Annotated in this window: 198 protein-coding genes, 3 tRNA genes and 2 pseudogenes; 99 read left to right on the plus strand and 104 right to left on the minus strand. The window is 56.6% G+C overall.

The genetic code is table 11. The features are described 5' to 3' along the window. The 8 genes from RUE5091_RS15340 to sstT form a co-directional block, all read left to right on the plus strand. Nucleotides 1–209: hypothetical protein (locus RUE5091_RS15340; RefSeq protein WP_131726320.1), on the plus strand; the 209-nt coding region annotated here is incomplete at its 5' end. Nucleotides 210–287: 78 nt separating this feature from the next. Continuing rightward, nucleotides 288–1,286, plus strand: coding sequence for a helix-turn-helix domain-containing protein (locus RUE5091_RS15345; protein WP_058282823.1), 999 nt, complete (start codon nt 288–290; stop codon nt 1,284–1,286). 123 nt (nt 1,287–1,409) lie between these two features. Beyond that, entirely contained in the window at nt 1,410–2,975 is a 1,566-nt protein-coding gene (locus RUE5091_RS15350; RefSeq protein ID WP_058282824.1) for a DUF4153 domain-containing protein, read from the plus strand. Beyond that, the gene (locus tag RUE5091_RS15355; RefSeq protein WP_058282825.1) at nt 2,972–3,649 is read left to right on the plus strand and encodes a response regulator transcription factor; all 678 of its coding nucleotides are present in this window, start codon (nt 2,972–2,974) and stop codon (nt 3,647–3,649) included. Before RUE5091_RS15350 ends, RUE5091_RS15355 begins: the two co-directional genes overlap by 4 nt. Then, nucleotides 3,646–4,620, plus strand: coding sequence for a sensor histidine kinase (locus RUE5091_RS15360; protein ID WP_058282826.1), 975 nt, complete (start codon nt 3,646–3,648; stop codon nt 4,618–4,620). The genes RUE5091_RS15355 and RUE5091_RS15360 overlap by 4 nt, the downstream gene beginning before the upstream one ends. Before the next feature lie 241 nt (nt 4,621–4,861). Further along, nucleotides 4,862–5,275 (plus strand): VOC family protein, encoded by a 414-nt coding sequence (locus RUE5091_RS15365; protein WP_058282827.1) that lies wholly within the window; start codon nt 4,862–4,864, stop codon nt 5,273–5,275. Between the two features lie 19 nt (nt 5,276–5,294). Further along, a complete protein-coding gene (locus RUE5091_RS15370) occupies nt 5,295–5,762 on the plus strand; it encodes a cysteine hydrolase family protein (RefSeq protein WP_058282828.1) in 468 nt (155 codons plus the stop codon). A 210-nt stretch (nt 5,763–5,972) separates the two neighbouring features. Continuing rightward, the gene (sstT, locus tag RUE5091_RS15375) at nt 5,973–7,202 is read left to right on the plus strand and encodes a serine/threonine transporter SstT (RefSeq protein WP_058282999.1); all 1,230 of its coding nucleotides are present in this window, start codon (nt 5,973–5,975) and stop codon (nt 7,200–7,202) included. Nucleotides 7,203–7,236: 34 nt separating this feature from the next. On the opposite strand, the gene RUE5091_RS15380 is transcribed toward sstT, so the two are convergent. Continuing rightward, entirely contained in the window at nt 7,237–8,556 is a 1,320-nt protein-coding gene (locus RUE5091_RS15380) for a tetratricopeptide repeat protein (RefSeq protein ID WP_058282829.1), read from the minus strand. 122 nt (nt 8,557–8,678) lie between these two features. Here RUE5091_RS15380 and RUE5091_RS15385 point away from each other — a divergent pair, with 122 nt between their 5' ends. From RUE5091_RS15385 to RUE5091_RS15405, 5 genes are all read left to right on the plus strand, one after another. Next, on the plus strand, nt 8,679–8,930 hold the full coding sequence (locus RUE5091_RS15385) for a hypothetical protein (RefSeq protein WP_058282830.1): 252 nt from the start codon (nt 8,679–8,681) through the stop codon (nt 8,928–8,930). A 10-nt stretch (nt 8,931–8,940) separates the two neighbouring features. Then, nucleotides 8,941–10,578 (plus strand): sulfatase-like hydrolase/transferase, encoded by a 1,638-nt coding sequence (locus RUE5091_RS15390; RefSeq protein ID WP_058282831.1) that lies wholly within the window; start codon nt 8,941–8,943, stop codon nt 10,576–10,578. A gap of 107 nt (nt 10,579–10,685) precedes the next feature. Then, nucleotides 10,686–12,353, plus strand: coding sequence for a sulfatase-like hydrolase/transferase (locus tag RUE5091_RS15395; protein ID WP_058282832.1), 1,668 nt, complete (start codon nt 10,686–10,688; stop codon nt 12,351–12,353). Between the two features lie 19 nt (nt 12,354–12,372). After that, the gene (locus tag RUE5091_RS15400; RefSeq protein ID WP_058282833.1) at nt 12,373–13,617 is read left to right on the plus strand and encodes a DUF3179 domain-containing (seleno)protein; all 1,245 of its coding nucleotides are present in this window, start codon (nt 12,373–12,375) and stop codon (nt 13,615–13,617) included. A gap of 50 nt (nt 13,618–13,667) precedes the next feature. Next, entirely contained in the window at nt 13,668–14,414 is a 747-nt protein-coding gene (locus RUE5091_RS15405) for a porin family protein (RefSeq protein WP_082643678.1), read from the plus strand. Nucleotides 14,415–14,437: 23 nt separating this feature from the next. Here RUE5091_RS15405 and RUE5091_RS15410 read toward each other — a convergent pair whose 3' ends face one another. The 22 genes from RUE5091_RS15410 to RUE5091_RS15515 all read right to left on the minus strand — a co-directional run bounded on the left by RUE5091_RS15410 (nt 14,438) and on the right by RUE5091_RS15515 (nt 33,181). After that, nucleotides 14,438–14,947 carry a hypothetical protein gene (locus RUE5091_RS15410; protein WP_131726321.1) on the minus strand — a complete coding sequence of 170 codons (510 nt, stop codon included), beginning with the start codon at nt 14,945–14,947 and terminating at the stop codon, nt 14,438–14,440. Between the two features lie 103 nt (nt 14,948–15,050). Next, nucleotides 15,051–15,281, minus strand: a complete 231-nt coding sequence (locus tag RUE5091_RS15415) for a RidA family protein (RefSeq protein ID WP_058282835.1) — start codon at nt 15,279–15,281, stop codon at nt 15,051–15,053. Then, complete coding sequence (locus RUE5091_RS15420; protein ID WP_058283001.1) at nt 15,278–15,682, minus strand: acyl-CoA thioesterase; 405 nt, start codon at nt 15,680–15,682, stop codon at nt 15,278–15,280. Before RUE5091_RS15420 ends, RUE5091_RS15415 begins: the two co-directional genes overlap by 4 nt. Nucleotides 15,683–15,684: 2 nt before the next feature. Continuing rightward, nucleotides 15,685–16,371, minus strand: a complete 687-nt coding sequence (locus RUE5091_RS15425; protein WP_058282836.1) for an ABC transporter ATP-binding protein — start codon at nt 16,369–16,371, stop codon at nt 15,685–15,687. Continuing rightward, nucleotides 16,368–17,117, minus strand: coding sequence for an ABC transporter ATP-binding protein (locus tag RUE5091_RS15430; RefSeq protein ID WP_058282837.1), 750 nt, complete (start codon nt 17,115–17,117; stop codon nt 16,368–16,370). Before RUE5091_RS15430 ends, RUE5091_RS15425 begins: the two co-directional genes overlap by 4 nt. After that, nucleotides 17,110–18,096: a branched-chain amino acid ABC transporter permease gene (locus RUE5091_RS15435; RefSeq protein WP_058282838.1), complete on the minus strand. Its 987-nt coding sequence runs from the start codon at nt 18,094–18,096 to the stop codon at nt 17,110–17,112. Before RUE5091_RS15435 ends, RUE5091_RS15430 begins: the two co-directional genes overlap by 8 nt. Continuing rightward, nucleotides 18,093–19,013, minus strand: coding sequence for a branched-chain amino acid ABC transporter permease (locus RUE5091_RS15440; RefSeq protein WP_058282839.1), 921 nt, complete (start codon nt 19,011–19,013; stop codon nt 18,093–18,095). Before RUE5091_RS15440 ends, RUE5091_RS15435 begins: the two co-directional genes overlap by 4 nt. A 52-nt stretch (nt 19,014–19,065) precedes the next feature. Further along, nucleotides 19,066–20,196 carry an ABC transporter substrate-binding protein gene (locus tag RUE5091_RS15445; protein ID WP_243470797.1) on the minus strand — a complete coding sequence of 377 codons (1,131 nt, stop codon included), beginning with the start codon at nt 20,194–20,196 and terminating at the stop codon, nt 19,066–19,068. A 637-nt stretch (nt 20,197–20,833) separates the two neighbouring features. Next, the gene (locus RUE5091_RS15450) at nt 20,834–21,556 is read right to left on the minus strand and encodes an MbnP family protein (RefSeq protein ID WP_058282841.1); all 723 of its coding nucleotides are present in this window, start codon (nt 21,554–21,556) and stop codon (nt 20,834–20,836) included. Continuing rightward, nucleotides 21,556–22,674: a cytochrome-c peroxidase gene (locus RUE5091_RS15455; RefSeq protein ID WP_058282842.1), complete on the minus strand. Its 1,119-nt coding sequence runs from the start codon at nt 22,672–22,674 to the stop codon at nt 21,556–21,558. Before RUE5091_RS15455 ends, RUE5091_RS15450 begins: the two co-directional genes overlap by 1 nt. Before the next feature lie 18 nt (nt 22,675–22,692). Next, on the minus strand, nt 22,693–23,991 hold the full coding sequence (locus RUE5091_RS15460; RefSeq protein WP_058282843.1) for a hypothetical protein: 1,299 nt from the start codon (nt 23,989–23,991) through the stop codon (nt 22,693–22,695). A gap of 179 nt (nt 23,992–24,170) precedes the next feature. Continuing rightward, the gene (locus RUE5091_RS15465; protein WP_058283002.1) at nt 24,171–25,271 is read right to left on the minus strand and encodes an alpha-hydroxy acid oxidase; all 1,101 of its coding nucleotides are present in this window, start codon (nt 25,269–25,271) and stop codon (nt 24,171–24,173) included. Continuing rightward, nucleotides 25,271–25,825 carry a sulfopyruvate decarboxylase subunit beta gene (gene comE / locus RUE5091_RS15470; RefSeq protein WP_058282844.1) on the minus strand — a complete coding sequence of 185 codons (555 nt, stop codon included), beginning with the start codon at nt 25,823–25,825 and terminating at the stop codon, nt 25,271–25,273. The genes RUE5091_RS15465 and comE overlap by 1 nt, the downstream gene beginning before the upstream one ends. Next, nucleotides 25,822–26,328, minus strand: coding sequence for a sulfopyruvate decarboxylase subunit alpha (gene comD / locus RUE5091_RS15475; protein ID WP_058282845.1), 507 nt, complete (start codon nt 26,326–26,328; stop codon nt 25,822–25,824). The genes comE and comD overlap by 4 nt, the downstream gene beginning before the upstream one ends. A 48-nt stretch (nt 26,329–26,376) precedes the next feature. Further along, entirely contained in the window at nt 26,377–26,787 is a 411-nt protein-coding gene (locus tag RUE5091_RS15480; RefSeq protein ID WP_058282846.1) for a universal stress protein, read from the minus strand. Nucleotides 26,788–26,810: 23 nt separating this feature from the next. Next, nucleotides 26,811–27,791, minus strand: a complete 981-nt coding sequence (locus RUE5091_RS15485; protein ID WP_058282847.1) for an alcohol dehydrogenase catalytic domain-containing protein — start codon at nt 27,789–27,791, stop codon at nt 26,811–26,813. Then, entirely contained in the window at nt 27,788–28,549 is a 762-nt protein-coding gene (locus RUE5091_RS15490) for an SDR family NAD(P)-dependent oxidoreductase (RefSeq protein WP_058282848.1), read from the minus strand. The genes RUE5091_RS15485 and RUE5091_RS15490 overlap by 4 nt, the downstream gene beginning before the upstream one ends. Further along, nucleotides 28,542–29,849, minus strand: coding sequence for a histidinol dehydrogenase (gene hisD, locus RUE5091_RS15495; protein WP_058282849.1), 1,308 nt, complete (start codon nt 29,847–29,849; stop codon nt 28,542–28,544). The genes RUE5091_RS15490 and hisD overlap by 8 nt, the downstream gene beginning before the upstream one ends. Nucleotides 29,850–29,861: 12 nt before the next feature. Then, the gene (locus tag RUE5091_RS15500) at nt 29,862–31,190 is read right to left on the minus strand and encodes a TRAP transporter large permease (protein WP_058282850.1); all 1,329 of its coding nucleotides are present in this window, start codon (nt 31,188–31,190) and stop codon (nt 29,862–29,864) included. Nucleotides 31,191–31,201: 11 nt separating this feature from the next. Continuing rightward, nucleotides 31,202–31,714, minus strand: coding sequence for a TRAP transporter small permease (locus RUE5091_RS15505; RefSeq protein WP_058282851.1), 513 nt, complete (start codon nt 31,712–31,714; stop codon nt 31,202–31,204). Between the two features lie 111 nt (nt 31,715–31,825). After that, nucleotides 31,826–32,971: a TRAP transporter substrate-binding protein gene (locus RUE5091_RS15510; protein WP_058282852.1), complete on the minus strand. Its 1,146-nt coding sequence runs from the start codon at nt 32,969–32,971 to the stop codon at nt 31,826–31,828. A 24-nt stretch (nt 32,972–32,995) separates the two neighbouring features. Beyond that, a complete protein-coding gene (locus tag RUE5091_RS15515) occupies nt 32,996–33,181 on the minus strand; it encodes a hypothetical protein (RefSeq protein WP_058282853.1) in 186 nt (61 codons plus the stop codon). 138 nt (nt 33,182–33,319) lie between these two features. Between RUE5091_RS15515 and RUE5091_RS15520 the strand changes: the two genes are divergently transcribed. Then, a complete protein-coding gene (locus RUE5091_RS15520; RefSeq protein ID WP_058282854.1) occupies nt 33,320–34,345 on the plus strand; it encodes a LacI family DNA-binding transcriptional regulator in 1,026 nt (341 codons plus the stop codon). On the opposite strand, the gene RUE5091_RS15525 is transcribed toward RUE5091_RS15520, so the two are convergent. Together RUE5091_RS15525 and RUE5091_RS15530 are read right to left on the minus strand one after the other, a co-directional pair. Beyond that, entirely contained in the window at nt 34,342–35,313 is a 972-nt protein-coding gene (locus RUE5091_RS15525) for a LysR family transcriptional regulator (RefSeq protein WP_058283003.1), read from the minus strand. The genes RUE5091_RS15520 and RUE5091_RS15525 overlap by 4 nt on opposite strands. 90 nt (nt 35,314–35,403) lie before the next feature. Next, nucleotides 35,404–37,839, minus strand: a complete 2,436-nt coding sequence (locus RUE5091_RS15530) for a GcvT family protein (protein ID WP_058282855.1) — start codon at nt 37,837–37,839, stop codon at nt 35,404–35,406. A gap of 182 nt (nt 37,840–38,021) precedes the next feature. Between RUE5091_RS15530 and RUE5091_RS15535 the strand changes: the two genes are divergently transcribed. Together RUE5091_RS15535 and RUE5091_RS15540 are read left to right on the plus strand one after the other, a co-directional pair. Next, entirely contained in the window at nt 38,022–39,542 is a 1,521-nt protein-coding gene (locus RUE5091_RS15535) for a trimethylamine methyltransferase family protein (RefSeq protein WP_058282856.1), read from the plus strand. Nucleotides 39,543–39,614: 72 nt separating this feature from the next. Then, nucleotides 39,615–40,586, plus strand: a complete 972-nt coding sequence (locus RUE5091_RS15540; RefSeq protein ID WP_058282857.1) for an agmatinase — start codon at nt 39,615–39,617, stop codon at nt 40,584–40,586. Here the strand turns inward: RUE5091_RS15540 and RUE5091_RS15545 are convergent. The 7 genes from RUE5091_RS15545 to gntH all read right to left on the minus strand — a co-directional run bounded on the left by RUE5091_RS15545 (nt 40,583) and on the right by gntH (nt 50,196). Continuing rightward, nucleotides 40,583–41,563 carry an arginase family protein gene (locus RUE5091_RS15545; RefSeq protein ID WP_058282858.1) on the minus strand — a complete coding sequence of 327 codons (981 nt, stop codon included), beginning with the start codon at nt 41,561–41,563 and terminating at the stop codon, nt 40,583–40,585. The two genes, RUE5091_RS15540 and RUE5091_RS15545, sit on opposite strands and share 4 nt — an antisense overlap. A gap of 53 nt (nt 41,564–41,616) precedes the next feature. Beyond that, on the minus strand, nt 41,617–43,206 hold the full coding sequence (locus RUE5091_RS15550; protein WP_058282859.1) for an ABC transporter permease: 1,590 nt from the start codon (nt 43,204–43,206) through the stop codon (nt 41,617–41,619). Further along, nucleotides 43,199–44,236 (minus strand): quaternary amine ABC transporter ATP-binding protein, encoded by a 1,038-nt coding sequence (locus RUE5091_RS15555; protein ID WP_058282860.1) that lies wholly within the window; start codon nt 44,234–44,236, stop codon nt 43,199–43,201. Before RUE5091_RS15555 ends, RUE5091_RS15550 begins: the two co-directional genes overlap by 8 nt. 77 nt (nt 44,237–44,313) lie before the next feature. Then, nucleotides 44,314–45,264, minus strand: coding sequence for an ABC transporter substrate-binding protein (locus RUE5091_RS15560; protein ID WP_058282861.1), 951 nt, complete (start codon nt 45,262–45,264; stop codon nt 44,314–44,316). 469 nt (nt 45,265–45,733) lie between these two features. Then, on the minus strand, nt 45,734–46,984 hold the full coding sequence (locus RUE5091_RS15570) for a HupE/UreJ family protein (protein ID WP_082643679.1): 1,251 nt from the start codon (nt 46,982–46,984) through the stop codon (nt 45,734–45,736). Then, a complete protein-coding gene (locus RUE5091_RS15575) occupies nt 46,981–48,738 on the minus strand; it encodes a hypothetical protein (protein WP_131726322.1) in 1,758 nt (585 codons plus the stop codon). The genes RUE5091_RS15570 and RUE5091_RS15575 overlap by 4 nt, the downstream gene beginning before the upstream one ends. A gap of 129 nt (nt 48,739–48,867) precedes the next feature. Continuing rightward, nucleotides 48,868–50,196, minus strand: coding sequence for a guanitoxin biosynthesis MBL fold metallo-hydrolase GntH (gntH, locus tag RUE5091_RS15580; protein WP_058282865.1), 1,329 nt, complete (start codon nt 50,194–50,196; stop codon nt 48,868–48,870). A gap of 209 nt (nt 50,197–50,405) precedes the next feature. On the opposite strand from gntH, the gene RUE5091_RS15585 reads away from it, so the two are divergent. Together RUE5091_RS15585 and RUE5091_RS15590 are read left to right on the plus strand one after the other, a co-directional pair. Beyond that, nucleotides 50,406–51,716: a tetratricopeptide repeat protein gene (locus RUE5091_RS15585; protein ID WP_058282866.1), complete on the plus strand. Its 1,311-nt coding sequence runs from the start codon at nt 50,406–50,408 to the stop codon at nt 51,714–51,716. A gap of 185 nt (nt 51,717–51,901) precedes the next feature. Continuing rightward, nucleotides 51,902–52,771 carry a bifunctional allantoicase/(S)-ureidoglycine aminohydrolase gene (locus RUE5091_RS15590; protein WP_058282867.1) on the plus strand — a complete coding sequence of 290 codons (870 nt, stop codon included), beginning with the start codon at nt 51,902–51,904 and terminating at the stop codon, nt 52,769–52,771. A gap of 210 nt (nt 52,772–52,981) precedes the next feature. Here RUE5091_RS15590 and RUE5091_RS15595 read toward each other — a convergent pair whose 3' ends face one another. The 3 genes from RUE5091_RS15595 to puuE are packed head-to-tail and all read right to left on the minus strand — an operon-like array spanning nt 52,982 to nt 56,355. Continuing rightward, complete coding sequence (locus tag RUE5091_RS15595; protein ID WP_058282868.1) at nt 52,982–54,406, minus strand: uracil-xanthine permease family protein; 1,425 nt, start codon at nt 54,404–54,406, stop codon at nt 52,982–52,984. Nucleotides 54,407–54,460: 54 nt separating this feature from the next. Next, a complete protein-coding gene (locus RUE5091_RS15600) occupies nt 54,461–54,946 on the minus strand; it encodes an ureidoglycolate lyase (protein ID WP_058282869.1) in 486 nt (161 codons plus the stop codon). Then, nucleotides 54,943–56,355: an allantoinase PuuE gene (puuE, locus tag RUE5091_RS15605; protein ID WP_058282870.1), complete on the minus strand. Its 1,413-nt coding sequence runs from the start codon at nt 56,353–56,355 to the stop codon at nt 54,943–54,945. The genes RUE5091_RS15600 and puuE overlap by 4 nt, the downstream gene beginning before the upstream one ends. Nucleotides 56,356–56,502: 147 nt before the next feature. Between puuE and uraH the strand changes: the two genes are divergently transcribed. After that, nucleotides 56,503–56,856: a hydroxyisourate hydrolase gene (gene uraH / locus RUE5091_RS15610; protein ID WP_058282871.1), complete on the plus strand. Its 354-nt coding sequence runs from the start codon at nt 56,503–56,505 to the stop codon at nt 56,854–56,856. Between the two features lie 5 nt (nt 56,857–56,861). Here uraH and RUE5091_RS15615 read toward each other — a convergent pair whose 3' ends face one another. Continuing rightward, the gene (locus RUE5091_RS15615; RefSeq protein WP_058282872.1) at nt 56,862–57,782 is read right to left on the minus strand and encodes a LysR family transcriptional regulator; all 921 of its coding nucleotides are present in this window, start codon (nt 57,780–57,782) and stop codon (nt 56,862–56,864) included. Between the two features lie 101 nt (nt 57,783–57,883). Between RUE5091_RS15615 and RUE5091_RS15620 the strand changes: the two genes are divergently transcribed. After that, nucleotides 57,884–59,116 (plus strand): urate hydroxylase PuuD, encoded by a 1,233-nt coding sequence (locus RUE5091_RS15620; protein ID WP_058282873.1) that lies wholly within the window; start codon nt 57,884–57,886, stop codon nt 59,114–59,116. 58 nt (nt 59,117–59,174) lie between these two features. Here the strand turns inward: RUE5091_RS15620 and RUE5091_RS15625 are convergent, their stop codons facing one another. Then, entirely contained in the window at nt 59,175–60,083 is a 909-nt protein-coding gene (locus tag RUE5091_RS15625) for a LysR family transcriptional regulator (RefSeq protein ID WP_058282874.1), read from the minus strand. A gap of 156 nt (nt 60,084–60,239) precedes the next feature. Here RUE5091_RS15625 and xdhA point away from each other — a divergent pair, with 156 nt between their 5' ends. From xdhA to RUE5091_RS15675, 10 genes are all read left to right on the plus strand, one after another. After that, the gene (xdhA, locus tag RUE5091_RS15630) at nt 60,240–61,703 is read left to right on the plus strand and encodes a xanthine dehydrogenase small subunit (protein WP_058282875.1); all 1,464 of its coding nucleotides are present in this window, start codon (nt 60,240–60,242) and stop codon (nt 61,701–61,703) included. Nucleotides 61,704–61,718: 15 nt separating this feature from the next. Continuing rightward, nucleotides 61,719–64,037: a xanthine dehydrogenase molybdopterin binding subunit gene (gene xdhB / locus RUE5091_RS15635; protein WP_058282876.1), complete on the plus strand. Its 2,319-nt coding sequence runs from the start codon at nt 61,719–61,721 to the stop codon at nt 64,035–64,037. A gap of 3 nt (nt 64,038–64,040) precedes the next feature. Beyond that, entirely contained in the window at nt 64,041–64,919 is an 879-nt protein-coding gene (gene xdhC, locus RUE5091_RS15640) for a xanthine dehydrogenase accessory protein XdhC (protein WP_058282877.1), read from the plus strand. A 43-nt stretch (nt 64,920–64,962) separates the two neighbouring features. Next, nucleotides 64,963–66,564, plus strand: a complete 1,602-nt coding sequence (locus tag RUE5091_RS15645) for a hypothetical protein (RefSeq protein WP_058282878.1) — start codon at nt 64,963–64,965, stop codon at nt 66,562–66,564. A gap of 64 nt (nt 66,565–66,628) precedes the next feature. Next, complete coding sequence (gene guaD / locus RUE5091_RS15650) at nt 66,629–67,966, plus strand: guanine deaminase (protein ID WP_058282879.1); 1,338 nt, start codon at nt 66,629–66,631, stop codon at nt 67,964–67,966. 231 nt (nt 67,967–68,197) lie between these two features. After that, nucleotides 68,198–68,788, plus strand: coding sequence for a TetR/AcrR family transcriptional regulator (locus RUE5091_RS15655; RefSeq protein ID WP_058282880.1), 591 nt, complete (start codon nt 68,198–68,200; stop codon nt 68,786–68,788). Next, entirely contained in the window at nt 68,785–69,048 is a 264-nt protein-coding gene (locus tag RUE5091_RS15660; protein WP_058282881.1) for a hypothetical protein, read from the plus strand. Before RUE5091_RS15655 ends, RUE5091_RS15660 begins: the two co-directional genes overlap by 4 nt. Nucleotides 69,049–69,057: 9 nt before the next feature. Continuing rightward, nucleotides 69,058–70,209: an aromatic ring-hydroxylating oxygenase subunit alpha gene (locus RUE5091_RS15665; RefSeq protein WP_243470798.1), complete on the plus strand. Its 1,152-nt coding sequence runs from the start codon at nt 69,058–69,060 to the stop codon at nt 70,207–70,209. An 18-nt stretch (nt 70,210–70,227) separates the two neighbouring features. Continuing rightward, nucleotides 70,228–70,701, plus strand: coding sequence for a hypothetical protein (locus RUE5091_RS15670; RefSeq protein ID WP_131726323.1), 474 nt, complete (start codon nt 70,228–70,230; stop codon nt 70,699–70,701). A 12-nt stretch (nt 70,702–70,713) separates the two neighbouring features. After that, the gene (locus RUE5091_RS15675; RefSeq protein WP_058282883.1) at nt 70,714–71,772 is read left to right on the plus strand and encodes a ferredoxin--NADP reductase; all 1,059 of its coding nucleotides are present in this window, start codon (nt 70,714–70,716) and stop codon (nt 71,770–71,772) included. Between the two features lie 32 nt (nt 71,773–71,804). On the opposite strand, the gene RUE5091_RS15680 is transcribed toward RUE5091_RS15675, so the two are convergent. Then, nucleotides 71,805–72,335 (minus strand): ZrgA family zinc uptake protein, encoded by a 531-nt coding sequence (locus RUE5091_RS15680; RefSeq protein WP_058282884.1) that lies wholly within the window; start codon nt 72,333–72,335, stop codon nt 71,805–71,807. Nucleotides 72,336–72,566: 231 nt separating this feature from the next. Between RUE5091_RS15680 and RUE5091_RS15685 the strand changes: the two genes are divergently transcribed. The 10 genes from RUE5091_RS15685 (at nt 72,567) to speB (ending at nt 83,624) form a co-directional block, all read left to right on the plus strand. Then, on the plus strand, nt 72,567–73,838 hold the full coding sequence (locus RUE5091_RS15685) for an imelysin family protein (RefSeq protein ID WP_058282885.1): 1,272 nt from the start codon (nt 72,567–72,569) through the stop codon (nt 73,836–73,838). Nucleotides 73,839–73,971: 133 nt separating this feature from the next. Continuing rightward, a complete protein-coding gene (locus RUE5091_RS22695; RefSeq protein WP_082643680.1) occupies nt 73,972–74,265 on the plus strand; it encodes a (2Fe-2S)-binding protein in 294 nt (97 codons plus the stop codon). Continuing rightward, entirely contained in the window at nt 74,213–74,698 is a 486-nt protein-coding gene (bfr, locus tag RUE5091_RS15690) for a bacterioferritin (RefSeq protein ID WP_058282886.1), read from the plus strand. The genes RUE5091_RS22695 and bfr overlap by 53 nt, the downstream gene beginning before the upstream one ends. Nucleotides 74,699–74,714: 16 nt before the next feature. Then, nucleotides 74,715–76,199, plus strand: coding sequence for a di-heme oxidoreductase family protein (locus tag RUE5091_RS15695; RefSeq protein WP_058282887.1), 1,485 nt, complete (start codon nt 74,715–74,717; stop codon nt 76,197–76,199). Continuing rightward, entirely contained in the window at nt 76,199–77,209 is a 1,011-nt protein-coding gene (locus RUE5091_RS15700) for an imelysin family protein (RefSeq protein ID WP_058282888.1), read from the plus strand. The genes RUE5091_RS15695 and RUE5091_RS15700 overlap by 1 nt, the downstream gene beginning before the upstream one ends. 3 nt (nt 77,210–77,212) lie before the next feature. Continuing rightward, a complete protein-coding gene (locus RUE5091_RS15705) occupies nt 77,213–78,295 on the plus strand; it encodes a DUF1513 domain-containing protein (RefSeq protein WP_058282889.1) in 1,083 nt (360 codons plus the stop codon). Between the two features lie 100 nt (nt 78,296–78,395). Next, nucleotides 78,396–80,285, plus strand: a complete 1,890-nt coding sequence (gene speA / locus RUE5091_RS15710) for a biosynthetic arginine decarboxylase (protein WP_058282890.1) — start codon at nt 78,396–78,398, stop codon at nt 80,283–80,285. Nucleotides 80,286–80,307: 22 nt separating this feature from the next. Beyond that, a complete protein-coding gene (locus RUE5091_RS15715) occupies nt 80,308–81,531 on the plus strand; it encodes a saccharopine dehydrogenase family protein (protein WP_058282891.1) in 1,224 nt (407 codons plus the stop codon). An 84-nt stretch (nt 81,532–81,615) separates the two neighbouring features. Next, nucleotides 81,616–82,785, plus strand: coding sequence for a carboxynorspermidine decarboxylase (nspC, locus tag RUE5091_RS15720; protein WP_058282892.1), 1,170 nt, complete (start codon nt 81,616–81,618; stop codon nt 82,783–82,785). Beyond that, entirely contained in the window at nt 82,782–83,624 is an 843-nt protein-coding gene (gene speB, locus RUE5091_RS15725; protein ID WP_058282893.1) for an agmatinase, read from the plus strand. Before nspC ends, speB begins: the two co-directional genes overlap by 4 nt. Here speB and RUE5091_RS15730 read toward each other — a convergent pair. Next, complete coding sequence (locus RUE5091_RS15730) at nt 83,621–84,211, minus strand: HD domain-containing protein (protein ID WP_058282894.1); 591 nt, start codon at nt 84,209–84,211, stop codon at nt 83,621–83,623. The genes speB and RUE5091_RS15730 overlap by 4 nt on opposite strands. A 101-nt stretch (nt 84,212–84,312) precedes the next feature. Between RUE5091_RS15730 and RUE5091_RS15735 the strand changes: the two genes are divergently transcribed. After that, on the plus strand, nt 84,313–85,137 hold the full coding sequence (locus tag RUE5091_RS15735) for a LysR family transcriptional regulator (protein WP_058282895.1): 825 nt from the start codon (nt 84,313–84,315) through the stop codon (nt 85,135–85,137). Here RUE5091_RS15735 and lptF read toward each other — a convergent pair. Continuing rightward, nucleotides 85,134–86,273 (minus strand): LPS export ABC transporter permease LptF, encoded by a 1,140-nt coding sequence (gene lptF, locus RUE5091_RS15740; RefSeq protein ID WP_058282896.1) that lies wholly within the window; start codon nt 86,271–86,273, stop codon nt 85,134–85,136. The genes RUE5091_RS15735 and lptF overlap by 4 nt on opposite strands. Nucleotides 86,274–86,607: 334 nt before the next feature. Here lptF and RUE5091_RS15745 point away from each other — a divergent pair, with 334 nt between their 5' ends. Next, on the plus strand, nt 86,608–87,003 hold the full coding sequence (locus tag RUE5091_RS15745) for a hypothetical protein (RefSeq protein ID WP_058282897.1): 396 nt from the start codon (nt 86,608–86,610) through the stop codon (nt 87,001–87,003). Nucleotides 87,004–87,102: 99 nt separating this feature from the next. Here the strand turns inward: RUE5091_RS15745 and RUE5091_RS15750 are convergent. Further along, nucleotides 87,103–87,178, minus strand: a tRNA-Trp gene (locus RUE5091_RS15750). 144 nt (nt 87,179–87,322) lie between these two features. On the opposite strand from RUE5091_RS15750, the gene RUE5091_RS15755 reads away from it, so the two are divergent. Continuing rightward, on the plus strand, nt 87,323–88,030 hold the full coding sequence (locus tag RUE5091_RS15755) for a lysophospholipid acyltransferase family protein (RefSeq protein ID WP_058282898.1): 708 nt from the start codon (nt 87,323–87,325) through the stop codon (nt 88,028–88,030). On the opposite strand, the gene RUE5091_RS15760 is transcribed toward RUE5091_RS15755, so the two are convergent. The 5 genes from RUE5091_RS15760 to RUE5091_RS15780 all read right to left on the minus strand — a co-directional run bounded on the left by RUE5091_RS15760 (nt 88,027) and on the right by RUE5091_RS15780 (nt 95,202). After that, nucleotides 88,027–88,272 (minus strand): MoaD/ThiS family protein, encoded by a 246-nt coding sequence (locus tag RUE5091_RS15760; RefSeq protein WP_058282899.1) that lies wholly within the window; start codon nt 88,270–88,272, stop codon nt 88,027–88,029. The genes RUE5091_RS15755 and RUE5091_RS15760 overlap by 4 nt on opposite strands. Further along, nucleotides 88,265–90,520 carry a xanthine dehydrogenase family protein molybdopterin-binding subunit gene (locus RUE5091_RS15765; RefSeq protein ID WP_058282900.1) on the minus strand — a complete coding sequence of 752 codons (2,256 nt, stop codon included), beginning with the start codon at nt 90,518–90,520 and terminating at the stop codon, nt 88,265–88,267. Before RUE5091_RS15765 ends, RUE5091_RS15760 begins: the two co-directional genes overlap by 8 nt. Beyond that, on the minus strand, nt 90,520–90,999 hold the full coding sequence (locus RUE5091_RS15770) for a (2Fe-2S)-binding protein (protein ID WP_058282901.1): 480 nt from the start codon (nt 90,997–90,999) through the stop codon (nt 90,520–90,522). The genes RUE5091_RS15765 and RUE5091_RS15770 overlap by 1 nt, the downstream gene beginning before the upstream one ends. Beyond that, nucleotides 90,996–91,862: an FAD binding domain-containing protein gene (locus tag RUE5091_RS15775; protein ID WP_058282902.1), complete on the minus strand. Its 867-nt coding sequence runs from the start codon at nt 91,860–91,862 to the stop codon at nt 90,996–90,998. Before RUE5091_RS15775 ends, RUE5091_RS15770 begins: the two co-directional genes overlap by 4 nt. A gap of 127 nt (nt 91,863–91,989) precedes the next feature. Then, nucleotides 91,990–95,202: a reductive dehalogenase gene (locus RUE5091_RS15780; protein WP_058282903.1), complete on the minus strand. Its 3,213-nt coding sequence runs from the start codon at nt 95,200–95,202 to the stop codon at nt 91,990–91,992. Nucleotides 95,203–95,277: 75 nt separating this feature from the next. Between RUE5091_RS15780 and RUE5091_RS15785 the strand changes: the two genes are divergently transcribed. Next, entirely contained in the window at nt 95,278–96,180 is a 903-nt protein-coding gene (locus RUE5091_RS15785; RefSeq protein WP_058282904.1) for a LysR family transcriptional regulator, read from the plus strand. A gap of 19 nt (nt 96,181–96,199) precedes the next feature. Here the strand turns inward: RUE5091_RS15785 and RUE5091_RS15790 are convergent, their stop codons facing one another. From RUE5091_RS15790 to RUE5091_RS15800, 3 genes are read right to left on the minus strand one after another with little or no spacing between them, the layout of a single operon-like run. Continuing rightward, nucleotides 96,200–97,471, minus strand: a complete 1,272-nt coding sequence (locus tag RUE5091_RS15790; RefSeq protein WP_058282905.1) for an NAD(P)/FAD-dependent oxidoreductase — start codon at nt 97,469–97,471, stop codon at nt 96,200–96,202. A 39-nt stretch (nt 97,472–97,510) separates the two neighbouring features. Beyond that, nucleotides 97,511–98,545, minus strand: coding sequence for an ACP S-malonyltransferase (locus RUE5091_RS15795; protein WP_058282906.1), 1,035 nt, complete (start codon nt 98,543–98,545; stop codon nt 97,511–97,513). Beyond that, a complete protein-coding gene (locus tag RUE5091_RS15800) occupies nt 98,542–100,734 on the minus strand; it encodes a dehydrogenase E1 component subunit alpha/beta (protein WP_058282907.1) in 2,193 nt (730 codons plus the stop codon). The genes RUE5091_RS15795 and RUE5091_RS15800 overlap by 4 nt, the downstream gene beginning before the upstream one ends. A 237-nt stretch (nt 100,735–100,971) precedes the next feature. On the opposite strand from RUE5091_RS15800, the gene RUE5091_RS15805 reads away from it, so the two are divergent. Then, nucleotides 100,972–101,871, plus strand: a complete 900-nt coding sequence (locus RUE5091_RS15805; protein WP_058282908.1) for a LysR substrate-binding domain-containing protein — start codon at nt 100,972–100,974, stop codon at nt 101,869–101,871. A gap of 156 nt (nt 101,872–102,027) precedes the next feature. Here RUE5091_RS15805 and RUE5091_RS15810 read toward each other — a convergent pair whose 3' ends face one another. Then, nucleotides 102,028–103,185 carry an acyl-CoA dehydrogenase family protein gene (locus RUE5091_RS15810; protein WP_058282909.1) on the minus strand — a complete coding sequence of 386 codons (1,158 nt, stop codon included), beginning with the start codon at nt 103,183–103,185 and terminating at the stop codon, nt 102,028–102,030. A gap of 98 nt (nt 103,186–103,283) precedes the next feature. Beyond that, entirely contained in the window at nt 103,284–103,847 is a 564-nt protein-coding gene (locus RUE5091_RS15815; RefSeq protein ID WP_058282910.1) for a TetR/AcrR family transcriptional regulator, read from the minus strand. A 246-nt stretch (nt 103,848–104,093) separates the two neighbouring features. Between RUE5091_RS15815 and RUE5091_RS15820 the strand changes: the two genes are divergently transcribed. The 5 genes from RUE5091_RS15820 to RUE5091_RS15840 all read left to right on the plus strand — a co-directional run bounded on the left by RUE5091_RS15820 (nt 104,094) and on the right by RUE5091_RS15840 (nt 111,844). Next, on the plus strand, nt 104,094–104,714 hold the full coding sequence (locus tag RUE5091_RS15820) for a pyridoxamine 5'-phosphate oxidase family protein (RefSeq protein WP_058282911.1): 621 nt from the start codon (nt 104,094–104,096) through the stop codon (nt 104,712–104,714). A gap of 124 nt (nt 104,715–104,838) precedes the next feature. Further along, nucleotides 104,839–107,316, plus strand: coding sequence for a heavy metal translocating P-type ATPase (locus tag RUE5091_RS15825; RefSeq protein WP_058282912.1), 2,478 nt, complete (start codon nt 104,839–104,841; stop codon nt 107,314–107,316). Next, nucleotides 107,313–107,702, plus strand: coding sequence for a Cu(I)-responsive transcriptional regulator (gene cueR, locus RUE5091_RS15830; RefSeq protein ID WP_058282913.1), 390 nt, complete (start codon nt 107,313–107,315; stop codon nt 107,700–107,702). The genes RUE5091_RS15825 and cueR overlap by 4 nt, the downstream gene beginning before the upstream one ends. A gap of 95 nt (nt 107,703–107,797) precedes the next feature. Next, complete coding sequence (locus RUE5091_RS15835; protein WP_058282914.1) at nt 107,798–108,670, plus strand: NAD(P)-dependent oxidoreductase; 873 nt, start codon at nt 107,798–107,800, stop codon at nt 108,668–108,670. Nucleotides 108,671–108,778: 108 nt separating this feature from the next. Then, the gene (locus tag RUE5091_RS15840; protein WP_058282915.1) at nt 108,779–111,844 is read left to right on the plus strand and encodes an aminotransferase class III-fold pyridoxal phosphate-dependent enzyme; all 3,066 of its coding nucleotides are present in this window, start codon (nt 108,779–108,781) and stop codon (nt 111,842–111,844) included. A 50-nt stretch (nt 111,845–111,894) separates the two neighbouring features. Here RUE5091_RS15840 and RUE5091_RS15845 read toward each other — a convergent pair whose 3' ends face one another. Together RUE5091_RS15845 and hemP are read right to left on the minus strand one after the other, a co-directional pair. Then, nucleotides 111,895–112,371 carry a hypothetical protein gene (locus RUE5091_RS15845; protein WP_058282916.1) on the minus strand — a complete coding sequence of 159 codons (477 nt, stop codon included), beginning with the start codon at nt 112,369–112,371 and terminating at the stop codon, nt 111,895–111,897. After that, entirely contained in the window at nt 112,368–112,535 is a 168-nt protein-coding gene (gene hemP / locus RUE5091_RS22700) for a hemin uptake protein HemP (RefSeq protein ID WP_082643681.1), read from the minus strand. Before hemP ends, RUE5091_RS15845 begins: the two co-directional genes overlap by 4 nt. A 225-nt stretch (nt 112,536–112,760) precedes the next feature. On the opposite strand from hemP, the gene gph reads away from it, so the two are divergent. Together gph and RUE5091_RS15855 are read left to right on the plus strand one after the other, a co-directional pair. Beyond that, nucleotides 112,761–113,435: a phosphoglycolate phosphatase gene (gene gph / locus RUE5091_RS15850; protein ID WP_058283005.1), complete on the plus strand. Its 675-nt coding sequence runs from the start codon at nt 112,761–112,763 to the stop codon at nt 113,433–113,435. Nucleotides 113,436–114,146: 711 nt separating this feature from the next. After that, entirely contained in the window at nt 114,147–114,890 is a 744-nt protein-coding gene (locus RUE5091_RS15855; RefSeq protein WP_058282917.1) for a sulfite exporter TauE/SafE family protein, read from the plus strand. 14 nt (nt 114,891–114,904) lie between these two features. Here the strand turns inward: RUE5091_RS15855 and RUE5091_RS15860 are convergent, their stop codons facing one another. Beyond that, the gene (locus tag RUE5091_RS15860) at nt 114,905–115,723 is read right to left on the minus strand and encodes a DUF2189 domain-containing protein (protein ID WP_058282918.1); all 819 of its coding nucleotides are present in this window, start codon (nt 115,721–115,723) and stop codon (nt 114,905–114,907) included. Nucleotides 115,724–116,465: 742 nt separating this feature from the next. On the opposite strand from RUE5091_RS15860, the gene RUE5091_RS15865 reads away from it, so the two are divergent. From RUE5091_RS15865 to RUE5091_RS15880, 4 genes are all read left to right on the plus strand, one after another. Next, on the plus strand, nt 116,466–116,735 hold the full coding sequence (locus RUE5091_RS15865) for a potassium channel family protein (RefSeq protein WP_243470800.1): 270 nt from the start codon (nt 116,466–116,468) through the stop codon (nt 116,733–116,735). A gap of 177 nt (nt 116,736–116,912) precedes the next feature. Further along, nucleotides 116,913–117,992 carry an AI-2E family transporter gene (locus RUE5091_RS15870; RefSeq protein WP_058282920.1) on the plus strand — a complete coding sequence of 360 codons (1,080 nt, stop codon included), beginning with the start codon at nt 116,913–116,915 and terminating at the stop codon, nt 117,990–117,992. Beyond that, nucleotides 117,989–119,053 carry an HlyD family secretion protein gene (locus RUE5091_RS15875; protein WP_058282921.1) on the plus strand — a complete coding sequence of 355 codons (1,065 nt, stop codon included), beginning with the start codon at nt 117,989–117,991 and terminating at the stop codon, nt 119,051–119,053. Before RUE5091_RS15870 ends, RUE5091_RS15875 begins: the two co-directional genes overlap by 4 nt. Beyond that, the gene (locus RUE5091_RS15880; protein ID WP_058282922.1) at nt 119,043–120,053 is read left to right on the plus strand and encodes a DUF2955 domain-containing protein; all 1,011 of its coding nucleotides are present in this window, start codon (nt 119,043–119,045) and stop codon (nt 120,051–120,053) included. The genes RUE5091_RS15875 and RUE5091_RS15880 overlap by 11 nt, the downstream gene beginning before the upstream one ends. Before the next feature lie 171 nt (nt 120,054–120,224). Here the strand turns inward: RUE5091_RS15880 and RUE5091_RS15885 are convergent, their stop codons facing one another. After that, nucleotides 120,225–120,866, minus strand: coding sequence for a LysR substrate-binding domain-containing protein (locus RUE5091_RS15885; RefSeq protein ID WP_370732384.1), 642 nt, complete (start codon nt 120,864–120,866; stop codon nt 120,225–120,227). Between the two features lie 96 nt (nt 120,867–120,962). Further along, nucleotides 120,963–121,022 (minus strand): annotated as a pseudogene (locus RUE5091_RS23860) (hypothetical protein); the annotation flags it as partial. 192 nt (nt 121,023–121,214) lie between these two features. On the opposite strand from RUE5091_RS23860, the gene glyA reads away from it, so the two are divergent. Then, nucleotides 121,215–122,525, plus strand: coding sequence for a serine hydroxymethyltransferase (gene glyA / locus RUE5091_RS15890; RefSeq protein WP_058282924.1), 1,311 nt, complete (start codon nt 121,215–121,217; stop codon nt 122,523–122,525). A 230-nt stretch (nt 122,526–122,755) separates the two neighbouring features. Here the strand turns inward: glyA and rplT are convergent, their stop codons facing one another. The 4 genes from rplT to RUE5091_RS15910 form a co-directional block, all read right to left on the minus strand. Then, on the minus strand, nt 122,756–123,121 hold the full coding sequence (gene rplT / locus RUE5091_RS15895) for a 50S ribosomal protein L20 (protein ID WP_058282925.1): 366 nt from the start codon (nt 123,119–123,121) through the stop codon (nt 122,756–122,758). 14 nt (nt 123,122–123,135) lie between these two features. Further along, a complete protein-coding gene (gene rpmI, locus RUE5091_RS15900) occupies nt 123,136–123,336 on the minus strand; it encodes a 50S ribosomal protein L35 (RefSeq protein ID WP_010443552.1) in 201 nt (66 codons plus the stop codon). A gap of 184 nt (nt 123,337–123,520) precedes the next feature. Then, nucleotides 123,521–125,071 carry an alanine/glycine:cation symporter family protein gene (locus tag RUE5091_RS15905; RefSeq protein ID WP_058282926.1) on the minus strand — a complete coding sequence of 517 codons (1,551 nt, stop codon included), beginning with the start codon at nt 125,069–125,071 and terminating at the stop codon, nt 123,521–123,523. A 14-nt stretch (nt 125,072–125,085) separates the two neighbouring features. After that, nucleotides 125,086–125,523: a universal stress protein gene (locus tag RUE5091_RS15910; protein WP_058282927.1), complete on the minus strand. Its 438-nt coding sequence runs from the start codon at nt 125,521–125,523 to the stop codon at nt 125,086–125,088. A 198-nt stretch (nt 125,524–125,721) separates the two neighbouring features. On the opposite strand from RUE5091_RS15910, the gene RUE5091_RS15915 reads away from it, so the two are divergent. Beyond that, a complete protein-coding gene (locus RUE5091_RS15915; RefSeq protein WP_058282928.1) occupies nt 125,722–126,165 on the plus strand; it encodes an Lrp/AsnC family transcriptional regulator in 444 nt (147 codons plus the stop codon). 48 nt (nt 126,166–126,213) lie between these two features. Here RUE5091_RS15915 and pyk read toward each other — a convergent pair whose 3' ends face one another. Beyond that, complete coding sequence (gene pyk, locus RUE5091_RS15920; RefSeq protein WP_058282929.1) at nt 126,214–127,659, minus strand: pyruvate kinase; 1,446 nt, start codon at nt 127,657–127,659, stop codon at nt 126,214–126,216. A 133-nt stretch (nt 127,660–127,792) separates the two neighbouring features. Here pyk and RUE5091_RS15925 point away from each other — a divergent pair, with 133 nt between their 5' ends. The 3 genes from RUE5091_RS15925 (at nt 127,793) to RUE5091_RS15935 (ending at nt 129,277) form a co-directional block, all read left to right on the plus strand. After that, on the plus strand, nt 127,793–128,530 hold the full coding sequence (locus RUE5091_RS15925; RefSeq protein WP_058283006.1) for an N-formylglutamate amidohydrolase: 738 nt from the start codon (nt 127,793–127,795) through the stop codon (nt 128,528–128,530). A gap of 87 nt (nt 128,531–128,617) precedes the next feature. After that, the gene (locus RUE5091_RS15930; protein ID WP_058282930.1) at nt 128,618–128,857 is read left to right on the plus strand and encodes a DUF6868 family protein; all 240 of its coding nucleotides are present in this window, start codon (nt 128,618–128,620) and stop codon (nt 128,855–128,857) included. 105 nt (nt 128,858–128,962) lie between these two features. After that, nucleotides 128,963–129,277 carry a DUF1244 domain-containing protein gene (locus RUE5091_RS15935; RefSeq protein ID WP_058282931.1) on the plus strand — a complete coding sequence of 105 codons (315 nt, stop codon included), beginning with the start codon at nt 128,963–128,965 and terminating at the stop codon, nt 129,275–129,277. 44 nt (nt 129,278–129,321) lie between these two features. Here RUE5091_RS15935 and RUE5091_RS15940 read toward each other — a convergent pair whose 3' ends face one another. From RUE5091_RS15940 to dgcN, 3 genes are all read right to left on the minus strand, one after another. Next, a complete protein-coding gene (locus tag RUE5091_RS15940; protein ID WP_058282932.1) occupies nt 129,322–130,182 on the minus strand; it encodes a D-amino-acid transaminase in 861 nt (286 codons plus the stop codon). A gap of 11 nt (nt 130,183–130,193) precedes the next feature. Further along, nucleotides 130,194–131,159: an N-acetyl-D-Glu racemase DgcA gene (dgcA, locus tag RUE5091_RS15945; RefSeq protein ID WP_058282933.1), complete on the minus strand. Its 966-nt coding sequence runs from the start codon at nt 131,157–131,159 to the stop codon at nt 130,194–130,196. Nucleotides 131,160–131,222: 63 nt separating this feature from the next. Further along, nucleotides 131,223–132,224: an N-acetyltransferase DgcN gene (gene dgcN, locus RUE5091_RS15950; protein ID WP_058282934.1), complete on the minus strand. Its 1,002-nt coding sequence runs from the start codon at nt 132,222–132,224 to the stop codon at nt 131,223–131,225. A gap of 295 nt (nt 132,225–132,519) precedes the next feature. On the opposite strand from dgcN, the gene RUE5091_RS15955 reads away from it, so the two are divergent. Next, entirely contained in the window at nt 132,520–133,482 is a 963-nt protein-coding gene (locus tag RUE5091_RS15955) for an L-malyl-CoA/beta-methylmalyl-CoA lyase (RefSeq protein WP_058282935.1), read from the plus strand. Nucleotides 133,483–133,518: 36 nt separating this feature from the next. On the opposite strand, the gene RUE5091_RS15960 is transcribed toward RUE5091_RS15955, so the two are convergent. Beyond that, complete coding sequence (locus RUE5091_RS15960) at nt 133,519–134,097, minus strand: PA14 domain-containing protein (protein WP_058282936.1); 579 nt, start codon at nt 134,095–134,097, stop codon at nt 133,519–133,521. 116 nt (nt 134,098–134,213) lie between these two features. Continuing rightward, on the minus strand, nt 134,214–134,666 hold the full coding sequence (locus tag RUE5091_RS15965) for an Lrp/AsnC family transcriptional regulator (protein ID WP_058283007.1): 453 nt from the start codon (nt 134,664–134,666) through the stop codon (nt 134,214–134,216). 73 nt (nt 134,667–134,739) lie between these two features. On the opposite strand from RUE5091_RS15965, the gene RUE5091_RS15970 reads away from it, so the two are divergent. Next, nucleotides 134,740–135,336 (plus strand): LysE family translocator, encoded by a 597-nt coding sequence (locus RUE5091_RS15970; RefSeq protein WP_058282937.1) that lies wholly within the window; start codon nt 134,740–134,742, stop codon nt 135,334–135,336. A 193-nt stretch (nt 135,337–135,529) separates the two neighbouring features. Further along, a complete protein-coding gene (locus tag RUE5091_RS15975; protein ID WP_058282938.1) occupies nt 135,530–136,492 on the plus strand; it encodes an acetyl-CoA carboxylase carboxyltransferase subunit alpha in 963 nt (320 codons plus the stop codon). Nucleotides 136,493–136,496: 4 nt separating this feature from the next. Here RUE5091_RS15975 and RUE5091_RS15980 read toward each other — a convergent pair whose 3' ends face one another. From RUE5091_RS15980 to RUE5091_RS15990, 3 genes are all read right to left on the minus strand, one after another. After that, nucleotides 136,497–137,624 (minus strand): lytic murein transglycosylase, encoded by a 1,128-nt coding sequence (locus tag RUE5091_RS15980; protein ID WP_058282939.1) that lies wholly within the window; start codon nt 137,622–137,624, stop codon nt 136,497–136,499. A 111-nt stretch (nt 137,625–137,735) separates the two neighbouring features. Next, complete coding sequence (locus tag RUE5091_RS15985; RefSeq protein WP_058282940.1) at nt 137,736–138,383, minus strand: GntR family transcriptional regulator; 648 nt, start codon at nt 138,381–138,383, stop codon at nt 137,736–137,738. Nucleotides 138,384–138,413: 30 nt separating this feature from the next. Beyond that, nucleotides 138,414–139,109 (minus strand): M48 family metallopeptidase, encoded by a 696-nt coding sequence (locus tag RUE5091_RS15990; RefSeq protein ID WP_058282941.1) that lies wholly within the window; start codon nt 139,107–139,109, stop codon nt 138,414–138,416. Nucleotides 139,110–139,209: 100 nt separating this feature from the next. Here RUE5091_RS15990 and RUE5091_RS15995 point away from each other — a divergent pair, with 100 nt between their 5' ends. From RUE5091_RS15995 to RUE5091_RS16030, 9 genes are all read left to right on the plus strand, one after another. Further along, on the plus strand, nt 139,210–139,536 hold the full coding sequence (locus tag RUE5091_RS15995; RefSeq protein WP_058282942.1) for a TIGR02300 family protein: 327 nt from the start codon (nt 139,210–139,212) through the stop codon (nt 139,534–139,536). A gap of 141 nt (nt 139,537–139,677) precedes the next feature. After that, a tRNA-Ala gene (locus tag RUE5091_RS16000) sits at nt 139,678–139,753 on the plus strand. Between the two features lie 197 nt (nt 139,754–139,950). After that, a complete protein-coding gene (locus tag RUE5091_RS23865; protein ID WP_370732369.1) occupies nt 139,951–140,109 on the plus strand; it encodes an HNH endonuclease in 159 nt (52 codons plus the stop codon). Nucleotides 140,110–140,387: 278 nt separating this feature from the next. Then, entirely contained in the window at nt 140,388–140,777 is a 390-nt protein-coding gene (locus tag RUE5091_RS16005) for a hypothetical protein (RefSeq protein ID WP_058282943.1), read from the plus strand. Between the two features lie 736 nt (nt 140,778–141,513). Then, entirely contained in the window at nt 141,514–142,605 is a 1,092-nt protein-coding gene (locus tag RUE5091_RS16010; protein ID WP_058283008.1) for an ABC transporter ATP-binding protein, read from the plus strand. After that, nucleotides 142,605–143,534 (plus strand): ABC transporter permease, encoded by a 930-nt coding sequence (locus RUE5091_RS16015; protein WP_058282944.1) that lies wholly within the window; start codon nt 142,605–142,607, stop codon nt 143,532–143,534. Before RUE5091_RS16010 ends, RUE5091_RS16015 begins: the two co-directional genes overlap by 1 nt. Nucleotides 143,535–143,537: 3 nt before the next feature. After that, nucleotides 143,538–144,347, plus strand: coding sequence for an ABC transporter permease (locus RUE5091_RS16020; RefSeq protein WP_058282945.1), 810 nt, complete (start codon nt 143,538–143,540; stop codon nt 144,345–144,347). 19 nt (nt 144,348–144,366) lie between these two features. Then, a complete protein-coding gene (locus RUE5091_RS16025; protein WP_112297187.1) occupies nt 144,367–145,404 on the plus strand; it encodes an extracellular solute-binding protein in 1,038 nt (345 codons plus the stop codon). Nucleotides 145,405–145,482: 78 nt separating this feature from the next. Then, a complete protein-coding gene (locus tag RUE5091_RS16030) occupies nt 145,483–146,325 on the plus strand; it encodes a helix-turn-helix transcriptional regulator (protein ID WP_131726324.1) in 843 nt (280 codons plus the stop codon). Here the strand turns inward: RUE5091_RS16030 and RUE5091_RS16035 are convergent. After that, on the minus strand, nt 146,322–147,551 hold the full coding sequence (locus tag RUE5091_RS16035; RefSeq protein ID WP_058282947.1) for a Zn-dependent hydrolase: 1,230 nt from the start codon (nt 147,549–147,551) through the stop codon (nt 146,322–146,324). The two genes, RUE5091_RS16030 and RUE5091_RS16035, sit on opposite strands and share 4 nt — an antisense overlap. A gap of 138 nt (nt 147,552–147,689) precedes the next feature. Here RUE5091_RS16035 and RUE5091_RS16040 point away from each other — a divergent pair, with 138 nt between their 5' ends. Then, a complete protein-coding gene (locus RUE5091_RS16040) occupies nt 147,690–149,054 on the plus strand; it encodes an aminotransferase (protein ID WP_058283010.1) in 1,365 nt (454 codons plus the stop codon). A gap of 210 nt (nt 149,055–149,264) precedes the next feature. Here the strand turns inward: RUE5091_RS16040 and RUE5091_RS16045 are convergent, their stop codons facing one another. The 7 genes from RUE5091_RS16045 to RUE5091_RS16070 form a co-directional block, all read right to left on the minus strand. Beyond that, on the minus strand, nt 149,265–150,341 hold the full coding sequence (locus RUE5091_RS16045; RefSeq protein ID WP_058282948.1) for a DUF2652 domain-containing protein: 1,077 nt from the start codon (nt 150,339–150,341) through the stop codon (nt 149,265–149,267). Between the two features lie 263 nt (nt 150,342–150,604). After that, nucleotides 150,605–151,018: an ester cyclase gene (locus RUE5091_RS16050; RefSeq protein WP_058282949.1), complete on the minus strand. Its 414-nt coding sequence runs from the start codon at nt 151,016–151,018 to the stop codon at nt 150,605–150,607. A gap of 121 nt (nt 151,019–151,139) precedes the next feature. Then, entirely contained in the window at nt 151,140–151,685 is a 546-nt protein-coding gene (locus RUE5091_RS16055; RefSeq protein ID WP_165590790.1) for a TetR/AcrR family transcriptional regulator, read from the minus strand. 560 nt (nt 151,686–152,245) lie between these two features. Beyond that, complete coding sequence (locus tag RUE5091_RS23305) at nt 152,246–152,389, minus strand: hypothetical protein (protein WP_165590791.1); 144 nt, start codon at nt 152,387–152,389, stop codon at nt 152,246–152,248. 14 nt (nt 152,390–152,403) lie between these two features. After that, nucleotides 152,404–153,666, minus strand: a complete 1,263-nt coding sequence (locus RUE5091_RS16060; RefSeq protein WP_058282951.1) for an MFS transporter — start codon at nt 153,664–153,666, stop codon at nt 152,404–152,406. Between the two features lie 55 nt (nt 153,667–153,721). Next, entirely contained in the window at nt 153,722–154,567 is an 846-nt protein-coding gene (locus RUE5091_RS16065; protein WP_058282952.1) for an efflux RND transporter periplasmic adaptor subunit, read from the minus strand. Between the two features lie 6 nt (nt 154,568–154,573). Then, nucleotides 154,574–155,647 carry an alpha/beta hydrolase gene (locus tag RUE5091_RS16070; RefSeq protein ID WP_058282953.1) on the minus strand — a complete coding sequence of 358 codons (1,074 nt, stop codon included), beginning with the start codon at nt 155,645–155,647 and terminating at the stop codon, nt 154,574–154,576. A 112-nt stretch (nt 155,648–155,759) separates the two neighbouring features. Here RUE5091_RS16070 and RUE5091_RS16075 point away from each other — a divergent pair, with 112 nt between their 5' ends. Next, nucleotides 155,760–156,773, plus strand: coding sequence for an AraC family transcriptional regulator (locus RUE5091_RS16075; RefSeq protein ID WP_058282954.1), 1,014 nt, complete (start codon nt 155,760–155,762; stop codon nt 156,771–156,773). 204 nt (nt 156,774–156,977) lie between these two features. On the opposite strand, the gene RUE5091_RS16080 is transcribed toward RUE5091_RS16075, so the two are convergent. Next, on the minus strand, nt 156,978–157,856 hold the full coding sequence (locus RUE5091_RS16080) for a LysR substrate-binding domain-containing protein (RefSeq protein WP_058282955.1): 879 nt from the start codon (nt 157,854–157,856) through the stop codon (nt 156,978–156,980). 98 nt (nt 157,857–157,954) lie between these two features. Here RUE5091_RS16080 and RUE5091_RS16085 point away from each other — a divergent pair, with 98 nt between their 5' ends. The 7 genes from RUE5091_RS16085 to RUE5091_RS16110 all read left to right on the plus strand — a co-directional run bounded on the left by RUE5091_RS16085 (nt 157,955) and on the right by RUE5091_RS16110 (nt 162,065). Further along, complete coding sequence (locus RUE5091_RS16085; protein ID WP_058282956.1) at nt 157,955–158,659, plus strand: SDR family oxidoreductase; 705 nt, start codon at nt 157,955–157,957, stop codon at nt 158,657–158,659. Next, complete coding sequence (locus RUE5091_RS16090) at nt 158,649–158,900, plus strand: DUF6552 family protein (RefSeq protein WP_058282957.1); 252 nt, start codon at nt 158,649–158,651, stop codon at nt 158,898–158,900. Before RUE5091_RS16085 ends, RUE5091_RS16090 begins: the two co-directional genes overlap by 11 nt. 629 nt (nt 158,901–159,529) lie before the next feature. Continuing rightward, a complete protein-coding gene (locus RUE5091_RS23110) occupies nt 159,530–159,871 on the plus strand; it encodes a hypothetical protein (RefSeq protein ID WP_131726325.1) in 342 nt (113 codons plus the stop codon). A gap of 96 nt (nt 159,872–159,967) precedes the next feature. Then, complete coding sequence (locus RUE5091_RS16095; protein ID WP_058282958.1) at nt 159,968–160,399, plus strand: c-type cytochrome; 432 nt, start codon at nt 159,968–159,970, stop codon at nt 160,397–160,399. Between the two features lie 10 nt (nt 160,400–160,409). Further along, nucleotides 160,410–160,751, plus strand: a complete 342-nt coding sequence (locus RUE5091_RS16100; protein WP_058283011.1) for a copper resistance CopC family protein — start codon at nt 160,410–160,412, stop codon at nt 160,749–160,751. Nucleotides 160,752–160,753: 2 nt separating this feature from the next. Continuing rightward, nucleotides 160,754–161,620 carry a CopD family protein gene (locus RUE5091_RS16105; protein ID WP_058282959.1) on the plus strand — a complete coding sequence of 289 codons (867 nt, stop codon included), beginning with the start codon at nt 160,754–160,756 and terminating at the stop codon, nt 161,618–161,620. 10 nt (nt 161,621–161,630) lie between these two features. Beyond that, a complete protein-coding gene (locus RUE5091_RS16110) occupies nt 161,631–162,065 on the plus strand; it encodes a c-type cytochrome (RefSeq protein WP_058282960.1) in 435 nt (144 codons plus the stop codon). A gap of 267 nt (nt 162,066–162,332) precedes the next feature. On the opposite strand, the gene RUE5091_RS16115 is transcribed toward RUE5091_RS16110, so the two are convergent. Beyond that, a complete protein-coding gene (locus RUE5091_RS16115) occupies nt 162,333–163,256 on the minus strand; it encodes a LysR substrate-binding domain-containing protein (RefSeq protein ID WP_058282961.1) in 924 nt (307 codons plus the stop codon). Nucleotides 163,257–163,357: 101 nt separating this feature from the next. On the opposite strand from RUE5091_RS16115, the gene RUE5091_RS16120 reads away from it, so the two are divergent. Next, nucleotides 163,358–164,338, plus strand: coding sequence for a sterol desaturase family protein (locus RUE5091_RS16120; protein WP_058282962.1), 981 nt, complete (start codon nt 163,358–163,360; stop codon nt 164,336–164,338). A gap of 442 nt (nt 164,339–164,780) precedes the next feature. Here the strand turns inward: RUE5091_RS16120 and RUE5091_RS16125 are convergent, their stop codons facing one another. Then, entirely contained in the window at nt 164,781–165,287 is a 507-nt protein-coding gene (locus RUE5091_RS16125) for a hypothetical protein (protein ID WP_058282963.1), read from the minus strand. Between the two features lie 545 nt (nt 165,288–165,832). Between RUE5091_RS16125 and RUE5091_RS16130 the strand changes: the two genes are divergently transcribed. From RUE5091_RS16130 to RUE5091_RS16155, 6 genes are all read left to right on the plus strand, one after another. Then, a complete protein-coding gene (locus RUE5091_RS16130) occupies nt 165,833–166,738 on the plus strand; it encodes a LysR substrate-binding domain-containing protein (RefSeq protein ID WP_058282964.1) in 906 nt (301 codons plus the stop codon). A gap of 99 nt (nt 166,739–166,837) precedes the next feature. Continuing rightward, entirely contained in the window at nt 166,838–167,992 is a 1,155-nt protein-coding gene (locus tag RUE5091_RS16135) for an aromatic ring-hydroxylating oxygenase subunit alpha (protein ID WP_058282965.1), read from the plus strand. A 32-nt stretch (nt 167,993–168,024) separates the two neighbouring features. Continuing rightward, a complete protein-coding gene (locus tag RUE5091_RS16140) occupies nt 168,025–168,264 on the plus strand; it encodes a hypothetical protein (RefSeq protein WP_058282966.1) in 240 nt (79 codons plus the stop codon). A gap of 129 nt (nt 168,265–168,393) precedes the next feature. After that, complete coding sequence (locus RUE5091_RS16145) at nt 168,394–169,866, plus strand: flavin-containing monooxygenase (protein ID WP_058282967.1); 1,473 nt, start codon at nt 168,394–168,396, stop codon at nt 169,864–169,866. A gap of 1 nt (nt 169,867) precedes the next feature. Then, nucleotides 169,868–170,842 (plus strand): alpha/beta fold hydrolase, encoded by a 975-nt coding sequence (locus tag RUE5091_RS16150; protein WP_058282968.1) that lies wholly within the window; start codon nt 169,868–169,870, stop codon nt 170,840–170,842. Nucleotides 170,843–170,925: 83 nt separating this feature from the next. Beyond that, nucleotides 170,926–171,002, plus strand: a tRNA-Met gene (locus RUE5091_RS16155). 297 nt (nt 171,003–171,299) lie between these two features. On the opposite strand, the gene RUE5091_RS16160 is transcribed toward RUE5091_RS16155, so the two are convergent. From RUE5091_RS16160 to RUE5091_RS16190, 7 genes are all read right to left on the minus strand, one after another. Further along, nucleotides 171,300–171,698 carry a hypothetical protein gene (locus RUE5091_RS16160; protein ID WP_131726326.1) on the minus strand — a complete coding sequence of 133 codons (399 nt, stop codon included), beginning with the start codon at nt 171,696–171,698 and terminating at the stop codon, nt 171,300–171,302. Nucleotides 171,699–171,750: 52 nt separating this feature from the next. Beyond that, nucleotides 171,751–171,990, minus strand: a complete 240-nt coding sequence (locus RUE5091_RS16165) for a hypothetical protein (protein WP_058282970.1) — start codon at nt 171,988–171,990, stop codon at nt 171,751–171,753. Nucleotides 171,991–172,156: 166 nt separating this feature from the next. Beyond that, nucleotides 172,157–172,501, minus strand: coding sequence for a hypothetical protein (locus RUE5091_RS16170; RefSeq protein ID WP_058282971.1), 345 nt, complete (start codon nt 172,499–172,501; stop codon nt 172,157–172,159). 100 nt (nt 172,502–172,601) lie between these two features. Then, on the minus strand, nt 172,602–172,796 hold the full coding sequence (locus RUE5091_RS16175; RefSeq protein WP_131726327.1) for a hypothetical protein: 195 nt from the start codon (nt 172,794–172,796) through the stop codon (nt 172,602–172,604). 223 nt (nt 172,797–173,019) lie between these two features. Next, nucleotides 173,020–173,436, minus strand: a complete 417-nt coding sequence (locus tag RUE5091_RS16180; RefSeq protein WP_058282973.1) for a nuclear transport factor 2 family protein — start codon at nt 173,434–173,436, stop codon at nt 173,020–173,022. Between the two features lie 163 nt (nt 173,437–173,599). Continuing rightward, nucleotides 173,600–173,944, minus strand: a complete 345-nt coding sequence (locus RUE5091_RS16185) for a hypothetical protein (RefSeq protein WP_058282974.1) — start codon at nt 173,942–173,944, stop codon at nt 173,600–173,602. Continuing rightward, the gene (locus tag RUE5091_RS16190) at nt 173,941–174,687 is read right to left on the minus strand and encodes a dienelactone hydrolase family protein (protein ID WP_112297189.1); all 747 of its coding nucleotides are present in this window, start codon (nt 174,685–174,687) and stop codon (nt 173,941–173,943) included. Before RUE5091_RS16190 ends, RUE5091_RS16185 begins: the two co-directional genes overlap by 4 nt. A gap of 868 nt (nt 174,688–175,555) precedes the next feature. Here RUE5091_RS16190 and RUE5091_RS16195 point away from each other — a divergent pair. The 3 genes from RUE5091_RS16195 to RUE5091_RS23115 all read left to right on the plus strand — a co-directional run bounded on the left by RUE5091_RS16195 (nt 175,556) and on the right by RUE5091_RS23115 (nt 179,155). Further along, nucleotides 175,556–177,070 (plus strand): adenylate/guanylate cyclase domain-containing protein, encoded by a 1,515-nt coding sequence (locus RUE5091_RS16195; protein WP_058282976.1) that lies wholly within the window; start codon nt 175,556–175,558, stop codon nt 177,068–177,070. Between the two features lie 848 nt (nt 177,071–177,918). After that, nucleotides 177,919–178,731: an autotransporter domain-containing protein gene (locus tag RUE5091_RS16200; protein WP_082643688.1), complete on the plus strand. Its 813-nt coding sequence runs from the start codon at nt 177,919–177,921 to the stop codon at nt 178,729–178,731. Between the two features lie 160 nt (nt 178,732–178,891). Continuing rightward, nucleotides 178,892–179,155 carry a hypothetical protein gene (locus RUE5091_RS23115; protein WP_131726328.1) on the plus strand — a complete coding sequence of 88 codons (264 nt, stop codon included), beginning with the start codon at nt 178,892–178,894 and terminating at the stop codon, nt 179,153–179,155. 57 nt (nt 179,156–179,212) lie between these two features. On the opposite strand, the gene RUE5091_RS16210 is transcribed toward RUE5091_RS23115, so the two are convergent. Further along, nucleotides 179,213–180,247 (minus strand): AraC family transcriptional regulator, encoded by a 1,035-nt coding sequence (locus RUE5091_RS16210; RefSeq protein ID WP_058282979.1) that lies wholly within the window; start codon nt 180,245–180,247, stop codon nt 179,213–179,215. A gap of 205 nt (nt 180,248–180,452) precedes the next feature. Here RUE5091_RS16210 and RUE5091_RS16215 point away from each other — a divergent pair, with 205 nt between their 5' ends. Both RUE5091_RS16215 and RUE5091_RS16225 read left to right on the plus strand, forming a co-directional pair. Beyond that, the gene (locus tag RUE5091_RS16215; protein ID WP_058282980.1) at nt 180,453–180,764 is read left to right on the plus strand and encodes a hypothetical protein; all 312 of its coding nucleotides are present in this window, start codon (nt 180,453–180,455) and stop codon (nt 180,762–180,764) included. 532 nt (nt 180,765–181,296) lie between these two features. Then, nucleotides 181,297–181,665, plus strand: coding sequence for a response regulator (locus RUE5091_RS16225; RefSeq protein WP_058283012.1), 369 nt, complete (start codon nt 181,297–181,299; stop codon nt 181,663–181,665). 14 nt (nt 181,666–181,679) lie between these two features. On the opposite strand, the gene RUE5091_RS16230 is transcribed toward RUE5091_RS16225, so the two are convergent. The 3 genes from RUE5091_RS16230 to RUE5091_RS16240 form a co-directional block, all read right to left on the minus strand. Further along, nucleotides 181,680–183,281, minus strand: coding sequence for an adenylate/guanylate cyclase domain-containing protein (locus RUE5091_RS16230; RefSeq protein ID WP_112297190.1), 1,602 nt, complete (start codon nt 183,279–183,281; stop codon nt 181,680–181,682). Between the two features lie 3 nt (nt 183,282–183,284). Continuing rightward, on the minus strand, nt 183,285–185,759 hold the full coding sequence (locus tag RUE5091_RS16235) for a response regulator (protein WP_058282982.1): 2,475 nt from the start codon (nt 185,757–185,759) through the stop codon (nt 183,285–183,287). 376 nt (nt 185,760–186,135) lie between these two features. Next, complete coding sequence (locus RUE5091_RS16240; RefSeq protein WP_243470801.1) at nt 186,136–186,546, minus strand: NAD-binding protein; 411 nt, start codon at nt 186,544–186,546, stop codon at nt 186,136–186,138. A gap of 378 nt (nt 186,547–186,924) precedes the next feature. On the opposite strand from RUE5091_RS16240, the gene RUE5091_RS16245 reads away from it, so the two are divergent. The 3 genes and pseudogenes from RUE5091_RS16245 (at nt 186,925) to RUE5091_RS16250 (ending at nt 188,802) form a co-directional block, all read left to right on the plus strand. After that, complete coding sequence (locus RUE5091_RS16245; RefSeq protein ID WP_058282983.1) at nt 186,925–187,224, plus strand: adenylate/guanylate cyclase domain-containing protein; 300 nt, start codon at nt 186,925–186,927, stop codon at nt 187,222–187,224. A gap of 6 nt (nt 187,225–187,230) precedes the next feature. Beyond that, nucleotides 187,231–187,401: pseudogene (locus tag RUE5091_RS23870) on the plus strand (hypothetical protein); the annotation flags it as partial. Between the two features lie 30 nt (nt 187,402–187,431). Beyond that, nucleotides 187,432–188,802: a hypothetical protein gene (locus RUE5091_RS16250; RefSeq protein ID WP_243470802.1), complete on the plus strand. Its 1,371-nt coding sequence runs from the start codon at nt 187,432–187,434 to the stop codon at nt 188,800–188,802. 268 nt (nt 188,803–189,070) lie between these two features. Here RUE5091_RS16250 and RUE5091_RS16255 read toward each other — a convergent pair whose 3' ends face one another. Then, entirely contained in the window at nt 189,071–190,243 is a 1,173-nt protein-coding gene (locus RUE5091_RS16255) for a thiamine pyrophosphate-binding protein (protein WP_082643690.1), read from the minus strand. Between the two features lie 289 nt (nt 190,244–190,532). Here RUE5091_RS16255 and RUE5091_RS16260 point away from each other — a divergent pair, with 289 nt between their 5' ends. Next, nucleotides 190,533–191,309 carry an SDR family NAD(P)-dependent oxidoreductase gene (locus RUE5091_RS16260; RefSeq protein ID WP_058282986.1) on the plus strand — a complete coding sequence of 259 codons (777 nt, stop codon included), beginning with the start codon at nt 190,533–190,535 and terminating at the stop codon, nt 191,307–191,309. Between the two features lie 932 nt (nt 191,310–192,241). On the opposite strand, the gene RUE5091_RS16270 is transcribed toward RUE5091_RS16260, so the two are convergent. From RUE5091_RS16270 to RUE5091_RS16325, 12 genes are all read right to left on the minus strand, one after another. Continuing rightward, nucleotides 192,242–194,023, minus strand: a complete 1,782-nt coding sequence (locus tag RUE5091_RS16270; RefSeq protein ID WP_058282988.1) for a thiamine pyrophosphate-binding protein — start codon at nt 194,021–194,023, stop codon at nt 192,242–192,244. Then, on the minus strand, nt 194,023–195,432 hold the full coding sequence (locus RUE5091_RS16275) for an aldehyde dehydrogenase family protein (protein ID WP_058282989.1): 1,410 nt from the start codon (nt 195,430–195,432) through the stop codon (nt 194,023–194,025). Before RUE5091_RS16275 ends, RUE5091_RS16270 begins: the two co-directional genes overlap by 1 nt. Further along, the gene (locus RUE5091_RS16280) at nt 195,413–196,327 is read right to left on the minus strand and encodes a sugar phosphate isomerase/epimerase family protein (protein WP_058282990.1); all 915 of its coding nucleotides are present in this window, start codon (nt 196,325–196,327) and stop codon (nt 195,413–195,415) included. The genes RUE5091_RS16275 and RUE5091_RS16280 overlap by 20 nt, the downstream gene beginning before the upstream one ends. Before the next feature lie 153 nt (nt 196,328–196,480). Further along, nucleotides 196,481–197,671 (minus strand): Gfo/Idh/MocA family protein, encoded by a 1,191-nt coding sequence (locus RUE5091_RS16285; protein ID WP_058282991.1) that lies wholly within the window; start codon nt 197,669–197,671, stop codon nt 196,481–196,483. Continuing rightward, the gene (locus RUE5091_RS16290; protein ID WP_058282992.1) at nt 197,664–198,338 is read right to left on the minus strand and encodes a hypothetical protein; all 675 of its coding nucleotides are present in this window, start codon (nt 198,336–198,338) and stop codon (nt 197,664–197,666) included. The genes RUE5091_RS16285 and RUE5091_RS16290 overlap by 8 nt, the downstream gene beginning before the upstream one ends. A 22-nt stretch (nt 198,339–198,360) precedes the next feature. Further along, nucleotides 198,361–199,515: a Gfo/Idh/MocA family protein gene (locus RUE5091_RS16295; RefSeq protein ID WP_243470803.1), complete on the minus strand. Its 1,155-nt coding sequence runs from the start codon at nt 199,513–199,515 to the stop codon at nt 198,361–198,363. After that, nucleotides 199,505–200,320, minus strand: coding sequence for a citryl-CoA lyase (locus RUE5091_RS16300; RefSeq protein WP_058283014.1), 816 nt, complete (start codon nt 200,318–200,320; stop codon nt 199,505–199,507). Before RUE5091_RS16300 ends, RUE5091_RS16295 begins: the two co-directional genes overlap by 11 nt. An 8-nt stretch (nt 200,321–200,328) precedes the next feature. Further along, entirely contained in the window at nt 200,329–202,221 is a 1,893-nt protein-coding gene (locus RUE5091_RS16305; protein WP_058282994.1) for a bifunctional sugar phosphate isomerase/epimerase/4-hydroxyphenylpyruvate dioxygenase family protein, read from the minus strand. After that, nucleotides 202,221–203,516, minus strand: coding sequence for a TRAP transporter large permease (locus tag RUE5091_RS16310; RefSeq protein ID WP_058282995.1), 1,296 nt, complete (start codon nt 203,514–203,516; stop codon nt 202,221–202,223). Before RUE5091_RS16310 ends, RUE5091_RS16305 begins: the two co-directional genes overlap by 1 nt. Then, the gene (locus RUE5091_RS16315; RefSeq protein ID WP_058282996.1) at nt 203,513–204,088 is read right to left on the minus strand and encodes a TRAP transporter small permease; all 576 of its coding nucleotides are present in this window, start codon (nt 204,086–204,088) and stop codon (nt 203,513–203,515) included. Before RUE5091_RS16315 ends, RUE5091_RS16310 begins: the two co-directional genes overlap by 4 nt. A 30-nt stretch (nt 204,089–204,118) precedes the next feature. Continuing rightward, nucleotides 204,119–205,129: a TRAP transporter substrate-binding protein DctP gene (dctP, locus tag RUE5091_RS16320; RefSeq protein ID WP_058282997.1), complete on the minus strand. Its 1,011-nt coding sequence runs from the start codon at nt 205,127–205,129 to the stop codon at nt 204,119–204,121. 102 nt (nt 205,130–205,231) lie between these two features. Then, nucleotides 205,232–206,524, minus strand: a complete 1,293-nt coding sequence (locus RUE5091_RS16325; protein WP_243470805.1) for a Gfo/Idh/MocA family protein — start codon at nt 206,522–206,524, stop codon at nt 205,232–205,234. Here RUE5091_RS16325 and RUE5091_RS16330 point away from each other — a divergent pair. Beyond that, nucleotides 206,523–207,176 (plus strand): GntR family transcriptional regulator, encoded by a 654-nt coding sequence (locus RUE5091_RS16330; protein WP_058282998.1) that lies wholly within the window; start codon nt 206,523–206,525, stop codon nt 207,174–207,176. The two genes, RUE5091_RS16325 and RUE5091_RS16330, sit on opposite strands and share 2 nt — an antisense overlap. The last annotated feature ends 148 nt before the right edge of the window (nt 207,177–207,324 follow it).

Below are 207,324 nucleotides of genomic sequence, written 5' to 3' on the forward strand. Positions count from 1 at the left end.
ACCCGCTGAAAAACGCCCCCCACACGGTGCGCGATCTGGTCGGCGACTGGGACCGGCCCTATAGCCGCGAACAGGCCTGCTTCCCACCGGGCTCAATGGGTGTCGACAAATACTGGTCCCCCGTCAACCGCGTCGACAACGCATATGGCGACCGAAACCTCGTCTGCACATGCCCCCCAATGGACGCATACGAAGAAGCCGCAGAGTAAATCAGATCACCCCCCGCCCCGAAGGCGGGGGGTACACCAACCAAATCAACGCAGCCAAATCAGGCAGGTGGAGGAGCGATGAAACACTATGTCCTCGGCAACAACCACGTACAGTTGGCCCGAACGGCGTCTGAACGGCTGCGAAACATCGACGTTTTTCTAAACGATCCCGAGGCCGAAGGCTCGGCTGAAATGGTTGCCGAGTTTTTTCATGCTCTGAATGATCTCGTCGAAGATCACACCTATGCTGTCACCTTTCGGAATACATCCGAAGCCTTTACTGGCGACCCCCTATATTGGGCGGGTCGCACTGCGATTTTCTGGGGCGGCATACACAAACCCTGGCACTGCGCCAGACAGGACAAGACGCGCATTGCACAGATTCTGAATCTGGCGTCACGCTCCATTCTGGTTGGGGGGGCTGCTCTGCTGCTGGCGCACAGCGCAAAGGCCGATGAGCCCCTCGCCGCCATCCATTCGAATTTCTCGGCCGCCGCAGAAGAGATCGGGCTGGCCGACTGCCACAAATCCACGCACAGATCGCCGGACGGCCGGGTACACAGCGCCGCTACCAAACTGAGCGCCCTGCGCCTGCTGGCGGAATTCGTGGCACTGGATCACGGCGAGCACCTGGCCGAAAGCCTGCGCGGTTATATCGGCCTGACCGAGCCGAAACGCAGCTGTGCCAGCCAACTGGCAAACCGCCTTATCCAACGATCCGGAGCCGATCCGATGGTCCGACAGGTGATCGAGAAGATGCTGAACAACGTCGAAGATCCGCTGAAGATCTCGGATCTGTCACAGGCGCTTGGGGCCTCGACCCGCCAATTGCAGCGACGGTTTCTGAACAAGACAGGCGTCAAACTGCTGACCACCTATCGCGAATTGCGGCTGGAGCGTGCCTATAGCCTGTTGCGCTATACCGACATGCCGCAGCTTGAGATTTCGACGGCAACCGGGTTTTCATCCGCCTCGGCCCTGGGGCGGGCCTTCAGGGCGCAGTATTCCACCACGCCCGAGGCCGTTCGCAGCTGCCGATTTGCCGGAGAGCTCACGGATAACGGCGCGCTGCACTAACCTGCCAGGCAACCATTGTCTGGCCCGTTGGTTCGGGCCAATCTGCACGAATTCTGCACAACTGCTGCAAAGGTTCTGCGAACCACTCCTGCAGACTTGAGGAAACTCAAGCAGGAGACTGATATGCCCAATGAACTTATAATTCGGGGATTGCCCCGCTCACTTGCCTATGATGGCTGGTGGCTGGCCAGTGAAAGTGGCGCATCGATTGACCCAACGCCCGCACCTGCAACCCCGGGAAAGGTTCTGGACAGCGTCCGAAGGTTTCCACGGGCTCCTGCACTGATCCTGCTTGTTCTGCTAGGCGATCTACTGTTTTGGGGGTACAAACCCGGGTTCTCACTGGCCATTTTCGCTTGGTGCATCTTTGCAGCCGCCTGGGTGAAAAACCTCAACCGCTCAAGACCTCTGGCGCCCGCAGTTGTGTTGCTGCTGGCCACCCTGCCTTTGGTGGAACATGTCCAGCTTTTGTCGATGACCTTCATGATTGCGGGGCTGTTAAGCGCGATCGTGTTGTTGCAGATCCCACCAGAGGTCAAATATCGCCAGCTCCTTTCCTGGCTGGCCGGTGGGGTATTGCGTCTGATCAAAAGGGTTCCGACTGTCGGGCTGAAGGATTGCGCAGCGCAGGTTCGGGGATGGCGCAATAACCTCGCGGTGCGAAGCGAAGCCCGCCGTTCCTCGGTGCATGGTTTCATCCGAAATTGGGCCTTTCCACTGGGGGGCCTGCTCGTACTCAGCACCTTGCTGATCAGCGCTAACCCGGTGCTGGAACACATGCTGGCTCGAATGCTTTTCGTAGATTTCGATCTGCTTGTGCTGATCCGCCGGATCGTGTTCTGGGTCGGGTTGGCATTGTTGATCTGGCCTCTGTTGACTGCCCCTTCCCCGGATACACGCATACCGGCGTCCGTCCAAAATTGGGGTATGTCGCGCCTGTTGAATGCCGGGTCGGTATTCAGAGCACTGGTCCTGTTCAACATCATGCTGGCCGTGCAGAGTGTCATGGACATCTCGGTCCTGCTTGGCGGCGCTGCTCTGCCTAAGGGCATGAGTCTCGCCACCTACGCCCATCGCGGAGCCTATCCCCTGCTGGTGACCGCTCTGCTGGCCGGAGCCTTCGCACTGGCAGCGCGCCCCTTTCTGGATCAGCACCCAGCCTTGAAGCCTTTGTTACTAGTCTGGCTGGCGCAGAATGTTCTGCTAACCCTGTCTGCCGCATTCCGGTTGAACCTGTATATCGACTCGTTTGGTCTAACCTACCTGCGGGTCTATGCGCTGATCTGGATGGGGCTGGTGGCAATCGGACTGACGTTGGTGGCCTGGCAGGTGCAACGAGGTCGTTCCTCCAACTGGCTGCTGCTGCGGGTCACCGTGCTGAGTGTGGGAACCCTTTACACCTGTGCGTTCATCAACTTCGCCGCGTTGATTGCGACGGACACACTGTCGCGTGCCGCGGATTCGGACAACGCAACCCGAACCGACTGGGTCTACCTGTGCGGCCTGGGGCACTCGGCGGCCAAGGCGATCTCAACCCAGATCGAAAAGCAGCCTTTCGTAAACATTCCCGATTGGGCGCAAAGCTGTGTGCATCCTGCCCCAACCCATCCAAACTGGCGCGAATGGGACTTTCGCACAGCACGCGTGAATGGCTATCTTGCGGCAAACCCCAAAGGCGAGGCGCAATGAAAATCCTGTTGGTTGATGATGATCCCCGCCTGCGCGATCTGGTTGGTCTGGCGTTGGAACGCGCAGGATTTCAGGTGATCACTGCCAGCGACGGCCAGAACGCTGTGACTCACGCCGCCCGCGAAGCGCCGGACATGATCGTTCTGGACATCGGCCTACCCGAGATGGATGGGTTCGAGGTCTGCCGCCGCATCCGCGCCCGGTCCGATGTTCCAATCCTGTTCCTAACTGCGCGAGATGATGAGATCGACCGAATACTGGGCCTGGAAATGGGTGCCGATGATTATGTCACCAAACCCTTCAGCCCGCGTGAGCTGGTGGCGCGGGTGCGGGCGATCCTGAAACGTGTGGCCGGGCCGCGACCTAGCCAGCCCCTGACACATGGGCAGATCACGCTGGACCCCGGTGCGCATATCTGCAGGCTGAATGGAAACGCCGTGTCGCTGACAGCGACCGAGTTCACCTTGCTGACCACTCTGATCGAACGTCCCGGCCAAGTACACAGCCGGTCGCAACTGATACAATCGGTTTGGGGCGCACTGTCACAAGTCTCGGACCGGACGCTGGACAGTCATTTGCGCAATTTGCGGGGCAAGCTGACACAAGCGGGTTGTACAGATGCGATTGAAACCGTGCACGGCGTTGGCATCCGCATTCAGGACACCACGGCATGAGGCGCAAGTGGCGCCCTGGCCTGGCCTTTGTTCTGGGCGGCGCCATGTGTGGCACTTTGCTGTTGTCTCTGACCGGTCTGGTGGCGTTCCGGTTTCTGGGGCCGGAAATAGGCTATCGCAACTCCGCAGTTCTGTTGGCAGTGATCATCACAGCGGCCACCGCAGTTCTGGGTTGGCTGCTGATCCGCCTGCTGCTGCGTCCGATCTTTGCGCTGGAACGCTTTGCTACGCAGGTGGTTCGAAATCCGGCTGACCCACTTTCGCCGCCTTCGCGTTTCGGCACCAGGGAACTTGGCATCACCGCCCAGCGCGTTATCGACATGGCCGAGACATTGCGGAACCGCGAAACCACCATCCGCAGCTTCTCGGACCATGTTACGCATGAGCTGAAGACCCCGGTAGCTACGCTTAGGGCGGCAACGGAATTGCTGAAGGATGATGACGCACTGTCGGCACAAACTCTGCGTCTGGTGGATCAGATCGCCAGCGCAGGCATACAGATGGAACAGCAGATCGAAGCCATGCGTCAGGTGGCCCGCGCACGCGAGTCCCGCCATGAAGGGTCAACAAGTCTGAACGAAGTGCTGGACGCGCTGTGCCGCGATTATCCAAACCTTGAAATACGCGTTGATGGCGGGGATGTGGACATCCCGATGGCCTCAAAAGGCCTGCTGGTCGTGTTGCGCCAAATGCTTGGCAACGCGCGAGAACATGACGCTCAGGTCGTGCACCTGTCAGCCATAAGCGACGAAACGCAGGTGGCTCTGCAGGTCCGTGATGACGGGCACGGGATCTCCGCCGGCAACGCGACGCGTGTGTTTGATCCGTTCTTCACCACCAAACGCGATCAGGGTGGAACTGGTATGGGTCTGGCCATCGTGCGCAATACACTGCGGGCACATGGCGCAGATATCACCCTGATGCCTGTACGCGACGCCGCAATCTTTTCGATCCGTTTCGAAGTCGGATAGGCGCGGATTATTCGCCAACTGGATCAGTATTGTCGAAAGAGATGATCAAGGCGCTTGGAATCGCAGACAACGCGATCGAAGGGGCATTGAAAATATTGAAATCGTTCAGCCACGAAATGGTTCCCCGATTGCCCCTGCACGCACATTATCATGCAATATCAATACCTTTTACGTTGGGCTTGCCTGTCGCTGGTTCTTGAGATTTTCTAGCGCCAACCACCAATCAAAAGGCCAAGCCTTCATGAGACTTGAATTCCATCATATCAACTTTGTCTCGGATAACGTCGAGCGGTTGCACCGTTTCTACACCCAGGTTCTGGGGCTGGCCGATATCCCGATCGAGAATTTCCCACGACCAGATGAAACCGACGACAAGGGCTATAGCGGCAAAATCCGCTTTGCCACCGATGGTGCCATGCAAATGCATCTGGCAGAGAAAAACCTCGACGTTGCGTTCAAACATGGTGAGACAATCAATCCAGTCGAACGCGGTCATATCGCGTTTCGCACCGATGATATCGAGGCCTTCAAAAAGCTGCTCGACGACAACGGTATTCCATATTCCGACTACGGCACCGCATTCGCGAAAGAGTGGCACCAACTGTTTTTCCACGACCCCGAGGGCAATATCATCGAGGTTCATCAGGCGGTTTAGCCAGTATCGGAGGCATTGATTGAAACAGGCCGTTTTGGTTGTCGACGTCCAACCCAGCTTTGATCCGCCTGATTGGCTGGTCGAGCGCAGCCGCCTGTTGGCGGCCAAATTCCCCTCGGTCGCTACAGTTGAACGTCATGATGAGGCCAAGGTTCCCTTTTTCCGGCAGCTCGGATGGACGCCGCGTTCTGTCGACGACAGCCTTGTTCAGGCGGACCGAATTATCCTGAAATATGGCTACAGCCCGCCCCCCGAAGTCATCGAACAGTTTCAAAGCTGGAAGATCGACCGAGTGCTGGTCTGCGGTATACAGGCCGACACCTGCGTTTTAGCGGCGGGGTTCGCCTTGTTTGACGCGGGCCTGCAACCGACCCTAATTGCTGACGCGGTGGTGGGGTCTTCGCTGGATCGCAGTGGCAAGCTGGGTGTGGAACTGTGGCGGCACCATTTTGGCCAGATTATTAATAATCATTTAGAAATCACTTGACCCGCACCCCAACCATTTCAGCATAATTATTTGAAACATTTGATAAATATGCTATTCTCAATTCACATATAATCGCTGTCTTTACGTACCGTCACGCTCCTAGGCGTTTAAATCAATTCTAAAGCGTCCATATAGCCGCAATCTCTAAATTTAGCCGTGCCTGAGCGAGAAAATGCACCGCCAGGCCCTCAATTAAACTGGATGGTCCCGATGAATTTTATTCTACGCGGTAGCCTGGTTACTCAAATCATCATCGGTCTTGTGGCCGGTGCCCTTCTAGCCACCCTCTGGCCTGCCGCTGGTTCGGCCGTCGGTCTGCTGGGTGACTTCTTTGTCGACGCGCTGAAAGCCGTCGCCCCCGTTCTGGTGCTGATCCTGGTCTGCGCCGCCATCACCAACCACAAGAAAGACAGCCAGGCAAGAATGGGGCCGGTGGTGCTGTTGTATATCCTTGGCACCTTTGCCGCCGCGCTGGTTGCTGTGGCCGCCAGTTTCCTGTTCCCGGTCTCACTGCACCTGACCGGCACGCCGCAGCTTTTGGACGCTCCGGACGGGTTGGCCGAGGTGGTAAAGAACATCCTGCTGAAAGTTGTGGATAATCCGGTGAACGCGCTGGCGCAGGCCAACTATATCGGCATTCTGGCTTGGGCCATCGGCCTTGGGCTGGTTTTCCGCCACGCCAGCGACTCGACTAAGACCCTGATGTCCGACCTGGACGGCGCAATTACCAAGATCGTGGCCGCCATTATCCGGGTCGCCCCAATCGGTATCTTTGGCATCGTGGCTTCGACCATTGCCGAAACCGGCTTTGAAACGGTAGCCAGCTATGGCAAGTTACTCTTGCTACTGATCGGCTGCATGGCGTTCATGGCACTGGTTGTGAACCCGCTGATCGTGTTCCTGCGCATTCGCAAGAACCCCTATCCACTGGTCTTCACCTGCCTGAGGGAATCCGGGGTTACCGCGTTCTTCATGCGCAGTTCAGCCGCCAACATTCCGGTCAACATGGAGCTGTGCCGCCGTATGAACCTGGATGAGGAAACCTATTCGGTTACCATCCCCATCGGCGCCACGATCAACATGGCCGGTGCGGCCATCACCATCACGGTGATGACGTTGGCGACCGTGCACACCATGGGTATTCAGGTCGACTTCTTCTCGGCCCTGTTCCTCAGCATCATCGCCTCGATCGCAGCCACCGGAGCGTCGGGCGTCGCAGGCGGGTCACTGTTGCTAATCCCGATGGCCGCCAGCCTGTTCGGTATCGACAACGCGACCGCCATGCAGGTGGTCAGCATCGGGTTCATCATCGGCGTCCTTCAAGACTCGGCAGAAACCGGTCTGAACTCGTCCACCGATGTGCTGTTCACGGCTGCGGGGTCATACAAGCAGGGCGATCCCTATCCCCGTAAGCTGCCAATGGAGCAAGTCCCCGCCTAAACGGCCTTGATCCCTATCCCACAACCGTCAGACTTTACTTGGCGGTTGTGGGTTCTGCACTGCCCCAGCCGGCCGCCCGCATTGCTGATGTCAGGTCCTGTACCGGAGCCGGGTCGGAGAACGTCCGGATTTTCAGTTCCTCCAAAGGGAAGTTCGGCCAGGTTCTGACGTATACTTCGGCAAGTCGGCGTGCCTCTACCTGATCGCCGTTTTTCCAATGCGCCGCCATCAGATAGGCAGTTGAGATTGGCCCGAACGGGCCACCACGCGCAATCGTATCCTCATAGGTCCGGATCGCGCCTGCATAGTCACCAGTGTGGAACTGTGCTGCGCCCAGCGCGTTTCCAGCCACGGAACCGCCCCCATCCTCGGCCATTGTCTGATAATGATTGGCTTGTGAAAGTACGCGTTCAAAGTCAGAGGTATAGAGCGATATCAGAGCGTCAAACTCAGCGATATGCGGGTCATCTGGACCCATGTCGGTTGCCCGATGCGTCAGATTGACGGCTTTGTCGAAATTCCCAGTGGCAAACTCGAACCACGCTCTGGCAGATAAAGCCCAGGGGGCGTCAGGTGCCAATTCCAAGGCATGGGAGCTGTTCTGATTGGCGGCTTCAAGCAATTCCTCGGCTACAGGGTCCCAAAACTGCAGAATGGCCAACATAGTTTCCACCTGCGCCGCCCCTGCATAGCCGCAGTAATACAACGGGTCCCGCTGGGTTGCCGTTTCAAACACCAATAATGCTGGTCGGAGCCGCGGCAAATCCACAACTGGAAAGATCAAGTCCCGACCAGCGTTGCACAGGTTCATCGCTTCGACTCGGGTCGGAGAGACGTCGTAAATCGTGGATTGATCGCCGGTGGGCGAAACCGGGCTGCTTTCCCCGAAAAAAATGGCCGCTAAATAGCCGCCAACGCCCAGCAGAACCGCGCCGGTTACAACGCCGATCAGCAACAGATTGCGTTGTCCCGCGGGACTGCCCGCGCCCAACTGAAACTCTGGCGCGTAGCTGCCGACGGGCAGTGAAATAACCACTGGATCAGTCGCGCCTTCGCCCCCGTAATACGCCTTTAGTTTACGCCGTACGCGGCCTGCATCGACGCGCACCACCCCTTCGCGCCGGGACAGGTCATCGGCGCTGTAACCATAGACGTCCATCGCAATCGTCTTGGCGCGTATTTCATCCGTGCGCCCGGCTAGCGCCTCGGTCACGACATAGGTCAGAAAGGACTGCATCCGTGCCGAGCCCCGGAAGTCCTTCGACGCAAGAACCCGATCCAGCGCCGACTGGATCTTTTCCCTTGGGAACGACCCTGCATCCCCCTGCGGGGCATCACTGGTCGAGGTGGTCAAGAACTATCCTTTCTAGGTAAGGACTTGGCGGCATGTTGTTACGGTAGCATGCGACTTATTACGTTCAAGACATATTCTTGGGCGGGCATGTTTGGGTGGCGAATCCAGCGGATCCCGTCCCTATGACAGATGATGACTTCTTTGCAGCACAGTTCCCCGGCACGGCACATCAACTGCAGGCCTTGCGCATCCAGGACAAGGAATTCGATCAGATCTGCGCCGACTACCATGAAGTGTTTCACGAGTTGGCGCTGGCCCCGCAATCCGCAGGCGGAACGCACGCCCGTTACCTCGCGGATTTGGCCGAAAGCGTCTCGGATTTGCGCAACAGTATCGAAAACTGGCTGCACGCCCCCGACTGCACGAACGAGTGAAAGGTTGACCATGAAACTCCGTACCCTTCTGCCCTTGCTGATCCTGACCGCCAGTCCGGCGCTTTCTCAGGACGCTCCGATCATCCATGATGGTGAGTTCGAATACCTGCGCGCTCAATTCGGTGCAGAGTGGGACACGCAGGATGCAGAGGTTGACGCCAGGCTTGCCGAAATCCGCGATGCAAATGGCGGCCAACCTCCCAATTTCCTGTACATCCTGATTGATGACGTAAGCTTTGGCCAGATGGGCGATCGCAAGATGAATTACGTCATGGGGATCGAAACGCCGAACATCAATCATTTGGCGACCGAAGGTCTGTCGCTGATGCGGATGTACACGGAACCCTCCTGCACACCGACGCGCACGGCGATGCTGACAGGCCGCCATCCGGTGCGGGCCGGGGTGGAAGAGGTCAAGGTTGCACTAGTGGGCGAGGGTCTTCCGGCCTCGGAAGTAACCCTGCCGGAAATCCTGAAGCAAGCAGGCTACAACACCGCTCATGTCGGCAAGTGGCATCAGGGCGATATCGAAGAATCCTATCCGCACAATCAGGGCTTCGACTGGGCCGCCTTCCCCCTACACCAACAAGTCCAGCTAAGCCTCATGACCCCCGAGGCGATGCGAGCCAACAACATGCTCGGCTATGTTCCCGAAGGACAGAACAACCAGTTCCTTCTGGACGAGCGCTTTAAACCCTACGGTTTGGTCACAGGTGTCGAGGCCGAGGCCGGAGGTATGGCACGCGAGATTGACATGGCTGCGGGCGAGGTCTGGACTCAGGCGAAATACGAAGACATGAACCTGCGCTATCAGCAACAGGTGCTGCAACAGCTGCAACGCGTCGCGGCTGAGGATGCACCCTTCTTCCTGCAATACTGGCCGCTTTACCCGCTGAATTTCGTCTATCCCGATCAGGCAATTTCGCGAAACGGGGGCTTTCACGCGGACAAGCTGCAATTGCTGGACGGCTGGATCGGTGATCTGCTAGACGCGTTGGAAGAATCCGGAAAAGCGGACAACACAATCGTGGTCCTGATGGCCGACAATGGCCTGATGTATCACTACGAGGGCACCTCGGGCCTCAACCAACTGATCTATCGCGGCGGCAAGACCCAGCATCTTGAGGGTGGTGTGCGCACCGATGCCTTCATCCGCTGGCCCAATGTCATCGAGGCCAACAGTGCAGCGGGCGATATCTTTCACGTCTCTGATATCTACACCACGATGGCCCGGATCGCAGGGGCGACAGACTATATCCCGCGCGACCGAGTGATTGACGGCATCGACCAGACCGCCCTTTTGCTGAACGGCGAAGGCCACGGACGACGCGATTATGTCTATGTCTACGAAGGCCCAGTCCTGCGGTCCGTGGTCAAGCAAGAGTTCAAGATGCACCTGCCCGCCCCCGGTCAGCCCGGCGCCGCGGCACCTACCTACAACGTCTACCGTGACCCGCGCGAGCAACATCCGTTAGTCGGGTATTCCCTTTGGGCCGGAGCCTCGTTTCAGGACATGGTCAAACGCCATCAGAAAATGATCGCAAAATACCCACATTCCGAGATTGGCACAGGCCTGCCCTATGAAGGGATCGAAAACCTGCGTCCGGAATCGGAACTGGCACGCGAAACTTTCATGAGCTGGCAATGAAGTTGGCCCGTAGAATTTTGCCATCAGATATCGTAATGTTTCAATGTGATAGAAATGCTGCGCCTTCGGCCACTGGTTGCTTCACACTTGTTTTTAGGGGGTAAAGAATGAAACTGACATGCTCGATCATTCTGTCCGCGGGGCTGGTTGCCACATCGGCCAATGCACAGGAAGACCCAATTCAACACGATGCAGAGTTCTACATCTTGCAGGCCCAGCACGCCGAACAATGGGCGCAGGATGACGCCGCGGTCGACCAAGCGCTCGCCGCCTTTATGGAAGGCAATGGCGGCAAACCTCCGAACATTGTCAGCGTGTTGATCGACGATATGGGATTTGGCGACATGGGCATCCCCGAACTGAACGCAGTGCGGGGCTATGAGACGCCCAATATTAACGACTTTTCGGATCAGGCCATGCGGATGGTGCGCATGTATACTGAACCTTCGTGCACGCCAACCCGTGTGGCGCAGATGACCGGGCGGTTGCCCGTACGCATGGGTATGGGCGACACAACCGTAGACATTGCCGGGTTTGGCTTACCGGAAACCGAGGTCACCTTGGCCGAGGTTCTGAAACAGGCGGGCTATGCGACCAGCCACGTGGGCAAATGGCACATGGGCGATATCGCGGAAAGCTGGGCGATGAATCAGGGGTTTGACTATGCCCAGCACGCTATCCACCAGCAGGGCCAGCTGACCATATTTAACGACGACGCGATAAAAGAACAGGTCTCGGTCGCAATCCGGGACTATGACGACAAATACACGCTGGACGGCTGGTTCCGACCGGACGCGGCTGCGATGATGACGGTCATCGAGGGCAAAACCGGCGGACCGATCCGCGAAATCCGCATGGATACCGGTGAACGCTGGAACGCTGCGAAGTACGATGAGATGAACCAGGCGTTTCAGGACAAGACGATAGAGGAACTGGATCGCCTCGCGGGCGGTGATAAGCCGTTCTTCCTGCAATACTGGCCGATGATCCCGCTGGACAACACCCGCGCCGGACGGTCAGGACCAGAAAGCGTGAATGGTGGTCTGTATGTGGACAAGATGCAGTTGCTGGATCAGTGGCTGGGCGACTTATTCGCACGTCTGGAAGAGCTCGGTCTGACAGAAAATACCGTGGTTGTGGTCATGGGCGACAACGGCCATTTCACCAAATACGCGCCGCAATCCGGATTCACCCCGCTGATCTATGCGGGCGGCAAGGGTGACACGACCGAGGGTGGTATCCGCGTTGATGCCTTCATCCGCTGGCCCGGCATGATCGAGGCTGATGGGCTACTGAACAGCATCATCCATGTCTCGGACCTTTATACGACACTGTCGCGCTTTGCCGGGGCCGATCAGTACATTCCACGGGACCGTCTGGTGGATGGGGTGGATCAGTCAGCCGCCCTGCTGTTTGCCGACGAAGCCAAAGCGCGACGCGATCACGTCATCGTCTATTCGGTTGCCAAGCCCGAAGCCATCGTGAAGGACCAGCTTAAGCTGAAACTGCCGGGGCCCGGGGAAAGCGCTATTCTGGCAAAGTTCTTTGATCTCTACCGGGACACGCGTGAGGAATACTCGGTCTCGACCGAGGTTGGCGCCTGGGGAGGGCAGGAATTCGCTCGAATTCTGGGCCGCCACATGGCCCGCAAAGAAAAGTTCCCAGATACAACCCCCGCTTATGGCGTGCCTTACGAAGGGATCGAGAATATCCGCCCTGAAACCCAACAGGCTGTCGAAGCGTTCATGATCAAACGCGCCTCGTCACAGCAGTAACGCGGATCAGGAGGGGCAAATGATCGGAAACATCCTCTTCGCACTTGGCGTGATCATCTCGCTTGGGATCGGCTTTATCTATTTCCGCGATCTGGGCGACATCTCGCAAATGTTGCTGAAGGTAAAGCGCGAAAACATGGTGCGGTTCATCCGCTATGAATATCGTCTGATCGGTATCGGGCTGGGCGCATTTGCCGTCGCAACACTGGCGTTTCTCCTTTTTGGTGGCGGATCGTTTTGGTTGTGGCTCCTGTCTGCGTTGTTGGTTCTTATCTTTTACGGCTTTCCGTATGTCTGGGTGCATCTGGGCCTGCGTAACCAGTTGAACGATGCGGCCTTCTTTCCGATCAGCGAGGCTCGCAAATATGTCGGCCCCACCGCGCCGGTCATCGTGATAGACCACAACGGACATGCCCGCGCGCACCCGGATGCACAGATCATGCGGCCTCATCTGGCCGGTGACGTAGATGGGTTGGGCGGTGAAGATGTGGTGATGACCTATTGTGCAATGGCCAACCTCGGCCAGGGATACACCCCACGGATCGAGGGTAAGCGTCTGGACCTTGAGGTGCTGGCCCAGCACGGCAACAACCTGATCCTGCGCGACAATGAAACCGGCGAGCCGATCCAGCATATCTATGGCTTTCTCGAAGCCGACCGTGACCCAGACGCAGACGGACCCGCCTGCCCCCTGCGCCCCGAGGCGCAAATGAAGCCGTGGCCCACCTACCGGATGACGTTTCGCGGGTTCCAGAAAGCCTTTCCAGATGGCGAGGTCTTTCTGAACAAACCCTCGCCCAACTTCCTGCTGCGAATGCTGGACATGATAACCGAGATCACCTTTGGCTGGGGCATCAGCCGCCAGCATCAGGAAGACGCGCCGGTGATGGACAATATGGACCGCTCGGACGACCGGCTGCCCAACAAGACCTATGTTTGGGGGATAACCATCGGCAAAGACGCTGCCTGCTGGACGGATGATTTCATTATCGACAACAACTGGATCGTCAACGCCACTGTCGGCGGACGCGATGTCGTTGTCAGCCTTGACCCGAAATACGAAAGCCTGGGCGTTTGGTACAATGACAGCGGCCAGCCTATTGCACATTGCGACTTCTGGGGCCAGTCAGGTCAGGGACAACTGCAACGAGTTGAAACGCTGCGCGCCGGAATCTTCTGGCACGTATGGTCCGAATTTTTCCCTAGCACCGACATCAATCGTGTCGGCTCAGGTGCAAAGGATTTAGAAAGCGTGAAGGCTTAGACCCCGCTTAAGGGGTCGTCGATTACGGAAACAATTTTTGGAGGGACAGAATGGCATTTGAGCAAAAAACAAAACTCGGCATCGTAACGACGGCCTTATTGGCGTCCATGGCCACAACAGCCTCGGCGCAGCAATCCGAATGGTCTTATGAGGCCACAGTCTATCTGTTCATGCCTGAGACTGAAACCAGCATTGAAACCCCCTCGGGCACGCTTGACGGGACACTTAGCTTTTCAGACGCGCTGGAAAACCTCGACTTTGCATTCATGGGTGCCCTGGCGGCCACAAACGGGCAATGGAGCATTCTGGCCGACTATAACTATACCAACCTGTCCTTCGGCGATACCGGCCCCGGCGGCGGCGAGCTTGAGACCTCGGTCAAAACGCAATTTCTGACCGCACTGGTGGGGTACCGGGTGCGCAACGATCCTTCGGTCAAGGTGGATATTGCAGGCGGTCTCAGGTGGTACAGCACAGACACCGATTTCTCGCTGACACCGGGCGGGGGCCCCACACTTACTTCAACTGCCGACGAAAGCTGGGTAGACCCTCTTGTCGGAGTTAGGGCACGGTTTACACTGTCGGATTCATGGACCAGCACGGCCTACGTGGATTACGGAGGGTTTCGCAGCGGCAGTCAGACGTGGTCGGTTCTGTTGACCGCCGATTACATCATCAATGACAGATGGGTGTTGCGGGGCGGGTACCGGTATATTTCATTCGACCACGAAATAGACGGAAACGATTACGAATTCGATCAATCCGGCCCCCTGATTGGTGCCACTTACCGGTTCTGAGAGCCGGGCATCAAAGCCATACCCTACCCATGAGCGTGACGGCGGTTGCTAGCAAAAACCGTCGCTGCATCCGCATGATATTCTGCCGCGTTGTCGAGCCAGCGCAGATATTGCCGGACATTGTTGGTGACGTGCTGACCACCTTGTGGAAAGGACAGGTTTCGCACAGCAACAGGATACCAAACGCCAATTTGCAAGAGCACGATTGCGCCCCCAACCACAATTGTTGCACTGACAAGCGGTGAGGTTGCCAGTTCGTAGCTTTGCGTGGCTGCAACCCACACGGCAAAACTAAGCCGCGTAACGGCCACCGCATCCGTAAACCGACGTAATCCCGGCAGAAGCAAAGTAGTCACAACCGCCGCCACCACGACGGCTACCATGTAAAAAAACCCAATGATTATAGGTGCCGGAATTCCCATCTGCGTGCCGGTGAAATGTGAATACAACGTCGCGCCCGCCACAAATGACATGCCGCCAACGACTGCAAGTCTGCGTCTTTCCAGATAAAGATGGCGTAGAATCCACTGCACGGCTCATATCCTCTTGTTCTTGTTGAGGATATGTTTGAAAGCTGAATTTGTGATTGATCTGACGGAATAGCGGCGAAAATGGGACTTTGTTGCGCGGTTTCATTCAATGACACCACAATGTCAGGCAGCCCTTACCACCTGCCGCCTCGAAAATGTTCGAGAGGTTATGCATGGCCCGTTTCATCTGACCAATAATGCCGCCGTCTAGGAAATCCCTGTTCGCATCCCATCCGATCCGACCGCCATTGCGCAAGGGGCCGTCTTTGGTCAGGACGCCGTTCGCATAGACTTTGGCCAGAAGCCACTCGTCGGGTTGAGTGATCTTAGGGCTCACGCTGCCTCCCCCATGAATGATCCAAGTTTCCAGCGAATGGTGTCAGGCCAGGCCTCGGGGCGGCCATCTGCGTCGATGTGAACCAATGTCGCCGAACACGTCAGCCGCCCCCCATTCCCACAACGAGCAGTCATCGTGTACGTAGCCGAGCTGTTGCCGACCCGATTGATCTGCAGTTGAAAGATCAACTGATCGCCATGGCGGCTGGGCGCAGGGAACTGGGTTTGAATTTGCGCGGTTGGTAAAGCACCTTCGCGGTGCAGATCGTGAAACGGCACGTTCAGCCCCTGATCAAAGAACGCCTCGATGCAATCATTGATCATCTCGAAATAACGCGGAAAGAACACGATCCCAGCGGGGTCGCAATGTTTGAACAGCACCTTTTGATGAAACTCGAACAAAATCAAACCCCCACATATTTTTCGGAAATTTCCGGGGTCAGGTCGGTGATGTCACCGGACCAAACGGTGCGCCCCCGTTCCAGAATGACTGCCTTGTCGGACACAGCCGCCAATTCCTTGAGCGATTTGTCGATCAGCAGGATCGCCACGTTTGTCTCTTGCCGCAGGCGGTGCAGAGCTGCCCAGATTTCCTGCCGGACGATCGGGGCAAGCCCCTCGGTGGCCTCATCCAGGATCAACAGTCGAGGGTTGGTCATCAGCGCGCGGCCAATCGCCAGCATCTGCTGTTCTCCGCCCGATAGCGAAACGGCCCGTTGGCTGAACCGTTCGCCGAGCCGGGGAAACAGCTCAGTCACTCGGTGCAGAGTCCACTCCCCCGGGCGTGCCGCCGCAATCAAGTTTTCGCGCACGGTCAGATCGGCAAAACAGCGGCGCCCTTCCGGCACCAGCCCCACCCCCTTGCGCGCGACCTTGTGACTGGGCAGAACGTGCAGGTCCTGACCGTCCAGCATCAACGTGCCGTCTGATCGGATCATCCGGCAAATGGCCTTTACCGTGGTGGTCTTGCCCATGCCGTTACGCCCCATCAGGGCCGTTACCTCACCCTGCGCCATCTCAAGATCAACCCCAAACAAGGCTTGGCTGACACCATATGAGGCACTGAGGTTTTCGATCCGCAACAGGGTCATGCCTCATCCCCCAGATAGGCGTCGCGCACCTCGCGGTTGGTGCGAATTTCGTCCGCTGTACCGGTGGCGATGACCTTGCCATAGACCAGCACGCTGATCCGGTCGGCCAGCGCAAAGACCGCGTCCATGTCATGTTCGACCAGCAAAATGGGCGCTTCCTGTCGCAGCCCGTCCAGAAAGCCCGTCAGCCGTTTCGATCCTTCGGCACCAAGTCCGGCCATCGGTTCATCCATCACGAAGGCTTTTGGGGACAAGGTCAGCGCCACCGCGACCTCCAACTGCCGCCGCTGACCATGGCTGAGATTGGCGCAGCGCGTATCGCGGTCGTCACTAAGGCCCACGCGTTCCAGCGCCGCCTCGGCTCGGTCGCGCAGTGAGGGCCGTTTCAAGGCGGGGCGCCAGAACCGCCAAGCCAAATGCTCGGCCCCCATTACGCCCAGCACTGCGTTTTCCAGCACGGTGTCTTCCATGCACAGTTGCGAAATCTGAAAGGTACGCCCCATCCCGGCCCGCGCCCGTGCCTGCGTGCTTTGGCCCGAGACATCCTGACCGTTCAGCAGGACACGCCCGGAATCCGGCTGCAAACCACCGCAAATCTGTTGGATCAGCGTCGACTTGCCCGCTCCATTTGGGCCGATGATGGCGTGAATTTCCCCGGATTTCAGATCAATCGACACATCATCCGTGGCTTTGAGCGCACCAAAACTCTTGTTCAGGTTCAGCGTGGAAAGGACAGGATCAGACATGGACCCCCTCCTTCCCGGTCAGCAGACCGATCAGCCCCCCGCGCCCGAACAGCACGATGCACAACAGGACCACACCCAGATAGACATGCCAGAAATCGGTAAGCTCACCCAAGAAGTGTTCCAGCGCCACAAAGACGCAGGCCCCGATCACAGGTCCCATCAAGCGCCCAACCCCACCGATGATGATCAGGACGATCAACTCACCTGACAATTGCCAACTGAACATTGTGGGTGAGACAAAGCGGTTCAGGTCTGCAAAGAGCGCGCCCGCCAGCCCGGTAATTGCGCCTGACAGGACAAAGGCCAGCAGCTTCAATCGCATCGGATTCAAGCCTACGGTCTCGACCCGAGTGGGCGTCTGGCGCGCGGCATTCAAAGCCAATCCGAAGGGTGAGGCCTGAAGGCGGGCGAACAGAAACAGCACCACGCAAAGCAGCGTGAAACAGATGCCATAGAACTGGATCGGCGCCAGTGTGTTCAGGCCGGGGAAATCGTTGCGGACATAGATCGACAGTCCATCCTCGCCCCCATATTGGGCCCAGGAAATCGCAAAGTAGAAAAACATCTGCCCGAAGGCGAGCGTGATCATGATGAAATACACCCCGGAGGTGCGCAGCGACAGCAGCCCGATAAAGAACGCCACCAAACCGGAAAGGATCATAGCCACCAACCAGATCACCGGCATGGACTTGGTTCCATCAGTGCTGAACGGCCCCAGATCAAGCGCCGTGTAGGTCTGCGCGTGATAGGCAAGGATGCCCATCGCGTACCCTCCGATCCCAAAGAACACGGCATGGCCAAAGCTGACCATGCCACCGATCCCAAGGATGATGTTCAACCCCACCGCCGCCAACGCAAGGATCACCGCACGCGTCACCAGCGTGATCGTAAAGGGCTGATCCGCCACAACGGCCCAAAGCGGCAGCGCCAGCAGACCCGCGATCATCAGCGCGTTGAAGTATTTTTCGTTCAACCTCATGCACGCGCTCCGAACAGACCGGTGGGCCGCCAGATCAGCACCAGCCCCATCAGCACATAAATCCCCATCGAGGCCAGCGCCGAGCCGCTTTTCTGCGCCGCGCCATTGTCCATGAACAGCTTGAACAGTTCGGGCAAGAACACTCCGCCCAGCGTGTCGGTCAGCCCGACCAGCAGCGCGCCGATAAAGGCCCCACGAACCGAACCGATGCCGCCGATGACGATGACCACAAAGGCCAGAATCAACACCGGCTCGCCCATCCCGACTTGAACCGACTGGATCGCGCCGACCAGGGCACCTGCCAGCCCGGCAAGTGCCGCGCCCAGCGCAAAGACAAGCGTGTAGAGTTTCGAGATATCGACGCCCAGTGCCGCGATCATCTCGCGATCATTTTCCCCGGCGCGGATCTGGATGCCCAGACGGGTACGCTCAATCAGCGCCCAAAGCCCTACGGCCACAGCCAACCCGATGCCGATCAGGGTCAGGCGATACAGCGGGTATTCGATTCCGCCCGGCAATGTGACAGGACCTGACAGCGCGTCGGGGATATCCAGAAACAACGGGAAAGAGCCAAAGACCCAGCGTGTTCCTTCAGAAAAAATCAGGATCAGCGCAAACGTGGCCAGCACCTGATCCAGATGCGGTGCGTTATACAATCGTCGGATCACCACCATCTCGACAATTGCTCCGGCCAGTGCAGCGGCGGCCAGGGCGGCAACCAGCGCCAGCAGGAAAGATCCTGTAACTCCTGCCACAGCAGCGGCCGCAAACGCCCCCACCATATAAAGGGACCCGTGCGCCAGATTAATCAGGCCCATCACGCCGAAAATCAGCGTCAGGCCAGCCGCCATCAGGAACAGCATCACACCGAACTGCAGCCCGTTGAGGATCTGCTCGATAATCAGGATCGAGGACATGGAAACTCCGGTGGTCTGCCCGCCCCGTAATCAGGGGCAGGCAGAAGGTCAGTTACATTTTGCACTCGGCCGCGTAGGCGTCAGAGTGGTTTTCCAGCGCAACGCCGAGGATCTTGTTGGTGAATACGTCACCTTCCTTGATCACTTCGCGTGCATAAATGGTTTGAACCGGATGATGGTTCGGGCCAAAGCTGAAATCGCCGCGGGTGCTTTCAAACTCAGCCGCCCGCAGCGCCTCGCGGAAGGCATCAGCATCGGACGGGTCGGCCTTGTCCAGCGCTGACAGAAACAGGTTGGCGGTGTCAAACCCCTGGCTGGCATAAAGCGAAGGCAAACGTCCGTATTCCGCCTGGAAGCTTTCGACAAACGCCGCGTTGGTCGGATTGTCGATATCCTTGTTCCACTGCGAGGTGTTCACCACACCCAGCGCCGCATCGCCAACTGCCTGCAGGATACCCTGATCAAAGCTGAAGGCCGGGCCAACCACGGGCAGGTCAATGCCGCTGTCGGCATATTGCTTGAGGAAGGAAATCCCCATGCCGCCCGGCAGGAAGAAAAAGACACTATCCGCATCACTGGCGCGGATCTGGGCAATCTCGGCAGCATAGTCGGTCTGTCCCAGCTCGGTGTAGATCTCACCGGCCAGATCGCCTTCGAAGAACCGCTTATATCCGGTCAAGGCATCCACACCCGCCGGATAGTTCGGGGCCAGGATAAAGCTGTTCTTGTAACCCGTACCATTGGCATAGGCCCCGGCAGCTTCATGCAGGTTATCATTCTGCCAGGCAACGTTGAAATAGTTCTGGTGGCAACCTTTGCCGGCCAGAGGCGATGGGCCCGCATTCGGCGACAGGTAGATCACGTTCTGATTCACCGCCGCTGGCACCACGGCCATGGCAAGGTTGGACCAGATGATGCCGGTCATCACGTCAACCCGCTCGGACTGGATCATCTTGTCGGACAGCTGCACAGCGATGTCGGGTTTGCGCTGATCATCTTCGATCACAACCTCAATGTCGTCGCGGCCTGATTGCGCAATGGCCAGCATGAACCCGTCCCGCACGTCGATGCCCAAACCGGCGCCACCGCCGGACAGCGTTGTGATCATCCCGACCTTGACTTCGGCCAGCGCGCCAGTGGAGCACAGAGCGGATACCGCAGCGGCCGCTAGAAACTTTTTCATCTTCATCTCCCTTCGTTGGTAATTCGAACGCACCTCTTTCCGGTCTTCCCCGCGTTCATTCTATGCCCCTGACAGGGCGTTCTTTTTTAGTATTCCGCTATTCAGACCGATCCCGCCCCATTCGTCGAGAGGAATTTCCACCTGAACCGCTGAAATTTCTTGTAAGACCGTGCATGACCAACCGGCCAATGTCGCTGGCTACAGTCTCGGTCCCGTCCCCGTTCAAACCCTGCTTTGCGCAGCTTTTGACTAAACCATCAGTGCTTGCGGGCGGTGTTTTTGTAATTCTCGATACTCACGTTCATGTCGTGGAAAGGTTTGTTCCAATTCGGTCGCTACAGTTCCGAACTGCAAACATTGCCAGACTCAGGTGAACATAACTTGCGGCGTTGGGCTTTCTGCTTGAGTCTGAGGTGTAGTCCAGCAAGGCCTTGTCATCGTATCCTCTTGGCCTTTTCGAAGTCACGCTGAGTCTGCTTGAAGACATCGCCAACCGCGACCTGATGACCTGCACCAATGCGCAGGTCCGCTAAATATCTCGAACAAAGGCCAGAACTGCGTTACAGCACCGGGACGCGCGGGAGACTGCAAATTTCCACGTCATCGCGGACAGCATCGCTCGGCAGAATGCTAACCCTCAGAAGGTCGGCGCGATCATGGTGGCGTAGTTATCGGCCAACGCATCCGCATCTGTGCGGTTGAATTTGACCGAGGGCAACGCCTGCATGTCGATCAATGCTGCGTTGTCGAACAGTTTCGCCAGATCGACGATCAGGTTGACCTCTTGCTTTCCATCCGCCAGAGCCTCTGCCGGAATTGAAAATTCAACCTCGCGCGCGTTCTCGGAAAACCCAACGTGATAGACCAGAGGGGACACGTCCTCACCCACTTGCAGCGCCCCTTCGAACACGACGAATTTATAACCGACTTCCCAATTCCAGGCCATCTGGCTGTTAGGATCCAGATCCCCGCGCGCTTCAATCGAGGTATTCGCCGCCGGGTCGACACCGATCAGGAACCGCACGGTTTCAACCGATGGTAGCGGCACCTCAGGCAAGGTGATCGAATGTGCGCTGTCGGCATTGTCAAAGCGCAGCAAGTGATAGCTGTCAGGTTCGGCATAGGTTTCACCGCCATGCCCGAAAGACAGGTTGCTTAGGTAGAACCTGAAGTCGCGAACCCTGAACTGACCCTGCCCGCCTGGATTTTCATAGATGAATTGATCATAAATCAGGGGCTCATCCCCCATCTGAGCGTGGAATGTCAGCGTGATCGGCGTGGCTTTGTTTTGCCCCGAGTTCAGAACAAACCACCCCGCGATCAGGGCCACAAAGGCTGAAATTACAATGATCGGACGCATCACGACCCTCCCTCGATCGGGTTGGAAAACTGCGGGTTGGTCAGAAACGCCTCATCCGTCAGAGTGTCGAGAAAGGCGATGATGGCTTGGATTTCATCTGGCGTCATGCGCAGACCCACTGTGCCCTGCCCAGCCTCGGGTGCGTTGTCGGCTTCAAGGATCAACGGGCTGAGCGTATCGCTGACCACGATACCATCGTTGTAGTGGTCCATCACGTCCTCCAGCGTGTCGAACCGACCGTCATGCATGTAGGGAGCTGTGACGGCGATGTTGCGCAGGGTCGGAACCTTGAAAAACCCCTTATGCGCCGGGTTGCCCGTCACCGCCATCAGACCATCAGGCATGGTTTCATCCGAATCCAGCCCGTTGTTGGAAAACCCGTCCAGCGCATCGCGAAACCCCGAGGTCAGAAACTGACTGTGGCAATCGATGCAATTGCCGCCCCGCAGGGACACCTTGGTATCGGGATGCGCCATGAACAGCTTGCGCCCGTGTTCTTCCTGCGCAGTCAACCGGACCTCGCCCCGCAGGTACTGATCGTACTTCGAGTTTGATGAGATCAAAAGCCGCATAAAAGTCGCCAGCGCCTTGGCTGTATTTTCGGGCGTGACCGAGCCATAGGCCTGGCGAAACATCTTGCGATAAGACCCCGAGACCCGAAGCTCCTCCATCAGAGCGTCGATATCCTGCCCCATCTCCTCTGGATGCTGAATCGGCATCAATGCCTGTTCCTCCAGCGAGGTCGCGCGGCCGTCCCAGAAAAACCTCTCCTGCCCCCATAACAGATTGGCGAGACTCATCGAGCTAAAATCCAGCTCTCCACCTGACAATGTCGGCGATTTTGCCAGTCCATCGGTGAACGCCAACTCCTGCACGTGGCAGGTGGCGCAGGATACCTCATTGTTGCCTGACAGGATGGGGTCATAGAACAGGTGCCGGCCCAGGGTGAACGCCTCTTGCGTCATCGCGTTGTCGGGCGGAACTGCAAACCGTCCGAACACAAAGGGTGCCGAAAAATCGGCAATTGGCGTCGCTGTCGGGCCGCGTACGCGATCCCAGACCACCCAACCGGCCGCCGCAACCCCAGCGGCAGCCAGAATCAACACAACCCAACGCATTCCACCCCCCAAAGACCGTCAGTGGTGGTGAACAAACCCCGAGCCAAACAGCCCTTCGAGGTTATCCACCCCCTTGTTGTAGCGCTCTTTAAAGTCGATCGTAGCCAGACGTTCGCCGGTTTCCAGATCGTGAACCGAGATCGTGTGGCTGGCCAGATCGGCGATGAAATCCACATCGGTCGGGTCGTCGTCAGCACCGTTGCCCAGATTCAGCAGGTTGTTCTGAACGGCGATCAGATCGCGCCCCGAGGCCGAGGTGTAAAAGATCATATGATGGGCCCCCGGATCGGCGACGATATCCGGCCCGCTGGACACCAGTTCCGGCAGCGCAGCCAATTCATAGCGTTTCACCACACCCGGCAGGGCATGCGATATGAACAGCTCATCCTCGGTGCCGTAAAATTCCAGCGGCACGGCGGTTTCATTGGCGACACCGCTATAGATCACTTCGGCCTCGCCAAAGGTCTTAGAGCTTGCGTCGTAGGGCACTTTCCATGTCTCGAACCCGAACATTGTATTGGCTAGAATGGCCGGTTCGATATCAGGATGCATGCCGGGACGAGCAAACAAAACCTCAACCGGAGAGGATGGGAAGTTCAGCGGCTTTTCCTTTTCGACCAAGATGTTTTCGATGGGCTCCAGGTCATTCAGATCAATGATCGTCAGCATATTACCAACACCAGTGGCCAGATCCGGATGCACAGTCGAAGTCACGACCATACGGTCCTCAAAGGCCGAGATACCATGCGGGTACATAATAAAGGGCGCACCTTCACTCACCTGACTTTTGCGCGCTTCGATCACTTTGACGACCTCATTTGTCTGTGGATCGAAAACACCAACCGAGCCGCCATCATCGCCGCCGGTTCCACCCATGAAGGTTACGAACATGTATTCCTGACCGTTCGAATTGGCCCACATGATGTCTTCACCGACCATCTGCCCTTGCGTGTCCAGACAGGTGAAGCCCGATATTACTGGCGCACCACCCGCGTCACGAGCCAGGCCGACCTCGGCCAAGCTGCACGAAGGATCAAGACCCGTAGCGTAAAGCCGACCATTCGGGCTGTAATACAGATGGTGCAGAGGATGCTCTATATCAGGCTGTTCTACTTCGCTGAGAATCTCTCCGAACTGATCCGATTCCGGGTCCAGTTCGACGATCGCGATGCTGTGTTTTGTATCCAGGGTCGGCAGTCCGCGCAGCAGAACCATGCCCTGGCTTTCTTCACGCTCCTGCGACAATGCCGGAGACAGACCTGTCAATGCCAGGCCCGCACCGATCAGAACACCGCGCGAAATATGATTGAATTTCATGACTTCCCCCCTTGTGATGAAATTTCGATATATTTCTTAATGAGATGCGATTTGCATAAAGTCATACCATATCCCGGGAATTGCACCAAATTTGCACGAACCTCGAAAGATGGGTTGCCGATCGCAATCAACATCGCTGGTTTTGTCGACTGTCAAAGCGCTAGAAGCGATCCGCGTGGTCAAACTTTTAGATCACCAACGGATGTCACTCCGATCTGCGCCATCGTTATGCTGAACTCATCACTTAACACACCCCAAAGCTGCTGCAGGCCCGTCTCACCCGCGGCAGCCATGGCGAATTGCAGGATACGCCCATAGAACACAAAATCGGCGCCTGCGGTCAGCGCCTTGATCGCATCTTCCCCGGACTGCAGCCCGCTGTCATAAAACAGTGGGTATTCGTCACCCACTGCGACTCGTATCTCTCGCAGTGCTTCAATCGCCGCCGGGGCACTGTCCAGTTGACGTGCACCGTGGCTTGAGACCTGAAGGGCATCCACGCCTGCTGCTTTCGCAGTTCGCGCATCCTCGGGGTCCATCACGCCTTTGACGACCAGATTACCGCCCCATTGATCGCGCAGGCGGGCAAGCGTGTCCCAAGTCGCGCGGGCACGGCTCTCGGTTCGGTCGAATTCATACCCGTCCATCAGAAAATTCGCCATCTGAGGCTTGCCATGCGCCAGCGCGGTCAGAGACCATTTTGGATGCAGGGCGAAATCCACGAACTGGCGCGGGCCGATCCGGAATGGCATCTTGAACCCGTGGCGCAGTTCACGCGGGCGGCGTCCAACCTCGGGGACATCCACGGTCAGAACCAGTGTTTCGTAACCCGCAGCGCGGGCCCGCTCGACCAGCTTGAAGGTGCCCGAGCCGTCGCCACTGAAATAGAGCTGGAACCAAGCGTTCCCCTCGGCTTCGACAATGATCTCTTCCATCGAGGTCGACGCCACAGTGGACACGCCCAGCGGCACGGAATACCGCGCGGCCAGACGGGCCAACATCAGATCGGCACCGGGCGTGGACAGGTTGCACATACCCATCGGCGCGATGCCAAAAGGGCGCTGTGCGGATTGGCCGAACACCTCGGCCGCCAGAGACCGTTCACTGACATCCCGCAAAACGCGAGGGCGCAAGGTCATGGTGTCCAAAGCGGCGCGGTTGCGGGCGGCACCAGTCCCAAGCCCCGCCGTCCCGTCAATATAGTCGAATACCATCCACGGCAGACGCCGCCGCGCGATGCGGCGGGCGTCTTCGGCGCTGTGGATGGCGTTGCTTGGGATCAAGCCTGAACGGCCTTCATAAAGCGGTCACGGATCACCACAGGATCCATGGTGATGACGGGCATCTTGGCATTACCGCTTTCGCATTTTGCAACGATGATAGTCATCTGCTTGGCATCCAGCGCCTCTTGCAGCACGCGGCCGGTGTCTTCGGCTTGGCATTCGATAACGCGGTCACATCCTGCAGCCTCGGCCATTTTCGCCAGAGAGGTTTTCTGCCCCGCATAAGTCGGCTGATCTCCGGTCGAACCATATGAACCGTTGTCGACGATCAGTAGGATGTAATTGTCAGCCACGTTGTTGGCGATGGTCGGCAAAGTGCCCAAATTGGTCAGGATCGAGCCATCCCCGTCGATGACAATCACCGGTTTTGGTTGCGACAATGCCAGCCCAAGACCGATGCTTGAGGCCAGTCCCATCGTGCCCAGCATGTAGAAATTGGTGGGCTGATCGTCGATGGCGTGCAGTTCCTGACTGGGGATACCGATGTTGCAGACAACCAGTTGGTCGCGCAGGATCGGGGCGATTTCTTTCAGAATCTCAGAACGGATCATTGGTCGCCGTAGCCTCCCCAGAAATTGGCATCGGTCAGGATGGCGACCGGTTTGTTGCACATGAAGGTGTATTTCAGGATCGCATCCAGTTCTTCGACATCCGCCTGATGGTGGAAGTGGTAGGTCGGGATATTCATCTGTGCCAGCAGGGCCTTGGTATGCACCGCCATTTCCACCTGACAGGCAACGGGTTCGCGCAGCTCACCACGATACGAGATCAGCATGGGCAGCGGCATGCGATAGAACTGGATCAACGTTGCCAGAGTGTTGATGGTCACGCCAATCGCCGTGTTTTGCATGATGATGGCCGGACGCTTGCCACCCATCCACGCGCCCGCGCACAGGCCCATCCCTTCGTCTTCTTTGTTCGACGGGATGTGGAAAATCTCGTCTCGTGCGTCTATCTCCTCGATCACGCCAGCAAGCTGTTTACACGGGACGGTGGTTACGAACGAAATATCATTCGCGACCAGATCGTCGGTGATCTTCTTGTCTATGTTCATTTCCGGTTTGTCAGTCCTGTTTGGGCGCCCCGGGGCGCGATTGATGGTTCAGATTCCGCGATGCACATGCACCGCACATCCCGCATGACGGACGACGCGCGATGCGGTCGATCCCAGAAAGTAGTCACTAAGGCCCGGCTTGTGCGAGCCGATGACGATGCAGTCAAAATCGTTGTTATCGGCGTAGTCTATGATGGTCCGGGCGGTGTGGCCCTTGACGATCTCGGGGCGGATATCCTGAAGCCCCTCGGTCTTTTCTTTCAAGACCCTGGTGGCGGCCCGAAAACCTTCGGCAACCATCCCTTTGTCCAGATAGGCGCTAACCGACCCCTGCGGCATCTCATAAACGTGCAGCGCGACGATCTCACCGTCCTTGGCGGTCAGCGCGCGGGCAACTTCGAGTGTGTGCTGCGAAATATCGTGATCCAACGCCATTGGAACCAGAATTTTCTTATACATGAATCCCTCCGTTTCTTTCGGGTCTATGCCCACGGCACGAGGATGATCTTCGGAGCGGCAACGACCCCATTGCGCAAGTCGCGAAACGCCTTTGCGCCTTCAGACAAGGCCCGTTCTTCAACCCAGTCCAACCCGCCCAGACGGCCATCGAAAATGGCTTGCGCAGTCTGCCGGAAATCCTCGGCCGTATAGGTATAGGTGCCGATAAAAGTGATTTCCTGCAAGGTCATGCGACGAATATCCAGCCCTCCGGCGTCTTCACCCAGCCCGACATGCGCGATCACACCACCCGGCTGAACCAGCCCCGATGCCAGAGCACGGGTGGCAGCATAGCCAACTGCGTCGATCACCAGAGGGAAATCATCTGCCGTCTCAGTTATCACATCGAACGTGCCGTAGCTCTGCAAAAACGCCCGCCGCGTATCGTTGGGTTCAACGATCACCACGTCCTCGACGCCCATTGCAGACAACGCCAACGCAGCGGCTACACCGATGGCACCGCCACCAATTACCAGCGCCTTGCGACCCATCGCCGGATGCAGCGCCTCTAGCCCCAGCCGAACCGCGTGCCAGCTGACCGCCAGCGGCTCGGCCAGTGCGGCCTTGGCGAAACTCACGTGCGTGGGCACTTCGACCAGATTGCTGGCGGGCATTGCGACATATTGGGCAAAGGCCCCTTCACGCGGCGGCATCGAGATGATCTGGCGGTCCGCGCACAGGTTCTCGCGCCCCGACTTGCATGCGTCACACGTGCCACAGGCCACCAGTGGATTGATGGTCACGCGCGCGCCATCGCGCGGGCCGCCTACAATCGTGCCTGCGGCCTCATGCCCAAGGATCAGCGGTGCCGGGCGGCGTGCATCGTGGCCCAGATAGGCGTGCATGTCCGACCCGCAAATGCCTGCGGCCTCGATCCGGATAAGATGTTCGGCCTCCCGCGGCGCAGCATCCGGAACATCCCGAAACGCCACTTGTTCTACGCCTTCATAGACCAGAGCTTTCATTTCGCCGTAAACCCTCCGTCAACCATCAGCACCTGCCCGGTGACGTAATCCGACGCCTTCGAGCATAAAAACAGGATCGGCCCGTCGATATCCTCCATCCGCCCGTTGCGCCGGAGACAAGTCTGGGCAGCGTTGCGTGCGGCGCGTTCGGGGTCATCGAACACTGCCTGCGTCAATTCGGTCGGGAAAAACCCCGGCCCGATGGCGTTGGCGGTGATGCCATGCGGCGACCACGCCTCGGCCATGGCGCGGGTCAATTGCCCGATCCCGGCCTTGGTGGCGCCATAGGCAATACCTCCTGGAAAGGCCCGCGTGGTTTGCAGCGAAGCAAAGTTCACGATGCGCCCCCAGCCGCGCTCCTTCATGGCAGGCACCATTGCCTGACTTAGAAAGAACGGCGCGCTGAGGTTCAGCGCAAGCGTCGCATCCCAGCCGTCGGCGGTGACATCATCCGCCGACTCGCGTGTGTTCACCCCAGCTGCGTGAATGACAATGTCTGGAGGTCCGAACTTCGACCCGATCTGTTCCACCAATGCTTCGGTCCCGGATCGGTCGGCCACGTCTGCGACCACGGTATCGGCGTTTTCACCGATCTCGGCCTGTAGCGCGTCCAGCGCCTCAGGCCGTCGGGCCACGCCGATAACGCGCGCACCGGCGGTGGCCAGCGCATTGGCCGCGCGGCGACCAAGGCCCGAGCTGGCACCAGTGACGCACGCCACCCGACCCGTCAGGTCAAAAAGCATTCGGAGGTCATCCATCTGCGGTCAGGTCGAACTGTTCGTCCGGGAAATACTTGGCCAGCCGCACATCTGCGGCGCGGGCGTGCCCCTCCATCCCTTCCAGGCGCGAAATACGCGCGGTCGCTACCGCAATCGGTTTCGACCCCTCGCGCGTTGCCCGCTGCCAAGTGACGATCTTCATGTATTTATGGACGCTCAGACCGCCAGTATAACTGGCGGCCCCGGATGTCGGCAGCACGTGGTTCGTGCCCGTCGCCTTGTCGCCGTAAGAAACCGTGGTCTCCTCACCCAAAAACAACGAACCATAGCAGGTCAGGCGCTCCAGCCACCAATCCAGATCCTCGGCCTGCACGGTCAGGTGTTCTGGCGCGTATTCGTCCGAACATGCAGCCATTTCCTCGCGGTCCGAACAGACGATGACCTCGGCGTAGTCGCGCCAAGCGGCAAAGGCGTTTTCGCGGTTCAGTTCGGGCAGGTCTTCGATCAAAACCGGAACCAAATCCATCACCTGCTGCGCCAGCGACCGATCATCCGTCACCAACCAGACAGGCGAATTATATCCGTGCTCGGCCTGACTGACCAAATCAGTCGCAACCACATGCGCATCAGCACTGCCATCGGCCAGGATCAGGCTGTCGGTGGGGCCTGCGATCATGTCGATGCCGACCTTGCCGTAAAGGATGCGCTTTGCCTCGGCCACAAATTGGTTGCCCGGCCCGACAAGGATATTGGCCCGCGGCAGGCCGAACAGGCCATAGGTCATTGCGGCCACGCCCTGAACACCGCCCATGGCCAGAATGCTGTCGGCCCCGCAAATATGCGCCGCATAGACAATCGCAGGCGCAACGCCTTCGCCCGGACGCGGCGGTGAACAGGCAGTGATATGACGGCATCCGGCAACTTTGGCGGTCGTGACCGTCATGATCGCACTGGCAATGTGGCTGTAACGCCCGCCGGGCACGTAGCACCCTGCCGCATCTACCGGGATCGCCTTTTGGCCAGCGACGAAACCCGGCACGATCTCCATCTCAACGTCAGACACGGTTGCCTTCTGCGTCTCGGCAAAGCGGCGCACGTTGTCATGGGCAAAGCGAATATCCTGCTTCAGCTTTTCCGGAACCAGTGCGATGGCGGCGTCAATCTCAGCCTGTGTCATCAGCACATTGCCGTCGTATTTGTCGAACTTGGCCGCATATTCAATGGCCTTGGCATCGCCACCCGCCTCGATATCGGCAAGGATGGTCTTGACCGTTTCATGCACTTCTGACGCATGAGATTCAGGGGTCAGCGTCGCCTTTTTCAGGTAGTCACGAGGCATAGTCAGCAAGTCCTATTGATAGATTTCAGGTAGCAATGTGGTCGAAACCGCAGGGACATATGCAATCAGCAAAACCACGATCAGCATTGTCAATACAAAGGGAACAGCCCGCGCGGCAATCTTCAGAATGGACTCACCTGTAATACCAGATACGACGAACAGGTTCAGGCCCAGCGGTGGCGTGATGAAACCCACACCCAGCGCGGTTATCATCATGATACAAAACTGAATTTCGTTCATGCCAATATTGTCCGCCAACGGTTTCAGGATGGGGGCCAGGATGACGATATTCGGCGTCGTTTCCATGACGCAGCCAGCAGCGATCAGAATGCCGATCATCAGCAGGATCAACAGGTAAGGATCATCGGTCAGCGACGTGATCGAGGCCACGAAACCCTGTGGTACACCCATAATCGCCAGCGCCTCGGCCAAAGGAGCGGAAAAGGCGATAATCGGAAGGATAACTCCGTTCACCTTGGCCGAGCTGACCAGCATCGAGGGGAAATCGGCCAGTGTCAGCGTGCGCAGGATAAAGCCCATGATGATGGTGACGACCACCGCCGTGGCCCCCGCCTCGGTCGGGGTCAGACGACCCGAGAAGATACCGTAGAAGATGATGCCCGGCACGATAAAAGCGTACCAGCCGGATTTCAGCGCCTTGCCCAGATTGGCCAGCCACTCGCCCATGGTCATCATGCCGCCGCCCTCATAAGCATAGAGGCGGTTCATGATGATGTTGGTGACCAGGATCGACACCAGAATGGCCAGACCGGGGATCAACGCCGCCAGAAACAGGGTCGAGGCGGAAATGCCCAGAACCAGACCGATGATGATATAGGCGATGGATGGCGGGATCAGGATGCCGGTACAGGCCCCAGCGGCGACCAAGGCACAGGCATAGGGACGCGGATAGCCGCTTTCGACCAGACGATTGATGGTCATGCGGCCCACTGCGGCAGCCCCCGCCGCGTCCGAACCTGAAATGGCTGCGAACATACCGCAGACCAGCACGGTGGCCGATCCAAAGCCGCCCTTGGCAAAACAGGTCAGGGCCTCGGCCACGTCCAGAAACTTGCGCGATAGCCCGGTGCGAACCAGCACGTCGCCGGTCAGGATAAACAGCGGTACGGCGGTCAGGGCAAAAGCGTCGATGCCGGTGAACAGGCTTTCACCCACAAGGCTCAGCGGCAGGTCGCCCGACATGATCAGCATAACAATCGCCGCCGTGCCAATCGCGGCCCAGACCGGAACCGCCAGCGCGATCAGGCCAACGAACATGATTACGGGCAGATAAAAGTCCCAGCCCAGCTCAACGGTTTGATTGAGGGAATTCCAGAGCATCCTGTTTCTCCTCAGTCAAACAGCTTGTCGCCTTCGAAGACGGGTGTGCCGTCACGAAGGGATTTCAGATCACGCAGGAAGGATTGGATCAGACGCCAGATCATCAGCGCAAATCCGGTGGGTACCGCCATCAGGAACCAGACCTTGGACACCCGCAGCCCGTCTGTCACCGAGCCGAACTTGGCCGAGACGTGGACCGCCTCGAATGACCAGTAAAGCGCGATGATCGCCACGACGAACATCACCAGATCACCAAAAATATACAGCAATGCCTTGGGGCGTTGCGGCAGGTAATGCATGATCACGTCAATACGGATATGGGCGCGTTCCCTGACCGCTGCTGCGGCCCCGATCCACGCAAGATAGATGAAGGAATAACGAACGACTTCCTCACCCCAGATCGAGGAGAACGCGAAAATCTCTCGCCGCAGAACCTCGATGGCCATCGTAATCACCAGCATCACGTAGAACACCAGCAGCAGCCAACGCTCGGCATTGCGGTCTATGTTTTGAAGAACGGTCATCGTATCCCTCGACAAAAGAGCAGCCAGGCGTCGGCCTTCTGTTGTGGGCCGGTTCAGGCCTGACTGCTAAGGATGATTGCGGGCACATTGGCTGCGCCCGTCGGCTTGGTATTACGCGTCGTGGACGTAGTATTTGCCCTGCGTTCCGGCCGCTTCGACCAGCTTTTCAAAATTGTCCATCGTCCCGGCCAGCTCGGTCTTGAACGGGTCCCATTCCGACCGCTGATAGCCGCCGACATCTTTCCATTCGGCCAACTGGTCATCCGTTAGCGACTGGAATTGCACACCAGCCTTGTTCAGCTCGGCCATGGCAAAGGCTCGGGCCGAAGGCACTTTGGACAGGTTCTGGTGGCTGGTCATTTCCGCCCCCCACATGATGCCTTCCTGCACGTCTGCGGGCATCGAGTTGAACCATTCCAAGTTACAGGAATAGACCTGACTGTCCGGCACCGCCTGCGTGAAGGTCACGTTGCTGAGGATGTCCTTGAACCCAAAGACATAGAGCGCACCGACCGATGGATCGAGCGCATCAGCCACACCCTGCTTGATCGCCGAAGGTGTCTCACCCCAGGCAACAGGCGTCGGGTTCGCACCAACCATCCGGTAATATTGCTGCAGCATTTTCGAGCCCGGCACGCGGAATTTCACGCCGCTCATATCGCCCGGCGTGACAATTGGATTGCCGCCCTGACGTACCGCAACAACACGCGGGTCAATCACCACATAGAACAGCGCCTTGAACCCGGCGGCCTCGACCTTGGGGTGAACTTCGTTCTTCCAGGTGTCGGAATGCACCAGATTGGTGAAGCGCTGGTTCGAACCGCACAAATACGGCATATTGATCAGGTCAACCGTGGATGCGAATGGCGCGAAGTTCGACAGCGAATGCTGCGCGGCCTGAATGGTGCCGCCCTGCACCTTCTGTACCAGCGATCCGCCGGCACCCAGCTGACCACCTGGTGCCAGCTTTACATAAACTTTACCGTTGGTCGCGTTCTGGATGTTTTCCTTCAGGTCCAACTGCATGATCGGATAGCTGCGCGACGCGCCCAGCACATAGGCCGTGGCGATTGTCATCACATGTTCCGCTGCGTTCTCGCGTTCTTTCTCTTCTTTGGCGGTCTGCGCCGCAGCCTCGGATGACCATAGGACCCCACCTGCGCCAGCAACCAGGGCAGCGGTGAATGCACCACTCGCGCTAAGCTTCAGGAAATTGCGGCGCTCTGCCGAGGCCAGTTCTTTTCTGTCGTCGTTCATTAATTGCCCTCCCAAGCAAAAAAGTCAGCCGTCGCTTTCTGCGTCGCGGTCAGCTTCCCTTTTCAGAATTGCGACAACGAACAGGATCGACGCCGCGAACAGGACCAACATCTCTCCTACGTCCCCCAGAAATGCGTTGCCCGCAAAGGCCCCCATGGCAACGTTCGCAAAATAGATGACGAACACGATGGTGGATGCGGTCAAATACATTTTTGGGACTCCCTTTTGGATTCGGTCCAATGTCATTTGTAAGCGCTTACATGAAAAATGCAAGCGCTTACATATTTGCTTTCCTTGATGCCCGGTTGAGACTAGACTTATTGGCATAAATGAATTGCGGGTTTGAAAATGTCGAAACTTGGATCAGCGCCAACATTGGATGATGTGGCCAAACTGGCCGGGGTTTCGACCGCCACCGTCTCACGTTGTCTGAATAACCCGGGACAGGTGGTAGAAGCCACGCGCCTGCGTGTTCAGTCTGCCGTGGACGCGCTGGGATATATGCCGAACTTTGCCGCCCGCGTGATGGCGGCCAAGCGGTCCTCGACGATCGGCGCAATTATTCCCACTATGGAGAACGCCATTTTCGCCCGCGGCCTGCAGGCGTTTCAGGAAGAATTGCACCAGCACGGGTATACACTGCTGGTCTCAAGCTCGGCCTATGAACCCGAGATCGAGGAAGAGCAGATCAAAACGCTGGTCGCGCGCGGCGCGGATGGGTTGCTGCTGATAGGACATGATCGCCACCCACGGATATACGAAAACCTTGAGCGCTGGAAAATTCCGGCCCTGGTCGCATGGTCTTACCTGCCCGATGCGCAGCTTCCATGTATCGGTTTTGATAACCGCGCGGCGATGGCAGAACTGGCAAACCATGTGATCGGTCTGGGCCACACTCGGATCGGCGTCATCTCCGGTATCAGCGCAGGCAATGATCGCGCACGTTTGCGGATCAACGGCATACAGGATGCAGCCAGTCAGCATGGCCTGGACCCATCAGACCTGACAATTATCGAAACCCCATACGAGATTGAAAACGGGGCCTCGGCCTTCTCAGAGGTGATGTCACAGAACATTCCACCAACTGCCGTTTTGTGCGGCAACGATGTTTTGGCCGTAGGCGCCCTGCATCGGGCGATGGAAATGGGGCTGAATGTGCCCCGAGATATCTCGATCACCGGCTTTGACGATATCGAACTTGCACGCATTGCCACCCCAGCCCTGACAACTGTGCATGTCCCGCATCGAGAAATGGGTCGCAGGGCAGCGTCAGCGCTGATTGGGATGCTTGAAAACCAAGCAAGCGGGCATGGAAACCCGCTGGCCACGCATATCGTCGAGCGTCAATCCCTCGGGCCGCCGCCTGACGCCTAGGCCGCCTCGGTCTCCATGGTGCGAAAATCGTCTTTCAGCCAAGCATAGTTTGCGCCCATAGGTTCGGTGAAATGCTGCCGTATCAGCTTTGCCATCACCTTCTGGATCAGTTTCGACGTAGTTTCGGGATACACCTCGGTCGTGAACAAAGACACGGTGCGCACAAAGTTCCGCCCCGGAAATGGGATGGCCTTGAGACTATCATGAAACCTCTGGGCGCGGTGGAAACAGGCAGCCGTAGTGATTGCCCAGCCGCTGCCTTCGGCGACCAGTCCGATGATCGAGTGGTTGCATTCCAGTTCAAACCGGTTGGGCAGGTTGTACTTGCTGCGGGTCAGCTGAATCTCGACTTGCTTACCGATCATAAGGTCCCGCGAATACCGGAGCAGCGGCAACTCCGCATCCGGCCTCAACAGGTCTTCGGGATCGCCTTGATAGGAATTCGGCAGGATTACGATAAACGGATCGCGCATCAGCGGGTATTCAATCAAGCCTTCAGTCCGTTCCGGCGGTCGGGTGGCGACGCCAGCGTCCAGTTTATGTTCTTGCAGGTTGGCGATGATTTCGTGGCTGGGACGTGTGTAGTGACGGAAGCTGCATCGCGGCAGGGCTTGGGCCAGAAAGCGGAACAAATCCGGCGCGATCTGATTGTCGAAATCGTCGATCAGGGCCAGCCGCAGGTCGGTTGCATGCTGCCAGTTGCCGGACCGAATTTCAGCCTCGCCCCGTTTCAGCACCGTCAGCCCGTCGCGGACATAGCGCGCGAACACTTCGCCGGCAGGGGTCAAACCCATCGGACGGCGCCCGTGATCGACCAGATCGATGCCCAGCGCACCTTCAAGGCTGCGCAGGTGGTTCGAGACGGTACTGATCGACAGTCCAGTCTCGGACGCGACTTGCTGGATCGAACCTGATTTGGCCACCAGTCGGAAGACTTCCAGCCAGCGAAGGCTCAGAGATTTCGACACCGCGCACACCTATTGTTTCGATTTCTTCGAAACGAACCCAAGCAAAGTTTTGCGCTGGCGGCAATGGTGAAGTTAACCGGCGGGCCGGAATTACTGCCGCATCCGTTCGAACCCCGGATCGTAAGGTGACGGTGAAATAACCGTGGCGCGCACACGGTGACCGCAGGAAACCAACTCCATCTCGGCACCAATCTCGGCCAGTTTTGGGTCGACAAACCCATGCGCCAGGTTCAGGCCGGTTCGATGCCCCCAATCGCCCGAGGTGATCGTGCCCACAACCTGCTCGCCTCGCATCAAGGATGCGCCGGGATGCGCGGGTTGCTGGGTTGCTTCGATCTGCAAGGCAACCAACTTTTTGCGTGGGCCTTCAACCTGTCGTGTCAGCAATGCATCTCGCCCGATGAAATCGCCTTTGTCCAGTTTTACAAAACGGTCCAGCCCAGTTTCAAACGGGTCGAATTCGGTGATCAGGTCGGCTTTCCAATGTAGAAAGCTCTTCTCCATGCGCATGGATTCCACAGCGCGCGCGCCAAACAGCTTCAACCCGTGTGCGTCCCCCGCCTGCTGCAATGCCAAATAGGCCGCATAAAGCGAGGCGTTGGGCACGTGTATTTCATAGGCCAGCTCACCCGAAAAACTGACGCCCATAACCGTAGCTGGGGCGATCCCGACGAAACATTCCCGCACGCTGAGCCACGGAAACGCCGCAACAGACCAGTCACCACGTGTGCAGGCAGACAGAACATCGCGCGCTTTCGGGCCGGCCAGCACCAAAATGGTCTGATCGTTGGTCAGGCTGCGCAGTTGCACATCCTCATCCGCCCGCACGTGTTGGGTCAGCCAATCCATGTCGTGAAACTCACTGGCGGCAGCCGAGCCATACCAAAGACGGTCAGGCCCCCGGTCGCTGGCAGACAGGTTGGCAATTGTCGCCTCGGCCTTGACCATGCCGTGATGGTTTAGCAGGTAGCCCAGCCCCACCCGGCCCTCGCGCCGTGTGACGGTGCCGCAAAACATCCGGTCCAGAAAGGCGTGCCTATCTGCGCCAGTGATTTCAATCCGATTGAAACCATTCACCTCGGCCAGCCCGACACCGTTTTGAACATTGACCACTTCAGCTGCCACCAGATCGAAGGTTTCGTCAAAATCGAAACTGAGCGTGGGTGAAAACTCCGCGGAGGGCTTGATGTACTCGACCCTTTCCCACCCGTTGACCACCGTGAATTCAGCCCCTTCCGCCGCCATTACAGGAGTCAGAGGTGTCGTCTTGGCCGGTCGTCCGGCTGGTCGGTGCTCATGCGGGAAGTGAAACCGGAATTCGTTCTGATAATCCTCAATCGCCTTCAGCGCTGTCAGTTCCACATTCGCATGGCCCGTGAACCGGCGCGGGTCCAGACACCAAGTGTCGTAACATGCCTCGCCGTGCACGATCTGTTGAGCCAGCAGCCAACCATGGCCGCCCCCTTCGCCCAGCCCCGCGCGCAGCCCGATGATACAGAACGCGTTGCGCTTACCAGGGATCGGCCCGACAAGAGGGGCACCGTCAATGGTATAGGTGATCGGGCCGTTGACGATTGTATGGACCCCGACCTCCATCAACGCAGGCATCCGAGCAAACGCACCCTCCAGCACGTCCGTCACCCGGTCCAGATCATCCGGGCACAAGGCGTTGACAAAGTTCGGGTCGATCCCGTCCATCCCCCAGGTCTTGCAATCCTGCTCATAAAACCCCAGCAGTAGCCCGTTCTTTTCCTGTCGACAGTAATAGTCACTGATCGGACAGCGCAGCAGCGGCATCCGGTGCCCCGCATCCCGGATGGAGGGGATTTCTTCAGTCAGGAAATACTGATGCTCCATCGACGCAACCGGATGATGAACCCCCATCATCGCGCCAACCTCGTTGACCCTGTAGCCACAAGCATTCACGACAATATCGCAATCGATGTCGCCATGTTCTGTATGCACAGTCCAGGTGTCGTCGCCATGCTGGGTCAAGGCGGTAACGGGGGTGTTACGATAAACCTCGGCCCCGGCTTTGCGCGCCCGGCGCGCCAGCGCCTGACATAGCTGGGCCGGGTCGATATCGCCATCCATCGGGTCCCACAGCCCGCCGATCAGGTTCTCGGTCGAGATCAACGGGTGGCGGCGGGCGCATTCCTCGGCGTCGATCACCTCAAATTCTACATCCATACCAAGGGCCATCGACGTGAAATGGTGGTAGCCCTGCATCTGCGCCTCGGTGTTTGCAAGACGGATGCCGCCATCACCGTGGTGGTAGTTGATCGGATAATCCGGGTCCTCGGCCAATTCCTTATACAGCCGGATCGAATGTGATTTCAGTCCAACCATTGTCTGGTTCATGCCGAAATTTGTCACCTGCGCGGCCGAGTGCCATGTCGTGCCCGAGGTCAGTTCGTTGCGCTCGACCAAAACCACGTCCGTCCAACCCTCTTGCGTCAGGTGGTACAGCGTTGAACATCCGGCGATCCCGCCGCCGATGACAACGACCTTGGTGCGCGACTTCATGGCTCTGCTCCCTCTTGTCCCCGACAAGTCTTGCGGAAAAAATGGCTGGGCCGACAACAAGGGCATCAACTGTATTGAAAAATCGAAACTGCGATTGAGGATTTTGAAATTCGCAATTCCCCTTTGCCGTAGACTGGATTTGCCGATTAGGGTTTCCGAAAGACGTGCGGGAAAGGAAAGGGATGTCCTCGGAAGGTGCCAAACGAAGCGGTCGGCGGGCCCGGCATGCCCAGCGCGCGGCCAAGCCTGTGATCGATCCCTGCCCGCCCGGTCAAAAGGGCGGCGCGTTCAAGCCATTGACGCAGCCCGAGATCACACAAATCTACGACACCGCCCTGCGCCTGCTGGAAACATTGGGCATGGGCGAGGTGCCGGACCGGCTGGCCGCTGATCTAAAAGCGTCTGGCGCGCAACCGGGTGAACAGGGTCGGCTGGTGTTCCCACGTGAAATGGTAGAGCGCGTGATCCAGAGCGCTGCCAAGACATTCACCTTCCACGGTCGCGACGAAACCCGGTCCATTGAGGTTGGCGGCGACCGCGTGTTCTTTGGCACGGGGGGGGCCGCCGTACAGACGTTGGACATGGAAACCGGCCTGTACCGCCCGTCGACATTGGCCGATCTGAGCGACTTCGCACGATTGCAGGACACATTAGCCAATGTCAGTTGGTTCACTCGCTGCTGTGTGGCGACCGACCTGCCGGATGTACGTGATCTGGATGTCAACACGGTCTATGCGCTGGTGCGCAACACGACCAAACCAGTGGCAACCTCATTCACGGTGGCCGAGAATGTCGCCCCGATTGTCGAGATGTTGGATATCGTGGCCGGGGGCTCGGGTGAATTCGCCAAACGCCCCTTTCTGAAGGCCCATATCAGTCCGGTAATTTCTCCGCTGCGTTATGGCGAAGATGCCGTGGACGTAGTCTATGAATGTATCGCCAACAACATCCCCATGTCCTGCATCACCGCAGCACAAGCGGGTGCAACGGCCCCGGCAACACTCGCGGGCTTTCTGGCGCAATCGCTGGCCGAGACATTGGCCAGCCTGGTCATGGTCAACGCAATCCAGCCCGGCTTTCCGATGGTGTTTTCCAACTGGCCCTTCATCGTTGATCTGCGCACCGGTTCATTTGCCGGAGGCAGCGGTGAAACCGCCATCCTGAACGCCGCCTCGGCGCAGATCACCAACTGGTTGGGTCTGCCCTCGGGCGTGGCGGCATCGATGGCCGACGCCAAGGCCATCGATGCACAATACGGTGCGGAAAAAGGGATCACATCACTGGCCGCCGCACTGGCCGGGGGCAACCTGATCTATGAAAGTTCGGGCATGACCGCCTCACTGCTGGGTGTCAGTTTCGAGGCGTTTGTTCTGGACAACGAAATGCATTCGCACACCTACCGGGTGCTGCGTGGAATCGAAGTGACCGAGGACAATCTGGGCTTCGACGCGATTTGCCATTCGGTTTTGGGGGACGGCCATTTTCTGGGCAGTTCACATACGTATGCTGCGATGGAGCGGGATTACTTCTACCCGGACCTGGCCGATAGAAACGAGCCACGCACGTGGCAGGAAGAAGGTGCGCCAGACGCCTGGTCGGCGGCGCGCGAAAAGGCCAAAGAGGTGCTGGCCACGCATCATCCACAGTATCTGACCGACGCGCAGGATGCAGAAATCCGCAAACGCTTTCGCATTCTGATCTGAACGCGTCAGCCCATTTCCAACCGACAATTCTGCCGCTAGGCTCGCCCGCAACCGACAGAAAATGGGGACCTCATGACCAATTCGTTTTTTCAGCCCGTCTCGGCGATGGAGCTTGCCCGGTTCGCCGGCATTCCCACCTTCATGCGGCTGCCCAGCATGGCACTGGACCACGACCGCATTGCCGAGGTTGAACTGGGTCTTATCGGCATTCCCTGGGATGGCGGCACCACCAACCGCCCCGGCGCGCGGCACGGGCCACGTCAGCTGCGGGATTTCTCGACCATGATCCGTGCGATGAACCCGGTCACCGGGGTCGCGCCCTTCTCGCTAGTCAATTGTGCCGATCTGGGCGACGTCGCGCCGAACCCAGTAGATATCGGGGATACGTTGGAGCGGGTGACAGCGTTTTATGCGGACATTCACGACCGCGGCATCGCCCCCCTGACCGCCGGAGGGGATCACCTGACCACCCTGCCCGTCCTGCGTGCGCTGGCGAAATCCGGCCCGCTTGGCCTGATCCAGTTCGACAGCCATACCGATCTGTTCGATACCTATTTCGGTGGCCACAAATTCACCCACGGCACCCCCTTCCGCCGCGCGGTCGAAGAAGGGTTGGTTGATCCGAAACGCTTTGTTCAGGTCGGCATTCGTGGCACCGCCTATAACACGGAAGACATCGAATGGGGCGAGGCCCAGGGTATCCGCATCATCCGCATCGAGGAGCTATTCGACCGCGGCATCGACGACGTCCTGGCCGAGGTGCGCAGCATTGTCGGAACGGCACCAACCTATTGCACCTACGACATAGACTTCGTCGACCCGACCTATGCGCCCGGCACCGGCACTCCTGAAATCGGCGGGCCGAATAGTTTTCAGGCGCAACAGGTCATTCGCAAAATGGCTGGCGTCAATCTGGTCGGCGCCGATCTGGTCGAGGTCGCGCCGCCCTTCGATCCCGAAGGCGGCACGGCTTGGCTTGGTATTTCGCTGATGTTCGAACTGCTCTGCGTTCTGGCGCAGGCGGTGGACGCGCGGCGGTCCTAGGCCCCGCTCACGTTCTCAGCGATCATCGAGATCATCTCGAACATCACCGCTGCTGCTGTCAGGGCGGTGATGTTGTTGGGGCTGTCCTTGGTGGGCATCATGCAGACGATGTCTCCGCCCACAATATTTAACCCGCGCGCGGCGTGCAGAATGCCGACGGCTTCATCAATGTCGAACCCCTTCTCGCCGGGTTCCAGATTGGACACGGCAGGTGCAACCGTCGGGTCGAGGCAATCCAGATCGAAGGTGATATAGACCGGGCGATCCCCCAGCACCTCTTTGGTCTGCGCCACCACATCTGCAAGACCGCGTTGGCGGAATTCGCGCATGGTGAGGATGTTATAGCCATAGTCGTATGAGGGCTGCAGCCAGTCCAGACTGCGAGGATGGCCACGAAGACCGATCTGCATAGACCGGGTCGGGTCGACCTGTCCCTGATCGGCCAGATAAGCCCCCCAATGCGCTGCCGACTTCTTGGCACCCAGAAAGTGATCGACCTTGGTGAACACATCCGTATGGGCGTCCAGATGCAGAAAGCTGATCGGTTCACCGCCCGCCAGCTTGCCCCGGCCCAGCGCCTGCACGATCCCACCTGTTATGGAATGGTCGCCTCCGACCGAAACCGGCCGAGCGCCTGCCGCGTCGATATCCTTGTAAAACTTGGTGATGCGCTCGATACAGTCTTCATTGTCATTGGCCTTCGGGAATGGCACGTCGCCCACATCAGCAATGCGCACACTGTTCCACGGGTCGATCCCGAACAGTGAATGCACCCGGCGCTGCACGGCCGAGACATGGCGCAACGCGCGCGGGCCAAGATGCTGATCCCGCTCGGTCGTGCCATTGCCAGTGGAATGAGGTACGCCGGCCAGCGCGATATCCTGCCCTTCGGGCCCGACATTCGGGCAGCGGAACAGGGTGGGCACCCCCCACCAGTAAAGGTTTTCCATCATGGATTGTTCATAACGGTCGGTCATTGTTTTCCCCGATAAAAGAAAAACGCCCCCGGCGGTACCGGGGGCGGGTTTGTTTAGAGTTTCTCGTCTTCTCGCCGGAAGGCCCCTTGCACGATCCGGTCCATGACCATGGCCAGGAACAGGATTGCAAAGCCGCCCAGCAGGCCCGGGCCTTTGGCGGCGTATTGCAGCGCCTCAAGGATTTCCTTGCCCAGACCACCGCCGCCGATCAGCGAAATGATCACCACCATCGACAGACACATCAGGATGGTCTGGTTGACCCCGGTCATGATCGACGGCAAAGCCAGCGGGATTTCCACATCTTTCAGCAACTGCCACTTGGACGCGCCAAAGGCGACGGCTGCTTCTTTGATGCTGTCAGGAACTCCGCGCATCCCCAATGCGGTCAGGCGGATCACCGGCGGCATGCCAAAGATGATCGTGGCCAGAATGCCCGGCGGGTTGCCGGTGCCAAAGAAGGCGATGATCGGGATCAGATAAACGAAGGCTGGAAGCGTCTGCATCAAGTCAAGCACAGGCTCCGCCGCGCGATAGGCACGCTTGGACTTTCCGAACCAGATGCCCAGCGGGATGCCGAACACAACACACAGCAGCACTGCGGCTCCAACCAGAGCGACCGTTTCCATCGCCACATCCCAGTAGCCCAGCAAAGCGATATAGGCCAACGAAGACGCGGTGAAGATCGCCACACGCGGCCCCGCCGCACGCCATGCCGTCACACAGATGACCAGCATCACAACCGGCCACGGAGATCCGATCAGCGCAATAGTCAGCGCATCCAGAACGGTGCGAACCCCGCTGACAATCCCGTCAAAGACATCGCCCCCCGCAGCGGCGGCGGCATCGATCTGCGCCTCCATCCAACTGGCCAGATTTGAGAACAACGTTCCCTCGCCCGGACCCAGAATCATCTCGGAAACCTGATCCTCGGGAAAGGCGTCCAGCAAGGGCAACGATGCATTCACCGTGAACTTATAGACGATCAATGGCGCAATCGCCGCCACCAAAACAGCGCCCATCACCGTGTTGCGTGTTGACCGGCCACTTTCCGTACTGGACGGGTCAGTCCGCCAATTCGAGTACTGCTTTTCATAAACGCGGTCCGCGTAAAACCCCTGCACCAGTTTGAATACAAGCAGCATCAGCAGGCCCGTGATCATGATACCCACCGCCTCGGATTGTGCAGCGGCGGCCTTTTCGAAACTTGAATCGGCGGCCTTCTGGATATTTTCCGCCAGTTTGGTGAAACGGTCTATGTCGGCCTTTTCCGTGGCTTCCCCAGCGCGTTCCAGCAGCTCGTTCGCTCGGGCTTGCTGACGTTCCGCCCGTTCGGCCATATCAGCCCCGGGGTTGCCCCAGGCACCACGCCCGATCTGAACCCACGCGATGATTTCCAGGATCAGGAAAGTCCAGAACATGCCCCAGATCGCCCGCGACGCTGACCAGAACGGTCCCAACACCGCAGCCCACAGGTTGAACGTGTTCGGAACCGGGCTGGTCGCATCATGGATTTTGTGGAACGCATTGACGTAGTAATCGCCATTCGGTCCGGCAAATTCGTGAATGGACTGGTCCAGTGCCTCGCGGTCGACCTCGATATCAGAGGCGGCCGTTACTTTGACTTCTGTGGTTGCATCAGTCATTTTTGCCCCCCTGAATTCCGCGCAGCAGGCGTGGTTTGGTCACAACGCCCACATCGGCCCCAGCATCCGTAATGATCACCGGCATATCCGTATTGACCGCCAAATCGATCAACTGATCCAGATCGGCCCCTTCATCGGCGCGCGGTGCGCCCTCGGTCGGGCCTGTATAGCTGTCCATCGGCTCCATGATCGAATGCGCCTTGACCAGCTTGAGTTTCGAGATGCCCTGCACAAACTCGCGCACATAGTCGTCGGCGGGGTTCATGACGATGTCTTCCGGCGTGCCGATCTGAACGATTACGCCGTCTTTCATGATCGCAATCCGGTGGCCGATGCGAATGGCTTCGTCCAGATCGTGGGTGATGAACAACGTCGTTTTCTGCAACTGCGCCACCAGAGCCTTGAACTGATCCTGCAATTGCAGGCGGATCAGCGGATCAAGCGCCGAAAACGGTTCGTCCATCAGCAGAATTTCCGGATCAGAGGCCAGCGCCCGGGCAATCCCCACCCGCTGTTGCATACCGCCCGAAAGCTCCTTGGGCAGGCGATCCTCGTACCCGGTCAGGTCCACCAAACCCAGCGCGTGGTCGGACACCGCCCAACGTTTTGACTTTGAAACCTTTCGGATTTCCAGCGGATAGGCCACGTTATCGCGCACCGAACGGTGTGGCATCAGCGCCATATGCTGGAACACCATCCCGATCTGCTGTGCCCGAATGCGTCGCAGTTCGTTTTCGGAAATCTTGGACACATCGTGCCCCAGAATCTCGATCTTGCCCGAGGTCGGTTCGATCAGGCGGTTCACGTGCCGCACCAGCGTCGACTTGCCCGAGCCCGACAGGCCCATGATGCAGAAAATCTCACCCCGAGGCACTTCGAAGGTGGCTCCCTGCACACCCACGACACAATTGTATCTCTCCAGAACTTCGGGCTTTCCAATGCCCTCGTTCCGCACTGCGGTCATGGCTTCTTCGGCCCGTGCGCCAAAGATCTTCCAGACATCCGTCAGTTTTACGACTGTTTCTGTCATTTTTGTCCCTTCGATGCAGAACAGGCCGCCGGACTTCTCCGGCGGCCTGTCCGAGTTTCAGCCCTAACTGACGTCAATCACTGCGACATCCAGTCAAGAACGGCATCTTCGTTCGTTGTCACCCATTCTTCAGCATAAGCTGCGGGCTCTTTACCCTCGATCACCAGCGCATAGGTCATGGCGGAAACCGCATCGGTGTCCAGCTTCATGTTGGACAGCAGTTGGGCAACCTCGGGATATTTTTCCTCGAGCTCTTTTGCATAGTGCAGGTGCAGATAGGCCAGATCCCAAGCTACGCCGGCTTCGGATTTCTCAAGCCAGTCCGGATCGTCGGTGGGCTGAAGCACGTTCCACTTGGACGCGTCATAGGCCGGCTCTTCCAGAATCTGCATGTCATGCAGGGCAAACACATAATGCGGCGTGTAGCAGAATCCGACCCAGGGATCGCCTGCCTTGATCGCGTTATCCAGGTTGGCATATGCCACGGTCTCGTCAATTTCGGTCAGTTCTAGGACCTGATCGTAACCGTAGGACTTTGCGCGGATTTTCTCGACATTTGTCGAGGCCCAGCCCGGAGCGCCGATCCACAACTCGCCCTGACCATCACCATTGCTGTCGAACAGCGCCGCAATGTCGGGGTTGGTCAGATCCTCGATTGAACGGATATCATTGGCATCTGCAGTTGCCTTGTCGACGCACATGCCCTGGAACGCTTCCACGCCGTTGGGGTTGAACGCAACGGTGCCTTTGTCGGTCACGTAGGTGTCATGCAGGTTCTGCTGGTTCGGCATCCAGACCTCGGGATGAACATGCATCGCACCCGAATCCATCGCTTCGAAAACGATTGGGTTGGTGCCGTTCTGCAGTTCAACCTCTAGCCCGAGATTCTGCTCAATCGCTACCTTCAGGATATGCGCCGTCGCATTCACCGAAGGCCAGTTCGGCACACCGATCACGATATCCGCAGCCATAGCAGGCCCGGCGATCGCCATTGATGCGCCCCCCAGTAGCGTTGCAAATTTTTTCATCTGATATCTCCATGTTGGTCGTTTTTAGTGCTTGTTGTTCCCCGGTCTGGCCGTGGTGCACCTTTTGAACAGTTGACGGAAAGCCGAGCTTCCCAAGCAAAATTGGCCAACGGTATGCTTCACCGGGCTGGCCGGAAAATTGAAACATGCCGACACGCTGCCCATCAAGAGCTTCGCACGACAATTTCATTTATGCGGTATTATCGTAGATTAGTTTCGACTTTTTGCAAATTTGTTTTCGGGATCATTTACTTTTGCCCAAGTAGAGGCCCCGTCAGCCCCCGCGATCAATTGCCTTGGGGCGCTCATCCAAAAAATGGCCGAGGCAAAGTCGCGATTCACACCCTCTATCGGATCGTACCAAACGTTATGATAGCGGGGAAACCCGACAATGCTTGTAAGATAGTGGACCATTGCGCCGATTGTAGTCCGATTGCCAGACATCGTCGGCCCTATTCATTAGAGCATTTCACAGGAAAAACTCCGCCCGCTCAATGACCCAGACCATAGCGATCACGCTGGCGCAGACTGCGACCACGGCGCGCGAGCCTATCCAGATACGGCCTGGTTGCTTGCGTAATAACAAAACCAGCGGCCAGACCAGCAGGACAATCATCAACTGCCCGACTTCGACGCCGACGTTAAACGCTAGCAAGCTGTGCCACACGTTGGGCGCGTCCACCCGCAAGATTTGGTGCAGCATGAAGGAAAACCCGAACCCGTGTAGCAGTCCAATACCCGATGTGATCGCGAAAGCCTTTAGGTCTCCGTGTTCCTGATCGGTAGGTCGCACCGCCATCACTGCCGCGTAGATGATTGACAATGCAATCGCCAGTTCGACGGTCGGGATGAACCACGCACCACTGGGGGCGATACCAAAAAACCCAAGGATCAACGTTACCGTATGGCCAAGAGTGAATCCCGTTACCCGCGCCAGAAGACTTTTCAGGTTCAACGCCCCGATGATCATGCACAGCACGAACAGCACGTGATCGGGGCCTTCCAATATGTGCCGGACACCTTCGACAACAAAGGTCGAAGTCGCAGCGGTGACCGACCCGGAAACTGTGATCGGATCGTGCATCAGGCCGGTTGCGCGGAAGGTTCGGATTTGCCCGTTATTGTAGTCGAGGATCAGGTTCGCTGTGTCCTCTTGCCCCTGCAGGCCGGGATTTGATCTGTGGGACAGGCTGTAAGATCTGACAGGCCCAGTGGCGTAGTGCATGTGCAGGTCCAACGTGACATTGCCAACGTAGGTCTCACCAACTGCTATCGGAAACACTTGCCCGGCGGCGGTTGCGCCTTGTGCCTCTGCGAGGGTTGCAAAACCAGGCTCGGAACCCAGCGGGTGCAGGCGTATGGACAAAACGGTTGCGGGTAGGAGCACACCCGTGACGGACAGATCAATTGTGTTGGCAGCCAAAGTGGCCAACCCATCGGGATCGCTCAGCAATGCTGCTTGGTCCAGATAATGCATCAGCACGCCACCTTCGATCTGATTGTAGGTATATGGCGCGGCAGCGGGCAACCCGTCTGCACCTTCGGGACCGACCAGCTCTGCTACCAGATAGGACATTGGCATGCGCAGATAGACGTCGATACCATCCGCAGAGTGCGTCACATGATGCACCCGCACGTTCTGGTTTAGCTTGAAATGGGCAAATGCCGGCTGACAAAGCAAGCTAATGACAGTCGTAAGAAATATGAAGACAGGTCTCATGAGTTGCCTCCCTCCGGTACCGGTTGGGAGTTCATTCGGGTTTCAAGAATGGTCAAGCCTGACAAAACCCACGCATCGGCGTCGCGATCAACGTCAATCAATGCGCGATAAGAAACAATGCGGCGATGCATATGGCCCCAATGTCCACCGCTGACCAAGGCGTCCCAGCGTGCCAAAATTCGATTTCCGCCATCCGCTTTGGGTTCGATGCTTTCCACCACCAGCGCGTCCGTCGATTCGATCCGCGCGGTCGCCCCTGATGGCAGCGTTACGGACAAGCCCCTGCGGATTTCCGCCGCGACATCTTGCAGAGTTTCTGCCCTGACGAATGCACGCAGTGCCTTCGAAAACTGCAAGTCTTGTGTTTCCAATCGCGCGATTGCCAGATTTGAAACAATTGCCTCTGTAACCTGCGCTGCAGCAGTTGTATCGCGAAGAGCTTTGGTTGGGAGCGTCATCTCGACCGTCATCGTTCTCAGAACACCGGCGACGAGACAGATTGACAGGGCGATCACGGCCCACCCCTGCCAATGACCCGGGCGGTTTCGCCATGCAAACGCCGCCAGGCACACCCCGATAAAGACCAGACCAAGTGACAAAACCGGCACCGAAATGGAGCGCATAGTGGCGACTGTAACAGGTTGGGTTCTGGGGGCGTTCCACTGAAGAATGTAGTTTTTCCACGTGATTTCGGGCGCATCTCGGGTCACTTGTCCGGGCACCGCCCCGGCAAGGTCCGTGATTTGAACCGGTATGGTGCCTGTCTCTTCTGTGAACAAATCCCAATTCAGAGAGAATTCCCTGGGCAACGCATTACGCGGGTACGACAGAACAATTCCCAGAATGGCAGTGGCCCGATTTGTTTCCGACGGGTTAGCCAGAACCTTCAAACCGTCGACACCTACGGACAGTTGCTCAACTTTTGCCGAGCTAGGCAAAATTTCTTGGCCGTCAATTGTCAGCGGATTGCTGTGCGAAAATAGGTCAATGGCCTGTTGCTTGACCATTGCCATGACGTCGGCACTAAGAACAGTTCCTTCGCCGAGCTTGAGATCAAGCCAGCCTTCCAAATCACGCAGGCGAAAGATTACCTCGTGCCGAACCTCTCGCGGTTCGACGGACACGAAGGACATCAGCGCCGATTTGTGGTGCCGGGTCAGGTTCGGATTTTCGAACCTGCTGTACCAAGGATCGTTCCAGTTGGGATAGAAGACCTCGGGCCGGGAAAGGTAGCGATAGTCCGTAACGGCGACGCCTAGGTGATCGAAAATCACCCCGATAGCCACGGTTGGAACGCCATCGGATGTGAGAGGTGGCGTAAAGGTAATTTCCGTTGGCTTGTGGTCAAAAGGATAATCAAGAACCACATAAATAACCTGGGAAGAACGTTCATCCTGCGGGGCCAGACCATAGCTTGGCCGGAAAGCCGTCACACGGGGCTTTCTGTTCCGGACATCAAGCTGAACCGTTTCAGGAACAAGCGCTACTCCATCCGCAAACACTTCGAAGGCTTTGCCTGTGCGCTCAGATAAGTTGCCTGCGGGGTCGTCACCTTCCGCGGCATTCGCCAGAAACCCATGCACATCGCCCAGGTCAATTTCCAGCGTGACCCGTGCCCGATCTTCCAGCACCGAGATTTCTGCAAAGTTGGCCGCCGTTTCCGCGCCATTAGCCGGTAACAGGTCGGCGCGTGCGTTGGGCGGATGCAGTACTAAGAAAACCGCCATTATGATCAAACGTTTAAGGTGCATCATGAGAGGGACCTCCTATGCAGGATCCGCTCTGTGCTTCTTGTTCCAAACACGAGGTTCAGATTGAAAGCAAAAAGCACAGAGACCGGCGCCAGATGGCAACGCCTTCAAGCACCGGTTAGGCTTGAGCGTCTATTTAGGTTCGGACTTTTCCGGGTAAGGGAAATCCTGGCCCAGTGCTTCGCTGGCCTGTTCGTAGATCGGTCGCAAAACATCTTCGACGTCCCAGACGCCACCAGCGACAAAGTCACTGAAATCCAGTGTCTCAACACCGAGCTTTTCAGCCATCGCGGTTTTGTCATCCACATTTGGCGGCTCTGCCGGGGCGGCGAGTGGCGGAGACCAAGTCCGTTCTTCGGTGGCGGCCATCCGCACGCGAATGTCATCCTTGGTCACGTTCCAGACCATGAAGTCTTCTGACAGGCTGAGCGGGCCGTCATAGGTGGACCGGATACGCTCATACACACCGGTGACCGTGTCGAAGTCATTGAAGAAGTGATACGCGACGGCCATGCGCGGTTTGATCTCGCTCATGACCTTGCCGAAAGCCTCGGGGGCGGTGTGAACCTGCGTACCCACCTGCAGTGCCGATTCCGGTGTGAACTTCATTTTACTGACCAGTTCAGGCACCGCAATGAAGCATTCATGGATCACCAAATCCGCATCCTTGGCATATTCGACAAACCACTTGTTGGGATACGTATCCGAGCTGAAGACAAACTTCAGATCATTCCATTCCAAGGCGTAGCTTACAGAACCATCAATGGAGTGGATTGCGGGAAAGGTGCGAATGACAACACCATTTTCCTCATATATCGGCTCATTCTCTAGCTTATAGTCGAACTCGGTCACATCCATGACATAGCCTCGGAAATCGATATTTCCGGCACGGCCCGCCAGATCCCAAGACAACATCTCTTGCATACGATCCAGGGCATAGGCCGTGCCAAGCTCTGGCACCGCGCCACTGGGTCCCCATACCCGAAGGGGAACGTTGCGCCCCATCAAGGCGCCGCCAATGAACAAGTCATGTAACGCTCCGAAGTGGTCGGTATGCAGATGACCAATGAACACTTTGTCGAGGTAGTTGTACGGGATTTGCAGCGATGAAATCCGCTCGGCTGAACCCGAGCCGATATCGAACAGGAACTTGTCACCGTTTCCAAGTTCAACCAGGAAACAGGCCGCAGCTTGTGCAGCACGGGTCGTCGGCATCCCGGTTCCGCAGGCAATCACCCGCATTTCATCTGGCTTCAGGTCTTCACTGTTTGGGTAATACGTATCTCTCTCCCTCGCCTTGACTGGTGACACCTCGGGTGTCTCCTGAGCCAAGGCCATGGAAGGGCCGAACGTGTCGCCAAGCATTTTCAGCCCTCCGTTCGGGGCGGCCAGCCAGATCCCAAAAGTCACCCCGGCCGCCAAATAAACCGAGTATTTCAATAGCCGTTTTCGTCTATTCATGATTTACACTCCCTTGCTAAAGCCGCCGACAGCTCTGGAACAAAAGCGAGGTTGTCGGCGGCTGGCACCGCATGCGATGCAAGGTCAGTGTCCCGCAAGTTTTTCAACCTGATAACGGAATCACGGTGACTCAGGGGTGACTCACGCTGAGTTCCTGTGCATTATGAAATTTGAATACGATCTGAAAACCTTGCGAACAAAGAGTTTTAATGGCTTCAGACATTCGGAAACCCGACAAGACCAACGCGATGCAAGCAGTTTGCAACAGTGAGCTGTTTGCCCATCTGGACCGTCTTTGTGCCTTTCTGAAATACATCGTCACAGAGGAACTGGAGGGCCGTGGCGACCTCATCATGGGCAAAACAATCGCTCAGGACGTCTATGATCGAGATCCTACTGAGGAAGGGGATGCCAACAACGTCGTCAGGGTGGACGCGCGACGCCTGAGGCAAAATCTTGAACACTATTATGACACTGTAGGCCGCACTGATCCTGTTAGAATTTTGGTCGACACCGGAGGGTACAGACCGCGTTTCGAACGGGTTCAGATCAGTCCACCCGATCAAAACAATAAAACCCGTCGCACCTTGGGTTGGGCGGCGTTTTCCTTTGCCGTAGGAACCGGCATCGGCATTGCAATCGCCCTCATCGGTTTTGGGCAAAACCCCGACATTCAGAACAAACAAAGCATTCAGGCCCCGTCAAAAGACACATTGCGGCGTCAGGCCGTGATCGAACAATCAGCGTCTTCTCTGCAGGCCATGAACCTGGCCGATCAGGCCAGAAGTATGATGTTTCCCATTTTTGACCGTCCGCGCCAGCAGTTGGTAATCGAAGTATTTCGTCGTGTCATAGAACTGGGTCCTGACTATTTCGGTGGCTATGCAGGCGCGGCTCAGGCGCTTGGGACGCTTGCTATAATGACCCCGCCAGGTCCTGAAAAATCAGCATTGATCCGCGAGGCCCTAGCCATGGCTGACCGTGCGCTTCGCCTGGCACCCACTGACCCTTGGGCTCAGTCTGCGCAGGCCTGGGTTAAATTTGCAGACAGAGAATTTGACGAGGCCATGAGGATATCGAAAAGAGCTGTGGCATTGGCCCCCAACGATGAACATGTGCTGGACATCCATGGGTCGATAGCGTTGTTCTCAGGTCATTTTGCCGAAGCCGCGCGCCATGCAGAAAAGGCCATGAACGGGGGTCGAAGCAACCAGAGGTTTGCGAACCGGAATATATTTGGTGCTGCAAACTTCCACCTTGAGAATTATCAGACATCTCTGGATGCTTTTTCAGCAGCTGCGGAATACGGAGACCCGATCAGCGCCCCATCGTTCGCCTATCAGACGGCTGCTCTTTATGAACTGGGCAAGCTCAGGGAAGCGGCGCGGAAATACACCAAACTCAAGAACTCATGGCCTGATGCAGACATAGAGAAAATGTTGACTGGCATTTTCAGAGACCCTTCACATGTCGAAAGGGTGATGCAAAGTATGAAGGCGTTGGAAGATAATCAGAACTAAGCCCGGTTTCCGCAGCGCATCGTGGGTGCATCCAGGTGCCCTGAGCCAACGGCCCCACAGTATGGCAGGCTTAGTCAGCGGGCACTTTCAAATCTTTTCGAATAGTGCTGTCTCCTCTTTGCGGGTGGATTAAAGCAGCCGCCAGCGCCTATTTTAAGGCAAACGGTTTTTCTTCAGGAGCATACATGAACACCAAGTATTACGCACCGCACGGGGGTCACCCCGGGCAGGACCAACTGTTGACTGACCGCGCAGTTTTTACAGACGCTTATGCCGTGATCCCCAGGGGCACGATGCGGGATATCGTGACCAGCTTCCTGCCGTTTTGGGATGATACACGCTTGTGGGTAATCTCGCGCCCGCTAAGCGGCTTTGCCGAAACCTTTTCGCAATACATTATGGAGGTTCAGCCGGGCGGAGGGTCTGACCGGCCCGAAACCGACCCCGGTGCCGAAGGCGTGTTGTTTGTTGTCGAAGGAACGGCGACATTAAACGTCGAAGGCAATACCCATGAATTGACCCCTGGCGGCTATGCCTATCTGCCTTCGGCAACGGAATGGACCCTGCACAACCGTGCCGAGGAAACGCTGCGGTTTCATTGGATTCGGAAAGCTTATGAAGCGGTCGAGGGGCTGAATAAGCCCGACGTTTTGATCCTGAACGAAGACGATATTGAACCAACGACGATGCCCGGCACGGACGGCAAATGGGCGACAACGCGGTTTGTCGACCCGAATGACCTGCGTCACGACATGCATGTCACGATTGTCACGTTCGAACCCGGCGCAGTGATCCCTTTCCTGGAGACGCATGTAATGGAGCACGGCCTCTATGTGCTCGAAGGAAAAGCCGTCTACCGGCTGAACAATGACTGGGTCGAGGTTGAGGCCGGCGATTACATGTGGTTGCGCGCGTTCTGCCCCCAAGCCTGCTATGCGGGCGGTCCGGGCAAGTTCCGTTACCTTCTGTACAAGGACGTCAACCGTCACATGGCGCTGCGGCCCGGCTTTGCCGCCTATCCACAGCATCAACGGCTTAGTACAGCAGCTGAATAACCGAAGACCCAGTGTCAGGATCAACCGACGGGCCGCCTCACATTCGAGGCGGCCTGTTTATTTTGAACCTGTGGGGTTTTTCCGAATTATCGGACTCAAAGCAAAACCGGTGCGCTGCATCCCGACTGTAGGGATTCTGAGCAAAGAAAAGCGGCGCGCACCGGCACGCCGCTTCTTACAGTGACAGGCGAAATGCTCTGTCAGACGTCATCAGACGTGGTCATCTTGTTCAAGGGAACCCTGACCATGGCCCGCCATACCACCTGAGACTTCTTCGGTTGCTTCGTCCGAAAGCTCTTCGGGAAGAACCAGATTCAAGACAATCGCGATAACAGCGGCAGGCAGGATGCCCGATGTGGCCAGTACCTTTAATGTGCCGGGCAGGTACTGCAGTGCGCCGGGCTCAAGCTGCAACCCAAGGCCGAGACTCAGGGCAATCGCAAAGATCACCATATTGCGGCGGTTCCAGTTCACGTCCGACAACATCGACACACCCGCAGCGACAACCATACCGAACATCACAATCACGCCGCCGCCAAGCACCTCGATCGGGATCGACGAGATAATCGCGCCGATTTTGGGAATAAGACCGCAAATGATCAAGAAGAGCGCGCCGATGGTGACAACCATGCGGCTCATGACACCGGTCATGGCAATCAGTCCGACGTTCTGACTGAACGAAGTATTCGGCAACGCGCCAAAAAGACCCGAAATCGCGGTGCCGACGCCATCGGCATAGGTCGCGCCCTGGATTTCCTTGTCGGTCGCTTCACGCCCCGCGCCGCCTTTGGTGATGCCGGACACGTCGCCCACAGTTTCAACCGCTGAAACAAAGGACATCGCACAAAAGCCGATGATCGCTGCAACCGAGAATTCGATGCCAAAATGCAGCGGGTTCGGCAGCGCAAAGGATGCCGCATTACCGACATTGCCCAGATTCACCTGACCAAGCACGAAGGCCATCGCATAACCGACCAACAGCCCGATCAGAACCGCCGATACAGACAACATACCGCGCGCAAAGAACTTCAGGCCAAGCGTGACCACGATCACGGTGCAGGCCATAAACCAGTTCAGGCCCGAGCCGTATTCCTCGGTGCCGATTGCAGGCACACCACCAGCGGCATATTGTACGCCGACCTTCACAAGCGCCAAACCGATCATGGTCACTACAAGGCCCGTCACCAGTGGCGGCAGCGCAAAGCGAAGGCGCCCGATGAACAACCCTAGGAACGCATGGAATAGCCCACCAACAACAATGCCGCCCATCAGGACAGCAATCGCATCAACGCCCTTTCCAACCACCAGTGGGATCATGATCGGGATGAAGGCAAACGATGTACCCTGCACGATGGGCAGACGGGCTCCGACAGGTCCCACACCAATGGTTTGGAACAATGTTGCGACGCCCGCAAAGAACATCGACATCTGGATCATGTAGATCATCTGCGGGAAATCGGGACTGTTCGAGCCAAACCCAAACCCGGCCGCGCCGCACACGATGATGGCTGGCGTGACGTTGGACACGAACATCGCCAGCACGTGCTGAATCCCCAGCGGAACCGCTTTGATAAGCGGCGGTGAGTAATTCGGATCGCGGAGCTGTTCCGGCGTTCCGATGGTTGCATCTGACATTTTATCTTTCCTCCCTAATGAGACGCTGACCGGCTCCTCTTCCGTCAACGTTTCTCATTCCGTGATTGTGAAGGGCTCCTCGAACCAATGCTCCTCGAGGTTGGGCCCAGTTCCAATTCGGTCGACTACCGCAAAAAGCCCCGGGGCATGGAGCGGGGTCAGAACCCCGTGCCAGGTGTTGCGGTGGTAATTCACGCCCTGCCCGGGCGCTGTTTTGAATGCGATAGGCTGGCCCGGAATGCCATCTTCGTCGGGCGCTACAACCACAACAAAGGGCTTGTCCGACAAGGGCAGAAACGCCTGGCTGCCATCAGGGTGACGTTCAACCATTTCGAGTTTGATCGGCAGGCTGAACGCCTCGGACTGAAACACACTGATCCCGGCGCGCCCATCGTGGAAATCCAGCACTGCGCGATCATGATACCGCGCGCACTTTCCCTGATTGATGTATTTGTCCACATCACCAGCCACTTCAATGACATCGCCAAACGGGGCAAAGGCCTCGGACGTCAGGGGCCTGAGCTTCAAGACAGTCGTCATGCCCCGAACTTCTCAGTCAGGCGCAGTTCCGCGATCCGCTCGACCTGGCGGCAGGCCTCGGCAAATTCGGTATCACGGTCGCTCTCGATACGGCGGTGGAAGGCTTCCAGAATGCTTGCTTTCGTGTTGTCTTTGACCGCAATGATGAAGGGGAAGCCGAACTTGGATGTATAGGCTTCGTTCAACGCGGTGAAATTCGCGCGTTCTTCGTCCGTCAGCATATCCAGACCGGCCCCGGCCTGTTCCGCCGTGCTTTCCTTGGTCAGGCGACCGGCTGCAGCAAGCTTGCCCGCCAAATCTGGGTGAGCGGTCAGAACACCAAGGCGCTGTTCGGCAGAGGCCGTACGGAACACCCGCGCCAACACGTTGTGAACACCGGCGGCGTTGTCATGGGTCGGCCCAAGCTCCAGATCATACGCACCTTCAGCAATCCACGGGCTGTGTTCGAATATGCCGCCGAATTCGGCAACAAAGGTGGGCTGGTCCATTTCGGACGGGGTCAGGCGTTGCATCGGAGGGTGTTCCTTTGCCCAGTGATCAGCAATCTGTTCGCGCGTTGCGAACCAGACGCCGTCGTGTTTCACGAAATGCTCCAACACGCGTTTCAGCGCCATGGCGCGGCCCGGACGGCCAATCAGCCGGCAGTGCAGACCAATTGAGAGCATCTTGGGCGCACCCGCTTCGCCCTCGGCATAGAGCATGTCGAAGCTGTCCTTCAGATAGCTCTCGAACTGGTCGCCATTGGTGAACCCGGCCTGGATCGCAAAGCGCATGTCGTTGCAATCCAGCGTATAAGGCATGATCAATTGATCCTTGCCGCCAGCTTTTGTCCAATAGGGCAAATCGTCGGCGTAGCTGTCCGCGATATAGGCAAAGTCGCCTTCCTCGGCGGCCAGATCGACGGTATTCATCGAACAGCGGCCCGTGTACCAACCGCGCGGCGGCTGGCCCGTAACCTCGGTATGCAGCCGGATCGCTTCGCGGATTTGCGCTCGCTCTTCCTCCGGGGTCATGTCTTTGTGTTCGATCCACTTCAGACCATGGCTGGCGATCTCCCAACCTGCGTGCTTCATGGCTGCAAGCTGCGCCGGTGCGCGGGCCAAAGCAGTGGCAACGCCATAAACAGTTATAGGAGTGTCCTGCAGAAGCTGATGCACCCGCCAGAAACCGGCACGGCTGCCGTATTCGTAGATCGTCTCCATATTCCAGTGTCTCTGCCCGGGCCACGGGGCCGCCCCGGTGATCTCGGACAAAAACGCCTCAGACGCGGCATCGCCGTGCAGGACATTGTTTTCCCCACCTTCTTCGTAGTTCAGTACAATCTGAACCGCGATCTTTGCATCATTGGGCCAGTTGGCTTTGGGCACTTGCCCGCCATAGCCGGTCATATCTCGTGGATAACGCGTCACATCAATTTCCTTCTTCTTGAAATGATGAATACCCCAGATAATCGATGTTGTTTTTCAAAAAATACAACAAAGAGTTTCGGACAGTCAGCCTTTGCCTCTTGGGGAGTATTCGGATTAGTAATTTCCAAGTTTCAAAGAGAGGCTCAAATGTCAGGTTACCTTACTACACATGTTCTGGACACGGCGCGGGGGTGCCCTGCCGAGGGTCTGAAAATCGAACTTTTTCGAATTGAAGGATCAGACCGTACGTTGCTGAAAACCCTGCTCACAAACGACGACGGTCGCACGGATGAGCAGATTCTGCCCGAAGCCGAGTTTTCAACGGGCGAATACGAACTGATCTTCTACGCCGGAGATTACCTCGACGCCTGTGGCACCCCACCCGAAGACCCACGGTTTCTGAACGTGGTCCCAATCCGGTTTGGAATGTCCGAACACTCGCACTATCATGTGCCGCTGCTTCTTTCACCTTTCGGGTATTCGACATATCGCGGTAGCTGAGCGACCTATTGGGACGTATTCGTCTCAGCAATCGTTGATCCAATACGCTCTATTATGAACTCCATGAAAAGACGCGTTTTGGGATCTTGCATGCGGCGGTGGGTATACAAACACGCCATTTGAATCGGTTCCGGAGGCGTTTTAAGCGCTACCGGAACCAAGGTACCGGCGCTGAGGTACTTTGAAATCTCAAAAACCGGCTTCAACGCGATGCCGTGCCCGGCCAGGGCCCAATCGGTCAGCACATCGCCATCATCTGACTCGTACCGCCCTGAAACACGGAATCGCTTTGGCCCGGATTCAGTTCTTAATAGCCATTGGAATTCAGTTGCGCCCGGAAAACGCAGGCTGAGGCATTCATGCCCGTTGGCAACAATATCGTTGCCACTTTCAGGCATCCCGTGTTTCTTGATGTATTTCGGGGATGCACAAAGAACCCGTTCCACATCGGCAATCTTGCGAATGCGCAAATTGCTGTCTTCAGGCTGACCTAAGAAAAAGGCGAGGTCCAAACCTTCGGTCGTAATGTCCACATTACGATCAGTCAGCCTCAGCCGAACATTCACTTCAGGATATTCAGCCAGAAACTTTGGCACTTGCGGCGCTATCAGACGCCGCCCAACCCCCAACGGGGCAGCGATATACAGCGATCCCTTCAGGTTCTCGGTGATGTTGACGATTTGCGCTTCGGCGTTCTGGACCGCTTCAAGAATTTCCGTCGCACCCCGGTAAAAGGATTTTCCTTGCTCTGTCGGCGTAAGGCTGCGTGTGGTGCGTTGAAACAATCGCACGCCAAGATGCTCTTCAAGCTGGGAAATTCTGGCCGACGTTACAGCTGGCGACACCCGCAGATCACGACCTGCGGCGGACATGCTGCCCAATTCGTAAACACGGACAAACGTTCGGATGTTATCAAAGTAGGACATTATTTTGCATTTTTTGATACTGCTTGGTCTTTCGTAGCAATACCAGAGGAAAACACTATCGCATAGAGTGTCTGGGAACTTAGAATCTTGGGAGCAAAGCCATGTACGACTTGGCCGTAATGTGGGAGTGGATCGCCTTTTCCGTCCGCTGGCTGCATGTGATCACCGCGATGGCGTGGATTGGCGCGTCATTCTATTTTATCGCGCTGGACCTCATGCTGAAGCCGAACCCTGCCCTGCCGGACGGGGCCTACGGTGAAGAATGGGAAGTACACGGCGGCGGGTTCTATCACACCGTCAAATACCTTGTGGCGCCTGCCCGAATGCCCGAACACCTGACCTGGCACAAATGGCAAAGCTATACGACATGGCTGTCCGGTGCAGCCCTGTTGATGATCATCTATTGGGTCGGGGGCGAGTTGTTCCTGCTTGATCCCACCAAGGTCGACCTTTCGCTGTGGCAGGGCATCCTGATCTCGGGCGGGTCGCTGACTATTGGGTGGCTGCTGTACGATCAGATGTGCAAATCCAAGCTCAGCGACCACCCAACCGTGTTGATGTTGTTGCTGTTCGTGATTCTGGTGATCATGTCCTGGGGCTACAACCAGATCTTCACTGGTCGCGCTGCGCTTTTGCACCTTGGCGCGTTCACCGCGACGATCATGACGGCCAATGTGTTCTTTCAGATCATGCCCAATCAGCGGATCGTTGTCGAAGACCTCAAGGCTGGTCGGACTCCTGACGCCAAATACGGCAAGATCGCCAAGGTGCGTTCCACACATAACAACTATCTGACCTTGCCGGTCGTGTTCCTGATGCTGTCGAACCACTATCCGCTGGCCTTCGGCACACAATACTCGTGGATCATCGCCAGTCTGATCTTCCTGACAGGCGTGACTATCCGCCATTACTTCAACACGATGCACTCAACTGGTAAGGGCCCGCATTGGACCTGGGCAGTCACGGTCATCCTCATGATCGTTATCGCATGGCTGTCTTCGGTCAGGCCAACAGAGACATGGGAAGATGCCGAAGCGCGCGAACTGACACCATATGAGGAGAAATATGCGTCAGCCGCCGGTTTCGAGGCCGCGTATGACACGGTGCTGGGCAATTGCTCCATGTGTCATGCGCGCGAGCCGGTCTACGGCACCATGAAATGGGCCCCCAAGAAGGTTTTCCTTGAAACCCCCGGTGACGTGGCCCGACAGGCCGACCAGATCTATCTGCAGGCCGGGATCAGCCACGCGATGCCGCCGCCATCAGCGGTTCAGATGGACGAAGAAGCACGCCAGACAATTGTTGCATGGATCAACGAAGTCAGAGATCAATAGCACCAACAGAGAATTTGGAGACAAGCAAACTGGGTTATCATGCCCAGTTTTTGGTTTTTCAGCCCGGCACGAAAAAGCGTTTGCTGTGCTGCGCGATATATTCAACGAACAGGCGTACTTTGGGATCTTGAAGCTTTTTATGCGGGTAAAGACACCCGAAAATCGTCGGCAATGGGGGCGTCTTTGGCAGGACCTCGACCAGTCGACCGTCCTCAAGATATTCCCGTACGTCAAAGCGCGGTTTGTTGACGATCCCCTTGCCCGCCAGCGCCCAGTCTGTCAGCACGTCCCCATCATCGGCATCGTATTTACCGTGGACTTCCAGCTTTCGCGGCCCCATGTCCGTATTGAGGGTCCAGAAGTATTCGGGTGATCTGGGATACCGCAGCAAAAGACAGTTATGGGGCATATGCAGCAGGTCATCCGGCGTATTGGGTACGCCAAAGTTTGACAGGTATTCTGGCGAGGCACACAGCACGCGATCGCAATCCGCGAACTTCCGCAGTTTCATGGTGGAATCACCGGGCTCGCCGATAAAGAACGCGATGTCCAAACCGTCGGCCATTATGTCCACCTTACGGTCCGACAAGCGCATTCGAATCTCTGTTTCCGGGTAGAGATCCGAGAATTCTGGCACCAGAGGCGCGACGATTCTACGCCCGACACCCAGCGGCGCGGTGATACGAATGGCACCTCGGGGGGCGTCGGAAAAGCTGGCAACGCGCGCTTCGGCGTGATCGATTGCCAGCAGAACGGCCTTGGCCTCGTCGTAGAAAACCGACCCGACTTCGGTAGGAGTCATCGACCGGGTTGTTCTGTTGAACAGCCGCACGCCCAAATGGTTCTCAAGTTCTTTCAACCGTTTGCTGGCCACTGCCGGGGTTAACCGCAGGTCGCGCCCACCGGACGTAATGCTGCCCAACTCCATCACTCTGACAAAAACACGGAGGCTTTCGATGTACGACATTAGATCCTCTCCTTACGGAAAGACTGCGCCATGGCATTTCCTTTTTCAACGTTCTGTTGAAAGTATTTGCCGTTTCCAGCGATTTTAAGACTCAATCGTAACTTCTATGCTTTTCCCAACCACCCACCTGAAAGGCAGGGTCAGAGGGAGAATACCATGACGCATCGCACCGACATCCAATTTGTCCTGAATGGCAAGGATGTGTCCGTTCCGAATGTATCAGCAGACCAGACGCTTCTGGATTTCCTGCGGTTGGAGCGTCGGCTGACAGGCACAAAAGAAAGCTGCGCCGAAGGCGACTGTGGTGCGTGCACCGTACTTGTTGGACGGCTTGGCAATGCGGGTCTGACCTATGTACCCGTGAATGCCTGTATCCGGTTTCTTGCCTCGGTCGATGGCTGTCATGTCGTAACAGTGGAGCACTTGTCCGGCCCGGACGGTCGCCTCCACCCGGTTCAACAAGCGATGATCGATCATCACGGCAGCCAGTGCGGGTTCTGCACGCCGGGTTTCGTCATGGCGCTTTATGCGCTGTGGATGCAAACGCCTGAGCCAACCGAGACGCAGGTCGAAACCGCGTTGCAGGGTAACCTGTGCCGCTGCACCGGGTATGAACCGATCATCCGTGCCGCCGTTGCCGTCAGCCGCTATGGCACGCCAGCATCGGACCACCTGAATACCGAACGTGAAACCATGACCGCACGTCTGGCCGCGCTCAATGACGGCCGGCGCGTGGTGTCCGGACCAGAAGACAACCTGAGCATTATCCCCTCCAGCGTTGATGACCTTGCCGAGTGCCTGCAGACCTATCCCAACGCCACAATTGTGGCGGGGGCCACGGATGTAGGTCTTTGGGTCACCAAATTCCTGCGCAACATCGGGCCTGCTATCTTCACCGGTCATCTCGAAGACCTGAAAACAGTCGAAAGACAGGATTCCCTCCTCCTGATTGGTGCTGGCGCCAGCTACACCGATTGCCAGGAACTCCTGTCTGAACACCTGCCACACCTGTCCTCCTACTGGGATCGCATCGCAGGGTGGCAGGTGCGGAATATGGGAACAATTGGCGGGAATATCGCCAACGGCTCGCCCATCGGGGATACGCCGCCGGTTCTGATCGCGCTTGGCGCAGAAATCACGCTGCGGCGCGGCTCAGTAAGCCGGACGCTGCCTTTGGCTGATTTCTTCATCGACTATGGCAAGCAAGACCGTCAACCCGATGAGTTTGTCGCAAGCATCCACGTGCCCTTGCCCGGCCCCAGTGATCTGAATGCGGCCTATAAGATTTCCAAGCGTCGTGACGAGGACATCTCGTCCGTCGCGGCTGGTATCCACATGACGGTCACAGACGGCACGATCAGCAATGCGCGCATCGCATTCGGCGGCATGGCCGCCACGCCCAAACGTGCTGCTGCAGCCGAGGCGGCGCTGAACGGTCAACCCTGGTCGCGTGAAAGCTTTGAAGTCGCCGCCGAAGCGCTGGCACAGGATTTCTCTCCTCTGACCGATTGGCGTGCATCCTCTGACTACCGGATGCTGTCCGCCCAGAACCTGCTGCGTCGGTTCTTCCTTGAGAACGACACCAAAACCGACACCCCCGTTCAACTGGCTTGCGCGTAATTAGGAGACGAAAAGATGAAAGATAACGTTTCCATCATTGGATCAGCCCACACCAACGTCAAACATGACAGCGCCAACAAGCATGTCACTGGCCGGGCCGACTATACCGACGACATTGCCCAACCCGAAGGCACGCTGCACGCGTATCTCGGCGTCTCCGACGTCGCCCATGCCAAACTGTTGGGCATTGATTTCACCGACGTTCTGGCCACACCCGGTGTCGTCGGCGTACTGACCGCGGATGATGTGCCTGGGGTCAATGACATCAGCCCAACACACCTGAATGACGAGCCGGTTTTCCCGACCGATGCCATTCAGTTTCACGGCCAGCCGCTGTTTGCCGTCGTTGCCGAAACCCGCGACATTGCACGCCGCGCCGCAGAACTGGCAAAAATCAACTACGAAACCTTACCCCACGCGCTTGACCCGATTGCCGCGCAAGAAGCCGGGTATCCGCATGTCACAGCGCCGCTCAAGCTGGAGCGCGGTGACGTTGCGCCGGCTCAGGCGGCGGCACCGAACCGGATCAAAGGCCGTATGAATGTCGGCGGTCAGGATCACATGTACCTCGAAGGTCACATCGCCTTTGCCATTCCGGGCGAAGACGATGATGTGATCGTTCATTGCTCGACCCAGCACCCGTCCGAGGCGCAGCATATGGTAGCCCATGTTCTCGGCGTGCCATCAAACGCTGTTGTGGTCAATGTGCGCCGCATGGGTGGTGGATTTGGCGGCAAGGAAAGCCAGATGAACCTGTTCTGCGCGGTCGCAGCCATGGCTGCCAAAAAGTGGAATCGCGCCGTGAAAATCCGCCCCGACCGGGATCAGGACATGACGGCCACCGGCAAACGCCATGACTTTGTAATCGACTATGATGTTGCCTTTGACGACGATGGCCGCATTCAGGCTGTCGAAGGCAGCTTTGCCGCGCGCTGCGGTTTCTCGGCGGACCTGTCGGGGCCCGTGACCGACCGGGCGCTTTTCCACGCGGACAACGCCTATTTTTATCCGAATGTGCGCCTGAACAGCCATCCTATGAAAACCAACACGGTATCCAACACCGCGTTCCGTGGGTTCGGCGGCCCGCAAGGCGTGATCGCCGCAGAGCGGATGATCGAAGAGATCGCCTATGCCACCGGGCAAGACCCGCTGGATGTGCGCAAAGCCAATTTCTACGGCACCGACGACCGTAACATAACCCCGTATCACCAAGAGGTCGAAGACAGCATCCTCGACCGGCTGATCGGAGAGCTGGAAGAGACATCCGAATACCGCAAGCGTCGTCAGGACATCATCGAGTTCAACAAGACATCTCCGATCCTGAAAAAGGGCATCGCGTTGACGCCGGTCAAATTCGGTATTTCATTTACCGCGACCTGGTACAATCAAGCTGGTGCACTGGTGCACGTCTATAACGATGGTTCGATCCACCTGAACCACGGCGGCACCGAAATGGGGCAAGGCCTGAACACCAAGGTCGCGCAAGTTGTGGCCGAGGCGTTTCAAGTCGATTTCAGCCGGATCAAGATCACCAAAACAACGACCGAGAAGGTTCCCAACACTTCGGCCACCGCGGCCTCCAGCGGGACCGATCTGAACGGCATGGCCGCGTTGAACGCGGTTGAACAGATCAAAGCACGCCTGGTGAAATTCGCCGCTGAGAACTGGGATGTTACACCCGAGGACGTGGCCTTCCACGCCAATCAGGTGCACATCGGCAACGAGGTTCTGCCTTTCGACACGTTCATCAAACAGGCCTATCTGGCGCGTGTGCAGCTGTCGGCGGCCGGGTTCTACAAAACCCCGAAAATCCACTGGGATCGAGCTAAGGGGCAAGGTCGTCCGTTCTACTACTACTCCTATGGCGCGTCTTGTTCGGAAGTGACGATTGACACCCTGACAGGTGAATACCGGGTCGAGCGTACTGATCTTTTGCACGACGTCGGACGCTCGCTGAACCCTGTGCTCGACAAGGGTCAGGTCGAAGGTGCGTTCATACAAGGCATGGGATGGCTGACAACCGAAGAGCTTTGGTGGGACGATGCAGGCCGTCTGCGCACCCACGCGCCGTCAACCTACAAGATCCCGCTCGCGTCAGACCGCCCGCGTATCTTCAACGTAAACCTCGCCGATTGGTCTGAAAACCGCGAGTTGACCATCAAACGGTCCAAAGCTGTTGGTGAGCCGCCGTTCATGCTGGGTATCTCGGTGCTCGAGGCGCTGTCGATGGCCGTGGCCTCGGTTGCTGATTACCGGGAATGCCCGCGCCTTGACGCTCCAGCCACGCCCGAACGTGTCCTGATGGCCGTTTCGCGGCTGCAAAAGGGGCCCTAAGTCATGACTGTCCCCGGTTCCCTGAACGAATTCCTGTCCGCGCAGCACAGCGTGATCCGCGTTGCGCTGACCCGCGTGCGCGGGTCGTCGCCGCGCAACGAAGGGACCGAGATGTTCGTAGCACCCGGGGCGCTGTGGGGAACCATCGGTGGTGGACAGCTAGAGTTCATGGCCATCAACGCCGCCCGCGACATGCTGCGCGATGGCGTGTTGCATAAAGATCTGGATGTGCCGCTTGGCCCGGAGATCGGCCAGTGCTGCGGTGGGCGGGTCGAGATGAAACTGACCCGCATGCGCGCGTCGGACAAATGGGCCGCCACAGAACGCGCAACCCAGCGCGACGAGGCTTTGCCCCATGTCTATGTCATGGGAGCGGGCCACGTGGGGCGCGCTTTGACCAATCAACTTCAGCATCTGCCGGTGCGCTGCATCCTCGTCGACACCAGACCCGAAGAGGTCGAACTTTGCACAGCCAATGTCGAAACCCGCGTCAGCGCGATCCCCGAAACGGATATCTGGGGTGCGCCTGCGGGCAGTGCCTTTATCATTCTGACCCATGATCATGGGCTTGATTTCCTGCTGACATCCGCCGCGCTGGAACGTCAGGACGCCGCTTATGTGGGGATGATCGGGTCCGCCACCAAGCGGGTGAAACTCCGGAACTGGGCGCACAAACATTGTGACGGACAGTCTATCGAACACTTGAAATGTCCCATTGGGGCAAGCGGCAGCCGCGACAAGCGGCCCAGCGTCATCGCTGCCTTCGTGGTGGCCGAGGTGATGGCTGAATTGACCTCTGAAACTGCCGCGACCGCCCCGAACGGGGCAAACCAGGCGCCCCTGCTGGGCCACCATCACGACCGGAAAGGGAGATCGGCCTGACATCTGTCGGGCCATTCCGGTCACATCAGAGGAGGAGACCGTCATGGACGGGAGGACCTACGAATACAAGCTGTTTACCCGCAGCGACTTCAGCGCTTTTTGGGCGCTGTTTACTGACAACCTGGTGAATTTGCTGATCCTTTCCGGGGTCTGCCAATTCGTGTTTCAAATGCCCGCCGAAATAGTCTTTGGCCGCATCGTCCCCGGTGCCGCCGTTGCGATCCTGGCTGGTGTCGCGGTTTACACATTGCTCGCCAGATGGGCAGCCAACAAACAGGGCAAGGACGTTACCGCTCTGCCCTACGGCATCTCGACGCCGGTTATGTTTGTCTATCTGTTCGGTGTGATCGGACCGATCTATTGGGCGACCAATGATCCAATGCTGGCGTGGCAAGTTGGCATCGGCGCGGGCTTTATGGGCGGCATCGTTGCAGCATTGGGCGCGCTTGTCGGCCCTTACCTCAAGCGGATCACACCCCGTGCTGGTATGCTGGGCACGCTCTGCGGCATTGCGCTAGTCTTTATCGGTTCCGTGCCTCTGGCCGAAGTGTTCGAAAACCCCATCATCGGCTTTACTTCGCTGCTGTTTATCCTCTGGGGTCTGATCGGGCGTTTCCGCCTGCCGGGCAACGTTCCGGCCGGTCTGGTTGCGATCGCTGCCGGTACGGTGATTGCGATCATCCTTGGCGAATCCAAAATTGACGTAAGCGGCATCGGCTTCTACCCACCCATCCCCTATATCGGTGACCTCATCGCCGGTGTGCAGTACCTGTTCGCCAACCCCGAGCTGTTTCTGGTGCTGATCCCGGTGCAAATCTACAACTTCATCGAGACCATGAACAACGTGGAATCGGCCGAAGCCGCAGGCGACCACTATCCGGTCGGACTGTGCCAGGTGACCGATGGCGCAGGCACGATGCTGGGCGCGCTGTTTGGCTCGCCTTTCCCGACAACCGTTTACATCGGTCATCCGGCTTACAAGCGGCTTGATGCGCACGCGGGCTATATCGTCGGTGTAGCTGTTGTGATCGCAGTTGCCGCCTTCCTGGGCTTCTTGTCGTTCCTCGCGGGTCTGATCCCGATCGCCGCAGCAGCTCCTGTACTGGTCTTTGTCTCGGTCAGCCTGATCACCAACACAGCCTGGGCTGTGAAGCCGATGCACATGGCTGCGGTCTCCTTCGCGATCCTGCCCCACATTTCGGCCTTCTTGATGGTCAAATGGGGATCGCTGATGAACGCGCTGCGCAGTACTGGAGTCGAAGGTCTGCCCTCGCTGGGTGACGAAGGACTGACTGCCGCTCTGCTGATGGAAGGTGCCCATTACGAAGGTCACCTTGCCCTGAGCCAGGGTGCGATCATCACCGGTCTGGTCTGGGGTGCCATCGTGGCTGACGTGATTGACGGTCGCTTCCGGACTGCTGGGTTGTTTGCCGTCGCAGGCGGGCTGATGTCGTCCATCGGTATCATTCACTCGTATACGCTGCAAATGCCTCAGTTCGACGGGATCACCATTGGTTACCTGATCATCGGCGCGTTCCTTTACGTCTACCCGATGTTCGCGCCCAAAGAGGATCTTGAGCATCGTGTGATCGTACCGGATGAGCCTGATCTGATCGACGACGACTCGCCTGCACAACAGGCCTGATCCTTAGCGGGGCAGTCGCAGGGCTGCCCCCTACCGTTTCCCTATCCTACAAACGAGACCTTTCATGACACAGAGATTGCTTCGCGGTCGTCTGCTGACCTTTCATCGCGAACCCCTAAGCGGCGAAGATTCCGGCGCCTATACGTATCTCGAAGATGGTGCCCTGCTGATTCAAGACGGGATCATCCAGGACACCGGCCCCTTCACCGAGATCAGCGCGAAAGCCGGAGATGTGCCGATCACAGACCACCGCCCGCACCTGATGATGGCCGGTTTCATCGACACCCATATTCACTTTCCCCAAGTTCAGGTGATCGCCTCGTGGGGCGCGCAGCTTTTGGACTGGCTCAACAACTACACCTTCCCGGAAGAAACCCGGTTTGCCTCGGATGCACACAGCGCAACCATGGCGCGGGCGTTCTTCGATCAGCTCGTCACTCACGGCACCACGACCGCCGTGGCTTATTGTTCGGTCCACAAGACATCGGCGGATGCGTTCTTTACTGAGGCGACCAGACGAAACATGCGCATGCTTGGCGGCAAGGTCCTGATGGATCGCAACGCGCCCGAGGGTCTGCAAGACACGCCGCAAACTGGGTACGATGACACCAAGGCCCTGATTGCAGATTGGCATGGCAAGGGCCGTAACGGCTATGTCATCACCCCTCGGTTCGCGATCACTTCAACGCCGGAACAGATGGCGATGGCGCAGGCCTTGGCGCAGGAGCATCCGGATTGCCACATCCAGACGCATCTGTCGGAAAACAAGGATGAGATCGCCTTCACCAAGCAGCTTTACCCGCAGGCACGCGACTATCTGGACGTCTATCAGTCTCATGGTCTGCTGGGGCAAAAGACCCTGCTGGGGCACTCCATCCATCTGGAGCCGCGCGAGATCGACGCTCTTGCAGAAACCGGTGCGCATCCGGTGTTCTGTCCGACCTCGAACCTGTTCCTGGGCAGTGGCCTGTTTGATCATGGGGGCCTGAGCGCGCGCGGCATCTCAAACGGGATCGCGACGGATGTTGGTGCAGGCACCAGCTATTCGATGCTGCAAACCCTGAACGAGGGCTACAAGATCCTGCAATTGCAAGGGCTGGCCCTGCACCCTTTGCAGGCCTTCCACTGGGCAACGCGCGGTAATGCCTGCGTTCTGGGTCTGGAAGACAAAATCGGCAATCTCGACCCCGGAACAGAGGCAGATGTCGTTGTTCTGAACGCCCGTAGCACCTCCGCCATGGCGCTGCGCATGGATCGTGTTGGTAGTCTTGCAGAAGAATTGTTCGTTCTGCAGATGATGGGCGACGATCGCGCGATTGAAGAAGTCTATGTGTCGGGCGCGCCCAGCAAGTCTGTGTCCGGTCAGAACTCCGAAACCAATTTTGAGTTCGACCCCGTATAACTGAACATATGACCTGTGTTTGGCCGTGACGTGACCGCTTAACGGCCAAACATTCCCACGAACTGTAGGTGCAGCCTGACCGGGCCGGGTGCAACTGACAACCATTTCCGCTTTTTATCACCACCAACCAAGATCGGATTTTCATCGCTCTCAGTTCGAAAAATAAATTGTCATGGTTGACAAAGTATATTTCTCGATTATTTGTCATTCGTGACAATAAACGAGATCGAAATGCCCAGACCTTCGCTAAAAGACCAAAGATCGCACGAAATACTCGACGCCTATCTGACCTGCGTAGCGCGGTTCGGGCTTGAGGGCGCGACCCAGGCGCGGATTGCCGATGAAGCAGGCGTCAAGCGCCCGCTTTTGCGTCACTACCTTGGAAACAAGGATGAAATGATTACGGCACTGGCCGATTATGTAATTTCCGGTTTTGCAACATCGCTGGATGGATTGCGCCATGTTTTGCCGGAAACAGCGACACCCTCGGATCTTGTGGATACGCTATTCTCGGAAGACGTCGGAACTGATCCACGGTTGATGCTAACCTATCAGGCACTGGTGACAACAGTCCCGGATCGCCCGGACCTGCGGCAGGGCCTGACGGATAGCCTCACTGAATTCTTCGACGTGGTCGAGGCAATCCTGCGCCGTGCTGCCCCGATGGCCCCGGATGCAAGCATTCGCGCCGTAACGCAGGGCATCTCGGCAATTTTTGTCAGTATGGACGCCTTGTCCCCATTGGAGCCGCCCGAAGCATGGCGTGCGGAATTGAAACTCGCCGCCTCTCTGCTGGCTTCAACACTGGAGGGCAAATCATGAGCCCGACGCGCACAGCCAACTACATTGCCTTGCCCATCCTGTTGGTAGCGACAGTGCTTGGCCTCTACTGGGTCTGGGGGCTGCTCTTTGTCTGGTGGATCGTCCCGACAATCCTGAACGGACAGGCCTTTCTAGTGTTCGAAATCAACCGCGACGATGACCCTTTATTGTACTGGGCCATCGTTGGCCTCTGGGCTGTGCTGGGCTTGATGATGATCGCCGCCAGCCTGTTTCCTCAATACGCCCATCTTCTAGCTTAAGGTGCCAAGATGACCAAAATGTATCACCATCTGCCGGTCGAGGCTTATACCTCGCAAGAATGGTTTGACCGAGAACAACGCCAGATTTTCTCACGCAGCTGGCGGTGTGCCGGGCTGGTTGAAGATATCGAAGGGCCGGGGCATTATCTGTCGGTTCAGGCTGGGCTGAACAATTTGTTCATCGTCATGGGCCGGGATCACCGGCTGCGTGCCTTTCATAACATATGCCGTCATCGGGGCACTCAATTGATCCGCGCGGTCGGCAAAGCGCAAAAGGCGCTGACCTGCCCCTATCACGACTGGACCTATGATCTGGAGGGTAATCTGATCTCAGTCCCGGATGAGGCCTCAGAATTCCCCAATGGCGTCGACAAATCCTGTCACGGCCTCAAACCGGCCAGCGTGGATGTCTGGCGTGGGATGCTGTTCGTGCATCCGGACCCTGATGCCCCCACCCTTGCGGAATGGCTCGGAGAGGTCGATCCCCTGCTGGGCCCGCACAAGCCCGAAGAACTGGTCGAATATACGGAAGGGCGCAACAGCTATGAAATCAAGGCCAATTGGAAGATCGTTGTCGAGAATTACATCGACGTCTACCACCTGAGCCATCTGCATTCGAATACGCTGCACATGTATGATCATGCCAAGGCGGAATACGGCTGGAAGGGGCCGCACTATCATTTCTGGGAACCCCCGTCCGAAGGCTATGCGAGGGATCTTGAATCCAACCTGCCGATGCCCCGCACGATCCCCGAACCTCATACAGGCGCTTGGGTTCCGATGCTGTTTCCCGGCATTGGCATCGGCGCCAGCGAAGAAAGCTGGAACCTGTTCATCATCACGCCGCTGGCCCCCGATCTGACCCGGATCGAGAACCGCACAAAACTCGCCAACGCATCAGATTGGGCCTTTCAGAAACAGCAGTGGAAAAGCTGGAGCTTCTGGAAGGACTTCGGCGGCCCAAAATATCAAGGCGACGATACTGCGGGCGCAGACGACCCGATGGCCTCGGGCGACTTCACGACCGAGGATACCTATGCCTGCGAACAGCAACAGAAGTCGCTGAAAAGCCCGTATCTGGAAATCGGCCCCGCCGGGGTTGGCGAAAGCCCTATCACCCAGCACCAGAAGGCGGTGCTGAATTTCATGCAAGACAGCTGAATGCCCCGGAGAATGATCATGAAACCAGTTCAAGCCACCCTGATCGGCGTCGCGCTTGCTTCGACTCTGGTGCTGACGGCGCAAGCCGACGCGCCGGAAGACATTGCCGCACGCATCCTTCAAGCGCAGGATGAACAAAGCCTGCTTGCAACCTGGAGCGACTGGCACCCCGAGGCCACGCACCAGATCATCCTCAAATACGGGATGGGGCAGCCTGATGATGTGTTCTCATACCGTGTTGCCGATGACACCGACGCAGAAGACCCCGAGATCGCCAAAGCGCTGGAAGGTTACGTGGAAACCGCCCGGTCCGCGCCCGTGATTTCATCGCATACTGAGGATGGTGTGTCGCATGTCTCCGCCGTGACGGTTGTCGACTATGATTGGCAAGGATACAGCGGCAAAATGCGCCAGACAGACGCGTTCGTTTTTGCACCTTATCTTGGCGGCACTGTGATCCGGTCTTTGACCACGACTTATGATTACCGATGACGGGACCTTTTTATGCAACGTGACTTTCATACCCTGACCGTGGCCGACACCCGCCAGGAAATCGGCGGCGCGGCCACCAGTGTCACTTTCGACGTCCCCCCAGCATTGGCCGATCTGTTTCAATGGGCGCCCGGGCAACATCTGACGGTCAGATTCCAGATTGCCGGTGCGGAGCAAAGGCGCAGCTACACCATCTCAAACCCGCCGGGGTCTGCGCTGCGCATCACGGTCAAGCGCGTGAAGGATGGGATCATTTCCAACCACATAGGAGACACCCTGTCAGCCGGTGACACGGTTGAGGTCATGCCCCCCTTCGGACATTTCACACTGCAGCCGGGCCCCCTGAAGCGCTGCACTCATTATTTCTTTGGGGCTGGCAGCGGCATCACGCCGCTTTATGCGATGATCAAATCGGTTCTGGCCGATGAGCCCCATTCCACGGCCCATCTGATTTATGGCAATGCCAACGCGAACAGCATCATTTTCTGCGATGAGCTTGAGCAGATGCAGGCGCAACACCCGGACCGGTTCACCCTTCGCCATGTCTTGTCACATCCGTCCTTGCTCAGCTGGTTTTCACCGTGGCGCACTGGGCGGCTGGACGCAGATACCATTCAGGCAGCACTCGCCGAAACGCCACCGGTGGCGCAGGACACTCATTACTGGATCTGCGGTCCCGGCAGTATGAATTCAGACATCCGGGGAGCACTGCGAAACCTGGATGTCCCGGACGATCGCATCCACATGGAAAGCTTTGGTGGAGACATTGAAGACGACCTGAGCGAGACTGGCATGGCGGCAACCGCCCGAATATCGCTAGGCGACAAGGTGGCGGATGTGCCTGTTGCTGCCGGACAAACCATTCTGGACGCAGCCCTCGCAGCCGGATTGAACCCGCCTTTCAGTTGCCAATCCGGCGTGTGTGGCGCTTGTGTCGCCTATCTTGAAGACGGCTCGGTTCATATGCGCAATCGGATGGCCCTGGAAGACCGGGACGTGGAAAAGGGGCAAATTCTGTGCTGCCAAAGTGTGGCGACGCAAAAGAACCTGTCCGTGCGATTTGAGGATTAATCAGAACCGAAAGTTCAAACCGATCTTCGTTTTCAGAACGTCAGATCAGGTGCGGCGCGTGTGACGTCATGCGTGCTGCTCTGACCTGCGCGATCCACTTGGACGGCCAGGGTTTCAACCGATGGGAAACGATCAAAATAAGCAAATCGGATGGTCTCGATAACTTCGATATTTTCACATTGGATCAGATATTCGGCCTGAAACTCATTGCTGTCATCACCACCCGACCCGGTCGTATCCGTGTTTTGCCCCAATCCTATGGCCGACAGGGTGACGTTGGCCATCGCAGTAAAACACTCGGCCTCCTCAGTTACAATAAACAGCTCCAGCGGCTTGGAGAGGTCAGATATGGCCACAGCCACCGATGCCCGGCTTTCGTCGTTTTCCACCAGTTTATTGGTGCCAAGGATTTCAACAACCGGCAGCGCAAGCGACAAGGTGAATTCAGCCTCGGAAAACACGATATTCAAATGACCCGAGGTATGTTCCTGCGCAACAACACTATGAGCCTGCGACAGAGCAATCGCAGAAATCAAAGGCAGGGCGAAAGCTGCGCGTTTCATAAACAGGCACCACTTACCAGGGAATCACAGAGGTCATTCTAATATGTTTCAAATCCCGTGCAATCTTGGCCCTACTTACGGCCCCCACCAATAATGGGGAGTGCCTAAGGTGGAGGTGATTATCCGACAATAAAACTCAGGTTGACATAGCTTACTATTTAACTCAGTTATTGCACCATACGCGCGGCATAGGCAGCGCAAAATTTTTTCTTACAGGAAAGCACCCCCTCAATGACCCGTTTCTTCGCCGCCACCAGCATCCTGACCCTTGGCATCGCATCTGCAGCCGTTGCTGGCGATGCGCCGTCAAAGGCCGATGTTCTGGACACCTACGCAAACATCGCCGAAGCGAAGTATGACGACAGCCTGATCGCAGCCAAAACATTGAACGAGGCTGTGAACGCCCTGATCTCCGAGCCGTCGGACGCCACCCTGAACGCAGCCCGTGCCGCCTGGGTTGCTGCTCGCGTGCCCTATCAGCAAACCGAGGTCTACCGATTTGGCAACGCCATCGTTGATGATTGGGAAGGCAAAGTGAACGCCTGGCCACTGGACGAAGGCCTGATCGACTATGTCGACGCCTCTTACAGCGGGCCGACCGATGAAAACGAGTTTGCCGCGCTGAACGTGATCGCCAACCCCAGCTTTAACCTCTCAGGCGAAACTATCGACGCCAGCGAAATCACGCCGGAACTGCTGGGCGAAACACTGCACGAAGCCGACGGGATCGAGGCAAACGTTGCCACTGGCTACCACGCCATCGAATTCCTGCTATGGGGTCAGGACCTGAACGGCCACGGCGCAGGTGCGGGTAACCGTCCCTATACCGATTACGTTCAGGGTGACGCCTGCACCGGCGGCAACTGCGATCGCCGCGCCCAGTACCTGAGCGCCGCAACCGACTTGCTGGTCAGCGATCTGGAATGGATGGCCGCGCAATGGGCCGAAGGTGGAGAGGCGCGCACTGCCCTGACTACGAATGAAACCGCAGGTGTCAGTGCCATCCTGACCGGCATGGGCTCGTTGTCTTATGGCGAACAGGCAGGTGAGCGTATGCGCCTTGGCCTGATGCTGAACGACCCCGAGGAAGAGCATGATTGCTTCTCGGACAACACCCACAACAGCCACTATTACGATGGCCTGGGCGTTCAGAACGTCTATCTGGGCATCTACACCCGTATCGACGGCACCCCGGTATCCGGCGCTTCGTTGTCGGATCTGGTGATCTCAGCCGATCCGTCGCTGGACGCCGAGATGAAGGTCAAACTGGCCAACACTATGCAGGCCTTGGGCCGTTTGAAATCGACTGCCGAAGCCGGTTTCGCCTATGACCAGATGCTGGAACGCGGCAACGAAGGTGGCGAGCTGCTGATCATGGGCGGCGTCAATGGTCTGGTCGATCAGACCAAGACGATCGAGCGTATCGTGACCACTCTGGACTTGGATCAGATCGACTTCGAAGGCTCCGACAGCCTAGATAACCCTAACGCTGTTTTCCAATAAGCAGACCCCTTGCTGGGGGCGTGCGCAAATTCACGCCCCCAACCTTATTGTCACGCAGAATTGTGACTTATCGCTGGACCTCAGAAAAATAGCTTACTAATTAAGTAAGAAATAACCCGAGCACAGATTCGCTATGATTGTATGTCACTGCACAAACATATCTGACCAGGATATTCGCGCCGCGATCGACTGGATGCGGGCGTCGGATGCACAAGCGATCATAACCCCCGGCAAGATCTATCACGCCCTCGGAAAATCTGCGGATTGTGGCGGTTGCATGCCGCTTTTCCTAGACACGATGCGATCGAACGATAATCTGGAAGTACCCATCCAACTCCGCGCGCTGCGCACCGGAGCCACACAGGAGAAAGCAGATGAAGGGCGATCCCAAGGTCTTAGAGTATCTGAACAAATCTCTGCGGCATGAACTGACGGCGGTAAGTCAGTATTGGCTGCATTACCGCCTGCAGGAGGATTGGGGGCTTGGCCACATGGCCAAGAAAAGCCGCGAAGAATCCATCGAAGAAATGGAACACGCGGACAAGCTGATCGAGCGGATCATTTTTCTGGAAGGCCACCCCAACCTGCAAAAACTCAACCCCCTGAGGATCGGTCAGACCCCCAAGGAAACAATGGAATGCGACCTGGCCGCAGAACTGGAAGCCCGCGCGCTGTACGCCGAGGCGCGCGATCACTGCCGCGAAGCGGGGGACTTTGTCTCGATGTCGCTGTTCGAAGGATTGCTGCGCGATGAAGAAGGTCATATCGATTTTCTGGAAACGCAGCTCGACCTGTACGAAAGGATTGGCGAAGCCAATTATGCGCAACTCAACGCATCGAAGATGGACGAAGGCGAATAGCCTTTTCATCCTGTTGGTGGCCGCATTGGCGGCCACCCAAACCTCGGCAGCCGAGCTGCAGGATCTCCACCTGAATTTCGAACCCAGAACCGAGGATGAGCGCGCGCGTATCGCAAACGTGACCGCCCCGCCCATAGATTTCAACGCACCTCAAAGATTCGAAGACCTGCCCGGCGGGGCTGCCACGGTCCGCGCGCGCACTGACGCTGACGCGTTCTCGCAACCCTCGGGCAATCTGAGCTTTGAGCAGGAACTGGACTTTCGGGTCGGCAACGGGCTGTTCCGGAAAATCTGGGTGTCTTCCCCGGCCTCTACGTTGGCCTCGGACGGGCTGGGACCGCTATACAATGCCCGTTCGTGCCAGCGCTGTCACATCAAGGACGGGCGCGGGCACACGCCCAGCGGCCCGGATGACAACGCGATTTCGATGTTCCTGCGGGTCTCGATCCCTGGTGGTCCCGGGCATCAAGAGATCGAAGACTATATCGCCACCCAGCCTGATCCGACCTACGGTAGCCAGATGCAGGATCTGGCCCTGCTGGGCCATCAGGCCGAGTATACCTTGGACATCACATACGAAGACGTCCCGGTAACCCTGTCGGATGGTGAAACAGTCACTTTACGTAAACCGACCTACACTGCAGCTGACCTTGGCTATGGGCCACTGCACCCAGATGCCATGCTTAGCCCCCGTGTGGCACCACAAATGATCGGGCTTGGCCTGCTCGAAGCAATCCCGGTCGAGGACCTGCTGGCCAACGCAGATCCTGACGATGCGGATGGGGATGGTATTTCCGGCCGACCGAACATTGTCTGGGCAACTGAATTTGATACACCGATGATGGGTCGATACGGGCACAAGGCCGGCATGCCCACAATTATGGAACAATCGGCTGCGGCCTTTGCCGGTGATATCGGCATCTCAAGCCCGCTTTACCCCGCCAGCCACGGTGATTGTACCGAGGCGCAAATTGACTGTGTGAAGGGCCCGCATGGCGATGGTGATACGCGCGTGTTTGAGATTGACCAGATCAGCATGGATCTGGTTGCCTTTTATAGCCGCAATCTGGGCGTACCTGCGCGGCGGGATTTGGACGATCCCGAAGTGCTGCGCGGCAAGCAGGTGTTTCATGACACTGGCTGCGCGTCCTGCCACACACCGGCCTTTGTCACCCATCGCATGACGGATCGGCCAGAGCAGAGTTTCCAGCTGATTTGGCCTTATACCGACCTGCTTCTGCACGACATGGGCGAGGGGCTGGCCGATAACCGCCCCGAAGGCCGCGCCACAGGCCGCGAATGGAAGACACCACCGCTTTGGGGTATCGGATTGACCGAACAGGTGTCAGGCCACACCCAGTTCCTGCATGATGGTCGGGCGCAATCTTTGCTGGAGGCCATCCTGTGGCATGGAGGCGAGGCTCAGGCGGCCCGGGATGCGGTCGTTGCCATGCCCAAACCTGATCGCGATGCCCTGATCCGTTTTCTGGAAAGCCTTTAATGCGTATCCTTATTGCTGCAGTTGCTGTGGCGCTGCCTTTTTCCGCGTTGGCGCAGGACCGAGGACCGATCCTTTCGGACGTTGTTGAAAGACACATTATACCCGGTTTCGCCTCACTGGCTGATGCGACCGGAGCGCTGACGCAGGCCGCGCAAACTGATTGCTCCCCAAACTCGCCCGATTTGCGCGCCGCCTATCACACGGCCTTCGACGACTGGATTTCGGTCAGCCATCTGCGCTTTGGTCCAACCGAAGTGGACGACCGCGCCTTTGCGCTGGCTTTCTGGCCGGACACTAAAGGGTTTACGCCCAAGGCCTTGTCCGGGTTGATCTCAAACGAAGATGCCGCCGTTGAAAGCCCCGAGGAATTTGCCGAGACATCCGTCGCCGGACGAGGCTTTTTTGCGTTAGAGCAGATGCTCTTTGACCCCAAGTTTTCGGATCAGGGTAACGAAGGCTATCGCTGTGCGTTGATACGGGCCATCACCACCGATATCGACGACAATGCCCGCGCGATAAACGCGGATTGGGGCGACTATGCAACCGCCCTGATCCAACCGGGTGACAACGCCCTCTATCGGTCGGATGACGAGGCCCTGCAAGAGCTTTACAAAGCGCTTGTGACCGGCCTTGAATTTACCGGAGATACCCGCCTTGGCCGCCCAATGGGCACCTTCGACCGTCCCCGCCCCAACCGGGCCGAGGCGCGCCGGTCGGACCGCTCGCTGCGCCACGTCGAATTGTCCTTGATCGCCCTGCGCGATCTGTCCGCGCGCCTGTCGGTGGACCACCCAGAGATTGCCGACGATCTGGACAGCGCTTTCGACAAGGCCATCATCCGGGCGCAATCTCTGAACGATCCGGCGCTCGCCGGGGTCGCCACCCCGCGGGGCCGTATTCGGGTCGAAGCCTTGCAACAGGCGATCAATGATATCCGCACAATTGCCTCAACCAAGCTGGGTCCGACACTGGGCATCAACGCCGGGTTCAATTCACTGGACGGGGATTGACCCGTGCCCAGTCGACGCCATTTCTTGGCCGGTCTGGCCGCCACCAGCCTTGCACCGATACGTGGGTGGGCGGCAGTTGGTTCGCCGGATTATCTGGCCGCGGCCTTGTTCCCGGATGGCAGCTATCGGCTGGCCGGGCTTGATACGGGCGGAGATATCTTGTTTTCCCTGCCCCTGCCCGCGCGCGGCCACGCGGCAGCAGCCCATCCGCACTGGGCACAGGCCGTGGCCTTTGCCCGCCGCCCCGGCACCTTTGCGGTGGTCATCGACTGTACCACAGGCACCGAAATCACCCGGCTGACTGCCCCCGAAGGTCGCCATTTCTATGGCCATGGCGTCTTTTCGCCTGACGGCTCCCGCCTGTTCACCACCGAAAACGACTATGAGGCCGCAGATGGCGTGATCGGCGTCTGGAACACAGACGACTATACCCGCATGGGCGAGTTCCCCTCGGGCGGTGTCGGCCCACATGATATGAGGCTGATGCCCGACGGGCAAACGCTGGCCATCGCTAATGGCGGCATCGAAACCCACCCCGAGACGGGACGCACCAAGCTGAACTTGCCAACAATGCAGCCACGGCTGACCTATCTGGATGTGTCCGGCACGGTCTTGGAACAGGTTGAACTGCCACGCGCTCTGCATAAGAACTCGATCCGGCATCTGGCGGTGCGACGCGACGGGTTGGTGGCCTTTGCGATGCAGTGGCAGGGAGATAAAGCGCAGCACCCTCCTCTGCTCGGCCTGCACCGTCGGGGCGAAACCCTCCGTTTGCTTTCGGCCCCTGAGGCCGTGCAAAGTACGTTGCAAGGCTATGCGGGCAGCGTCGCCTTTGCCGGCGATGGATCCACGGTTGCCATCACCTGCCCGCGCGGCAACGCCTTGCACCGGTTCAGCGTCGCGGACGGGCAATTGACTGGTGTTTTCCCGTTGGAGGACGTCTGCGGCCTTGGCCCAGGCCCCGAAGGCTATTTTTTTACCACCGGCACCGGGATTGTCGGAGAGCTGACATCCGGACCCCACATTTCGGCCCGACCGGACTGTCAATGGGACAATCACCTGATCCCAATTCGCAAGCCTGCATAAACTCGGCAAACCCGACCACATAGATTACACTTGGAAGAATCAAACAGCTGCCGTAATGGCGGGCGCGAGACCGGCACATTAATTGCAAGGATTGACCTGATTGAAACAGACGCCCGACGCACCGCATTCCATCTACGGGGTTGAGAAATGGGGCAAAGGCCTCATCGAGGTGACGGAGCAGGGCGAGATCGGTCTGCGCAATCCTCTTGTGCCCGAGGCAGAGGCGATCAGTCTGCCGGGAATTCTGCAGGATCTAGACGAACGCGGTATCAAGGCACCGATGTTGCTGCGCATCAGCTCGTATCTGGAAAACGAGATTGCCCATATCAACGAAAGCTTTCGCGATGCGATTGCACGTGTCGGCTACAAAGGCAGCTATCGCGGCGTCTTCCCGATCAAGGTGAACCAGCAGGCCCAGGTGGTCGACCGGATCGTCGAGTTCGGCAAGAAATACAATTACGGGCTCGAGGCCGGGTCCAAGCCCGAATTGGTCGTCGCATTGGCGCACCGTCTGGCCAGCGAAGCGCTGATTGTCTGCAATGGCGTCAAGGATGCCGAGTTCATCCAACTTGCCATCCTCAGCCGCAAGATCGGCTTCAACACGGTCATCGTTCTGGAAAGTCCGAAAGAGGCCGAAACGGTGATCGAGGTCTTTAACGAGCTGGGCATCGAACCCCTGATCGGGGTGAGGGTGAAACTGACCAATCAGATCAGCGGCAAATGGGAAGAAAGCTCGGGTGACCGGTCCGCCTTTGGAATGAACACCGACCAATTGGTGGCTACTGTGGATATGCTGAAAGCGGCCGGTCTGCTGCATTGCCTGAAGTTGCAGCACTCGCATCTGGGCAGCCAGGTGCAGGACGTCAACGACGTGCGCCGCGCCGTGGGTGAGGCCTGCCGCTACTACACCGAACTGACGCGCGAGGGCGTGCCGCTGACCCATCTGGATCTCGGCGGCGGCATGGGCGTAGATTATACGGGTGAGAAGAAGGCTACCGAGAACTCGATCAACTATACGGTCGAAGAATACTGCGCCAACGTGGTTGAAACTGTGGCCTACGCCATGGACGAGGCCGAAGTGAACCATCCTACACTGGTGACCGAGAGCGGACGCGCCGTGGTGGCAACATCGTCGATGCTGGTGTTCAACGTGCTGGAAAGCACCTTGTATGACGCCCCCAATGGCCCTGAGGTCGAAGCGGACGATCACCATCTTGTCTCAGACCTTGCCGCGATCAACGGGTACCTCAGCACCGAGCGTTTGCAGGAATGCTGGAACGATGCCAATTTTTACCGAAACGAGCTGCGCGCGCTGTTCCGCCGCGGCTATGTCGACCTGCGCCAGATGGCGCGGGCCGAGCGGATTTACCTGTCGCTGATGGCCCGTCTCAAGGCGCTGGCCGCCAGTGATGATCTGGATACGGATGTGGACGACCAGCTTGAGAAAGTGGCGGATATCTACCACTGCAACTTCTCGCTGTTCCAGTCGCTGCCAGACGTCTGGGCCATCGACCAGCTGCACCCGATCGTGCCTCTGCAAAACTTGAACCGGACACCCGACCGCCGTGCGGTTCTGTCCGACATCACCTGTGACAGCGACGGTAAGATCGACCGGTTCATTCTGGCCGACGGTGTTTCACCCAGCTTGCCGGTACATTCCCTGCCCGAAGATCAGGAATACCTGATGGGCGTGTTCTTCGTGGGCGCCTATCAGGAAACACTGGGCGATCTGCACAACCTGTTCGGGGACACCAATGTCGTTACCATCGACCTGCGCGCAGATGGCGGCTTTGACCTGCTGCACGAGCAAGAGGGTGACACGATCAGCCAAGTCCTGTCCTATGTCGAGTTCGATCCGCAGGATTGCGTCGCCGCGTTCCGCAAAATGGTGGACGAGGCGATTTCGACCGGTACTCTGATGGCCAAGGACCGCAAAACCCTGATGAGCGCCTATCGCGACTCGATCAACGGCTACACCTATTACGAATAACCCCAGAGAGGAGATTACCCCCATGGGAACTTTGAGTGGCAAAACACTGGTTGTCGGCGCGGGCGGCGTATCCCACGCTGCCGTGCATAAGATGGCGATGAATTCGGACATCTTCACCGAAATCACTCTGGCCAGCCGCACCAAATCGAAATGCGATGCCATCGCCAAAGCGGTGAAAGAACGCGTAGGCGTTGATATCGCCACGGCGGAGCTTGACGCCTACAAGGTTGAAGACACCGTCAAGCTGATTAAGGAAACCGGCGCCGAACTGCTTGTCAACCTCGCCCTGCCCTATCAGGACCTGGTGCTGATGGATGCCTGCCTTGAGGCGGGTATCCACTACCTCGACACCGCAAACTATGAACCCGAAGACGTGGCCAAGTTCGAATACCACTGGCAGTGGGCCTATCAGGAACGGTTCAAAGAGGCGGGCCTGACCGCCATTCTCGGATCGGGCTTCGATCCTGGCGTTACATCCGTGTTCGCCAAATGGTTGAAGAAACACAAGCTGGACACCATCCGCCAGATCGACGTGCTGGACGCCAATGGCGGCTCCAACGATCAAGAGTTCGCCACCAATTTCAACCCCGAGATCAACCTGCGCGAGGTTCTGGCCGAAGTGCGCCATTGGGAAAACGGCGAATGGCACCATAGCCCGGCGCTGACCAACAAGGTTGAATACGATTTTCCAGCCATCGGACGGAAAAACATGTACCAGATGTATCACGAGGAACTGGAATCGCTCTCGACCCACTTCCCCGAGATCGAGCGTGCCCGTTTCTGGATGACCTTCGGCGATGCTTACATCAAACACGCAACGGTGCTCCAGAATGTCGGCATGACCCGCATCGACCCGGTCATGCATGACGGCAAGGAAATCATCCCGATCCAGTTCCTGAAAACCCTGTTGCCCGATCCCGGCGATCTGGGCGCAGAGACGAAGGGTAAGGCCTGCATCGGCGACATCGCCACGGGTCAGGCCAAAGATGGTTCGGGCGAGAAGACCTATTACATCTACAACATCTGCGACCACGAAGAATGCTATGCCGAGGTCGGCAGCCAGGCCGTTAGCTACACCACCGGCGTCCCCGCCATGATCGGTGCGGCGCAGGTGCTGAAAGGCAACTGGTCCGAACCCGGCGTGTGGAACATGGAGCAGCTCGATCCGGACAACTTCATGGACATGCTGAACGAGCACGGCCTGCCATGGCAGGTCCACGAACTGGACGGCCCGGTCGATTTCTGACCCGCATAACTTCATCTTGCTAAAAATACCTTGGGAGTCCGGGGGCAGAGCCCCCGGCCTCTCTACTCAACGGAGACGCCGGACATGTCCGAAATGATGACCACGCAGGCTGGTGACGCCGGAGCCTTCCGCAATTTTGACCTCAACCGCGTACCAACCCCTTGCTTCGTGGTCGATGAAAAAGCGGTCGAGCGAAACCTGACCATCCTCTCCGATATCGGCACCCAATCCGGCGCGCATGTGCTCAGCGCGCTCAAGGCGTTTTCCATGTTTTCTCTGGCCCCGGTGGTCCGCCAGCATCTCGGCGGCACCTGCGCCAGCGGTATCTACGAGGCCCGTTTGGGCCGCGAAGAATATGGCGGCGAGGTCGCTACGTTCAGCGCCGGTTACAAAGACGCCGATATCGACGAAATCCTGTCGCTGTCTGACCACATCATCTTCAACTCCTCCACGCAAAAGGACCGCTTTCTTGCGAAAGCATTGGCTGCGAATGTTCAGGTCGGTCTACGCATTAATCCCGAACATTCCGAAGGCGAAGTTCCGAAATACGACCCATGTGCGCCGTGTTCTCGTCTGGGCACCCCCGTCAGTCAGCTGAGCGCAGGGGTCCTGAATGGTGTCGATGGCCTGCACATGCACACGCTCTGCGAACAAGGCTTCGACCCCTTACAGCGTACATGGGCTGCGGTAGAACCAAAAATTGCGCCCTATATCAGTCAGCTCAAGTGGCTGAATTTCGGCGGTGGCCACCACATCACCCGCGACGATTATGACCGCGAGGGGCTGATCGCTTTCATCAAGAACATCCGTGAAACCTATGGCATTGACGTCTATCTCGAACCCGGCGAGGCAATCGCGCTGGATGCAGGTATTCTAGTCGGAGAAATCCTCGACCTACCAACCAACGGCATGGATCTTGCCATCACCGATATCTCGGCCACCTGCCACATGCCCGACGTGATCGAAGCCCCCTATCGCCCCGCCCTGATGGATGAGGCCGAGGCAGGACACACTTACCGTCTGGGCGGCCCTTCCTGTCTGGCCGGTGATGTGATCGGGGACTACACATGGAACAAGCCTCTGCAGATTGGCCAGCGTTTTGCCTTTCTTGATCAGGCGCATTACTCGATGGTCAAAACCAACACGTTCAATGGTGTGCCTCTGCCCACCATCGCGCTGTGGAACAGCGAAACAGACGAGCTAACGATCATCAAACAGTTCGGCTATGACGACTTTAAGGACCGACTCTCATGAGCATTTTTCTCGACAGTGAACTGACCGCGACCGAACGCTCAGAGGGCGCCCGGTTCCGCGTGATCCCGGTTCCGCTGGAGCGCACGGTCTCCTACGGTTCAGGCACAGCCAAAGGCCCCGAGGCCATCATCGAGGCCAGCAATGAACTGGAGCGCATCACCGGCCACGCCGAGCCTTGCATTGAGGGGATTTTCACCGAAGAACCCGTGGATTGCGATGCGTCGCTGTCCGAGATCATGGAGCGCCTCGCTCAACGCACCGAGGCCGCCATTCGCGCGGACAAAGTGCCGGTGACTTTGGGCGGCGAGCACTCGCTGAGTTACGGTGCAGTGATGGGGGTGGCCCGCGCGCTCGGTCAACCTATCGGCATTGTGCAGATCGACGCCCATGCCGACCTGCGCGATGCTTATCAGGGGGAAAAGCACTCACACGCTTCGGTCATGCATCTGCTGGCCGAGGAAGGTATCCGACTGGCCCAGTTTGGTGTGCGCGCTTTTTCGACTGAAGAGGCGCAAAGCCGACTGAAAAACCTCGTTTTCCATGTCGATGCCGAGAATCTGGTGACCGGCAATATCCACGCCGTCGACCTGCCCGAGGATTTCCCCAAGCTGGTCTATGTCAGCTTTGACGTGGACGGTCTCGACCCCGCCATCATGCCCGCCACTGGGACGCCAGTACCGGGCGGTCTTGGTTACTATCAGGCCTTACGGCTGGTCGAACACGCCCTAAAGGGCCGCAAATGCGTCGGCTTCGACGTGGTGGAGCTGGCCCCCAACGGCAATGCTGCCTGGGACTTTACTGCCGCGCAGATCGTCTATCGCCTGATGGCAGCCTGTTAACTTTCGGACGTTTCATTCAACTCCATATGCCCCTCGCCCTTGTTCAGGACGCGGCGCAGCATGGGCTCAAAGAACTCGAGCGGTTTGGTCGGATAATCCGGGTCGAACGCCTTTTGATCGTATTCATGGCAGAAATAGCGGCAGTCCTCCCAATACGGGCTGTCGCGATACTTGTCGCGGGCGTTGCGATCTCCGCCAAGGTGATGGTTGTAATAATACCCCTGAAACACGCAGTGGTGCTTGAGAATCCAATGGGTTTTCTCGCTGACATAAGGCTTCATCATCGCCGCTGACAGCTCACCATGGTTATAGGGTGACAGGATATCGCCGGTGTCGTGGATCAGTGCAGCGACCACAAGCTCTTCATCCGCACCGTCCTCGTACGCGCGGGTCGCAGCCTGAAGGCTGTGCTGATAGCGGTTCACCGGGTAGGGCGTCCAATCTTCATCCAGCGAACGGATCGCGTCCAGAATCCGATCTGGCAAGGCGGCGTTATACGCCTCTTCATAGTCCATGACGGCGTCCCAGTCGGCCTTAGTGGCCTCTTCGAAACTGGTCCACGTGGGTTTATGGCTCTTGTCCAGCATAGCGCGGTCCTTTGGCTAATCTTTAGGCGGAAGGTTAGCGCAAATCAGATGGTCAAAAAAATGAATTGATTTTATCAATATGATGAAAAAATACTTTCGCTATGCAACTCAAAGCGATCGAGACCTTTCTGTGCGTGGCCGAAACCGGGGGCTTTCATGCCGCCGCCCGCAAACTGAATGTGACCCAGACCGCCGTTAGCGCCCGCATCCGACTGATCGAAGAAGAAACGGGCAAGGCGCTGTTCACCCGCGGCGCCGGCGGCACCAGTTTGACCGAATTCGGACAACAATTCCGGCCTTACGCCGAACAGATGTTGTCGCTTTGGTCCTTTGCCGCGCGCGATTTACCCTCGCAAACGCAGAACCGGGTCGCTCTGCGTCTTGGTGCGCAACTCAGCATCTGGGACCCGCTTCTGGTCGATCTGGCCGTTGCATTTGAACAACGCCTCGGGCAGCTTTTGTTGACGTTGAACTATGACCACGATCCAAACATGGCCGATGCGGTCGCCACCCATGTTTTGGACGCCGCACTGACCCATGAAGCGCCGAAAGACTCGCGCGTGCGGTCATACGAATTGAACGCCGAGCGCTTGATGCTTGTCAAAACTCCAGCCACGGACGATCCGGTTTTCGTCAACCTGGAACTCGGAGAGGTCTATCAGGACCACGTCCGTTCGGCCGCGCGGCAGGCCACAGGGCAAACGGTGTTTCTGGGCAACTGCCTGATGGCCCTGCGCTATGTCCTACGGCGCGGCGGCACTGGGTTTTTTCCTGAATATGTCATCAGAGATCATCTGTCTTCGGGTCAACTGGTTCCTGTGGACGGTGCCCTCGACCTGTTGTTGCCGCTGTATCTGGTAACCCATCGAGACAGCACCACCGGCGAAGATATCATGATGTGTCTGTCCGATCTGCGCGCGAGTTAGGCCTGGGACATCGCGTTCGTCGCGCCCTTATGGCGCTTGCGCATCAACGGGCGTCCAGCGACCAACAGGAACACACCGGAGACCGCAATGCCGATAGCAGCTGGTAGATACAACAGAAACCACAGCTTTGGTTCCTCGATCACTACAGGAGAAACAAAACCCCGCACGCCCTCGAGAACGACCAGAATTGAAAAGGCTCCCAGAATCTGCGGCCACAAGCCAAATCGTGAAAAACTGCCCAGCATCAGCGTGGCGTACCCGGCCAAAGCCACTGCGATGCAAATGGCAATCCAGGAAAACCGCTGATGCAATTCGTCAACCAGTTCGCCAATTGGGAACCCTTCGGCGGCGTTGATGGCATCACGGTTCTGCAAAAGTTCGAAAGTGGGTATCGCCTCAAGGCTGCGTTCTGTCGTGATATCTGAATTTGTCAGCGTGGAAATGTCGTACGAGGCATCCTCGAACAGTGTCGATGACAAGATCCAGCCTTGCAGATTCAGCCGCAGGGCAATCCCATCCAGCATCACCAGATGCATGCCCGTTTCATTGTTGACGAGATAAGCCGTTTTCGAGGAATAGCTGACCGGGTTCTGAGGATCCCGCCGGTCTGACACGAAAACCTCGGACAGGGTACCGTCCAGATCAATAGCACCAATATAGACCGTGACACCAACGGCCGGGTGCAGGAATTCGCCCTCATTCAGCAATTGTGCAGTGACGTCCCCGGCAACCTCAGCCTGGCGCTGTTCAAGCTGTTCAACGGAAGCGGGGCGTAGAAAGACGCTGATGGCAGCCATCATCAGCCCTGACACCAATCCGAACAGGAACACCGCACGGGCCAACCGCCAGGGGCTGGAACCGGTGGCCAGCATTACCGTCATTTCGCTTTCGCGGCTCAGGCGGTTGGTGGCGTAGACAGCAGCAGCAAACACCGCCATCGGCATAACCGTCCGGATCAGCGTCGGCAGGGTCAGCGCCGAGAATTCCAGAAACACTATCGCAGATTGTCCGCCACTGATGACCCGGTCAAATAGGCTGACGGATCGGGTGATCCAGAACACACCGACCAAAACCAGGGTGAAAAAGCCGAACAGAATCAGCAATTGCCGCAGGAAATATCCGTCAAAACGCGACATAGGCCCTCTTACGCGTGTCCTTGGTGAGCGGACACTATGCCATTCCGCCGCCATAGGAAACCGGGATCGGCCATTTGTCACCACCTCTGAACAGAGAAGTCCACGGACACGATTTGCTTGCTTACACCCGAGCCTGCGGTGAGATCGGTTCGCCCAAGCAATGTCACCGGAGTTGCTTGCATTCAGCTTCGGGTGTGTCTTCCTTGCCCGCGCCGTATTGCCACGCACCTACGCCGCGTATCTACCGCCATGATTTCCTGCTAAAGTTTAAAAAAAACTTTGAGCAGACGGGCAGATGAGAGGCTTAATAGCAGCGTTGGCAGCGCTCGTCTTGATGAGTGCGCCATCAGAATCGAAAGAGATACAGGTTGTCAACGATCCAGGCGGGCGAATTCTGGACCGGAAGGTACAGATCGAAATCGCCAACCGGTCCAACGCGCGTATCCGGATCGTCGGGGATTACTGCAATTCTAGTTGCACCATGCTTTTGGGGGCAGACGATGTGTGCGTTTCATCTGAAACACTGTTTGGCTTCCACGGCCCGTTCCGGGTGAACCGGACAAAAATGACCGCCGAGGAGTTCGACAAGCAAAGCGCCTCGCTTTCCACTTACTACCCACGCCCGATTAAAAATTGGTTTATGTCCAAAGCAAGATTTGCGGGCCCGGATGAGTATCTATATGTATCCGGCGCGTACCTGATCGGTCTTGGCGTGCAAGAGTGCGTGTAAGACCTCCGCCGTTCATAACCTCTTCCTTCACCTAAAGAGCACGGTGCACAGCGTTTGACTGGGCATGAGCGATCAATGGGAACGAGAGATTAAGTGAAATGGCAGGGGCAGCAGGGTTCGAACCCGCGACCTACGGTTTTGGAGACCGTCGCTCTACCAACTGAGCTATACCCCTAAGGTGCGCCTCAGATATGCCAGCCGCGCGACGGACTCAAGAGGGTTTTTTAAGATTCAGCGCGACGAATGCTTCCGACAAACAAGTTGCGTACAGCGTTGAGTTCTATAAGACACGGTTTGGTCAGTACGAGGGGCGCAATCCGTGAGTATCCGCAAAAAGATCGCCGACAGCGAAGCCGTTCTAAACTGGGTCGCGCGCCGCATTGCAAGTTATATCCGGTTGGTCAATCGCAACACCAAGTGGCAGCGCATCGGATACGAAGAACTGGACCAGCTGGTCGAACAAGGTGAGCCGGTGATAGTGGTGCTGTGGCATCAGCGGCTGGCGCAGTCGCCGTATTTCTTCCCGCTGGACAAGGGCCAGATCTGTTCGATCACTTCATCTGCACGAGCAGGCAGCATGGTGGGCCGGGTGCAGAAACTGTTCGGCATGGACACGATCGCCATGACCAGCAAACACAAAAGCAACGTTGCCGTGTCGCGAGAAGTGCTCGGCAGGATCAAGAAGGGAATTTCCATCGGCATCGCCGCCGACGGACCACGTGGCCCCGAGCGAGTACTTTCTACGGTGCCACTGGTCTGGGCCCGCACCTCGGGCAAACGAATCTTCGGGATCACCTTTTCCGCGCAATATGGCAGCGAAGCGGGTACATGGGATCGCCTGTTGATGCCCCGCCCCTGGCGGAACAGGGGAGTATTTCTATGCCGAGAGTGGACCGAAACCGTGCCGCGCAAAGCCTCGGACGAGCAGATCGAAGCCCTGCGCCAAAGCCTTGAGCAGCACATGAACGAGATCACCGCCGAGGCCGACTGTATTGTCGGGCGCGCGCCGTGGACGCCCGAGAGTTAACCGCCCCTCAACCGCTGCATCAGATAAATTTCGCTGCCTTCGGGAATCGGTTCAGTCAACCCGCTGGCGATGACGCGCCCGTCGATGGCGATGGAAACCCCGGCATCAATGGGCGCTTGCAGCTGAGGGTGAGCGCGCACGAGGGCGCGCAATAACTCACCAGTGGTCTTGGCCTCAACCTCCACCACTTGCTGGCCCCCGGTCAGTGACCGGAGGCCGGACCAGAGATGGACCTCAACCATTGTCCTTGAGCGCTGCCAGAATGCGGGGCGGCGACATCGGCAATTGCTTCATCCGAACACCCGCCGCGTGCGACACCGCATTTGCGATGGCGGCCAGGGGCGGCACGATGCCGGTTTCACCCACACCACGCACGCCAAACGGATGACCGGGGTTGGGCACTTCGACAATCACCGTGTCAATCATCGGCAGGTCACTAGCAACCGGGATGCGGTAATCGAGGAAGATCGAGTTTTGCAGGCGACCATCGTCGCCGTAGACATATTCCTCGTTCAGCGCCCAGCCGATGCCCTGTGCCGCGCCACCCTGATATTGCCCCTCTACATAGGTCGGATGGATCGCCTTGCCGGCATCCTGAATGACCGTATAGCGGGTGATCGCGGTTTTGCCGGTTTCCGGATCGACCTCGGCGTCAACAATATGGGTACCGAACGACACACCTGCACCTTCGGGCGTGGCTTCAAAATGGCCCGAAATGGGCCCGCCGGTCTGGCCCATATGCGCGGTGATATCGGCCAGCGGGCGCGGGTCAAAATCGCCCGCGTTGGGACCCGAAGGTATAGCGCAGCCGTTTTCCCATTTCACCGCATCCGCCGGAATACCCCAACTGGCCGCGGCCCGTTCGCACAGCTTTTCAACCGCATGTTTCGCCGCCTTGATGGTCGCCAGACCACTGGCATAGGTCACGCGCGAACCGTGCGAAACGTCGTTATAGCCCAGCGTCGCTGTATCGGCGATAGTCACACGGATGTTCTCGTATGGGATGCCCAGAACCTCAGCCGCCATCAGCGCCATCGACGCGCGCGAGCCGCCGATATCGGGCGTTCCCACCATCAATTGTGCCGAGCCATCCTCGGACAGCGCCAGTGACACAGACGTCTCGCCACCATGGTTGAACCAGAACCCGCAGGAAATCCCACGGCCCTGCCCCGGCTTCAGCGGGGCCGAGTAATGCGGGTGGGCCTTCGCGGCCTCAAGCGTTTCCACCAAACCGATCCGCTCATACGTCGGGCCATAGCTGGCCTTGGTGCCTTCATGGGCTGCGTTTTTCAAGCGGACGTCGACCGGATCAAGGCCCAACTTCTTACACAACTCATCAATCACCGACTCGACCGCAAAGGCCCCCATCGGCGCGCCCGGCGCGCGATAGGCGGCCTGTTTCGGACGGTTGGCCATCACGTCATAGCCGATCTGGCTGACATTGGTCAGGTTATAGGGTGCAAAGGCGCACATGGCGGTCATATCGCCCGGTGCGCCAGGAAACGCGCCACCTTGCAAGCGGAACACACCCTGCGCCGCCGAGATGGTGCCGTCTTTCTTCATCCCGATCTTGATATCCATCGACGCCGAGGAAGTCGGGCCAGTAGCCCTAAACACTTCCGACCGGGTCATCACGATCTTGACCGGTCGGTTTGCCTTGCGGCTGAGTGCCAACGCCACGGGTTCGATGAAGACGGTGGTCTTACCGCCGAAACCACCGCCAATCTCAGAGGCTGTAACGCGCAGTTGTGAGGTTTCGATGCCCAGCAGCGCGGCGCAGGTTTTCTGCGCGATCCAGTGGCCTTGCGTGGTGCACCACAGCTCACCTTTGCCGTCATTGCCCAGCATGCCCAGACAGGCATGCGGTTCGATGTAGCCCTGATGGGTCGCCTCGGTGACAAAGCTGTCTTCGATGACCAAATCAGCCTCGGCAAAGCCAGCTTCGACATCGCCGTGTCCGCTTTCGTGGTACCGCACAATGTTCGGGTGCATCCCTTCGGGCACGGAATAATCCGCCGCGCCTTCGCGGATCACGGGTGCATCAGGTGCCATCGCCTTGTCTACGTCAGTGACGTGCGGCAACACCTCGTATTCCACCTCGATCAGCTTGAGCGCATCACGCGCCGCCAAAGCAGATGTGGCCGCCACAGCTGCTACCGCATGCCCGTCATAGAGCGCCTTTTCTCCCGCCATGACGTTTTCCAGAACATTCCAGAATTCGCCCTCAAGACCAGGTTGAAACGGTAACTCGGCAAAATCCGCGCGGGTGACGACGGCTTTGACGTCCTTGTGTGCCTCGGCCTTTGAGGTGTCGATCTTTACGATCCGCGCGTGGGCATGAGGCGAACGCAGGATCGCGCCGTGCAGCATACCCGGTGCGGAAATATCCGCTCCGAATTTGGCGCGGCCAGTGACCTTGTCCAGTCCGTCGGGCCGGTCCGGGCGCGTTCCAACGAAGGTGAATTGTGTCTTACGATCGTCGAGTGCCATCACGAAGCCTCCCGCAGTTCTTCGGCCGTTTCCATCACGGCGCGAATGATCTTGTCATACCCTGTGCAGCGGCACAGGTTGCCTGCCAGCCAATACCGGGTCTCTTCCTCGGTCGGGTTGGGGTTCTTTTCCAGCAGCGATTTGGCCGCAACCAGAATGCCCGGCGTGCAGATACCACATTGCAGGGCGGCATGTTCGATGAACTTCTTTTGCAGCGGATGCAGCACGTCACCCTCCGCGATGCCTTCGACGGTTTCGATCTGCTTGCCATCAGCCTCGACCCCCAGCATCAGGCAGGAACAGACCAGACGGCCATCAACAGTGACCGAGCAGGCACCGCAGTCACCGGTGCCGCAGCCCTCTTTCGCGCCGGTCAGGTTCAGCTTGTCGCGCAGACAATCCAGCAGGGTCTCGCGCGGATCGCAGAGGTATTCGACCGTGTCCCCGTTCACGGTGGTGGATACGTGGAACTTGCTCATGCTTGCTCTCCCTTGGCGCGGGCATAGGCGATTTTCGCGGCGCGCTTGGCCAGAACGCCAGCGACCTCAGTGCGGAATGCGATAGTGCCGCGCTTGTCGTCGATCGGGTTGCAAGCGGCGGATGCTGCAGCGGCCAGCGTATCCAGCGCGGCGTCATCCAACGTGCTACCGATAATCGACTTCGCGCAGTCCTCGACCAGCAGAACCGTAGGGGCCACTGCACCCAACGACACGCGGGCTTCGGTGACGGTGTCACCATCCAAACGCAAGTTTACCCCAACGCCGACCACGGCGATGTCCATTTCGGTGCGCGGAATAAAGCGCAGGTATGCGTCACCGCCATTGTCGCCACGCGCCGGGATATGCACCGCTGAAATCAACTCACCCTGCACCAGAGACGTTTTGCCGGGACCGATCGGGATGTCTTCGACCGCGACCTCACGGTCACCGTCCGGGCCGGTAACGGTGACGGTCACACCTGCCGCGACCATGGCAGGCACGGAATCCGCCGCCGGAGAGCCATTGCACAGGTTGCCGGTCAGCGTCGCGCGTCCCTGAACCTGTGTCGAACCTATCAGGTCCATCGCCTCGACCACGCCGGGCCAGTCGCGGCCCAGGTCGGGATGTTCGCTCATCTCGGCACCTGTGGCAGCGACGCCCAGGGTCCAGCTGCCATTGGCGTTACAGTTGATATCGCGCACGCCGTCGATTTTCTTGATGTCGATCAGCGTATCGGGCGTCACAAGCTCTGACCGCAGCTGCACCAGAACATCGGTGCCGCCTGCCAGAAACCGTGTAATGCCCGTCGCGTTTGCGGCCAGTGCCGAGGCTTCGGCAAAGCTGGCGGGGCTGTGATAATCCATGAAGTACCTCGCACCTGTTGATCAGGATTCACTGGGTTCAGAGGGGACGTTAGTGCAGCAACATGGCCGCGTCCATGGCAGGAGCGACCAATTTTTGAGTTATCTGATGTCGTTTCCGGACCTGATGTCAAAGGTCGATCTCGATCACACCGTCCGGCTGCGCCGCGCGGCTTTGGCACAGGATCATCGCATCCGCGCGCTGCGTGTTCGACAGGACGAAATCACGGTGTTCGATTTCACCCGAGATCACACCGCATTTGCAGACCCCACAAATCCCGTCCGAGCATTTGACGTCCACGTGAATCCCTGCCTCGGTCAACACTTGCGCGGCATCCTTATCTGCAGGGACCGGCAAGTCACGCCCCGTTTTAGCCAGCCGCAGCATGAACGGATGGTTTTCATATTCTGGCTGTTCGGGCACCGAAAAGTATTCCAGATGCCGCGCGTCTTCGGGGAAGCCCCGCGCCTTGGCGGCTTGTATCACTCCGTCCATATAGCGATCCGGCCCACAGGTATAAACGTGCCAGCCCGGTTGATAGCCAGACAAAATCGTATCCAGATCGGCGCGGGTACCTTCGTCCGAGAAGTGAAAGTGCACGTGTTCCGCCCATGGCATTGCGGCCAGATCATCCAGATAGCCAGCACTGGCGCGGGTGCTGGCGGAGTAATGCAGCGCGAACGGCTTGCCCAGCGCGTGCAGGCGATGGGCAAATGCAATCATGGGGGTAATACCGATCCCGCCGCCCATCAGGAAGGTCTTGGTGGCCGTCTCATCCAGCTCGAAATGGTTGATGGGCTTTGAGATGAAAACTTTTCGCCCTTCGTTGAAAATGCGGTGCAACAGGGCCGAGCCGCCGCGCCCTTCATCCTCGCGCAGCACGCCGATCTGATAGACAGACGGATCAGACGGGTCGCCCGACATAGAATACTGTCGCAGGAATTCCGGCGCGACCAGAACGTCCAGATGTGCACCCGCGGTCCAGTTGGGCAAGGGTGCGCCATCGAGGGCTGAGAATTCGTATTTGGTCACATCCGCGGTCATCTTATCGACCTTACTTAAGGCAACGCGCATCACCGGTGCGTCGCCCGCGATGGTATAGCGGTGGATCACCGACATATCCCCGGCTGCCTTACGGGTCTTGTATTCCTCGGCCGTGACCATCGCCCGATAGGCGGCAATTCCGGCCTCACGGTCCATGGCAAAAGGATAAGGCCAGGGGTGCGGTGCCAGATAGGCGGGATAAACGGCCAATGTCTGGTCTTCGAATTTCAGGTCTAGGTCTGTTTGCAAACCACGCCGGTTCAGCGGGTAAGCGGTGGGGCGATAGGCGCCGTCAGTCTGCAACTCGATATCCCACCACCATTTCTTGGTGTCGTTCAAACTGCCATTGCCGACCGCATCATCCAGTTTTGCCAACACAGGTGCTGCTTGTGGCAAGTTCATTGCGGCCCAGCGAAAGGGGCGTTCCTGGAAAATACCCTCAAGGTTCCACGGGCAGGTTTTCATGCACCGTCCGCACATGGCCCCACCGGACGTGCCGATCCGGTACGTTGCACATTTCTGGCTGTCGGATTTCCAGATTTCATAGCCGTTGAACATCAGCTTCGGCCCGGCCGTGATCGCCCCCGAAGGACATTCCCGCGCGCATTTGTTGCATGCCTCACAAAAGCTCTGCAGGCCGAAATCAATGGGCTTGTCGTGGCTGACAGGCATATCCGTTGTCACCACACCGGATTTCAGGCGCGGACCCAGATAAGGGTTCAAGATCACCTCACCAATCCGGCTAACTTCGCCCAGCCCAGACAACAGCAAGAGCGGCGGTTGCAGCACTTCGCCGTCCATGACGGTATGCGCTTTGGCCTTGTATCCGAGGTTACGGATTTGCTGCGCGATCACGCCGCCAAGAAGGGAAAACCGCAAGTAAGCCCGCATGGACTGACTGACTGCGATCCAGTCGTCACCACTGGACCCTTCCATGGTTTCACGCCCCTGGTCGATGATCATACTGATCGCCTGATCATGCGGGGGGTTGATTTCCTCACCAGCAGCGTCGTGGGAATACCAGCTCCATTCAGGGCACCGGCTAAGGCCGACGGCATCGGCACTTAAAAAATAGCTTGCTGCCTTGATATTCGCGGCGTTGCGCGCGGCATCGGTGGGCTGCGATACCTCAGCGCTTTCACCATCCTGTAACAGCACAAAGGCCCCAAGCGCCCGGCGCTGCGCAAAGCTGGGGGCAGACTTTCGAACATAATGCCCGCCCTTTGCCGCATCCTGCAGCGGCTTGCCCATATCGCCAAACAACGCACGGGCGAACATATCGGCGCGCTTGGGGACGCGGGCGACGTTTTCTTCGTCGATATAAGTGGTAGGGCTCTCAACGCGATTGAGCTTTTCGAACGGATGTGCGCCGTCCACATAACGCCGTTTGGCGTAAACGTCTCGGTTCAAGGCGTTCTTGGCAAACCCTGTACCCAACCACCAGGCCGGACCCTGCGCGCGAAACCATGGCTGCTGCGCCATGGGCAATAGAGGTTGGTCATGTGTGATCTCCAACTCGGTCGTCACGGCGGCCAGACCGAACCGTTTGCCTAGCCACGGGGCCACTATGTCGTCTCTTTCAACCGTGACCAAACCCGCTGCCACTGCCAGCCGCCCCAGATCAACCTCGGACGACATCGCGGTATGGGCCCGCGCGTCGTAACCCAGCAGGCGGATGTAATTGGCGATCACCACCGCATTCTCGGTCGCCAGCAGACAGGCGCGATGATCTTGCGCGTCGAAGATCCACTCGGCCCCCGGCTCGTTCGGGTCCGGGTCACGGTTGTGTTCATACAGAAAGACGATGGCATGGCGATGCGTGTCCATCGGCTTCGGCGTGGCCTCCATGCTTTCCTTCAGGTCGGCCATGATCAGGTCGATCCCCGAGGCCAGTGTCTTGGTCTGCCGCGTCTTCAGCGCATGGGCCAGCCGGTCGATATCAGGGTTGCGACGTGGCTCAGGCAACAGCGCCTCTGACAGCAACGGACCGCAGCCCATCATTGAGGCATCATTGAAATAACCAAATGCCTTGAGGTGATTGGCGCGCTCGGATGGGTCCACCGGGATATCTGACATCACCGGGTTCACGAACCCATCGCGAATGGCATCCATCATCGCCTGGAACTCACCCATCGCGTTGACGATGCTTTCGGGCTGACCCGATCGGTGAAAGCTCAGCTTGGGCATCGGTGGCACAGCGGACAGGTCTGGCATCCCGGTCTGCCGCGCCAACCGCTCCAGTGGATAACGGCCCATATGGACCGGTCTGTTCTTATCCGAGAAAAAGCGGATACTCATTGCGCGCCTCCTGTTGCTGAGTGTCACCTAATGCGCCGTAGACAGCAAATCCATTCATGAATAGTCATAGATGGTATGAGTAAAACTGATTTCACTGATCTGGACGGCAAGGTCCTGCGCACCTTTCTGACGATCCTCGAGGAAAGCTCGGTCTCAAAGGCTGCCGACCGGTTGGGTGTGACGCAATCGGCAATCAGCCACACGCTGGCCAAACTGCGGCAGGTTCTGGGGGATCCGTTGTTCGTGCGCTCGGGTCAGGGCCTGACCCCGACTGAGCGCGCCTTGTCGCTGAAAGAGCCGGTGCAGCAGGTGCTGGACGGCATGCGGGCACTGACGGACGAACGCCCATTTGATCCGCTAGCCGATGAGATCAGCATCCAGATTGCAGCCAACGACATGCCACGCGATCTGATCTTTCCACCGCTACTGCGCACACTTCGAACCGAAGGCGTGCGCCTGCGGCTGGGTTTCATCCCGTCCGGCGTCCCCGACCCCGACCTGCTGCGCAGCGACCGATGTCAGTTGATGCTGACCCCGCTGCCACCTGATGGGCCGGATATTTTTCAAAAACGTCTGCTGATCAGCCCGCTGATGATCTTTTACGATGCCGATCAGCGTCGCCCGCCGGACAGTTGGCAGGCCTATTGCCAGTCTGAGCATATCGAGGTGCGGTTTTCCGACGGGCGCAATTCCCGCGCGGTGATGCGTGGTGTGGATCAAAACCAGATCCGGCCACCCACCGTCACCTTGCCGCATTTCCACGCGATCCCTTCCTTTGTGAAGGGCAGCGACCTGATTTCAACGGACACGGCGTTGATGAAACACGGGCCGCTGGCGGCGCTGGACTGCGCGCCATTGCCGTTCGAGTGCGCGCCGGTCTCAATCTACATGGTCTGGCATCAACGTTCGGCGAACGACCCGGCCCATCGCTGGTTGCGCGCACGGATCGAGGCCATCGCCACAGCGTTGCAGAATTGATCATCGGGGCGGTCCGGGATCAGAGCCGTGCCTTGATCAGATGCATCAACGTTGCGCCAGTTTCGAAATAAGCACGGCGCAGGCCCGTCCAGCTTTCGCGGTATTCAGGCACCGCGGGGACAGGCAGAAGGTCAGGGTCGTCCTGCAGCAGGCTTTCTACCATCAAGCGGCCAAAAACCGTACCCGGACCGATGCCCCGTCCAGAATATCCGTGCGCTGAAAGGGCATTGGGACCGATCTGCGTGATCTTGGGGATGTGGTCCGAGGTCATGGCGATGCGCCCATGCCATCCTTCGGTCAACGACTGACCGGAAAGTTGTGGAAACAGCTCGGCCAGCTTGCGCCTGCACCAAGCCGCGTGAACCGTACGGCCTGCCTGACCCAGATCACCCATGCCTCCAATAATCAGCCGCCCTTCGGCATCCATACGGAATGAAGTCATGACCAATCCGGTGTCCCAGCACCCCTCCCCGCCCGGCAGAATGCTGGCCCGCAGATTGTCCGACAGCGGCGCGGTGAAGAACTGGAAATAATAGACCGGCACATAGTCCGTGGCCGTAGCTTGAAGACCCTGATGATAGGCGTTGGTGCCCTGGATTACCGATTTCGCCCGCACCAAGCCATGCGGAGTTTTCAGCACCCATTGACCGTTGTCGTACTGCATCGACTGCACCGGGCATTGGGTGACAATCCGCGCCCCGGCCTCGGCAGCGGCACGGGCCAGTCCACGCACGTAACTCAATGGCTGAATCGTTCCCGCGCGTGGATCAAACAGCGCGCCATGGAACGCCGCGCTGCCGGTCCGTTGCGTGGCCTGATCGGCGGGCAGCAATTTAACCGGGGCTCCCGTGGCGCTCAACTGGGCGTGACGCCTCTGCAAATCCTTCAGGCCCGAGGCGGAATGTGCGCAGTGCAACGTGCCATTGCGCACAGGATCACAGTCGATGCCATACCGTTCGATCAGGTCAAACACATCCGCAGGTGCCGCCGCCAAAAGATCGATCAAACGATCCCCGGCCTGCTTGCCCAGATGCGCGCGGATATCCTCGGGCGGCAACCACAGCCCGGCATTCGCCAGGCCGACATTACGGCCAGAACCGCCGTGGCCAATGTCTTGCGCCTCAAGCAGGCAGACCGACGCCCCGGCCTGCGCCGCGGTCAACGCCGCGGTACAGCCGGAATAGCCACCACCGATCACAGCCAAATCAACCGTCAGGTCACCGTTTAGGGGGTGGTCTACCACATGTTCGCGGCAGGTTTTCAACCACAGGGATTTGTCGTGGTCACTCACGCTGGACTCCAGAGTTTTGCGCGGATCATTGCGGCGGAATCAGCCGGTTGCAAGCACCCTTTGATCATCGCGGCCCATGGCGATCAGAAAAGGATCGGTTTGTTGTTGCGCCTGAAAGGCCGCCTTGTCCGACATGCCTTTCCAATCTGCCTGCACCAGTGACTGCGCCACGGCACCACCCAGGGTCGCGCCCGGGCCGGTGACAATGAACAGGTCCGGGGCGAACTCACGCGCGGCTGTCTGAATGGCGCGGGTAAAGTCATAGGTCTCGGTCACCTGATGGCCCAAGGTATAATCCCACAGTGCCTGCGTATCGGTCGCGCCAGGCCACCAGATTTTGCCGCGCCCATCGATCAGCGGGAGATCCGGCTGCGCAAACAGATCTGCGGTCAGTCGCGCGCGCCCTTCGGCTGCGACCGGCACCTGCAAGGAGGTATGAAATGCCGCGTGATTGGCCAACCGCATCGGAAAACGTTCCTGCACAACGGGCTGAGAAGCTTCGAACGCCTTCAACCCCGCTTCGTTCCCTGCCAGCACCAGCATCCCGCCCAGATCGATAGACAGCGCCAGATCGCACCCGTTGGTTGCATTGATCCGTTCCATGTCGGCCAGCAATTCGGCCTTGCGCGGCGGATCATCCTGCCAATCGTCACCGGTATAGGGATAGACAAGCTGCCCGCCAATCAGCTGTTCCTGCATCAGTGTGCCCATCGTGTTCACCACACGAAACCCATTCTGCGGCGACAGCGCACCGCCAGCGGCCAAGGCGATATACCAACCCATCGAATTACCGGTGACCGCGACGACCTCGATATCGTCCGCCAAAGCCTGCGCATCGGCCAAGGAGGCCGCGTAGATCAAGGGCGAGGCTACATCCCCCCGCGAATACTTGGACACCGTAAACCGGCTTGCACCATCCAGAGCAGTCACGGCGTCTTGCCCGGTCTCGGCGCGGATCGCGTCAAAGCTGTGGAACAGGTCCATCCGCTGCGTGTGATGACGGTGCAGATAGCCCAGTTCGGACTTGTTGTAGGTGCCCCGACCGGGACAGATGACAACGGCTGTGCGGGTCATTGGCGCCCTCCGGCCAGTTTCAGCGCGGCGGCAACGATGCCGTCCTTGGATGGCAGCGGAGCGGCATAGGCCGGGCCGGTGGCGATAAAGCAATCTTCGGCCACAACGCGTGCAGTTGGGGTTGCGGGATTTTCTTCAGCAAAGAACGTCATCAACGCCTCAGACTGGCTGCCCGTGCGGCGGCATTCATCCACGACCAAAACATGTGCGCAGGGTTTGGTGGCCTCGCGCAGGGCCTCGACCGGCAAGGGCGCCAGCCAGCGCATGTCGATGATGCGGGTCTTGATCCCGGCTGCGTCCAGTTCGGGCAGCGCCTGTTGCGACAGATAATGCCCGTTGCCATAGGTCACGATGGCCAGATCGGTGCCATCCCCATGCACGCCAACCTCACCCAACGCGATACGTTGATCCGGCGATGGATAAGTGGTCATCCATCCGCCATCTTGCGCCTCGTGCAAATCGCGCATCGGATACAGCGCGATGGGTTCTAGAAACACCACCACCCTTTGCTCTTCCCGCGCCAGCCGTACACATTCGCGCAGCATTTGTGCCGCATCCGCGCCCGAGGACGGACAGGCAATGATCACGCCCGGAATGTCGCGCAGCACCGCCAGGGAATTGTCGTTATGGAAATGACCACCGAACCCTTTCTGATACCCCAGCCCCGCAATCCGCAGAACCATCGGGTTCGTAAACTGCCCGTTCGAGAAGAACGGCAGGGTCGCGGCCTCGCCCCTGATCTGATCTTCAGCGTTATGCAGATAGGCCAGGAACTGAATCTCGGGGATTGGAACAAAACCGTTGTGCCCCATGCCGATAGCCAACCCCAGAATGGATTGTTCATCCAACAACGTGTCGATCACCCGGTCCGGGCCAAACCGCTGCTGCAGTTTCTGTGTAACCCCATAGACGCCCCCTTTTCGGCCCACGTCTTCGCCCATACAGACGAGTTCACCATGTTCCAGCATCAGATCGGTCAACGTCCAGTTGATCAGGCGGCTCATGGGCTGAGGATCACTCATCGCTCGCAAATCCCCTCCAAAGGCTTTGGCGCGCGCCTTGGCGCTCGGACCGTTGGTGGGTTTGCAGGTACGTTTCGGCGGGATCAGGCTGGCCATTACCTCGGCGGCATCGGACAGATGCGGGCGGGTGGCGGCCTCGGCGGCGACACGATCCGTGCGGGCGCAGGTGTCATTGTAAATCTTCAATGCCTGATCCGGCTGCAACGCGCCCGCCTGATCCAACAAACGCACAGTATGCAGCAGGGGATCATTTGCTTCATCAGCTTCGACCTCAGCTTTCGGCAGGTAGGTGGTCGGCACATCCGCCCCAGCGTGACCGTAAAGGCGCACGGTTTTCAGGTGCAAAAATGCGGGTTTACGACGCGTTCGCACATAATCGGCGGCTTCCTTCGCCACGGCGTGGGTCTCAAAGATATCCAACCCGTTGGCCTGGAAATACTTGACGCCCGGCCGATGCTCCATCGACGATTGAATCCAGCCCTTCGGTGTCTTCACCGAGATTCCAATTCCGTTATCCTCGCACACGAACAGCAACGGTAACGGCGTTGATTGCACACTGGTCCACCCGGCCGTGTTGAACGCCCCTTGCGCGGTCGAGTGATTGGCCGATGCATCCCCAAAAGAACAAACAGCAATCCCGTCCAAGGGCAACTCGCTATGTTCCGGGTCATGCCGCCGCGCTGCGCCCAGGCTATAGGCCGCGCCTACCGCTTTGGGCAGGTGGCTGGCAATGGTCGAGGTCTGCGGCGGGATCGTCAGCGCCTTGGACCCCAACACCTTGTGCCGCCCGCCCGAGGTCGGGTCTTCTTTCGAGCACGCAAAGCTCAGCAGCATGTCCCAGGCGATCTGTTGGCCCGGCACCTGTTCGGCCCGAGCAATCTGAAACGCCGCATCGCGATAATGCAAAAAGGCAATGTCGGTCGGGCGCAGCGCGTGGGCGACGGCTGCCATCCCCTCGTGCCCCGAAGAGCCAATCGTATAGAAGCCCTGCCCCGCCTTTTGCATCGCACGGCTGGTGCGATCTAGCGCACGGCTGAGGACTTGCGACCGAAACAATGACACCGCATCGGGATTACTCAAACCCGGTCTGGGGGCAGTCCCTTCGGGAAAATCGCGCTGTGCGACTCGGGTCAGGAAATTCTCGTGAACGATCTGAGCGCGATCCATGGCCTGTTCCCTGATCCTTAATGGCTACAATCCGGAGTGATACCGCAGCACCCCCCCTTTTCTTGCAGGCTTTCGAGGGCAGAGGCAAAAGAAAGCCGCAAGCACCACGGAACTAAACATCCGATCCGATGCACTGGCTTACAGGCGCATTCCCCAAAGAAATACCTTCATTTGTATCGGACTGGCGCGCGGCAAAAGCCAGTGATATTCCTTCCGAAAGGTATGAGGATTTGTCATATGATCGCCCCGCGCCGCTTTTTGCCCTCGATCCCCTCTTTGCTGGCGCTTGAGGCTGTTGACCGCCTTGGCAGCGCCTCTGCCGCCGCCGAAGAGCTGTCACTGACCCAAAGCGCAATCAGCCGTCAGCTCAAGACGATGGAGGAACAGCTTGGCGTCGCCCTGATCCAACGCAGCCAGATGCGATTGCATCTGACGCCTGCGGCAAAGGAATACGTGCAAGTTGCCCGCACGGCGCTGAACCAACTCGCTCAGGCGTCGCTGAAGCTCAAGGCCAACCCGACCGGAGGATCGCTGAACCTGTCGATCCTGCCTGCATTTGGCATGCATTGGCTGGCGCCGCGCCTGCAGGATTTCGCCCGCCGTCATCCAGAAGTCACCGTAAATCTGAATACACGTCTGCGGCCCTTTGATTTCGACACGGAACAATTCGACGCTGCGATCCACTTTGGTCAACGCGACTGGGCCGGCGTGAATTACCTGCCCATCATGCGCGAAGATGTGGTGCCCGTTTGCGCACCCGATATGTTGCCCGATGACAGCGATGATATTGAGTGGCTGATCAAAGCGCCCCTGTTGCATTTGGAAACGCGCCCCGAAGCCTGGGAGAAATGGTTCACCGCTCAGGGACGAGAGATATCCGGGGTACAGGGAATGCTTTTCGATCAATTCTCAACCATGGGACAGGCCACTATCCATGGGTTGGGCGTGGCGTTGCTTCCAACCTATCTGGTCGAGGCTGATCTGGCTGCGGGGCGGCTTGTCCCTGCGTGGCATGGCCCGGGCGTTAGCCTTGGAAATTTCTATTTGGTCTGGCCGCAATCCCGAGCGGAATCTGAACCTCTCAGATCATTCCGAGTGTGGCTGCAAGGCCGGATTGATCAGGCCCCGAATACATAAGTCAGAGTTGCAAAGCGATCCTGCGCGGCCATTGGCCTTGCGTCCTGCGGACGGCAGGGGGCCAGGCAAGCGCGGGCTATGCCCACGCTTGCCTGGCCCAACGGGAGGAGATGTTTCGTCAGAAACATTGACGACGGGCGGGAGTACCCGGTCTGGCTAAGTATCGAGGGATCGGGCAATAAGTTCCTTCATGATCTCATTGGTGCCGCCATAAATCATCTGAACGCGCGCATCCGCGTAAAGGCGGGCAATCGGATATTCCATCATGAACCCATACCCGCCGAACAGCTGCAAGCATTCGTGCATGATTTCATTCTGAACTTCTGACCCCCAGTATTTCACCATCGATGCGGTTGCCGCATCCAGCGTGCCAGCCTCAAGCCGCGCGATGCAATCATTGACGAAACTGCGCAGCACCTCAGCCTTTGTTTTGCACTCGGCCAGCTTGAAGCGGGTATTCTGAAAATCCATCACTCGCTGACCAAAGGCTTTGCGCTCTTGTGTGTATTTCACCGTCTCGGCGATAGCGAAATCAATTGCGCCCAGCGCGCCGATACCAATCGTAAGGCGCTCCCATGGCAATTGGTTCATCATTTGGTAGAACCCCTGCCCCTCTTCTGCCCCCAGAAGGTTGGTCATCGGAACTTTGACGTCCTCAAAGAACAACTCGGCTGTGTCGTTGGCCTTCATCCCCAGTTTCTTGAGGTTGTGGCCCTTGCGGAACCCCTCAGCACCTTCGGTCTCAACCCCGATCAAAGAAACACCTTTTGAGCCCAGCGCCTTGTCCGTCTTGCACGCCACAATGATCAGATCTGCCGACTGCCCGTTGGTGATGAAAATCTTGGACCCGTTCAGACGGTAGGAATTCCCGTCCTTGTCCGCGGTCGTGCGAATGGCCTGCACATCCGACCCGGTTCCGGGCTCGGTCATGGCAAGCGCGCCAACCATCTCGCCCGAGGCCAATTTCGGCAGCCATTTCTGCTTTTGATCTTCGCTGCCATAGGCATTGATGTAGTGGACGACGATGGATTGAATCGCATAGCCCCAGCCAGAATCCCCGTGCGAGGACTGCGCGTACATCGTCACCGCGTCAAAACCGATGCCACCGCCTACGCCGCCATAAACCTCGGGGATCGCACCCGCCATAAGTCCCATATCACCGGCCTTGCGCCACATCTCGCGGTCCACGATGCCGTTTTCGATCCAGCGGTCGATATTGGGGGCCAGTTCATCATCCATGAACCGATCCGCCATTTCGGCAAACATCCGGTGTTCTTCGGTTACCCAATTTGCGGTCGTTGTGAATAGCGACATGCGGCGTTCTCCCCAATTCTGCCTTTGATCAAGGTAGCTTTGGAGTCAGCGCAATCCAATCCTTCTAATGCGTTGCAACGTAACGTTCTTTTGAAATTCTAGGCCAGCGCCGAGTCCAGCAGAACCTGTGCGACGGCCCTAGCCTCTTGCGCAGGCTCGCAGGATTTCAGGAACACGGCTGTCACAATCGCACCTTCCTGCAAAAGCTGTATCCGGCAGGCCAGATGTTCCGGATCACGAGCCCCGGCCCTGCGTGCTAGATCGGTAAGATAGTCCAGCATGATCTGCTTGTGTTCAGCCGACTGCTTATGGATCGGGTGATCACCCTCCTGATATTCCGCCCCGGCCTTGATGAACAGGCAACCGCGATATTCTTCCTGCTGAAACCATTCGCGCAGTACGTCGAAACTGGCCAACAACTGCCCGGCGGGAGTATCCGCAAGCTCTTGGATACGGCTCAGGAAATCTTCGCGAAAGGTTTCGTCCCGCAATCGCAGAGCAGCCAGGATCAGCTCCTCTTTGGTTCGGAAATGCTTGTACATCGAGGTTTTGGACACGCCCGTTTCAACTACCAACTTATCCATTCCGGTGGCGTGAAACCCGTCACGATAAAAGACCTGCAACGACTTGCGGACCAGTTCATCACGTTTGTTTGGGCGCATATGCGGACTCCTGCGTGTACAGATCAGTACATAATCCTTTGCAGGGCTGACGACAACCACTCAGAGATTTGGTGCACATCCCGAAAAATAGCTTGCAAAAGTTAACAGATCGGTACAGATTGAGAAAAGATTTACCGATCTGTAAACCTTGGAGTGATTAAATGAAACGCCATGCCAGCCTTTTCTCGCCGCAATACGTCCCCGTTTTACTGATCCTGGCTATGATCGCAGCAACCCTGACGTAATATGCCGCGCGCCTTCTCGGAACTGACCTTTACCCCCGCCGTCCTTGCGCATCAGGAAAGGCAGGGATCGGCAAGGGCATATGCGAAATTCATCGAAGGCGGCCCGGTGCAAGGCCACCAGGTCGGTCCAGCCGAAAAAGCTTTTATCGAGGCGCGCGACGGGTTTTACCAGTCGACTGTGTCCGAAACCGGCTGGCCCTATGTCCAATATCGCGGCGGGACAATTGGGTTTCTAAAGGTACTGGATCCGCAGACCATCGGATACGCCGATTTCACGGGCAACAAACAGTATATCTCGCGCGGGAATCTGGATGGAAACGACCGGATTGCGCTGATCCTGATGGATTACGCCAACCAGCGGCGCCTCAAGGTCCTGGGTCGGGTGGAGTTCACCGAAGGTGCGGCCGCGGCGGCCGACCTTTATCCCGAAGGCGGCGAAGCCCCCGCCGAACGCGCCGTCATAATCCGGGTCGAAGCGCTGGACTGGAACTGCCCGGCCAACATTACGCCCCGCTTTACCGAAGCCGAGCTGCGCCCGCATCTGAATGCGCTTGGTCAACAATTGGCGCAGTTACAGGCCGAGAACGAACAGTTAAAGCAACAGCTGGCCCAACGACCTTGACGCTGGAAGTTTTCCCGGACCAAACCCTCGCCTTCGATATTTTGCAAAATTTTTTATGACCCCTTGACCTTCCTGTGACTGGAACCCTCATCTGGAGGGTAATAGTGACGATAGGATGAGTCGAATGGCTGCGCCGCAGACAACTCAGTTGAAAATCTCGGGCATGGGATGTGCGTCTTGCGTGGGTCGGGTGGAAACCGCTCTACGGGATGTGCCGGGCGTCTCTGACGCTTCGGTCAATTTTGCGACCGAAACCGCGCAGGTGACATATGACGGTCAGGTCAGTGGTTTGATCAACGCGCTGTCGCATGCCGGATATCCCGCCGCGACTCGACAAACGACGCTGAAGATCGCCGGTATGAGCTGTGCGTCCTGCGTGTCCAGGATCGAACACGCACTAAAAGCTGATCCCGCTGTAGTCGAAGCCCAGGTCAACCTGGCCACGGAAAGCGCGCGAGTCACATATGTCGACGGCGTGACCGATCCACAGATGCTGGCGAAACGCTGCAAAGATGCCGGGTATCCGGCGCGTGTAGCGGACACTGCCGAGCCCCAGACCGATCAGGCCAAAACCAAAGAGGCCCACGCGCTGACCCGCGCTACCGTGTTGGCTGCCATATTGGCCTTGCCCGTGTTTGTGTTGGAGATGGGCGGTCATATGATCCCGGCCTTTCATCACTGGGTACAGGCAAGTATTGGCACGCAAAACAGCCATCTAATTCAGTTCGCGCTGACCTCAGTCCTGTTGCTTGGGCCGGGGCGGGTTTTCTATGTCAAAGGCATTCCTGCGCTGTTGCGTGGAACGCCGGATATGAATGCGCTTGTCGCTCTGGGCACGGGAGCAGCTTATCTGTTCTCGGTAACAGCCACCTTTGCGCCGCAGATCCTGCCGCAGGGCAGCGCCAATGTGTATTTCGAGGCCGCCTCGGTCATCGTGGTCCTCATCCTGCTGGGCCGCGTGATGGAGGCCCGCGCCAAGGGCAGGACAGGTGCCGCAATCCGCAAACTGGTGGGGTTGCAGCCCAAGACCGCCCGGGTTGAGATGGACGGCGCGTTCGTCGACCGACCAATCGCCGACATTACGGTAGGGGATATCCTGCAAATCCGCCCAGGAGAGCGGGTTCCAGTAGATGGTGAGGTGCTAGAAGGCACCTCATACGTGGATGAAAGCATGATCACGGGGGAACCGGTTCCTGTGGGCAAATCCCCCGCCGATCAGGTCGTGGGCGGAACCGTCAACGGCACCGGCGCGCTACGCCTGCGCGCGACGCGGGTCGGGGCCGATACAGTCCTGGCACAGGTCATTCGGATGGTCGAACAGGCGCAAGGCGCCAAGCTGCCGATTCAAGGGCTGGTCGACCGCATCACCGCCTGGTTCGTACCGGTGGTTATCGCTGTCGCCCTGCTGACGATTGCGGTCTGGCTGATCTTTGGCCCTGCGCCTGCGCTACCGATGGCGCTGGTCACCGGGGTCTCGGTCCTGATCATTGCCTGCCCCTGCGCGATGGGTTTGGCGACGCCGACTTCGATCATGGTGGGAACCGGGCGCGCGGCGGAGCTGGGGGTTTTGTTCCGCAAAGGCGATGCGCTACAGCAATTGCAGCAGGCTCGGGTTATCGCACTGGACAAGACCGGGACCCTGACACTGGGGCGCCCCGAGTTGGAGAGCGTCACCACCGTGAACGGCTTTGATCGCGATGAGGTGTTGCGGCTGGCCGCAGCGGTTGAAGCGCAATCAGAACACCCCATCGCCACTGCAATTACCCGCGCGGGTCCCGCGGACCTGCCCGCTATATCCGCGTTTGAGTCCCTCACCGGGTTGGGCGTTCAGGCAAAGGTCGAAGGACACGATCTGCTGATCGGGTCGCCTCGACTGATGGCGCAGAACGAAGTGAACCTAAGTGATCTAACGACAGAAGCCGACCTGCGCGCCAACGAAGGTGCCACCCCGTTGTTCGTCGCTGTCGATGGGCAGGCGGCGGCACTGCTTGCGGTGTCAGATCCGGTGAAACCCGGCACTCGGGACGCGTTAGAAAGATTGCACGCAATGGGCCTGAAACTGGCGATGGTGACCGGCGACAACGCCCGCACCGCACAAGCGCTGGCAGACCGGCTGGGAATCGACCACGTCACGGCTGAGGTTCTGCCGGACGGTAAATTGGCCGCGATCACCGCACTGCGCGAACAATTCGGCACGCTGGCCTTTGTCGGCGATGGCATCAATGATGCCCCAGCCTTGGCGGCGGCCGATATCGGCGTGGCCATTGGAACCGGCACTGACGTGGCAATTGAAACGGCGGATGTGGTACTGATGTCCGGTGATCTGCGCGGTGTGGCCAATGCGGTCGAGATCAGCCGCCGCACCATGCGCAACATCCGCCAGAACCTCGGCTGGGCCTTTGGCTACAACATCCTGCTGATCCCCGTGGCCGCCGGGGTGATGTACCCGGTCAGTGGGCATCTGTTGTCCCCCGCCCTCGCCGCCGGGGCAATGGCTTTATCCAGCGTTTTCGTGGTCTCGAACGCGCTGCGATTGCGGCGTGTCCGGGCCGCGCTGCCTGAATCACCACAAGATCATAAATCTCAAACGGTGACGCCATGAACATCGGAGACGTTGCATCCCAAACCGGCTTGCCAGCAAAGACGATCCGTTATTACGAAGACATTAGCCTGATCAAACCCTTGCGTGACGACAACGGTTATCGTCGGTTCCGCGAACAGGACGTGCACAAGCTTAACTTTCTTGGCCGCGCCCGCGCGTTGGGGTTCACGATCGAGGATTGCCGCACGCTGATGGCACTGTACGAAGACGAAACCCGTGCCAGCGCCGATGTCAAAAAGGTCGCTCGGGCACATCTGGCGCAGATCGAGGCCAAGATTGCCGACCTCAACGCGATGCGCGACACGTTGGGCCACCTGATCGACGCCTGTGCCGGGGATGACCGGCCCGATTGTCCGATCCTGCAGGATTTGGGCGGCAAGCCCTGACACGGGGTTGCTCTTTGCGCGCGGCTTTGCTTTGTCTCTGCCTGACAATCCGGCCTGCCAAATGAATTGGGCCGGGCAACAGAGAGGATCACCATATGGCAAAAGTTGCGTTTCTGGGTCTGGGCATCATGGGCTATCCAATGGCCGGTCACCTGCAGGCGGCAGGTCATGAGGTGACCGTGTACAATCGTACTGCGGCTAAGGCAGAAGCCTGGGTTGCCCAACACGGCGGCGCGATGGCAACCACGCCGAACGAGGCCGCGCAAGACGCTGAGTTCGTAATGGCATGCGTCGGCAACGATGATGATCTGCGGATGGTCTGCACCGGCGAAGATGGCGCCTTTCACGGCATGGCCGAAGATGCGACTTTCGTCGATCACACAACCGTTTCCGCCAAGGTGACCCGTGAGCTCTATGCGGCAGGCCAAACCAAGGGCATCGCATTTGTGGACGCCCCGATCTCGGGCGGTCAGGCGGGGGCCGAGAATGGTGTGTTGTCGATCATGTGCGGCGGCGATCAGGTGGCCTATGACGCAGCCGAACCGATCATGCAGGTCTATTCCAAGATCTGCCGCCGGATCGGTGACAGCGGCGCGGGGCAGATGACCAAGATGTGCAACCAGATCGCCATTGCCGGTCTGGTTCAGGGCCTGAGCGAAGCGCTGCATTTCGCCGAGAAAGCCGGGCTGGACGGCAGGTCCGTTGTTGAAGTGATTAGCCAGGGCGCAGCCGGTAGCTGGCAGATGGCAAACCGCTATGAAACCATGCTGGATGATCATTTCGAGCATGGTTTCGCGGTCGACTGGATGCGCAAAGATCTGGGGATTTGCCTTGAGACGGCAGACGACACCGGGGCCTCTCTGCCGGTCACCGCGCTGGTCGATCAATTCTACAAGGATGTGCAAAAACTGGGTGGCGGAAGGTGGGATACCTCCTCGCTGTTCAAGCGGCTGCGCGCGCTGGGCTGACGGCAATGGGGGCTGTCTGCCCCCTCTTGGCCCGTTGGGCCAATTCACCCCCGAAGGTATTTTTGGCCAGATGAAGGGGATTCCGGTGAAAATTGGATAGGGAAGCGTATGAGCGACTTGACGGAATTCTGGGCGGATGCCCTGCGCGCCCATTGGGGGCTGGACGCCAAGCTAGAGCGGCTGGATGGCGAATATGATCTGAACTTTATGGTTCGAGCCACCAATGGTCAGGATTATGTTCTGAAAGTCATGCGCCCCGGGTGCGAGGCCGAGTTTGTTGATCTGCAGGTCAAAGCACTGGGCCATATCGCGGCTGAGGCACCGGGGCTGCCCTTCCCTCAGGTCTATCCGGACCTGAACGGAGCGCAGCTGCCGGAAATTGCCGATCAGCAGGGGCAGTTGCGGCTGGTCTGGTTGCTCGAATGCCTGCCGGGGCAATGTTACGCCAAGGCCGCGCGTAAGTCCGAGGCGTTGATTTTAAAATTAGGTCGTGTTCTGGGCGCGACCGACAAGGCGTTGGAGCGCTTTGCCCATGACGGGCTGCATCGCGCGGATTTCAAATGGGACCTGACGCAGGCCGGTTGGATCGCCGACCGGCTGGATGCAATCGCCGATCCCACTCGCCGGGCTGTGCTGTCCGTCATTTGTGACAAGTTCGCGGCCATTTCGGGTCCGTTGGCGGGACTGCCTAAACAAGCCATTCATAATGACGCCAACGACTATAACATCCTGGTAGAGGGTGAGCTGGGTCAGCGTCAGAGCATCTCGGGCCTAATTGACCTGGGCGATATGTGCGCCGCGCCGCGTGTCTGTGATCTGGCAATCGCGGGGGCTTATATCGTTCTGGATCACCCTACGTCGGAACGCGCACTTACTGCCCTTGTGCAGGGCTACCATGCGGCCAATCGGTTGCGCCCCGATGAAATTGACTTGATCTGGCCCTTGTTGCAGATGCGACTGGCGGTCTCCGTTGTGAACTCGACCCTAATGGCAGCTGAGAACCCCGACGATCCGTATGTGACCATCAGTCAGGCACCCGCCTGGCGGTTCCTTGAGAATGCAGGTGTGAATGGCGACCTGATGTCGGCCCGTCTGCGAACGGCTTGCGGTTTGCCCGTCACCGACGGGGCTGAACGCATTCACGCCTATCTGTCCGAACATCGCGGGCAGTTCGCGCAAATGTTCGAAGAGGACCTAAGTGACGTGCCTATGGGATCGCTGTCCGTCGAAAACTCGACATGGCCACAGAACCCGTTTCACATGCCACTGGAAGAGGCGGCGCGGGTAGGTGAGGAATTCGGCGAGGGCCTTTGGTTGGGTTATTACAACGAACCCCGCCTGATCTATGCCGAGCCCGGGTTCCGCAAGGGGCCATGGAAGGCTTCGGATCGGCGCACGGTACATCTGGCGGTGGACGTGTTTGCACCGGCGGGCACTGTACTGCATGCGCCGATGAGCGGTCGGGTCGAAGCAGTTGAGAACCGCGACGCCCATCTGGACTATGGCGGCGTAGTAATCCTGCATCATGAAACGCCCGAAGGCGATCCGTTTTATACCCTCTATGGCCATTTGGACCCCGAAGTTTCCGCCCGGCTGAAACCCGGTGATCCGGTGGCACAGGGCGCGGCTTTCGCTCGGTTGGGGGACGCCAGCCAGAATGGCGGTTGGGCCCCGCATGTGCATTTCCAACTGGCCCTGACCACGGACGGGATGCAAACCGACTGGCCCGGTGTCGGTGATCCAGATGAGATGGAGCTTTGGCACGCTGTCTGCCCCAACCCTGCGGCGTTACTGAACTTGGCGGATGAGAAAGTGTTCTATCGCCCCACCGACAAACAGGTGATCCTGCAGGGGCGGCACGACCACTTTGGCGGCAACCTCAGCCTGACCTATGATGATCCGGTCATGCTGGTGCGCGGGTGGAGGCATCACCTGTTCGACGAATGGGGGCGGCCCTATCTGGACGCCTATAACAATGTCCCCCATGTGGGCCACGCGCATCCGCGGATTCAGGTGGTGGCATCGGATCAGCTGAAGCGGATGAATTCAAACACCCGCTATCTGCATCCTGCCCAGACGGCCTTTGCCGACAAGATCCTTTCAAAACTGCCCGATCAGTTCGAGGTCTGTTTCTTCGTGAACTCTGGCACCGAAGCGAACGAGCTGGCCCTGCGGCTGGCACGTGCGCATACCGGGGCAAAGGGTATCGTTACTCCGGATCATGGCTATCACGGCAACACCAACGCAGCTGTTGCGATCTCGGCCTACAAGTTCAACAAGCCCGGTGGCGTTGGTCAGGCCGAATGGGTCGAACTGGTCGAGGTTGCAGATGACTATCGCGGGTCGTTCAAACGCAACGATCCAGACCGAGCCCAGAAATACGCGGATTTGGTTGATCCGGCGATTGCGGCTCTGCAGGACAAGGGTCAAGGTGTGGCAGGTTTCATTGCTGAGACTTTCCCCTCGGTCGGTGGGCAGATCATTCCGCCCAAAGGTTATCTGCCAGCGGTTTATGAGAAAATCCGCGCCGCTGGCGGCGTTTGCATTGCGGATGAGGTTCAAACAGGACTTGGGCGACTGGGCGACTTCTATTTCGGCTTTGAACATCAGGGCGCGCTTCCGGACATTGTCGTCATGGGCAAACCCATCGGCAACGGCCATCCGCTGGGTGTGCTGGTCACGACCAAGGAAATCGCCCAGAGCTTTGACAACGGGATCGAGTTCTTTTCGACCTTTGGTGGCTCGACCCTGTCCTGCCGGATCGGCAAAGAGGTGCTGGACATCGTTGATGATGAGGGCCTGCAAGACAACGCCCGCGAAATGGGCGCGCGTCTGATGGATGGCCTGCGCCAGATCGAAGCCGAATTCGGAAGCGTTGGCGACGTGCGCGGAATGGGCTTGTTCCTGGGGGTTGAACTAGTGAACCCGGACGGATCAGAGGGCACCGATATCTGCAAATACGTCAAGAATCGGATGCGCGATCATCGCATTCTAATCGGCAGCGAAGGGCCCAAGGACAACATCCTGAAAATCCGCCCACCGTTGACGATCGAGGCCGAGGACGTCGACATGATCCTCTGGGCTTTGCGGGACGTTTTGACCGAGGTAGGTGAATTCAACCCTGCCCCAGCCTGCGATCACGAGCATCACCATGTTGGGTGCGGGTGCTGCTAAAAAATAAACCCCGGCCTAGGGAGGGCCGGGGTTCTGCGCCACGCTGCTGCTTAGTGCAGCAGGGCTGCGGGGGGTTGGTGCCCGGTTGTGGGCAGCGGAACCGGCGCGGTCATGCGACGCAACGCCAGCCCAAGTTCTTCGGATAGTGAAGCCAGCGCGGGGGCAAAATCCGGCCTTACGATCAGGGACGCCATCATCATTGCGTCTTCGCGTGACCCTTCCGAGGCCGCCGCGATCATCTGCGCAAAGCAATTCTCGTCAGCCCCCAGACAGGAACACTCCAAACCGTGACGGATCAGCGGGCGGCGCCCGTGATGGGCGCATAGTGAACACAGACGATCCAGCGACATCATCGCAGCGCGTCCACATTCTGCGCCCAATGCAATTTCGAAATCACTGGCGGCGTCTGCACGGCCTTGGACCCCGTCTCCCCACAGCCGCAGATACATCACGGCTCCGGCTTCGATTGGGCCAAGGTCAGTCAGACGTCCAACAGCCGCCCCACCCCGAGAAGAACGCGTGCTCATTTCGTCAGGATCAACTTACCAGCGCGCGTAATGCGCAGCGTGTATAGTTGGTCGCCCAATTCAATATGGGCCAGGTTGCCACCCTTGGTCAGTTCTTCGGCCTTATGGGATGGCAGCATGGATACAGCATAGGATTGGCTGGGATTCGGGGTCTGCATATTCATCAGGACAACTCCAGAAGGGGGCTCGGGCGAAATGCCTTCATTTGTTCGCGTTTCACTTGATCTGGCTGACCCTGACAGGGTTGGCTTTGGTCTTGATCAGTAATCTGATTATTTTAGTCAGGTATGTCAACACCCGATCTGGTAAATTCTCTAAACCTACGCGATTGCGCCAAAAAATCAGGCAGGCTACGACTCTTGCACGATACCAAAGCAAAGGGGCAACCGGTGACCGCTACTATCATGTTTGATCTGGATGGAACGCTGGTGGACAGCCTTCCTGATCTTGCCGCAGCCACGAACAATATGTTGCGTGATACTGGTGTCCGGCCACTGTCGATGGACCAGATCAAACAGTTTGTGGGAAACGGCCTGCCCAAACTGGTCGAACGCGTGATATACCATTGCGACCTGTCGATGGGCCAGCACGCTGACCTGTGCCAACTGACGCTTGCACATTACAATGCCGCCTCCAGCGATAGAACCGTGGTCTATCCTGGTGTGTTGCAGGCGCTGGAACACTTGCGTGACACGGGCTGCGTTCTGGGGGTCTGCACCAATAAACCCGAAGCTCCGGCACGCCACGTGCTCGAGGCGATGGGGCTTGCACCTTATTTCGACGCAATCCTCGGCGGTGACAGTTTGAACACCCGCAAACCAGATCCTGCCCATCTTGAGGCAAGCTTTGCCGCCGTTACTCCGGCCGGTCCGCAGCTGTTTGTCGGAGACAGTGAAGTTGATGCAGAAACCGCCCACCGCGCGCAGGTGCCGTTTCTATTGTTCACCGAAGGATACCGGAAATCACCAGTCGCCGATATTCCTCACACGGCCAGCTATAGCCAATCGTCCGAATTGCCCGATCTGGTCATGAAAGTACTGCAATCGTTGGATCAAAACGCCTAATAAGAGGTGTCCGGAAGGAGGATCGAAACGGGTCACGGCCGGTAACTGAGGGGCCGGCCGAGGGGGTAAGTAGCCAGCCCCTCATAGGGGAAAAGTGGTATCGTCCGAAATGACCCGTTCGATATAGAACAGTTAACGAATCGACCTGAGCTTCGATATAGGGGGTTTCCCGTAGCCCCCCGGACAGCATTGAAATCACAGTTAATTTTTTCACAATTTTTTGGGTATTCGGAGACTTTTCACTGCAACTACAAAAACTGCCCAAACCCGTCCGCGACAAACTCGTGCGAACAAGTGAATTTTGGCTGCAATCCAGAGCATAACTCCACTTGCGTTTCGGCGCTTGCCAGACGCCAAAAACGGTTGGGCAAGCGATACCCCTAAGTCCAAACCTGCCTAAGGCGTTCCAGGAATATGATGGATCGGCAAACAGGATGGGTCTGTCCTGTTTACGGACTCAACCCATCAATCCCATTCGCAATTGCGTTTCTTGTATCGGCTGCGCCGCTGAGTTAATCCCACGTCGCAAAGAGGTAATCACGTGAATGACACAAGCATTGCGGCAGCGGACGTCGAGGAACTTGTCACAGACGTCTGCGGTTTTGACGACCAGTCTGGTATTGACCGAGGCTGACACCCAGCAAATGAAAGCTGCGGACAAGTTTGACAATACATTAAATCCGGCGGCCGTGCCGATCAGGGGCACCGCATATGTTTGAAGATGTAATCATTGCATCCGCCGCGTTTCTAGCCGGTGTCCTAAACGCCATCGCAGGCGGGGGCAGCTTTCTCACCTTTCCTGCGTTAGTTTTGGTGGGAGTCCCGCCCATCCCCGCAAATGCAACCAGCGCGGTTGCCGTTTTCCCAGGCTATCTCAGTGGCGCGGCAGGGTTTCTGCCGGAATTGCGAACTTATGACCGGCGCGCCCTGATTTCTCTGCTGGGTCTTTCAATCGTGGGCGGCGTTGCCGGTGCATTATTGCTGCTCGTTACGCCATCCGAGGCCTTCGGCTTCATCGTTCCATGGCTACTGTTGTTCGCAACATTGCTGTTCCTGTTCGACAAGAAAATTCGCGAACTGACGCAAAGCAGTAAGGCTGCCAGCCCCATCCGCCGGACCCTGACGACATTGGCTGTCACGACCTATGGTGGCTATTTCAACGGTGGGCTTGGGATTGTCCTTTTGGCGCTGTTCTCAGGGCTGGGGTTTCGCGACATTAACTTGATGAACGGGCTGAAGAATATCGCGTCCTTTATCCTGTCTGGTGCCTCTGTTGCCACGTTTGTTCTGGCCGGTATCGTCTATTATCGCGAAGCCGTCATCATGATGATTGCCGCGACAATCGGGGGATATGTAGGCGCACGCGTCGCCCGCCGATTGCCGGTTTCTGCTATTCGTTTTATCGTGATTGCCGTGGGCTTTGGCATGACTGCGGTATTTTTCGCTCGGCGCTGACAAGGGGTGGCAGATTACGCCTCGGCCGGGGGCACGGCCCGCTGATACAGATGCCATGTGGTGTGCCCAAGGATCGGCAGCGTGAAGATCAGGCCCAGAAATGCCGGAACCAGCGACAACAGCATAGTGACCGAGATGATCGCCGCCCAGCATAGCATGACCACTGGGCTCTCCGACACGACGCGCAGGGAGGTAAGCATTGCGGACACAAAGTTGGTTTCCCGATCAAGCAGCATAGGCATCGCAATGACGGTCACCGAAAACAATACGGCCGACAGGAACGCGCCGACGCAGGTTCCAACAGCGAGAAAAGTCCAGCCCTGCGGCGTGAAGAATACGATTTGCAAAAACCCACCAAAATCCGAGAACGACGCATTTTGCAGGATGATCGCCAGCCAAAGTCGGATCTGGTAAATCCATACCCAGAATATGAACAAAGTGACAAAGGCCATCCATCCCATTTCGCGCTTGCGTTGATTGGCCATAACAACAAGGATTTCTGACCAGCCAAAACTCTCTCCCTTTTGCAACCGGCGGGACATTTCATAAAGCCCGGCGGCGGCGAAAGGCGCGACCAGCGGAAAGCCAACAATGGCGGGAATGATCATCCAAATCTTGCCCAGCCAGACTAGGCTCCAAACCAGCAGAATTCCGAATACCGCATAGAACAAGCCGAAAAAGCCGCTCAGGAAAGGGCGGGCCAGAAAGTCAGAAAACCCGGCTTTCAGCGAAGCGGAAATATCCTCTGCAGAAATTCTATTGACCTGGGGCATACCCGATTGCTGCGGCGTCAGATTGCCCGGTGGTGTGGGACCTGCGGTCTCGGACGCCATGACACTCCTCCCAAAGCATTGTCCCGTGCGGATCCATTTGCAAACAGATCCAGCGGTGAAACGGACACCTATCCTGTGTTTACAAGACTGCATCAGGTGCGATGGATCGGCAAGGTGGAGGTATGCCACACTGTCCCGAGCAGGCGATAAATTCTCCGGAGACTGATCGCGAGGACGTTCTTTTTGCCCCAAGAGTAAAAGCCTCGCCGTTTTTCAGATGTGATGTTGGTTGAGGCGCTCACGAAAATGCACGGCTTTTATGACACAGGCTCGCTGTGCAGTAGATCACCAAGAACACATGCCAGTTGCAATTTACCTGTAAAACAATGCTAATTTTCGATAGTGAAATCAAGAAGATCGCGAATAGCCGCTTTATGCGCCGCCTACAAATTTTGTAAAGCGACGCATAGTCTTTTCGTCCATCTGTGGTTGCGCCATCGACGGTGAACCGATTGCCTTCCTGTTTTGGTGAAGTCAGGAAAACCTATCGTGCGCGGCTCCGCCTTCGGACGGATTAGGTCGCGACGTGCGAAACAGATACGCCGTTGCTTCAGTTTGCCTAGAGCGAACTCTGACGGGGAAAACGACCACCTTTTCACCTCTCAAATCGTCAACTTGGCACGGGAAAAATCAAGTTAACTCATTAAATCATTTGAATATGAATTTTCATTGGTATGGTGACGTTATGAACTCACTAGCCAGAATAACCCGAGGGATAGGCGTCGCTTTAAAGGATGGCAGGGTGAAAGGCATTCTTGCTTTCACGATTGGAATGATCTTGTGGGCGTCAGTTTTTTATCACTTTGTCGAAGGGTGGAGTTGGCTCGATTCCATCTATTTTTCTGTCGTAACGATTTCGACGGTGGGGTTCGGCGACTTCTCTCCTGAGACAGCAGCAGGGAAGATATTCACAATGGTGTATATCATTGTGGGCCTCGGTGTTTTTGTGACTGCGGCGACTACAGTTGCGGACACAATCCTGTCTCAGGACGACAAAGAAACTGACAAATAGACCTCGTGAAACTGCAAAACGAGCTCCAGAAAAGGCGGTATTTCTTCCGAGTGCCTCAGCACCTCAACCCGAATTCACACGTGTCTTCAAAAGGCTAACTGACCGCCCGAAGCTAAAAAATATACATATTACGTTTTTTGAGTGTAACATTCAGAAAACAGATAGTGGAGGGATGGAATGGAAAAGACTCAGGACGCCAAGATTGTCGACCTCGCGATACGATTGCTCTTTCTCGGGATATTCCTCTACAGCGCGTTGGTTATGGTAGCTCCGCTGGCAAGCGTGGTCATCTGGGCCACGATACTTTGCGTCGCTCTTTATCCGGCTTTCGATTGGCTGCAGTCCAAGTTGGGCGGACGTAAGAAGCTGGCTACAACGATCTTGGTATTACTGGGTCTTGTTCTGACCTTGGGGCCGGTCGCAACAGCCGTATCCGGTGCAGCAGAACTTGGGTCTGATTTTGCGGAACAGGCCGACAGTGGAGAGTTGAAAATCCCACCTGCGCCCGAGGGCCTCAAGGAATTGCCGTTGGTAGGGAACAAAATTGCCGACGTCTGGGGAATGTTTGAACGGAATCTGGATGGCGCGCTTGCGAAGTACGGGGCGCAAATCCTTGAGATCACCAAATCGCTGTTCGGTAAGGTTTTGGGGATCGGTATCGGGCTTTTGGGTCTTGCCCTGTCCGTGGTGATTATGGGGGCCTTGTTCAGCCCAGGACCAAACCTGGTTCAGGGTCTTCAACGCTTTGCCAATCGTGTCTTTGCGCCGCGCGGCGGCGAATTCGTAACACTGGCAGGCGCGACGATCCGGAACGTGACAAAAGGCGTGATCGGCGTAGCAGCCATTCAGGCGGTCTTCGTTTGGATACTCTTGGCTTTGTTCGGGATTTCTTCGGCCGCCACTCTGGCATTTATCTGCCTGATACTCTCGATTATCCAAATCGGGCCCGGATTGGTTCTAATACCGGTAATTATCTACGCATGGAGTTCCATGTCCGGCGGAACTGCTTTGATCTTCACCGTATTGGCCGTTCCCGTCATGATAATGGACAGTTTCCTAAGGCCCGTGTTCATTTCAAAAGGCCTTGAGACACCCATGTTGGTCATCCTCATCGGTGTTCTCGGAGGTATGATGGCGTACGGTTTGATCGGCGTTTTCATGGGGCCGGTTCTGTTCGCCGTCTTCTATGAATTGTTCAAAGTCTGGATCGACACGCCCACAGAAGCTGAAAGCACTGCCGAGGGAGCGGCAAAATGAGAAAGACTATTTGGACCACGCTGGCTGTCATCCTGATCTTTCTTGTTTGGTATCTGGTCGCCGACCGAAAAACACCCTTTACCGGGAACGCCAGAGTCAAAGCGATAGCCACCCAGATCGTTCCTCAGGTCACAGGCACCGTGACCGAGGTTCTTGTCGAAAACGGTCAGGTCGTCTCGGCGGGCGATATTCTGGTGCGGATCGATTCCAGACCCTACGAAATTCAGCGCTCAAAAGCAGAAGCAGATCTGGAGACAGCCACGCAAGAGGTGGGCGCATCGTCGGCAGAAGTGAGCGCGGCTCAGGCCAAACTGGCAAGGGCGCAGAGTGATCTCGACACAATGCGCATTCAAACCGAGCGAGTTTTTGCACTCGAAAAAAAAGGATTGATCGCCGTCTCAAAAGCCGATGACGCGCGCGGGCAACTGGCGGAGTCTGAGGCGAACTATGAGAATGCCAAAGCGGACTTGGAAAAAGCGAAACAAAGGTTGGGTGACGACGGAATCGAAAACCCGAAAATCCAGCGCGCGTTAGCCGCTTTGGCGGATGCAGAACTTAACCTTGAATGGACTGAGCTGCGTGCGCCGGCGACAGGTGTCATATCCAATTTGCTGATCGCCCCCGGAACTTATGCGCGGTCCGGTCAGGATTTGTTGACGTTTTTGGATGCAACGGACGTCTGGGTCGAAGCTTACTTTACCGAAAACAACCTCGGTCGGGCCTCGGTCGGGTCTCCTGTTGATGTCGTACTGGATATGCATCCCGGTCAAATTGTTCCGGGCGTTATCGAAAGTTTTAGTTCAGCCGTTTCGCTAAGTGGCGGGGATGAGCCAGGTCAATTGGCGAGCCCCCCAAGCACGAAAGGTTTTTTACGCGAACCTGAAAGGTTTCCAGTTCGTATCGTGTTACCGGGGTACGAAGCCGGAAATGCCGAAGATGATCTGCGTTTTCAGCTTAATGGTCAGGCAGACGTCATTATGTACCTCAGCGACAATTCCCTGCTGAACATGGTCGGTCGAGCCTATATCCGTTTGGTTTCAATCCTGTCTTATGCGTACTGAGGAACAAAAATCTGTTGTTCGGCTTGCGCTGGGTGTAACCTGCGTATTCGCCTTGGGACTGTTTCTGGGATGGCCACTTGCCGTCATAGGGGCAGTTTTCACGGCCTTGTTCCTTCAGGCGCCCGCCGCATTGCCATTGGCCGCATTTGCCAAATTGTTTGTCTTCTCGATCGGGTTGATGTTTGTTTCGTTCCTGCTTTCGTCGGTCTTTGCACCTTATCCAGTTGTATTCCTCATTCTAGTGGCCATCGGGATAATACTATCTTTCATGTGGTCAGTATCCGGTGCCGGTGTTTTGCCCGGTGTCATAGCCCTCATGGGTGCATTGATGATTCCCAATCTTGTTCTTCAATCGCAGGATCTGGCATTGGTGCTTGTGTTTTGGATACCGATGAACCTGCTATTTGCAGGTTTCGTATCGACGCTGATGTTTGTGTTGATACCAGCCGAACCCCAATCAGCCGCTCAGAAAAAAGCCGCGGCGTCGCAGGATTTTGACCCCCATCGGCGGATCGTCCGAATGTCGCTTGTCACAGTTCCATTTGCTATGGCGTTTTTCGTGTCCGGCGCATCAGCCTTGTTGGTTCTGTTCTTTGTCGCGCTTCTAAGCCAACAACTTGCCGCCATGCCGTCAATGGGCAAAGCGGTTGCCAAAGCTATGCTGACGGCCAACCTGCTCGGGGCGGCGGTGTCAATCATCTGCTATGAGGTAAACGTCATTGCGCCAGTAATCCTAACACCCATTTTGTTGTGTTTATTCTTTTGCTTGGCACTCGGCGCGCTTGGCAAATCCAAGGTCCCGCTCGCCGCTGCTGCCGGTTCGGCATTGACGACGGTGTTGATCGTTTATGGCGGATCGATTGCCCCGTTTTCGGACGATGCTGACGTCAAAAGCATCACGCGCGTAATACAAGTCGCTAGTGCCGCCTTTTTCGTGATTGCCGCGTATATCATTGTTGACGAGTTCTGGCCCGAAAGAAAACAACACTTGGCTCAATGAGCTTTTGCGCAAAGCTGGACGTGCCTGAAAACCGGTGTTTGCACAGGCTGGACATCCTCCTTCGGCTGCTTTGCCACCGCGGTGAAAGTCAACGACGACATCAGCGCGCAGTCATTACTCAATAGCTTGCAAAGCGTCGACTGGCAGCTCAGAGATCACGGCTCTCGTCATTTACTGGCTATGATCTACCCTTAACAACAAAGCGATGACATCATTCGTTTCCAGTCTTCGGCGTGATTGCTGCGGGACCTCAACCACGAGAGAAAGACCTGTTGGGCAGGAGTGTGCGTTTGCCATCTCCAACGTTCCGGATGTCAGAGCCTCTTCTATCAGAGTCAAGTGCCCCATCAGAACCCCTGCCCCAGCCTTGGCTTCTTCGACCGCAAGACTGTACAGCGAAAACTGAGGGCCACTTTTCTCATCAACCAAGTGATTTCCGGTGTTGCTGGACCACATTGACCAATCGTCTTTCCAGACTTGATCATGCAGCAACGGAATACCCTGAAAACCTTGCGCGTTCTGTACACGATCCAAAAGCGTTGGCGCACAGACCGGTACGATGACATCCTCGCAAACGGAAATCTGATTTGGCGACCTGTTCGGCTCGGCAAAGAAAATCGAAAGATCAAACAACTCTCGCGATAGGCTTGGCGGGGTTTCCATCGCCGTGACCGAAAAAGTGATGTCCGGAAGCTTTGCCCTGATCCTGCGCAGCCGTTTGGGTAGCCAGAGCTGGGCGACCGAAGGCAACGCTGCGATGTGAAAATCAGCCTTGGGTTTGAGGTTGCGCAGCGCGCGGGCGGCGTCGGCCAATTCATCAAAGGCTGCCGTGAAACCGGCGACCAGCGACTGCCCTTCGGAGGTCAGCTCAACCCCCTGTGCGTTACGGCGAAAAAGCGGCGTACCAGCCCATCCTTCCAGTGCCTTGATATGCTGAGAGATCGCGCCCGGCGTGACGTTCAACTCTTCTGCGGCCACCACAAAGCTGACGTGTCGGGCAGCGGCTTCAAACGCACGCATAGCGTTCAAGGGGGGACCTTTAGGGCGCTTGGGGGCGACACTCATGACATTAGCCTTAGTTTTTCTACGCCAAGAAATAACAATTCTGCTTTGCGATGTCACGCAACAGCCGTCAAAATAAAAAAAACAGGAGGATGTCAGATGACACTAGCACACAGAGATTGGGTGCCCGCCACCAGCGAAACCCTGATTCAGGACATCGCGGCAAAGGCTGCATCGGCTTCGTCGGATGCTCTGTTGGCCCGCATTGCGCATCTGGCCGAAGAAAACCGCCGTATTCATGAGGACGAGTGTTTTAACCTGAACCCTGCAACAAATGTGATGAACCCCAGGGCCGAGGCGCTTTTGTCTTCGGGCATCGGTTCGCGCCCGTCGCTGGGGTATCCTGGCGACAAATATGAAATGGGCCTTGAGGCGATTGAAGAGATTGAAGTCATCGCTGCCGAGCTTTGCGCCGATGTGTTTGATGCCATATATGCCGAGGTGCGGGTGCCGTCGGGCGCAATTGCCAACCTCTATGGCTTTATGGCGACATGCAAGCCTGGCGACACGATCATCGCCCCACCCGCGTCGATTGGCGGGCATGTGACCCATCATCTGGCAGGATGCGCTGGGCTTTTCGGGCTGCGCAGCCTCGAGGCCCCGGTGAACGCGGATGGCTATACCGTCGATCTGGACCAACTGCGCGATTTGGCAAGGGCCGAGCAACCCAAGCTTATCACGATTGGTGGCAGTCTGAATCTGTTTGAACACCCCGTAGCCGAAGTGCGTGCCATAGCGGACGAAGTCGGGGCAAAGGTCATGTTCGATGCGGCCCATCAATGCGGCATCATTGCCGGGCGTGCGTGGTCCAATCCGCTGAAGGAAGGCGCGCACTTCATGACCATGAGCACCTACAAAAGCCTCGGCGGACCAGCAGGCGGTCTGATCGTATCAAATGATGCCGAAATCGCCAAAGCGCTGGATGCAATCGCCTTTCCAGGCATGACTGCCAATTTCGATGCAGCTAAAACAGCCGCGCTTGCAGTGACAATGCTGGACTGGAAAGATTTTGGTAGTGCCTATGCCAAAGAGATGATCGCCATGTCAAAAGCACTGGCACATGCACTGGACGCGCTGGATGTTCCGGTCTTTTCCGGCACGGATGGTTTTACCAATTCGCACCAGTTCGCGGTTTTGGCGGCACCCTATGGCGGTGGCCAGGCAGCATCCAAACAACTGCGTCAAAACGGGTTCCTGGCATGTGGCATCGGTTTGCCCGTTACCCCGGTTGAGGGTGACATGAATGGCCTTCGGATCGGCACGCCCGAATTGGTCCGCTGGGGCATGACCATAAGTGACGCTGACCGTCTGGCCAATCTGATCAAGCGAGGCTTGGGCAATAATAACATCCTGCCCGAGGTATCAGCATGGCGTGCGAAATTCGACAGGCTGCATTTCGTGAATTCGTAAACAGAGCGGTCATTTGAGCCAAAGCGCCAGTTGGCCGCTTAGTTGTGTTCAATTGCTTTTTGCCAGTTGGTCCTGAACGTCCCGAAGGTGCAGTTCGCGACCTGTTGCAGAAGCGAAAGACTGAAGTGGAATTAACGGCAGTCTAAGGCTCAATGCCAACCTTCCTATTCGAAACAAAAAAGGCCGTCCCAAACGGGACGGCCTTTCATTCACTGTCTCTTTTCAGAGGATCAGGCTACCAGAGCGGCCTGAGCTTTGGCGACGATCGCGCCGAACGCTTCCGGTTCGTGCACGGCTAGGTCGGCCAGAACTTTGCGGTCCACTTCGATACCGGCCAGGTTCAGGCCGTTGATGAAGCGGGAATATGTCAATGCTTCGTCATGCGAACGCACAGCTGCGTTGATACGCTGGATCCACAGCGCGCGGAAGTTGCGCTTGCGGTTCTTACGGTCACGGGTTGCATACTGGTTGGCCTTGTCGACGGCCTGACGGGCAACCTTGAAGGTGCTCTTGCGGCGGCCATAGTAACCTTTGGCAGCCTTGATGACCTTCTTGTGACGGGCGTGAGTTACGGTTCCACCTTTAACGCGGGACATCTCTTAATCTCCTCTTAGCGGTCGTAGGGCATGTAGCCCTTGACGATCTTGGCGTCGGGGGCGGACAGGGTGGTGTTGCCACGGGCGTCGCGGATGAACTTTTTAGTCCGCTTGATCATGCCGTGCCGTTTGCCGGCCTGGCCAGCAAGGACCTTACCGGTCGCAGTCACCTTAAAGCGCTTCTTGGCGCTCGACTTTGTCTTCATCTTAGGCATTTCCGTCTCCTTTTCCGGGTTCGGTTTCAGACGCGACTCGGCATGCCATCTCGGCCGGTCACGCGATCAGAAGCGCCGTTTACGCAAGTTCTTCCATACTGGCAAGGGGGTTTGGACCAGAATCTGCGCTTTTCGCAAGGGTGGTCAGGCACCGGGGCGACAATTGCCGCCCCGGTGGTTTGGGTTAGTGGCCGAATTTGCGGATTTCGCCGCTCTTCAGACGTGCTGCATAGCTGGCCAGCTCTTGGCGTACCACTTTCATCAGGAAGTAGAGCGCAAAGACGTTCACGACCGCCATCGCAAAGATCGCCGCATCCGAGAAATCGATAACCGGGCCAAGGTTGGCCGCTGCACCGATGACAACAAAGACGCAGAAGATGATCTTGAAGATCAGTTCTTTGGTGTGACCTTCCCCGAACAGGTAGGTCCAGGCCTTGAGGCCATAGTAGGACCAGCTGATCATGGTCGAGAAGGCAAACAGAACCACCGCAATCGCCAGAACGTATGGGAACCAACCAAAGGCACTTGCAAAGGCCGCGGACGTCAGGCTGACACCCGAATTACCGTCGACGGTGGCAATGGCCGAGCCATCTTCGGTCAGCATGTAAAGGCCAGTTTCCGGGTCGATCAGCAGCTGCTGCGTGATGATGATCACCAACGCGGTCATTGTACAAATCACGACCGTATCGATGAACGGCTCGAGCAGCGACACGAAACCCTCGGTGATCGGCTCTTTGGTCCGTACCGCCGAGTGTGCAATCGCCGCAGAACCAACGCCCGCCTCGTTCGAGAAGGCCGCGCGACGGAAGCCCTGGATCAGAGCGCCAACCATACCGCCTGCGATGCCGAGGCCGGTGAAGGCGCCCGCGAAGATCTGGCCAAAGGCCCAACCAATCTGGTCTGCGTGCATGATGATGATCACCAGCGCCGCTGCCACATACATGACACCCATGAATGGAACGACCTTCTCTGTCACGCGCGCAATGGATTTCAGGCCGCCCACGATCACGAGGAAGACGATGATCGCAAAGATCACACCTGTGATCCAACCGGGATAATCTCCGGTGATGCCCGCAATTTGCTGGTGCGCCTGATTGGCTTGGAACATATTGCCCCCGCCCAGCGCGCCAAGAATACAGAAGATCGAGAACAGAATAGCCAATATCTTACCGCCCGGCAGACCCAATTCGTCGAATCCTTTGGACATGTAGTACATCGGGCCACCGGAAACGGTGCCGTCATCGTATTCGTTGCGGTATTTCACGCCCAGCGTACATTCAGTGAATTTTGATGCCATACCCAGAAGGCCCGCAACGATCATCCAAAATGTTGCGCCCGGTCCGCCGATACCGACGGCAACCGCCACACCGGCGATGTTGCCAAGACCGACCGTTCCCGACAAAGCCGTGGCCAGAGCCTGAAAGTGGCTGACCTCACCCGCGTCATTGGGGTCGGAATAGTCGCCCTTCACCAGGCTAATCGCGTGGCTAAAGAACCGCAACTGCACAAAGGCAAAATACAGCGTGAATACTGTGGCCGCGACCACCAGCCATCCCACGATCCACGGGAAACCGGTGCCCGGGAACGGGGCAAAGATAAAGCTAACGAACGGCCCGGTGAAATCAGCAAATGCCTGGTTGATCTTATCGTCCAGACCCGGCGCATCCTGGGCCAGTGCGGGCGTGGCGAACAGGGCGGCCGCTGTGGCCATGCCCAGTTGTTTAATCCTATCCATTCTCGTCACTCCCCTCAGTTCACAACGGTGACCGGCACATCGGCATGCATGACCAGATTCTGGGTCGAGCTGCCAAAGATTCGTTTCTTGAATCCGTCCGCCGAAGCGCGCCCGACGACGATCTGAGTGCCGCCGTTTTCGACCGTGATCGCATTCAGCGTTTCGGCCACGTCACCGTGGCGCACAATACCATGCGCTGTGAAACCGGCCGCGTTCAATGCGTCCACCGCAGGGGTGACGATCCGTGTCGAGGCCAATTCGACCTCTTCCTCGCGCCGCTTATGGCGCAGGGCATTTTCTTCAGGTGTCTGAAAAGTAAATGGGGACCATTCGATCACATAAACCACAAGCAATTCGCATGAATCGATGCGCCCTGCCAAATCTTTGGCAAAGGCGATCGCGCGCTCCCCGGTCTCTGTCCCGTCCAGTCCTATGACAATTTTTGTTGTCATGTCGGTTCTCCAATTTTTTTCGTTGGGTCGAGGCCCGTGCCCTCGACAAGACAGCCAAACTTGGAACACATTGACGCAGCTGCCTTCAGATAAGTATCAGGAATAATCACTAGGAATTGGGGATTATTTTAGTCTATATTCAGTGAAAAATGTCGTCTTACGCTAAAATTTCAGGGATTTTTACTGATCGATAGAGAATTGGACAAAATAGACCAACGCATCCTGCAAGAGCTGGAAATCAACGGAAGGTTGTCGATCGTCGATCTTGCGGCACGTGTCAACCTGACCAATACCCCCTGCTCCGAGCGGGTCAAGCGCTTGGAAAAAAACGGGTACATCAAAGGCTATTGTGCCATCGTCGATAAAGAGCGAATGGGGCTAGCCTTGGTCACGGTTGTGCAGGTTTCACTGGCCGCGACGGCTGAGCAATCTCTTGGTAGGTTCAATGACGCTGTCCGTAATATTCCAGAAATTGAAAGCTGCTTAATGGTGGCAGGATCGTTTGATTATCTTCTGACGGTGCGCACCCGAGACATTACACACTTTCGCGATATCCTCGGTGAGAAAATAAATAAGCTGCCTGGAATTCACCAGACAAGCTCATTTACAGTTATGGAGATCGTGAAAAGCCCAATCTCCTGACAAAGGATCTTTCGGCCAAAAGGCGGATTGTACGTTGACGCGATTCAATCAGCCCGGATCTGTGTTGTAAATCAGGCGTTCGTCACAGGGCGCAATACGCAGAATATTGGTGGTTCCGGGCACGTTGAATGGCACCCCAGCGGTCACCACGATCTGATCAGTCTCGGTCGCAAACCCGCTCGCGCGGGCAGTGCGGGCTGCATTGACAACAGCGCCTTTGAAGCGTTCCAACTCGGGCGTCATCACGCAATGACAGCCCCAGCTCAGGCAAAGGCGCCGTGCGGTTCCGGTGGCGGGCGTCATGGCGATGATGGGCACTCCGGGACGTTCCCGCGCGGTCAACAGGGCCGTTGTGCCGCTTTGGGTAAAACAGCAGATGGCCTTGATGTCCGTCTTTTCGGCAATCTCACGTGCCGCGGCCACGATCCCGTCGGCAATCGTTGTGCCTTTGGCGGTGCGCGATGCCGAGATGATCTGGGTATACGTCGGATCAGCCTCGACCTCGATGGCGACCTTGTTCATGGTTTGCACAGCTTCGATCGGATACGATCCCGCTGCCGATTCAGCGCTGAGCATGATGGCATCGGTGCCCTCATATATGGCAGTCGCCACGTCCGAAACCTCGGCCCGCGTGGGCATCGGGCTTTCGATCATGCTTTCCAGCATTTGTGTGGCCACGATCACCGGCTTGGCCGCTGCTCGACACCGTCTTACCAGCCGTTTCTGGATCGGCGGCACGGCCGAAACCGGCAGTTCGACCCCCAGGTCGCCGCGGGCCACCATGATCCCGTCTGACGCATCAAGGATTTCTTCAAACGCTTCAACCGCCGCAGGTTTTTCAATCTTGGACAGGATCGACGCGCGGCCATCGGCCAGCGCGCGGGCTTCGAACACGTCCTTGGCGCGCTGCACAAAGCTTAGCCCCAGCCAGTCGACGCCCAACTGGCAGACAAACTCCAGATCGTCCCGGTCCTTAGCCGACAGCGCAGCCAAAGGCAGAACGACATCAGGCACGTTCACACCTTTACGGTCCGAGATTGTGCCCCCGACCTCGACCGTGCAATTTGCATGATCCTGACCGCAATCCTGAACGACCAGACGGATTTTACCGTCATTGACCAGAAGGCGCGCGCCTGGTTCCAACGCAGCGAAGATTTCGGGATGCGGCAGACACACGCGGCTGCCGTCGCCCAGCGCCGGGTCCAGATCCAGACGAAACGCTGCGCCCTCTTCCAGTTCTTCCGCGTCATTGGCGAATTCACCGACGCGTAGCTTGGGTCCCTGCAGGTCGGCCAAAATGGCAATCGGACTGTCCAGATCCTTTTCAACCTGCCGGATGATCTGGTGACGTTCCCGGATCTCGTTATGGCTGCCATGGCTCATGTTCAGGCGGAACACATCCGCACCTGTCTCGTGCAGTGCGCGAATGGTGTCATAATCATTAGACGCCGGTCCCAGCGTCGCCACGATTTTCACATTTCTCAGGCGTCGCATAGGTCTTGCTCTCCTTAGGTCTTCACTCGATTTCGCGCAAATGTTACCGCAAACATTACTTCAGGTCGCTTATTGCGCAATTCCCTTTCCGAAGCAACTGCCCTACACCTGCGACAAACTAGATGACAGGCTTATGACGTATTCCCCGTTTTTTATCCATGGCGCTGATCGCCCTTCGCGCTGGCTGATCACATGCGATCACGCTACCAACACGGTGCCGCCCGAAATCAACGGCGGAGACCTCGGCCTGCCGCGCGAGGACATGGAGCGTCACATCGCCTATGACGTCGGCGCTTATGAGGTCTCAAAGCACTTGGGAGAAATCTTGAACGCGCCTGTTATTGCCGCCAATTTCTCACGACTGGTGATCGACCCGAACAGAGGCGAGGATGATCCGACCCTGCTGATGAAGCTGTATGACGGCTCGATCATCCCCGGCAACCGCCACGCCGACGCAGTCGAGCGCGAACGGCGTCTGTACATGTGCTACCGCCCCTATCACGAGGCGCTGGAACGTATGGCGGGGCTGCCGCATGCGGTGATCGTGTCGATGCACTCTTTCACCCGCCAGTTGCGGGGCCGCGACCCGCGCCCGTGGCATATCGGCGTGCTGCACACCCCGGATGAACGGTTTTCGCGCCCGTTGATCGACCGGCTTGAGGCCGAAGCGGACCTGTGTGTCGGCGTCAACGAACCCTACACAGGTGTGCTGCCCGGTGACGCAATTGATCGGCACTGTACATCGCATGGCCGCCCTAACGCCCTGATCGAGCTGCGCAACGATCTGATTGCAGACAACGCCGGACAGCGTGAATGGGCCGAACGTTTGGCCGTGATCCTACAGGACGCTTTGGGCGAAAGCGGCCTGTGACGTGGGGTCAAACAAGGTCGATTCAGAACCTCACGTCGTTGTGAGGTTGCTCGGCGACCCCCATATATTAGGGGAAAGGAGACGACCATGACTCAGGAATTCCTGACGACCGTCTTCGGTTGGATGACGGTCCTTAACTTTGCCCTTTTAGCACTGTCTACACTGTTGATCGTAGCCCTGCAGGACTGGGCCGCCGGCATACACGGCCGGATGTTCCAGATGGAGCCGGGCGATGCGAAAAGGGCCTATTTCCGGTATCTGGCGAACTACAAGATCCTGACAATCGTTTTCTGCTTGATGCCGTGGCTGGCCTTGAAACTGGCATAAAACCGAAATCCATCGCCGGGAAGGGCCTGTTGGCCCTTCCTGTTTGTTGTAACAATGCTTTCGGATTGTTAGGTCAGGCAAACGACACTTTGTGGGAGCCCGACAATGGATAAGCAAACCGAAATCGAACTTCAGGCCGCCGCGTTCCGCCGGTTGCAAAAGCACCTGATGGACGACCGCACCGACGTTCAGAACATCGACATGATGAATCTGGCCGGGTTCTGCCGCAACTGCCTGTCGCGCTGGTATCAGGAAGCCGCCAACGAAAAGGGGATCGAGATGGGTAAGGACGAAGCCCGTCAGATTTTCTATGGCATGACCATGGATGAATGGAAGGCCAACTATCAGACCGATGCCAGCCCCGAGAAACAGGCCGCCTTCAAGGTCGCATTTGAAGAAAATGTCGGGAAAAAGGACTAGCGTCCAGATTTGAAAAAGGCCCGCCAATTCGGCGGGCCTTTTCTTTAGATCGCTGCCTTGCGGCTTTCGTCCAGATAAATCTCGCGTAGCCGCTTGGCGATCGGACCCGGGGATCCATCACCCAGTGTCACGCCGTCAATTTCAACCACAGGCATGACAAAGGCACTCGCCGAGGTAGTAAAGGCTTCGTCCGCATCTTTCGCCTCATCAATGGTGAACAGGCGTTCTTCGACCTCCATCTGCGCCTCAGCCGCCATGCGCAGCACGGCCTTACGCGTGATGCCGTGCAGAATGTCGGTCGACAGCGGTCGGGTGACGATCTTGCCGTCTTTGACGTAGTAGGCGTTGTTGCTGGTGCCTTCGGTGACATAACCGTCTTCGATCAGCCACGCGTCGTCACAGCCCGCTTTCTTGGCCATCATCTTGCCCATCGACGGGTATAGCAGCTGCACGGTCTTGATGTCGCGACGGCCCCAGCGGATATCCTCGATCGAGATGATCTTGGCACCCTTTTTCGCCGCTGGGCTGTCGGCCAGGCCCGGCTTGTTCTGGGTGAACAGCACCAAGCTGGGTTTGGTATCCGCTGAAGGAAACACAAAATCCCGGTCGCCATCCGATCCGCGGCTGACCTGCAGGTACACAAGACCTTCTTCGATGCCGTTCAGCTCAACCAGCTTGCGGTGAATGTCCAGCAGTTCGTTCTTGGTGCAGGGCTCGGCCATCTCCAACTCGTCCAGAGACCGCTTGAGGCGCACGGCATGCCCTTCGAAATCAATCAGCTTGCCATCCAGAACGCTGGTGACTTCGTAAACGGCGTCTGCGAACAGGAAACCACGGTCAAAAATGGAAACCTTGGCTTCGGTTTCGGGCAGGTATTCGCCATTCACGTAAACGGTGCGGGTCATATTATGTCTCCTCAGCCCCAAAGTTCCGCCTTCGGCGGGTGCACTCCGGCATCATCAAAATTCAGCGGGTTGTCGCGGTCTTCGGCCAACAGAAGCGGGCCGTCAAGGTCCGTTACCATCGCACCCTGCGCCAGAAGGGTCGCAGGAGCCATCGCCAAAGAACTGCCAACCATGCAGCCAACCATCACACGATAGCCTTCGGCTAGCGCCTGTTCACGTAGAGCCAGCGCCTCGGTCAGGCCGCCGGTCTTGTCTAGCTTGATGTTGACCACGTCATACTTGCCTTTCATCGCAGGCAGGCTGCTGCGGTCGTGGCAGGATTCATCAGCACATACCGGCACCGGGCGATCCATCCCGATCAGCGCGTCATCTTCCCCAGCGGGCAGAGGTTGTTCGACCAGCGCAACACCCAACCGCACCAGATGCGGTGCCAGATCGGCATATACGTCTGCCGACCAGCCCTCATTGGCGTCGACGATGATCTTGGCGTTAGGCGCACCAGCGCGCACGGCTTCCAGACGGGGCATGTCGTCTGGCGTGCCCAGCTTGATCTTCAACAACGGCCGGTATGAATTCTCGGCCGCCTGTGTCTGCATCTTTTTCGGCGTGTCCAGCGACAAGGTGTATGCGGTGATCTCTGGGCCGGGCGCGGGCAGTCCGGCCAGCTCCCATGCACGTTTTCCGGCGCGCTTCGCCTCAAGATCCCACAGCGCACAATCCACCGCGTTGCGGGCTGCGCCAGCAGACAGCAAATTCATCAACTGTGTACGATCAAACGTGTCCGGAAGGCCGGCGATCTCGGCCTCGACCGACTCCAATGTCTCATTATACCGCGCATAGGGCACGCATTCGCCCCAGCCCTGATGCGCGCCATCTGACACGCGTACGGTCAGCACATTCGCTTCGGTCCGCGACCCGCGCGAGATCGTAAAGACCTGCGCCAGTCGAAATACATCACGAGAGACGTCAATCTGCACGCACCCGCTCCTTTATCTATTCGAAGTTTCCCCGCCAGAGGGTTCTCTGACGGGGTCCTTTGATCACATTGCGGCCAGCGCGTCGACCAGCTTGCCCGAGCCAAAACGGAACGGATCGGTTGCAGGCAGACCCATGTCCGCCTCAACCTTGGCCAGATAATCGACCGCGTCCGCTTCGCTCATGTGTTGGGTATTGACCGAGATGCCCACGACCTGACAGTCCGGATTTGCTACTTTGCCCAGCGCCAGCGTGGTGTCGCGCAGAGTCTCCAGCGAAGGCAGCTGATAGGTCGGCAGCCCGCGCATATGCTCACGAGTGGGCTCGTGGCTCAGGATCAGCGCGTCCGGCTGTCCACCGTGGATCAACGCCATGGTGACGCCGGAATAGGAGACATGGAACAGCGAACCCTGTCCCTCGATCAGGTCCCAGTGGTCGTCGTCATTGTCCGGTGTCAGCCATTCGACCGAGCCTGCCATGAAATCAGCAACAACAGCGTCCAGAGGCACACCGTCACCGGTGATCAGGATGCCGGTCTGACCCGTGGCACGGAAAGTGGATTTCATACCACGCTTGCGCATCTCGGCATCCATTGCCATCGCGGTGTACATCTTACCAACCGAGCAGTCGGTGCCCACGGCCAGGCAGCGCTTGCCTTTGCGCTTGATGCCATTGGCGATCGGATAGTCGACCTCGGGCACGCGCACGTCATGCAGCTTGCGGCCGGTGGCCTCGGCCACTGCGACCAGATCGGGTTCGTCACTCAGCAAGTTGTGCAGGCCCGACGCCAGGTCAAAACCTTCCTCAAGCGCCATCACCAGAACCTTTTTCCATTCCTGGCTGATCACGCCGCCACGGTTGGCCACGCCGATGACCAGGGTTTTGGCCCCGGCCTCTTTCGCCTCGGTCAGGGTCATGTCAGTCAGGCCCAGATCAGCCTTGCAGCCGTCCATCCGGTATTGGCCCACAGCATTTTCCGGGCGCCAGTCTTTAATTCCAACTGCCACTTTAGCCGCTAATTGGTCGGGCGCATCGCCCAAAAACAACAGGTACGGTGTCTCGATCATTGCGGTTCACTCCTTTGATTCCGGCACAACCTAGGTGACGCTCTTGGCGAGTGCTTTGCATTTTCACCCGGCATAATCATTGTTGATAGAATAATTTCGCGCCTGTTCGCCATATTCCGCGAGTTTCTTTCAAGTTTTCATAGTGATTAATCTTTAATCACCATTCTGATCACCTCAGACGGCAAATGCTGCGATTGCATTGCCGCAGATGCATAAAGATGCTTGCGCATGCGTGCGCAATTTAATACCTCAATGAGCAGGAAAATTGTAATTTCATTTCTCGCACGAGGTCCAGATGAGCTTTCGCCTTCAACCTGCCGCCCCCGCCCGCCCCAACCGGTGTCAGCTTTTCGGGCCGGGATCGAACACCAAGCTGTTTCCGAAAATGGCCGCGTCTGCGGCGGATGTGATCAACCTTGATCTTGAGGACTCGGTGGCACCGTCGGACAAAGACATTGCCCGCGCCAACGTGATCGAGGCGCTGAACACCGTCGATTGGGGCAACAAGCACATGTCCGTGCGCATCAACGGTCTGGACACCCCCTATTGGTATCGCGACGTTGTGGATCTGCTGGAACAGGCCGGCGACCGGCTGGATCAGATCATGATTCCCAAGGTCGGTTGTGCAGCCGACGTCTATGCCGTTGACGCACTCGTCACTGCGATCGAGCGCGCCAAAGGCCGCAGCAAGCCGATTTCCTTCGAGGTGATCATCGAATCCGCCGCTGGCATTGCCCATGTCGAAGAAATCGCGGCTTCCTCGCCACGGATGCAGGCGATGAGCTTGGGTGCTGCAGATTTCGCAGCCTCAATGGGGATGCAAACAACCGGCATCGGCGGCACGCAGGAAAACTATTACATGCTGCGCGACGGCGAAAAGCACTGGTCCGATCCGTGGCACTGGGCACAAGCTGCAATTGTTGCCGCTTGCCGCACCCACGGCGTGCTGCCGGTGGACGGGCCATTTGGCGATTTCTCGGATGATGAGGGTTATATTGCGCAGGCCAAACGCTCGGCCACTCTGGGGATGGTCGGCAAATGGGCGATCCACCCCAAACAAATCGCGCTGGCCAATCAGGTCTTCACTCCGTCGGACGAGGCCGTATCCGAGGCGCGCGAAATTCTGGCGGCAATGGAACAGGCCAAGGCGAATGGCGAAGGCGCGACAGTCTACAAAGGGCGTCTGGTCGATATCGCATCAATTAAACAGGCCGAGGTGATTGTGGCGCAGGCGGAACTGATCGCCGCCAACGGCTGATGGCCAAAAAAGGCGCCCAGCGGAGCGCCTTCTTAATTACCGCCCAAAGATGTCGTTGGGCACCCAGGTGAGCTTTTCACCTTGTTTGCCCGACTTCATCATCAGGCAAGAGGATCCTAGTTTTTGGAAATAGACAATCTTCAATGGATACCAGCCCGCCTTGGGCACTTCAACTTCGATACGTTGATTGGCTTCACAGCCTTGAATGCCGGTTACTCGGCCAATCTGTTGGCCGCCAACCGAGGCCTCAATCCCGTCATTTGACCACGTTTCCAACTCGTAAATCCCTGGCGAGTCAAACCGCATATACCCCGTAACTTCGGCGGCAACGTTATAAGCGCCGTCGAACGTCATAACATCCTCGCCTTTGCTGGTGTCTCTGTAGTCCAACCCCCGTAACGGTTTTCCGGGCTGTGCTTGAGACAGCAGGCTCTTTGCCTGGCTTAGATCTCGGATCTTCTTGTGTTGATTGCCTGTACCAAAGTATTTCACATTTAACCCGGCCTGCGGGCTGGGTTGTGGGTTTGCGGGTTGCAGCTTAAGCGGCGCTGACATTACCGCTCCGGCAATCAATGCCATGGCTGCGGCAAGCGCACCGGCTTTGATAAGTTTCATGATCGTCTCCCTGTGACGGCATAAGAGGGGTTTGTCCCCATTTTGGTTTTCCCATTGCTGTGACACTAGGATGTGAGGAATTTCCCTGCAAGACGGTTACAATTCACATTTCCCTGTCAGGCGCGCAAATCCTTGGGTGAATCCATCACCACGTAGGAGGTGATCGACGTCACATGCGGCAGGGTTCCCAGCACCTCTGTGTGAAAGGTTTTGTACGCGGCAAGATCAGCGCATTCCACACGCAGCAAGTATTCGATGGTGCCTGTGATATTGTGGCATTCGATCACTTCGGGCGCATGTTGCACTGCCCGTTCAAAACCTTCCTGCGCGGCTTTGGTATGCTCTCCCAATCCAACGCCGATGTAGCCCACGAACCCTACGCCCAGTTCTTTCGGGCTCAATACCGCGCGGTAGCCGGTGATCACGCCTGCACGTTCAAGCTCTTGCACGCGACGCAAGCAGGCCGACGGCGACAGGCCAACGCGGTCCGCCAGTTCCAGGTTGCTGATACGGCCGTCACGTGTCAGCGCACGCAATATTTGCTGGTTTATGTGATCAATCTTCGCCATTAATTGTGAAATTACCTCAAAAACGCACAAAACCGCAATTTCATTTGCTGTTTCATCAGTGATTATCCGCGCCATGACCTATGACATCTTATTGGCCCTGATCGCTTTCGCTTTCGTCTCGTCCATCACGCCTGGGCCGAATAACCTGATGCTGATGGCCTCGGGGGCCAATTTCGGGTTTCGAAGGACCATCCCGCATATGCTGGGTATCGGGCTAGGGTTTACTGTCATGGTCCTACTGGTTGGTGCCGGGCTGGTGCAGGTGTTTGACAGCTACCCGATCAGCTACACGGTGCTGAAACTCGCCTCGGTCATTTACCTGCTGTATCTGGCGTGGAAGATCGCGCATGCGGCCCCGATAAAAGGCAAGGATGCTGAGGGGGATCCCATGACCTTCCTGCAGGCCGCAGCCTTTCAATGGGTCAATCCCAAGGCCTGGGCGATGGCTCTGACGGCCACCACGGCCTACACGCCGGACCACACGTTGCAGGCCATTGTCATCGTAGCGCTGATTTTCGGAGTGGTGAACCTGCCATCGGTCAGCACCTGGACCATATTGGGCCAGCAAATGGCGCGAATCCTGACGAACCCGCGCCGTTTGATGGTCTTCAACTGGACCATGGCGGTGCTGTTGGTGGCCTCGCTCTATCCAGTCTTGTGGCCGAGCTAACCACTTTCCGCGCTAGGCAGACTTCGTCCGCAATGGCATTGGCGACATCTGCCTCCCGCAGCTTTCAAGGCTGGCTGACATTGCCATCCCCTTCGTAACCGAGGCCGCAATTGCCGCATCCACAATTCTTGTCGAGTTGCATCCCGCGCAACCACGCGTCATATAGCAGGGAACTTCCGCGTTGAGAGGCGTCATGACCCAGTATCTGGATTTCGAAAAACCGCTGGCCGAAATTGAAGGCAAGGCAGAAGAACTGCGCGCGCTGGCCCGTGCCAATGAAGAGATGGACGTGGCCGAAGAAGCCGCTGCGCTGGACGCCAAGGCCGCCAAACTTTTGGAAGAGCTGTATGGCGATCTGACCCCGTGGCGAAAATGTCAGGTTGCACGTCATCCGGACCGCCCTCATTGCCAAGACTACGTCAAAGAGCTGTTCACTGAATTTACCCCATTGGCTGGCGACCGGAACTTTGCCGACGATCTGGCCGTTATCGGTGGTTTGGCCCGGTTCAATGATCAGCCGGTGATGGTGATCGGTCATGAAAAGGGTTCGGACACCAAATCGCGGATCGAAAGGAATTTCGGCATGGCCCGCCCCGAAGGGTATCGCAAGGCCGTGCGCCTGATGGAAATGGCCGGCCGCTTTGGCCTGCCCGTGATCACTCTGATCGACACGGCGGGTGCCTACCCAGGCAAAGGGGCCGAGGAACGCGGCCAGTCTGAGGCAATCGCGCGCTCGACCGAGATGTGCCTGAAGATCGGCGTGCCGTTGGTGTCGGTGATCATCGGCGAAGGTGGGTCCGGCGGGGCTGTGGCCTTTGCCACGGCGAACCGTGTCGCGATGCTGGAACATTCGGTCTATTCGGTGATCTCGCCCGAGGGATGCGCCTCGATCCTGTGGAAAGATGCCGAAAAGATGCGCGAGGCCGCCGAAGCGCTGCGCCTTACCGCACAAGACCTGCACAAGCTGGGCGTCTGTGACCTTATCATCCAGGAACCCAAAGGCGGTGCCCATCGCGATCGCCCCGCCACTGTCGAATCCGTTCGGGACGCCATTACCCTGATGCTGAAAGAGCTGGACGGCAAAGATGCGGCGGCCCTGATTCAGGACCGCCGTCAGAAATTCCTGGATATCGGCTCGAAAGGGCTGGCGGCGTAACCCGTCAGCCCCCCAGGCTGCGCAGCAACGCGACCGAGGGTTCTCCGGTGACCGGCATGCCGCTGGCGCGCTGATAGGCGCTGATGGCGGATTTGGTGTTGTTGCCGATCAAACCATCTGCGCCTTGAGTATCATAGCCAGCCGATGTCAGACGAGTCTGGAGTTCCTTGCGGTCTTCCAGCGTAAGACCCGTCGCATCCGGCCCGAACGAGGCCTGAAATGGCGCACCGCCCGCGATCCGGTCAGACAAATGCCCGACGCCAATCGCATAGCTGTCCGAGTTATTATAGCGTTTGATGACCTGAAAATTGCGGAACACCGCGATGCGGGGTCCCGGCTTCTGCGGCTGCAGAACCGCAAGGGGCGTGCCGGATACAGTGCCGGCCTCACCGCCCCAAGGCTGCCCCCGCACCCAGCCCGCGCGTGCCAGATAGGCCGCGGTCGAGGCCAGAGAATCCGTAGGGTTCTCGGACCAGATATCCCGCCGCCCGTCGCCGGTGAAATCCACCGCATAGGCCAGATAGGATGTGGGAATGAACTGCGTGTGCCCCATTGCCCCGGCCCAACTGCCGGTCATGTTGGCGGGGCTTGTGTCGCCTTCCTGAATGATCCGCAAGGCTGCGATCAGTTGCTTTTCAAAGAACGCGCCGCGCCGCCCGTCATAGGCCAGCGTTGACACGGCAGACACCACCGGCACATCCCCGCGCCGCGCGCCATAGCGGCTTTCCAAGCCCCAGACGGCTACGATCACTTCTTTGTCGACCCCATACTTGGCTTCGATCTGCGACAGGGTGCCTGCATGGCGCACCAACATCTGCTTGCCGGTTGCGATCCGCTCATCCGAAGCCGCAATAGCCAGATAATCCTCGAGTGAGCGTTTGAATTCGACCTGATTGCGGTCCCTCTCAATCACCTCGGGCAGATAGCCTGCGCCCTGAAAGGCCAGGTTGAGAGTTGTCTGCGAAATCCCCTGTGACGCGGCGCGGCCCTTGAAGCCGGCGACCCAGGCATCCCACCCGGCGTTGGGCACAGGCCGCATCCTCGTTGCCGGGGCGCTGGTGGGGGCACCCGTGGAACAGGCCGTCAACAGGGCCGACCCGAGCCCCAAAGAAAATATCCGTCGATTGATCATGGCTGAAATCTGCTCTTGTTGTGATTTGGTTCAGATTAGCCCAGAGCCAATCTCCAAACCAGAACGACAACGCCAATCAGATGCAAATTCCCGACTTCGGCAACAAGCCGCTCAGCTCACCAGCAACCGCAGACCCTGCGTCACGTCCGAGCGGACGGCCAAGCGCAGTCCGGGCTCATCCCCGGCCTGCAACGCAGCGATGATCAGCTTATGGTTATGAGGGGGGTCAGTCCGCCGTAACCGACCGTATAGCGCGCGCATGGTAGGTCCAAGCTGCAGCCACACAGTTTCCGCAATCGCCAGCATCGCCGGAGCCTGCGCGCGCAGATACAGCGTGCGGTGAAATTCAAGGTTCGAGCGGATGTAGCCGACGGCATCGCGCTTAGTGACCATCTCGGCCACGGTCATGTTGATGGTTTGCAGCCGGTCGATCAGCGCCATATGCGCCCGCGGCAGGGCGCGGCTGGCCAGCTCGACTTCAAGCAGCGCGCGCAAGGCGGCCAGTTCCTCGATCCGATCATTGGTTAGCTCGGGCGTCGAAACCCGCCCCGAGGTGGACAGAAACAGCGCCCCTTCGGCGGCCAACCGACGCACGGCCTCGCGTGCGGGGGTCATTGAGACACCGAATTCCTTTCCAACCCCGCGCAGGGTCAGCGCCTGCCCCGGCGCCATTTCACCGTGCATGATACGCGCGCGCAGTACGCGATAGACCCTGTCATGTGTGGCGGTGTGGGATTCTGTGGGGCGTGCGGTCAACATACCCCCATGTGATCACAAATAGACCCGGGGTCAACTCGCACCGGTATCAAATCTGTATTGATGCAATTGCGCCCCGTTGTCGCGCAGCCAACGCCGCTGATCGCGATAGTCGCCAAAAATCCGCTCGACCTGCGCCCAAAAGGCGGCAGAGTGGTTCATCTCAACCAGATGCGCCACCTCATGCGCTGCGACATAGTGCAGGATCTCGGACGGCGCCAGGATCAACCGCCACGAGAACATCAGCCCGCCAGCGGAACTGCACGACCCCCAGCGCGACCGCGTATCGCGCATGGTCAGGCTAGAGTATGACCGCCCGAGCATCTCAGCATATTCATCGCAGGCCCCTGTCAGCCGATCACGCGCCAATTCTTTGAGAAATCGTGCCAGACGGCGCGCCTCGGCCCCTTCGGGCACTGCGACCTCATCACCTCGCAACAGCACGCGTCGCCCGCTGGCAGGCACGATTCGCCGCTCGATGCCTTCAATCGGGATGGACTGGCCGAACTGAACCACTGCCGGATCAGGACGATCCAGCAGATGCTGACGTATCCACTCTTCCTTGGTGCGGGCAAAACTCAGCGCTTCGGCCTCGGGCACACCTTGCGGATAGGTCAGCGTAACCCGCCCATCCAACTGGGAAATCCGCAAGCTGATCCGCCGCGCCCGCGCCGATTTGCGCAACCTCAGCGGCACCGGTGGCGTCCCGGGCAGTGCGTGATCTCCCATATGCCTGTTTCTCCTGCGCAAAGGCTTTGACAGTGCCCGCTGCATGTGGCACGTGACCTGAATCGTTGATACGACTCACCTGATATCAAGGGGAATTGACATGCCCAAGGAAGAATGGGGTGTAAAGCGCGTTTGCCCGACCACCGGTAAGCGCTTTTATGACCTGAACAAGAACCCGATTGTTAGCCCCTATACCGGCGAGATCGTGGAGCTTGAAACCGGCAAAAGCCGGATGATCGCCGCGGATGCAGAAGATGCGGCGTCGGCCAAGGCGCGTGAAAACGCGTCGGATGAAGAAATAGTTCTGGACGATGACGACAATGTCGATGTCGAGCTGGACGATGATCTGCTGGACGATGATGACGACGACAATGATAACGTCTCGCTGGACGATATCACCGACATGTCGTCGGATGAAGAAAATTAAACCGGTCAGAGGCGGCCTCGCGTCGCCTCATGCCCACCGTCAGACGCGGGTCGGAAACTTTTTGGCAATTTCTACTTTTGGTCTTGCACTCACCGCCGCCGTCTCATAAACGTCCGTCCACTGCTTCGGCAGTACCTTGATGGGGCCTTAGCTCAGTTGGGAGAGCGCTTGCATGGCATGCAAGAGGTCAGGGGTTCGACTCCCCTAGGCTCCACCAAATCCTCGTTGAGTTCATTGCCGTTTAAGCCAGTCTCGGCGTCCCAACCCCACACAGACCCCCACATATTACTGAATTCTTCTGACTTCAACTGCTGTCAATTGGGCTAATGAAACCAATTTGGCAGTCTCAAACCTTGCTGTCTCGTAGCCCTATTACCTTCAACCAGTTAACTAGGCCAAAGTGCGTACAACATTGTGGAATGGAAATTGAGAATTGAGTGGGAGCATCCTAGGTGTATTGCATGTCTTGGATCGAAGAGGCTGAGCCATGAGCATGTGATACCAGATAGCCTTGGAGGCATCTTCACGTCTCGAATTCTTTACCGGGAATGTAACAGCCGATTTGGTTCCTAAATCGAAGGAGCGATAATTCTCGCTTCTGAACTCCGCAACCCACGGGTCAAAACCCAAGGCAGATGACAAGAACGCAAAGTCAGGCTATTATGTCAATATTATTGACGTAAAAATGACGACAATCTCGGTTCAATGACTCACGACGAGCCAAAGCCCAAACGCGGTCCAGACGGAAAGTTCCTGCCTGGGCACAATCCTCCAAAATCACCCGGTCGACCACGAGGGTCTAAGGGCGATCAGGCGCGGGCATCCAAATTGGCAGGCGAACTTCTTGAAAGATGCTCGGACGCGCCACAGAAATTATTTCTGACGAACTGCAAGATGGTAATCTCGCAATTGCGCAATGGCTCATCGACCGGGTCCGACCGCCAGGACGATCCGACTATGTGCAACTGAATCAAGACATCAGCTTAGATACCGTCGAAGACATTGTCGTTACTTCAGAGCGCATCGCTATGGCGGTATCTCAAGGTGAAATCAGCTTGCAGGATTCCAATTGGTTGCAGGAAGCTCTGGGACGACACGTGCAGTTGAAAAGCATAGAGGAACTTTCTGAGCTTCGTGCTCAGGTGGAGAAGCTGCAGCGAAACCGCAGCGAACAACAGACATTGAACAACTCTCTAGTGCCGAAATGGGGCCGCTTACGTAAGACTGACCAGAAAGACTAACCGAAGTTGGATATGGTGTCAGATGAGTGATCTGTCTCGCAAACTTGAATACCAAGCGAACTTATGGAACGGACAAATCCATGTCTGACTTAGCGGCAGTTTCGGCTTCGCTGAAAGCCGCTCAAGAGGCTAAAGCAAGACAGACTGTCGCAATTCGGCACTCGGAGCAGATTGGAGCGCTCCCGCCTAAATTGATGTCCGCGCGGCGAGAACTCTATGAAGCATAGCCGATTGCTGTCCTCAGCCATGTCAAACCTTAAAGAACATAGCCCGTAACAATGGTGGCCAAAAGCGTTGCAGCCGGCGACCGCTAATTGTTCCAGTGGCTATTTAATGCGACAAAGCCGCCATCTTTGAAGAATGTTCGAACGCCCGTTCAGAGCCCATAGACGACTTAAAGGACCTTTTCAGCATTCCTCACTTTGGGCGGATTCCGGACATTCGCTGCATTTGAGATAAACGTCTGCAATCCGGGTAAGAGACGAGTATAGAAAACAAAACAGAGTAGGCTTCAGCCTGAAGCAAATTGGCTGCCCCTTAATTCGCGCGAAGACCACGTGGCTCGTGATCGCGTTGCAATTCACTCTCGAAACAACTCCGCAAATTCACCACAATCTCGATGTGCCCCTTTTGGGGTACTGCCAAAACAATGGGCATTGGGACTACCCTCGAAGTTGACGCTGCGATCCTGACGTAACTGATGGCAGCCGCCAAGCAACCATGCGGGGACCAGACCATGACCACCTCCCAAGCTGTCGCGATTGACGTGCGGAATGCAGTGAAGCGCTACGGCGACTTCACGGCGTTGAAAAAAATATCACTGTCAATCAAGGACAACGAGTTTTTTACTCTGCTCGGGCCCTCTGGGTGCGGCAAGACCACCTTGCTGCGCATGATCGCCGGGTTTGAAGATGTGACCGAGGGAGAGATCTTTCTCTACGGAGAGGAAATCGAAGATCTACCGCCCAACAAGCGCCCAGTGAACACGGTTTTTCAGAATTATGCGTTGTTCCCGCATATGACCATTCTGGACAACGTGGCCTTTGGTCTGGAGATGCGGGGTGCGTCGAAATCTGATGCGCGCACTCAGGCCGGTGAGATGCTGGAACTGGTGCAGCTCAGCCAGTTCTCGACCCGCAAGCCGAGCCAACTCTCTGGAGGTCAGCAACAGCGTGTCGCGCTGGCCCGTGCGCTGGCGCCACAGCCCAAGGTTCTGCTGCTGGACGAGCCGCTTTCGGCGCTTGATCTGAAACTGCGCAAGGCGATGCAGTTGGAACTGAAGCATTTGCAGCGGGAAACCGGAATCACCTTTATCTTCGTGACCCACGATCAGGAAGAGGCGCTGACCATGTCGGACCGGATTGCGGTCATGTCGGCAGGTGAGATGCAGCAGCTGGGGGCACCCACGGATATCTACGAACGTCCGCACAACATGTTTGTGGCTGACTTCATCGGGGAAACCAACCTTCTGGAAGTCTCGGTCGATGGGATTGCCGAGGGCCGGGCCGTTTGCCATCTGGGCGGCGGGCACGAGCTAACCTGCAACGCGCTGGACGGGATCAACGTCGGCTCCAAGGTGCATATGTCGATCCGCCCCGAACGTCTGTTCATGTCGGGTGAGCCCGAGAAAGACGGCAGCCTGCATGGGCGGGTCAAAGAGAACATCTTTGTTGGTACCGATATTTCCACCATCGTTGAATTGGATGATGGTCCCGATTTTGTCGTCCGCACCTCGAACTCGGATCGCGGCAACAAGCGGATCTTTGAGCCGGGCACCGAGATGTTCGTCAACATGGAGCTCGGGGCCGCGCGCCTCCTGGTGGACTGATGGCAGCCGGTGCAGCAAGCGGCGGCAGCGCAACGACAGACACCTACAAAGAGGCCCGGACCTGGCTGTTGATGCCGGCATGGGTGGTGCTTTTGTTCCTCTCATTGGCGCCAGTGGCGATGATGCTGATTTATTCCTTCCTGACCAAGGAATTCCGTGGCGGCGTGATCTGGGAGTTTAGCTTTGCGGCCTATGATCAATTCTTCTGTGACCGTGGCCTGTTCGGCGACGAAGGGTGTACGTTTGAATGGACGTATATGACCATTTTCTGGCGCTCGATCTGGCAGGCTGGTGCGGCGACGCTTCTCAGCCTCGCGATTGGCTTCCCAACGGCATACTTCATTGCCACGCGGCCCGAGAACGTGCGCCCGCTTTGGGTCTTTCTGATCACGATCCCCTATTGGGTAAATCTGCTGATCCGCACCGTCTCGATGAAATTCCTGCTGCGCGACAAGGGACCGCTAAATGATTTCCTGATGAGCATTGGTCTGATCGACAGCCCCTTGCACATCATCAACACCAATTTTGCGGTGCAGCTGGGTCTGTTCTATTCCTATCTGCCCTTCATGGTGCTGCCGATCTATGCAGCGGTAGAGCGCTATAACTTCTCGCTGAGCGAGGCGGCGGCGGATTTATATGCCAGCAAGTTCACCACGCTGTGGCGCATCCTGTTGCCAGCGGTCAAGCCGGGCGTCATCGCGGGCTGTATTCTGGTCTTCGTGCCTTCGTTGGGATCATTCCTTGCACCGGATCTTCTGGGTGGTGCGAAGAACTTCATGATCGGTTCGCTGATCGAAGAACAGTTCAAGGGCAACGCCGGCAACTGGCCGTTCGGGGCAGCCGCATCGATGATCCTGCTGAGCCTGGTGCTCGTGATCCTTCTGATCTTTGCACGCCAGCAGGCCAAAGCTGAAAAGGCGGAGGGATAAATCATGGCTAGCAAGCAATTCGATATCAAAACCTATGGCGGCTTCAAGGGTATCACCCTGTTGTGTCTGGTCGTGCTCTACGCGCCGCTGATCGTGGTGACGATCTACAGCTTCAATGCCTCGCAATCCCTGACCAACTGGGAAGGCTTGTCGCTGCGCTGGTACGCGGACGTGTTCAGCGGACCGGAAAGCGCCAAGTTCAAAGAGGCGGCCAAGAACAGCTTTGTTATTGCCATCATTGCGGCGGTCGTTTCGACCTCGATCGCCACGCTGGCAGCCACGGGGATGGTGCGCGGTGGCAAGTTCAAGCTGCGGACCCTGTCCTTTGGCCTGATCAGCCTGCCGCTGATGGTGCCGGAGATCGTGACGGCTGTTGCGACGCTGATCTTCTTCAACTCGATCGGCTTTGACCGGGGTCTGATGACCATCGTGCTTGCGCACATCGCGTTTTGCATTCCCTTTGCCTATCTGCCGATTTCGGCGCGGATGCAGGGGATCGAGGACAGCTATGAACAGGCGGCTCAGGATCTTTACGCCACCAAACGGCAGGCGTTCACCAAGATCCTGCTGCCCTTGATGATGCCAGGGATCATCTCGGGGTTCCTCCTGGCTTTCATCGTCAGTCTGGACGACTTCATCATTACCAACTTCGTCAAGGGCGCAGGTGTCGAGACCCTGCCAACCGCGATCTTTGGATCGGTCAAGCAGGGGATGAAACCCAATATCATGGCGATCTCGACCATGCTGCTGGGCGTGTCCATCGTCATGGTCACGATCAGCTACTTCGTCTCGAAATCCGATAACACCAAATAACCAACAGAGGACATCACTCATGAAAACCATGCTGAAAACTACTGCCACCGGTATGGCCCTGGCATTGACCGCCACAGCGGCCACCGCAGAAGGTGAACTCGTCGTTTACCACTGGTTCGAATACATGCCGCAAGAACTCCTGGACAAATTCACAGCTGAAACTGGCATCAAAGTAACGATGGACACCTACGACTCGAACGAAGCCATGCTGGCGTCGCTGAAGGCCGGTGCTTTGGGCACCTATGACGTTGCCGTTCCAGGCGATTACATGGTGTCGATCTTGGCGGGCGAGGGTCTTTTGGACACCATTGCTGAGGGCGAGTTGGTAAACAAAGGCAATATCGCACCGGAATGGGCCGACCCGAGTTTCGATCCGGGCCGCGCCAGCTCAATCCCGTATCAGTGGGGGTCGACCTCGTTCATGGTGGACACCGCCGTCTACGGTGGCGACATCGACACCACCGACATCCTATTCAACCCACCGGCAGAGCTTTCGGGCAAGATCAACATGCTCGACAGCCAGGGCGAGGTTCTGGCCATGGCGGCGCTGCATCTGGGTATGGAACAATGCTCGACTGACCGCGAAAAGCTGAAGTCGATGAACGCGATGCTGCAGGAGGCCAAGGGTCATTGGGCGTCGTTCAACAGTGACACCGCGAAAGAGGTTCTGGTGTCGGGGGATGCTGCCGTGGGCCAGATCTATGACGGGTTCGGCGCCAAGGCCCGGTCGGAACGCGCGAGCCTAAAGTATGCCTTTCCGACGCAAGGGTACGTTGTCTGGATGGACAATGTCGTCCTGCTGAGAGACGCCCCGAACCGCATCAATGCGCTGAAGTTCATGGACTTCCTGCTTGAGCCCGAGAACATCGCCGCCGTGTCGAACTATGCTCGCTATGCGTCGGGCGTGTCAGGCACCGCCGACCATCTTGATCCTGAACTGGCCACCCTGCCGGAATCCAACCCATCAGCTGAAGCAGGCGCAGGTGTGTTCATCGAAGTCTGCGATGAAGCCACTCAGGCGGTTTATGACCAGATCTGGACCAACCTGAAAAAGTAATCTCCCGAAGACTGCCCCGCCAGTTTGCGACTGGCTGGGCTTTTTCTTTTTGATGGCAAGGTGATATATGCCGGAGGTATGGCAAAAAATGACACTGGATACGTGGCTCTGGACGAAGCCGAGTTCAAGCAACTTGCACGGTGCGTCGACACGATTGGCACCCCAGGGTTTCCAGAGGAAATCTGCAGGTTCTGTGTTGATGTAAGTGACTCTGAAACTGTCTTTCTGAGTGCCTTTTTCGACGATCAGATACCGGTTTCACTGTACGCCAATCACACCGAGGAATCAGACAAGGCCGCGTTAGACCTGTATCTTGATGTTGCCTATGTCCTTGATCCGTTCTTCCTGCTGTTTCGTGATAAACAGGGCGATCAGGTGGTGAGGTTGCAGCAGATTGCACCGGACAATTTCAAGCGCAGCCAATACTATCAGAAATTCTACAAGGCGATCCGGTTGCGGGATGAAATCGGGTTGATGATGCATATCGCGGATGACGCGGCTTTGTTCTTCTCCTTTGGGGTTCAGACGAAAGGGCGCAGAACTGATCCCACAGGTCTGAAAATCGCCTTGCCACTGATCGCATCTCTTGTGCGCCGACACTGGACTGTGCTGTCGCCTGAACGAACGGACGGATCAGGACGATTGGCGGCGCATCTCGAAGCGGCATTCGAGGCTTTTGGCGCTTCGGTATTGAGCCCCCGGGAAGCCGAAATCAGCAGAATGATCCTTAGGGGTCATTCATCGAAATCGATCGCCCGTACCTTTGACAACAGCCCTGAAACGATCAAAGTACACCGCAAGCGGATCTACACCAAGCTTGGCGTCATGTCGCAGGGGGAACTTCTATCCTTGTTCCTGACGTCGCTTTCGCAAATGCCTCCTACGAAAGCGGGCGATCCGTTGCTTTTCCTAAACAGTTAGCTGCCCAAATAATCCAAGACGGCCGCCAGAAGAACATTGGCGCCGGCTTCGGCCTGATGGGGTTCGATGTGTTCAGATTCGTTGTGGCTGATCCCATCGCGGCAGGGCGTGAAAATCATGGCCGTCGGCACTTTGCGGGCCACCATCAATGAGTCATGGCCTGCCCCTGATACAATGTCGCAATAACTGTAACCCAGCTCCTTTGCTCCGCGACGTATCGAGGTCACCAGCCCGGCATCGAAAGCAACAACCGGGGAATGCCAGATTTCCTCAAGGATACTGGTCAATTTGCGATCTTCACCGGTCAGTTCGGAAACGAGGGTCGCCAGATCGTCATGCATGGACTGCAAAACCTGTTCATTGGGGTGCCGTAAGTCCACGCTCACCACCACCTTGCCGGGAACGACGTTGCGGCTGAATGGTGCGGTATGAACCTGACCAATCGTGGCCCGAGCAGCCTCGTCTCGCGTACCGATCTCCAAAATGCCCTGAACCAGAGCGGGCACCAAGCGCATTGGATCATGCCGCATGGCCATGGGCGACGGACCTGCGTGGGTTTCCTGTCCGGTCAGCACCACGTCATACCAGCGTATGCCTTGTGCGCCGGTGACCACGCCAACGTCCTTGCCTTCCGCTTCCAGGACCGGACCCTGCTCTATGTGAAGCTCCAGATAGGCGGCGATGTCCTTGTCTTGCGGGTCGGGGTGACTTGAGTAGCCATGCCGGTCTAGTTCGATTCCGACGGAAATACCTTCCAGGTCGATGCTGGCTCTCACCTCGCCCAGATCGAGCATCCCGGCCCAGACGCCAGATCCCATCATGGCGGGTGCAAAACGCGCCCCTTCCTCATTCATCCAGCACGCGATTTCGATCGGTCGCTCCGGGATGATTTTCTCTTCCACGATACGGGTCATTACTTCGAGCCCCGCCAGCACACCAAGCACGCCGTCATACTTTCCGCCTGTCGGCTGAGTGTCGAGATGACTGCCAATAACGAGAGGATTCAGGTGGTTGTCGCGACCGTCCAATCGGGCGAACATATTACCAACCGCATCATATTGGATCTGTAAGCCAATCTTCCTGCACCAATCGGAAAACAGCGCACGTCCCTTGATATCCAAGTCGGTCAGGGCCTGGCGATTGCAGCCCTCCTTTGCTGTGCCGCCAATTTTGGCCATTTGCATCAGGTTTTCCCACAGCCGCGCACCATTCACTTTGATCGGCATTTCAACCTCCTGTTTACGGTGAAGCCTGCCTAACTGCTCTGACGGCCCATCATCCAGTACCCCCAAGAGGTGACTAAAGACGTCGATCCCTTTGGCTTAGCATCCATGGAGAGAATGACGACAGCAGGAGCACCGGCCATGAAAAATCCCGACGCCAATTCCGCCTGGGCCAAAGATCGCGACCATGTTCTGCATCCTTACACGGACTTCACCACCTTCAAGGAAGAGGGCAGTCAGGTAATCGAAGGCGCCAAGGGCATGTATGTGACCGACACGGAAGGTCGCAGGCTTTTGGACGGGATTGCCGGTCTATGGTGCGTGAATGTTGGCCATGGAAGGCGCGAAATGGCCGATGCCATCTCGGAGCAGGTGTTGAAGATGCAATACTACAACCCGTTCGGCCATTCGAGCAACGTGCCCGCCGCCGAGTTGGGCTATTGGCTGGCCAGCCATGCGCCGGGCAACCTGAACCATGTTTACTACACCACCGGTGGTTCCACCGCGAATGATGCCGCAATACGGCTCGTGCATTACTACTTCACCATGAAGGGGCAGCATCGCAAGAAAAAGATCATCTCGCGCAATGATGCCTATCACGGTGCCACCTATGTCGCCGCCGAGTTGACGGGTATTCAAGCTACAAAGAACAGTTTCGACAAGGTTGGAGAGCACTTCATCAACCACGTGTCGGCTGCGAACATGTATGCCAAACCCGATGATATGTCCGAAGATGCCTATTGCGATTTTCTGGTGGCCGAATTCGAGAATCGCATTCAGCAGCTTGGCCCGGACAACTGCGCCGCCTTCATCGCCGAGCCGATCATGGGGGCCGGCGGGGTGCTGGTTGCCCCCAAGGGCTATCACCGCCGCATGTGGGAAGTCTGCAAACGCCACGACATGCTTTACATCGCCGACGAGGTGGTAACTGCGTTTGGTCGACTGGGGGAATGGTTCGCTTCGGAAGCCCTGTTTGACTATCAGCCGGATATCTTGGTTTCGGCAAAAGGCGTCACTTCGGGCTACATCCCGCTGGGCATCACCATGATCTCGGACGAGATCTACGAGGTCATCAGCCGCCCGCAATGCGAGGGCGGAGTGTTCTCTATGGGGCTGACGTATTTCGGCCACCCGGTTGCCTGCACCGCGGCCTTGAAGAATATCGAGATCATTGAAAACGAAGGGTTGCTACAGAATGCGCGCGATGTTGGCGCCCATTTCCAACAGACGGCGCAGGCTCTGAAAGAACTGCCGATCGTCGGGGATGTGCGTGGATACGGTCTAATGATGGCGGTAGACTTGGTTGCCGACAAGGCGACAAAGGCCTCATTTCCGGTGACCACCGGTATGGGCGGCAAGGTTTTCAAGAAATGTGTTGAGAGCGGAGTCATCGTGCGCCCGGTCGGCGACCGCATCGTGCTGTCACCTCCGATTATCATCAACAAGGAAGAATGCGACACGATCGTATCGACTCTCGAAAGCGCGATTGGGAATGAATGTGGGTAATAAGGAAGTACGTGACATTGCATCAGCGAAGCGAACACCTGTGCGGTGAACTGGAACGCCATCCACGCACCTTCTTGTCTCGGGCGGTTAAACTACGCCAGAAAGAAGATTCCAAAGCATAAAATGATCGTATTGAATTTGACCTGAATAGCCAAAACTTGACATTAAAATGAGGTCTTCGGAGGTCCGGTTGGGGCCGGCTACGACCACTTAGGCCGAAGCATTGAGTTGTTCGTCCAGTTCTTGGAACGACGTTGCCCAAAACTCCGCCAGAAACGCCGAAATCTCCCGTTCGGAGGTTTCCAACCTATTGCCCTCGGCATCCGCCGCTTGTCCCATGGTATATCGCAAATCGGTGCCATTGTGCGTTTGCGTCAGATGATACGTCTCGGGCAGGCTCACCCCAGAGCGCGCCGGATCATGGATGCAGGTCGAAAAATAGTCGAAGGGCTCCCAGTCAGTGATGCGATAGAAAAAGTCCGCCAATTCGTGAGAGCAATGATATCCGGACCCGTTGCCGAGGCGTCCTTGTGGGCTGTCGACGGTGATTTCCTGTACACGGTTCATCCATTTCAGCTTTAGTTCCGGCGCGACCAACGCCTCCCAGACGACTGCGATTGGCGCATCGAAATGATGGCGGAATGTCCAAACTCCGTCTTCCTCGGTCAGGAAATGACGCTCGCGATTGGCACGCAAACGTTCCCACGATTTAGCCAAATCGTAGACTGACATCGAAACATTGCCAAAATGCTCGATTTCCTGTGAAAACGGTTCCACTATGCCCTTGATATCCATGGCATTAGCGGCGGCTTCACTGAATAAGGCGTAACTGCGAACACCAGTGGCTTCAGCAACCTTTGTCTTGGCCATTCGGTGGACCAGAATAATGTCGGTGCCGGAAAAGTCCTTTACCGGGCCAAGCTGCATTTCTTCGAACTGGCCATGATGGGCGATAACCTTCAAATCCAGCCCACTGACATTTGCGCAAGCGTTGCAGGTGCAGGTTGTATTCGCAATTATGTCCTGCCGACGAAGTGCAAAGGCGTTGTAGAGGTTCTCGCAGATGGTCAGGAAGGTCTCGCCGGAGGGGAAATCCTGCCGTGTCGAATATGCCAGAACCGCATCGCCTTCAGTTTTCCAAAAATGAAGCGGGTCACCCACTTGCTCGATCAACACACCCAACAAAGATTGCAAAATCGGATTGGCATGATCCATTTCTGACGATGTCAGAAATTGGGTGTATCCGGAAATATCGGCTATCAACAGATATCCAGTTTGAGTTGACATGGCGCCCTCCCCAAAAGAGTGTTTGGCGGGATTATTTTTTCTGTTGCGCTGGCGATTAACCCTCAAGGTCAATTGACGCCAGATCTGCGGAATGCTTACGTTTCACAAAGGGCTCAAAACCACTTCGGGCTGTTCCTCGCCATAGACGGTCGTCATGAAGCGTAGGCTGGGAGCTCAGAGGCTTAGTAGTAGGTGAGAGGTCGAAGTGGTCAACAATTCACGTATCACCGCCCCTAAAAGACGGCGCCACTACAGCGATGGCCCTACGCCCATCCGAGTTGCTTTAGAGAGTGCCCGTCGTTCCAGATCTTGGTCATTCGGGCGATCTTACCGCCCTCAAATTCCATAACGTAGGCATAGTTGGTTGCAATTTCCTTGCCTGTGGCAGGAACCGGCCCACCCTCACCGGTTTGTTTGCCGCTGAATATTGCTGTGGCCGTTACGATGTTTCGTTCGTGATCAGTCGAGAAAGAGGTGATATCGTAATTGCCATCGGGGATCGGGGTTAAAATTCTTGCCGTCCAGCCAGTATAACCCTCGATTGTCGATATATCAGCCAATGCATCTGCCTGACATACAAATGCGGCCCCATCCTGACAGTATGCCTTGCAGACGTTCCAGCCTTTGCCTGTTTCGCACGCATCAAAGAAAGCCATGGCCGTTTCGGAAATACTCATCGTGTTTCTCCTATCCCTGTTTCCTTGCGTCCGGCGCTTCGTCGCCGTCATTCTGTTTAGATGGAATAGTTTTAGAACATTTATTTTAAAAAAACAATTTTAAAATAATGAATGGTTGACCTCACTCGCGAATTTCTCTCATGATCATGTCGTAGAAATTTGGTATCACGTGCTTTTTTTCGTCGTGCCGCCCATACAAGACGGTTCCGTGAACGCAAAAAACAACAAAGCTTGCAAGCTGCGCCGTGTCCTTGTCCGGCCCGATGTCTCCCTCCGCCTGGGCATTGCGAAGAGCGGCTTCAACCAGCGATTCCACCTCTGCACAGAACGCGCCCACCTGTTCAGCGGCCTCAGGACTTATCACATGTTTCTGCGCAAGGTGGTTCATCATCAGGCAGCCCTTGTATTCCGACTTGGCGGCTCCCAAAAAAACGTTTCGGAGAAACATTTCGACACCCTCTAAATTCGGGTTGTCGATCAGAATACGGTAGCGCGGCCCGATGACATGATCACGATAATGATCCAGAGCCGCTGAGAACAATCCCTCCTTGTCCCCAAACTCCTTGTACATGCTGGCCGTATTTAGTCCGGTTTCGCGGACGACATCACTTATTGACGTAGCCTTGTAGCCGTTTTGCCAAAAAACACCCATGGCTTTTTCAACCACGGCTTCGCGTGAATATGATCTTGGCCTGCCCATGGGAGAATATTAAAATGATCATTTAAAAATCGCAACACACACCGTCTGAGCAATATCAGGAAAACCGTTCCGCAGGGTAGAATCTTCGTGAGTTGCTGCGGGTGGCCGGTCCCGCAACTGTATCTTGTCAGCACAGCGGGTCAGTTTGGACTACACGATCATGGAGAAAAGGCTCGGGGTGCCTTATCGACGTCAGATCCGGACCTAGGCGTGCGCCGGTTCTTTGTTTAATAACCCGCAGGCTGGTACGCGATTCTGGATGGGTTTCGCGCTTGCAGCGAAAGTCCGGAATGACGGGCCGCGACGCAGCGAAGCAAACGCTCGCCAGATGTCTCCTTTGGGCCGTTGCCGAGCTTAGTCCAATAGCTGCGAACGGCAGCTTTGTCCCGCAATTCGGACATCGATCGATTTTCCCCAAATAACCGCTGCGCGGGACAAAACCGACATTAGCTCTACTTGCCAGAATGACCCCTTAAAGCCCCGCCGCAGACATTCATATTTCGGTAGATTGTGCGGAATGTGAATCCTCAGGCTGTTTCGGCGGTATAAACGCTAGCCGCGCGTACCATCAGCGTCGCGCTTGCCGCGTTGATGGCCAAGGCAGCAAATACCAGCCAGATGAGCAGAGTGGCTTTTTCTACGCGAAAGAGGTTTGTGGAGGGGGTGGTCATGGTGGTCTCCTACCTTACCGTTTCTGGGTGGGGACGGATTTGAGGCTGGTGGTTTCGGTCGCCTTAAAGTGGGTTTGTTCCGCTCTGGCAGCCGGGGCCACTGTTTTGATCCTGAAAGCCGTGAAGCCCGCGAAGACGGCCATCGCAAGTACAAGCATCCAGCCCATGACTGCATCGCCAAATACCGCCGAAAGCACGCTGGTCATGAGTGGGCCTGCAATGCCGCCGATGGTGAAGACAAACAGCATTGTGACAGCGCTGGACGCGACATAGACGGGCACAGTGCGGTCCATCGCGTGAGCCAAAAGCAGCGAGTAGAGGGTGAGCATCGATCCGCCCAGCAAGATCAATCCCGCGAGCATTGCAATGTATAGTGGTGTACCCACGATGGCGGAGTGGCGTGCACTGTCGCCAGTGGCGAAAGTGGCGAAGGCCGCAAGGGCGCCGGTTGCGACTGTCGCCGTCACTACAATGACGCGGCGCCGATCCATGCGGTCTGACACAAATCCAAGCGGATAGAGAAACAGGATACGCCCGACGTAAATCGCAGCGATGCCAATGGCCACATCCGCGGCATCAATGCCAATGACAGCCGCCCGATACGGCACAACATTCATGAACACGGTGGACACGATACCAACGGTGAGCGCGCCGAGGGCGGCAGTGGGCGCGTCTTGAAACAGCGCCTTGAAGCGCACATTTGCCCGTTCTTTGCCCTCGGGCGGCGCGCTGGGCGTGGCGGCGATCACCACAATGGCCAGACAGTAGAGCAAGGACATCAGCACAAAAGACTGGTTCAGGTCGTCGGGTGTAACGATGACGAGAACCTGACTGAGAACCGACATCAATCCGAGGATAATGGCAAACACGGCAAGCAATCGGCCCCGCGATTTTTCGTCGACGGTTTCGCTGATCCAGGCGTCACCGATGGCAAAAAGGCCCGCGGTTGCAACGCCGGTCATCAGGCGCACGATTAGCAGCGTGGGCTCGTTTTCAGTCACGGAAAACAGCAGGGCGGCAGCGGCACATATGGCCGCCGCCGCAGAAAATGCACGAATATGTCCAATGCTGGTGATCCAGCCTGCAATGTAGAAACAGCCGATAAGGAATCCCAACGAGTAAGCAGCGGGTGCCAGCGCGGCGATTTCCTGAGACGCGCCGGTTTGGGCAAAATAGAGCGCGACGATGGTGCCCGATGCCGCAGTCACCAGCTGTATCGCCGCGACCGCGATAAACAGGTATTTCAGGGTGTGGATTTGATCGCTGAACCGGGCCATGGAACTGCTCCAGGAAAGAGAGGAAAAGTGGGCCGCGCCTGACGCGCGACCTGTTTTAGTTTGGGAAGCTGACTTTGACTTCGACGTTCAAGCCGGGAATAAGGCCGCGCTCAAGATTTGGGATTTCCGCCCAGATGCGCAGGGTTTCGTCCGCGGCCAGCACGCTTTCAGCAAAAAGCACGCGGCCACCCTGTGCCAGTGGCTGAACGTCACCTGGCAAATGCAAGTCGACCTGAAAGCGCTCCATCAGTGCACTCAGGCCCTCTGGCGTCGACTGGTCCAGCGCGATCAGGGATTTGTACGGCATTCCGTATACGACGCGGACCGTGTCTGTGTGCACAATCTGCGCCAGCGCTTGACCGTTTTCTGTGTCCAGATAGGTGCCCACCTGTTTGTGGGCGAGCCCAATTTGCCCCGAAATCGGCGCTCTGATCTGTGTCGAAGCCAGCTCCAGCTCTGCCAATGCACGGTGCGCCTGCGCCTCTTGCAACGCCACCTTGGCCAGTATCAGCCGGTCCGTAGCGTCTTGAACGGCCAGTTCGGAAACCACATCGCGCGTGCCAAGTTTCGCCTGCCGTTGCGCCACGGCCTCCGCTGTTGCCAATTCGGCCTCACGACGGCTTTCGACCGCACGGCTGGCGGCGAGCTTTTGTTCGTAAGCCGGGGCCGCAATTTCAAACAGTAATTGGCCTTTCTCAACCGTATCGCCCGGCTTGAAATGCACCGCCGCGAGGATGCCGCTCACCGAATTGGCCACCAGAGCGCTCTCACTGGCCTCTATCCGTCCGGTAAATGTCTCTGCGGCGAGCATGTTGGTGAACTCTTTCACAGGCTCTGCGTGGGCACTGTGTGTCATCAGAAGACCCAACAACAGAAGCGGGAGTTTTGCAAAAACGGTCATGATTGGTCACTCCAGATGCAGGTCAAAGAAGGTGTTGAGCTCACGCCAAGCGTCATGAGTCTCCGGCGCGTTCACGAAAAAACCTGCCATGTAGTCGCCGTGTGACTGGCCGTCGTAGACATGCAGATCGGCGGCAACTCCGGCGGCGCGCAGGGCGCGGTGCATGCGCACCGTGTCGCTCAGCAACAGGTCGCGTGTGCCGGTCAGAAGAACCGTCGGCGGCATGTTGCCCAGATTGGCGTAGATCGGGGACAGTCGCGGATCGGTGCGGTCGGTACCGTCCGCATAAATGTCAAACGTGCCTTCGATCACACCCTCGCGGGCGCCAAGCGGATCCAGACCCTGCAACGTGATCCAGCTGTCCGACGTCTGCGCCAGATCCACAGCGGGCGTGCCTGCCATAATGGCTCCAGGCAAAGGGGTGCCCATGTCGCGCAGTTGCAAAACCGTCGACAGCGCCAGGTTGCCCCCCGCAGAGGTGCCAAACATCGCCACTTTGGCTGGGTCATGGTCCTTGATAACTTGCTGCCACACGGCGATCACATCGTCTGTTGCGGCAGGAAACGGATGCAGCGGTGGGCGGCGATAATCGACGGACACCACCTCAACACCCAAACCATGCGCCATCCAGATCGCTTCGGCCATGGCGGCCTCACCACCATTAAAGACAAAGGCCCCGCCGTGCACATGCACAAAAACGGTGTCCGCCCACCGGGGATCAATGGTGGTTGGCGTGACACGGTAGGTGGTCACCCCCGCCACGTTCTCGATGGCAAATTGAGCGCCGGTCATCTCAAGCAAACGTGCGACCCCTTGCAGGGAGGCAGCGTCAAACTCAGCTTGCAACGCAAGCCATTGCTTGGTTGAGGATGGCGTTTCGGCATGCGTACCAACTTGACGGCTTTCGATGAGCCCGGCCAATTCCGGGGACACGCCCGCAGGAACCGGTGCGGCCCGTGCCGCCATCGGCAGCCCTTCAATCACGGTTTTTGCGCTGTCTGCGGTGGCGACCGCTGGCACCGAAAGAGCCGCAATCAGTGCGCTTGTTAGAACAACTTTCAGGACGGAACGGCGTTTCATGTTTGGTCTCCAACTTTCAGTTTGGGTCATTCGTTTCGCTAAACTGGAGGTAATTTGCGGGGGGAGGCCACGCCACTTCCAAAAGTGATCATTTCACGACAAACTGTCCGTCATGGACACGGTTTTGCACAGCACCTTGGCGTTTCGCCCCGCGCTTCAAGGGCTTGACCAAATTGCATCGCCGCGGGTGTCCGAACATGCGCTGAAAGAAGCCGGGCTGTCGCGAGCGGTAATGGAAGGCCCGCCGGTGTTCCTCCCCTATCGGCTTCAGGCGCGGTTCATGCAAGCTGCCAGCCTGAAGATCTCCGAAAAACACATCGGTGCCTATATCACGCAAGACTTCCATTACGCCTCCTTTGGGGCCTACGCAGACTATGTGCTCGGCGCGCCGAAACTGGATGTGGCCTTGGCGCGGGCCGAAAAAATCCTGCCGTTCCTGCAACGGGGGTCAGTTTTGCTCACCCGCGTGGCTGGAGACCATTTTGTGCTTGGGTTTGACACCATGCTCGGCGGGGCCGCCGGGGCAAATTTGATCGATCAGGACCTGCCGTTTGTGCTGCAGTCTGTGGTGCGTGAGTTCTGTGGACGCCGCTGGCGGCCGAGCTGGGTGGAGATGCCAGAGGTGCACCGAGGCACCGAAACCGCGCTGCAGTACATCTACAATGCAGAGGTGCGTGTGGGGGGATCCGCCGCCAGCATTGCGATCCCTCTGTCAGAAATCGAAACCCCTAATCCGCGGACAACCGATGAGAGGCTGGCGATGACGTTGGCAGGCATCCGCGATGTGCGGTCGCGGCAAACGCCCTCAACCACCAAAGAGGTGGTTGGGAACGCCTTGCGCGCGCAACTCGCCATGGGGCACGCCGACATCGAAACGGTGGCGGCCACATTGGGTGTCAGCGTACGCAAGCTGCAACGGCAGCTCACTGCAGAGAACACCAGTTTCAAAGAGATCCGTGTGGCTGAACAGACAGATCGAGCCAGGTCGCTGTTGTCGGGCACTGACCTTTCTGTCGCGGAGGTTGCCTTCAATCTTGGGTTCAGCGAGGTCAACAGCTTCCGCCGCACATTTGCCAGCTGGTTTGGAATTTCACCATCTAAGTTTCGCAAATTGAGCGGTACGTAGGTAGCAAGGCCTCAATGGAGCGGCCATTGGCGCAATGCGCAGCGAAGGTTCAGTTTCCGCCCAAATTGATGAATGCTGCGTAGCGAACCAGTGTCCACTTTGGGCTCGGAGCGGACTTTCGACTAAATTCAGTGAACGACTGCTATGCGGACTTTGCTGCCATTCGTGCGAATGATCTGAATGACCGCTCACAGTGCTAGGCGGTCAGGTATCTTCTGCGGAGCGCGCCGTAAGCCAAGTCATGACATTGACGACCGACTCATTGTTTTTGGCAGATCGCGGCATGAGGACATAGAAGTCATTTCCACCCGTGTCCCAAGCGTTACCGACCTCGACCAAACGTCCAGCTTCAAGATCATGAGCCACTAGAAACCGGCTTACCAAGGCCACACCTTGCCCGGCGATGGCTGCATCGACCGCAAGAGACGTTTGGCTCATACGAAGGTGGCGAGGAGACTGTTCCTGTACGCCCAAGTGCGCAAGATAGCTTGGCCAACGGTCATGGGTGTCATGGACCTTCGGCTTTTTGGCTAGGGTTTTTGCGTCAAGAGGACTATCACCCATGTCCGCATGCTTTGGCGCAGCGACCGCGATTAGCGATTGCTTGAACAAAAGTGTTACATACAGTGATGCGCCAAACGGCGGCGATCCTTGGCGCACTGCAAGGTTTATCCCGTCACTATGGAAACTGGAAACTTTTTCAGTGGCCATGATCCGCAAATCAATGTTCGGGTGTGCTGCAGTGAAGTCCGGTAGATTGGGGATCAGCCATTTGGCAGCAAAGGTCGGAGTGACACTGATAAGGACTTTGTTCGGCTCGGGCTTCAGTTCGGCAGTTGCGGATCGAAGGTCTGCGAACACCTCAGCGATCCGATTGTGGAAGCTGCGTCCGACCGATGTGAACATCAGGCCCTTAGGAACTCGTTCAAACAAGACCACATCCAGATGCGCTTCGAGCTGGCGCACTTGTTGCGCAACGGCCCCTTGCGTGACACCCAATTCATCGGCGGCTGAGCGGAAACTGAGGCGGCGGCCTGCTGCATCGAACGCACGCAAACTATTCAGTGGGGGAATTTCAGTCATTCTGCAATAGTATTTCTACTGTCACGAAACATCAATTCTCAATCGAACTTTGCCAATTATCGCTTCATATATAAGCCACTCATGAAGGGATACTAGATATGACAGTAGAAAAAGTAGCTCTGATCACAGCGGGCGGCAGCGGCATGGGTGCGGATGCAGCCCGCAAATTGGCAGAAGATGGGTTCAAAGTTGGCATCCTTTCCTCGTCCGGCAAGGGCGAGGCGCTCGGCGGCGAACTTGGTGGCTTTGGCGTGACTGGCTCTAACCTTGATAGAGAAGCGCTGAACGCTTTGGTCGAGGGTGCGAAGGATCGTTGGGGCCGTATTGATGTCTTGGTGAACTCTGCTGGCCACGGACCGAAAGGACCGGTTCTCGAAATCAGCGACGACGATTGGCATCAAGGGATGGATGTCTACCTGATGAACGTGATCCGTCCGACAAGGCTTGTCACACCCTCAATGCAGGAGCACGGCGGCGGGGCGATCATCAATATCTCAACTTTTGCAGCATTCGAACCGGACCCACTCTTTCCAACGTCGGGGATTTTCCGTGCTGGGCTTGCTGCATTCACGAAGCTTTATTCGGATAAATATGCGCCAGAAAACATTCGCATGAACAACGTCCTTCCGGGCTTCATAGACAGCCTGCCTAAAGCCGAAGACCGCAAAGCGCGTATTCCCATGGGACGTTACGGTTTCGCTTCAGAGGTGTCTTCTCTCATTTCGTGGCTCGCCTCGGAAGATGGCGGGTACATGACGGGACAAAACCTGCGTATAGACGGGGGGCTGACCCGTGCCGTCTGATACCTTGGTCCTTGTATCACCGCGCGAACGGCTTGTATTCGCGGTCAAGTGGGGCGCATCCGCCGTTCAGATCATAGGATACACCGCGACGGGGTTTGGCTGGACCCCTTGGAACCTCTACCTGTTTCTTGTCGGTGTTGTGGGGTGGTTCGCTGTCGGCGCGCTATGGAGTGATAAGGCGCTCATGCTTGTCCACCTTGTCGCGTTAGGCGCAATGATTACCGGTATGGTAAGCGGCTGATTAAGCGAGAGCAAACATTCGGGCACTCTGCAGCATTGGGGAGGTATGGGCTCTAACCGGGTCAGGTATCCCGTATGACCCGTAATATCCGCGATTAGCAGGTAACCTGTCTGAACAGACATCCAAGCATCCCCATTTGCATTGCGTATCTTCACTGTATCTCTCGCTGTCCCGACATGGCATCTACTACTTCCGTTGGCCACTGCCCGACACAAGACCAAAACCCCACACCAGGCCAAGTACCACACGTAGGACCCTTCGAGTGTCTTTGCGTACAAGATGCCCTAAAGAGGCTGGTACTCTGGCGCGGCGTCTTACAGTGTGCGGCGACACAATAACAAAACACATAGAACATTCGGACATGTGAGAGAGCGTGAGAAACTCCCAGAGACACTGATCTTCATCCTGGAGAGTGATCACCCAGCAGTCACCAAACTAGACCGACTTGCGCTCTATGGCTCACCTCGTAAAAATCCGCAGCCAGCTTGGCACAGTAGGCGCAAACCTAACGATCTTGGTGTTAAGCCGCAATTGTGAGACCTTCTATCGGGAGAAGAACTGTACGGCGTTGTCACTGGCGCTCCCATGCAGTAGCGTGCAGCACCATGGTCATCCGGCGATACTCACTTATGCTGTTGATTAGCCTTCTGGTCATTCTGACCGGCATTGGTGGTGTTGCTCACGCGTTGTCAAATGGTTGCGTAGGCCTTCATTGTGAAGATCATATGCAACCTGCTGAACACTCTGCATTAGCAACGAGCGGCAGTGACGTCTCGACTCCAAGTCATCATCATGACCCGGAGAGTTCAGGAGCACAAAAGTGCGATCCCTTTGTTTGCCAAACAATTGTATTGCTCCCCCAGAACAGCGAAGCCGCGCAAGGTCAACGTGATATTGAACCAGAGTTCCAGATTAGAGCTCAAGCCAAGCTGAATGAACCAGATAGCCCTTACAGGCCCCCTGACCTTTGAAGCCGCTTAAATTTTTGCGGACGTAAGCGACCAGCACAGGCGGCTGATCGCGATGTGCCGCAGCATTACCAGCTTCCAAAATGTCAGGACCAATCTATGAAAAAAAGTTACTTACTAATTGGCGTATGCACCGTCGCTACTGTCGCCGCTTTCATAACTCTTCGGCCCGGTTCAATCCAAGAGGCCGCACCACGGGAGGCACTTGAAGGCGACGCTATGGTCGCAATTCAGATGCCGCCCATTGAGGGTAATGCCGCAATCGGACAGCGTGTCTTTGAGGTCTCCTGCGCCTCTTGCCACGGTGTCAATGCGGTCGGTGTAGAAGGCGCAGGACCGCCTCTGATCCACAAAATATACGAACCCAGCCACCACGCTGATGAAGCCTTTCAGAGGGCGGTTTCACAAGGTGTAAGAAGCCATCATTGGCAGTTTGGCGACATGCCGCCCGCGGAAGGTTTGACGCGAGGTGACGTTGCTATGGTGATCGCTTACATTCGTGAAATCCAACGTGCCAACGGGATACCTTGAGGACAACACCATGAAAAAGATCATAACGCTCGCACTCATGGCTGCTCTTCCCAGCGTCGTACTTGCGCATTCCAAGGTCGAAGAAACAACCCCTGCTGACGGAACCACAATAACCGCTGCACCCGCTGAAATTAGCCTCAACTTCTCTAAGGACATCCGGCTGACACGGATAGAAATGGCCCATGAAGAACACTCGGCAGTAAGCTTGGATTTGGGCGACCATAAAAGTTTTGGTCAGGAGTTCACGATCCCACTGCCGAGCAATGGAACGGGCACCTATGTCATCGAATGGCGTGGCTTAGGTGAAGACGGCCATGCGATGCAGGGCGAGTTTTCCTTTACCGTGGAATGAGCATGCCAGACATTTGGGGTATTGCCGCAATCCTCGCAAAGCTAGGGCTCTACATCGGCTTTGCGGGCTCCACCGGGCTTATAATTATTAGTTGCCTCTATTCCGGCTTTGTCGCACCGATTAACCACGTGATGAAGCGCCAAGCTAGGGCCTTGGCGTGCCTTGCTCTCGCCGCAACAGTAGTTGGCTTCATGCTTCGTGGAGCCGCCTTAACGGGCGGGGTTGATGGCATGGTCGATGCAGAGATGCTTGGTCTACTTTGGCAGACATCCGTGGGCGACGCACTTGTTAAACGCCTTATAGGTGCAGTATTGATCCTTGTAGGGCTTTCTGTTTCTTGCTTTGGGCTATGGATCGCGCTGCTGGGTGGCACAGTGGCTCTATGGTCTTTTGCGCAGATCGGTCACGTGCCAGAACTGGAGAGCTTTAGTGTCCAACTATTGCTCCTATTGCACCTGCTATGTGTAGCCTTCTGGGTGGGCATCTTTAGCCCGCTGCGGGGTTTGGCTCTCATGCCTGAACACCTTAAAAATGCTGCTGAATTAGGTCATAGGTTTGGGCAAACTGCTGCATTGGTTGTGCCGACTTTAATCGGTGCGAGCCTCTGGATGGCTTGGTTGCTTGTCGGCAATCTCCATGGGCTCTTGTTCTCTGGCTACGGGCAGGCACTGTTGTTCAAAGTGTTTCTTGTGTCGCTGCTGATGATCCTCGCTGCTGCGAACAAGCTCCGATTTGTTCCGGCTATGCAAAATGGAGAGGCAAAGGCAGCGCAACACCTAGCTCGATCCATCGAGATTGAGGCAATAATCGTATTAGTTGTGCTGGCGACCACGGCGACACTCACGAGCGTTCTAACGCTTCCGAATTAAGGTAGTAGAGATGAGCAAACACCTACGTGCACTGGCTATATGCAGCATTGGCACCAGCGTCGCTGCAGATCATGAGTTGACAGATAGAGACCTTGCGAATGGGCAAGAACTCTACGCAGTGCACTGTGCTTCATGCCATGGAGTTGATCTGGAAGGCCAACCCAACTGGCAAGCACCCGATGATGACGGAGTGTTACCTGCACCACCACATGACGTGACAGGGCACACATGGCACCACGATAACCAGCTACTCTTCGAATACACCAAACTAGGTGGCGCAGACACATTGGAAGCACGCGGTATTAAAGACTTCAACAGTGGCATGCCGGGCTTTAAGGGCATCCTGACTAACGAAGAAATATGGGACGTGCTGGCCTACATACGCTCCACTTGGCCAGACGATGTTCAGCAAATGCAGGCCAGTCGCAACCCTCCACACCAGTAAAAGACCGCAGTCTGGTGTAGATTTGGGAATACACAATTCAACGTAGCAGGTTATGCAATTCTAAGTGTGACACTATGGTGAGACACACAGCAAGCCACCACACAACAATAATTTTTACTATCAGTGCATTAGGCTTTCGGCTGCGTTTCCCCTATGCTTTACCAAATCCTAGCAGTTCAACTAGATAGTATGCATTGGAGCGGAGCATCACAAGTTGAAGCTGCATACATATTTCTTGCTGCCCGGTCACAGCGTTTACGTTGGCCGTTAAAGCGCGACAATGTGGCGATGTCCCGCTCCTCGGTCGAAATAAAACCGGCATTGGTTCGCGAATTTACTAACGATACGGCGCGGGTTGGTTTTATCGTACCCGAGCGCTAGCGACAATGGCGGCAATGCGTCCCGGATCGGCAAGGCGGCAAGTTGTTGACCTGCATAGCTGACGACCGTCAGAGGCAACATGTTCAGAACGGCACAGCCGTGGCCGGCGCCAACAAGGCTGCGCACCATTTCGGTCGAGTTCACATATGCAATGGTCTGCGGGTCCTGCCCCGCGTCACCAAACAGCCGCCGATAGTAATCCACCGCCGTCGGACGGTTCAACACGATGAGAGACTCTTGAGCCAAATCCCTAAGGCTTACGGTTTCCTGTTGGGCCAGCGGGTGATTTGATGCGGTCAGGCAATAGGCTGGCGCCTCGATCAGCACGTCAAAGGTGATCTGAGGAAGGGCAGCATCAGAAACAAACAAGATGGCGTCGAACTTGCCGGCAAGCAGCCCCTCTTGCGCGCTGTCATTGTCGCACTCTTCCAGATACAGCGTGATCTGATCATCCGGCTTCATCAAAGATGTCAGGATCTCTGGCAGAAACGCCGGCGCGACCGGAGCATAATAGCCAACCCGCAACGTGCCCTTCATCGCCTGTTTGAGTTCCGCGCCTTCCTCCATCACTGCAGCGTATTCCTCAAGAAGATGCGAGAACTTTCGATTGAGGACCCTGCCGCTGGCGGTGGCGGTGATCCCACGTGATCGAAACCGATTGATCAGCTTAAGCTGAAACTGATCCTCAATCTTGTCGATTGCAGCCGATACGGCGGATGCCGCCACGTTTAGTTCATCCGCCGCCTTTGAGATGCTGCCCAGTGACACAGCGGTCGTGAAATACCGCATGGATTGGAAAGAAACGCTCATAGTTCCTCTAATAATCAGATGTAGATTATCACATCTTTCTGTTTTTCACAGGAAAGACATCGTGTCAAAGTCAACGTGAAATTCAATTGCAGGGATAACCCATGTCCAATGAGCGGCTAAAGGGCTGGAATCATCAACCTGAAGTGCCATTAAAAGTGTCGCCGGTATTCACCTGGCCCCTGAACCCGATCACTATTGCAAAATGGTTTTTGAACTCGTGGTTCCTGATCACAGAAAAGCTGATCATCGTTGGGATTGCGTTTGCAAGCTACTACTGGTTTCAGCCGCCTCTTGAGGACAGCAAGACTTTCGCCTTTGGCTGGATCGCCCAGATGTATGTGCGAAACATGCTGCTGGCGCTAGGGGTCGGCGGGGCGCTACATCTGTGGTTCTACACTTTCTCGGCGCAAGGCAAGAAACTGAAATATGACCCCCGCCCATTGATGGTGAATGGCAGGCAGTTCACCTTGGGCGGCCAGGTGCGAGACAACATGTTCTGGACACTGGGTAGCGGAGTGTTCATCTGGACCGGATATGAAGTGGTTCTGTTCTGGGCGCTGGCCAATGGTTACATGCCGATGATCACGTGGGCCGCGAACCCGGTCTGGTACGTCGCGCTGTTCTTCCTGATACCGATCTGGGAAAGCTTCTATTTCTACCTCATCCACCGGGCGATCCACATCCCGTTCCTCTACAAACACATCCACTATCTACACCATCGCAACATCAACGTGGGCCCTTGGTCGGGAATGGCACAGCACCCTATTGAGCAGATGATTTTTCTGGGGTCGGTGTTCGTTCATCTTATCGTCGGGGCAAACCCGGTGCACATTCTGTTCCATCTGCAATATTACTTCCTGACTGCTATGACGACGCATACGGGGTTTCAGGGTTTGCTGGTCAATGACAAGGAACGTCTGGCGCTTGGCACGTTCCACCACCAGATGCATCACCGGTATTTCGAGTGCAATTACGGCAGCCTAGAAATTCCGATGGATAAGTGGTTCGGCACGTTCCACGACGGCACAGTCAAGGCGAACGAGCGTATGCAGGAACGTCGCAAAAGGATCATGGGTAAATAACAGAGGCGACCATCATAATCCTGAACGCGCCCGTTACGCTCAAGCTGTGCCCGTTACGCATTTCCAATACGACTTGTCCTGGAGCAAGCATGCCGGCGTCACCGAGGTGTTAGCATGTGAAGGCATCCCCGTGATCTGCCGCGTCGGGCTGGTTTCCCCATAACGGCTGGTGCCCGTACTGCGCAGACCACGTCTATTCTGTGCTTGTGCTGATCTTACGACCTGTCAAGCGCATTTGGAGCGGCCCTTTTTGCGCCAACTTGCTCAATTCACTCTAGGTTTGAATAAGCCCGGGGTTTTCCATATTTCGCACCTCAGGCTTTTCCAGCATGGCAACAAATCCCTGCGTCAATAGAAAAGAATTCCGACGGATCGCACGCACGGGTTTGTGCCTGCGTGATGTATAATCAGAAAGTCACACTGGGATAGTTGAACGAGGCAATCAATTGATCCGAGCCGAAGCTGCCAATGCGCCAACCAGTGCATTCTGAATCTCGCCGGGAAATTCTCGCCCCTTTTCATGCAGCCCTGCAGCAACCCAGCCCACCGTATGCCCCCGGCTGCCAATGTCGTTCGCCCGCACCACCACAGGAGACGGTTGCGTGTCACTGACCAGCGCCATCGACCGCTCAATCTCACCTTCTGTCAGCACCATTTTGACCGCGCTGAATATATCCACGGACACCTGCAGAGTTTGATGTTCCAGACGATGCGCAGCGTCCGTTAACAAACGGGTGCAAAAAGCAGACAGGAAATACCAGCGAAAGATAGAATACACCCGATCCTGCAATCCACCTTGCACGGCCGCTCCATCAATGGCGGTGCGGGCAATCTGCTCAAACGCGGCTTCGGCGGCTTTGGATGCCTGACAAATCTGCCGCTCACGCTTTGCGATCGAGATGACACGCGGTGCAATCTCTACTGCAGCTTCGTGAGATTCCAAGTTCATGAAAGTCCTCCAACACTAAGGTCTGATGAGGACATGGAAATTCTTAAAGAAATCTGATTGTGATTTAACGCCATAATTCGCCGATATCATCCCATAGTTGGCGCAAGATAAATGCCATGGTCGACCATTTAGCACAAACATATATAGTCAGAAGAGAATAAAATTCGGCTCATATGTTAAAAAAGTACACATTAAGAATTTGGGCCCGCTTAGCATTCTCGGCCAAAAGATACATACATCTGACACGATCTTGTAAAAGTTATGCCCATTTCCGCATCTAAGAATAGTCAATCCTGCTAATCAGTTTACGAGTTTGAATTTAACGAGGGGGTACGAGCGGGATCAAGGGGGTGAGCGCCTGACCAGCCGGGCTCGCCTACGGACAGAGCTGCTCCCCCCGCCGCCTATGATCTGTTGATCCCCACCAAGAAACATGTCCAAGGCGGGTCTTTTCTGATCAAGCAGTTCTGGCCTTCAACGGTAAAAGGCCTAATATTCGGATGAGGAAAGCTCATCCGACCTCAGGCACTGCTTCGCGGATTTTCATGTCTAGACGCCACTATAACCTGCCCCCCCTGACCACATTGTCCGCGTTTGAAGCCGCCGCGCGGCATCTAAGCTTCAAAAACGCAGCCGAGGAACTGTCGGTTACGCCGGGCGCGGTCAGCCATCAAATCAAGGCGCTTGAAAGCGATCTGGACACTACCCTGTTCCAACGCAAACATCGCGGCGTCGATCTGACCGAGGATGGCCAGGCCCTGTATGAGGCGCTGTCTGCTTCGTTCGGGCGTATCTCGAAAGTGCTGACCACGATCCGTGACCGCAAATCAGGTGGCAAGGTCACGGTTGGATCGACAACAGCGGTGGCGGCATTGTGGCTATCACCAGCGTTGATCCGATTCTGGCGAGAAATGCCAAATGTCAACGTGGATCAACTGACGCAGGATCAACCCTTTCGAAATCGGCCGGATGTAGATTTTTTCATCCGTTACGGACGCGAGGCCGATACCAGCCTGCCGCATACTCCTCTGTATCGCGATTACCTGATCCCTGTGGCCAGCCCTGAAATCGCCGCCCGCTTGGAGGGTGCCAGCCTTGAAATGCTGGCATCCGAGCGTCTGATCCATATGGCTTGGGAAGACCCCAGTTGGATCACCTGGCCAGAATGGTTCCAGCATCTGGGATACACCGGCACCATTCCGGTTGAATCCCGTGTGAACAGCTATTCCGTCGCTCTGCAACTGGCGCGCAAGGGGGCCGGGCTAACATTGTGCTGGAAACGCCTGACCCAGCCTTTGCTACAATCGGGTAAATTGGTGACTATTGGCCCGCACGGCCTGACCGCGCCCAGCCTGTTCTACCTTGTTGGCCGCCCGGACGAAGAGCTTTCGGGCAACGCCCGCGCCCTGAAAACATGGATCGTTCAAGAGGTTCAAGACGGTTCGGTTTAGCTCAGATCATCTAGTGGTGAGGATTTCTGGTATTGAGAAAAGACCACCCAAGCCTCCAATAGGGACAGGAAAGCATCCAGCAACCTTCAGGAGAGCCCGATGAACAAGCACAGCGCTCTGTCATCCGTTCTGGCCGATGTGACCGTCGCAAACGGCCTACCGAATGAACACTATATCGACCCGGCCATCTTTGCCGAAGAAAAACGCTCGGTCCTTTATGCCACTTGGTCCGGGATCGGGTTTGGTCTGGATGTCCCCGAGAAAGGCGATGCCAAACCGGTCGATTTTTTGGGCATGCCCCTGTTGATTGTCCGTGACCGTGATGGAGAGATCGGCGTATTCCAGAACACATGCCGCCACCGCGGCATGATCCTTGTGGATGCGCCCCGTAAGATCGAAGGCGCGATCCGCTGCCCCTATCACAGCTGGTGCTACAGCCTGAAAGGTGAATTGCGCGCCACCCCGCATGTGGGCGGCCCCGGCCAGAACAAGCATGAAAACGTCAAACACGAAGAGCTGGGGTTGATGCCTGTCCGTTCGCATGTGTGGCGCGATGTGATCTTTGTGAACGTAGACGGCAACGCGCCAGACTTTCAAGACGCCCACGGCGCCCTGTTGGAGCGGTGGAAGGAATTCGAACAACCCCTGCATGACGGCGGTGAGATGGCCTCGTTCAAGCTGGAGGTCAAAACCAATTGGAAACTGGCGGTCGAGAACTATTGCGAAAGCTACCACCTGCCTTGGGTGCATCCCGGTCTGAACAGCTATTCCCGGCTGGAAGACCATTATAATATCGAGGCCCGCGGGCACTATTCCGGTCAGGGTACGCTGGTTTACAGACAGTTAAAGGATCAGGACGGGGCGACCTTTCCTGATTTCGAAGGCCTGAGTGATAAGTGGGATGAAGGCGCGGAATACGTAGCCCTATACCCAAACGTTCTGTTTGGGGTGCAGCGTGACCATGCCTTTGCCATCATCCTTGAGCCAGTCGATCACGAACATACCGTCGAACATGTCAGACTGCACTACGCCAAAAGCGTTGAGGACACGCCGCAGTTGGACGGGCTTCGCACAACGAACGCGCAACAGTGGCGGGCCATATTCGAAGAGGACGTGTTTGTGGTCGAAGGAATGCAAAAGGGCCGCCACGGGGTGCTGTTCGATGGCGGGCGGTTCTCTCCGGCAATGGACGGGCCGACGCATAACTTCCACCATTGGATCGCAACCCAAGTCGAAAATGGGCGCGCGGAATAGCGCCGTGGTCAGCCCATCTGGCGAGAGGCCCAATGGAAAAACATGAGTTGGATCAGCTGCTGCTAAAGGCCCACGAACAAGGTGATCAGCCAGCCTTGATCCGCTTCTACACAATGGCTGCGGATGAACGTGAAGCGGCGCAGGATATCGACGCCGCCTGTTTTTATCTGACTCATGCGTTTGTGTTCGCGCTGGAATCCGGCGCGCCCGAGGCGGATGCCCTGAATGCACGACTCGTCGCCCAGGGTCGGGCGCATCGTCTGGAATTCTAAGATCAGCTGCGCATCCGAGCGATGCGGTCCAGACCGTCCTAACCGCATCTGACCCCACGGGAAGCTGTTCACACGTCCCTCTGGTTCTATAGTCAAAGCACCATCACAGTCGCTTTGGAGGGGGCGTGCATGAAACATAGCACGAATATGCTGATCGTTGGTGCCGGGTTCTCGGGGCTGGTCATGGCAATCGAGGCGCGCAAACGCGGGATCAGCGATATCGCCATCCTTGAGAAAGCGGGCGATATCGGCGGCACATGGCGCGAAAACACCTATCCCGGCGTGGCATGCGACATCCCTTCGCATCTGTATTCAATGGCCACGCATCTGAACCCGAACTGGAGCCGCGCCTATGCTGGTGGGGCCGAGATTCAGGCGTATCTGCAAAAGGTCTGCCGGGATGAGGGCCTGTACGATCTGTGTCATTTCCACCAGCAACTAAAATCCGCGCGCTGGGACGGCGAAAGATGGCAGGTGGAAACCGAAGACGGGCGGCACTGGACTGCGCGCTTTCTGGTCTCGGCTATTGGGGCTTTGCACCTGCCTGACGTGCCCGACATACCGGGTGCCGACAGCTTCCCCGGCCCCGCGTTCCATTCGGCCGAGTGGGATCACGACGTGGTTCTTGCGGGCAAGCGCATCGCAGTGGTCGGCACCGGCGCATCGGCCGTTCAGTTTGTGCCCGAAATTGCGAAAACGGCGGCTCAAGTCACCATCTTTCAACGGACAGCGCCCTATGTCCTGCCACGCCCAGACGGGCCAATCGCGCCCTGGGTGCGCACACTCTATAACCTCATCCCGCTTCTGCCCCGGATACGGCGCAAGCTGGTCTACATGATATTTGAATACCGCCACCGGGTGTTTCGCGGCGAGGAACGGATGGTCAACTTTGCCATGAAGATGTGGCGCAACGGGCTGGATAAAGCGATCACCGACCCTGTGCAACGCGAACGCCTGACCCCGGATTACAGGATCGGATGCAAACGTATCCTCAGTTCGAATGACTGGTACACAGCCCTCGCGCGGGACAACGTGACGGTCATTCCACACGGGGTGGCGACGATCGAAGGAGATCAGATCATCGCGACGGATGGCAGCCGTGTTCAGGCCGACGTACTGATCTGGGGCACTGGTTTTCATGTGACTGACGTGGTCGAGCGTTTGGACATCACCGGAACCGATGGCGTGACCCTGCGCGACGTCTGGGCCGAAGGTATGCAGGCCAATCTGGGCACCGCCATTGCAGGCCTTCCGAACTTCTTTATCCTGTTGGGACCGCATACCGGATTAGGTCATAACTCGGTCGTGCTGATGATCGAAGCGCAGGTTCGTCATATCGGTCGGGTGCTGGATCAGATGCAGCGCGACAGCTTGCACGCCATCACACCTGACGCTGCGAAACAGGCGGCTTTTACGCAGGAAATGCGGGACCGCCACTCAGACAGTGTCTGGCAGGCGGGGGGCTGTACATCGTGGTACCAGGATGCCCAGGGCCGCAACACAACGCTTTGGCCCGGCACTGTATCCGAGTATGAAAAGCGCATGGCCCAATCCGGGCTAGAGCAATATCACCCTGCCCCACCCCAAGGCGGAGACCGTTGAAATGACCACCCTTCTGACCATCGCCTTGCTGATTGCCGCGTTTCTTATCGGTATGAACTTGTGGACTCGAAACTTGACCCGTGAGGGCCAAAAACGGGTTCCACGGCTTGGGAATATCACACCCGTGAATGGCGGCCGCATTCACTACGTGGAAAAGGGCGATCCGTCGAAACAAACCCTTGTCATGATCCACGGCCTAACCGGGCAGTTGCAGCATTTCACCTATGCCTTGGTCGACATGCTGGCCGATGACTATCACGTCATCGCCGTCGACCGACCCGGCTGTGGTTATTCAACCCGCGACAGGGCCGATCTGGGCCGCCTGCCTGAACAAGCGCGCATGATACAAGAGTTTCTGGACAGCAAGGACATCACCGACGCCATCCTTGTCGGCCATTCCTTAGGGGGCGCGGTCTCGCTGGCCATGGCGCTGGACCATCCTGAAAAGATCAAGGCCCTCGCCCTGCTGGCCCCCCTGACACAAGTATTGGCCTCGACACCTCGGGTCTTCAAACCTTTGGAAATCCGCACAGAATGGCTGCGGAGCCTGATCGGCAACACAATCGCCGTTCCACTGGCCGCCAAAACCGCGCCACATACTCTGGACATCGTTTTCGCCCCTGATCCTGCGCCTGCGGATTTTCTGGACCGCGCTGGCGGCGCACTTGGGCTGCGCCCTTCGGCATTCGTCACCGGATCGCAGGATGTTGTGGGGATCGATGACAGCATAACGGCGCAGGTCGCGCGCTATGGTGAACTGTCCGTACCCGGAAGCATTCTATACGGCACACAAGACGCGATCCTTTCGCCCAAGGCGCACGGCGATCCCATGACTCAATTCGGCCTGACAACCGAGTGGATTGATGGGGCTGGTCATATGATCCTGATCACTGCGCCGGACACCTGCGCCGCATTCATCCGCCGGGTCGCGGAAACTCCGCATGCCAAGCCCGAGACGGTGACCGAGACGGTTTGAGCGGAGAGAAAAAGAATCCGGCTTGGTCCGTGTTTTCCCTCTTGACCCGCCTCAGCCCCTCGCTTAAATCGCCTCTCACTCATGGCGGAGTAGCTCAGTTGGTTAGAGCAGCGGAATCATAATCCGCGTGTCGGGGGTTCAAGTCCCTCCTCCGCTACCATCAAACCCACGCAACGCATTGTAAAAAATCGAATTTCATCTTGCATGCGCCCTGATACCCAACATTTTACCCAACAAATTGTTTTTGATGCCGCGTGTCCTGCGAAGTTAATGGGGTTCAGGTTCCTGACTCTGCCCAGCGCCTATGTCTGCCACATAGAGTGACTGGCCGAATGTCAGGTTTTGTCAGGTTCCACCCGCCCTCAGATTGAGGATGAGCACTTTCCCTTATCGACAACCGGCAGAAAGTGGCAGAAAGCCCGTTACATCCCGTGAAATCGGAATGAGCCCCACGTCGTCATAGCCAAAGCGCGTATGCAGCACTGCCGATGGGGAGAGCAAGATACCAGCCCCAAAGATATAACTGGGCATGTTGCTCAAGACGAGAGGTGGACTTCTCAAGGTCCCTAGCAGTCTGTGAAATTTTGCCGGCGTATTGGCGCATGTCTCTAATCGGGCGCTGGTCGGCGTCTCTAAGCAAGTTTTCTTGTAACTCGATGTAATCTTCAATTCGCAGCGCAAGATGCTCCAGTCTAGAAACTGGTTCACTTGCGTCGTCATCTATATCGCCTTTCGGCACAACTTTGCCCGGGTGGTTCCATGCCGCGAAACTCTTTACGTCGCCGTACCAGGAAAGAAGGTGGTTCAAACTAAGAAACACGAGAAGAAAATTGGTCACATATTCAATTTTCGCCACCACTATGAACGATTTTATTCCGAAGAAGCCGCATAACTTCTAGGCATCTCACTTACTCTGGGTGAGGCGAAAAGGCGGGCGAGGTGTTCCAATATTTTTCGGATCCGGCGACTTCATTTATGTAGATGTATACGGAAACAAGATAGAGGCGCACGAGATGTTGTTGCCAGTAGTCCAAATACCCCTTTGGTTCGTTTCCAACGCTGTATTCACGGCCAGCGCTGGAAAACATCAGTGTCTCTAGCTCTGTAATGTGTGAAACATGACGTTTGCTGTCTTCTGAAAAAGGCAAGGCAAATTCTCCTAAGCCGAGCAGTGAATAAAACCATTGTTATTGCTCCAACAATGAAATGCAGAGCAGAGATTTGGCAAACTGGGCTCATGGCCGTAAGTTCTCTGAATCGCAAAGACCGCCCATTTATGAGGCGGTCTCTTGGGTGTCTCTACCCAGGGTCGTTTCAGATATTCACGTGCCCAAACAGTCTGTCCGCGTCCTCTCGGATCAGCCGATGGTGATTGCCATCAACAACGCCATCTGACCGCGCCGATATCCGGCCCTTGATGGCGAGGTCTTTGAAGTCCTGTGATGGTATCTCCATTATCTTGTTTTTAAGCGCCATGAACTCATCGCACAAAGGTTCAACGCACTCTTTGTAATGATCCTCCTCCAATCCGTAGCGGTCGGGGTGGTCGTCCGCCTTCAGCCGCGCAGCAAGAGAATTGTTTTCGTCAATCGCGTTACCGTAGCGGTTCCCAAGCTCTGCCCACTCTGGGTAGACCTTAGCTTGGTTGCTGAAATACACGAAGCCATGCAAAGAACACCGTATACCTCGAAACGTGATAAGGAGCGTCTTGCAATTTTGTTTGCTCCATATTTGTAGTTTCTACGCGCGCCTAGGCAGTTCAGTCCGGCAGGTAATTCAGGCGCACCCGACTAATAGCCTGGTAAACCTCCATCATAGCTTCCATCGCGGTCTCAACCTTGGCCGCGATTTCTGGATTGGCTTCCACCCATGGATGTTCGCCAACGTGTGAACCGTAGCAGTCCATAAGAACATACGCGGTGTGGAGTGCTTCGTGTGCTGAATAGTCGCTCACTTTAGGTCTCCTCAAAAAAAAATTGGCCCGGATATCACGCCTCGCTGCTTGCAGCCAAATGAATTTCGTCATTGTGACCTAAATCACTGACGACCCCCAATGCCGGTGACACTGAATTCATAGATGAGTTCGCGCTGATGTTGAGTTTAGAGCGTTTTTTTCATTATCTTCCCTGTTGACTGGGCGCGCTTGAAGTTGGCGCGCCCAATTTTGAGACCTGGCTTTAACTTGCCGCATCTATTAAGGCGGCTGTGTCGTAATACTCGAAAAACTCAATCATTTTTCCGTCGCGAAATTTGGTGACGTCAACTTTGCGCGTATCTGCAATCTTTCTAGTAGCTTTGTTGGTCCAAGCAGTACTTCCCACAGCAATGACAAAGTCCCCCTCCGCTATATAGTGATCGACCGTATAGTGTATCATTTCCCACTCATTGGTTAGGTCCCTGAGATAACCATGCATCTCCTTTTTGTTGTTTCGTGGAGCGGTGAAACGAACCGGAGCAGCGCCTTGGGCGAGCGATCCGAAAGATATGTTTTCTGAGGAGATGTCCAACCAGTGTTGAACGCTGCCGCCTTTGGTTTCATGCCATAGCTGATACGCTTCGCTAAGAATTGCTTTGTTGTTTTGTTCGGTCGCCATATTAATCTCTCCTGTTCAAATCCAGTTGACTTGGTTGGGCGCAAAGCCACGGTGCGCACCTGTGTTTCCAAATATCATCGCAGTAATTCTTGCAGTTGGACGCGCCCATTATACACGGGCGTCAACTGCCTTTGACCCGACCGCACCAGAATGCCCTATGTGGTTATGGTATCCATTTCAAAAAGGTGACTAATTTAGCCTGCTCAGAGGCCGGAAGCTTCTTCAACTCATCCAACACCACACCCTTGTCATGTTCGGTGCCCCTGATGGTGTCTCTGGCTTCCTGTGTGACGCCCTCAGCGCGCGCGATGGCCTCGTTTACCCGGCGCTTAGACATTCCAGTGGCGTCACTGGTGGCCGAAGCAAAACCCTGCCTTGGGTCCGATGTGGGCGGGTTCCGCCCACTTTGCTTTCGTGCTTCCCAAAGCTCTTTGCGTTTGGCGATATGTTCTGACTGTTGAGTAATCGTCAGCTCGGACCGCATCAGGTTTTCGTCAAGCGCTTTCAAAAATCTAAATTCTCTTCGAGGAAGTCGAGCACGTCTCGTTGAGCTCGCTCGAACTCCAATAATCCGTGTTCGCCAGCCAAATCACTATCCTTGTACACAATGGACTTACTTCCATTTTGGGAACTCAAAAACTCTGAGCAGTCTCCTTCACTCCACTTGTTTTGATACCAAGGGTCTCGCGCGCCGACGAGGGTTAGAACGGGTTCACTTTCCGGCGCATTAACCCCTCGGGCTTCCGAAAAAGGTGTATGACATGTCCAGCCTTCTGCGACCCTGGCCTTCACACGCTGTTGTTCATTTTGGGCTTCGAAGCCTACAGCGGCTACGGCACCTTCGCTGAACCCCATCAGGACAATGTTGCTGTCGTCGACAATGGAAAGTTGCCGGGCCATTTCGATGGCATAACCCGCATCGTTTCGGCGCAATACCAAAGTGCCCCGGAACAAGCTGCCTTCGAGAGTTTCCACATTGCAGGACCGGGGGTATGTTTCCCGCGCTAGACTGGCCGGTGCAATTACCAGATAACCGGCGTCGGACAAAAACTTTATTCGTCTGTGAGTGCCCGGCCAAATTCCGCTACAACCGTGCAAGTAGATGATTGTTGGTAGCCTTCGTTGGGTGCCGGTATTCTGCCTCCGTAGGTCATCAGTTGTCACCTGTTTGGATTGGCCGTCTCCGACTGGAACTCGAACGATGGCGGCTCGCCATGTTCGTTCCAACTCGTTCGGATCATCCCAATCCATCCAAGAGAGATCCGCAGGGGCTGAGAACACTTTCGAACTATTGTGTAGGCCGTGATCCTGTGAATAAGCAGGAGCTGACAGCACCACTGCCACAAAACCCGCAATCAATCCTCCAATGATTGTGGCTCTGTTACCCTGACTTGACGGCAATTGCGCGCCCTCCGTTAGATATTCGCAGGCCTGAATAGCAAACCGGGGCCGTGCACCCAGCTTTCCCTGCCACCTATATTATCAGGGCCGGGGCAGGGATGTGCAAAAACTCAAAATCAGCCGGATATCCCTGCTACATTTGCTACAAGGGATATTCGCCACCGTGTCGCAAAACCGGGGTCGCACAGCACGATTCTGCCAGCGGCTAAAAGTGGAGAAAATCTCCATTTACTCAGAGTACGTGCATTTGCAGGCGATACACGGAAATTCATCGCCAAGGCAGCTTTGGCTAGGCTTGCTTTCCCAAGTTCCTTGGCCTTCGCATGCAACCGCCAAGTCAAAGCAATCCTCGATACCGACACAGGCCAGCCAAATCGAAAACACGCCCGACTGTGGGCAGGTCCCGGTGTCTTTGTCAGCAAAGCAAAGCGACATCGGTTCTGCGCTAGACGGTAAGTTAGTGCTACCGACGACATCGCCCTTTGCATCCGCGATGCACAGTTGCTGTATGAGTTTTTTTGTAGTGACGAAGGTCAACAATAGGGAGCAGAATGTCCTCTTCGCCGACAAAGCTGCCGCTCACCGCGAATTGCGCTTAGGCAATTTGGGAGCGGCTTACAGGCGCTCAAGAAAGATATGCAGTTTGCGAAACCTGACCAGCAGGGCATAGTCGAGGCCAATGTTGTTTCCATTTAGTACTCGAGGAACAATTCCTACAATGTCCGAACAGCCCAACATTCTAACTCGAAGCGTTGCGTCGATTGGGCTGTCTGTTCGCTCCAAATTGCTAATCGCGTTTTTAGGAATAACGTGCTTGCTTGTTGGGCTCGCGCTCTTTGGCCTGAACTCTCTACAACAAGCCAACAACAGCACCAAATCTATAATCCGAAACCAGGAACGCATCGAATATTTCAACCAAATCCACGCGTATGTCGGAGACCTCATCGTCCTGACGATAGGCCATTACATACCCCAATCAGTCGTTGGCCGTGGTCAAGGAACCTTCTTCAGCATTCCCGTAGATGACCGGGTTGACGACCTTCTGCTATTCGTGAACAGAGGTGTGCGGAATTTTGGCCAACCTGGTATGCCAGATGCTGAACTCATTGCGCGTTTGCAAGCGGGTCTCGAAAATGTCGCGCCCTATGCTGCAGAGACGCAACGCTTGCGCGAGGACGAAGGCAAACTGGTCGCTGCACCCTACGCTATGGAAAACCTCCTTGAGCCGCTGAGTGCGATCCAAAGAGACGTTTACACCGTTGTACAAAAAATCGAATGGGAAATGAAGGCAAGCGCTAGGTCGACGGCCCAAGCCTTCTTGGCTTCTCGTCAGAATGTCCTTACCGCTGCGCTTATGGCCGTGGGCATGGCGTTGCTTCTTGGATATTCCCTTTCTTCATCGCTGATTAGGCCAGTCCGGCGTATAGGTCAGGCTCTCGGTATTGTTGCTAGTGGGAACTTTGACGCGCGCGTCGCTGTCCCCAATCGCGACGAACTCGGTGAACTTGCTAACAATGTAAACCTCACCAGCGAGCGACTGGGAAATCTCTACGGTAAAGTGGAGGCTCAACGAGTAGAGTTAGAAGCTGAACATGCTAGGTCTGAAGCGCTATTGTATAGCTTACTGCCTGAAGACATCGCAGCGCGGCTGAAAGTGGAACCCAACGGCACAATCGCAGATAAACTGCCGCAGGTAGCTATATTGTTCGCTGACATTGTGGACTTCACCCCAAGGGCCGCAAAGCTTCCGCCGGTAGAGGTAGTTGCCTTTCTGAACAAGATATTCAGTGCATTTGATTCACTTGCTGAAAAGCACGGTTTGGAGAAAGTCAAAACGATTGGAGATGCATATATGGTGGCGGCAGGAATGCCGAACCCTTGCAACGATCCCATGCGCCGGGTCGCCGAGATGGCCTTGGATATGCAAAGAACTGTAGCCCAGATGTCGCTCGACTTCGCCGAAGGACTACAAATACGCATCGGGCTGGACGCAGGACCTGTGGTTGCAGGCGTTATAGGCAACAGAAAACCGTTCTACGACGTCTGGGGAGACACGGTTAATTCGGCCTCAAGGATGGAAAGCAACGGCGAGCCCGGTCGTATTCAGGTGACGTCGGAGGTTATGCAAGAGCTTGTTGATGAATATGAGTTCGAGCTACGAGGAACTGTCGCAGTCAAGGGAATGGGCGAGGTGGAGACGTGGTGGTTGAATGGAAAACTAATGGCAGGTTAGGGCTCGCAGCAGACATTCCAAAGTTCACACTCGGGATCGCTTGGTATGGCTCATTCGCGCATCGAAGCAGCCATACCGGACTCGCAAAGAAAACCCCGTCGCTTGCGTCGGAACTCAGCGGTTTGCCTTGATTTAGCATTAGACTAATTACCCGATAGCCTCCCCGGAAATAGCGAGTGTACCCAAGTTGTCTAACCGGGTGCACTTGGACCACGCTGCCGCCAACAACCGGAGCTGCCTGTCATATCAACATTGAAGTGATGGGTGGAGCGAGGGGCTGGACGAGGGGGTAAAGCCAGCCCCTCAATCTCGGGGTTTCCCGGAGTTGTGTGTGGTATCTCCGTTAATTCAAACTTACCAAAACAACTCTGGCCTCGAAATTGGGGGTTTCCCGTATGAGGCGGAACTAATTTCCCAAACACATTTCAAACATGTGCTGCAGATATCAAGCCCGTGCGGCGCGTCTCAAGGAGGTTAGTGATTTCTACGAGGGGGCACGAGTAGGGCGCGCCGCGCTTTTAGGAAAAAATGATGAACAACATCAGCCAAATTGAAACCCAGGAAAAAGCAGCAGTTAGCGCAAAGAAATAGTTTAACATCAGACCCCACAAACTTACAAAATTACTGACTACTAAAACACCGTCTCCGAAACAGAGGAGACGGGCAGCTTAAACGATAGAATTTAAACAAATTGGGAATGCGCTGTTCAGCTTCGGTTAACGGTGTCCCGTCGTTTTGGCGCCGGTTGTTATTCACAGAACTTCTTAAGAAACTGCATCAAGCGTGTGGGCACTGTGACGCAAAGCAACGGGTCCAACGTCTTCATTGCCAGCCAGGTGCAGACTGAGATGACGACAACCGCGGGGCCATTGTTCTGGGTTGAGGCCGATGGTGAACGCGACAGCTATGATGTCGGTGAAGGCGAGATGACGACGAACAGCGGTGGCCTGCGTTATGGCGCAAATTTGCCTTTGGGTGAGGTCGCCGGCGGACAAGTGTTTGGCGGCCTAGAGTTCGATATCAGCAGCCTGTCATCGAACATCGGCACCAGCTTGGCCAGCGCCAATATCTCGGCCGATGCGTATGATGTAACACTTAGCTCGACTTGGGTTGCGGACAGTCTGTTCTATATCAACGGGCAGCTGCGCTATGGGTATTTCGACGGCAACATACGTCCGGCCGGAGGGGGCACCGTGGATACCGACGGTGGCGGGTATGAGATATCTGTTGAAATTGGCAAGCTGATCACGCTGCTGAACGAATTGACGCTCACTCCACAAGTGCAGATCATGTACAGCGATATCGACATGAACGATGTCCCAGATCGGGCCGGTATTGGTCAGATCGGATCCTTGATGGACGGTGATACGTTGACGGCCCGGGTCGGGCTCCGTGCAGAACGGGATTTCGCAAACAATTCAATGCTCTATGGTGAAATCGACTTTTATCATACATTCAACAATGAAACCTCAATTGTGTTCGGTCAAAATACAGTGTTCGCCGAGCGAGGTCAGAACACGGCGGCCCTGACCATCGGTGGCATTGCCCCCCTGTCAGATCACGCGCAGCTTTATGCTGAGATCACCAGTGAAACCGGTTTAGGAAGCAGCTCGGGCGATTACGCCTTCGACTGGAACTTCGGCTTCGAGTTTCAATTTTAAATCCTGTTGAATCTGATTTGAACCGATATGCGGATCAGGCTTCATCTTGATGTCTTTTCTCAAAACCTTGACATGCCATCGCAATAAATCTGAGCCGCCGATTGCCAAATTGGTTTCACACACAGCGTATCGAATACGCTCATTCGAAAGGAGCTAACAAATGAAAAAAGTGATGATTACAATCGCTACGGCGTTCGCGCTTGCTATGAGTGCCGGAACATCCATGGCCGGCCCGTCGATTGCTCACGGAAAACGCGGGCACGCACACGATGTTCGCTCATCTGTCTTGCAGGCGCGTGACCACGTTGATTCAAAATCCAAAAACCACCAAACCACTGAAAGATCAGGCCCAGGCTATGGTATGACATCACAACCAGCGGTTTCCGGAGATTGTCAAGATGCATGCAGTGACGCCTATTCATAAACATGCCGAACCATTGGGGGCGATTGCTTAAGGCCGTTTTTTTAGCCAATAAGCATCCTAACCAGCACGAACACTGCCCGGAGATTGCCCCGTCCAGGTCTTGTAGGCATTGGTGAACGCAGCCTGATCAGAGTACCCGAGCGCAAATGCAATCTCAGATAGGCTCAGTTTGGGGTCATCAAGATACTGCTCTGCCAGCCTGTGGCGCGTATCCTGTAGCAAATGCTTGTAGGTTGTGCCTTCTTTAGTAAGTTTGCGCCCAAGTGTGCTGATACTCATCCCGAGTGTCTTCGCAATGTCATCTTGTGTCGGTGCACTAAAAGACAGTCGAGAAGTTATTTCGCCTTGCACCAAAGAACTTGTTTCACCGATTTCCGGCGGCAAATCCTTCATCAGATTTTGCACGTGTGTTTCAAGGTGCAACAGCAATGCAGGATCTGTATCCTTGATCGGAATATCCATCACCGCCCTATCAAACAAGATACCTGGAACGCGTTGACGATGCTTGGCTTTGACTGACAGAACTTCGCCTATTTGAGTTTGTTTTTCTTCGGTCAATTCATGTGGAAACCGCAACTCAAGGACCGGCAGGGGTGTCTCGGCCGCAATTTGTAAACTGGTCAAAAGAGCTGAAATTCGAAACTCATTATGAGCGCCGTCAGCACGCATCAACTTGGCGACGGAATCTATCTCTAAAAACATACCATGCTCTTCTTCATAGAATGACAGCTTGGCAAAGCCTCGCGCCAAACGGGCGTAAGTCACAGCTTTCTCAATTGCTTCGCCAACGGTCGGCGAGTTCAAAACGACATAGCTGAGAAGTGTTGTCTTTCTGGGATTGAATGTTTTTCCCGCTGAGATCGCAAACAGGGGGTCCGCGGTCTCTTCAATGGCGAGTTCCAGAAGCCGTAGCTCATTTCGTACATCGACAAAATTCGGCGGGGCTTCGTGAATGTCCACGGGCAGGTTTGCCGATCTCAGAAGCGCAACAATATCAGATCCACGGTTTTCCAGAAGCTTGGCTATGTGGTGGACGCCAAATCCTGGTACATTCCAAACATGGCTATCAGAGTTCATTTCATTCGTTTTCATGCTGACCTGCTGCCTGAGACTGAGGAGCCCAAATTAGCTGGGTCTTTTTCTGTCAAAGACAACAATAAACAGGGTGCAAAAACCATGCCAAGCGACATCAGGGTAACTTGATGAAAATTATCAAAAACCTGAGCTTCTCTCACAATACCCAAAGCTGTCGCGTTCCTAGGTTGAAGATGTAATCGCAAGATAGGGAGATCACAAAATGGAACGTTTCGACACACTCAAAAAGCTCATTGTCGCACCAGCTCTGGAAATCGCATTGACGGCAGGATCGGCCATGGCCGGGCCGCGTCACCACTTTGGCGGCGCTGATTGTCTCGGTGGTGCAATGTCAGATCACATTGCGAGCCGTCCCGATGCATATCACTTGGCTGATCACGAGTTTCAATTCGGTCATTCGGAACTCGGCGCAACCCGCGAAGTTTATCCGCCTATCAACAAGGACGTAATGGCAAAATATATCTATAGCCCAACAGAGGTCGCTTATTTTAAGCAGTTGCTCAGCCAGCGGTAGGCGGTGTGCTCAATTGACCCAACTGATTGAAATAGCGGGATGAATTGCGCCGGAGTCGACGACGAAAACTCCATAGATATCGACTCGGGCGCGTGGACAAGCCGTAAACATCACCATTCGACTGGTCCAAGTTGATTGCGAGTGCACCTTTGCCGTTAGTCCATCGGGATGGTGATTTCATGCGCCGGTCACCTGGTTACCTCACAGTTGAGCCTTCCCAACTGAACTGGTCCACGCGGGTTACGGAAATTAACCTGAACCAGCCATTCGGCGATTTGGGTCGAATGTCTGGTTCGTCCGCGATCCGTGCATGCGTTCAGACTTTGCAATGGGCCGAGCCTGCTTTCGAAGACGTCAACTTTTGGCGGCTAATCGCGATAAATTACCCGTTGCATGAAACTGAATTGATGAAAGAATGCTTCAACCAAGACGGTTTGCGCATTCTTGCGGCATCGCCGACGTTCTGAGCACGGATCTGGAATCGCCCTGTCTTGTGAACAGTCAAAAGGCGCGGATGCGCAGGGGGGAGATTTTGACAAGAGTTCTGTTGGTAGAAGACAATGAAATGAACAGCGATATGCTGTCGCGTCGGATGGAGCGTAAAGGGTTCCAGGTTTTCATCGCGAAGGATGGGCTGGAAGGTGTATCCATGGCTGGTGAAGTAAATCCAGATATCATTCTGATGGATATGAGCCTGCCCGGCATAGATGGATGGGAAGCAACGCGACGCATCAAAGCAGCGCCAGAAACAACTTCAATCCCAGTGGTCGCGCTGACCGCGCATGCGATGGCCAGCGACCGGGAAAAGGCACTGGAGGCAGGTTGCGATGACTTTGATACCAAGCCTGTGGACCTTGGTCGCTTGCTTGAAATAATGGAAAAACTGCTGTCGGCATCTTAAAGAAAAATCGACTATCAGGATTTCCGCCCAGTGATAAAAAATGTTTTCGCCTGCCCTTTGCCCTTTATCCTTACGTCCATAGGGTCCGATAGGTCAAAGCAATGCGTAACCCGTCTGGCGGTTTCCTCCGAGACCTGAATGCGGCCTGGTGCGCCTGATGATTCAAGGCGGCTGGCGAAATTTACGGTATCCCCCCAAACGTCGTAGAGAAACCGGTGCGACCCGATTATTCCGGCAACTACAGGTCCGCTGTGAATGCCAATTCGAATGTGCAGGGGATAATCAAACTCATGGTTCAGCGCCTCGACCTGAGACACCATCTGATGCGCCATTTCAACGATCACTTTGGCATGGTCGTCCCGGTAATCAGGCACACCGGCGGCAACCATATATGCGTCTCCAATCGTCTTGATTTTTTCTACCTCAAGTTCTGACGCAGTCTTGTCAAACCCGGAAAAGACTCGGTTCAGATAGTGAACGACTTGTGCTGGCGGCAAATTCGCCGACATCTCGGTAAAACCAACGATGTCGGAAAACAGAACCGTGACATCGTCGTGGCGGTCAGCGATTGTCGTCTCTCCCTCATTTAACCGCGCCACGATCTTTTGCGGCAGAATACTATGTAACAGGTCTTTGTAATTCTGTTTCTCTATTTCCATCTGCGAAAGGTAGTGCCTTTCCCGTGCTCGCCACTGATTTTTCTCAAGCGCGGCGCGAATACGGGCTTGCAACAAGATCGGGTTGAACGGTTTTGGAAGGTAATCCTCGGCTCCGACCTCGATACAACGCGCGACCCCCTCGATCTCATCAAGTGCCGAAATCATGATGACCGGGATGTCGCGTAAGTCTTCGCTTTCTTTCAATCGCCTCAGAACGTCGTACCCATTGATGTCCGGCATCATGAGATCAAGTAAAACCAAATCAAAGGCCTGCTGAGACATTTTTTGCAGGGCTGAATATCCCCCGTCTGCGGTTCGGACTGCGTGCCCCTCCCGCTCGAGCCGCCGAGCCAGCAACGCTCGGTTGGCTTCGACATCGTCGACGACAAGTATGGTTCCGGTCAACACTGCGGTTTTCGCTATCGGGTCAATTGAGCGCAGGCTTTGAACAAGATTTGCGAACATCTCAGCACTCTGCGATCCCTCGTGAGAAGTGAAGCTATTTGCGCTCGAATTGTCGGGCAAGGACGCCAATATATCGATCTGCTTCAAAAGAGCATTCGTATGCTCCAACAGCCCCAGCAAATCGGCCTCCAGATGACGGGCATTCATATCCTCCAGATCCTCAAGCAGCATCTCGCCGTAACCCCTGATGGCGTTCATTGGCGTTCGCAGGTCGTGGCGAAGCCGTTTTGCACCTTCGTCGCCGTCACCGGTCAGTTTCACCGCCATGTCGGGATGCAAGAGCTGATCTACATACACGCTTAATTCAGTCGCAGCCTGTGAAATCCGTTTCAAATCCGTCGCTGCTTCATTCAGGTTCAGGCGACCGGCTTCGCCTTCAAGCAATTCGCAAAGCCCGACTATGGCGCTGACCGGCGAGATCAGGTTCTGACGCAGATTTGCCAGCCACACGACCTGAGCTTGCTGGGCCCCGGGATCAGGTAAGTCGCTCACAACTTATGCACCCCCGGATCGCGAAGTTGGCAGAATTTCGTTCAACTGGCCAAGAATAGTTTCGATTTCATCCCCATCCTTGCGGATCAATGCCTGAACCGAGCCATTCAGCAGCGCGCGGTCCTCGTTGGACAGAGTTTTGGCGGTCACAATGACAACCGGAACGTTTGTCCATTCCGGCGTCTTTCTCATCCTCGTTAGAAACTCGAACCCGTCCATCTCAGGCATCATGAGATCCAGCAAAATCACGTCTGGTACAGTTTCAGAAAGACGTTGAAGCGCGTCCAGCCCATTGACCGCCTCGTCAATCTGCCAACCTTCCTTGCCAAGAACACGGCAGATCAATTCACGCGTCGCTGCTTCGTCCTCGACGATCAGAACGCGTGGAGTTGGCATGGTGGGGCAATGTTCTTTGAGAGCATTCAGCAACTCGACGGTGTCAATTGGCTTGCCTAGGTATTCGCTGGCCCCCAGTGACAAACCCTTTTTGCGATCTTCTGCGAAAGTCAACATAATCACCGGAATGTCTGCCAGTTCGGGATCATCCTTGAACTTGGACAAAACAGCCCAGCCGTCGATTTCGGGCATAAAGACATCCAGCGTGATAGCATCAGGTCGGTTCGTTCGGGCCAATTCCAACGCTTCTTCGCCATTGGTCGATGCGAGGACCCGATATCCTTCACGAAGCAGCCGTCGACCCAGCAGATCATGCACGGTTGGATCGTCATCCACCAACAATACCAGCGGCGCATTTGGATCGGTGTTCAATTCATTCTCAGAAAGGCCAGGCTGGCGCACGAGATCTTTAGGCGGATCCTGGCAGATGCGCGGCAGACGAATTGAGAAGGTGGACCCTTCGCCAAGGGTGCTGTCGCAATGAATCTCGCCCCCCAGCTGTTCACAGAAGGCCTTGGTGATGGATAACCCCAATCCTGTGCCGCCGTAATTGCGCGTGGTTGAGGAATCAGCCTGAGTGAATGCGTCGAATACCCTGTCGACTTGATCCGGCGACATGCCAATGCCACGATCCGTGACTGCGAATTCCAGTTGATCATTCTGGTTCGACTGAACAACCGATAACGTAATCTTTTCTTTTTCTGTGAATTTGCAAGCATTCGACAACAGGTTCAGCAAAGCCTGCCGCACCTTGGTCAAGTCACAGACCATTTCGCCGATATCTTCCGGGCAAACGATTTCCAGCGTATTGTGATTCTTCTCAGCCAAGGGCTGAACCGTCGAGCTGACGTCCTTGATCATCTGGTAGATATCGAATGACTCCAGATCGAACTCCATCTTACCGGCTTCGATTTTGGAGAGGTCCAATACGTCATTGATCAATGCAAGCAGGTGTTTTCCGGCGGATTGAATCTTTGTCAAATCGCCCAGATTTGCCTCGTCCTTCTGGTCGATGGCTTCTTCCAGCATCAGTTCGCTATATCCGATAATTGCATTCAACGGCGTGCGCAGTTCATGGCTCATATTGGCGAGGAAAGCGCTTTTTGTCTTGTTAGCCGTTTCGGCAATGTCGCGAGCTACACGCAACTCGCTTTCAACGCGTTTTTGCCGCGTAATATCCCGACCGTAGATATTCGCGTAGCCGCCTTCCGGAACCGGCCACAGCAACAGAGAATAGATTTGACCACCAGCCTGATACTTGAAATCTGCCCGTTGATCTTCGTGCAAACCCTTTGCAACCCGCTTGCGCCAACCCGTTCCCACTCTGTCACCAACTTTTAGCTGCAGCGCTTCGATCAATGGAGCGCTTGCCTTATTGGCATAAATCAGTTCGCCCTGATTGGTGATACGCAGCACCGGGTTCGGGTTCTCTTCCGGAATACGCGCCAGTTCTCGTATCCGGTTTTCGGCCTTAAGTTGTTCGTTCAGCGCCTTTGTGTTCGCGAGCGTCAACTTGATACCGTTGATCGCACTCCTTCTGGTTAAAAACGTGAGCTGAGAAATGACCAGAACCGTGCCCAGTATAGTAAGCGTGTTAAAATACCACTCCAGCGGCCCCCACAGAAGCATGGACAGCCAAGTTAGAAAAAGAACTGGGCTTGAGAAGCCCCAAGACACCCTGAACGAAAATGTTGTAGAGCCACCAAATACTCCGATAAATGCGAACAGATACAGAACCATCTGCTCATGCGGTGCCAATACCGGCATCATGAAGAAGTTGAAGCTGCCCCAACCTGTTCCAAGGATCAGTGAGGTGATGAGGATAACCTTCAATCGCCGCTTCGAGATTGATTTGGGTCTTGGCTTGTTACGCAAGGCGTAATAGCTTTTTATCCCCATCACATTCATGATCAGCAACATGACTAAAGATGCGATCGCGGCCAGCGTCAAATTCGAGGGGCCGATCTGCAATATCATCACAGCAAAAGCCATTAAAAATGACAGTGCAAATACAGGGGTCGTCGATGCAACATTCAACGCTTCGTAGATGCGCAACTCACCTTCGTAGTCTTGCTCTTGCATATCTTGCACGCGCTTCTCCCCAAAAGCCGTTCAATTTCAAATCACAAAATCAGGTGCGGCCGCAATCTGGCAAGGATTCTCTACAGTGCACTGTCGATTGTGTTCATTGCGCGTGACCGGACGCCAAGGCCCCTGGCTGTTCATTTTCATCCGAATATTGTTTCTTGGTCATCTATTTCACCTCCTGTGGCCCTGAAAATTTCAATTTGCACGGCGACGCATTGTTTGAGTTCGTGACCATAGGATGACCTTAGTATCGCCCACAAATTGCAATTCGGATACTCGAGACCAAACTTGTCCATCACATCGACAGAATGTTTCAGATCCCGACTGATGCCATCACAAATAACGCCAAGTTTTATGTTCTTGCCCTTTCTCAGCGATGCAGCTCAGCGCCGACAGTGTCTTCAATCACGCGGGTGCAGGCCCAATTGTCGCCACCGGGAAGTTTGGCTTTGCCAGCATGGAAAATCTGCATAGCCGAGGATGCGGTATGCATTGGAACGCCCTGTTCCTCGGCCAGATCCAGCGAGATGGTCAGGTCCTTGTGCATTATCCCGATACCGGACCCGGTGTTTTCGAATTTACGGTCGATAATGTTCTCCAGCGAAGTATTGGTGCATCCGCAGCCCGCGCCAGAGGTCGAACAGACCTCTAACAGGTTTTCATCTTTCACGCCCGCCTTGGCCGCAAGAACTGACTCTTCAAGTGTTGCCGAAAAGATCGAGCCAAACAGGGTCTGCAGGCATGCCTTTACGGTCTGACCCTTCCCAGGCGCGTCACCCACACGGTGAATGGCGGTGGAGACCGTCCAGAGGGAAAATGGCCTCCTTGGTAAAGGCCTATTTACAGAAAAGAAGTTAAGCGGACATTCACAATTGAGCTTTGCAGGTTCTGAAATGCGCAACATCGCTGCGGCTCATCGGTTTTCGTTGATAGTGCCGGTTTGATCCCGGAAGTTGCCTTTGGGCTTGAACGAAAAGGGCGCTATGTATGAGCGCTCGTGATATGTCGATTAGCGGCAGGATTTGAGAAGTTCTAGACACTAAGGCGGCCATTTCTATAGTCGGCGTCTGGACCCAAACGAGCCCACGGTGCCGATGTACATCCCGCGATGTTTAAGGCACACTCATGTCTATATGCTTCAGAGATGCGAACATCGCAAATGATCGACGCAAAACCTCAGCGCCGCCTTGCCGCCATTCTCGCTGCTGACGTGGTGGGCCATTCAAGACTCATGGGCAAGGATGAAGAAGGCACTCTCGCTGCACTGACATCTCATCATGTAGACCTCATCGAACCTTGCATCGCAGAGCATCAGGGCCGTCTAGTGAAGACCACTGGTGATGGTTTGTTAGTCGAGTTCGCGAGTGTCGTGGATGCAGTGCGGTGCGCAGTGGCGGTTCAGGAAGGCATGCGACCCCGAAACGCCGAAATGCCCGAGGACAAGCAGATTCTGTTTTGAATTGGCATCAATCTCGGCGACGTGATCGCGCAAGATGACGACGTCTTCGGCGACGGTGTGAACGTCGCGGCACGACTGGAGGGTTTGGCCGATCCCGGCGGAGTCTGCATTTCGCGAGCGGCTCGCGATCAGGTGCGCGACAAGTTTGACTATCCTCTGCAGGACCTGGGCGAGGTCGAGGTCAAAAACATCTCTCGGCCTGTTTGGGTGTTCAAGGTGCTTTTAGACGGTAGCCCTCCGGCAGCAATCAGCCGTCCTAGTCGAAAGTTGCTTGGGCGCGCATCAGCCGCCCTTGTAATTATCGGTCTACTCATTGGCGGTAGTCTATTGTGGTGGCATCAAGCCGGGCCGACCGATCCAGCCGACGCAATGTTGGCGTTGTCCGACAAACCATCAATCGCTGTCCTTCCCTTTGACAATCTGTCTGCTGACGCGGAGCAGGAGTATTTCTCTGACGGTGTTACAGAGGACATCATTACCGATCTGTCAAAAATATCCGGGCTTTTCGTAATCGCACCGAATTCGGCCTTCACCTATAAAGGACAGGCAATGAATGTTCGTCAGGTCGCCGCGGATCTGGGTGTGCGCTATGTGCTTCAGGGCAGCGTCAGGCGGACCGACGAAAAGATTCGGATCACAACACAGCTCATAGACGCGGCCACCGAAGAGCACCTTTGGGCCGAGCGCTATGATCGCGACGTCACAGACGTGTTCGCGGTTCAATCCGAGGTCGCGCGGCAGGTGGCAAGAGCCCTGTCGGTAACGCTGAAAGCCAACGAGAACGAGAGGCTGTACCAGAAGTACACAACGAACATCGACGCCTACGATGTTTTCTTGCAGGCGCGCCGCACTGTCGATGTGCCAAGCAGGGACAATATCCTGCGCGGCGAGAAACTCTTTGAGCAGGTGATCGAGCTGGACCCAAATTTTGCAGGTGGTTACGCCGGTCTCGCCTTCAACCTCTCGGTGCAGGTGCGTTTCCAATACACTGACACGCCATCAACCCACCTGTTACGGGCACTAGAATTTGCCAGAAAGGCAATTGAACTCGACAGGGATTTTGCGTGGGGGCACATTGCTCTGGGAGGCGTATATGTCGCCAGCGGCGACGCAGATGCAGCCGTCGACGCTGTTTATCAGGCACTTATCCTCGAACCTAACGGCTACGAGGCTAACCTCTTCATGGGTTTCTATCTCCAGTTTGCGGGTGATGCTGCAAGTGCCGTGGACTATCTGTTGATCGCCAAACGTCTTAGTCCCGTGGAGACATACCGGGATGTCTCATTTCTGGCTCTGGCGCAATTCATGAACCGAAACTACGAAGAGGTCGTGCGCCTTTGGACGAAAACATCTATTAGACCGAGGGGGCAGGCTAAAATTTTCTTGGCGGCGACCTATTCGCTGCTTGACAGGCCAGAAGAAGCCGCTGCGCTCGTGGAACAATATTTGGAAACTGATCCCGGTTTCAATCTAACGGAATGGCGGTATCTTGAAACCTGGAAATCCGAGGAAAATCGGACGAGGATGTATGAAGCGGCCAAAGCCGCAGGGGTCCCGGAATTTCCCCGCGAAAACTAGCCTGCGTTTTGTAAAGTGCACGTGTGCTCGACGCAGGATTCCTCGAGTGCCCTTCCAACCAGGTAGATCTGGAATTGTGCCGAGAATTGAACCCAAGCCTGTGAGTCCATTTGGCGGAAAGAACATTTGTCTGCGATTCACTGCCGTTCGACCGGTGCGCAGTATCGGTCAAGTTCGGGCGCAATGTTGTCATTTGACCATTGCCGTCAGCCTTCCATCCGATGTGTTGTAAGGTGGCCGACTACCAAACAACAACAATAACGACACTCTACCCCCCCGCTTTTTGAAGTCGCTTTCCGAAAACCCCGCCTCGCCGCGGTGCAAAGAGTTGGCGAACGGTCACTGGTGTGTCAGGTGCATTGGGTTCTTGTGGGCTTTGCTGAGTTTTGACACGTTCGAATGCCGCCATGGCACCATTATTGGGTGTCAGCTTGTCAGCCAATGCATCCAAAAATTCATCCATTCGGACATTGCTGAAGTGAGTTTCACCAAACTGAATGGACGTCGGATGCACCTTGACCGCTTTGCCAGGATCAAAGCCAAGTTGGTGACCTGTTGTGGTGTAATCGGTGAAAACAGGGCCGACAAACAGCAGCCCATCTGCGGCGTCAACAATTTCCCCGCAGCCCGGCGTGCTGACAGGGCCCCAATATATTCCCATGAAATTTGGGTTTGCTTCAGTCAGGAAACTCTTGGCATTTGGCATCGATGCCTGTGCGTACTCACAGGCGGCGGCAAGACTGCGCAAAGACCGCTCTGCCTGACCTGCCCGCACCTTGCTTCCTGCGACAATCACTGGCCGATCTGCCGAATTCAGGAACTCTGATACTTTTGCTACCGCGGCCGATAGCGTGTTTGGATCGCTGTTTGGCTGTCTTGCAAAACTGCGGGGTACAGGCGCGGAAGTCGCCGCACCAGCGATGTTCGAGGCGATTTCGATATAAACCGGTTTGCGCCGAAGCATTGCTGTGTCTATCGCCCTATCGATTGCGACAGGGGCAAGCGAAGGATGATGGATCGTGACAGCCTCAGCAGTAACACGAGCAAACATCTCGCGCTGGTAGTCATAATCAACCTCTCCAAGTGTATGATGCAGGTATTCCCATTCGGCTTCCGAGTTTGTGTTCGGCCCGCCGGAAATCGCGATCAACGGGAGATCCTCGGCATATGCACCTGCCACTGCATTCAACAGGCTCAATCCTCCGACCGAATAGGTTACGACCACCGCGGACGGACCTCCTGCGGCGCGGGCATACCCGTCTGCCGCATAACCGGCGTTTAGCTCGTTGCAACAACTGACCATTTGCAGATCTCTATTGCTAAGCAACTCATCCAGCAGCACCAAGTTATAGTCACCGGGAACTACAAAATAGTCTTTTATTCCAGCTTCTTGCAGTCTTTTTGCCAAATACGATCCGACGGTCCAGTGCTCAGTCGTCATGCCAATGTTCCAATTCAAGTTGTTTAATGAACTGGGCACATCCTATTTGCGAAAACTGGATCTACAAAATCGAGAGAGTTGAGCACGTTTCCGAAACGGGCGAATTGGAAGCCAAAGACTGTCTCGACCTATGGTGAAACTTCTGGTTTGGGCTTAGTCTCTACTTTCGCAGTTTTTCCCGCCAGTTATCGGTGGCAGCCCAAGGCAGCCGCGCTCACATAGTAAAAATGCAATATGAAGATTCTCAATATTGCTGCGAACGTCGAAGCCATAGTTAAGGAGATCTCCCATGCCCAACACAGCTCTGATCACCGGCGCGTCCTCCGGCATCGGTAGAGAATTTGCGCGTTTGCACGCTAGCAAGGGCGGCGATGTGGTAATTACGGCTCGGCGTGAGGAGGGATTGGCAGCGCTCAAAACCGAATTGGAGACCCAACACCAGGTGGCCGTCACTTTGGTTCCGCTAGATCTCGGCGCAAAAGGCGGGGCGGCAAAGCTTTATGATACGGTGAACAAGATTGGTATTCAGGTCGATGTCCTGATCAATAACGCAGGTTTTGGTGGGCACGGGAAGTTCATCGAGCGCAAACTGGAGGACGATCAGGCGATGATCGATCTCAACGTCGATGTGCTGGTAGCACTCTGCCACATGTTTGGCAGAGACATGGTGGCACGGGGTGGCGGCAAGATCCTAAACGTCTCATCAACGGCTGCGCATATGCCTGGGCCGTTACAAGCCACGTATTTTGCCACAAAGGCCTTCGTTTCCAGCTTCAGTCAAGCACTTGCGGAAGAAATGAAGGACGACCGGGTGACGGTAACAGCGTTGGAACCCGGCTATGTTGAGACGGGCTTTGCCGATACTGCAGATTTGGGCGGAACTGGGCTAGTTGATCAAAAAGGAAAGTCGGCAACTGAAACCGCCAAGATTGGCTATGACGCAATGCTTGAAGGCAAGTTGACCGTGATAAATGAAGGCCGGCTGAGCTTTATGTTAAACTGGGTTTTGCCCCTATTTCCCCAGAAGGCCAAACTTTTGATGATCCGAAAGATGCAAGAGAAGTAGGTCAAGACACGGACATGTCTTTTTTTGATCTAGACAAGGATGTTTTATTTTTCGCGAATCCAGGGACAATCGGGACGCAAAGTTTCAGGTAGTAGTCAGCTTCGCGTGAGCGGCAAATTTTGATAGTTCCCAATGCCAGCAACCGTCGACAGACAAATTTTGCAAAGTCCGCGTTCTGCGCCTTGTTGCCGTTCGTGCTACTCCGTGCTGCAAGCGCAGCGAACGGCAGCTCGGTGGCCACTATTACTTTTTGAAGTTTGACAGAAGGGTTCAATCGCAAATAGCGGCAAGCCTTCCTTCCCATCACCTTCCTTTCGTGGGCCAGCGGGATTTGAACAAGCCAAACGCCCCTGGCCGTCAGGGTGAGGGCGCGGCCCTCCCCCTCGGGCAACCCTTTTAGACAGGGTCGAGTCCTCGGCTGCACCTTCGGGCCGCACCACCCCTGTCGAATAGCGTTGCCTTGCCCCCTCCCGCGTTCGCCACGTGGCAGATTAGCAGGAACAGGCAGCTTCGCTGACTGACCTGCAAATCAGCTCTGATTTTCCGAAAGGGAATTCAGATCAAAACAAACTGTCTGCGGGAGTATGAAATGGGGGAGGTGTTGGGTAAGTTTATGACGCAAAGGTCAAATTCGTCTGACGTCCAACAGGATACTGTGGAACGTCACTGATATTTGACTCAATCGACAGACAAAACCTCAGCAAATCGGTAAATTCAGTCATTCAATTCTGACCCAAACGTCAAGCAATTCTGACCCAAAACACTTACAAGCTTTTTCCGATGCCGGTTATGTTTCAGTTGAAGAGATCTTTTCTTCTACGAAGCAATGTTCGCCATGATATTGAACCTGAGCATAGCGGCACTTGCCGTTCTGTTTCACAGGCATAGGCAAGTGCCTTATGCGTAGACGTACGCCCAAATTCTAAACTACGTCAGGTTGCGACATGCGAAACATCCCTATCTGGCGAATAGATGTCGAGGATGTTCCAATGCCCGGTGGTTGGCGTTGGATTGTTGATCATCGGGACATCAAGGACAGTTGGTTTGCCGCTGGCGATTGCCGCTTCCAAAGCAGGCAACAACTCGTCAGCAGCGCTGAGCCTGTGCCCTTCCGCACCATAAGCTCGTGCAATGTCTGAATAGCCCGGTCCGTTTGCGGGTGCGGCGGCTGATCCGGGGAACGTGGTTCCATAGGTCAGACCGTAATGCGCTTTTTGAAGGCCGGCGATAGTTCCGAAGGCGTTGTTGTTCATAACCAGCCAGATGATGCCCAGGTCAAGTTCAACCGCCGTTGCCAGCATCGACGGGTTTTGACCGAAACCACCATCGCCAACCAAACTTAGTACGACTCGATCAGGTGCTGCCAGTTTTGCGCCGATCGCTCCCGGCGGGCCAAAACCCATCGTAGCGAACCCGCCCGGGGTCAGTATTGAGCCGGGGGTCAGGATATCGAATTGCTGTCCGACACCGTTCTTGTTCCACCCGACGTCCGTGGTGATGATGGCATCCTTAGGCAGTGCCTTGCGGGTATCTGCCAGAATACGCTCGGGCATCATCGGAAAGGCCGACGAGGTCGCCATTTCCACGTTGCGCGCTTTGAATTCTGTCCGGAAATTCGTGATCTGCTGTTCCAGCGCGGGGCGCTTGAAGCCATCCGGATACATCTCGCGGGCCACCCGATTGAGCACACGAAACGCGGCCTTGGCGTCAGCAACGACTCCGATCTCGGTGGGATAATTCCGTCCGATCTCCTGCGGCTCAATGTCGATATGGATAACCTTCGATCCGGGAATGTTGAACGTGTAGCCAGGGTACCAACTTGAACAATCAGCCTCTTTGAACCGAGTACCCACGGCAAAGATGTAGTCTGCATTCAAGCAGGACTGGTTGACCAATTCGGTGCCCCAAAACCCGGTCATTCCCAGCACAAGCGGATGGTCGTCTCGCAACGCACCTTTACCCATCAGGGAATGCGCGACTGGCAGGCCCATATGTTCAACAAATTCTCGCAACTCCTCGCTTGCTTGTGCCAAAAGGATACCGCCGCCGACATAAGCAACTGGGTTTTTGGCCTTCGCCAGTGCTTCGACAATTTCACACGCTGTTTCGTCGTCAATCGACGGTTTCTTGAGCGCCCGCGTGTTGTCGCGAATACGGTCGAAACTATCCGACGAGATCACTTCGGAGAAGATATCCATGGGAACGTTGACCAGCACCGGACCGGGCTGGCCGCTTTCAGCGAGATGAAACGCCTTTTCCAGAATCTCGGCCATCAGGTCTGCCCGGTCTACACGCCACGCGCGTTTGACGAAGGGTCGATAGATCTCCCACTGGGCAGCGTCTGCGTGCAGGTTCACCTCCTGATGCGGGTGTTTGCCGTAGTAGTGCGTGGGAATGTCCCCTGCGATCACCACCATGGGGATACAGTCCAGTGCCGCGTTGGCGACCCCGGTGGCGCAGTTTGTCAAACCTGGGGAGAGGTGTGACAAGACCACCGAGGCCGTGCCGGTCACGCGGGCATATGCGTCCGCCGCGTGGCTGGCGATTTGTTCGTGCCGTACGGTGACGAAATCGATGGGACTTTCCGCCAGCGCAGCCAGAACCGCGATGTTCGTGTGCCCGCAAAGGCCAAATACATGCTTGACCTCACGGCGTTCGAGAAAGTCAACGATATGTTCGGCAACGGTCTTGCCTTCCAGTTTCGCTCCGTCCATCACGCGACCTCCTGTCCGTAGAACTCACCGAACAGGTCCGGCTCCGAGGGGCGATCCTCGGGGATCGGACGGCTGACCCAAGTGTAGTTCATCATATGCTTCATGGTGACGTTTTCGTTGGTGATGTTGCCGCCCCAGATGCCACAGCCGAGGCTGCTGGTCATGGGCATACCATTGGTCCAGGCACCCGCATTGGCCTTGGATTGCGGCTGCCGGACCATCATGCGGCTGACCGGAGCAAGGCGAGCGAGCTGATCGATGTGATCGTCATTATGGCTATAAATCCCGCAGGAATGGCCCTTACCTCCGGTATTGTAAATCCGGCTGACCGTTTCCAGCGCGTCATCGAACGTGTCGAAGTGATAGAGCGCCATCAGCGTGGTCAGTTTTTCCTTAGAGAACTTATGCTGCGGCCCGATTTTCCCCTGATTTTCAACCATCAGGAATTTGCGATCTTCGGGGATCGAGAACCCGGCGACTTTGGACGTTTGCTGAGGCGGGCAGGCGATGGTCGGGAAGGTGCGGTTGCCCTTTTCGTCCCACATAGCAGCTTCGAGCATAGCCTTCTCTTCAGCCGAGCACAGGTACCCGCCTTCGGCTTCAAGCGCCTTGACCATGTCGTCGTAAATTGAACGCTGGATGATGATGTTGCCGTCAGCCGAGCAACCAGACCCAAAGTCAGACGTCTTTGAAATACGTGTGTTCTGAGCGGCGATGTCCAGATCGGCGGTCTCATCGACGACGATGGAAGAATTGCCCGCGCCGACGCCATAGGCCGGGCGCCCGGAGCTATAGGCCGCTTTTACCATCGGCTTGCCGCCCGTCGCCAGCGTCAGATCACAGATCTCCATCAAATGTTGCGTCAATGGGATCGACGGTTTGCGAATGGATTGAAACAGATCCTCGGGGGCACCGGCAGCACGACAAGCTGCACGCATGACCTCGACCATTTCGAAGGTGGTATGAGCGGTTCGCGGATGCGGGCTGAAGATGACCGCATTCCGGGCGTTTGCGGCGGAAACACCGGTCACCGGTGGTGTCATTGCTGGATTGGTCATCGGGATTAGGGATGCGATGACACCAGCAGGTTTGGCATATTTTACCAGGCCCTTTTCCTCATCCACCTCGACGATACCGGTCGATGGAGTGCGCAGGACATCACGCAGGACCATGTGAATCTTGAATCGCTTCGCAGGGCGCCCTTCGCGATCTCCGATACCGCTTTCATCCACGCCTTGCTGGGCCAGACGGGTGAAAGTTTTCTCGTTGCCTGCATACCACGCAATGGCCTGAGACAGGCGGTCCAGTCTCTCCTGATCCCAATTCTCGATCTCGGCCATGGCAGCGCGGGCGCGTGCCAGCATATCGGCCGCCATGTTGCGGTCGTTTTCAGTGAGCTCTTTGCCCATGATGATCCTCTTGGTGTTTTAGAAATGCAGCATCGGGCATACGACGCTGTGACCGCGCCTCGCCGAATGTTCGCTTGGCGTGGCTGAGACAGCGACGCGCGTGTTCTTCATATCCCAACTCGGCAACGCGGCTTTGGTTGGGCAGTTCAATAGAATAGTCGACGGGCGGCATCCGTTCGATGATGCCGTTGAAGTCGATCCAACCTTCGCCTGGGTACAACCTCGCATCGCGGGCCAGTTGGATCATACCCTCGCGAGTATCTGCGATGCCGGGCAGGCAATCAGAGATATGCAGGAAGTGAAACAGGTCCGAGGGGACGTGCAACAGTTCGCCCAGATCCACGCGGCTGAGGTGCAGATAAAGCGTATCGACCAGAATACCGCCGTTCGGTTGGTCGGAAGCCCGGACAATATCCAGCGCTTCATCCAAAGTGCGCAAGCGAGAGAAGCTTGGGAACTCCAAGTCCACTGTTAGCCCGTAGGGCACCGCCAGCTCGCAGGTCTCGGAATAGACGTCGATCAGAAAATCACGATCATCGCGGGTGTTGGTCCACGCGCTCATGATCATGCGTTTGGCGCCCAGTTCCCCGCCAATCTCCAGCGAGCGCTCAAAACTACGCGGATCCACGTCTTCGGTGATGCGTGCGATCTCGATATCCAGAACCTTCAGACCCGTGGTTGCAAGCGCCGTCTTTGTGGCCTGCACCTGTGCCTTGTCGATCGGGGATTGAGTGAATTCACCGGGCACATGCATCGGAATGAACCGGGGGCTGACGGCATCGTACCCGGCCCGCGCGGCGATATAGACCAGCTCGGGCGGCGTACAGCCGATCAGCGTCAGATGCGCCAAAGAATAGAGAGAGGGGCTTGCGCCAGCCTCTTCGGGTTTCACCATGAACGACAGCTCCAGTGCCTGCGAATCTCAATTTCATCACACGTTGTCAAAAATATCTGTTATTTTTTAAAATATCAACTTTTAATACTGAGCAGGAAATGAAAACGCCCGGGCAACAACCCGGGCGTGCTTAACCTTCGTGTTGGCAGAGCCTTAGAGAGTGACCCAGTCCCCTCCGGACTGGTGAGAGCGCACAGAGGCGTCAATGAACCGGACGCCGTCTGCGCCTTGATTGACACTGGGAAAAGTAAGCCAATCGGCCGGAACCGTGACGCCATCCCGCCGCGCGGCTACGGCCATGGCAAATTCCGTATAGAGGTTGGCCCAGGCTTCGATAATCCCTTCGGGGAAGCCGCGCGCAGTACGGATCAGACGTTCCGCACCGGGTCCCATACCATGCCCGTGACCTCGGCTGATGATACGATCCGGCTCACCAAACCGATTGAACTTCAGCTGCTCCGAATTCTCCAGGTTCCACTCGAGACCTCCTTCGTTCCCGAATACCCGCAACCGCAACCCACCCCGATTTCCCGGGGCAAGGCGTGTCGCCATCAGGGTTCCCGGAACCTCGTTTTCATAGCGGGTGAACATGAATGCTGTGTCTTCCAAAGGCTTTGGCGCGCCGCAGACATGAAACTCGGCCCGTAGGTCAGTCAAGGGCAGGCCCGAGACAAAGCTGGCGAGATGCGCGGCATGGGTGCCGATATCGCCAACACAACTGGTCGGGCCAGAAATCTTTGGGTCCAGCCGCCACTTTACATGAGGCGCATCGGCCACATCTTCGGGCGTCATCCAGTCTTGCATAAACTCAACATGTATTTGGTTGATTTTTCCGATAGCTCCGTCGGCCACGATTTGCTTGGCTTGCCGGATCACTGGAAAGCATGACATCGCATATCCGACGGCAAAGACCTGCCCCGTGCGTTTGGTGATCTCCTCAAGCCCCTGGGCTTCGGCGACTTCGTTGGTCAAGGGCTTGTCGCAAAGCACGTCAATACCCGCCTCCAGAAACGCTTTGGCAGCTTCAAAATGAACGTGGTTCGGGGTCGTGATCATGACGGCATCCACGCCATCCGGGCGCGCCGCCTCGGCCTGCGCCATCGCCTCGAACGACGTATAACATCTGTCTGATGGTAGGAACCATTCAGCACCACGCGCTTTGCTGCGCGAGCCAACAGAGCTTAACGCGCCTGCAGCGACCTCCCACCGGTCAGTCATCCGCGCGGCCGTTGCTTGCGTGACAGAGATACGCCCTCCGCCAACAACGCCCAGCCGCAAACGGCGAGACAGGCGGGGGAAAGTATCATCAAAGTTCAGGTTTTCGGGTAAAAATCTCTCAGCCATTCTGAACCTCCATTTCCGGGACCCGTACGCCTTCCGGCAGCATTTCCACTGCCATGAAAATGCTGGGGGTAATCGTCTCGTACTGATGCCAGGGATAGTTGCCTTCGGCGTCATACATCGGTTTGTGCGTCGTGCCAGGGGCCATGAATTCTTCGAGGTAAAGGGTTTCAACATCCCGCTCACGGCATTGCTGCATTTTGCCAAAGCCTACGATTTGCGTATGCACTTCGCGAAACCCCGGTACCGGGCAGAACGGATGATCCTTGTGCAATCCGACATTCAATGGGACCGAGCCGGAATGGTACATGGTCAGTCCGACGTTACCCACGAAGACCTTTGGGGACATGTAATGACTGACACCGCGCAGACGCTCCTCTTGGCGGATATCAAAAGCAGATGGCCACGTATCTTTCACCCATTCAAACAACTCGTTCTCATCGGCATGGGCGTCGAAACCGTGGACAATGACTGCACGTTCCACGCCGTTAAGCGTGCTATCTTGCACGATAACGGACGAAAGCGGTGCAACGGCCTGATCCTCTACCGCGAGGTCCCTTCCCCCAAGGTTCAGAACAATGGCGCGACCCTCGACAGATATTCTGTCTTCATCGGTGATGTGCTGGACGCGAAAGAATGGCTGAGCAAAGTCGAGTGTCTCAATCGGCATGGACCAAATCCTTCCTCTCATTCTATAGGAAATCGACCGGCAGAGGCTCCGGAGCCGCGCAACGGCTTTCTATCGTCTGATAAGCGCCGAATTTCGGCGCCCGTTCGATTGCGTCCATGACCTCGAAAACGTGGTAGGCAAGCGCTCCACTTGCACGGGGTTGGCGTCCTTCTTGTATCGCCAGAGCCAGATCCAAAAGGCCGAGTCCTCGGCTGTCTTCATTAAATCCATGTTTGTTCTCGACCACCTGCCAGTCTTCGCGACCGGTTGGACGAGGCTGATGAGACCAGCGCGAGGTCTCCCGCGTTTTCAGCCAGACATCCCCCTGAAAAGTGTTGGCTCCGTGAACCGGGTCAGGGTCAGGGATGCTGATGGTGCCGTTTTCACCGTAAATCTCTAATCGCGGAGTTTCGCTGTCCCATACGTCGAAGCTCATGGTCATCGACCCGATGGCGCCGGATGAGAACTGCAACAGGCTTAGGGAGTGCGTGTCGACCTCGACATCCATCCATTCTCCGTTGCGCGGGCCGTTTTCGATCATCCGCTTGTCAAAGGTCCGCCGTGCCATTCCGGCGACACGGTCAATTGGTCCAAGGCAGCAGATCATGACGGTCAGATAATATGGCCCAAGGTCCAGCAATGGCCCACCTCCGGCCTGGTAGTAGAAATCCGGGTTGGGATGATGGCGTTCCGTCCCGTGGGTACCGACATGGGCAAGAATCCCTGTTGGTTTCCCAATAGCACCTTCATCGATCAAGCGCCGAACTGTCTGCCAGCGACCGCCCAGAAACGTGTCGGGTGCGCAGCCGACCAGGAGCCCCGTTTCGGAGGCTGTGTGCAGGATCGCCTTTCCATCCGATCGGTTCATGACCAGTGGCTTTTCGGAATAGACGTGCTTGCCCGCCTCCAGAGCCCGCAGGCTGATTTCGGCATGCGCCGCCGGAATTGTCAGGTTCAGAACGCAGTCAATCGTCGGATCGGCAAACACTTCATTTGGCGTGCAGGCCTTCGCGACGCCGTATTGATCCGCCTTGGCGCGGCTCTCTTGAGGATCGAGGCTTGCGCAAGCCACGACCTCGACGCTCGAAAATTTGGAGAGGGTTTTTAGATAGATATCGCTGATACGACCACAGCCGATAAGGCCGACCCGGAAGGATTTCGATGTCTCACGTGTCATCATTCCTGTCTTCGTAGAAGGGTAAGTAATTCGGGGGCATCGGCCCTTTATTCCGGCCGCCCTGCCCCATCTGCTCCCAGGCGTGGGCGAGTATTCCGACCGAGCGGGAAAGGCAGAACAGCCCGCGTGACAAAGGCGCTGGAAAGCCAAGCTCGCAGAAGATCACAGCTGTCGCGCCGTCGATATTCATGGCAATTGGCCGACCGCCGCGTTGACGACCGAGTTCGGCCTGAACCTCTTCTCCGATATCAGCAAACCGGCCAGAAACTGTGCCTTCTGCCGCTGCATCTCGAACAAGTTGCATCAATCGTGGTGCGCGTGGGTCGACGGGCTTGTGAAACCTGTGACCAAAGCCCGATACGATCTTGCCGTAGGTCTCGCACCAGCTGTCCAAACCATCCCGAACAGCGTCATTCAGCGAGGCTCCCGCATCCATGCGGACCGCGATATCATAGTAAAGCTCAGCGCATTGCTCCCCTGCCCCGCCGTGCACGTCGCCCAGCATGTTCACCGCAGTCGCCATCGCATTATTGAGATCTACCCCGCAGGTGGCGGCCATACGAGCAGCCGCGATTGAGGGAGCTTGTGGGCCGTGATCCACGCCTGCGACCAAAGCGGCTTCGAACAGGCGCGCTTGCGCGTCGCTGGGCAGATCGCCCCGCACCATCAGCCAGATCATCTGCGGGAAAGATACGTTCCCGATCAGGTCCTCTATGGCGTTGCCGCGAAAAGCGATCTGTCCAGGTTTCATGTCGATGATGGAGGTACGCCACCATTGGCGAACGGCGCGCTCATCGCTTGTCATTTGCAAGGTCATTGAGTTTGCACCTCCTTCACCGGCTGGGTTTTGCTTTGCGCGGCGAGGCGAATGGGCGCGTTACCCGCGCCATACCCGGTATAGCCCATGCGGCGTTCAACAATTTCGAAGAAGAAGCCGTTAAAGATGGGGCGGCTGTATATCTGAAAATACTCAGCACCCGCTGCTCGATCGTAGAGAATGTTACCCCGGCGCAGTTGGGCGATCAAATCGTCATCCAATCCGAAAGTCGCTTGCAGATCAGCGTAGTAGTTTTCAGGGATGGACAGGCTGGGAAAGTTGGACTTGAGCAACTGGGCTGAGGTTTCAAAAATATCATCCGACTGGAAGGCGATGTGCTGAACACCGGCCCCAAAGCCATCTTCAAGGAATGACGCCGCCAGAGTTCGGCGCCCAACTGCCCCGTTCAGGTTTAAGCGCACTTCCCCTTCGGGACTTTCGATAGCTTGGCTTTGCACGACACCGGACGGGTCGGCGACGTTCACGATAGGAGACTTGGCCATCTCGAAAGTCGAAATGTAGTAGAGCAGCCAGCTTTGCATCTCATCGTGACGCATCGTCTGGGCCAGATGGTCGATACGGCGCAGACCGGCGGGCTGGGTCGCTTTGGTTTTCGCTACCGGCTCGAACTCGATATCCCATACCCGATGCAGATCGGATTTCTCATCGATGAAATGAACAACATTGCCGCCAACACCACGAATGGCCGGGATATCCAGCTCTCCCGTTCCCACTGGCTGCGAGAAATTCGGTGCGCCCAACGCGGTCGCCCGCTGAACCGTCTGATCCGCATCTTTGACACGCAACCCCATGTCACACACGGAGGGGCCATGACCCAGAAACGCCGAATGGGCAAAACCTTCCTTTTCGGTATTCACAAGGATGTTTATCGCGCCCTGCCGCCACAGCTCGACGGACTTGCTCACATGCTTTCGCTCCATTCGAAAACACATTGCTGACAGCATATCTGCCAGCTGCGCGCCGCTTGTTTCGTCGGCTGTAAATTCGACGAACTCAAAGCCTGACGCATAGATGCGCTCCGGCAGGTTCGGGATGCCAAAATCGGTTCCCGGCTCGGTCCGGGAAACCTCATCTAACAGGTTCACCAGCGACCTGTAGCTGTCTCGGGCCAGTGTCCGGCCACCGGGTTGAGGAGCTGCTTCATTGACACGCGCAATGGACCAAGGCCCCTTGTACCCGGCGCGGGACAACACCCGCACAAAACCCGCAAGGTTCAGCGACCCAAGCCCCGGCAGAAGCCCAAAGTGCCGTTTTAGCCGACGTATGTCCATCTCAATCCGGGGTGCATCGGACAGTTGCACATGGAACACCCGCTCTCCAGGAGTGTCCCGAAGGCGGGCTGGTTTGGACCCGTCGGCAAGCGAGAAGAAGGAATTCAAGGCCAACCCCAAATGAGGGCTGTCGATGGCTTCCACGACGCGTAAAGCCTGCTCATCCGAGTGAACAAGATCCGACCATGGCAAGCCCATATAGGCCAGACGCAATCCCATCTCTTTCGCAATCTTGGCCGCCTCGCCAAGGTCTGCGATTACCTGTTCTTCGGTTGTAGCGGCATCGACCTCGAAGGCAGACCCGATGAGCAGCAATTCCGTTCCCAACTCGCTCATCAGGTCGAGTTTGCGCTTCAGCCGATCAAAGGCGCGCTCACGTTTGGCGTCGACCTGGCCTTCAAGGTTATGGAAGGGTTGTAGCAGGCAAATCTTCAGGTCGAGATCTGATGCAATGTTCCGAATTTGCGATGGCGGCCCGTCAAAAGCGGTCAAATCCGGTTCGTGTAATTCGACACCCCCGAATCCCGCGTCAGCGATAGCACTCAGTTTTTCGGCCAGATCACCGGGGATCGACGTTGTCGAAACCGAGAGGCACATTATCCCTGATATCCAAACATACGCGGCAACCACAGGACCAGATCCGGCATCAGCATCATGATCACCAAGGCGAAGATGAGAACCGCGAGGAAGGCCCAGATTTCCGAGATGATTTCACGCAGCGGAATGTCCGTCACGGCGTTGATCACAAAGAGTAGAATGCCATAGGGCGGCGTGATCAGACCGATCATCGAGTTCACGACGACCAGCACTCCGAAATGCACCAGATCAATCCCAAGCGCTTCGCAGGTTGGAATGAACAGGGGCACGATCACAAGAATGATCGTTGTCGCGTCCAACACGCAACCCAGCGCGAGGATCAGCAGGTTAACCAGGATCAGGAAAACAATCGGACTAACATCTGAACCCTCCAGCAGTGCCGAGATCGACTGTGGAATCTGTTCCTGAATGACGATGAAGTTCAGAATGAACGCGCCACCAATGACCACCCCGACGGCGGCGGAAGAGCGCGCGCTGTCGACGAACACTTGATAAAGGCCACGGAAGGTTAGTGCGCGGTAGAACAGCGCTGCCAGTAGCAGGGCGTAGAATGCAGCAACTGCGGCGGCCTCTGTCGGAGTAGTGACGCCGCCATATATGCCGTACAGCAGAATTGCGGGCATCAGCAGTGCCGGGAACGCGTTGGCGGTTTTAGCCGGCAACTCGCGCAGCGGAACAGGTTCTTCCAATGCAAAGTTCCGCTTTCCGGCCAGATAGTAGTTCATCGCCATCAGGACTATGCCCATGATCAGGCCCGGCAGAATGCCCGCAAGGAACAGCGACCCGATAGACGCCTTTGAGACCAGCGCATACAGAACCATCGGGATCGAAGGCGGAATAATCGGGCCGATCGTCGCCGACGCCGCTGTGATTGCGGCTGCATAGCCCCGGCTGTAACGGCCATCCTTGGTCATCATCTCAATGATGATCTTGCCGATCCCTGCAGCATCCGCGACGGCCGAGCCGGACATGCCGGAGAAAATCAACGACGCCACCACGTTGACGTGCCCGAGGCCGCCCTTGAAACGCCCGACCGCGGCGACGCAGAAATTCAGCAGGCGGTCCGTGATCGACCCCGCGTTCATGATATTCGCGGCGACTATGAACAAAGGCACGGCAAGCAGGATCGTGCTTTTGTAGAAGCCTTGCAGGATCTTCTCACCTGCCAAAGCGACGTCCAGACCAGCGACACCCAGATACATCAGTGACGCCAAAAGGATGGAATAGCCGATAGGGGTCCCGATGCCTGCCAGAACAAAGAGTGTGAGCAGGCAGGAAAGAAGTTCGAAACTCATTTGCTTGCGTCCTCGTCGTCTTCCACATCAACACGGGGATGTTCGTCGACCACGTTGTATCCCACGACCATTTCAAGTTCGGTTTTTGGTGGGCCGTTACGCATGATGTCAAAGAACAGCCATGCATACCGCGCGGCTACGACCAGCATGAACACGGCATAGATCGAAAACACGGTGCGCAGCGGTATCTTCTCACCCGAAAAGGGATTGCGCACCGTCGCGGTCTTGCGGATTTTCATCCAGTCGATGTAGTCCCAAGTCGGCAAGAAGCTGTAGAGCATCCCGACCACGATCGCGGCGGCTGCCAGCATCGCAAAGACCTGACGGACACGTCGGGGCACGGACAAGTATATAATGTCGAATTTCACGTGATCCCGCTCGCGCACGATGAAAGCGCAGCTGAAAAAGATCACCCAGACCCAGAGGATGCCGATCAGTTCCAGCGTCCAACCGGCGGGGGTGAAGAAATAGCGCAAGAGAATTTGTAGCAGGAAGATCAGGAAGATTGCCGCCAGCATCCCGCCGGCAATCGCTTCGGTCAGTCGGGAGAACCCCTTGATGAAGGCTTTCATAATGGTTCTCCCTCCCTTAATTTACTGGACTCAGTTGCCCAGCGCGTTGATCTGCTCCAGAACGCCATCCGGCCACGCCCCAGCAAATTCGCTGTCAAGATACATGGACTGTACCTGATCGCGGAACGCCGCGAGATCGGGTTCGTAGATTTCCATCCCCTGCTCTTTCAGGAAGCTGACCAGATCTTCTTCTTTCTGAAGCTGCTTCTGACGACCTGCCTCGGCCGCTGCGTCGGCTGCTTCCTGAACCTTGGCCTGCTGTTCGGGCGTCAGCCCGTCCCAGACCTCTTTGCCGATGGCGATATAGTTCAGGTCAACCAGATGCGACGTCAGAACGATCTGATTGGTCACTTCGTAGAACTTGGCATCCACGACAGTCGGCAGTGGGTTGTCCTGACCGTCAACAGCACCGGTCGACAGCGCGGTGTAGACCTCAGAGAACGCCATCGGTGTGGGTGCAGCACCCAAAGCCTTGCCAAGGAACTGCCATGCATCGGTGCCAGGCATCCGCAGGTTCACACCATCCAGGTCTGCTGGCGTCGAGACCGTCAGCTCATCCTTGGGCTGGCGCAGGTTCACCTGACGACGACCCAGATACATGACCGACAGCAATTTGACGCCCAGCTCTTCTTCGGCCTTTTGCTTGAACGCATCCATCAGGGGATCGTTGAAGACAGCCACCTGATGCGCTGCGTCCTGATGGACGTAGCCTGCAGTAAAGATCGAAAACTCAGGGAAGAACTGTGCCAGTTCCTGCGCCGAGGTGATCGACATTTCCAGGTTACCGCGGCTGATCGCGTCCAACTCGGTGCCTTGCGCGAATATGGTGCCGTTATAGCTGGGCTCGTAGCTGGCGAAGTCGGCAACCAATGGCGCAAAAACCTCGGCCATTGCGACCGAACGCTGATCGGTCTCTGACCCAGACGTCGCGAGACGAAGTTGTACTTTGTCATCCGCAAGCGCACCGCTTGTTGCGCTGAACAGAACACCGGTTGCAACCAGGGCTGACACAGCAGCCCGGCGTGTAAGTTTGAAAGTCACTTTTTTCCTCCCTGAGACATCACTGATGCTTCTTTTTTGGCGATTCCAAGTTTTGACCTATTTTGGACATTTTGCAAGATTTTTTGCAAAATATCTGATATTTTATACTGCGGATATGTTTACGATTGGCGCATGTTGAATACTATCGATCCTGATCGTTTCACCTGTTGTGCAGGAATTCTGAATGGCTTCAATAACTTGAAGCGTTCTAAATCCTTCCCAACCTGACACGATCGGGTCCGTTTTTTGCCGGGCCACATCAACAAAATGCCTGAGTTGATTGACCAACGGGTCAGAGGCGCCCTTTTTCAATGCGGTTGTCGAGATCGGAGTCCACCAGTCTCTTTGCTCATCCCGATAGCTCCAAAGCCGGAGGTCAGGAACGGATAGCGACCCATGAGAGCCACCGATCATGTAGCTGCTTTCCGTGGTCGACGGATAGATCGGATATTCCTGAGACGTCATCTCCCAACTCCACGGGGCAACGATACTGTCGGACACGCTGATGGTGCCGATGGCCCCGCTTTCAAACGTCAGCAGAGCACCGGCAACATCCTCGTTGTCATACCCCCGTTGCGATTCAGCGGACTGCGCCTGAACGGTTACGACCTCGCCGGCCAGGTACCGCAGCAGATCCACATCGTGGACAAGATTGACCGAGATGGGCCCTGCACCGGGTTGCTTTCTCCAGGGCGCAGCATCAAAATACTCGTCTGGCTTATAGAACCAGCAATTCGCATGGACAGCGCGCACATCTCCAATCTTCCCATCGACAATGGCTTCCTTAGCCGACCGGATAAGAGGATTGTGTCGACGATGATGTCCAACCATCAGTGGCACATTGGCCTTCTCCGCTGCTTGAACAAGCTCAAGTGCAGCGGTGGCTTCCACGGCGATCGGCTTTTCGACAAGAACGGGACAACCATGTCGAACACACGTGAGGCCTTGTTCGACATGAAGCGTGGTTGGGGTCGCAAGAACAGCTCCGTCCGGCGTCTGATTTGCAAACATTTTCTCGAGGGTCTCGTAACATGCGACCCCGTGCTCAACGGCGTAAGCACGGCCTTCATCGCTGGGGTCGACCACCCCGACGAGATCAACATGGCGCAACGCTCGGATAGCGTCTGCGTGGCGGCGTCCAACAAGGCCAATGCCGACAATGGCAATGCGAAAGTTCTTAGACACTTTGCTTCCTTCCGGAGGGTCCGGAAAATCCCGAAACCGATGATTGCGATCGGGCTTTTTTGCCCAATTTAGCCACGACCGTATTGTGGTTTTCGCGATTCCGCAATAATGTATGATATTTTTATTTTTACCATACATCAGTTTGGATTGCTGATGTCTCTGAAAAATGTTAATTGAACGAGGAAATTGATAATATCGGGTGAAACGCATGGCGAAACAGCCGTCTACGATAGGTGCAAGCACCTATCAGCGCATCAAACGGGACATCATCTTCGGGGAGCTGCAGCCCGGCTCCAAACTGAAGCTGGACGCCTTGAAGGAACGCTACTCGGCAAGCCTTTCGACACTTCGTGAAACGCTGAACAGGCTCGCCAGCGACGGATTTGTCGAAGCTCCGGAGCAACGAGGTTTCCTGGTCACGCCAGTTTCACGAGAAGACCTGACCGAGATTTCAGAGCTGCGCGTTCTGTTGGAATGCCACGCGTTGGAGTTGTCCATTGCGAATGGCGACACGGACTGGGAAGGCAACCTCGTTGCCGCACACCACAAGCTGCACCTGATGGAACAGCAGCTTCTCAAGGGCGACGAGTCCGAGAAAGAAACCTGGAAACGATATGATTGGGAGTTTCATCAAGCGATGATCGCGGCCTGCAACTCCAAGAACCTTCTGTCTCTGCACTCGATCATCTACGACAAGTATCTGCGGTATCAGATGCTCGTGCTGACCTATCGCGGCGAAGAGGCCGTCAAGGAGCACAAAGGCATGTTTGATGCCGCGCTGGCCAGAGACGCGGGCACCGCTAAGAAACTGTTGGAAGATCACATCCGAAACGGCCTCACCCACACGTTGGAGGCAATGTAAGGCGGCATGCTGATTGCGTGCTTCGCGGTCTTCAGGCCGATTTGGCAAAGAATATCTCAAAGTTCTACGTCTAAATTGAGAAGTTTGTGAACGGCCCATAGCGGATGAGGTGGGTGGCTCCTGCTCCACCGGCATCGAATGTGCCAAA

Source organism: Ruegeria denitrificans (genome assembly GCF_001458295.1).
GTDB lineage: Bacteria > Pseudomonadota > Alphaproteobacteria > Rhodobacterales > Rhodobacteraceae > Ruegeria > Ruegeria denitrificans.

Excerpts from the sequence above, each read along its gene's own strand:
- RUE5091_RS15345 (WP_058282823.1), top strand. The coding sequence starts at position 288 with ATGAAACACTATGTCCTCGGCAACAACCACGTACAGTTGGCCCGAACG.
- RUE5091_RS15350 (WP_058282824.1), top strand. The coding sequence starts at position 1,410 with ATGCCCAATGAACTTATAATTCGGGGATTGCCCCGCTCACTTGCCTAT.
- RUE5091_RS15355 (WP_058282825.1), top strand. The coding sequence starts at position 2,972 with ATGAAAATCCTGTTGGTTGATGATGATCCCCGCCTGCGCGATCTGGTT.
- RUE5091_RS15360 (WP_058282826.1), top strand. The coding sequence starts at position 3,646 with ATGAGGCGCAAGTGGCGCCCTGGCCTGGCCTTTGTTCTGGGCGGCGCC.
- RUE5091_RS15365 (WP_058282827.1), top strand. The coding sequence starts at position 4,862 with ATGAGACTTGAATTCCATCATATCAACTTTGTCTCGGATAACGTCGAG.
- sstT (WP_058282999.1), top strand. The coding sequence starts at position 5,973 with ATGAATTTTATTCTACGCGGTAGCCTGGTTACTCAAATCATCATCGGT.
- RUE5091_RS15385 (WP_058282830.1), top strand. The coding sequence starts at position 8,679 with ATGACAGATGATGACTTCTTTGCAGCACAGTTCCCCGGCACGGCACAT.
- RUE5091_RS15390 (WP_058282831.1), top strand. The coding sequence starts at position 8,941 with ATGAAACTCCGTACCCTTCTGCCCTTGCTGATCCTGACCGCCAGTCCG.
- RUE5091_RS15395 (WP_058282832.1), top strand. The coding sequence starts at position 10,686 with ATGAAACTGACATGCTCGATCATTCTGTCCGCGGGGCTGGTTGCCACA.
- RUE5091_RS15400 (WP_058282833.1), top strand. The coding sequence starts at position 12,373 with ATGATCGGAAACATCCTCTTCGCACTTGGCGTGATCATCTCGCTTGGG.
- RUE5091_RS15405 (WP_082643678.1), top strand. The coding sequence starts at position 13,668 with ATGGCATTTGAGCAAAAAACAAAACTCGGCATCGTAACGACGGCCTTA.
- RUE5091_RS15425 (WP_058282836.1), bottom strand. The coding sequence starts at position 16,371 with ATGACCCTGTTGCGGATCGAAAACCTCAGTGCCTCATATGGTGTCAGC.
- RUE5091_RS15430 (WP_058282837.1), bottom strand. The coding sequence starts at position 17,117 with ATGTCTGATCCTGTCCTTTCCACGCTGAACCTGAACAAGAGTTTTGGT.
- RUE5091_RS15435 (WP_058282838.1), bottom strand. The coding sequence starts at position 18,096 with ATGAGGTTGAACGAAAAATACTTCAACGCGCTGATGATCGCGGGTCTG.
- RUE5091_RS15440 (WP_058282839.1), bottom strand. The coding sequence starts at position 19,013 with ATGTCCTCGATCCTGATTATCGAGCAGATCCTCAACGGGCTGCAGTTC.
- RUE5091_RS15445 (WP_243470797.1), bottom strand. The coding sequence starts at position 20,196 with ATGAAAAAGTTTCTAGCGGCCGCTGCGGTATCCGCTCTGTGCTCCACT.
- RUE5091_RS15450 (WP_058282841.1), bottom strand. The coding sequence starts at position 21,556 with ATGCGTCCGATCATTGTAATTTCAGCCTTTGTGGCCCTGATCGCGGGG.
- RUE5091_RS15455 (WP_058282842.1), bottom strand. The coding sequence starts at position 22,674 with ATGCGTTGGGTTGTGTTGATTCTGGCTGCCGCTGGGGTTGCGGCGGCC.
- RUE5091_RS15460 (WP_058282843.1), bottom strand. The coding sequence starts at position 23,991 with ATGAAATTCAATCATATTTCGCGCGGTGTTCTGATCGGTGCGGGCCTG.
- comE (WP_058282844.1), bottom strand. The coding sequence starts at position 25,825 with ATGATCCGTTCTGAGATTCTGAAAGAAATCGCCCCGATCCTGCGCGAC.
- comD (WP_058282845.1), bottom strand. The coding sequence starts at position 26,328 with ATGAACATAGACAAGAAGATCACCGACGATCTGGTCGCGAATGATATT.
- RUE5091_RS15480 (WP_058282846.1), bottom strand. The coding sequence starts at position 26,787 with ATGTATAAGAAAATTCTGGTTCCAATGGCGTTGGATCACGATATTTCG.
- RUE5091_RS15485 (WP_058282847.1), bottom strand. The coding sequence starts at position 27,791 with ATGAAAGCTCTGGTCTATGAAGGCGTAGAACAAGTGGCGTTTCGGGAT.
- RUE5091_RS15490 (WP_058282848.1), bottom strand. The coding sequence starts at position 28,549 with ATGGATGACCTCCGAATGCTTTTTGACCTGACGGGTCGGGTGGCGTGC.
- hisD (WP_058282849.1), bottom strand. The coding sequence starts at position 29,849 with ATGCCTCGTGACTACCTGAAAAAGGCGACGCTGACCCCTGAATCTCAT.
- RUE5091_RS15500 (WP_058282850.1), bottom strand. The coding sequence starts at position 31,190 with ATGCTCTGGAATTCCCTCAATCAAACCGTTGAGCTGGGCTGGGACTTT.
- RUE5091_RS15505 (WP_058282851.1), bottom strand. The coding sequence starts at position 31,714 with ATGACCGTTCTTCAAAACATAGACCGCAATGCCGAGCGTTGGCTGCTG.
- RUE5091_RS15510 (WP_058282852.1), bottom strand. The coding sequence starts at position 32,971 with ATGAACGACGACAGAAAAGAACTGGCCTCGGCAGAGCGCCGCAATTTC.
- RUE5091_RS15515 (WP_058282853.1), bottom strand. The coding sequence starts at position 33,181 with ATGTATTTGACCGCATCCACCATCGTGTTCGTCATCTATTTTGCGAAC.
- RUE5091_RS15520 (WP_058282854.1), top strand. The coding sequence starts at position 33,320 with ATGTCGAAACTTGGATCAGCGCCAACATTGGATGATGTGGCCAAACTG.
- RUE5091_RS15530 (WP_058282855.1), bottom strand. The coding sequence starts at position 37,839 with ATGAAGTCGCGCACCAAGGTCGTTGTCATCGGCGGCGGGATCGCCGGA.
- RUE5091_RS15535 (WP_058282856.1), top strand. The coding sequence starts at position 38,022 with ATGTCCTCGGAAGGTGCCAAACGAAGCGGTCGGCGGGCCCGGCATGCC.
- RUE5091_RS15540 (WP_058282857.1), top strand. The coding sequence starts at position 39,615 with ATGACCAATTCGTTTTTTCAGCCCGTCTCGGCGATGGAGCTTGCCCGG.
- RUE5091_RS15545 (WP_058282858.1), bottom strand. The coding sequence starts at position 41,563 with ATGACCGACCGTTATGAACAATCCATGATGGAAAACCTTTACTGGTGG.
- RUE5091_RS15550 (WP_058282859.1), bottom strand. The coding sequence starts at position 43,206 with ATGACTGATGCAACCACAGAAGTCAAAGTAACGGCCGCCTCTGATATC.
- RUE5091_RS15555 (WP_058282860.1), bottom strand. The coding sequence starts at position 44,236 with ATGACAGAAACAGTCGTAAAACTGACGGATGTCTGGAAGATCTTTGGC.
- RUE5091_RS15560 (WP_058282861.1), bottom strand. The coding sequence starts at position 45,264 with ATGAAAAAATTTGCAACGCTACTGGGGGGCGCATCAATGGCGATCGCC.
- RUE5091_RS15570 (WP_082643679.1), bottom strand. The coding sequence starts at position 46,984 with ATGAGACCTGTCTTCATATTTCTTACGACTGTCATTAGCTTGCTTTGT.
- RUE5091_RS15575 (WP_131726322.1), bottom strand. The coding sequence starts at position 48,738 with ATGATGCACCTTAAACGTTTGATCATAATGGCGGTTTTCTTAGTACTG.
- gntH (WP_058282865.1), bottom strand. The coding sequence starts at position 50,196 with ATGAATAGACGAAAACGGCTATTGAAATACTCGGTTTATTTGGCGGCC.
- RUE5091_RS15585 (WP_058282866.1), top strand. The coding sequence starts at position 50,406 with ATGGCTTCAGACATTCGGAAACCCGACAAGACCAACGCGATGCAAGCA.
- RUE5091_RS15590 (WP_058282867.1), top strand. The coding sequence starts at position 51,902 with ATGAACACCAAGTATTACGCACCGCACGGGGGTCACCCCGGGCAGGAC.
- RUE5091_RS15595 (WP_058282868.1), bottom strand. The coding sequence starts at position 54,406 with ATGTCAGATGCAACCATCGGAACGCCGGAACAGCTCCGCGATCCGAAT.
- RUE5091_RS15600 (WP_058282869.1), bottom strand. The coding sequence starts at position 54,946 with ATGACGACTGTCTTGAAGCTCAGGCCCCTGACGTCCGAGGCCTTTGCC.
- uraH (WP_058282871.1), top strand. The coding sequence starts at position 56,503 with ATGTCAGGTTACCTTACTACACATGTTCTGGACACGGCGCGGGGGTGC.
- RUE5091_RS15615 (WP_058282872.1), bottom strand. The coding sequence starts at position 57,782 with ATGTCCTACTTTGATAACATCCGAACGTTTGTCCGTGTTTACGAATTG.
- RUE5091_RS15620 (WP_058282873.1), top strand. The coding sequence starts at position 57,884 with ATGTACGACTTGGCCGTAATGTGGGAGTGGATCGCCTTTTCCGTCCGC.
- RUE5091_RS15625 (WP_058282874.1), bottom strand. The coding sequence starts at position 60,083 with ATGTCGTACATCGAAAGCCTCCGTGTTTTTGTCAGAGTGATGGAGTTG.
- xdhA (WP_058282875.1), top strand. The coding sequence starts at position 60,240 with ATGACGCATCGCACCGACATCCAATTTGTCCTGAATGGCAAGGATGTG.
- xdhB (WP_058282876.1), top strand. The coding sequence starts at position 61,719 with ATGAAAGATAACGTTTCCATCATTGGATCAGCCCACACCAACGTCAAA.
- xdhC (WP_058282877.1), top strand. The coding sequence starts at position 64,041 with ATGACTGTCCCCGGTTCCCTGAACGAATTCCTGTCCGCGCAGCACAGC.
- RUE5091_RS15645 (WP_058282878.1), top strand. The coding sequence starts at position 64,963 with ATGGACGGGAGGACCTACGAATACAAGCTGTTTACCCGCAGCGACTTC.
- guaD (WP_058282879.1), top strand. The coding sequence starts at position 66,629 with ATGACACAGAGATTGCTTCGCGGTCGTCTGCTGACCTTTCATCGCGAA.
- RUE5091_RS15655 (WP_058282880.1), top strand. The coding sequence starts at position 68,198 with ATGCCCAGACCTTCGCTAAAAGACCAAAGATCGCACGAAATACTCGAC.
- RUE5091_RS15660 (WP_058282881.1), top strand. The coding sequence starts at position 68,785 with ATGAGCCCGACGCGCACAGCCAACTACATTGCCTTGCCCATCCTGTTG.
- RUE5091_RS15665 (WP_243470798.1), top strand. The coding sequence starts at position 69,058 with ATGACCAAAATGTATCACCATCTGCCGGTCGAGGCTTATACCTCGCAA.
- RUE5091_RS15670 (WP_131726323.1), top strand. The coding sequence starts at position 70,228 with ATGAAACCAGTTCAAGCCACCCTGATCGGCGTCGCGCTTGCTTCGACT.
- RUE5091_RS15675 (WP_058282883.1), top strand. The coding sequence starts at position 70,714 with ATGCAACGTGACTTTCATACCCTGACCGTGGCCGACACCCGCCAGGAA.
- RUE5091_RS15680 (WP_058282884.1), bottom strand. The coding sequence starts at position 72,335 with ATGAAACGCGCAGCTTTCGCCCTGCCTTTGATTTCTGCGATTGCTCTG.
- RUE5091_RS15685 (WP_058282885.1), top strand. The coding sequence starts at position 72,567 with ATGACCCGTTTCTTCGCCGCCACCAGCATCCTGACCCTTGGCATCGCA.
- RUE5091_RS22695 (WP_082643680.1), top strand. The coding sequence starts at position 73,972 with ATGATTGTATGTCACTGCACAAACATATCTGACCAGGATATTCGCGCC.
- bfr (WP_058282886.1), top strand. The coding sequence starts at position 74,213 with ATGAAGGGCGATCCCAAGGTCTTAGAGTATCTGAACAAATCTCTGCGG.
- RUE5091_RS15700 (WP_058282888.1), top strand. The coding sequence starts at position 76,199 with ATGCGTATCCTTATTGCTGCAGTTGCTGTGGCGCTGCCTTTTTCCGCG.
- RUE5091_RS15715 (WP_058282891.1), top strand. The coding sequence starts at position 80,308 with ATGGGAACTTTGAGTGGCAAAACACTGGTTGTCGGCGCGGGCGGCGTA.
- nspC (WP_058282892.1), top strand. The coding sequence starts at position 81,616 with ATGTCCGAAATGATGACCACGCAGGCTGGTGACGCCGGAGCCTTCCGC.
- speB (WP_058282893.1), top strand. The coding sequence starts at position 82,782 with ATGAGCATTTTTCTCGACAGTGAACTGACCGCGACCGAACGCTCAGAG.
- RUE5091_RS15730 (WP_058282894.1), bottom strand. The coding sequence starts at position 84,211 with ATGCTGGACAAGAGCCATAAACCCACGTGGACCAGTTTCGAAGAGGCC.
- RUE5091_RS15735 (WP_058282895.1), top strand. The coding sequence starts at position 84,313 with ATGCAACTCAAAGCGATCGAGACCTTTCTGTGCGTGGCCGAAACCGGG.
- lptF (WP_058282896.1), bottom strand. The coding sequence starts at position 86,273 with ATGTCGCGTTTTGACGGATATTTCCTGCGGCAATTGCTGATTCTGTTC.
- RUE5091_RS15745 (WP_058282897.1), top strand. The coding sequence starts at position 86,608 with ATGAGTGCGCCATCAGAATCGAAAGAGATACAGGTTGTCAACGATCCA.
- RUE5091_RS15760 (WP_058282899.1), bottom strand. The coding sequence starts at position 88,272 with ATGGTTGAGGTCCATCTCTGGTCCGGCCTCCGGTCACTGACCGGGGGC.
- RUE5091_RS15765 (WP_058282900.1), bottom strand. The coding sequence starts at position 90,520 with ATGGCACTCGACGATCGTAAGACACAATTCACCTTCGTTGGAACGCGC.
- RUE5091_RS15770 (WP_058282901.1), bottom strand. The coding sequence starts at position 90,999 with ATGAGCAAGTTCCACGTATCCACCACCGTGAACGGGGACACGGTCGAA.
- RUE5091_RS15775 (WP_058282902.1), bottom strand. The coding sequence starts at position 91,862 with ATGGATTATCACAGCCCCGCCAGCTTTGCCGAAGCCTCGGCACTGGCC.
- RUE5091_RS15780 (WP_058282903.1), bottom strand. The coding sequence starts at position 95,202 with ATGAGTATCCGCTTTTTCTCGGATAAGAACAGACCGGTCCATATGGGC.
- RUE5091_RS15785 (WP_058282904.1), top strand. The coding sequence starts at position 95,278 with ATGAGTAAAACTGATTTCACTGATCTGGACGGCAAGGTCCTGCGCACC.
- RUE5091_RS15795 (WP_058282906.1), bottom strand. The coding sequence starts at position 98,545 with ATGACCCGCACAGCCGTTGTCATCTGTCCCGGTCGGGGCACCTACAAC.
- RUE5091_RS15800 (WP_058282907.1), bottom strand. The coding sequence starts at position 100,734 with ATGGATCGCGCTCAGATCGTTCACGAGAATTTCCTGACCCGAGTCGCA.
- RUE5091_RS15805 (WP_058282908.1), top strand. The coding sequence starts at position 100,972 with ATGATCGCCCCGCGCCGCTTTTTGCCCTCGATCCCCTCTTTGCTGGCG.
- RUE5091_RS15810 (WP_058282909.1), bottom strand. The coding sequence starts at position 103,185 with ATGTCGCTATTCACAACGACCGCAAATTGGGTAACCGAAGAACACCGG.
- RUE5091_RS15815 (WP_058282910.1), bottom strand. The coding sequence starts at position 103,847 with ATGCGCCCAAACAAACGTGATGAACTGGTCCGCAAGTCGTTGCAGGTC.
- RUE5091_RS15820 (WP_058282911.1), top strand. The coding sequence starts at position 104,094 with ATGCCGCGCGCCTTCTCGGAACTGACCTTTACCCCCGCCGTCCTTGCG.
- RUE5091_RS15825 (WP_058282912.1), top strand. The coding sequence starts at position 104,839 with ATGGCTGCGCCGCAGACAACTCAGTTGAAAATCTCGGGCATGGGATGT.
- cueR (WP_058282913.1), top strand. The coding sequence starts at position 107,313 with ATGAACATCGGAGACGTTGCATCCCAAACCGGCTTGCCAGCAAAGACG.
- RUE5091_RS15835 (WP_058282914.1), top strand. The coding sequence starts at position 107,798 with ATGGCAAAAGTTGCGTTTCTGGGTCTGGGCATCATGGGCTATCCAATG.
- RUE5091_RS15840 (WP_058282915.1), top strand. The coding sequence starts at position 108,779 with ATGAGCGACTTGACGGAATTCTGGGCGGATGCCCTGCGCGCCCATTGG.
- RUE5091_RS15845 (WP_058282916.1), bottom strand. The coding sequence starts at position 112,371 with ATGAGCACGCGTTCTTCTCGGGGTGGGGCGGCTGTTGGACGTCTGACT.
- hemP (WP_082643681.1), bottom strand. The coding sequence starts at position 112,535 with ATGAATATGCAGACCCCGAATCCCAGCCAATCCTATGCTGTATCCATG.
- RUE5091_RS15855 (WP_058282917.1), top strand. The coding sequence starts at position 114,147 with ATGTTTGAAGATGTAATCATTGCATCCGCCGCGTTTCTAGCCGGTGTC.
- RUE5091_RS15860 (WP_058282918.1), bottom strand. The coding sequence starts at position 115,723 with ATGGCGTCCGAGACCGCAGGTCCCACACCACCGGGCAATCTGACGCCG.
- RUE5091_RS15870 (WP_058282920.1), top strand. The coding sequence starts at position 116,913 with ATGGAAAAGACTCAGGACGCCAAGATTGTCGACCTCGCGATACGATTG.
- RUE5091_RS15875 (WP_058282921.1), top strand. The coding sequence starts at position 117,989 with ATGAGAAAGACTATTTGGACCACGCTGGCTGTCATCCTGATCTTTCTT.
- RUE5091_RS15880 (WP_058282922.1), top strand. The coding sequence starts at position 119,043 with ATGCGTACTGAGGAACAAAAATCTGTTGTTCGGCTTGCGCTGGGTGTA.
- glyA (WP_058282924.1), top strand. The coding sequence starts at position 121,215 with ATGACACTAGCACACAGAGATTGGGTGCCCGCCACCAGCGAAACCCTG.
- rplT (WP_058282925.1), bottom strand. The coding sequence starts at position 123,121 with ATGTCCCGCGTTAAAGGTGGAACCGTAACTCACGCCCGTCACAAGAAG.
- rpmI (WP_010443552.1), bottom strand. The coding sequence starts at position 123,336 with ATGCCTAAGATGAAGACAAAGTCGAGCGCCAAGAAGCGCTTTAAGGTG.
- RUE5091_RS15905 (WP_058282926.1), bottom strand. The coding sequence starts at position 125,071 with ATGGATAGGATTAAACAACTGGGCATGGCCACAGCGGCCGCCCTGTTC.
- RUE5091_RS15910 (WP_058282927.1), bottom strand. The coding sequence starts at position 125,523 with ATGACAACAAAAATTGTCATAGGACTGGACGGGACAGAGACCGGGGAG.
- pyk (WP_058282929.1), bottom strand. The coding sequence starts at position 127,659 with ATGCGACGCCTGAGAAATGTGAAAATCGTGGCGACGCTGGGACCGGCG.
- RUE5091_RS15925 (WP_058283006.1), top strand. The coding sequence starts at position 127,793 with ATGACGTATTCCCCGTTTTTTATCCATGGCGCTGATCGCCCTTCGCGC.
- RUE5091_RS15930 (WP_058282930.1), top strand. The coding sequence starts at position 128,618 with ATGACTCAGGAATTCCTGACGACCGTCTTCGGTTGGATGACGGTCCTT.
- RUE5091_RS15935 (WP_058282931.1), top strand. The coding sequence starts at position 128,963 with ATGGATAAGCAAACCGAAATCGAACTTCAGGCCGCCGCGTTCCGCCGG.
- RUE5091_RS15940 (WP_058282932.1), bottom strand. The coding sequence starts at position 130,182 with ATGACCCGCACCGTTTACGTGAATGGCGAATACCTGCCCGAAACCGAA.
- dgcN (WP_058282934.1), bottom strand. The coding sequence starts at position 132,224 with ATGATCGAGACACCGTACCTGTTGTTTTTGGGCGATGCGCCCGACCAA.
- RUE5091_RS15955 (WP_058282935.1), top strand. The coding sequence starts at position 132,520 with ATGAGCTTTCGCCTTCAACCTGCCGCCCCCGCCCGCCCCAACCGGTGT.
- RUE5091_RS15960 (WP_058282936.1), bottom strand. The coding sequence starts at position 134,097 with ATGAAACTTATCAAAGCCGGTGCGCTTGCCGCAGCCATGGCATTGATT.
- RUE5091_RS15965 (WP_058283007.1), bottom strand. The coding sequence starts at position 134,666 with ATGGCGAAGATTGATCACATAAACCAGCAAATATTGCGTGCGCTGACA.
- RUE5091_RS15970 (WP_058282937.1), top strand. The coding sequence starts at position 134,740 with ATGACCTATGACATCTTATTGGCCCTGATCGCTTTCGCTTTCGTCTCG.
- RUE5091_RS15975 (WP_058282938.1), top strand. The coding sequence starts at position 135,530 with ATGACCCAGTATCTGGATTTCGAAAAACCGCTGGCCGAAATTGAAGGC.
- RUE5091_RS15980 (WP_058282939.1), bottom strand. The coding sequence starts at position 137,624 with ATGATCAATCGACGGATATTTTCTTTGGGGCTCGGGTCGGCCCTGTTG.
- RUE5091_RS15985 (WP_058282940.1), bottom strand. The coding sequence starts at position 138,383 with ATGTTGACCGCACGCCCCACAGAATCCCACACCGCCACACATGACAGG.
- RUE5091_RS15990 (WP_058282941.1), bottom strand. The coding sequence starts at position 139,109 with ATGGGAGATCACGCACTGCCCGGGACGCCACCGGTGCCGCTGAGGTTG.
- RUE5091_RS15995 (WP_058282942.1), top strand. The coding sequence starts at position 139,210 with ATGCCCAAGGAAGAATGGGGTGTAAAGCGCGTTTGCCCGACCACCGGT.
- RUE5091_RS16005 (WP_058282943.1), top strand. The coding sequence starts at position 140,388 with ATGCTCGGACGCGCCACAGAAATTATTTCTGACGAACTGCAAGATGGT.
- RUE5091_RS16010 (WP_058283008.1), top strand. The coding sequence starts at position 141,514 with ATGACCACCTCCCAAGCTGTCGCGATTGACGTGCGGAATGCAGTGAAG.
- RUE5091_RS16015 (WP_058282944.1), top strand. The coding sequence starts at position 142,605 with ATGGCAGCCGGTGCAGCAAGCGGCGGCAGCGCAACGACAGACACCTAC.
- RUE5091_RS16020 (WP_058282945.1), top strand. The coding sequence starts at position 143,538 with ATGGCTAGCAAGCAATTCGATATCAAAACCTATGGCGGCTTCAAGGGT.
- RUE5091_RS16025 (WP_112297187.1), top strand. The coding sequence starts at position 144,367 with ATGAAAACCATGCTGAAAACTACTGCCACCGGTATGGCCCTGGCATTG.
- RUE5091_RS16030 (WP_131726324.1), top strand. The coding sequence starts at position 145,483 with ATGGCAAAAAATGACACTGGATACGTGGCTCTGGACGAAGCCGAGTTC.
- RUE5091_RS16035 (WP_058282947.1), bottom strand. The coding sequence starts at position 147,551 with ATGCCGATCAAAGTGAATGGTGCGCGGCTGTGGGAAAACCTGATGCAA.
- RUE5091_RS16040 (WP_058283010.1), top strand. The coding sequence starts at position 147,690 with ATGAAAAATCCCGACGCCAATTCCGCCTGGGCCAAAGATCGCGACCAT.
- RUE5091_RS16045 (WP_058282948.1), bottom strand. The coding sequence starts at position 150,341 with ATGTCAACTCAAACTGGATATCTGTTGATAGCCGATATTTCCGGATAC.
- RUE5091_RS16050 (WP_058282949.1), bottom strand. The coding sequence starts at position 151,018 with ATGAGTATTTCCGAAACGGCCATGGCTTTCTTTGATGCGTGCGAAACA.
- RUE5091_RS23305 (WP_165590791.1), bottom strand. The coding sequence starts at position 152,389 with ATGACCACCCCCTCCACAAACCTCTTTCGCGTAGAAAAAGCCACTCTG.
- RUE5091_RS16060 (WP_058282951.1), bottom strand. The coding sequence starts at position 153,666 with ATGGCCCGGTTCAGCGATCAAATCCACACCCTGAAATACCTGTTTATC.
- RUE5091_RS16065 (WP_058282952.1), bottom strand. The coding sequence starts at position 154,567 with ATGACCGTTTTTGCAAAACTCCCGCTTCTGTTGTTGGGTCTTCTGATG.
- RUE5091_RS16070 (WP_058282953.1), bottom strand. The coding sequence starts at position 155,647 with ATGAAACGCCGTTCCGTCCTGAAAGTTGTTCTAACAAGCGCACTGATT.
- RUE5091_RS16075 (WP_058282954.1), top strand. The coding sequence starts at position 155,760 with ATGGACACGGTTTTGCACAGCACCTTGGCGTTTCGCCCCGCGCTTCAA.
- RUE5091_RS16080 (WP_058282955.1), bottom strand. The coding sequence starts at position 157,856 with ATGACTGAAATTCCCCCACTGAATAGTTTGCGTGCGTTCGATGCAGCA.
- RUE5091_RS16085 (WP_058282956.1), top strand. The coding sequence starts at position 157,955 with ATGACAGTAGAAAAAGTAGCTCTGATCACAGCGGGCGGCAGCGGCATG.
- RUE5091_RS23110 (WP_131726325.1), top strand. The coding sequence starts at position 159,530 with ATGCTGTTGATTAGCCTTCTGGTCATTCTGACCGGCATTGGTGGTGTT.
- RUE5091_RS16095 (WP_058282958.1), top strand. The coding sequence starts at position 159,968 with ATGAAAAAAAGTTACTTACTAATTGGCGTATGCACCGTCGCTACTGTC.
- RUE5091_RS16100 (WP_058283011.1), top strand. The coding sequence starts at position 160,410 with ATGAAAAAGATCATAACGCTCGCACTCATGGCTGCTCTTCCCAGCGTC.
- RUE5091_RS16105 (WP_058282959.1), top strand. The coding sequence starts at position 160,754 with ATGCCAGACATTTGGGGTATTGCCGCAATCCTCGCAAAGCTAGGGCTC.
- RUE5091_RS16110 (WP_058282960.1), top strand. The coding sequence starts at position 161,631 with ATGAGCAAACACCTACGTGCACTGGCTATATGCAGCATTGGCACCAGC.
- RUE5091_RS16115 (WP_058282961.1), bottom strand. The coding sequence starts at position 163,256 with ATGAGCGTTTCTTTCCAATCCATGCGGTATTTCACGACCGCTGTGTCA.
- RUE5091_RS16120 (WP_058282962.1), top strand. The coding sequence starts at position 163,358 with ATGTCCAATGAGCGGCTAAAGGGCTGGAATCATCAACCTGAAGTGCCA.
- RUE5091_RS16125 (WP_058282963.1), bottom strand. The coding sequence starts at position 165,287 with ATGAACTTGGAATCTCACGAAGCTGCAGTAGAGATTGCACCGCGTGTC.
- RUE5091_RS16130 (WP_058282964.1), top strand. The coding sequence starts at position 165,833 with ATGTCTAGACGCCACTATAACCTGCCCCCCCTGACCACATTGTCCGCG.
- RUE5091_RS16135 (WP_058282965.1), top strand. The coding sequence starts at position 166,838 with ATGAACAAGCACAGCGCTCTGTCATCCGTTCTGGCCGATGTGACCGTC.
- RUE5091_RS16140 (WP_058282966.1), top strand. The coding sequence starts at position 168,025 with ATGGAAAAACATGAGTTGGATCAGCTGCTGCTAAAGGCCCACGAACAA.
- RUE5091_RS16145 (WP_058282967.1), top strand. The coding sequence starts at position 168,394 with ATGAAACATAGCACGAATATGCTGATCGTTGGTGCCGGGTTCTCGGGG.
- RUE5091_RS16150 (WP_058282968.1), top strand. The coding sequence starts at position 169,868 with ATGACCACCCTTCTGACCATCGCCTTGCTGATTGCCGCGTTTCTTATC.
- RUE5091_RS16180 (WP_058282973.1), bottom strand. The coding sequence starts at position 173,436 with ATGGCGACCGAACAAAACAACAAAGCAATTCTTAGCGAAGCGTATCAG.
- RUE5091_RS16190 (WP_112297189.1), bottom strand. The coding sequence starts at position 174,687 with ATGGATTGGGATGATCCGAACGAGTTGGAACGAACATGGCGAGCCGCC.
- RUE5091_RS16195 (WP_058282976.1), top strand. The coding sequence starts at position 175,556 with ATGTCCGAACAGCCCAACATTCTAACTCGAAGCGTTGCGTCGATTGGG.
- RUE5091_RS16200 (WP_082643688.1), top strand. The coding sequence starts at position 177,919 with ATGACGACAACCGCGGGGCCATTGTTCTGGGTTGAGGCCGATGGTGAA.
- RUE5091_RS23115 (WP_131726328.1), top strand. The coding sequence starts at position 178,892 with ATGAAAAAAGTGATGATTACAATCGCTACGGCGTTCGCGCTTGCTATG.
- RUE5091_RS16210 (WP_058282979.1), bottom strand. The coding sequence starts at position 180,247 with ATGAAAACGAATGAAATGAACTCTGATAGCCATGTTTGGAATGTACCA.
- RUE5091_RS16215 (WP_058282980.1), top strand. The coding sequence starts at position 180,453 with ATGGAACGTTTCGACACACTCAAAAAGCTCATTGTCGCACCAGCTCTG.
- RUE5091_RS16235 (WP_058282982.1), bottom strand. The coding sequence starts at position 185,759 with ATGCAAGAGCAAGACTACGAAGGTGAGTTGCGCATCTACGAAGCGTTG.
- RUE5091_RS16245 (WP_058282983.1), top strand. The coding sequence starts at position 186,925 with ATGATCGACGCAAAACCTCAGCGCCGCCTTGCCGCCATTCTCGCTGCT.
- RUE5091_RS16255 (WP_082643690.1), bottom strand. The coding sequence starts at position 190,243 with ATGACGACTGAGCACTGGACCGTCGGATCGTATTTGGCAAAAAGACTG.
- RUE5091_RS16260 (WP_058282986.1), top strand. The coding sequence starts at position 190,533 with ATGCCCAACACAGCTCTGATCACCGGCGCGTCCTCCGGCATCGGTAGA.
- RUE5091_RS16270 (WP_058282988.1), bottom strand. The coding sequence starts at position 194,023 with ATGGACGGAGCGAAACTGGAAGGCAAGACCGTTGCCGAACATATCGTT.
- RUE5091_RS16275 (WP_058282989.1), bottom strand. The coding sequence starts at position 195,432 with ATGGGCAAAGAGCTCACTGAAAACGACCGCAACATGGCGGCCGATATG.
- RUE5091_RS16280 (WP_058282990.1), bottom strand. The coding sequence starts at position 196,327 with ATGGTGAAACCCGAAGAGGCTGGCGCAAGCCCCTCTCTCTATTCTTTG.
- RUE5091_RS16285 (WP_058282991.1), bottom strand. The coding sequence starts at position 197,671 with ATGGCTGAGAGATTTTTACCCGAAAACCTGAACTTTGATGATACTTTC.
- RUE5091_RS16290 (WP_058282992.1), bottom strand. The coding sequence starts at position 198,338 with ATGCCGATTGAGACACTCGACTTTGCTCAGCCATTCTTTCGCGTCCAG.
- RUE5091_RS16295 (WP_243470803.1), bottom strand. The coding sequence starts at position 199,515 with ATGACACGTGAGACATCGAAATCCTTCCGGGTCGGCCTTATCGGCTGT.
- RUE5091_RS16300 (WP_058283014.1), bottom strand. The coding sequence starts at position 200,320 with ATGACAAGCGATGAGCGCGCCGTTCGCCAATGGTGGCGTACCTCCATC.
- RUE5091_RS16305 (WP_058282994.1), bottom strand. The coding sequence starts at position 202,221 with ATGTGCCTCTCGGTTTCGACAACGTCGATCCCCGGTGATCTGGCCGAA.
- RUE5091_RS16310 (WP_058282995.1), bottom strand. The coding sequence starts at position 203,516 with ATGAGTTTCGAACTTCTTTCCTGCCTGCTCACACTCTTTGTTCTGGCA.
- RUE5091_RS16315 (WP_058282996.1), bottom strand. The coding sequence starts at position 204,088 with ATGAAAGCCTTCATCAAGGGGTTCTCCCGACTGACCGAAGCGATTGCC.
- RUE5091_RS16330 (WP_058282998.1), top strand. The coding sequence starts at position 206,523 with ATGGCGAAACAGCCGTCTACGATAGGTGCAAGCACCTATCAGCGCATC.
- RUE5091_RS16325 (WP_243470805.1), bottom strand. The coding sequence starts at position 206,524 with ATGCGTTTCACCCGATATTATCAATTTCCTCGTTCAATTAACATTTTT.